The organism is Sorangium sp. So ce394, from assembly GCF_051474665.1.
In the GTDB taxonomy this organism is placed as follows: Bacteria; Myxococcota_A; Polyangia; order Polyangiales; family Polyangiaceae; genus Sorangium; species Sorangium cellulosum_D.
Genome location: NZ_CP150339.1, coordinates 5,923,161 through 6,153,846, shown reverse-complemented (window position 1 = coordinate 6,153,846; position 230,686 = coordinate 5,923,161). Strand labels below are relative to the sequence as shown.

Sequence of the window (230,686 nt, the reverse complement as noted above, 5' to 3'; positions counted from 1 at the left end):
CGGAGTGGCGCGGCGCGGCGGCGGGCGGGGCTGCGTCGGCGAACGGTCAGGCCGCCGGGCGCGCCGCGGACGCGCCGCGAGGATCGCGGCGCGTCCGGAGGGGCGCGGCCAGGCGGAGCGCCGTCACTTGCAGGAGTCGCCGGCGACCTTGCCGCCGCCGTCCACGGGCTGCTTGTCGACCGCCTTGCCGTCGATGGCCGCGATGAAGAACCCGGTGCGGCGGTTCTGGGCCTTGCCGTCGGGCGTGTTGTTGTCGGCGATCGGCTTGCTCTCGCCGAAGCCGACGGCGATGAAGCGCTTGCAGTCGTGGCCCTTCGCGACGAGCCAGCGAGCGACCGACATCGCGCGCTTCTCGGACAGCACCTGGTTCGCGGCGTCCTCGCCGTCGGAGTCGGTGTGCCCCTCGACGCGGAGGAGGGTGACGTCCTTCCGCTGCTTCAGGAAGTCGTCGACGATGTTGAGGACCTCGTCGCTCTCCGGCAGGAGCTTGTCGCTGTTCGTCTCGAAGACCACCGGGCCGGGCAGCTCGACTTGGTTGCCCTTCAGCTTGAAGGTGAGCTTGAAGCGCGGGCGGGGCTTCTTCTCCTCCTTCGGCTCCTGCTTCGGCTCCGGCGGGGGCGGGGGCGGCGGCGCGGCCGCCGGCTCCTTGCCGGTGTTGAACGAGGCGCTGGCCGTGCAACCCGCCGTCGCGGCGGCAGCGCCAACCATCATCACGGCGCACAGAACGGAAGCGACGTATCTACGCATGGACGTTGTTCTCCTCTGAGGGCACGAGCCAGAGCTCGCGTCGGCAACCCGCCGGGCTGACGCCCTGGGACGGCAGCTCGCCATGAATCTTCACTGCCATCGGGTATTTGCGTGGTGGACGCTCGCAGCGATGCCGCCTTCTAGCGAAAAGTTGGGACGAACGAAACCAGGAAGAGGGCGCCTCACGGACCCCCACGAGCGGGCGGACCGAGAGAGCACGCCGCCAAGGCCTCCCTCGCTGGAGCGCGTACCCTGGACGGGCGGGGTCGATTCCTGAGACGCTCGCGGGGCGCGCGACGGCTCAACGGAGAGCACGATCTTCGCGCAGAGCGCGGGCGGGCTGAGCAGGTCGCAGGCTGTGGGGAGCTCTGGCGAGGGGGCACCCGGGAGGTGCCCGCGGAGCTCTCGACGAGGGCTCCGCCGGGATCGCCGCTGCTGGATGGGAGTCGCGCGGCGCTCAGCCCTCGTCCGGGGGCGCTTCCCCGCACGGCACGCCGCTCGTCTCGGCAGGGGGCGCGATCTCGCCCAGCTGCACCTGTCGCGCCGTGAACCCGATGCCGATGGAGATGGCGTTGCACTCCTGGCCCGGGTCCTGGCTGCCGTCCTTCATGATGTCCGAGGCGCGACGGACCTGGTCGAGGGTCGTCTCCAGCCCCGCGCCCTCGCAGAAGGTCGGCTCGATGGCGCCGATGACGCTGCGCAGCTCCTCGACGAGGACGGCCGTCTCGAGCACGCCGGCGATGGTGCCGTTGACGACCGACTTGCGATCGGGCTCGATGTCCATCGCGATCCTCACGTTGCGGATCGTGAGGCCGATGGTGGTCCCCGAGATCGTCAGGTTCAGCTTGAAGGTGACCTGCGACTCCGGGCCAGAAACCCACGTGTTGTCGACGACGTAGCTGGCCGGGAACACGACCTTGGCGCTCTCGATGTCCTGAGCGTCCTCGAGCAGCTCCGGGACGACGGGCCACTTGTCGCTGCCGTTCCAGACGGGCGCCGTGCCCAGGGTGGCGCCGCCATAGAGCTTCGCGGTGAGCGGGTTGTAGGACGACTGCGCGCCGAGCCCGTCGACCTTCAGGATCACCGTGAAATCGCCGTTGGCGATGGCGTCGCTGACCTTGGTCGACGGCTCGGGCAGGAGAGTCGCAATGAGGCTGACGAGCTTGTTTCCGAAGGAGTTGTCGATGCCGCCGGCGCCGTCCGGATAGACGTCCGAAGGGGCGGCGCCGTCGACCGGCTTGCACAGGTCCTCCGAGATGGTGCTGGACACCTTGCCGTCGATGTTGAAGCCGAACTGCTTCCAGCTGCCGGGCACCTTGTCCCCGTTGCGATCCGTGTCGCCGAGGAAGAGGCGGTCGATCGCGAACGCGACCCCCGCGCCGTCACCGGCCTGCTCCGGCCCCGGCCCGGGCGGCTGGCCGAGGTCGACGTCTTGTTCAGCGGGCGGCGGCGCGGCCTCTTCGGAACCACAGCCGGCGACGGACAGGAGCGCCGTCGCCAAATAAACCGCGACGGCGATACGGGAATGGCGCATCATCGACCTCACTTTCTGGAAACCCCACCCCAAATCAGGCAAGTGCTCTCAAACGGGCGCACATGCTAGCGCCGGCTCGCGCGCCTCATCAAGGACGATCCCCGCTGCGCAATGCGCTATATGTGAGCTCGCAGGCACGTGACGGTCGGTCGTCCAAATGCCTTCAGATTTCGTTCTCCCTGATTGCCGGTCTTTCCCGATTCGCACGACGATGAGAAGCCACCTGGAAGCCCGCTGTGACCGCTGAGTTCATCCACCTCCACGTGCATTCGCAGTACTCGCTCCTCGACGGCGCGCTGCGCGTCAAGGACCTCGCCGCGCGCGCCAAGTCGCTCGGTATGCGCGCGGTCGCCCTGACGGACCATGGGAACATGTTCGGGGCGATTCAGCACTACAAGGCCTGCAAGGACCAGGGCATCGGCGCGATCATCGGCTGCGAGGTGAACGTGGCGCGCAGCTGGGGCGCGTCCGCGGGGCAGGTGTCGCGCTCGGGCGTGGACGAGACGCCCGTCGATCACCTGGTGCTGCTCGCGACGTCCGAGGAGGGCTACAAGAACCTCGTCCGCATCGTCTCGCTGGGGCACGTCGAGCCCGCGAGCGGGCTCGCGCCGAGCGTGCGGCTCGACATGGTGGCGCAGCACAGCGCGGGGCTCATCGGCCTGACCGGCTGCATGGGCGGCGTGGTCGCCCAGCGGATCCTGGAGCAGGGCGAGGACGAGGGGCGCGAGGCGCTCAGCCGGCTCCGGGACTGCTTCGAGCCGGGGAGCCTCTACGTCGAGCTCCAGGACCACGGGCTCGTCGAGCAGTCGGTGCTCAATGGCATCCTCGCGCGCGCGGCGGGCGATTTGGGGTTGCCGCTCGTCGCGACGAACGACGCGCACTTCGGCGCGCGCGAGGACGGCGAGGGGCAGCTCTACCTGTCGTGCATCGCGGCGAACCGCACGTTCGCCGAGGCCAGCGAGGCGCACCACGGCAGCTTCGAGATGTTCCTCAAGCCCGCCGACGAGATGGCGCACCTCTTCCGCGACCACCCGCAGGCGGTCCGCTCGACGCTCGAGATCGCCGAGCGGTGCGCGGGGCTCAAGCTCAAGCTCGGCAAGCCGATGCTCCCGCGGTTCCCGCTGCCGAGCGGGTTCGACGACCCGGGGAGCTACTTCCGGCACGTGGCGCACGAGGGGCTCACGAAGCGCCTCGCCCAGATCGCCCGGACGGGCCGGAAGGTGGACGAGGCGGTCTACCGGGCGCGCCTCGACGTCGAGCTGAACGTCATCGTCCAGATGGACTTCCCGGGCTACTTCCTCATCGTCTGGGACTTCATCAAGTACGCGAAGGACCACGGCATCCCGGTCGGGCCGGGCCGCGGCTCGGGCGCCGGCTCGCTCGTCGCCTACGCGATGGAGATCACCGATCTCGATCCGCTCCCGTACAACCTGCTGTTCGAGCGCTTCCTGAACCCGGAGCGCATCAGCATGCCCGACTTCGACGTCGACTTCTGCATGGACCGGCGCGACGAGGTCATCTCGTACGTCACCAAGAAGTACAGCATGGAGGCCGACAAACCCTCCGTCGGGCAGATCGCGACGTTCCATGAGCTCAAGGCGCGGAGCGTCATCAAGGACGTCGCCCGGGCGATGGCGTTCCCCGCCAACGAGGCGCAGAAGATAGCGAGCCTCATCCCGCAGAAGGGGCCGGGGATCACGTACACGATCCCCGAGGCGCTCGACATCGAGCCGAAGCTCAAGGCGCTCAAGGAGAGCGACCCCACGGTCGCGGAGCTCCTGAAGCAGGCGCAGAAGCTCGAGGGGCTGACGCGGCACGCCGGCATGCACGCCGCCGGCGTCGTGATCAGCGAGGGGCCGCTCTGGGATCACGTCCCGTGCTTCAAGAACGGCGAGCAGGTCGTCACGCAGTACTACAAGGACGACGTCGAGCTGGCCGGGCTCGTGAAGTTCGACTTCCTCGGGCTGAAGACGCTCACCGTCATCGACATCGCGGTGCGGCTCGTGAACGCGCGCCCGGACCGCGCGGGCAAGGAGGGCGCGCGGTTCGACGTGAACACGGTGCCGATCGACGACCCCGCCACCTACGCGCTCCTCCAGTCGGGCGAGACCACCGGGGTGTTCCAGCTCGAGTCGAGCGGCATGCAGCAGCTCTTCAAGGACCTGAAGCCCGACGCCTTCGAGGACATCGTCGCCGCCGTGGCGCTCTACCGGCCCGGGCCGCTCGGCACCGGCATGGTGAAGGACTTCGTCGACTGCAAGCACGGCCGCAAGCCGATCGAGAAGATGCACCCCCTCGTCGACGAGCTCCTCCAGCCGACGTACGGCGTCATCGTCTACCAGGAGCAGGTCATGCAGATCGCGCAGCGGCTCGCGGGCTACACGCTCGGCGGCGCCGACCTGCTCCGGCGCGCCATGGGCAAGAAGAAGCCCGAGGAGATGGCGAAGCAGAAGGCGACGTTCGTCGACGGTTCGCTCAAGAACGGGGTGAAGGCGGAGGACGCCGAGCGCATCTTCGGGCTCCTCGAGTACTTCGCGGGCTACGGCTTCAACAAGAGCCACTCGGCCGCGTACGCGCTGCTCACCTACCAGACGGCCTACCTCAAGGCGCACTACCCGGTCGAGTTCCTGTGCGCCCTGATGACGGCCGACCGCGACAAGATCGAGAAGGTCGTGCGGATCATCGCGGAGGGGCGCGCGTGGGGGGTCGAGATCCTCCCGCCCGAGATCAACGAGTCCAAGACGGACTTCACCGTCGTCTACAGCGCGACGCCGGTGACGAACGGCAAGCGCGTGACCGGCACCCGGCGCGGCGGCTCGCGGGCGAGGGATCCGTACGACCCGAAGATCCGCTTCGGCATGGGGGCGATCCGCGGCGTCGGCGAGTCGGCGCTCGAGGCGGTCCTCGAGGCGCGGGAGGCGGGGGGCGCGTTCGGGGATCTCTTCGACTTCGCCGAGCGCGTCGATCCGCGGCGGGTCAACAAGGGGGTGTTCGAGGCGCTCGTGCAGTGCGGGGCGTTCGACGCGAGCCTCCGGGCGCGGGGCATCTCGCGGTCGCGGGCGTTCGCGGCCATCGACAGGGCGCTCGATCGCTCGCGCTCCGCGAGCAAGGAGCGGAACAGCGCGCAGATCGGCCTGTTCGCGGCCGTCGCGTCCAAGAACGAAGTGCGGCTGGACGACTACCCGATGGTCGAGGATTGGGATCTGCGGGAGACGCTCTCGCGGGAGAAGCAGTCGCTCGGGTTCTACGTCTCGGGGCACCCGCTCGATCGGTACGGCGTGGATCTGAACCGCTTCGACGTGACCGCGGTGAGCGCGCTGGCCGGACTGGACGCCTGGGCCAGGGTGCGCGTCGGCGGGATGGTCGAGGGCTACCGCGAGCGCATCTTCAAGGGCGGCGGCGGCAAGATCGCGTTCTTCGTGCTCGAGGACACGTCCGGCCGGGTCGAGGTCAAGGTGCGCGAGAAGCAGATCGAGGCTTACGGCGAGCTCCTGAACCGGGGAGAGCCGGTCTTGATCTCGGGCAAGGTCAGCTTCCCCATGGTGGACGAGGGCGCCGAGGAGGCCGAGTCCGCGCCGCGCGAGCCGACCCTCCTGCTCGACGAGGTGCAGCCGCTCTCCGACGCGATCCTCGCGCAGACGCGGAGCGTGGCGATCACGCTGAAGTCGCGCAGCGCCAGGCGCGAGCACATCGATCGGCTCGGCGCGCTCCTGCGGGCGAGCCCGGGGGTGTGCCCGGTGCAGCTCGTGATCCAGCTCGACGACGGGGCGGAGGCGGTGCTGGCGCTGGGGCGCGATCTCCGCGTCGAGCCGAACGACGCGATGCTGGGGCGGCTCGAGAAGCTGTTCGGCGAGAAGGTGGCCGAGCTCAGGTAGGCGGCTCGACCGCGCCCGCGCTCTCGGCGGCCCGCGCCAGGGCGCCGAGCTTCGCCTCGGCGTCGGCGCGGTCGCCCTGGTGCTTGAGCAGGACGCCGAGCGTGTCGCGGGCGAGCTCCGGGGTGATCGCGCGCTTGCCGAGCAGGAGCAGCGCGCGCGCCCAGTCGATCGTCTCGCTGATGGCGGGGGATTTCCGCAGATCCATGGCCCTCAGGCCGGCGACGAACGCGACGATCTGCGCGGCGAGGCGGGGCTCGATCCCCGGGAGGGCGACCCTCAGGATGGCGATCTCGCGCGACGGCGGCGGGTAGTCCAGGAACGCGTGCAGGCAGCGGCGGCGCAGCGCTTCGGTCATCTCGCGCGTCGCGTTCGTGGTGAGCAGGACGAGCGGCGGGTGCGCGGCGCGGATCGTGCCGAGCTCGGGGATCGTGACCTGCATGTCGGCGAGCACCTCCAGCAGGAACGCCTCGAACTCCGGGTCCGCGCGATCGACCTCGTCGATGAGGAGGACGACAGGAGCGGCGCTGCGCAGCGCCGCGAGGAGCGGGCGCGCGATCAAGAAATGCTCGCTGAAGAACGACGCCTCGCTCCCCGCGATCGCGCGCGCGGCGGCGGCGAGGCTCGCGGCGCCGGCGATCTCCTTCGCGACCGCGTCGCGCAGGAGCTGCGTGTAGAGCATCTGCTTCGCGTAGTCCCACTCGTACAGCGCCTTCGCCTCGTCGAGGCCCTCGTAGCACTGGAGCCGGATGAGCCCGCGACCGAGCGCCTCGGCCGCGGCGCGGGCGAGCTCGGTCTTGCCGACGCCGGCCGGCCCTTCGAGCAGGAGCGGCCGCTCCATGCGGAGGGCGAGCCACAGCGCGAGCGAGGTCGCCGGATCGGCGATGTAGCGGGCCGCCGCGAGGCGCGCCTCGAGCTCGTCCGCGGTGGCGGGGGTGTTATCGCGGGCGCTCCGATCGCCGGGCGCGCCGCCGTCGTGATCCGGGGGGGGCGTCACGGCGGGACGGTAGCACGCCGCGCGCGGTCGCCCGGGCGGCGGCGCGCGCGAGGCCGGCCGTGGCCGCCGGCCGGCCGTGGCCGCCCTCTCCGCGCTGGGTTAGAGATCGCGGCGATGACCGAAGAGCACCGCTCGCTCGTGCGCATCGACGCGACTGGCACGGCGCACCCCGTCGACCTGGACGCCAGCAAGCGCCTGCGCGCGCGGCAGGGGGTGTTCCAGCTGCTGCCCGCGCCCGGCCACCTCGTCGTGATGCGCCACGTGGGGAACGAGGCGCCGGCCGACGCGCCGGCGGCCCCGCCGCTCCGGCTCGCCGGGCAGATCGTGGGGCCGGGCGCGCTCTGCGACGTCGTCTCGCTCATCGGACAGGCGGGGTGGTCCGGCGAGCTCGCCGTGATCGACGGCGCGGAGAGCCGGTCGCTGTTCTTCGAGCCGGGCCACGCCATCGCCGCGCGCTCGAGCGCCCCGGGCGAGCGCATCGGCGAGGTGCTCTACCGCTACGGCGCGCTCTCGCGGCCGCAGGTCGAGGCGACGCTCGCCGCCGCGGTGCCGGACGTGCGCTTCGGCGAGACCGCGGTGAAGCTCGGCTTCGTGCCGCGCGAGCGGCTCTACCAGCTGCTCAGCGCGCAGGCGGAGGAGATCGCCTACCGGATGCTCCTCGCGGGCGAGGGGATGTTCTACTTCCTCGCGGGCTTCGAGGAGGAGCAGATCCCGACGCGCCACGACCTCCCGGTCCACGCGCTGCTCCTCGAGGCGGTGCGCCGCATGGACGAGCTGCGCTACTTCCGCGAGCGGATCCCGTCGGATCAGCACGTGCCCGCGCGGGTGCCGGATCGCGGCCCGCCGCCGGAGGAGCTCCGCGCGGTGTACGACGCCGTCGACGGTCAGCGATCGGTGGCGGAGGTGGCGCGCGCGCTCGGGCAGGGGGAGTTCGAGACCACGCGGGCGCTCTTCCAGCTGGCGCAGTCCGGGCGGGTCGTGGTGCGCGCGCCGGGGCCGACGGGCGCCGCCGCCGGCATCGCGCTCTTCAACGAGGCGATCGCGTCGATCCTCTCCGCCGTCGACGGGGCCCAGCGGGGCGACGAGGTGCGCTGGCAGCTCGCCGCGTTCGTCGCGGGCGCCGGCATCTACGACGCCCTCTTCCGCGGGGCGGGGCCCGCGCCGGACGGGACGTTCGAGCCGGCGAGGCTGCTCGACAACGCCACGCTCATCGCCGGCGCCGAGCAGGCCGAGGCGATGCTCTCGCAGTGGCTGCGCGAGTACGTCTCGTTCGCCATGTTCGTCGCGGAGCCGTGCCTGCGCCTGTCGCCCGAGGGCATCCCGCTCTCGCGGCGCAGCGACAACCAGCCGCCGCTGTCGAAGCGCGTCGCCGCGCTCGTGGGCCCGCTCGCGCCCAGGTAGCCGTCGCCGAGCTAGCCGCGCGGCTCGGCGAGGATCTCCGCGGCCAGGAGATCGAGCCGCGGCGCCGCGCGATCGGGGCAGGGGAGGTCGGCCTCGCCCCGCAGCGGGCACAGCTCGCAGCGGCGTCGATCCAGGAGCAGGCCCGCCCGCATGCCCGCGGCGCGCGCGGCCGCCACGTCGCTCGGCGCGTCGCCGATCATCCAGCTCGCGGCGACGTCGAGATCGAGATCGCGCGCGAGCCCCGTGAGCATCCCCGGCTTCGGCTTCCTGCAGTCGCACGGGCCGATCAGCGCCGGATCGCCGCCGGGCCCGCCCTCGGGGTGGTGCGGGCACGCGGCGAGCGCCGCGATCTCGACGCCGGCCGCGCGCAGCCCGTCGACGAGCGCGCGGTTCGTGCGCTCGATCGCCCACCAGGGGACCTGGCCCTTCGCCGCCCCCGGCTGGTTGGTCGCGATCGCCAGCAAGAACCCCGCGTCCGCGAGCCGCCGCAGCCCCTCGAGCGCGCCCGGCAGGAGCCGGATCTGATCCGGGTGGAACGCCGTCACGACCACGCCGAGCTCGGGATCGCGCACCACGTCGATGAGGGTGCCGTCGCGGTCGAGGACGATCCCGCGCCTCGCCACGCGGCGCTCAGCTCTCGGCCACGAGCTGCAGGAGCCGCTCGCAGATCAGGTGATGGTAGACCTCGTGGAAGCCCTCGACGTGCGGCGTCGACGTGTAGCCGGCGCGCGTCCTCGGCACGATCACGCTGGCGTCGGCCATCTGGCGCAGCGCGCCGCCGTCGTAGCCGACGAGGGCGACCACCTTGGCCCCCGCCTTCCTCGCGAAGTCCGCGGCGGCCACCAGGTTCTGCGACCACGGGCCGGCCCGATCGGCGCCCGAGCCGCCGTGCACGCTCAGGCACACGAGCACGTCGCCGGCGACGATGCGGCCGTCGAGCTGCTCGAGGAAGATCCGGTTGAAGCCGACGTCGTTGGTCAGGGCGCTGAGGAGGGCCGCGTTGTCGCAGAGCGAGGTGCACTTGAAGCGGCGCTTGCCTTCGACCCACGTGAACTTGGCGATGTCGCAGGCGAGGTGGCTCGCGTTGGCCGCCGAGCCGCCGTTGCCGCACGTGTAGATGGTGCGATCGTTCCGGTACGCCTCGAAGAGGATCTCGATGACCCGCGCCATGTCGTCCGGGCTCGTCGCGAGGGCGATCTCGGCCGTCTCGCGAAGGTACTTTTCCACGAAGTCGTGCGTGCTCTGCGGCATGGTGGATCTATAGCCAGAATCCCCGCGAGATGCCCAGCGAGCGGCGCGCCGGCGCGAAGGCTCACGATCGGTGCAGGTTCGCGACGATGCGCGCGCCGTCGAGATCGAAGCGGAAGCGCAGCACGCGCAGGCCCTTCGCGGCGAGCGCCTCCAGCACCCGGCGCTTCTCCGCCGGGCGGACGTAGAACATGAAGAACCCGCCGCCGCCGGCCCCCATCAGCTTGCCGCCGAGCGCCCCGGCGCCCCGGGCGATCTCGTAGATCTCGTCGAGGACCTCGTCGGTCATCTTGGAGGCGAGCTTACGCTTCTGGGTCCAGTGGGCGTGCAGGAGCTCGCCGTAATCGTCGAGCCTGCCGGAGACGAGGATCCGGTGCACATCGCGGCCGATCTCCTTGATGCGGTGCATCCGCTCGACCACCGCGGGCTCGAGATCGTGCAGCCGCCGCCCCTGCTCGGAGAGCACGACCCTGGCCGGTCGCTCGATACCGCTCCACACGATGAGCAGGTTGCTCTCGAGCTCGTCCAGCACCTCGTCGCGGACCGGCACGGGCTCGACGTGCACCGAGCCGTCCGGCGAGAACGTGAACGCGGTGACGTTGCCGTAGGCGGCGATGTACTGATCCTGCTTGCCGATCGGCTCCCCGAGGCGCTCGATCTCGATGGCGCACGCCTCCCGCGCGAGCTGCTCGGACGACACGAAGTCGCGCTTGTAGGCGTGCAGGGCGTTGAGGAGCGCGACCGTGAACGAGCTCGACGAGCCGAGCCCCGAGTTCGCGGGGAGATCCGCGACGCTCGTGAGCTCGATCGAGTGCTCGATTCCCATCATCCGGAGCGCCTCCCGGAAAATGGGGTGCTCGATCCGGTCGACCGAGGGGACGATCTCGGTCTTCGAGTACGCGAGGCGGATGTCGCGGTGGAAGCGCTTGTTGGCCGTGACGTAGATGTACTTGTCGATGGCGGCCGACACGAGGTAGCCGCCGAAGCGGTCGGAGTAGGCGGGCAGATCGGTCCCGCCGCCGCCGAGGGAGAAGCGGACCGGGGCGCGGGAGACGATCATCCCCGCTCCTCCGCCGCGGCCGGGGCCCCGAGCGCGGCCTCGAGATCGCGAAGGCCCCGCTCGGAGCCGATCTCGTAGAAGCGCGCCGCGACCGGGAGCGCCCGCAGGCGGCCGCGCGCCGCGAGGTCCCGCTGCACCGCGTCGAAGCCGAGCGGCGTGTCCGCCGGCAGCGCCTCGACGACCTCGCGGCGGAGCGCGGTCGCGCCGTAATCGATGTGATCGAGGGCAGGGTCGGGCGGGGCGCCCGCGCGGCGCTTCTCGTAACGCGCCACGAGGTCGCCCGAGACGGCCGTGTTCGAGGCGTCGAGCCGACCCTCGTTCCGGTACACGGCCATCGTGCCGAGCGCGCCCGGGTGCGCGCCGAGGTCCCGGAGCGGGGCCAGATAATCGAAGGGGAGATAGGAGTCGCCGTAGGTCATGAGGAACACAGGGGCCAGGTGGGGCAGCGCGCGCCTCAGCGCGCCGGCCGTGCCCAGGAGCTCGGGGCCGTCGTCGGCATAACGGAGGGGCAGCCCCGCGAACCGCTCGCCCATCGCCGCACGTACGGCCTCGCCCAGGTGACCCACGCAGAGGACCACCTCGCCGAAGCCCGCGGCGGCGAGCCGATCGAGGAGCCACGCCCCGAACGGCCTGCCGGCCACCGGCAAGAGGAACTTCGGCGTGCGCTCCGTCCGCGGGCGCATCCGGGTGCCGAGCCCGCCGGCGAGGATCACGGCTTGGGGGGAAAGGGCGTCGGGGCGCACCAGCGGGACGTACCACAGACGACGGCCACCTTCGGCGCGCCTCGGGCGCTCCCGCCGGCGGCCCGAAGAAATCGTCGCCACAAACTGTACGACCGTTCAGCTACTGAACTAGGGTCGGCGCCATGACCGACAAGGACCTCGTTCCGCATCTTCTCCGGACGCTGCTCTCCCTCCAGAGCGAGGGCAAGACGGTGACCCTCGAAACATTGACCACGGCCCTCGCGGTGCGCCGGACGGACGTCCGCCGGGCGATCACCGCCCTCCACCGCGAGGGCTACCTCGATGCCCTGCGGATGCGGCTGACGTTCCGCGGGCTCGCGCTCGGCGCGGCCTTCGCGGCGGCGCCGCTCCGCCCCCTGCGCCGCCCGTCGCTCCGTGCGGTCAAGGCGGCTTGATCGACCGCCCCCGCGCCCCGCCGCGCCGGGGTCGCCGTGAGCAGCGAGTCGACCTCTGCCCACCGGCCTGGCCCGCGCCCGCGCCGGCGGAGGGTCGACATGGATTGTCGATGAGTTTCGGATCTTGCCGCATTTCATTTGGTAGAGCGGCAAATTCACACTGGACAGGCGCCCGAGCCACCGATCGAGCGCCGGGACGGGGGCGGCGGCCGGCGCGAGATCGTCCGGGTTTCTCCGGTCTCTGCGCGTCACTCCGCGCGGAAGACGTTGACATTCCGGGGGATTCGTGAGACGGCGGCTGCGTGATATCCGATGTCGAGATCGAGAATGAGATTCGTGCTTTGGTGGCCGCGTTCCTGGAGGGCATGAGAGCGCTGGCCCGTAAGGACGTTCTCCAGAACGCAGCGCGGTACCTGGAAGTCGACATCAAGGCCGCAGGGATATCCGGGCCCGTCGCGACTCCCATGAAGCCGGCCCCCAAGGCCGAGCGCGCTCCGGCGCCGCGCCGCCCGGCCGCGCCGGCCCGCAGCGCGCCGTCGCGCAAGGCCCCCGCCCCGAAGCGCGCTGCGCCGCGCAAGAAGGCGGCCACGCCGCGGGCTACCGCGGGCGCCGCGCGTCCAGCGGCCGCCCCGGCCAGGGCGCGCCGCGCGAGCGCCACCCCCGCCCAGGCGGCGCCCGCCGTCGGGGCGGGCGCGAAAGACGCCGAGCAGACCCGCCCGGCGAGCCCGGAGAACGCGCCGTCCGGGATCCCCGGGGACGAGATCGCCGAGGCGCTGCTCGCCCATGTGGAAATCGAGCCGGGTCAGGGCATCGACGATCTTGCGCTGGCGATGGGCACCCCTGCAGCCGAGCTCCAGGAGCCGATCAAGAAGCTTCTCGAGGAAAACAAGATCACCGAGGAGCTGAACCAGGGTCAGACGTCGTACTACCCGGCCTGAGCGACATCGGCACCCCGGTGATCCGGGCATGAGCGTTGCCTGAGCGGGCCGCCGGCGCAGGCCGGCGCCGCCGTGCCCTCACGCAACGCGCCGCCGGCGACGCGCCGAGCGAGCCCTGCGGCGACGGCCGGCCCGAGGCCGCGCTCTCGTGTGTTGGCTGACGTACCCGGCGAGGCCGTCGCCGCGCACTCGACGCGGACGCGGGGCCCCGGTAACCTGCCCTTCCAGGCTCTTCCCGGATGACTCCCGCGCACGAACAGATTCTCAACGTCCTGCTCGGCTATCTCTCGGCGATGAACGCAGAGGGAGTCCTGCTCCGGGCCATGCGGGAGGCGGAGATCCAGCCCGAGAGGTTCTCGCTCGACGACCTCCCGGACATCATTCCGAGCATCGAGCGCCGGGCTCGCCTTTATGTCGATCCGGCGCGGCTCGGTCGGCTCAAGTCGGAAATTTCGGCGATCGGCGGCGATCGGCCTTCGCGGCGCTCGAAGGTCATGGCCATCAACGTGGAGGCCGACATCAGCGAGGCGCGCCTGAGCGCGAAGGCCGTTTGCGACGCGGCCGGCGCAAAGAGCTTCACCTCGCACAAGGTCGCGACCATCGTCAGCGAGCTCGCCCGGAACATCGTCCATTATACTCCAGGCGGGACGATCGAGATCGCCGTGCAGCGCGACAGCCCGGTCCGCTTCCTCATCGTCGCGGTGGACGAGGGCGCCGGCATCCAGAACCTGCAGGAGATCCTCGCCGGTCGCTACAAGAGCAAGACCGGCATGGGCCGCGGCCTCATCGGGGTCAAGCGGCTGGCCGATCGCTTCCAGATCGACTCGGGGCCGAAGGGGACGCGGGTGGAGATCGAGGTCCACCTGTGAGGCTGGCCGTGGAGTACGCCGTTCTTCCCAAGGATGGAGAGCGCGTCAGCGGCGACGCCGCCTACGTGCGGGCCGGCGAGGATGGGGTCGTCTTCGCGGTCATCGACGCGCTGGGTCACGGCGAGCACGCGGCGGCCGCGGCGAACGTCGCGCTCAAGGCGCTCGCCGACGCGCCGAGCGGCGACGACGTCCGCGCCCTCATCGACCGCCTCCACGTCCGGCTCCGCGGGACCCGGGGCGCCGCCGGCATGGTCTGCCGCTTCCGGGAGGGGCGGCTCCAGGGCTGCGGCGTCGGGAACGTCGAGCTGATGTCCCACGGCACGCGCGTGCAGTGGCTCCAGAGCCCGGGCATCCTCGGCGCGTCGCTCGGCAAGGCGCGGATCTTCGACGCGCAGCTCGCGCCGGGCGACCGACTCGTCCTCTTCTCCGACGGGATCTCGCCCCGCTTCGACCTCTCGCTGTTTCGTGGGATGAAGGCCGCGGAGGCCTGCCGCGTCCTCATGAGCCGACACCGGCGCTCGCACGACGACTCAACGGTCTTGATCGCCGACATCGAACCTTAGGATGACCATGGAGCTCAAGCGCCTTCCGATCATCAACCTGTGGGACCGGATCCTGGTGCCCATCCAGGGGGACGTGACCGACGACCTCGCGGAGCAGCTGAACACCGAGGTGCTGCGGGCCATCCACGAGAGCGGCGCGAAGGGGCTGGTCATCGATCTCACGGCCGTATGGATCATGGATAGCCACCTGTGCGCCGTGCTGTCGAACCTGGCGTCGGCCGCGCGGCTCATGGGCACGCCCACGATCCTGTCCGGGCTGAGCCCCGAGATCGCGATGACGCTGCAGGCCATGGGGGTCGAGCTCGAGGCGGTGAAGACGGCGCTGACGCTCGAGCAGGCGCTCACCATGCTCGGGCTCGAGGTGCGCCGCGCCGAGGCGCGCGACGAGGACGACGAGGACGACGACGACGACCTCTTCGACGACGAGGACGACGAGGACGACGACGACGGATGGGAGGCGGACGATCGCGGCGACTCGCGGCGCGCGCCCCAGGCCGGGCGCTCGCCGCGTCCCGCCGCGAGCGCCGACCGGCGCCAAGTCAACGGCAAGAGCCGGCTCAGACGCCGCTGAGCCCGCGCGAGCGCGGCCGGCAACGACATCGCGCCGTCCACGCGCCATCCACGGCTCGACGCCTCGGACGCGCCCTCCTGACGGTCGGGTGACGGCGATGGTCCGGGTGGGCAACGCCGCGGGTCCCTGGTATGCCTCACGACCGCTCTCCGGGCGATCTCACCATGGACAAGCTGGATTGCCTCTCCGCTCCGCCGCCCAAGCAGCGGGGGATCTTCTGCAACCGGACGCTGAACCTCCGTTCGATCAAGGCGATCGGGTACGACATGGATTACACGCTGATCCACTACCGCGTGGAGGCGTGGGAGCGTCGGGCCTATGAGCACCTCCGGCACCTCCTGGAGAGCGAGGGCTGGCCGGTCGGAGACCTGACGTTCGAGCCGGACCTCGTGATCCGGGGGCTCATCCTGGACACCGAGCTCGGCAACCTGCTCAAGGTGAATCGGTTCGGGTACGTGAAGCGGGCGTACCACGGCACGAAGCCGATCGACTTCGAGACCCAGCGCGCGACGTACGCGCGGACCATCGTCGACCTCGCGGACGGGCGCTACGTCTTCCTGAACACGCTCTTCTCGCTCTCGGAAGGGTGCATGTACGCGAAGCTCGTCGATCTGCTCGATCAGCGCCGGCTGCCCGAGGTGCTCGGCTACAGCGACCTCTACCGCCGCGTGAAGGATCGCCTCGACGCGACGCACATGGAGGGGCAGCTCAAGGCCGAGATCATCGCGGATCCGGACCGGTTCGTGCTGCTCGATCCGGAGACCCCGCTCACGCTGCTCGACCAGAAGGAGGCGGGCAAGAAGCTCGTCCTGATCACGAACTCCGAGTGGGTCTACACGCGCGCGATGATGAGCTACGCCTTCGATCGCTTCCTGCCGGACGGCATGACGTGGCGCGACCTGTTCGACGTGGTCATCGTGTCCGCGCGGAAGCCGGAGTTCTTCTCGAGCCGCAGCCCGCTGTTCGAGGTGGTCACGGAGGATGGCCTCCTGCGCCCGGCCGGCCGGCTGCGCGAGGGCGGGCACTACCTCGGCGGCAACGCGGGGCTCGTCGAGCACCACCTCGGGCTGTCCGGCGACGAGATCCTCTATATCGGCGATCACATCTATGGGGACGTGCACGTGTCGAAGAGCGTCCTCCGGTGGCGCACCGCGCTCATCATCCGGGAGCTCGAGGAGGAGATCGTCGCGATCGAGGAGGCGCGGGGGGCCGAGGCGCGGCTCGATCTCTGGATGCGGGAGAAGGAGGGCGCGGAGCGCATCTACGCGAGGATGCGCCTCGAGCTCCAGCGGATGCGCGCCGGCTACGGGCCGGTCGTCGGGGCGACGGAGGCCGAGGTCCAGGCGAAGATGAACGAGCTCAAGGTCAGCCTCGCGGCGCTCGACGCGCGGATCGCCCCGCTCGCGAAGGCGTCGGCCGAGACGATGAACCCGCGCTGGGGGCTGCTCCTCCGCACGGGGAACGACAAGAGCCACCTGGCCCGGCAGATCGAGCGCTCGGCGGACATCTACACGTCGCGCGTCTCCAACTTTCTCCTGGCGACGCCCCACGTGCTGCTCCGCTCGCACCGCGGGAGCCTGCCGCACGACCCCATGGGCGCGCCGCCGGGCGCCGACCGGCAGAACGGCGAGCCCGCCCCGGTCGACGACGCGACGCCCGTGGGGATGTAGGCGGCCCCAGCGCGGCTCGGGCGCCCTGCGGCGCGCGGCCGGCCGAGCCCGGGCGGGCTCAGGCCGCGAGCCGCTGCGCGGCGCTGTCGAGGATGTCGAGGCACCCCGCCAGGCTGTCGCAGAAGAGCAGCTCGCGCCGCAGGGCCGACGCGCCGGGGAGGCCGCGGAGGTAGCCGGTCAGGTGGCGCCGCGTCACGCGCACGCCGTGCGGCTCGCCGCGCGCCTCGGTGTTCGCGATGAGGTGCGCGCGGCACAGGGCGAGGCGCTCCTCGGCCGTCGGCGGCGCGCGCCGCGCGCCGTGGTCGAGCAGCGCCCGGGCCTCGCGGAAGACCCAGGGGTGGTCGATCGCGGCGCGGCCGACCATCACGCCGGCGCACCCCGTCTCCTGCAAGGCGCGGGCGGCGTCGTCGGCGGTCTTGATGTCGCCGTTCACCACGACGGGGATGGACACCACCTCGCGCGCGCGGGCGGCCCAGCTCCAGTCGGCCGCGCCGCTGTGCCCCATCTGGGCCGTGCGGCAGTGGATCGTGAGCGCGGCGACGCCGGCGTCCTCGAGGCGGCGCGCCAGGTCGATGATCGGCATGTGGGACTCGGGCCCCCAGCCGATGCGCGTCTTCACGGTGACCGGGAGCGAGACCGTGCGCACCACGAGGCGGGCCATCGCCACCATCGCCTCCGGATCGCGCAGCCAGCCCGCGCCCGCGCCGCGGCCGGCGATCTTCGGCACCCAGCAGCCGCAGTTGATGTCGAGGAACGCCGGCCCCGCCTGCTCGGCGACCCGCGCGGCCTCGGCGAGGCGCTCCGGGTTGGCGCCGTAGATCTGGATCGCCGTCGGCTGATCGCCGGCGGACAGGGCGAGCTTGCGCCGCGCGGTCTTGCACCCGCGCAGGAGCCCCTCGACGTTGACGAACTCCGTCACGCACAGCTCGGCGCCGAGCTCGCGGCAGATGCGGCGGAAGACGGCGTCCGTCACGTCCTCCATGGGCGCGAGGACGACGGGGCGGCCTTGGAACAGCCGGCGAAAGCTTTCGGGCGAGAGCGGCACGGTGGCGAGCTTTCAAGCACGGATCCGGCCGGTTGACCAGGGCGACGCCGCGGCCTCGGGCCCGCGGCGCCGGGCGCCGGGTGCCGCGCGCCGGGTCCGCCGGGCCGGAGCCGCGGAGGCGCGGCCGGCATTCGCCACCTCGGATCTCGGGACGTGTATGCCGGCAGCGCACGAACACGGCAGATCCGGCGGCGAGCGGCCTTGTTGGTATGACATCCTGGGTGGGAGACTGCGCGCGGCGCAGACCGCCATCGTGGCCGGGGAAACCAGCCGCGCCGATGCCCGCAACGCTCGCTTGACGTGCGGCGCGGCTCTGGCGACCCTCGAGTGTGCCATGAAGCGCGCGCTGCTCAGAGACGCTCTCCGCGCTGAGCGCTCGGCGTCGTCGCGCATGCTCAGGGAGCGCGAGACCCGCGCCATCGGCGCGCGGCGCGGCACGCTGACCGCCCACGACACAGAGAGCGTCCGCCGCGCGGTCCGCCGCGCTTTCCGGGTCGCGCTCTGGATATGGCCCGCGTTCACGCTCGTCGACGTGTTCATGGCGACCGTGCTGTACCCCGCGGCGCCGATGTGGCGCTTCATCGTCATGCGCATGATCGAGCAGGCGATCGCCATCGCCGTGTACCGGCTCTCCGGTCGCCCGACGGTCTCGGGGCGGGTCGTGCTGCTCGGGTACGACGCGGCGTTCCTCGTCGCCGCGATCTTCATCTCGCTCATGGCGCTCGATTTCGGCGGCCTGACGAGCGCGTACATGCACGGCCTCTCCATCGTCGTGCTGCTGCGCACCGCGCTCGTGCCGGCGCCGTTCGGCAAGGCGCTGCTCGCCTCCGCGCCGATGTTCCTCGCGTTCCCGACCGTCATGGGCGTCGCCGCGGTCTTCTCCCCGGACATCCTCGCGGCGTGGCTCGACCCGACGACGCTGCTCACGGCCGCGAGCCATTACATCTTCGTCCCCTCGTCGGGGGTGATCGGGGCCCTGTCGAGCCACGTGGTCTGGGCCGCGCAGCAGCAGGTCTATCAGGCGCGCAAGCTGGGCAGGTATCGGCTCGAGGCGCCGATCGGCAAAGGGGGGATGAGCGAGGTCTGGCTCGCCTGGGACGAGACGCTCCAGCGCGGCGTCGCCCTCAAGCTCCTGCGGACCCGCGACGCGCCGGACCCGGCGGTGCTGAAGCGCTTCGAGCAGGAGGCGCACGCGGCCAGCAAGCTCAGCGACCCGCACACGATCCGGATCTTCGACTTCGGCGCGAGCGACGACGGCATCTACTACATCGCGATGGAGCACCTGCGCGGGGCCGATCTCGCCGCCATCGTGCGCCACTACGGACCCATGCCCGTGGCGCGCGCCGTGCGCTTCGCCCTGCAGGCCTGCCGCTCGCTCATCGAGGCGCACGAGGCCGGGATCATCCACCGGGACATCAAGCCGCAGAACCTCTTCGTCACCCGCGTGGGCGACGATCACGACTTCCTCAAGCTGCTCGACTTCGGCGTCGCGCGGATGGTCGAGGGCGGCCGGGACGCCGAGCTGACGAACAGCGGGATGCTCTGCGGGACGCCCGCGTACATGGCGCCCGAGGTGTGCCGCGGCGACCGCGCCGACGCGCGCAGCGACGTCTACGCGCTCGGCGGCACGCTCTATTTCCTGCTCACCGGGGAGCTGCCGTTCGAGGGCTCGTCGTCGGGGCAGCTGTTCGTCGCGCACATGACCAAGGCCCCGCTCGCGCCGTCGGTGCGCCGCGGCCCGGTCGTCCCGCGCGCGGTCGATCGCCTCGTCCTGCGCTGCCTCGCCAAGGACCCGCGCCACCGCTTCCAGAGCGCGCGCGCGCTGTACGACGCGCTCCTCCCGCTGCTGGACGAGTCCGCCTGGAGCGCGGCGGACGCGGAGCGCTTCTGGGTGACCGATCGAGCGGAGAAGCTCGGCCAGCTCGAGGCGCCGCCCGAGCGCCTCGCCCCGGCGCGGGGCGGCTCCACGCAAACCGCCTCAGCGCGATAACACCGAGACGCCTCGCGCGCTCCTCGACGCGAAGTCGGCCGTCCATGAGACCGGCGCCGCACGGGAAAAGTGCGTCGAAACCGTTCGGAAACACACGAGAAACTCCGATTTTTGATCACTGCCTGTATGACGCAGTGGCCGATGCAGAGCAGGAATTGATCGGAGAGTGGCCGCCTCGTGCGCCATGGTGGATGGCCGCCGCCCCGGTCTCGGTGAGGAGGACAGATGTCGACTTTGATTACCGAGTGGAATCCCGACGATGAGGCATTCTGGGAGAAGACAGGGAAGCGGATCGCTCGTCGGAACCTCATCTGGTCGATCATCGCCGAGAACATCGGCTTTTCCGTCTGGCTGCTCTGGAGCGTGACGGCCACCCGGCTCCCCAAGGTCGGCTTCAACTACACCACGGACCAGCTCTTCTTGCTCGTCGCGATCCCGGGCCTCGTCGGCGCGCTGATCCGGTTCCCGTACACGTTCGCCGTCCCGAGGTTCGGCGGGCGCAACTGGACCATCGTCAGCGCGCTTCTCCTGCTGATCCCCACGATCTCGCTCTCGGTGCTCGTGACCAGGCCGGACACGCCGTTCTGGCTCATGGCGGTCGCGGCGGCGACCGCGGGGCTCGGCGGGGGCAACTTCGCCTCCAGCATGGCGAACATCTCGTTCTTCTATCCGGACAAGAAGAAGGGGCTGGCGCTCGGGCTCAACGCCGCCGGCGGCAACATCGGCGTCAGCAACGTGCAGCTCCTCGTGCCGCTCCTCATCGGGCCCGGCGCGCTCGCGACGGCGATCGGCGGGTACCACACCGACGCTGGGATTTACCTGCAAAACGCGGGGCTGATGTGGATCCCGTTCATCCTCCTCTCGGCGGGCGGCGCTTACTTCTTCATGAACAACCTGGCGTCGGCGAAGTCGAACTGGAAAGACCAGGCGGCCGCCGCCAGGAACAAGCACACCTGGATCATCGCGTGGCTGTACGTCGGGACGTTCGGCTCGTTCATCGGCTACTCGGCGGCCCTGCCGCTGCTGCTCAAGATGCAGTTCCCCGCCGTGACGCTCGAGCTCACGTTCCTCGGCGCGCTCATCGGCTCGGTGGCCCGCCCGCTGGGCGGCTACCTCGCGGACAAGATCGGCGGGGCGCGCATCACGTTCAGCAACTTCGTGGTGATGGGCCTCGCGTCGCTCGGGATCATCCACTTCCTCGACGAGAAGAGCTACGCCGGGGTCGTCACGATGTTCATGATCATGTTCGTCTCGACCGGCATCGGCAACGGCTCGACCTTCCGGATGGTCCCCGTCCTCTTCCGGCGCGACTTCCTGCGCGCGGCGCAGGGCAGGGGCGAGGCGGCGCGCGAAGAGGCGCTGATCATGGCGCGCCGCCAGAGCGCCGCCGTCCTCGGGTTCACCTCGGCGGTCGGGGCGCTCGGCGGCTTCTTCATCCCGCGGAGCTTCGGCGCCTCGATCAAGGCGACGGGCGGGGCCACGACGGCGGTCATGTATTTCTTCGTCTTCTATCTCACCTGCATGGGGCTCACGTGGTGGTGCTACATGAGGACCCGCTTCCTCGTGAACCGCATCCCGAGCCTCGCCGAGGCCGACGCCTGATCTGCGCGGGCCGGCGCGCCGCCGAGCGCGCCGGTCCCGGGACGCCTCCTGACGCCGAGGCTCCCCCCGCGCGGCTGCGCGGGGGGGCCTCGGCGTTACGGGAACCCGAGCCGTTGACCATTCTGGAGCCGACCGTGGCGTCCCCGAAGGCGTGAAGCGCCATGGCGAGGACCGAGCCACGGCGCTGCCGCCGCTCATCGAGGGCCGCGCGTCGACGTCACCGAGCCGTGCGGTCGCCAGCGCTCGCTACCAACCGCAGAAGCCGCCGCCGCAGCCGCCGCCCCACCAGCCGCCGCCCCAGGGCCGGAAGCCGCCCCACCAGCCGCCCCAGGGCCGGAAGCCGCCCCACCAGCCGCCCCAGGGCCGGAAGCCGCCCCACCAGCCGCCGCCCCAGGGCCGGAAGCCGCCCCACCAGCCGCCGCCCCAGGGCCGGAAGCCGCCCCACCAGAAGCGCGACGCCGCGTCGGGGGTCGCGCCGACGTTCTCCTCACTGGAGGTCGTCGAGCCGGGGCCCGCCGAGCCGGGGTCTGCTGCGCTCGCGTCCTCCGGGCTCACGCCCGTCGCCGGCGCCGCGCTCGACTCCTGATCTGCGGAGTCCATCTCCTCGCCCTGAACCGCCTGCTTCGCCTCGTCGGTTTGGACCATCGTGTCGTCCGTCGTCGCCTCGGCCGCCACGGCCACGCCGGCCGCGGAGAGCGCCGTCGAGAGCGCGACGAGCGATGCGAACTTCGTCAAATGGCTCATGTTCCCATTCTCCTGTGCACATCGATTCATGTGGATGGCGCCAACGCCCGTCGCGACGACGAGCGTCGACACGCGGGGACCTGAGCTTCCCCGTCGCGAGATCATGTGTGGTGTCAGGGGAGTGATGTCGATTACCCCAGAAAGGACACCTGAGACACCATGGACGCTTTCGGCGCTCGCGCTCGGCGCTGCTGCGCGCGGGGGGGCTCGCCGCGCGTCCCTCGCCGGCCCTCCGGCAGATCCTCCGGGCGGCGCTACGCGCTTTCCCAGCTTGCGCGCGGCGCGCCGCGCGCCGCGCGCCGCGCAGACAGAGGGCGCGCGGGGAGGCTGGGGGCCGAACGCGGGCGAACCGCTGCGGCGCTGCGGCTGGCGAGCGCGCACACGGACGCAAGACCCAGCGCGCGCCCGCGCCCGCGCGCGCAAGACCCAACGCGCGCAGGCGGTCAACATGCGTCGGACTGCGGCGCTATGGACAAGCCGGCGAGAAATGCCTTATAGTCGTAAGACTGCCGTGGTCGTGCCCTGGGATACAAGCAGCTCGATCAACCGAGGTGACGCGGAGCCCCCGAGGCTCCTGCCCCCTGGGCGAGCGCTGTGCGGCTGGCGCGGCGCGGTAGAGGATGCGACATGAAGGCTCGCGAGATCGTGACGTCCGCCCAGATACTCCGGCTCGAGGACGACGGAATCATCCGCGCGACTGCGTTTCCTGTGCACATGAGCCTGGGCTTCGCACAGGAGGTCGTCAGGGCCACCATCGAGCTCGGAGGCGGCACGCCGCGCCCCGTTCTGGTCGATATCCGCGCGCAAAAGACGGTGGACAGGGCAGCGCGGGAGTACTTCGCAGGAGCGGAGGCCGCGAAGGGGCACTGCGCCCTCGCGCTGCTCGTGGGCTCGCCCGTGAGCAAGGCCATCGGGAACTTCTTCCTCGGGCTGTCCCAGGCCCCCGTGCCCCGGAAGCTGTTCACGACCGAGGACGAGGCCATCGGCTGGCTGCGGGGGTTCCTCCGTTGAACGACGGACCGCAGGCGGAGGGCCACCCCGACCGCGGCGAGATCGAGCGCGTGATCCAGGAGCTCGCCACGGGCAACTCGGCGGCCCGCGCGGCGGCGCTGCGCGGCGGCCCGCTCGATCCGGCGCTCGCGCAGCTCAACGCGCTGGCGGAGGAGCTCGCGGCGCTGCGCGCCTTCAAGGCGAAGGCGGCGGCGCGGCTCTCCGAGCTGACCGACGTCGCGCTCGCCGTCGCCTCCCTCGACTTCTCCAGGAAAGCCGAGATCAGCCGCGACGTCGACGAGCTCGACGGGCTCGCCGCCGGCATGAACATGATGATCGAGGAGCTTCAGTCCTCGACCGCGTTCGTCAACAACGTCCTCTCCGCGATGCCCGACGCGCTCCTCGTGCTGGAGGTGGACGGGTCGATCAAGAGCGCGAACCGCGCGGCCCTGGAGCTCCTCGGCTACTCGAGGGACGAGATCCTGGAGCTGCCGGCCGAGCGGGTGCTCGGGGAGGGCGCGGCGGCCTCGGTGATCGAGCGCCTGCGGCAGGCGAGCCGGATCGCGAACGAGGCGTCGGCGCTCGTGACCCGGGAGGGCGCGGAGGTCCCCGTCGCCCTCTCGGCCAGCACGCTGCGCGGGCCTCAGGACGAGCTCTTGGGGCTCGTCCTCGTCGCCCGCGACGTCACCGAGCGGAAGCGCGCCGAGGAGGAGCGGGAGCGGCTGGAGGCCGCCGTCCGGCGGCAGGCCCGGATGCTCATGGAGCTGTCGACGCCGCTCATCCCCATCAGCGACGGGACCGTCGTGCTGCCGCTCGTCGGCGCGCTGGACGAGGACCGGGCGACGCAGGTCACGGAGACGCTCCTCCGGGGCATCACGGCCCACCGCGCCCGCGTGGCGATCCTGGACGTCACCGGCGTCTCGGGGGTCGACCAGCAGGTCGCCAGCGCGCTGCTGCGCGCCGTGCGCGCGACCCGCCTGATCGGCGCGCAGGTCGTGCTGACCGGGATACGGGCGGAGGTGGCGAGGACGATGACGGCGCTCGACATCGAGCTCGGCGGCGTCGTCACGTGCGGCACGCTCAAGGACGGGATCGCCTACGCCGAGGACGCGGGCCAGGCCGCCGCGGGCCGCGAGCGGCGGTCGGCGCGCTGACCGCCGGCGGCTCGGCGACCGCCGGCGGCTCACGGGGGCTCACGCCATGATCTCGCCTTCGTAGAACGTGATGTGCGCGGCCCGGAGCGCCTGCTCGCCGTCCATGCCGCGGTGATGGCGCCGGAACACCTCGGACCTCGGGTACTGCTGAAACGCCTCCCGGCTCTCCCACCGCGAGACCGCCCGGAGGCCGCCGTCGCCCAGCCAGATCTCGAGGCCGAGGAAGCCGGAGAACTGGCGCATCTCCGGCGCTGCTCGCCGGAAGCTCTCCACCATGGCCTGGAGCGCCGGACCGGAGGCGGTGATGGTGTTGACGACGATGAACATGGTGCCGTTCTAGCGGCGCGCCGGGCGGCAGCAACGCGAGGCCAGGGCCGGGGTGCCCGGCCCCGCCCCGCGCGGGCGATCAGGCCGCGAGCTTCGCCCGCACCGCCTCGCCCATCGCCTGGGTCGACAGCTTGCCGCCGAGGTCCGCCGTCCTGGCGCCGGCGGCGATCGCCTGCGCCACGGCGCGCTCCAGCGCCGCCGCCTCCTTGTCGAGGCGCAGCGAGTGCCGGAGCAGCATGGCGGCGCTCAGGATCGTCCCGATCGGGTTGGCGAGCCCCTTGCCGGCGATGTCGGGCGCCGAGCCGTGGATCGGCTCGTAGACCCCGCGCGTGCCTTCGCCCAGCGACGCGCTCGGACAGAGCCCCAGCGAGCCGGCGAGCACGGCCGCCTCGTCGGTCAGGATGTCGCCGAACATGTTCTCGGTGACGATGACGTCGAACGCCGCCGCCGCCGTGATCAGCCGCATCGCGCACGAGTCGACGAGCTGGTGCTCGACGCGGATCTCCGGGTGGCGCGCGGCGACCTCGGTCGCCACCGTCCGCCAGAGCCGCGACGACTCGAGGACGTTCGCCTTGTCGACCGACGTGACGAGCCGCCGGCGCGGCGCGGCCAGGCGGAACGCGAGCTCGACGACGCGCTGGATCTCCTCGTCCGTGTACTCGAGCGTGTCGACCGCGCGCCTGCGCCCGTTCACCTCCTCGCGGAGGCGCGGCTTGCCGAAGTAGAGCCCGCCCGTGAGCTCCCGGACGACGAGGATGTCGACGTCCGCGAGCCGCTCCGGCTTGAGCGGGGAGGCCTGGACGAGCTCCGGGAACAGGCGGATCGGACGCAGGTTCGCGTACAGGCCGAGGCCCTGGCGCAGCGCGAGCAGCCCCTGCTCGGGCCGGACGTTCGCGCTCGGGTTGTCCCACTTCGGGCCGCCGACCGCGCCGAGGAGGACGGCGTCGGCCGCGCGGCACGCGTCGAGCGTCTCCGGCGTGAGGGCGGTGCCGGTCGCGTCGATGGCGCACCCGCCGATGAGGTGCTCGGAGTACGTGAAGCTGTGGCCGAACTGGGCGGCGACGGCATCGAGGGTGACGCGGGCTTCGGCGACCACCTCGACGCCGATGCCGTCACCGGGCAAAAGAACGATATTGGCCTTCATGCGACCTCGCTGGCAGGCAACGTGGATGTGTACTGCGCTGGCTCTCGCGCTGCGAGCGTGAGCCCATACTCGATCCCGTCCGCGAGCGCATGCCAGGAAGCGTCGATGATGTTCGTCGAGGCGCCGACGGTGCTCCACTGGCGGTGCGCGTCGCGGCTGTCGATGAGCACGCGCGTCGTCGCCGAGGTGCCGTCGCGCCCGTCGAGGATGCGGACCTTGTAGTCGACGAGCTGGATGTCGCGCACGGCCGGGAACACGGGCGCGAGCGCCTTGCGGAGCGCGCCGTCGAGCGCGTTGACGGGGCCGGACCCCTCGGCCGCCGTGATCACCACCTCGTCGCCGACCGCGATCTTGATCATCGCCTCGGCGAAGGTGCCGACGCCCTCGCGCTGGCCCGCGATGACCTTGAAATCGAGCAGCCGGAAGGGGGGCTTATAGCCCGGCGAGCTCCGGCGGAGCAACAGCGCCACCGACGCCTCGGCCGCCTCGAACGACGAGCCGCGCGCCTCGCGCTCCTTGATCTGCTCGAGCACCTCCACCTCGGCGCCGGCCTTCACCTCGAGCCCGAACTCCTCGGCCTTGCTGAGGAGGTTGCCGCGGCCCGACAGCTCGCTCACCACGGTGCGCATCGCGTTGCCGACGAGCGCGGGGTCGATGTGCTGGTAGGACGCCGGCTCGCGCCGCATCGCCGCGACGTGCACGCCGCCCTTGTGCGCGAAGGCGCTCCGCCCGACGTAGGCCATGTGATCGTCGGGGGCGAGGTTCGCCAGCTCGGCGACGTAGTGCGAGAGCTCGGTGAGCCCGCGGAGCGCCCCCTCGGGCAGCGCCCGGAGGCCGAGCTTCAGCTCGAGGTTCGGGATGATCGCGCAGAGGTTCGCGTTCCCGCAGCGCTCGCCGTAGCCGTTGATCGTGCCCTGGACGTGGCGGGCGCCCGCGCGCACGGCGGCGAGCGAGTTGGCGACCGCGAGCTCGCCGTCGTTGTGCGCGTGGACGCCGAGCGGGTGGCCGAGCAGCGCCTTCATCTCGGCGACGATCGCCTCGATCTGCCACGGCATCGAGCCGCCGTTCGTGTCGCAGAGCGTGAGCACCTCGGCCCCGCCGCGCGCCGCGGCGCGCAGCGTCTCGATCGCGTACGACCGGTCGAGCGCGAACCCGTCGAAGAAGTGCTCCGCGTCGTAGACCACGCGGCGGCCGTGCGCGCGCAGGTAGGCGACGGTCTCCTCGATCATCCGGAGGTTCTCGTCGAGCGTCGTGCGCAGCACCGCGGTCACGTGCTGGGTCGAGCTCTTGCCGAAGATCGTGCAGACGCTCGTGCCGGCGGCGAGCAGCGCGCGCAGGCCGGGGTCGTCCTCGGGGGCGAGCGAGGCGCGGCGCGTCGAGCCGAACGCGGCGATCTTCGCGTGCTTCCACTCGATGTCCTTCGCCCGCTCGAAGAACTGCGCGTCCTTCGGGTTCGAGCCGGGCCAGCCGCCCTCGATGAAGGTCAGGCCGAACGCGTCGAGGTGGCGCGCGATCTGCAGCTTGTCCTCGCACGCGAGCGAGATGCCCTCGCGCTGGGTGCCGTCCCGTAGCGTGGTGTCGTAAACCTCGACGCGGTCCGCGGGGCGGGCGCCCTGCTCCGCGCCGTTGAGAGGCGGATTCATAAGCTTCAACTTCCTTGTGCGGCGGGGGCAGGCCGCCGAGCTCGCCGGCCCCGCGCGGGGCCCTCGTGCGCTCGGCGCACCGGCCTACCTCGCGCTCTCGACGGCGGCGCCGTGGCCGCTCTGGTTGCTCTCGTTGCTCTCGGACGCCGTCGCGTCTTCCCGGGGCTCGACGCCGTAGGTCGCGAGGAGCCGGTTCAGGGCGGTGAGGTACGCCTTCGCGCTGGCGACCAGGATGTCCGTGTCGGCGCCGTGGCCGTGGAACACCCGGTGCGAGGCGTCGTGCTGCGGGTGCCGCTTGCTCGACGTCGCGTCCGCCCGGACCCGGACGCTCACCTCGCCGAGCGCGTCGATCCCCTCGGTCACCGCGTGCACGGAGAACTCGAGGAGGCTGCTCGGCACGCGGACGATCTCGTCGATCGCCCGGTAGGCCGCGTCCACCGGCCCGGTGCCGATCGCGGCGCGCACGTGCAGCGCCCCGTCCGGCCCGCGGAGGCGGACCGTGGCCGTCGGCATCCCGGTGGTCCCGCAGGCGACCTGGAGCGCGTCGAGCGTGTAGAGCTCGTCGCCCTGCGCCCGCGTGGTGGAGACGATCGCCTCGATGTCGGGATCGGTGACGTGCTTCTTCTTGTCGGCGAGCGCCTTGAAGCTGGCGAACGCCGCCGCGAGCTGGGCCTCGTCGAGGTGGTAGCCGAGCTCCTCGAGCCGGTTCCTGAGCGCGTGCCTGCCCGAGTGCTTGCCGAGGACGAGCCGGGTCTGCGTCACCCCGACCATCTCCGGCCGCATGATCTCGTACGTCTCCTGGTGCTTCAGCATCCCGTCCTGGTGGATGCCCGACTCGTGCGCGAAGGCGTTGGCGCCGACGATCGCCTTGTTCGGCTGGACGTTGAAGCCCGTCGCGGCGCTGACGAGGCGGCTCACCGTGGCGATCTGGGTCGTGTCGATGCCGGTGCGCAGCCCGAAGACGGCCCGGCGCGTCGCGAGCGCCATGACGACCTCCTCGAGCGCGGTGTTGCCGGCGCGCTCGCCGATGCCGTTGATGGTCACCTCGGCCTGGCGCGCGCCCGCGCGGATGCCCTCCAGGGCGTTCGCCGTCGCGAGCCCGAGGTCGTTGTGGCAGTGCACCGAGATGATGGCGCGGTCGATCCCCGGGACGTTCTTGCGGATGCCGGCGATCAGCGCGCCGAACTCGCTCGGCATGGTGTAGCCGACCGTGTCCGGGATGTTGAGCGTCGTGGCCCCGGCGGCGATCGCGGCCTCGAGCACCTGGTAGAGGAACTCGGGCTCGCTCCGGCCGGCGTCCTCGGGGCTGAACTCCACGTCGGCGCAGAGGTCGCGCGCGTACGCGACCATGGCCCGCACGCGGTCGAGCACCTCGGCCCGGGTCATCCGGAGCTTGTGCTTGAGGTGGATGTCGCTCGTGGCGAGGAAGGTGTGGATCCGCGGGTGCGCGGCCCGGGAGACGCCCTCCCACGCCTTGTCGATGTCGACCTTGGTGGCGCGGGCGAGCGCGCAGATGATCGGCGGGGTCGCGGCGGGGCGGCCGGGGACCGCGGCCGCGCCCACGCGCTCGGCGATCGTCTGGACGGCGAGCAGGTCGTCGGGGGAAGCGGCGGGGAAGCCCGTCTCGATGACGTCGACGCCGAGCTTCGCCAGCGCGAGCGCGATCTCGAGCTTCTCCGAGGACGTCATCGTCGCGCCCGGCGATTGCTCGCCGTCACGCAGCGTGGTGTCGAAGATGCGCACGTAATCGGACGGGGGCATCGCTTGATTCGCAATCATCTCAGGCATGGTGTTCTCCGCCGCCTCCCACGAGTGGAGACGCTCAGTCGCCGGGCTTGATGGTGACGGGGTCGATGAACGGCATCATCTTGCGCAGGTTGGCGCCCACGACCTCGAGCCGCTGCTCCCGCTCCTTGGCCCGCGTCGCCTCGAACTTCGGCCGGCCCTCCTCGTTCTCCGCGATCCACTTGCGCGCGAACTCGCCGCTCTGGATGTCGGCCAGGATGCGCTTCATCTCCTCGCGCGTGCGGTCGGTGATGACGCGCGGGCCGGACACGTAGTCGCCGTACTCGGCGGTGTCGCTGATCGAGTACCGCATGTAGTTGAGGCCGCCGCGGTACATGAGGTCGACGATGAGCTTGAGCTCGTGCAGACACTCGAAGTACGCGATCTCCGGCTGGTAGCCGGCGTTCACGAGCGTCTCGAACCCGGCCTTCACGAGCTCGCTCGCGCCGCCGCAGAGCACCGCCTGCTCGCCGAAGAGGTCGGTCTCGGTCTCCTCCGCGAACGTCGTGAGGAGCACGCCGGCGCGCGTCGCGCCGATGCCCTTCGCGTAGGCGAGCGCCTGCGCCTCCGCCTTGCCGCTCGCGTCCTGGTGGACGGCGAGCAGGGCCGGGACGCCGCCGCCGGCCTCGTACGTCTCGCGCACCCGGTGCCCGGGGCCCTTCGGCGCGATCATCGTGACGTCGACCGACGCGGGGGGCGTGATCGTGTTGAAGCGGATGTTGAACCCGTGCGCGAACATGAGCGTCTTGCCCGGGCCGAGGTGCGGCGCGATCTGCTCGTTGTAGATGCGGGCCTGCGACGTGTCGGGCGCGAGGATCATGATGACGTCGGCGGCCTTCGCGGCCTCGGACACCGTGGCCACCTGCAGCCCCGCGGCCTGCGCCTTGGGTCGGCTCTTGCTGCCCTCGGGCAGGGCGACGATCACCGTCGCGCCGCTGTCGCGCAGGTTCAGCGCGTGGGCGTGCCCCTGGGAGCCATAGCCGACGATCGCGATCTTCTTGCTCTGGATGAGCGACAGATCCGCGTCGTTATCATAAAAAATCTTCGCCATCTCACTCTCCTTCAACAGGGATCCGCACCTCGCGGCTCCCGTCCTTCACGTCATCCGTCATCAGGGCGCGCTGCTGTCGCTCGCGCGCGTAGGCAGCACGGTGTCGAGCCTGGCCTCGGCCTCCTCGGCGCCGCGGGTCATCACGATCATCCCGGTCCGCACCATCTCGATGATCCCGAACGGGCGGAGCACGTCGAGCAGGCCCTCGATCTTGTCGCCCGTGCCGGTGATCTCGATGGTGAGCGCCTCGGGGGCGACGTCGACGGTGCGCGCGCGGAACACCTCGCAGAGCTGGAGCACCTGCGCGCGGGTCGTCGCGTTCGCCTTCACCTTGATCAGCGCGAGGTCGCGCGCGACCGAGGCCGTGTGGGTGACGTCGCGGACCCAGAGGGTGTTGACCAGCTTGTACAGGTTCGCCTCCAGGCGGCGCGCCCCGTCCTCGTCCGCCTCGAGGACCAGGGTGAGGCGCGAGACCCCGGCGATGTGGGTGCGCCCGACGCTCAGCGACTCGATGTTGTACGCGCGGCGCCGGAACAGCGACGCGACGCGGTTGAGCACGCCGGGGCGGTCTTCGACGTAGGCGATGAACGTGCGCAGGATGGGTCGATCCATGGATGCCTCTTGAAAGTCCCTCTTGTCTCTGGGGCGCCCGGCAGCGGCCGCGACGCGCTCGGACGCGCCCCGCTCGTCCAGCGAGCGCGCGCTCGCGTCGGATCGAGCGCTCGGGGCGCGCGCCTCTACGGGTGCGTTCACGGATCCTCCCCGGTCTCCAGGATGGGGCTCGGGCGGCGGATCATGTCGTTCAGGTCGGCGCCCGCGGGGACCATCGGGTAGACGCTGTCCTCCTGCTCGACGCGGAAGTCGACGACCACGGTGCCCGGCGTCGCGCGGGCGCGCTCGACCGCGCCCGCGATCTCCTCGCGCTTCGTCACGCGGATGCCGGTCAGCCCGTGGGCCTCGGCGAGCTTCACGAAGTCCGGGCTGCGCATCGGGGTCGCCGAGTAGCGCCGGTTGTAGAAGAACTCCTGCCACTGGCGCACCATGCCGAGGTAGCCGTTGTTGATGATGGCCACGTGGACCTTGATGCCCTCCTGCGCGCAGGTCGACAGCTCGCACGCGGTCATCTGGAAGCCGCCGTCGCCCACGACCACCCAGACCTCGTCGTCCGGCTTCGCGAAGCGCGCGCCGATCGCCGCCGGCAGGGCGAAGCCCATCGTGCCGAGCCCGCCGGAGGTGATGAGCTTCCGCGGGTGATCGTGCTTGTAGTACTGCGCTTCCCACATCTGGTGCTGGCCGACGTCGGTTACCACAAGCGCCTTGCCGTCGGTGAGCCGCCAGAGGTCGTGCATCACGTGCGCGGCGTACAGTTTGTCGTGGTACGGCAATTGTTGAATGTCACGGACCGCCGAGTCCCCCTTCAGGGTGGTGATGCGCTCGATCCAGCCGCTCCGGTTGCGCTGCTTGCACCCGGGGATGAGCGACAGGAGCGTGTCCCGGACGTCCCCGACGAGGCCGACGTCGACCTTGACATTCTTGTTGATCTCGGAGCGGTCGATCTCGACGTGGATCTTCTTCGCCTTCACCGCGTAGGTCTTGAGGTTCCCGGTCACGCGGTCGTCGAAGCGCATCCCGAGCGCGATGAGGAGGTCGGCCTCCTGGATGGCGGTGTTCACCCACGCCTCGCCGTGCATGCCCATCATGCCGAGGCTGAGCGGGTGGGTCGCCGGGAAGCCGCCGAGGCCGAGCAGCGTGGACGCGACGGGGATGCCCGTCTTCTCCACGAAGGCGAGGAGCTCGCGCGTCGCCTCCGCCCGGACGATGCCCTGGCCGGCGAGGATGAGCGGCCGCTCGGCCTCGTCGATGAGCTCGATCGCCTTCTCGATGTCCGTCTGGACGGCGTGATACCCCGGGCGGTAGCCGGGCAGGCGGACCTCGCCCTTCGGCAGCTCGAAGTCCATCGACGCCTGCTGGGCGTCCTTGGTGATGTCGACGAGCACCGGGCCCGGGCGGCCCGAGCGCGCGATGTAGAACGCCTCGCGGATGGCGGGGGCGATGTCCTGGACCTCGGTCACGAGGTAGTTGTGCTTGGTGATGGGCAGGGTGACGCCGGTGATGTCCGTCTCCTGGAAGGCGTCGGTCCCGAGCAGCTTCGAGGACACCTGCCCGGTGATACAGACGATGGGCGACGAGTCGAGCATCGCCGTCGCGATCCCGGTGACGAGGTTCGTCGCGCCGGGGCCCGAGGTGGCGACCGCCACGCCGACCTTGCCCGAGGCGCGGGCGTACCCGTCCGCCATGTGCGCCGCGCCCTGCTCGTGCCGGACGAGGACGTGGCGGATCGGGTAGCCGAGGATCGTGTCGTAGGCGGGCATGATCGCGCCGCCGGGGTAGCCAAAGACCACGTCCACGCCTTCGCGGACGAGGACTTCCCAGATAATCTGTGCGCCGGTTCGTTTCATAGTCTCGACTCCGATCGAGTCATGCTGGTGGAAGGTGGCGCCTTGGGCGCCGTGGCCGCGGGTTCCGCCGTCTCTCAGGGGCTCGGCAATTTAGGCGATCGCGCGCTGGAGGTCCTCCCGCGGGCCGCCGCCGCTGCTCTCCTCGCGGCGGAGCGCGTCGAGCACCCGCCGCGCGTCGTCGAGCGACACGACGCGCGAGGAGCCCGCGGCGGGGGCCGCGCCGGGCCGCGCGGAGGGCGGGTCGGAGTGGAACTCGAACGAGGCCTCGGCGTCGCCGCCCGGGCGCGCGCCCTTCAGGTGCGTCGAGGAGCGCTGGGGCGCGCGGACGGCCCCGCGGCTCGCGCGCGCGCGGATCTCGTCGACGAGCGCCTCGAACTCCTCGCGCACCGCGCTCGACGCGACGGGCATCCCACAGCCCGCGGCGACGAGCTCTGCGAGCTCCGCGATGCGTTGGCCAACGGCCTCGCCCGAGGCGTCCTCGCGATTCTTCCTCGAATGTTCCTTGCTCACCTGATCCTCCTTGACGACGGCTGCTCTTCGTGAACCCACAGGCCAGAAAAACGAAAGCCCCCGGACCTTCTCGGTGCGGGGGCCTATCTCCATGCTGCTCAGCTCAGAGCGGCGGCCCGCACCCGTTCCCGACGCGAATCAGCCCGACGACGTCGACTAGGCTGACGAGCGCAGGAATGGCTAGGCCCGCTAGGAGCCCGACGGACACGCCGCCCTCGACGACGAGCGAGCGCGCCGCCGAGGTCGCCGACGAAGCGCGGTGCACCAGCTTCACAGCGGGGGTCCCATCGCCGGAGGCGTGGGCGCTGGCGGTGCACGTCGACTTCTGCATAGCGTGAGTGCCTCTAGCTTGCAGAGCTGCTGCGTCGCGTCAAGTTGTTTCTTTACAGATCGCTTGTTTCTGCGGTGTTTCGTGCAGTTTTTTTTGCTCGCGCACGCCCGCGGCGAGCGCGTGACGTTCCGCACGAACGCGCGCTGTCCGCGTCGCTCGCCGATGCGCCGCTCTAGATGCGCTGCTGTTGTTGAGACGGCGCGACGGCGCGACGGCGCGACGGCGCGACTGCGCGACGCGGACGCGCGCAGTGTGCAGGGATGCGTCGCTCGATCGCGGCGCGCGGCGGGCCCTGCGAGGCGCACCGAGCGCATCGCGCGCACTGAGCGCATCGCATGGAGCGCGCGGAGACGAGCGGATGCGGCGCCGCTGCCGGAGCCCCAGGGGAGGTGTGAGCAAACACCGGACCTCGTCTCGTGCGCGCCCGAAGCGCAGAGTGCTGCCTTGAACCGACTGCCGCCGGTTCGCGCGGCTCCACCATGGAACCGCCATGCAAGCGCATCGCGTGGCGCAGGCGCGCCCTGCCAGTCGAACGATCTCGCCCTGCGGTCGCCGGCACCGCCGCGCGGTCTGTCCCGCCGCGATCGGGCTCGTCGCGCTGTGCTGCGCGCGGGCTGGCGCCGCCGCGGATCGCGTCGAGCCCGCGCGACGCGCGGAGCTCGCGGCGCTCGCGAGCGCCCAGCCCGCGCGGCCGCTGCAGCCCGCGCCGTCGCGCCCCGCGCCGTCGCGCCCCGGGCCGGGGCGGCGCGGCGCCGCGCCGCCCCGGACGCAGGCGCCGGCGGCCGCCAACCTGAGCACGTTCATCGAGGTCCGGGACGATTTCGTCTCGCGCGGCAAGAGCGGGTTCTTCAACGCCGCGGTGATCCGGGGGGACTACGCCTTCGACAGGAGCTTCTCGCTGCGCGCGGACGTGCCGTTCGCGGTCGTGAGCGGGGTCGACGGCCAGCGCGACGCGGGGCTCGGCGACGTCCTGATCCGGCCGCTCGTCCGCGCGATCGGCACGCCGCGGTACGCGCTCGTCCTCGGCTCGGATCTCATCCTCGACTCGGCGACGCGCCCCGCGCTGGGCTCGGGCAAGAACCAGGTCGCGCCCCTCGTTCAAGGGTACGTCCGCGTGGCGCGGCCCGCGCGGCTGGGGCTCCAGCTGCAGCACGCGGTCTCGTTCGGCGGCGATCCGCGGCGCGACGACATCCAGACGTCGCTCGTGCGGCCCTTCGCGATCGTCGAGCTGCCGCGCGGCTTCTGGGTGAGCCCGGACCAGAGCTTCCAGTTCAACCACCGCGGCGCGCCCCGCGTCGTGTCGACGAGCGTGCTGGAGGTCGGCGCAGAGCTCAGCGATCGCGTGCAGGTGTACGTCGATCCCGGCATCCAGGTCGACAGCCGCGGGGGGGTCGACTGGCTCATGACCGGGGCCGTGCGGTGGGCCTTCCCGCATCGGTCGCGGGGGCGCGCGGTCGCGGCTGCGCCGGCGCAGGGCGCGGCCGCGGGGGCGACCGCCGCGGGCGAATAGGCGGGCGGCGGTGGTCCGCGCGCCGCCGCGCCGCCGTGCGGGCGCGCTCAGCGGCGCAGGCCGCGGCGGGGCGCTGCGGGGGGCGGCGCGGGGCGGGGGCGGCGCGCGCTCGGCGAGGGCGGCGGCGGGGCCCGGGGAGGGCGGCGCGCGGCGCGCGCGCGGCGAGGGCCACGCGCGGCTGGCGCCGGGGAGGGCGGGTGGGCCATGGTCGGGCCCTGGGGCGGCCTCTTGACCCGGGTCGCCGTCCCGCGCCTGATCCCTTATCGCACCCACGCCCATGCTTTCACGAGATCCATTGCTCCTGCTCTCCGCCACCCGGCTGGCTGCGCTGATCCGCGCCCGGGCCGTGACGTCGGCCGAGGTCGTGGAGGCCCATATCCGGCACATCGAGCGCGTGAACCCGACGCTCAACGCGATGGTGGCGGACCGGTTCGACGCCGCCCGCGCCGAGGCGCGCGCCGCCGACGCGCTCCTCGAGCGCGGCGACGCCGCCGCGGCGCCGCCGTTCCTCGGGGTCCCGTGCTCCATCAAGGAGAGCTTCGCCGTCGCGGGCATGCCGAACTCCGCGGGGCTCGTCGCCCGCGCCGGCGTGCGCGCGACGGAAGACGCGGTGACGGTCGCGCGCATGCGCGCCGCCGGCTTCATCCCGCTCGGCGTCACCAACGTCTCGGAGCTCTGCATGTGGATGGAGACGAACAACCGGCTCTACGGCCGGACGAACAACCCCTACGACCCGGCGCGCACCGCGGGCGGCAGCTCGGGCGGCGAGGCCGCGGTGGTCGGCGCGGGCGGCGCGCCGATCGGGCTCGGCTCGGACATCGGCGGGTCCATCCGGATGCCCGCGTTCTTCAACGGCGTCTTCGGCCACAAGCCGACCGGCGGGCTCGTGCCGACCTCGGGCCAGTTCCCGCTGCCCGGCGAGCGCGGGCTCCGCTACATGACCTCGGGGCCGATCGCGCGGCGCGCCGAGGACCTCATGCCGGTGCTCCGCGTCCTCGCGGGCCCCGACGCGCGCGATCCGACCTGCGCGCCGCTGCCCCTCGGCGACCCGGCCTCGGTCGACCTCGGCGGGCTGACGGTGCTCTCGGTCGAGCACGACGGCGTGCGCCGGGTGAGCGACGATCTCCTGGCCGCGCAGCGGCGGGCGGTGGAGGCGCTCGCCGCGCGCGGGGCCACGGTCCGCGAGGCGCGCATCGAGCTCCTCGCGCGGGCGCTCGACATCTGGACCGCGATGCTGGGCGTGGCCGGCGGCGTCACGTTCCGCGCGCTGCTCGGGGACGGCCGCCCGGTCAGCCTGCCGCGCGAGCTCGCCCGCTGGTCGCTCCGCCGCTCGGCGCACACGCTGCCCGCGCTCGGGCTCACGCTGCTCGAGGACGTCGGCCGGCTCGTCCCCTCGCGCATCGCGCGCGCCCTGGAGCTCGGCGAGGCGCTCCGCGCCGAGCTCGTGTCGCGCATCGGCGAGCGGGGCGTGATGCTCTACCCGTCGTACCCGCGGCCCGCGCCGCGGCACTACGCGCCGCTGTTGCCGCCCTTCCAGTGGACGTACACCGCGGTGCTCAACGTCATGGAGATGCCGGCGACGCAGGTCCCGCTCGGCCTCAACGCCGACGGGCTGCCGCTCGGCGTCCAGGTGGCGGCGATCCACGGCAACGATCACGTGACGATCGCCGTGGCGCAGCACCTGGAGCGCTCGTTCGGCGGCTGGGTCCCGCCTTCTCTCTCGTGGTGCCGACGGTGACGTTCCCGCCCGCGGTCGTGGTATCAAGGCTCCCCCCATGACCCTCGACCGCACGTACGATGTGATCGTCTACGGCGCGACCGGCTTCACCGGTCGCCTCGTCGCCGAGTATCTCGCCACCCGGGGCAAGGAGGCCTCCGCCCGGGACGACGCCTCGGAGCGACCCGCCCGCTTCGCGATCGCCGGCCGGAACGCGGGGCGCCTCGCCGAGGTGAAGGCGGCGCTGGAGGCGATCGATCCGGCCTGCGCCGACGTGGGCGTCATCGAGGCGACCTCGGAGGACGCGGCGTCGCTCGAGCGTATGGCGAGCCAGGCGCGCGTGGTCATCACGACCGTCGGCCCGTACTCGAGCCGCGGCGAGCCGCTCGTCGAGGCGTGCATCCGCGCGGGCACCGACTACGCGGACCTCACCGGCGAGCCCGAGTTCGTCGATCGCCTCCTCGCGCGCCACCACGAGGCCGCCCGCGCGGCGGGCGTGAAGATCGTCAACTGCTGCGGCTTCGACAGCATCCCGCACGACCTCGGCGCGCTCTTCACGGTGACGAAGCTCCCCGCGGGCGAGCCGATCGCGGTGGAGGGCGTCGTGCGCGCGCACGGCAGCTTCTCCGGCGGCACGTGGCAGTCGGTGCTCGAGGGCATGGCGCGCGGCGGCCGCAGGCGGCGCGAGGCGCGCTCCGAGGAGGCGCGCGGCGGGCGGAAGGCGCAGGGGCTCAAGGGGCGCATCCGCTACGAGAAGGGGCTGCGCGCCTGGGTCTGCCCGTTGCCGAGCATCGATCCCGAGATCGTGCTGCGGAGCGCGCGGGAGCTCGACGTCTACGGCCCCGATTTCCAGTACGGGCACTACGTGCAGGTCAAGTCCGGGCTGCAGCTCGTGATCGGGATCGCCGGCTTCGGCGCCGTGGCGGCGCTCGCCAAGGTGGGGCCGACGCGGGACCTGCTCCGCAAGGTGCGCAGCCCGGGGGAAGGGCCGAGCGCCGAGGCGCGGGCGCGCGGCTGGTTCCAGGTGACCTTCCACGGCAAGAGCGCGTCGCGCAAGGTGGTGACGCGCGTGAGCGGCGGCGATCCGGGCTATTCGGAGACGGCGAAGATGGTGGCCGAGGCGGCGCTCTGCATGGCGTTCGACCGCGCGCGGCTGCCGGCGCGCGCCGGGGTCCTCACGCCGGCGGTGGCGATGGGGGAGCGGCTCATCGAGCGGCTGCAGGCGGCGGGGATCCGGTTCGAGCTGCTCGAGGGGTGAGCGCCAGCGGCGGGGAGCGGCGGTCCGAGGGAGATCGGCGCCGCTCCCAACGTACCTGGCACTGCCCATCTCCGTCGCGCCGCCGCGGCCCGCCGCCGGCCACAGACATCGATCGAGGCCGCGAGCGCCCCGGCGCCCGCGCTCGGCGCCGAGGAGGGCTGTCGAAGGAACAGGCTCCATGACAGGCCAAGAATCCGCGGCGCTCGCGCTCCGCCTCGCCGGCGGATCGCACGTTATCGACGCCCTCTCGAGTCCCTCGACGCGCTCGACGCGCTTGAGTCGCTCGACGCGCTTGAGTCGCTCGACTCGACAGCGCGCGTGTCCCTGGTGGATTTCTCGATGTCAACGGCCCGTGACATTGTGAAACGCGGAGTCCCTGGGGTATCCTCGCGGGAAGTGACCGGCACCGAGGAGCACGGCCTTCGCGGGGAGGAGACGCTGACCCTGTCGCCGGGCCCGGGGGCAGGTCTGGCGAGCGCCTCGACGACGGAATCCCCGGTCCTCGGCGCGGCCCCTCTCGGGCCCACCGAGCCCGCGCCGCGCCCGGAGGAGAGCCCCGCGAGCAGGACGGGGCCGCTGCGGCGATCCTCGACGGCGCAGGAGCCTTCCGGCCCGCCCGTGTCGAGCCGGCAGGCCACAGGGCCGGCCATCCGCGCCGGGACCCTCATCGGCCATTACGAGCTGATTCGCGAGCTCGGCCGAGGGGGCATGGGCACCGTCTTCCTCGGCCGCGACGTCCGCCTTGGGCGCCTGGTGGGCATCAAGGTCGTCACCAGCCTGACCGGCGCCAGACTCCAGCGGTTCCTTGTCGAGGCCCGCGCCACCGCGCTCTGCAAGCACGAGAACATCGTGACGATCCACGATGTGAACGAGCACGACGGATATCCGTACATGGTGCTCGAGTACATCGACGGCCAGAGCCTCCGCGCGTGGATGGATCAGCGCCGGCCGGCCGGCGCGGACGAGACGGTCGCGACGGCGCCGGTGTCGGCGAGCGCCGCCGTGGAGATGATGGTGCCGGTGGTGCGCGCCCTGTCGTGCGCCCACAAGCTCGGCATCGTCCACCGCGATCTCAAGCCCGAGAACATCATGCTGGAGGCGTCCGGCGCCATCAAGGTGCTCGACTTCGGCATCGCCAAGCTGCTCGACACCGACGTCGCCGGCCCGGTCGATCGCGCGCCCATCTCGCTCCGCACCACCCTGACGCGCGAGGGCGCGATGATGGGGACGATACCGTACATGTCCCCGGAGCAGTGGCTCGGGGAGGGGATCGATCACGCCAGCGACATCTGGGCCGTGGGCATCATGCTCTACGAGCTCGTCACCGGCGCGCACCCGCTCGCGCCGGTGACGGTGCACAGCCTCATGCAGGTCGCCCTGCTCGACCAGCCCATGCCCGAGCTCGACGGCGCGCGCCCGGAGCTCGGCGCGCTCGGCGGGATCATCGATCGCTGCCTCCGCAAGCGGAAGGCCGAGCGCACCGCCTCGGCGCAGCAGCTCCTCGCCGAGCTCCTGCCGCTCCTGCCCGGGCGCCTCGAGATCGTCCTCGGGGCCGACGAGAGCCCCTTCGCGGGCCTGTCGGCGTTCCAGGAGGCCGACGCGGACCGCTTCTTCGGCCGCGCCGAGGACGTCGCCAGGATGGTGACGCGGCTGCGCAGCCAGCCGCTCCTCGCGATCGTCGGCGCGTCGGGCGTGGGCAAGTCGTCGCTCGTCCGGGCGGGGATCGTCCCGGCGCTCAAGCGATCGGGCGGAGGGTGGGAGTCGCTCATCCTCCGGCCGGGGCGCGAGCCGATGGCGGCGCTCGCCGAGCTGCTCAGCCACCCCTCCTTGCTGACGCGGGGCGGCTCGGAGCGGCCGGAGCCGCCGGGCGGCGACGCGTCGCGCGGGCGCATGCTCGTCGACCGGCTGCGCGCCGAGCCGGGCTACCTCGGGGCCGAGCTGCGCGCGTGGGCGGCGCGGAAGCAGCGCCGCGTCGTGCTCTTCGTCGACCAGTTCGAGGAGCTCTACACGCTCTCGTGCGACGCCGGCGAGCGCGCCGCGTTCCTCTCGTGTCTCGGGGGCGTCGCGGACGACGCGTCCTCGCCCCTGCGCGTCATCCTGTCGATGCGGTCGGACTTCATCGAGCGGGTGGCCGAGGACAGGCATTTCATGGCGGCGGTGACGCGCGGGCTCGTGGTCCTGCCGCCCATCGGCCGCGCCGGGCTGCGCGACGCGCTCACGCGGCCCGTCCAGGCGGCGCGGTACGAGATCGAGGACCCGGCGCTGGTCGAGGACATCCTCGACGTGCTGGAGACGACCCGCGGCGCGCTGCCGCTCTTGCAGTTCATGGCGGCGCGGTGGTGGGATCTGCGCGATCGCGAGCGCCGGCTGCTGACGCGGGCGAGCTACGAGGCGATCGGCGGCGTGGCCGGCACGCTCGCGAGCCACGCCGACACGGTGCTGGCCGGGATGAGCGTGCGCCAGGCGAAGCTCTGCCGGGCGGTGTTCGAGCGCCTGGTGACGCCCGAGCGCACGCGGGCCATCGCCAGCCTGCGGGAGATCCGCGAGCTGCCGGGGGAGCCGGACGAGATCGAGGGGGTGGTCCACGTCCTCTCGGACGCGCGGCTCCTGGCGGTCGAGACGGGGCGCGACGACGCCGGCAGCCGCGTGGAGATCGTGCACGAGTCGCTCATCGAGCGCTGGCCGACGCTGCAGCGCTGGCTCGACGAGAACCAGAAGGACGCGGCGTTCCTCGACAAGCTGCGCGTGGCGGCGAGGCAGTGGGAGTCGAGCGGCTGCGCCGACGACACCCTGTGGCGCGGCAAGATCGCCCAGGAGGCGCGCCGCTTCCGCGACAGGTACTATTATCAGGGCCAGTTGCCCGAGCGGGAGCAGCGGTATCTCGACGCCGTGCTCCGGCTGTCGAGCCAGGCGAAGCGCCGGCGGCGCACGCTGATCGCCGGCACCATGACGGGGCTCGCCCTGCTGGTCGCGATGGCCGCCCTGGGGATCATCAAGGTGGTCCGCCAGAACCAGGTCATCACCGCGCAGCTCGAGGAGATCCGCCAGACCGAGTACAACCTCGAGCAGGCGCTCGCGAACGAGCGGGCGGCCCGCGAGGCCGCCGAGCGGGCCCGGAGGAACACGGAGGACCAGCGGCGGCTGGCGGAGGTCCTGCAGAAGGAGGCCGAGGAGGCGCGGTACCGGGCCGAGTCCGCGGCCGAGCAAGCGCGGAAGGCGGCCCGGGACGCCCGGGCGGCGCGCGACATGGCGCGGGCGTCCGAGAGCGGGGCGCGCGACGCCGAGGCCAGGGCCAGCGCCGAGGAGCGGCGGGCCAAGGAGGCGGCCGAGCACGAGCGCCGCAGCCGCGAGGCGCTGGAGCAGCTGATCCAGCGCTCGGTGGGGAACATCCGGGAGGATCTCCGCTAGCGGCCCATGCAGGCAGCTCGGCGGGAGCCCTCCAGGCGAGCGCGGCGGTTCTGGCGGGCGGCGGCGTTTGATAGGATGGCCTCGTGCATCGCGAGACCTGGATTTTCGGTTACGGCTCGCTGATCTGGCGGCCGGCGTTTCGATTCGAGCGGATGGCGCCCGGGTACATCACCGGCTGGGCGCGCCGGTTCTGGCAGGGCTCCACCGATCACCGGGGTGTTCCCGGGGCGCCGGGCCGGGTGGTCACGCTCGTCCCGGCGCCTCTCGGGCGCTGCTGGGGGATGGCCTATCGGGTCGCCGCCGCCGACGTGGACGAGGTGCTCCGCGCGCTGGATCACCGCGAGAAGGGCGGATATGCGCGCTGCGACGTGCCGCTCACCCTGGCGGAGGAGGCGCACGCGGAGAGCGCGCCTCGGGCGGCCATCGTGTACGTGGCCACGCCCGACAACCCGGATTACCTCGGCGAGGCGCCGCTTTCCGAGATCGCCGCGCAGGTGCTCGCGTCCCACGGGCCGAGCGGCTCCAACGTCGAGTATGTCCTTCGGCTCGCCGACGCGCTCGCGGCGATGAATGCGACGGACGATCACGTGACCGAGCTCGCGCAGCTCGTCGGCCAGGGCGCCGTCGCCCGCGCGCCTCGCTCCGAGAGCCGCCCCGCGCCGGCCGCTGCGCCTTAAAGGCCTCTCGTCTTCCGTCTCCCGTCTTCCGTCTCTCGTCTTCCGTGCTCGTCTTTCGTGCGCGTGCGCGTGCGCGCTGACTCTGGGGAATCGCGCACGCGCACGCGCACGGAAGAGCGAAGACGGAAGAGCGAAGACGGAGACGAGGGACGGAGGACGATGTGTCAGTCCCAGCGAAAAACCGCTCTAGTTGACCTCTCCGCCCCCGTCCCCGCCCGAGTGGTCCGCGACCCCGTTGGTCCCGTCGGCCGCCGCCGGCGGCGTCGACCCGCCGCCGTCCTCGCCCTCGGTCGCGTCCGCCGCGAACGCCTCGACCGCGACCACCCGCTCGTCCTGCCCCACGTGCATGATCCGCACGCCCTGCGCGTTGCGCCCCGTCTCGCGGATCTCGCTCGCCTTGGTCCGGATCATCTGCCCGCGGTCGGTCACGATCAGCACCTGGTCGCTCGGGCTCACCATGGCCACGCCCACCACCGGCCCGTTCCGCTCGCTCGCGTCGATCAGGATCACGCCCTTGCCGCCGCGGCTCTGCAGCCGGAACTCCTCGAGCGGCGTCTGCTTGCCGTACCCGCGCTCGCACACCGCCAGCACCCGGTCGCGCCCGTCGCCGCTCACGCCGAGGCCCACCACCACGTCGCCCTCGTCGAGCTCGATGCCCTTCACGCCCATCGTCGCGCGGCCCGTCGGACGCACCTGATCCTCGGGGAAGCGGATGCTCATCCCGCTCCGCGTCGCGATCACGAGCTCGCGCTTGCCGTCGGTGAGCGCCGCCGTGAACAGCTGATCGCCCTCCTCGATCCGGACCCCGATGATCCCCTTGTCCCGGTAGTTCTCGTACTCGTTGAGCGCCGTCTTCTTGATCTGCCCGCGGCGGGTCAGCGTCACCACGAACGTCTCGCCGTCGAAGCTCGGCACCGGCGTGATCGCCGCGACCTTCTCCCCCGGCTCCATCCCGACGAAGTTCACGATCGCCCGGCCCTTCGCGTTCCGCGGCGCCTGCGGGATCTCGTAGACCTTCTTGACGAAGACCTTGCCCTTGTCGCTGAAGAAGAAGACGTACGAGTGCGTCGACGCCACGAAGAGCTGGCTCACCCAGTCCTCCTCGCGCGCCTCCATCCCCACCATCCCCTTGCCGCCGCGGCGCTGCGCCCGGTACGTCGAGGTCGGCGTCCGCTTCAGGTAGCCGGCGTGCGAGATGGTCACGACCATGTCCTCTTCCTGGATCAGGTCCTCCATCTGGATCTCGGCCTCGGCCGGCACGATCTCGGTGCGCCGCTTGTCGCCGAAGCGCGCCTTGATCTCCTCGAGCTCCATCACGATCACGTTCATGAGCAGCCCCATGTCCGCGAGGATCGCCCGGAGCCGCTCGATCGTCTGCGACAGCTCGCCGTACTCCTTCGCGAGCTTCTCCCGCTCGAGGCCGGTCAGGCGCGACAGCCGCATCTCGAGGATCGCCTTGGCCTGCCGCTCCGACAGGAAGTAGTCGCCGCGCGTGTCGGCCTCGGCGCACTCGGGCTCCGGCCGGCCGGCGCGCCGCAGGAACTCGCCGAGCCCGCGGAGCGGCAGCCTCTGCAGGTTCTCCCGCGCCTCGTCCGTGTCGCTCGAGGCCCGGATCGTCGCGACGATGCGATCGATGTCGCTCGTCGCCATCCCGAGCCCCTCGACGAGCTCGCGCTGCGACTCGGCCTGCCGCAGCTCGAAGCGGCAGCGCCGCGTCACCACCTCGCGCCGGTGCTCGATGAAGTGCGAGAGCGTGTCCTTCAGGCTCAGCACCGCCGGGCGCCCGTTCGCGATCGACAGGTTGATGACCCCGAACGTCGCCTGGAGATCCGTCAGCCGGTAGAGCTGGTTCAGGACCACCTGCGGGAAGATGTCCTTCTTCAGCTCGACGACGATCCGCATCCCCTCGCGGTCGCTCTCGTCGCGCACCTCGCTGATCCCCTCGATGCGCTTCTCCTTCATGCACTCGGCGATCTTCGCGACCAGCCGGGCCTTGTTCACCTGGTAGGGGATCTCGGTGAACACGAGCTGCTCGCGGTCGCCCTTCATCGTCTTCTCGACCTGGCTGCGCCCGCGCATCGTGATCGAGCCGCGGCCCGTCGTGTACGCCTGCACGATCCCGCTCTTGCCGTAGATGAGGCCGCCGGTCGGGAAATCCGGGCCCGGCACCAGGTGGAGCAGCTCCTCCAGCGTGACGTCGGGGTTGCGGATGATGGCGATCGTCGCGTCGATGATCTCGCCGAGGTTGTGCGGCGGGATGTTCGTCGCCATGCCGACGGCGATGCCGCCCGAGCCGTTGACGAGCAGCTGCGGGAACTTCGCCGGCAGCACGCTCGGCTCGAGCTCCGAGTCGTCGTAGTTCGGGACGAAGTCGACCGTATCCTTGTCGAGGTCGGCGAGCAGCTCGACCGCCATCCGGGACAGGCGCGACTCCGTGTACCGCATGGCCGCGGGCGAGTCGCCGTCGACCGAGCCGTAGTTGCCCTGCCCGTCGATGAGCGGGTAGCGCAGGCTGAAGGTCTGCCCCATGCGGACGAGCGCGTCGTAGACCGCGAGATCGCCGTGGGGGTGGTACTTGCCGAGGACGTCTCCGACGACGCGCGCGCACTTCTTGTGCGCGCCGGTGGGGCCGATCTTCTGCTCGTTCATCGAGTAGAGGATCCGGCGGTGCACCGGCTTCAGGCCGTCGCGCACGTCCGGGATCGCGCGGCCGATGATCACGCTCATCGCGTAGTCGAGGTAGCTCGTCCGGAGCTCGTCCTGGATGCTGACCGGTACCTTCTGCTGGATGTTCGACGTCTCTTCCATGGGATCTGCACCCGAGGCGCGGGGCGAGCGCGGCGCGCGCGGCCCCGTCGTAGAGGCCCATCCCAGCGCGGCTCGAGCGTCGAGCGGGGCGGCAGAGGCGTCTCAGGCCTCGATCGGCGAGCGACGAGGTCGAATCCGGCCTCCGCCGCTCGCCCTTGACCCGCGCTGTTCAGGGGATGCGACGGATGCGTTCAGGTACTCCAAGGGGCAGGCCGGCGCAAAGGGTTTGCCGGCCCCTGGACGTCGCTCCGGTCAGGGGGAGGCGCACGCCCCGGCGTGACGGCGCGCGCACGCGGCGCGCGTGGTCGCGCCGGGGCGGACCTCGCCGCTGCAATCGGCGCACAGCACCGGCGCCCCCTGCGCGTCGAGCACCTTGACGTCCGTCGTGTACGCGCCCGGCGGGAGGGCCGAGAGGAGCGCGCGCTCGCCGCAGGGCACCGGGCCGACGTAGGGGGGCGCGTCCGTCTCGGGCCGCTCGCCCTCGGGCAGCGGCTCGGTCGCCGTGTAGCTGGCCGCGCCGGCCCCGCAGGCGAGCTGTTCCGCCTCGAGGAGCGCGCCGAGGTCGAGCTCGAGCGCTCCCGCGTCGGACAGCGGGTCGCAGGTCGCCGTCGACGTGACGCCCGCGCTCGCCGCGGCGAAGCAGCTCGACCCGAACAGGAGATCGCCCGCGGCGTTCTTCGCCTCCAGGCGGAAGACGTGGGCCCCTGCCGGGGCGGCGCCGAGGTCGTAGACGATGGGCTCGGCCGGCGGGCAGCCGACGCCGAGCACCGGCGGGAGCGCGCCGCCCTGGGGGAGGACGTCGAACGACGCGATCTCTCGGTCGCCGGCCCCGCACTGCAGCGCGCCGAGCGCGCTCGCCGGGTCGAGCACGATGGCCGCGCGCTGCGTGTCGTCGGGGCGGGAGACCGCGGCGCACCCCTGGACGACGACGTTGACGCCCGTCTTCGCCACGAGCTTGCCGGCGTCGTCCGCGGCGTCGGGGCCGGGGCACGCCCACGTCCAGCGCGGCGCGACCTGGGCGCCGTCGACGAGCATGTGGGGGCTCCCGGAGGTCTCGTCGCCGACGGGGGTGAGCTCCTCGGCGTACTGCGCGTAGCCGTCGATCCTGGCCGTGTACTCGTGGCCCTCGACGACGTAGGTGAACGACACGCGCGACGAGCAGGGGACCGGCGGCGACGAGGGGAGGGTGAACGGACCGCCCTCCGCGCTCTCGTCCGTGAGCGTGGCGACGTAGCTGCGGATCGCCCCCGGCTCGTTCGAGCACCGCACGTCGCCCAGGAAGGCGAGCGGGTCGATGGCGAGCGAGGTCTGGATCCGCCCGTTGTCGTCGTCGTCGTCGCTGTCCCCGCTGGTGCAGGCCGCGAGCGCGAGCACGGCGAGCGCCAGGGCGCGCCGGCCGGACCAGGGCTGCGGCGAGAGCCCGCCTTCGCGATCCGCACCGGACGAGGTTCCACAACCAGCTCGAGCTCGGCCCATCGGCAGGGGGCACTAGTCCAAGCCGGGGAACGGCGCCACATGAAACGCGGCCCGCCCCGCGCGGGGAGGGCGCCGGCCGTTGCAAGGCTTGAGGCAAGCGTTGAGACGGGCGACTCGGGGGCCGAGCGGGCCGTTTCAAGCGTTGAGATGGGCGACTCGGAGGCCGAGCGGGGCATTTCAACGCTTGAATTGTGCGACTCGGGGGCCGAGCGGGCCGTTTCAACGCTTGAATTGTGCTACTCGAGGGCCGAGTAGGCCAACTCGAGCCTTGAGACGGGCGGCTTGCGGAGCGGATCGAGCGAGATGCGCGCTGTGGGCCCGAAGAAAGAACTAGGGAGCAGGAGCGCCGCCGGCGCCGCCGCCTTCACTGGCACCGCCGGCGCCACCGCTGCCGCCTTCACCGTCAGCGCCGGCGCCTTCACCGCCGGCGCCACCGCCGCCGCCCCCTTCGCCACCACCGCCGCCGCCGTTCCCCCCGCCTTCACCGGCACCACTGGCGCTTCCGCCGCCGCCACCGTCGCCCGCGCCGCCGCCCGCACCGGTCGGGTCGACCACGAACGCGCAGGCCTTGAGCGCATGGGCTCGCCTGGTGATCACGTCGCACGGGCTGAGCGCGCCGTCGGCGCCGTCCGCGGGCGGCGCCGCGGAGCACTCCGCCATGGAAGCGACGTTGTCGGCGGCGCACTTGCGCGTCGCGCCGATGGCGTCGACGCAGGCCTTGATCTGGCTTCCCGTCGGCTCCGGCGCGGGGTGGTCCTCGGTGCCGGCGTTCTCGATGCCGTGGAGGCACTGGTCCCAGACGAACTCGACGCAGGCGTCCACCCGCTCGTCGGCGTCGGCCGAGCCGACCCACGCCGGGCACGCGGCGGCGGCCTCGCACCGGGCCGTCTCGATCTGCCGGCAGGCGTCGATGCCCACGGCGGCGGTGCCGCAGCTCTGGGTTGCGAGGGTCACGGCCCCGAGGCCGAGCAACACGGCCGCGACCCACGTTGCGGAGCTCCGCCTCGCGGCGGAGAGGACGGCGAGCGCAGACGAACCCACCCGGCCGAGCTACCACGTGGCCGCCGGGGGCGTCGAGTTTTCCGCCGCCCGCCGCCCCGCAGCGAGCGCGACCGGCGTGCCCGCGACGGCGCCGTCGCCCGCACGCCGGCTCGCGTCCATGGCGCAATCATGGCGCAGCCGGGCCGACTCTGCCGCAGTGCCGGGCCCCGCGCCTCCGCGGGAGCGCCGCGTTTCCGCGACCAGCGCCGCGCCTCCGCGACGAGGGCCGCGCCTCGGCGACCAGGGCCGCGCCCCCGCCGCGATCCGCGCCCCCGCGACGTGCGCCGCATCGCGAAGAGGGCCGCGCCCCCGCGCCGCGCTCGTCGCGAACGGTGCCCGGCCCGGGCCCCGTCCGATCTATGCTCCTGTGCCCTCGATCTCCCGATGGATCCGCCGAGCCTCGCGCAGCTCCGACCTGACACGCTTTTCCACGGGCGATACCGCGTGGTCCGCTCGCTCAAGGCGGGCGGGATGGGGGCGGTGTACGAGGTCGTCGACGAGGTCACCGACCGCCGCCGCGCGCTCAAGGTGATGCTCCCGGGATCCATCCAGGACCCCGGCATGCGCGCCCGGTTCGCCCAGGAGGCCAAGATCACCGGCGGGATCGAGAGCGATCACATCGTCCCGGTCTCCGACGCCGGCATCGACGCCGACTCCGGGATGCCCTTCCTCGTCATGGACCTGCTCCAGGGCGAGGAGCTCGCGAGCCTGTCGGCGCGCCGCGGCCCGCTGCCGCCGGCGGAGGTGGTGCTCTACCTCTCCCAGGTCGCGCGCGCGCTCGACAAGATGCACGCGGCGGCCATCGTCCATCGCGATCTCAAGCCGGCGAACCTCTTCTTGACGCGGCGGGACGACGGCTCGCCGTGCGTCAAGGTCCTCGATTTCGGCCTGGCGAAGATCGCGGCGCAGAGCAGCATGGCGGACCGCACCGCGATCCTCGGGACGCCGCTCTACATGGCGCCCGAGCAGATCCGCGGCGACGGCGCCGTCGGACCGAAGGCCGACATCCACGCGCTGGCGCACGTGGCCTTCACGCTGCTCGTGGGCAGCCCCTACTGGCTGACCGAGGCCAACGTCCTGCCCTCGATCTTCGCGCTCCTCCAGCGGATGGCGGCGGGGCTGCCCGAGCCCGCGAGCGCCCGCGCCGCGCGGCGCCGCACCGTCCGGCTGCCGCCCGCCTTCGACGCCTGGTTCCAGCAGGCGACCGCGATCGATCCGAGGGACCGGTTCGACCGCGCCACCGCGGCCGTCACCCTGATGGCCGAGGCCCTCGGCGCGCCCCCGCCGTCGAGCCCGCCCCCTGGGCCGGTTCCGTCCACGGGCCCGCCGCCGTCGTCGCGCCGCAGCCTCGAGCTCGACGACCGGCGCGCCCGCGCCGTCGAGCCCGAGTCGCGCCGCGGCCTCGAGCTCGGCGACCGGCGCGCCCGCGCCGTCGAGCCCGATCCCGGGCCGAAGCCTCAGGACCCCGGGCCGAAGCCCCTGGACCCCGCGCCGAAGCTCGCGGGCGACGCGCGGCACCGCGACGAGGATCTCGACGAGGTCGTCCACGAGGAGCGGCTCCGGGCCTTCCTCAAGAAGGAGGTCCAGCGCGCCAGGGAGCAGCGGCCCCGGCGGCTGTCCCTGCTGCTGCTCGGCGTGGACGGCCTCCAGGAGATCGAGGAGAAGCACGGGCGGGCGGCGGTCGACCGCATCCTCAACGACCTCGCGCGCGTGGTGCGGATCTACGTGCCGGAGGGCGGGCTGCTCGGGCGGTACCGCCGCGATTTCCTCGCGATCGTCCGCCCCGGGATCGGCCGGACGCGGGCGTCCGCGTTCGCGAAGGTGCTCGGCGAGAAGGTGCGCCAGCACCGGTTCCGGCGCATCCCGTCGATGCCCTTCCGGATGACCCTCCGGATCGGCGTCGCCCACCTCGAGGAGGACGACACGACCGCGCACGATCTGCTCGTGCGCGCGACGTGGGACCTCCTCGAGCGGGGCGAGTGAGCGCCCGGCGGGATCCCCGCGGCTCATGCTCGGGATGAGCCCGACCACGCGAGACGAACCGCTCGTCAGTCGTCGCTCGCGGGCGAGAAGGGCATGACGGGCGCGGATTCCTCGATGTCTCGCCTCGGCGGGTTCTTGACGGAAAGCGTGCTGTCGATGAGGACGGCTCGGCGCGGGCGCGGCGCGCTGACCTGAGCTTTGCAGAGCTCCTCCACGACGCGGCCGCGCAGCGCGTCGTTCACTTCCTTGTTCTTGCCGGGCGGCACGCGCGCGCTGATACGCAGGACGATCGATCCCTCGTTGAGCTCCTCCACGCCGACGTCCACCTGCCCCGGAGCGCCCGTCTGCAGTTCGACCTCCTTCTCGGCGACCCTCGCGAGGAGCTCACGCACCCGCTGAACGTCCTCCTCGTAAGGCACGTGCACGTCGACCACCGCGTTCACGTAGGTTCGCGAATGGTTCGCGACCTTGCGCACCTCGCCGTTCGGGATCGAATGGAGCACGCCGATCTCGTCGCGGATCTTCGTGATACGAACGCCGATCTCCTCCACGCGCCCCTGGATGCCGCCGATTTCCACGAGATCCCCGACGAGGAGCAGGTTCTCGAAGAGGATGAAGAAGCCGGCCACGATGTCGCCCACGAACGTCTGCGCGCCGAAGCCGATGGCCACGCCGATGACGCCGGCGCCGGCGAGCAGCGGCGTGGGATCGACGGACGCCTCGCGCAGGCCCAGCACGAGAGCCGAGAAGTAAATCGCGTACCGCACGAAGCCCATGGCCACAGGGACCAGGGTTTTTCGCTGCTGGAGCGTCTGGGGGTTCTCCTCCGCCACCTTCCCGAGGAAGAGGTCGTTGATGAGGAGCACGCAGATCTCGACGAGGACCCGGCTCGCATAAACGATCGCGATGATCCGGAGCCCGACCCGCCCCGCCTGCGAGAGCCACGTGTCGGGTGTGAGCGCGTCCGCGACCCACGTCGCCGCCGTGATGTACACGCAATAATCGACGACGCGCTTCGTGATCCCGAGCAGGTGCGACAGGTTCCCGAGGTACCTGAGCGGGCTCTCGACGCGGGCGAGCCTCGTGGAGTTGTCGAAGATGACGTCGAGGAGGAGGTATCCGATCCCCGTCGCGAGGCGGCTCACGTAAAACGCGCCCAGCGTGTAGCTGGCGAGCAATACGGCGCGCTGGGGCCCCGGCGCGAGCGCGAGCTTCTCGGTGAGGACGACCGCGGCGGCGCCGAGGACGACCACGCGGAGCGCCTTGCGCAGGCGTATCGTGACCTCTGCGACCGGCTCGCGCCGCTTCTCCAGCCAGTCCGAGCGCGCGACCGCCTTTCCCAGCGCGTCGGCGAGCCCGCGGGCGAGGGCGTCGACGAAGAGCGCGCCGACGACGATGCCGAGCGCGGTGAGCAACCGCGTCTTGGCGAGCGCGGGCTCGTCTCCGATGAGCCCGACGAGCGCGCTCTTCACCACGTCGAGGGCGCGAATTCCGCGAACCGTGGCGAACGCCGCGCCGCCGATGAGCACGGCCCCGACGAGCGCGACCCAGACGAGCGCGCGGCGACGGACGCGACGCCGGAACGATTTGCGCTCGTCCGCCGTGACGCGCTCCAGCGTCGGCGAGCGCAAGACGAAAGCGTAGCCCCGATGGATCAGCCTGACCACGAGCTCCGAGAGGAGCAGGAGCACCACGATCGCGATGCACAGCGCGACCAGGTTGTGGAGGAGCAGGTCGAGATGCAGCGTCATCGAGGCTGACGAGCCTACCGCCCGATCTGCACGTTCTCAAGGACGCCGAGAGCGTCGGGCACCAGCACCGCGGCGGAGTAGTACGTGCTCACGAGGTACGAGCTGATGGCCTTCGGGTCGGTCTCCATCTTGCGGGCCGAGACACCGGGCTCGATCTCGTCGGGGAGGCCCGTGCGGTGGAGGCCGATGACGCCCTGATGCTCCTGCCCCGTGCGCATGACGAGAATGGAGCTCGTGTCGTCCCCGTTGATCGGGATCTTGTCGCAAGGCAGGATCGGGACGCCGCGCCACGCCGTGACTCTCGCGCCGGAGAGCACGACGCTGGTCGGGTAGACGCCGCGGCGACTGCACTCCCGGTGGAAGGCGGCGATCGTGCGCGGGTGCGCCAGGAAAAACTGCGACTTGCGGCGCCGGCAGAGGATCTCGTCCATGTCGTCGGGCGTCGGGCGGCCGCTCCGGGGATGGAGGCGCTGCTTCAGGTCGGCGTTGTGCAGGAGGCCGAAGTCGCGGTTGTTGATGAGCTCGTGCTCCTGCCGCTCGCGCAGGGCCTCGACGGTCAGGCGGAGCTGCTCCTGGAGCTGATCCATCGGATCGTTGAAGAGATCCGAGACGCGCGTGTGGAGCCGGAGGACCGTCTGCGCGACGCTGAGCTCGTATTCACGCGGCGCGGCCTCGTAATCGACGAACGTCCCCGGGAGCGCGCGCTCGCCCTTGTGACCGGCGGTGATCGCGATCGCCGCCTGTCCGAGCTTGTCCTGCGGCTTCTTCAGCCGCTCCTTGAGCGACTCGACGTGCGCGCGGAGCGCCGGGGATCGCGAGATCAGCTCCTCGAAGGCGCGCTGCGGCAGCTCGAGGACGATGCACGGCGTGACGGCCTTGACCGAATACGTCCAGACGTCGTTCGATTCGATGACGGACTGATCCCCGAAATGGTCCCCATCCGCGAGGACGTCGAGGATCGTGTCGGCGCCGTACTTGCCGACGCCGAGCTTCTGGGCCTTCCCGTGCGCGAGCAGGAAGATCGTCTCCGCGGGTTTTCCGCGCTCGGCGATCAGCGCGCCGGGCTTGTACTCCCGCTGGATGAACCGGCTCGCCAGGGCGTCGAGCACGGCGTCGTCCGAGAAGCCTTGCAAGAGCGGCAATTCGCAGAGCTCCTGCGGGATCACCTGCACATTCGCCCCGATGTTGCCGAAGCTCAACCGCCCGTCGCCGATGGCATAACTCAGGCGGCGGTTCACGCGATACGTGCCGCCCGGGACCTCGATCCAGGGCAAGACCCGCAAGAGCCACCGGGACGTGATCCCCTGCATCTGCGGATGCGACTTGGTCGTCGTCGCGAGCTTTCGCGCCCCCAGCGTCCCGAGGCTCGAACGCTCTACCTCGTTCCCGATCCCAGGTGTTTCGGCGTTTGCCATGATGTGCCTTTCCTTCTGCGCGCTTCGGAGAGCAGAGCGCTCCGCGTATCCCCCGCGTCTGTGCGGGGCACACGCGGAGCGCCTACCGCTCGCGTCTCATTCGTAGGCGCGTCCGATCTCGACGCTCTCCAGGACGCCGAGCGCGTCGGGGACCAGCACGGCCGCCGAGTAATAGAGGCTGACGAGGTACGACATGATGGCCTTCTCGTTGATCCCCATGAAGCGCACGTTGAGGCTCGGCTCGACCTCGTCCGGAATGCCGGCGTGGTGCAGGCCGATGACGCCCTGGTTCTTCTCGCCCGCGCGCACGAGCAGGATCGAGGTCGTCCGCGTCTCCGAGACCGGGATCTTGTTGCACGGGAAGATCGGCACGCCGCGCCACGCCGGGACGTGGTTGCCGTTCACCTCGACGCTCTGCGGATAGATGCCGAGGCGGCTGCACTCCTGGCCGAACGCCGCAATGGCGCGCGGGGGCGCGAGGAAGAACGACGGCTCCCTCCAGACCGTGGCGAGGAGCTCGTCCATGTCGTTCGGCGTCGGGGGGCCGCTGTGGGTGTGGATGCGCTGCTTCAGGTCGGCGTTGTGCAGGAGGCCGAACTCGCGGTTGTTGATGAGCTCGTGCTCCTGGGTCTCCTTCAGGGCCTCGATGGTCAGGCGGAGCTGCTGCTCCGTCTGGTTCATCGGCTCATTGAACAGATCCGCGACGCGCGTGTGGATCTGGAGCACGGTCTGCGCCACGCTGAGCTCGTACTCGCGGGGCGAGGTCTCGTAATCGACGAACGTGCCGGGGAGGACGGGCTCGCCGGAGTGGCCCGCCGCGATTTCGATCGCCGCCTCGCCCGTGTTGTCCTTCTTCTTCGTGGCGAGCGCCTTGAAGTTCTCGAGGTGCTGCTTCAGCGACGGGTGCTGGGCGACGAGCTCCTCGAAGACGTTCTGCTGGAGCGTCAGCACCGTGACCGCCGTGACGGCCTTGGCCGTGAACGTCCAGTAATCCTGCGTCTCCAGGAGCGCCTGGTAGCTGTAATGGTCGCCGTCCGCGAGGACCGCGAGCACCGTCTCATCGCCGTACTTGCCCGCGCCGATCTTGTTGATCTTGCCGTGCGCGATGAGGCAGATGTGATCGGCCTCCTTGCCGCGCTCGGAGATGACGTCGCCGGGCTTGTATTCACGCTGCACGAAGCGGTTCGCCAGCGCGGTGAGGACCTCGACGTCCTCGTAACCGCGGAGGAGCGGCAGCTCACAGAGCTCCTGCGGGATGACGTGGATCTTCGCGCCGGTGCTCGTGAACGTCACGCGCCCGTCGCCCACCGCATAGCTCAGGCGGCGGTTCACGCGGTATACGCCGTTGACGTGCACCCACGGCAGGAGCTTGAGCAACCACCGCGACGAGATGCCCTGCATCTGCGGCGCCGACTTGGTGGTCGTGGCGAGCTGCCTCGCGGCCGCCGTCGCGAGGCTGGTCTGCTGCTGATCGATCGAACCCAAATTCCCTGAGATAGACATGAGTCCCTCTTTCCCGGACGGTTAGGACCGCCCGTGCTTCACCGGCACGGACCGGGCCGTACCCATCGAAAGATCCGCCTTCGCAGCAGGAGCCGCGGCACCGGCTTTTCCGGCGCCGAAGAAGCTGCTGATACGCGCCGCAGAGGCGCCAAACCCACGCGCGCCCTCGATCGCCCGTTCGATCGGGTGGCGCTCGAGCTCCGCGTCCACGTACCGGCTCGTCGCGACGTGCCAGTTGAGGACGCCAGCCATGTACGATCGCTGCTTCTCGACGTATCCGAGCACGGCCTCGCGGGCCGCCTTGTCGAGGTCGAACTCGTCGAGGATGCGGGGCAGCTCGGTCGCGACGATGTGCTCGAACTCCAGCACACGCGCCGTGATCAGGTCATTGACGACCTCCTTGGCCCGCTGCGCGTCGCATTCGAGGAACCGCTCGACGACCAGCACGAGGTTGCTGAGCTCGCCCTCGAACTCGATCTCCTTGCGGTACGAATAGAGATCGTTGATCCACCCGCCCACGTCGGCCGTGGTGTTGTCGAGCCCTCGCATCGTCCGCGTTCGGAAGACCTCGGCCGGGACCACGTCGCCGAGCGTGAGCCTGGACAGGCCCATCGTGAGATCGGCGCCGAACGTCTTGCGGCGCATCTCGACGTAATCGACCGGATCCGGGATCCGGTTCTGGGTCTGGTTCAGGAGCTCCCAGAGCCAGCTCCCGGTCATGTTCTCGATGCTGCGGCGGAGCGTCTGCCGCGACCTCATCGACATGGGGGAAGCTGTGCGGATCCAGAGATCCAGCAGGCCGCTCTCCACCGGGTTCTCGGGCGCCGGGGCGCCCGCGCAGTCGAGGGGCATGAACATCGAGAGCCGCGCGTTGAACCGTTTCGCGCCCGCCATGTCCCGCGTCGCGCCGAACACCAGCGGGAAGTAATCGTCGCCGTACGTCCCCCACGTCAGCCAACCCGAGCTCAGATCGAGCTCGTGCGGGGACGCGTCCGGGTGAATTCCCGCGGCGCAGATGGGAAAATCGAAGCCGATGAACCTGCGCTCGTCCCAGATCCCGGAGCCGAAGACGCCCGGCACCACGTCGAGCATCGCGAGCTTGCGGGCCCACTCGAGGGTGTTCCGGCGCGCCGCGGGCAGGTGTGGGCTCAAGCGGAGCTTGAATGGCATGTAGATCTTCGGGAGCGGCATCCTGCCCACGGGCCGGAACGGGGCGTGGGTGAGGGTCTTGAGCCGCTGCAAACCCAGGCCGCCGGGGGTGAGCCTGATCCGGAACGCCGAGGTGCCGAGCCCCGTCGGCGCCCCGAGGAAATCGGGGGCGCTCGCGGATTTGTCCGCGTTTTCGTTCATGTAGCGGCTCGATCGCATGTGCCATTCGTGGCCGCCGGACTGCCAATCCTGCAGCCCCTTCACATACTTGGCGACGTCGAGGGCTTGGGCCGGCGTCAGCCCGTACTCCACGCAGAGCGCCGGCACCTCGACGAGCGCCGTGTTCTCGAACTGCTGGAGCCGCGACGTCAGGATCTCGTTCGTCAAATCGGCTGCTCTTTGCGTGGGGACGCCGAGGAAACGCTCGAGGACGAGCACGCAGTTGGCGTTTTCCCCTTCCTCCTCGACCTCCCGCTGGTACGAGAACAGGTCATTGCGCAGGTGGACGCCGTCCGAGAACGTGTCGCGCAGGACCTCGAGGGGGCGCGTCGCGGCGACGGCGGTCGGGACCTCGGCGCCCACGGCGATCTCGACGAGGCCCGCGGACCAGGGCGCGCCGCCGACCTTGCGGCGCATCTCGATGTATTCGACCGGGTTCGCGACGCGGTTCTCCTGGATATTGGCGAGCTCCCACATGCATTCGAGCAGCAGGTTCTTCGTCGCCTCGAGGAAGCGCTCGCGCCAGTGGACCGAGGTGAGCGGGACGGTCCGCGCCCAGAGGTCCGCGAGCGCGCGCTCGACCACGTTCGTCGGCTCCGGCGGCGTCCCCGTGGGCACGACGGGCATGAAGAGCGGCAGGCGATCGAGGTACGCCTTCGCGCCGCGCATGTCCTTGGTGCGCTTGTAGATTTCGAGGAAATGATCGTCGAAGAAGAACACCCAGACATACCAATCCGTGATCAGATTGAGCTCGGGCGCGGGCGCGTCGGGGTGGGTGTACGCGCAGAGCAGCGCGTAGTCGTGCGCGTCGAGGTCGCTCTCGGTCCAGATGGGTTTTCCTTGCGGGTTCTCCTCCAGGATACCCATCTCGTAGGACCAGCCCTTGGTGTGCGTGCGCGCACCTTCGAGGTGCGGATTGATGCGCGCCGGATACGGCATGTAGAAGTCGGGCAGCGTGAAAGGTTGCATGTTCGCTGACTTCTCTCGTGCGTCGTCGATATGGTCGACGCGGGGCGACCTGAATGTCTTCGGCGGTGTGTATCCCGGACGTCGCTCGGCCGCTCGCACGCAGGCGTGAGACGACGAGTTAGTAGGGCTTGTCCATACAGGCCGATCGGGATTTTTCGTACGGGCGCTTCTAGAATAGCTCAGCGGCTTCGACCAAATAAGTTGGTGACCAGCCCCAGACCGCAGTAGCTCCAAAACTGCTGCTTGGTGCGGAACTGCTCGGGCGCCAGGACCGCGGCGACCACGTGCGCCGCGCGGATCGGTCCCAGCCCTGCCACGTGACTCGGAGTCGAGCTCCGTCCGACGCTCGTCGATGCACGCACGGAGCTATCCGCGGTCGCCCCCTCGATTTCTTGGACGTTCCTCGCGGAGGGGGCGATCCTCCGGCGCATGGCCTCTGCCATGATCCTGGCGGCGGGGCTCGGGACCCGGCTCCGCCCGCTCACCGACGAGCTGCCGAAGCCGCTCCTGTGGCTCGGCGATCGCCCGCTCGTCGCGCACATCGCCGGGCAGCTCGCCGCGGGCGGCGTCCGGCGCGCCGCGCTGAACAAGTCCCACCTCGCGGAGCGCTTCACGCGCGACCTGCTCGCGGCGTTCCCGCTGCCGGTCGAGGTCCTGCACGAGCCGGAGCCGTTCGGCACCGCGGGGGGCCTCGCGAACGCGGCGGGCGCGCTCGGCGACGGCGACGTGGTGCTCTGGAACGGCGACATCCTCATCGATCTCGACGTGGCGGCGCTCCGCGCGGCGCACGGGGAGCGCGGCGCGGCCGCGACGCTCGCGGTGGCGCCGCGGCCGGCCGGCGAGGGGACGGTGGGCGTCGGCGGCCGGGGCGAGGTGGTCCGGCTGCGCGGCGAGCGCTTCGGCGAGGAGGTCGCGGGCGGCGATTTCGTGGGCGTGCAGGTGGTCGGCGAGGCGATCCGGCGGCGGCTGCCGCCGCGCGGCTGCATGGTCGGGGACGTGTACCTGCCGTGGCTGCGCGAGGGGCGGCCGCTCGCGACGTTCGCGGCGCCCGCCGTGTGGCACGACATCGGCACGCTCGCCGCCTACCTCGCGGCGAGCGCGCGCTGGCTCGCGCAGCGCGGCCTGCCGAGCTACGTCGGCCCGGGGGCGTCCGTGGCCGAGGGCGTGGACGTGACCGGCAGCGTCGTCGGCGCGGGGGCGCGGGTCGAGGGGGCCGGGGCGCTGCGCGGGTGCGTGGTGTGGCCCGGCGCGCGGGTCGCCGTCGGCGCGGACGTGGGCGCGCCGTGCGAGCGCGCGGTGGTGACGACGCAGGGACGCATCGTGCGCGCGGCCAGCTGATCGCCCGTCCGGGGCCGTGCCGCGAGGTGCGCCGCGGTGGGCGGCCGGCGCCACGGGCCGCCCCCACTGCAGCGACGTCGCGCGCCGGAGGAGCGCCTCGAGCGCCGGGACACTGGGCATGCGACCGCCGTCGCTCCATGTGTCCGGAAACCCGACCAGAAAGGCACGGTGCAACGATGCTTTCGATGTCTTCCATGCCCCTGCGGCGCCGGCTCCTGCGGCTGCCGTTGCTCCTGTCGGCGCTCGCCGGCGCCGCGTGCATCAACGATCCATCGCCATCGGACCTCCCGCCCCCGAGCCCGCCATCGGCGCCGCCCACGACGCCTCCTGGCGGGCAGAACAGCGGCAACGGCGGCCCCGCGTCAGGGGCTGGCGCGCAGGGCGACGGCGGGCGGAGCAACGATGGAACGGGGCCCGGCGACCAGGGCGCCGGCGGGCTGGGCGGTGCTGGCGGGCTGGGCGCCGGCGGGCTCGGGGCCGGCGGGGACCTCGGCACGGGCGGGGACCTCGGCACGGGCGGCGACCTCGGCACGGGCGGCGACCTCGGCACGGGCGGCGACCTGGGCGCCGGCGGGGGCCTGGGCACGGGCGGGGGCCTAGGCGCCGGCGGGGGCCTGGGCACCGGCGGGCTGGGCGCCGGCGGATAGCGCCGGCGCTCAGGCCGCGCCTGTCGAGGCGCGCGCGATCGACGCGCGGCGGCGGGCCGGGAGCGCCCCCGCGCCCGCCGCCCGGGTCACTTGCCGAGGTCGGCGAGCGCGGCCTTGGCGGCGTTGTGCCCCGCCGCGCCGATCACCGACCCGGCCGGGTGCGTGCCGGCGCTGCACGAGTAGAGCCCGGCGAGCCCGAACCGGTAGGGCACGCGATCGGCGAAGCCGAAGCCGTTGTCGATGTGGTGGATGTGCCCCCGCGTGATCCCGAAGTGCCGCTCGATGTCCGGCGGCGCCAGCGTGAACGTCTCCAGCACGAGATCGCTCATCCCCGGCGCGAACCGGTCGCAGATCGAGAGGAGGTGCTTCACGTAGCGCGGGGCGGCCTGGTCCCACGTCTCGCCGCTCGCGAGCGCGTAGGGCACCCACTGCACGAAGAGCGCGGCGTTGTGGTGCCCCTCCGCGTCGCGCAGGCTCGGGTCGATCGGCGTGTGGAAGTACCACTCGATCGCGGGGAACTCGGGCAGACGCCCGCTCATCGCGTCGCGGTGGGCCTGGCGCAGCACGTCCATCACGACGTCCTCGTCCGGCAGGAGGTGGATGGTCGGCCCGAACTGCCCGCGGTCCTCCGGGAGGCAGGTGAACCGGGGCAGGCCGGTCAGCGCCATGTTGACCTTGAGCGTGGAGCCGTCCTTCGCGAGCGCGTCGAGCCGCGTCGACAGCGCCGCCCCGATCGCCGCGCCGCCGGCCAGCGCGCGGGTGCGGAACGGATCGGCGTTCGAGACGACCGCCCGGGCGGCGATGCGCGTGCCGTCCTCGAGGAGCACCCCGGAGACGGCGCCCCCGGACGACTCGATCTGCGCGACGCGGGCGCCGGTGACGATCGTGGCGCCCTCGGCCCGCGCCTTCTCGGCGAAGAGGCGGGTGACCGTGCCCATGCCGCCCTCGACGATCATCCAGGTCCCGTCTCCGCCCGGGAGGCGGCACATGTTGTGGACGAGGAAGTTCATCCCGGTGCCGGGCGTGTCGAAGCCGCCCGCGAGCCCCGAGAAGGCGTCGGTCGCGGCGTACATCGCCTGGAGGAGATCGCTCTTCCAGGGGAACCGCGCGAGGTAGTCGGAGATCGTGCCCCGGCAGAGCGCCACGAACGTCTGCCGGAGGGCGGGCCGCACGTAGCGCTCCGCGGTCTCCTCGATGGAGAGCGGCTCCTCGAGCCAGGTCGGGGCGATGTCGTCCCGGAGCGCGGCGAGCTCGGCCTGGAGGGCGCTGTTCGCGTCCCAGTCCTCCTGGGAGAAGAACTCGAGGAACTGCCGCTTCATCGCGGCCTGGTCCGAGCCGAAGAGCAGGTAGCGCCGGTCGGTCGTCGGGAGGAAATAGTGCGGATCGCGCCGCCGGAGGGGGAGCGAGACGCCGAGCTCTCCGAGCAGCTCGGGCGGGGCGAGCCCGAGCAGGTAGGCGCCGCTCGAGACGCCCAGGGACGGCGCCTTCTTGAAGGGGCGCTCGGTCTTCACCGCGCCGCCCACGGCGTCCTTCTCCTCGAGCACCACGACGTCGAGCCCGCGGCGGGCGAGGAGGACGGCGGCGACGAGACCGTTGTGGCCGGCGCCGACGATGACGACGTCGGCGCGGGCCGGAGCTTCACTGCGTTTCACTGGGCACCTCCAAGCGCTGTGCGCGTCCGCTGCCGCGGCCGGCGCGCGGGCCGCGGCGCGCGAGGTGTTGCACGGATGACGCGGCGAGGAGAGCCCTTTTCGCGACCCGGAATCCTGAGGAGCGCGCCGCGCCGGCCCCGGGGCCGCCCGCGCGGGGCGCCTTTCCAGCCTGTTCCCGCCGCGGCGCGCGGCGGGCCGGCGCCCTCTGCGGAGCAGCGGGCGATCGGCCCGGGTCGGATCACCCGCCAGCGGCCGCGGTGGACCCCTGCCACGCCGCGGCGACCTCCTCGGCGATGGCGCGCACGGTGAGGGGGGCCGAGCCCTCGGCCTTGTTGTTCACCAGCACGTAGCTCTCGATGCGCAGCGCCGCGGCCTCGCAGAGGAGCCGCGCGACCTCCGCGCGCATGGCGGGATCGGGCTCGACGATCCGGTTGAACGGGTGGAACCGCCGCTGCTCTGCCTCGTAGCGGCGACCGGGCTTGAGCAAGAGCCGGACGATGGCGAACGGCGCGTTGGAGACGGGCACCACCTCCGCCTGGGCGCCGGGAGATGGCATGTTGCGCCAGTAGCTGTAGGTGTGGGCGACGCCGTGCGCGCCGAGGATCTCCCGGTACTCGCCGGTGAGATACGCCCGCTCCCGGAGCTCGACGGCGTAGGCGAGCTCGCGCGGCAGCGCGCCGAGGAAGGCGTCGAGCCGCTCGAAGAAGGCGCGCGGCGGGAGCCGGTGGGGCGGGCCGACCGGCGGCAGCTCGAGCAGCACCGGCCCCGCGTGCGGCCGGAAGACCGAGAGCAGCGGCGCGGCGACGCGCGACAGGAAGAGCGGGACCGACAGGAAGTCGGGGTTCGGCTCGGCGCGGCCGCGGTTCGCGCCGCGCCCCTCGTCGCCGTCCGGCGGCGCCTCGGAGCGCTGGAGCGTCTGGGACACGACGGCGTGCAGCGCCTTCGGCACGCAGCGGAAGCCGTCCGGCAGCTGCGCTCTATAACGAAGGAAGTCGCTGTCGGGGATGGGGGCGTAGAAGCTCCGGTCGATGCCGACCGTCGTGAGCAGCGGGTGGCGCGCGTACTCGGCGAGGCCGTCGCGCGCGAGCTCCTCCGTGCTCCGCCGCCCGGCGTAGACGAGGCCCTGCCAGCCCGGGAAGCTCCACGAGCTCGTGCCGAGGTGCAGCCCTGCCGGCAGCCGCGCCGCGAGGCGGGCGGCGTCGTCGTAGACCGCGGCCATCGCGTCGGGCTCCGGCGCCGCGGGCGCCTCGGCGGCGGCCGGCCGCGGCGCCTCACCGAACAGCGAGAGCTGCGAGGGGACAGCGCCACGGCGCCCGGGGGAGCGGCTCACCCGGGCGAGTCTACTGCTTCCGCCGCCCACCGGGAGCACCGCCGCGCCGGCCGGCGCGAGGTGCGCTCGCGCCCTGGGCCCACCGCAGCTTTCCGACGCGCGCCGCCTGCGTACGCGCGGCGGGAGGCGCGGTTTCTCCAGGAACTGCCGCAACTTCTTGCTCAAGTACGCAAGGTGCAATGTCGCGACGCGGCCGGCCAGCTGGCCGGCCAGCGTTTGGCCAGCGCGCCTGAGCCAAGGAACGTTCTGATTTTGGCTCTAACTCGTGAACGCCACGGCGCGGGGGAGGGAGCGACGTCGTTGGTACATCGCGTGCAATTGCTTCGAGGTGAAGACTAGGGCGGCGCTCCTCTGAGCGACGCCGCTTTTCTTACGCGCGCAGCAAGCCGCGGAGATCGCAGACCGCAAGCGATGGCGCCGCCGCCTCTCCCGAGACGGCAGCTCGCCGCCGCCCGCCGGCCGCGCGATCGCCCGGCCGACGCCGGGCGCGCGGGTGTGAGATCGCGCGTCATCGCGCGTCGATGCGGCGGCGGACCGGCTGGTCGCTGCATGGTTGTCATTGTCCTAATTCGAACCTGATCAAATACGATCGGAGGGATGAATGCGTAGTTATCGTGGACTGGTATCTCTCTTTCTTCTGGGGCTCGGGATGGCGGGCTGCGGCGGCGAGGACACCCCCTCTTCCATCGCGGCTCCCGCCAGCAACCCCCCCCAGGCGGCCAAGACGTACGGCCGCGAGGTGAAGGGCGGCCGTGTGCACCAGGGCAGGGACATCGCCCTTCCGGCCACGCGCTCGCTGAACGCGGCCGACGTGCTGCCGCTGGTGAAGGACGAGCTGAAGATCGCGCTCGGCCCGCTCACCGCGAGCGACTTCGAGACCGCGAGCCAGCATGTCGAGCGCACTCCGGCCCGCGCCACCCTCAGCCATGTGAGCTACCGTCAGGTCCGCGACGGCGTGCCGATCTTCGGCACGTACCTGAACCTGACCCTGCGCGCCGACCGGAACGGCGGGAGCAAGCTGGCGGCGTCGAGCCACCATCTCTACCAGGACGCCGCCGTCGACACAGTGGACAAGGTCGGCGAGGAGCGCGCGAACGCGCTCGCCCGGCAGGTCCTGCGCGCGCAGCCGGACGCGCGCGTGGCGAAGGCCGAGCGGGTGATCCGCCCGATCGCGGGCGCGCTCCAGATGGTCTGGGACATCAGCCTCGCCGGCCGCCACGAGCGCGTGCTCGTGATCGCCAACGGCCCCTCCGCCGGCCGGGTCCTCACGATCGACGACCGCGTGTTCGAGGTCGTGAGCGGCTCGGTGTCCGGCTTCACGGTGAGCGGCGGCGCCCCGGGCGCGTCCGGCGGCACCGTCGCGCAGACGAGCCTCCCGCACGCGCGCGTCACGGGCCCCGGGACCCTCGTCCACGCCGATGCCGCGGGCGCCTTCAGCCTCGACGTGCCGCTCGGCTCGCCCCTCCAGGCGACGCTGAACGGCCGCGCGGCGACGGTCGAGAACGTGTCGGGGCCGAACCTCGTGGCCGCCGCCGCGGCGGCCCCGGGGGTCGGCCTCGTGTTCTCGTCGGCCGGCGCGAGCGAGCAGGAGATCGCGCAGACCACCGCCTATCGCTACGTGGACGCGGCGCGCTCGTTCCTCGAGGCGAACGGCCTCGCGCCGGACGCCCTCGGCGAGCCGCTGCCGACGAACGTCAACCTGAACGACTTCTGCAACGCGTACTACGATCCTGGCGCGATCAGCATCAACTTCTTCCTGTCGGGCGGCGGCTGCAACAACTCCGCGATCGACAGCGTGATCGCCCACGAGTACGGCCACTTCGTCGACGATCGGTTCGGCGGGATCTACGACGGCGGTCTGTCGGAGGGGTGGGGCGACACGCTGGCTTGCCTGCTGCTCAAGGACCCGCTCGTCGGCGGGGGGATCACCGACGACGGCGGGCTGATCCGCACGTGCGACAACGATTACGTGTATCCGCCGGGCGGCTGGGACGAGGCGCACAACCTCGGGCAGTCGTGGGCCGGCTTCGTGTGGCACGCCCGCGCCAACCTGGTCGGCGAGCTCGGCGAGGCGGCCGGCGACGCGCTCGCCCGCGCCCTGGTGCTGCCCTCCTTCCCGTCGAACGCGCCCGACATCCCGACGGCCGTGCGCGAGGTGTTCCTGCGCGACGACGACGACGGCAACCTGGAGAACGGGACGCTCCACTGGGGCGCCCTCTGGGCTTCCGCCCAGCTGCACGGGCTGACCTTCGCGCTCACCACCGACGTCACGCCGCCGGGGCAGGTCACGGATCTGACCGCGATCGACGCCGGGGCCACGTCGGCGGTCGTGCAGTTCACCTCGCCTGGCGACGACGGGCTCGAGGGCACGCCGACGGCGTACGAGATCCGCTGGTCGCTGTACCCGCTGGACGACAGCAACTTCGCCTCCGCGAAGCTGACGTCGGCGCCGCCGGCGCAGCCGGCCGGCTGGCTGGTGCAGGCGCAGGTCGAGGGCCTGCCGCCCTCCGCGACCGTGTACGTCGCCATGCGCGCCGTCGACGAGGCGGGCAACGTCGGGCCCGTGTCGAACAACGTCCAGGTCACGACCGAGGGCGGCCTCGTTGTGTACTCGGAGGGCTTCGAGGGCGACTCGGGCGGCTGGAGCTCCGACGGCCTGTGGCACATCACCACGCGCCGCGCGTCCGAGGGCGAGCGGTCGTTCTGGTACGGCCTGGAGGAGACCGGCACCTACGACACGGGCACGTGGAACGCGGGCACGCTGACGCTGCCGGTCATCGATCTCACCGGCGTGTCGAGCCCGTTCCTCGTCGTCGACCAGTTCATCCAGGTCGAGGGCGGCCTGTACTACGACGCGGCGACCATCGTCGTGACCGATATCGACGATCCCGGCAACGTGGCGGTGTTCCCGAGGACGACCTCGTGGACGAACGGCACGTTCGAGCCGCGCTTCGAGTCGCTGGCGGGCTTCGCGGATCGGCGCATCACCATCGCGTTCAGCTTCGACACGATCGACGGCGCCATCAACGACCTCGAGGGCTGGTACATCGACAACGTGCGCATCATCGGCGAGGAGACGACCTCCTGCGCGCACAGGAAGTGCGAAGAGGGCGGTGCGCTCGACCCGGCCTGTGACCCGTGCGTCGCGTCGATCTGCCAGCTGGATCCGTACTGCTGCGACGTCGCGTGGGACAGCGCGTGCGTGAACGAGGTCGCGTCGATCTGCGGCGAGACCTGCGAGGTCGACACCTGCGGCGACGGCGTGTGCGGCGAGGGCGAGGACTGCGGCAGCTGCTCGCTGGACTGCGGGTCGTGCCCGACCTGCGAGCACGAGGTCTGCGACCCGGGCGCGCCGCTCGACCCGGCGTGCGACCCGTGCGCTCAGGCGGTGTGCGCGGCGGATCCGTACTGCTGCTCCAACGAGTGGGATCGGGTGTGCGTCGAGCAGGCCGCGAACACCTGCGGCGTCGTGTGCCAGGACGCCTGCGCGCACGACCTGTGCTCGCCCGGGGGCGCGCTCGATGCGCAGTGCGACCCGTGCGCTCAGGCGGTGTGCGCGGCGGATCCGTACTGCTGCAACAACTCGTGGGATCGCGCGTGCGTCGAGCAGGCCGCGAACACCTGCGGGCTGACCTGCACGCAGGCGTGCAGCCACGACCTGTGCTCGGCGGGCGAGGGGCTCGACCCGTCGTGCGATCCGTGCGCGAGCGCGGTGTGCGCGGCGGATCCGTACTGCTGCAACAACGCGTGGGACGCGCGCTGCGTGGACCAGGCGGCGTCGGCGTGCGGCCTCTCCTGCGGCTGCAGCCACGACGTGTGCGACACCGGCGTGGCGCTCGACGCCGGGTGCGACTGGTGCGTCTCGGAGGTCTGCGCGCAGGATCCGTACTGCTGCAACAACGCGTGGGACGACCGCTGCGTCGGCGCGGCGAACAACGTCTGCGGCCTGACCTGCTCGTTCGACGCCAGGGCGGCCGCGCTCCCGCGCGAGCCCGCCCGCCGGTGAGGTCGGCGCCGGGGCCGCGCCGCGGCCCCGGCCGGCCTGCCGGCGCGGCCGGCGCCTCCGATCCGGATCCATCCCCGTAGAACATCGTCGCAGCGAGGGGGCCGTGTGCCCCCTCGCTGCGTTCGTGCGCGGCGCTGCCCTGGTCGCATTTCCGGTGGGAAGCGCCCGCCCGCCGCGGGTACAAGCACCTGACGTGCTGCGCCGCTTCGCCCTCGTCCTGCGCGTCCTGGTCTCGACGGCCGGCAAGGACGCCTTCGCCCGCGCCATGCCGCTCTACATGGGGCTCGGCGTGGTCGGCGCGGTCGTGTTCGGCGGCAACGGGATGCACCCCGCGCAGCTCACCGGCCTCGCGGGCGAGTCGCTCCCGTTCCGGCTCGCGCTGTGGGCCGCGTGGCTGCTCGTCGGGACGCCCGCGGCGCGCGCGCTGCTCCGCGCCCCGGCGACCTTCTTCCTCCGCGCGCTGCCGGTCCCGCGCCTCCAGCTGCTCGCCGCGCACGCGCTGCTCCTCGCCGTCGCCGAGCTCCCCTGGGCGCTGCTCTGGGCGTTCGGCGCCGGCCCGCTCGCCGGCTGCGCCGCCTGCGCCGCCGCGCTCGCGGCGCACGGCATGCTCGTCGCGCGGCCGCGGGGCGGCCGCGAGCTCGCCGCGCTCTCGCTGCTCGCCATCGCGATCCTGCTCGGGGCGCGGGCGCCGCTCCTGCTCGCGTGCGCGGCGCCCGCGCTCGCCCTCGGGCTCCGCGCCGCCGTCGTCCGCGCGCCGGAGGTCCCGCCGGGCCGCGAGCTCCCGCTCATCCCGCAGGCCGCGCCCGCCCGCGGCGGCGCGCCCCTCGCGCTCTCGCTCGCCTACGTGGCGGCGCTCCTGCGCGGCCATCGCGCGGTGCTCCTGCGCGGCGGCGCGCTCACGCTGATCGGCGCGCTCGCCGCGGCGGCGTGGGCGCGGAGCAGCGAGCCGCTCGAGGACGCGTCGCTCGCCGGCGCGTCGCTCGTCGCGCTCGCGCCGTTCGCGCTCTGCGCGGGCGCCGGCTTCTCCGGCCCGGTGCTGCGCGAGGAGCGGCGGATCGCGTGGCTCCTCGACGCCTGCGGCGCGTCGGCCCCGCTCCGGGCGGTCGCCGCCGCCGCCGCGGTGGCCGCGCCGCTCGCCGCCCTCGGGCTCGCGCACGGGGCGGCGGTCGCCGCGCTCACCCGCGCGGCGCCCCTCGCGGCGCTGCGCCTGCTCGGCGGCGCGGGCCTCGCGGGGCTGCTCCTGTCCGGGGTCGCGCTCGGCTGCGTGCGCTGGTCCGTGCGGCAGGACGGCCGCGACAGCAGCCGGGTGCTCCTCTCGGTGCTCGCCGCCGTCGTCGCGGCGACCGTGGCCGCGTGGATGCTGGACGAGATCGCGCTCGCGGCCTGGGCCCCGGCGGCCGCGCTGCTCGCGGGGCCCGCCGGCGCGCGCTGGCCCGCGCCGCGCGGCGCGCGCGGCGCCAGGGCAGGGGAGAGGAGGGCGGGGTGATGCTCGAGGCGGCGGGGATCTACAAGCGGCTCGCGGGCAGGGACGTGCTCTCGGGCGTCGACCTCCGCTGCGGGCCCTCGGACGTGGCCGTGGTGATGGGCGGCAACGGCGCCGGCAAATCGACCTTGCTGCGGATCGTCGCCGGGCTGCTGGAGCCCGATCGCGGCGCCGTCGTCCTCGGCGGCGATCCGGTCCACGGCGGCGGCGTCGCGGCGCGGCGCCGGCTCGGCTACGCGCCCGACGCCACCGAGGCGCTGCCCGACCTGCAGGTCTGCGAGCTCGTCGCCCTCGTGACGGCGCTCAAGCAGGCGCCGCCGCTCGATCGCGCGTGGGTCGAGCGGATCGGCGCGGGCTCGTTCTTTCGTCAGCGCCTCTCCGGGCTGTCGTTCGGGCAGCGCAAGCGCGCGCTCCTGCTCGCCGCGCTCGTCGGCGACCCGTGGCTGCTCGTGCTCGACGAGCCGACGAACGGGCTCGATGAAGGCGGCGCGCGCGTGGTGCTGGACCTCATCGCGGAGCGCCGCGCCGAGGGGAAGGCGACCCTGCTCACGACGAACGATCCGGCGCTCGCGTCGGCGCTCGGCGATCGGCCGCGCTGGCTGAGCGAGGGGCGGCTCGGCGCGGCCGGGGTCGCGCCTTGAGGTGGACGCCGACGGCGTGATCCCGGCGCAGGGCGCTCGCGACCTCTACCGGGGCGGTCGCGGGCAGAGCTGCTTCTTCAGCTCGTCCATCCCCGCTGCGCCCTTCACCGCCATCGAAGCCAGCCGCTCGACCTTGGGCGCGAAGGAGCAGTCGACAGGCTCGTTCGGCGCCTGGTCCAGCAGCGATCCGACCTTGTCGGAGGGGCCCTCCGCGCTCTTCCTCGTGCAGAGGATCGGGCTGCCCTGGTGGTAGTAGTACCTGCGCTGCACGAGGAGCGTCTTCGGGGGCTCGCCGAAGGGAAAGGCGTCGTTGAGGGCGAAGATGAGCCGGCCGCGATCATAATAGAACTGGTAGGTGGACCCGGCGTCTCCCGCGGCGATGTCCTTCAGCACGGCCTTCGAGACAGCGCCGTTCTTCTGGTGCAGCCGAACCTCGGCGCTCCCCTCGCTGCTCGGGCAGTCCATGCGAAGATCGCTCGTCTGCAGGCCTTTGTCCGCCTGGATCTCCGCGTACTTCTTCCGGATTTCATCGATCCGAGGGTCGCCCGACGCCTCCGGGGCGGCGCCCTGGTGCTCGGCGTCCGCCGCGGCGTCGGGGGCCGCCGTGCTCGGCGTTGGCTGGGCGGTCGCCGGGGCGGCGGCCGGGGCGGCGGCCGCGGGCGGCGAAGCGCGGTGCTCGCCGCCCGTCGCTGCAGCTGCGCTCGACGAGGAGGAGGCAGGCGCCGTGGCGCCGCGCCCGCAGCCGGCGGCGAGCAGGACGCCCGCGAAGATCATCGCCAATCGACTCATGATGAGGCCCTATTCTCCATCGTGGGTTGAATCCACCTCGGCGCCCCCGGGGAGCGGGAGCAGCCGCAGCACCCGCGCCTCGCGCGTCTCGCGCCCCTCCAGATCGAGCGACGTCGGGACGAGGCAACGCGCGAGCTCCTCGACGCCTTCCGCGGGGCAGTAGGCGCGCCCCGGATCGCCGACGAGCACGTCCGCCGGCCCCGCGGCCTGTCGCCGCAGCCAGGGGAGCATCCGGTCGACCATCGCGCGCTCGTAGAAGATGTCGCCCGCCACGATGACGTCCCACGCGCCGCGGGCGGCGCTCGCCGTGAGATCCTCCGCGATCACGTCGACGGCGACGCCGTTCTGGGCCGCGTTCAGCGCGATCGCGGCCGCGGCGAACGGGTCGATGTCGGCGGCGCTCACGCGCGCGGCGCCGGCGAGGACCGCGGCGATGGCGACGATGCCGCCGCCGGCGGCGAGGTCGAGCACGCGCTTGCCCGCGACCGCGGCGGGGCGATCGAGCAGGTACCGCGCGAGCGCCTGCCCGCCGGCCCACGCGAACGCCCAGTACGGCGGCGGCACGCCCGCGCGCGCGAGCGCCGCCTCGGTCGCGTGCCAGAGCGGCGTGACCTCGGTCGCGAGGTGGAGCCTCACCTCGGGGACGAGCGGCGGGCTGGCCACGGCGGTCTCGCGCGCCACGAACGCCGCGGCGCTCCCGGCAGGGGAGAGGGCCACGGCAGGCCCGCGGGGCTCCGGCGCCGGCTCGAGATCCCGCGTCACAGCGCCTCGAAGATCCGGAGCGGCTCGGCCACGCGCGCGGCCCACGCCGCCTCGTCGTGCTCGGCCCCCGGGTGCCATGCGTAGAACACGCTCTCGCCCTCCACGTACGGCGACCGCGCCCCCGCGAGCGCGCCGCGCAGCTGGCGGTTCTCGCAGTAGTTGTCGGCCGCCGCCGGGTCGTCGTCCTCGATGCCGTCGCCGTCGTCGTCCACGCAGTCCCCGCCGCCGCCCGAGTCCAGGTAGAGCGCCGCCGCCGGCTCGGCGTGCGCCGCGTACCGCTCGATCATCGTCTCGTGGCGCACGCCCGCCCCGATGCTGCCCCAGCCCATGGTGCCGGACAGGCTCGCGGCGAACGCGTACTCGCCCCGGTGGCGATCGGCGGCGTGGAAGCTGATGAGCCCCCCGAGCGACGAGCCCATGATCCCGACCGGACCCGGCTCGCCGTAGCGCGCCCGGATCAGGGGCCGGACCGTGTCGCGCACGAAGTCGGCGTACGCGTCGCCCATCCCGCCGATCAGCGCGCCGCCGTCCTCGATGCGATCCGTGACGTGGGTGTACTCGGAGAGCCGCGCCGCGGTGCTGTCGATGCCGACCAGGAGCACCCCGGGCGGCGCGTGATCCTGCAGGTGCCAGCCGCCCGCCGGGCCCGCTGGGTCGAAGAGGTTCTGGCCGTCGTGAACGTAGAGGACGCGCTCCACGTCCCCCTCCGGCACCCACACGCGCACGGTGCGCGGCTCCATCGCCGCGTCGCCCACGCCGAAATGACGCTCGAGGTGCGCCGCGCTGGGCGCGACGAGGCTCATCTCGCCGAAGGCGTCGTAGGTGATCGCGCGCGACCAGGGATCGGCCGCCCACGCGGTGCGGTCCGTGAGCTTGTAGCGAGCGCCCGCGGGCACGTTCAGCACGATCCAGTGGAAGCCGGCGTCGCTCGTCATCTCGGCGCCGGTCCACCCGTCGTGATCGCCCGCGAGCAGGCGCAGGCTCGCGCTCGTCGAGACGAAGAGAACCCCGCCGTCCACCGGGACGGGCCAGCCGGTCCGCGCGGCGTGCGCGAGCAGCGCCGCGTCGCGGTCTTCCCGCAGCTCGTCGAGGATCGCCTCGACCGAGGTCCCGCTCTCGACCGAGGTCCCGCTCGCGCCGCCGCCGTGTCCACCGACGCCCGCGCTCGCGGCGCTGGACGCGCGCGGCGCGCCGCCGGCCTCCGCGGCGTCTCCGCAGCCGGCCAGCGCCGCGAGCCCCGCGACCGCCGCCGCCCGTCCCATCGCCGCGAGCCAGCCCGGCGCCGCCACGGCTACCGCTTCGCGACCCGCGCTTCCGCCGCGCGCAGCGTCGTCTCCAGCAGCGAGGCGATCGTCATCGGGCCGACGCCGCCCGGCACCGGCGTGATCCAGCCGGCGCGCTCCCTGGCGGCCTCGAAATCGACGTCGCCCACGAGCTTGCCCGCGTCGTCGCGGTTCGTGCCGGCGTCGATCACCGCGGCGCCCTCCTTGATCCAGTCGCCCCGGATGAGCTTCGCCTTGCCGACGTCGGCGACGACGATGTCGGCCTCGCGGCAGAGCGCCGGCAGGTCGCGCGTGTCGGCGTGGGCGACCGCGACCGTCGCGCCCTGCGCGAGCAGCAGCAGCGCCACCGGCCTGCCCACGAGGTCGCTCGGGCCGACCACCACGGCGCGGGCGCCGGCCAGCTTCACGCCCGCCTCGGCGAGCAGGCGCATGCAGCCGGCCGGCGTGGCCGGCGCGAGCCCGCCCGGTCGCCCCAGCGCGAGCAGGCCCGCGTTCACCGGGTGGAGGCCGTCGACGTCCTTCGCGGGATCGACGGCGTCGAGCGCGGCGTGCTCGCGGAGGTGCCGCGGCAGCGGCAGCTGGACGAGGATCCCGTCGACCGCGTCGTCCGCGTTGAGCTCCGCGATGCGCGCGAGCAGCTCCGCCTCGGTCGTGTCGACGGGGAGCGCGCGGAGCCGGCCTCGCATGCCGACCTCGTTCGACATCCGCTCCTTGCTCCGCGTGTAGCTCACGCTGGCCGGGTCCTCGCCGACGAGCACCACCTCGAGGCCGGGGGGCCGGCCGTGGGCGGCCGCGAAGCGCGCCACCCCCTCTCGCACCTCGTCGCGGACCTTCTGAGCGATCGCCTTGCCGTCCAGGATCTTCGCTGCCACGGCCGCGGAGCTTAGATCAGCCGCGGCCGCCCCGGGGGCGCGGCCCGCACGGCCCCCGCGCCGGCCTGCCTGGCGCGGCGCGCGGCGACCGATACGTCCGCGGCGCGATCTTCAGGTTGACCCGTCCGTCCAGCGTCTTTAGCCATGAACGGTGGACGCGCTGCACACCGACCTCTACCAGCTGACGATGGCCGCGGGGTACTTCCACCGCGGCATGGCCTCGCGCGTCGCGACGTGCGAGCTCTTCGTGCGGCGGCTGCCCAGGCACCGGCGCTTCCTCGTCGCGATGGGCCTGGAGCGCGCCGTGCGCTACCTCGAAGGGCTCCGCTTCACCGACGAGCAGATCGCCTATCTGCGCGGGCTCCCCGCCCTCGCGGACGCGATGACGCCGGCGTTCTGCAGCTACCTGCGCGACTTCCGCTTCCGCGGCGACGTCTGGGCCGTCCCCGAGGGGACCGTGTTCTTCCCGAACGAGCCGCTGCTGCGCGTCACCGCGCCGATCATCGAGGCGCAGCTCATCGAGACGTTCGCGCTGTCCGCCGTCAACTACGCCACCGCGATCGCGTCGAAGGCCGCGCGCATCGTGCTGGCCGCCGGCGACGCGGGGGTCATGGAGTTCGGCACCCGGAGGGCCCACCCGGAGGCGGCGGTCGACGCGGCGCGGGCCGCGTACGCGGTCGGCTGCGTCGGCACCTCGAACGTCGAGGCCGGAATGCGCTTCGGCATCCCGGTGCTCGGGACGGCCGCGCACATGTGGACCATGGCCCACCCGACCGAGGAGGCCGCGTTCGAGGGCTACGTCGCCGTCTTCCCGAACGCGGCGATCCTGCTCATCGACACGTACGACACGCTCGTCGGCGCCGCGCGCGCCGCCGCGGTCGCGCGCGACAAGCTGAAGGGGGTGCGCATCGACTCCGGCGACCTCGCCGCGCTCAGCGTGGCCGTGCGGAAGATCCTCGACGACGCCGGGTGCGCGTCGGCGAAGATCGTGGCCTCGGGCGATCTCAACGAGCACCGCATCGCCGAGCTCCGGCGCGCCGGGGCGCCCATCGACCTCTACGGCGTCGGGACGGACCTCGTGACGTCGATCGACGCGCCCTCGCTGGGCGGCGTCTACAAGCTCGTGGAGATCGGCGGCGCCGAGGCGGGCGCCGGCGGCGAGCGCACGCCCATCGCGAAGTTCTCGGAAGGGAAGGCGACGCTGCCCGGCGCGCACCAGGTGCACCGCTTCCGCGACCCGGCCGGCAAGCTCGCCCGCGACGTCATCGCGCTCGACGGCGAGCCCGCGGCTCCCGGGGCCGAGCCGCTGCTCGCGCCCGTGATGAGGCGCGGCGCCCGGGTCGCGCCGCCCGAGGGGCTCGACGCCGTCCGGGCGCGGGTGCGCGCCGAGATCGCCGGCCTGCCGGACGCGCTGCGGCGCATCGACGACGACCCCGCGCCGGGCGCGCCCTTCGCGGCCGAGGTGTCGCCGCGGCTCGGCGCGCTGGTCGAGGCGGTGCGCGCCCGCGTCGTCGCCGGCGCAGGATAGCGAGGGCCGGCGGGGCGCCGCGCGGCGAGGCCGCGGCGCGGCGCGCGCCTTTCGAGGGGAACGCGAGAGGAGAGAGGACATGGCGAGCAGCGATCCGACCCGGCAATCTCCGCACCCGAGGGTGTTCGTCGACGTCGACGTGCAGCGCGACTTCTGCGACGAGACCGGCGCGCTCTACGTGAAGGGCTCGCCGAACGCGCTGTTCCGGCGGCTCACCGCGCACGCCGTCGCGCGCGGGATCCCGATCGTCGGCTCGGTCGACTCGCACGCGTGGGACGCGTGGGAGTTCGGGTCGAACGACACCCCGGCGCCCGAGGGCGAAAAGCCGGGCTTCCCCGACCACTGCGTGAAGGGGACGCCGGGCTGGCTCAAGGTCGAGGGGACGCTGCCGCCGCGCTTCCGCTTCCTGCCGAACGTCGCGGAGGCGCCGATCGACGCCGCGGTGCGCGAGCTCGCGACGGGCAAGACCCACGCGGTCTACTTCGAGAAGGAGGTCTACAGCCTGTTCGCCAACCCCCTCGCCGAGGGCTTCCTGCGCGACCTCGCCGCGGCGCTCGGCGGCGCGCCGGAGCTCGTCGTCTACGGCGTCGCGACCGACTACTGCGTCCGCGCCGCCGCCCTCGGCCTCGTCCAGCGCGGCTACCGCACGACGGTCCTGACCGACGCCGTCGCCGGCATCACCGAGGCCGGCGTCGCCGCCGCGCTCGCCGAGATGCGGGCCGCCGGCGTCACCCTCGCGACCTCGTCGGCCGTGCTCGGCTGACGCCGTCGCGCGGCCGGCGAGGACCGCCGGGGCGCCCGCGGCGGTCGTCGACGACCCGCGCGCGGCGCCGTCAGCGGCCCTGCGGCGCGCCGCCGGTCGGGTCGGGATCGCTCGGGTCGCCCTGGGCCCGCAGCGACGCGCAGAGGTCGACGAGCGGCTGCGGCTTGTCGAAGTGCCACCCCTGCGCGTAGTGGATGCCCATCGACGTGAGCAGATCGGCGATCTCCTGGTTCTCCACCTGCTCGGCGACGGTCTTGATGCCGAGCGTGTCGCCGATGCGGTGCACCGACTCCACGATCGCGCGGTGGAGCGTGTTGTCCTGCAGGTCGCGCACGAACATGCCGTCGATCTTCACGTAGTCGACCGGCAGGCTCTCCAGGTAGCCGTACGACGCGTGCCCGCTGCCGAAGTCGTCGATCGCGAACCGGCACCCCATGGCGCCGAGCTCCTGCATGAACCAGAGCACCTCGCCGAGGTTGGCGAGCGCCGCCGTCTCGGTGATCTCGAAGCAGATCTTGCTCGGCGGCACCTGCGCCCGGTGCAGCTGCTCGACAAGGAAGTCGAGCAGGCCCTCGCGCAGGAGCGACACGCCCGACAGGTTGATCGAGCACGTGTCGAGGCGGCGCAGCGCGTGCTGCGGCAGCGCGCCGATCAGCCGGAACGCCTGCCGCGCGACGTAGCGATCGATGACGTGGATGAGGCCGCTCTGCTCCGCCGCCTGGATGATGCCGACCGGCGAGTAGAACCGGCCGTCCTCGCCGAGCTGCCGCACGAGCACCTCGAAGTGCGCGCCGCGCGGGGTGTGGGGCGCGCCCGGCTTCACGAGCGGGTGGATGCCCTGCGAGTAGAGCCGGAGCCGCCCCTCGGCGAGGTGGCGCTGCAGGCTCGCGACCCACTGCATCGAGCGCCGGCTCGTCGTCATCTGCTGGTCGTCGAGGTAGACCTGCAGCCGCCCGCGCCCGTTCTCCTTCGCGATCCGGCACGCGTGATCGGCGGCGCCGAGCACGTCGACCGCGCGCTCGAAGTGGGGCGTCAGCACGACGAGCCCGATGCTCGCGCCGATCGAGAACGTCTTCTCCGCCCACCCGAACCGGAACTCGAGCAGGCAGATCTGCAGATCGCGCGCGATGCGCTCCGCCTCGCGCTCGCTCTTGTCCGCGAGCAGGAGGACGAACTCGTCGCCGCCGATCCGCCCGGCCGCGTCCTTCGGCCCGACGATCTCGTGCACGCGCGTCGCGACCCACTGGAGCAGATCGTCCCCCGCCTCGTGGCCGCACGTCGCGTTGACGAGCCGGAAGCGATCGAGGTCGATGTAACAGAGCGCGTACGGCGTCCCGGTCTTCCGGCAGTCGTTCAGCGCCTCCTCGATGCGATCGATGATCGCGTACCGATCGAGGAGGCGCGTGAGCGCGTCGTAGCGGGGCTTGGCCGGGTGGATCGGCAGGGGCCCCGGCGCGCCGAGCTCGCGGAACAGGATGATCTGCCCCGGCGGCGGCGGCGGCTTCGAGTCGCGGTGGCCCTCGCGCGCGGGCCGCGCGGCGACCGTGCCGATCGTGTGGAGGATCGGGATCACCGAGCCGTCGCGGCGCTCGAGCAGCGCGGTGTACCGCGCCGGCGGCCGGCTCGCCGCGGCCGCCTCGGGCGCGGCGAGCGGCGCGCCCGGCGTGCGCAGCGCGCCCTCGTCGATGATCACCGGCGAGAGCGGCACCACGGGCTCGCGCCGCGGCGTGAGCCCTGGCGACGGCGGCGCGGGCTTCGCGGGCGCGCCCTCGTCGAACAGCTCGTTCATCTCGCCGACGTCGATGTCCGGATCTCCGCTCGTCGTGCCCGCCGCCGGGATCAGGCGGAGCACGCGATCGAGCAGCGCGCCGCGCGCCTCGACGATCGACCAGCCGGTCAGCCGCTCCGCCGCGCCGTTGCAGCGCACGATGCGCTGCTCGGCGTCGACCTCGATCAGGCCGACGTCGACCTCGGACAGCCACGCAGCAAGCTGTTTGTCCGGCGAGCCGCGGTGCGCGTCCGAGCGATCGAACGCGGCGTGCAGGCTCGACTCCGGCCGGTCATCGATCTTTGCCACCACCCCGTTATGGTAGTTGTATTCCCGGAGAAGCGGACTTCTTAAGCGCCGACGGCGCGGAAACTCGACGGCCACGGCCCCCCGCTGGGGTAGGCTCGGGTCATGGGTGGTCACGAGGAGAGCAGGCGCTCCCGGCCGGGGCTCGGCGCCGGCGACGCCATCGTTTCCCCGGCGTTGCGGCGATCCGTCGATCTCCAGCGGAAAAATTCCGGTCACCGGCCGGCGAAAGCCGGTGCTGACGCGATGCGTTGTGGCGGTGTGCCGGGGTGGGATGGCGGTGTCGGAGCGCGGATCGCTCCCGGCGGGGGGTGAAGCTCGATGGGGCTCGTCCTGTTCGGGCTCACCGGCGGCCTCGGGTCCGGCAAGAGCACGGTGGCGGCGCGGTTTCGCGCGCAGGGGCTCCCGGTGATCGACGCCGACGCGCTCGCCCGCGACGTGGTGGCGAAGGGGACCGAGGGGCTCGCCGAGGTGGTCCGCGCCTTCGGTCCGGAGGTGCTCGCGCCGGACGGCTCGCTCGATCGCGCGCGCGTCGCCGCGATCGTCTTCGACGATCCGGACAAGCGCCGGCGGCTGAACGCGATCGTGCACCCGCGCATCGGGGCGCTCCTCCTGGAGCGCGCCGCCGAGATCGAGGCGCGGGGCGAGCCGCTCGCGTGCTACGAGGCGGCGCTCCTCGTCGAGAACGGGCTCGCCGACGCGTTCCGCCCGCTCGTGGTCGTCGCGGTGCCGGAGGCGGTGCAGATCGCGCGCGCGATGGCGCGGGACGGCGCGACCGAGGAGCAGGTGCGCGCCCGGCTCGCCGCGCAGCTCCCGCTCGCCGACAAGGTCGCGGTCGCCGACCACGTCATCGACAACGCCGGCGATCGCGCCGCGACCGAGCGCCAGGCCGACGAGGTGCTCGCCGCGATCCGGGCGAAGCACGGCCGCGCCGGACCACTGACTTGATGCGCAGTGCCCGGCGTGGAAGTCTCGCGGCCGGCCGATGACGTCGTTCAAGTCGAAGCTCGCGCGGCTCGGGCCGCTCCCGGCGGAGCGGCGGGGCAGCGCGCCGCTCGCCCCCGCGCCGGCGCTCGCCCGCGATGCTGCCGCGGCGGACGACCGCGCGTCCGCCCCTCCGCCCGCGCCGTCGGCTCCGCCGCCGGTCCTCTGCGAGGCGGACGCCGTCGGCGCGGTCCCGGCCGCCGCCGGCGCGGTCCTGGCGGTGGCCGCGCCGGCCGAGGCGGCGCGGCCGCGGCCGGCGGCGCCGGGCGCGCCCGCGGGGGGCGGCGCTCGGCCGTCGCTCGACGAGCTGCGCGATCGCATCTCCCGCATCGTCGCCCGGGGCGCGCCGCCGACGCCGCGGGCCGATCCGGCGCGCGGCGAGCTCCCGTTCCATGTCGAGCAGACGCCCGGCGGGCCGCTCTACGTCAGCCGCACCCGCTCGCTCGCGGCGGCCCGCGTCGGCCGCGCGCCGCTCGTCGCCGCGCGCGACGCCGACCCGGCGATGCTCGCGCTGCTCGCGCTCGATCCCGCGCTCGCCGGCTGCGACGTGCGGAGGGCGCTGTTCCTCGACACCGAGACCACGGGCCTCGCCGGCGGCACGGGCACCGTCCCGTTCCTGATCGGCCTCGCCTGGTTCGACCCCGGGGCGGCGAGCGCGGGCCCGCTCGGCGAGCCCTCGTCCGACGGCTTCGTCATGGAGCAGCTCCTCCTGCGCCGCCTCGGCGAGGAGGAGCCGATCCTGCGCCGCCTCGCCGAGCGCCTCGAAGGCGCCTCGATGATCATCACGTACAACGGCAAGGCGTTCGACATGCCGCTCCTGCGCACGCGCTACGTGATGAACCGCCTGCCGCCGCCGCCGGAGCTGCCGCACCTCGACCTCGTCCACGTCGCCCGCCGCATCCACAAGGCACGGCTGAAGACGCGCACGCTGATCGCCCTGGAGCACGACGTGCTCGGCCGGGTGCGCGTCGGGGACGTGCCCGGCGGCGAGATCGTCGCGTGCTACGCCCACTTCCTGCGCACCGGCGACGAGGAGGCGCTGCTCGGCGTCGTCGAGCACAACGCGGCCGACGTGCTCGCGATGGTCGCGCTGGTCGGCCTCTACGGCGAGCCGCTCGGCAGCCTCGCCGCAGGCGATCTCGCAGGCGTGGCGGCCACGCTGCGGAGGGCGGGCGCGCTCGAGCGCGCGGCCGAGCTCGCGGACGCGGCCGTCGAGCGCGGCGGCGGCGCGGCGGCGCGCCGCGCGCGCGGCGACATCGCGAAGGCGCGCGGGGACAAGGCGCGGGCGCTCTCGGACTACGAGGCGCTCGCCGCCGAGATCGACGACCCCGCGGTGCGCCTCGAGCTGGCGAAGCTCTACGAGCACCACGTGCGCGCCTTCGCCCGCGCCCTCGACCTGGCCGACCAGGGCACCGCCGAGCCCGAGCCCGCGCAAGCGCGCCGCCGAGCCCGGCTGCGGCGGAAGCTCGATCGCGCGACCGGCGGCGCCGCCGCGCTGGCGCTGCCGTTCGAGCGCGCCGTGGCCGGCGGAGCGGACGGAGCGCGGCCGTGCGCCCAGCCCGCCGCCGCGCCCGAGCGCGAGGGGCGCGAGGGGAAAGAGTGAGCGGGCCCTCACCCGGGAACCGGCGGCGCGGGCTCCCGGGTGGGGGGCAGGTAGGTGGGACGGGGCCGATCGAGAAATCCATCGGTCCGGCTTCTCGCCGGCGCGCGCGTGGGCTAGGGTGGGGGCGATGATTACCGTCGGCTGCGCCGGTTTCCCCGTCCCAGCGACGCGCTATTTCCGCGAGTTCATGTTCGTGGAGGTGCAGGAGACCCACGTGTCCCTCCCGGGACCTGGAACGATCCGGCGCTGGCGGCGCGAAGCTCCGGTCGGCTTTCGTTTCGCCCTGCTCGGTCCGCGTGAGATCGGGCAGGAGGGCTTCCGGGACGGCAAGGTCATCGAGACGGCGCTGAAGAGCATCGAGGCCGTGGCGGACGAGCTCGAGGCGAAGAGCGCCGTCTTCGTCGGTCCGCCGGAGTTCACGCCGACGCGCGCGAACAAGGCGATCCTGCGCGACTTCCTGGTCAACGTGAAGAAGCGCTTCGAGCGCGTCGTCTTCGAGCCGCCCCCGGGGTGGGATCCGGACGAGAGCGACGAGCTCACCCAGGAGGTCGGCGCCCTGGCCGCGCGCGATCCGCTGACCGCGGGGCTCTCGCGGCTGAAGGTGGCCTACTACCGCCTGCACGGCCCGGCGGGGCACAAGTCGCGCTACGAGGACCCGGCGATCGAGCGGCTCGCGGAGATCGCGCGCGGCGCGAAGCACGACGACGCGACGTACGTGTTCACGAACGTCGACATGTTCGCCGACGCGAAGCGCTTCAAGAAGGCGATGAAGATCTGACGCGGGCGCGCCGCCCGCGGCGCGGCCCAGCGCGCCGCGCCGCGGCGGTGAGGCTCAGCGCGCCGCGCTGCGGAGGCGCCAGCGCTCCGGCAGCGTGAACAGCGCCATCGCGGCGCTCACGGCCGCGGCGACGTACCACGGGATGTCCTGCACGGTCCCGTAGACGGTCCGCGCGCGCATGAACCGCGCCTCGCCGAGCAGCGTCTGCTCCTTGAAGGTGTCGCTGTGCACGACGACCCGGCCGACCGGGTCGACGATCGCGGAGACGCCGCTGTTCGTGGCGCGCACGAGGTAGCGGCGGTGCTCGATGGAGCGCATCTTCGCGAGCGCGAGGTGGATCCACGGCTCCGTCGTGTCGCCGAACCAGGCGTCGTTCGTGAGGTTGACGAGCAGGTCGGGGTCGCCCGCGGCGACGAGCTTGTTCACGAAGTGCGGCAGGATGTCCTCGTAGCAGATCATCGCCGCGAGCCGGTGGCCGTCCCACTCGAGCGGGGCGAGCGACGTGCCCGGGCTGAAGCGGCCCGAGTTCGGCGACAGCGTGTAGAGGTACGGGACCGTCTCGCCGAGCGGGAGGTACTCCCCGAACGCGAGCAGGTACTGCTTGTCGTAGCGCCCGAGGATCTCGCCCCCCTCGCCGGCCATCAGCGCCGTGTTGAAGCTCACGCCGCGCTCGTTCCGATCGGCCGGGAGCCGGTGGATGACCGTGCCGACCACGGTGGGGACGCCGAGGCGGCTCGTGAGCGACCGCTGGACGTCGTTCTTGTACGACGACTCGCGGTAGGCCTGCGGCACGCCGGCCTCGCTCCACACGACGAGCCCCGCGCCCTGCTTCGCGAGCGCCCGGGTGCGGTCCACGTGGATCTTGAGCGCGTTCCGCCGGTCGAAGAGCGCGAGGTTCGGCTGGACGATCCCGATCTTGATCGGCTCGGCCGCGGCGGCGGCCGCGTCCACGGCGCGCATGCGGATCACGCCGTACACGGCCGCGAGGGCGGGGGCCGCGACGCCCACCGCGACGACCGCGCGGCGGAGCGGGCGGCCGGTTCGTGGGCCGGCGCCGGCGCCGCCGCCCGCGCGCGGCGCGCGATCGAGCCGGAAGGTCACCAGCTCGGCGATGGCGAGGTTGGCGGCGACGAGCACCAGCCCGACGAGGTAGGGGCCGCCGAGATCCGCGACCTGGCCCATGACCGGCGCGTTGTGGACCGAGGCGCCGTAGTACCAGGGGAAGAGCAGCGGATACACGAGCTCGCTCGTCACGAACGCGAGCGCGAACGCCACGGCGCCCGGCCATCCGCGCGCCTCGGCCCGCCCGTAGAGCCAGCCGCAGAGGGCGATCCGTCCGGCCTGGTAGGCGCAGAGGATGGCCATGAAGAGCGCGCAGAGGATCGTGGGGAATCCGCTGAACACCCGCAGCATCTCGAGCAGCCAGTAGAAGCCGGTCATCGTCATGACGAAGCCGGCGATCCAGCCGAGCAGCGCCGCGCGCCCCGGCGTCTGCCCGCGCAGCGCCACGATCAGCGGGACGAGGCCGAAGAACGAGATCGGCCAGAGGTCCATCCCCGGAAACCCGAGGAAGTAGAACAGGCCGCTGAGCGCCGCGAGCCCGTAGGAGAGGCGCGCGGGCAGCGGCCGCGCCGCGGCGCCGGCGCTCTCGCGCGGCGCGCCCGCGCCGGGAGGCGCTTCCGGCCGAGGGAGGTTTTCGGCCCCTCCGCCGCCGACGCCTGCGCCGGCGGCCTCGCTCTCTTGCTGGTGCGTGGTCGTCATCGGGAGCGCCGGGGGAACCGGGGGGAGGCGAAGCAGGGCGCCGCCGTGACGGCGCGGTCGAACTTGAAGGAGCCGAGCATGGCGGCCCCCGTATTGGATGGGCGCCGCCGCTCGTCAACCCGCTCGGCGCGCGGCTGGCAGCCCGCTTCGGCGCGCGGCTGGCACCCGCTGCGCGCGGGCCGCCGACGGGCTCAGCGAGCGCGAAGGAACAAGCTCGTTGCAAGCGAGCGCCCCAAGCGGACGAACCGGGCCCGGATCGCGCCGGCGCGCCTGGTCACGCGGTGGAAAGTAGCGCAGAACGTGCCTGAACCCCGCCGTTCGTGACTACTATCCGCACGCAGAGCCCATGTCGAAGATACTTCACATCGAGGACGATCCCGCGAACCGCCTGCTCGTCCGCAAGCTGCTCCAGAGCGCAGGCTACGAGGTCCTCGAGGCCGCCGACGGGCTCGAAGGGGTGCGCCTCGCCTGCGCGCACCGCCCGGACCTCGTCCTCGTCGATCTGAACATCCCCGGCCTCGACGGGTTCGAGGTCACGCTGCGCCTGCGCGGCGAGGCGTCGCTCGCCGGCGTCCCGATCGTGGCGATCACCGCCGAGGGCGACCGGGACACGAGCCTCGCGGTCGGCTGCGACGGCTTCCTCCAGAAGCCGATCGACGCGCGCTCCTTCTCGGCCGTCATCGCCCGCTACCTCAGCGGCGCGCGCGAGGAGCTCCCCGCGTCGCAGGGGCCGCTCCGGCTGCGCGAGCAGAGCCAGCGCATCGTCGCCCACCTCGAGCAGAAGGTGGCCGAGCTCTCGCGCGCCAACGCCCGGCTGCGCGAGCTCGACGCCGCGCGCACCGAGTTCTACCGGAACATCTCGCACGAGCTCGCGACTCCGATGACCCCGATCGTCGGGTACGTGAAGCTGCTCGCCGACGAGGAGCTCGGCCCGCTCAACAAGGCGCAGAAGAAGGCGCTGCTCGCGATGGAGGACTGCGTGCGCAGGCTCCGGTCGCTCATCGACAACCTGCTCGACGTGACCGGCATCGAGACGGGCCGGATGCGCTTCATGCACTCGGAGTACGACTTCCTCGACACCACGCGGCGCGCCCTCGCGCAGGTGGCCGACCGCTTCGCCGAGGGGAAGGTCCAGCTCGTCGAGGATCTCCCGCGCGGCCCGCTGCCCGCCTGGGGCGACGCGGGCCGGCTGCAGCGGGCGATGATCCAGCTGTTCGAGAACGCCGCGAAGTTCACGCCGGCCGGCGGCACCGCGGGCGTGCGGGTCAGCGTGCTCCAGTCGGGGCACTACGAGCTCTGCGTCGCGGACACGGGGCCCGGGGTCAAGGCCGACCGCCAGCCGCGCATCTTCGAGCCGTTCTACCAGGTCGACGGCTCGGCCACGCGCGCCTACGGCGGCGTCGGCGTCGGGCTCGCGATCGCGCGGCGCACCGCCCGCGGGCTCGGCGGCGACGTGCGCGTCGTCTCGCCGAGCAACGAGGTCATCGAGGGCGAGTCGCTCACCGGCGCCGCGTTCTACCTGACGGTCGCCCGGCGGGCGCCGCTCCAGGACGACGGCAGCTCGCCGGGCCGGCTCGGCCCGCCCTCGTCGCCGCCCATCGACTCGTAGGCCGGATGCGCCCTGCCTCCAGCGTCATCTACCTCGACTGGAACGCCACGACGCCGCCGCACCCCGAGGTCCTCGCGGCCATGCAGGCCGCCGCCGAGGTGGCCTGGGCCAACCCGGCGAGCGTGCACGGGCCGGGGCGGCGGGCGCGCGCGTTCATCGAGCAGGCGCGGGAGGCGGTCGCCCGGCTCACCGGCTTCGACGCGCGCGACGTGACCCTCACCTCGGGCGGGACCGAGGCCAACAACCTCGCGCTCCTGCACGCCTTCGGCGACGAGGCAGGCGCGGCAGGCGCGGCCGGTGTGGGCGCGGCCGGGGTGCCGGCGCCGGGGCGGCTCCACGGCGCGCTCGTGGTCTCGCGGATCGAGCACCCGTCGGTGACGCGCGCCGCGGAGGGGCTCGCCGGCCGCGGCGTGCACGTCGCCTGGGTCGATCCCGAGCCGTCCGGCCGGGTCGCGCCGGAGGCGATCGCCGCGGCCATCGACCGGGCGACGGCGGTCGCGCCGGTGCGGCTCGTCAGCCTCCAGGCGGTGAACCACGAGACGGGGGTCGTCCAGCCGGTCGCCGAGGCCGCGGCGATCGTCCACGCCCGCGGGGCGCGGCTCCACGTGGACGCCGTCCAGGCGGTGGGGCGCCTGCCGCCCGACGCGTGGGCCGGGGCGGATCTCGTGTCGGTCGCGGCCCACAAGATCCGCGGCCCGAAGGGGATCGGCGCCCTCGCGGCGCGGCCCGGCATCCGGCTCCGGCCCGTCCTGCTCGGCGGCGCGCAGGAGCGCGGGCTGCGGCCCGGGACGCAGGACCCCATGGCCGCGGCCGGCTTCGCCGTCGCCGCCGGTCGAGCGCTCGGCGCCCCCGCCCGCTACGCGGCGCTCGCCCCGCTCCGCGATCGCCTCGAGGCCGAGCTCACCCAGGTTGGGCGCGCCGCCGGCGCTTCGCCGGTCCGCAACGGGGAGGGCGCGCGCGCCCCCCACGTCACGAACCTCTCCTGGCCCGGCTGGCGCGGCGACGAGCTCTGCGCCGCGCTCGACCTCGAGGGCGTCGCCGTGTCCAGCGGCGCGGCCTGCAGCGCCGGGACCGCCGAGCCGTCCCCGGTCCTCACGGCGATGCTCGGACCCGAGCGCGCGGCCTCCGCCGTGCGCTTCTCGATCGGCGAGGACACGACCGAAGACGACCTGGTCGAGGCCGCGCGCCGCGTGGCCCGCGTGCTCTCCCGCCTCCGGTCGCTTCCAGCCGGAAGCTGAGCCGATCCAGCCGCTTACCGAGAGCCCGTCGATTCTTGAACCATCCCTCGAGCGATTCCGGATTACCGCGCAGAAAAGGGTGAGTCCACAGGGGTAAACCCTCGCAGCAACTCAACTTTTTGAGGGGGGTGTGGATTCTTTTTGTCGATCCATTGAATGGATTGAATCGGCCGTCGTGCTGCGAGCCTGTTCAGCGATGGACCCCATGCTCGAATCCGCTTCAGCTGTTCCGCGTATCTATGCAAATTTGTTGATTATTTTTCTGAATTCAGGAATGAACTGACGGCGTTTCCTGACGGCCTCGCAGCGCGCGTTGCGCTGAGCCCCGTCCCATTGCGCGGGATCGATCGCTCCGGGTCCCGGGGAACCCTCGGGAATGGTCCTACGGCGCCGGCCGTACGATCGCGCAGCGCACGCGCCGTGCGTCCGCCGGGCGGGGCGCGGGCGAGGCGACGTGCGCTCGCGCGGGCGAGGCGACGTGCGCTCGCGCCGGCGAGGCGACGTGCGCTCGCGCGGGCGAGGCGACGATCGCCTTCGGCCTCGGGCTACGCGCGGGGCGCGCGGCGTTGCCGGACGACCTCGTAGAGCGCGATCGCGCCGGCGACCGAGGCGTTCAGCGAGGAGATGGGGCCGGTCATGGGGAGCCGGGCCACGTGCTGGCAGACGCGGCGGACCGAGCGGCGCGTGCCCTTGTCCTCGGCGCCGATCACGATCGCGACCGGGCCGGTCAGGGGCAGCTCGCCGAGCTCGACCGGGCCCTGCGCGTCGAGCGCGATCGCGGCGACACCCCGGGCGGCGAGCGACTCCAGCGCGTCGGGCAAGGAGCGGACACGGCAGAGCCTCGCGTGCTCGATCGCGCCGGCGGACGCGCGGAACGTCGCCGGCGTGAGCGGCGCCGAGCTGTGCTCGGGCCACAGGATCGCCCGCGCGCCGAGGGCGACGGCGCTGCGGATCACCGCGCCGAAATTCTGGGGGTCCATCACGCCGTCGAGCGCCACCGTGATCGTACCGACGCCGGGCTGGCCCTCCTCGACGACCGGGATCGCGTCGACCCCGACGATCTGGAGCTCGGGCGCCGACGCGACGGCGCCCTGGTGGCGGCCGCCGGCGCTGCGGCGATCGAGCTCGCCGCGCGGCGCGCGCTCGGTCGGGATGCCCTGACCCTCCGCGAGGCGCGCGAGCGCGTCGAGCTTCGGGCCGCCGTCGCGCTGGACGAGGACCCAGCCGATCCGGGCGCCGTGCGCGCGGATCGCCTCCCGGACGGGCTGGAGACCGTAGACGAGTCGGCTCACGTCAGCGCGGCGGGTGGAGCGTGTGCGCGATCTCCTGGACGATGGAGCGCGCCGTGGCGAGCGGATCGGCCGCGTCGCGGATCGGCCGGCCGACCACCAGGAGATCGGCGCCGGCCGAGATCGCGGCCGACGGCGTGGCGATGCGCTTCTGATCGTCGGCGCGCGCGCCGTCCTGCCCGGGGCCGAGGCGGATGCCCGGCGTCACGATGAGCTCGCTCTGCCCGAGCGCCGCCCGCAGCGCCGGCACCTCCTGCGGCGAGGTGACGAACCCGTGGATGCCGGCGCCGCGCGCGAGCTGCGCCACGCGCACCACGTGATCCGACGTGCTCCCCTGGATCCCCTGCGCGGCCAGGTCACCCGCGTCGAGCGACGTGAGCACGGTGACGGCGAGGAGGATCAGATCCTGGGAGCGCGCCGCCTCCTGGGCCGCGCGCCGCAGCATCTCGGTGCCGCCGGCCGCGTGCACGGTCAGGTAGCGGACGCCGTGCGCGGCGGCGCTCGACACCGCGCGGGCCACCGTCTCGGGGATGTCGTGCAGCTTCAGATCGAGGAAGACATCGAGGCCGAGCGACCTGCCGATCTCGATCGCGGCCGGCCCCTCGCGGACGAACAGCTCCAGGCCGACCTTGAGCACGCCGACGGAGGGGGCGACGCGGGTCGCCGCCGCCCGGGCCTCGTCGAGGGTCGCAAAGTCGAGCGGGAAGACGAGCCTGCGGCGCGCCTCGTCGAGCGAGCTGCCGCCGAGGCTCGTCCTCTGCCTGAGGTAGCCGGTGTTCGTCATGCGGTGACCCCGTCCCCGATCAGAAGCAGCTGCAGAGCGGATCGCCAGGGGCGCAGTTGCAGGGTTTGCTGTTGCCGCCGCTCGCCGGCTGGCCGCCGGACGGGCGCACGCCGCCGCCTCCGCCGCCGCGGCGGAGCTGCTCCTGCTTCTGCTGCTCGGCCTCGAGCTGCTTCTGCAGGGCGAGGCGCGTCGCCTCGTCCTTCGCGCTCGCGAGCTGGTCGCGGAGCCCCGACATCTTGGACTCGGACTCCTTCATCTGCGCCTCGAGCCGCTTGTTCGCCTCCTCGAGCTCGCGGGCGCGCGCGGCCTCGGCGGCGATGCGCGCCTCGTTCTCCTGGGCCGACTTGACCGCAGCGATGGTGATGCCGCCGATCACCAGCACGCTGGCGACGGCGCCGCCGATGAGGAGCTTGCGCAGCTTCTTCTTCGACTCGTCCTGCTGCAGCGCCGCGAGGGAGCGCTCGTGGTGCTGCTGCGCCGCCATCGCCTCGAGCCGCGCCTTCTGCTCGGCCTCGACGCGCGCCTTCTCGATCTCGGCCTGCCGGATCGCCTCGAGCCGCGCCGCCTCCTCGCGGGCGCGCCGCTCCTCGTTGCGGCGGCGCTCCTCCTCGGTGCGGAGGCGCAGCTCCTCGGCCTCGCGCGCGGCGCGCTCCGCCTCGACCCGCGCCTTCTCGGCGGCGGCGGCGGCGGCGGCCTTCTGGGCCTCTTCGGTCTTGATGCGATCCTCCTCGAGGTTCATCAGCTCCTTGAGCGAGAACAGGACCGAGCTTTCCTTCTGTTCCGACATGACCTCGTGGCTCCTTCGATCGAGCGCGTGCGGTTGGGCTACCTAGGGGCGGTGCGGAGAACCTGCAGGTCGCCCCGGGTGAGGGCACCGAGCAAGACGATTCTGACCCGCAGCGCGGCTTTCACGCAAATCTTCGCGATCACCGCGACCCTCGCGATGTCGAGGAACCGCGGGGCCGCCGGCCAGATTATCGCCGTGGCGCACGGCAGGTACCAGCGGAAATCGCAGCGCTCCGTCCCTTCCACGCTTCCACGCCCTCGACGTCCGTTGTCCGCGCACCTGTGTACCCGCGCCGCCGCGCGCACCCGCGCCGCCGAGCGACCTGTACCGTCCAGAGAGGGGCCGCGGACACGCTCGGGCCGGGAACGCCCGACACAGCGCCTCCCGAGGTCGCGGCGCCGCGCGCCACGGTCCCGTTGGATTCTCGGCGGCTCTCCGGTAGGTTCGCGCGCCCATGGCAAAAGTCATCAAGGCGCACATCACCGGTACCGTGTGGAAGATCGAGGTCAAGCCGGGCGACAGGGTCGAAGAGGGGACCGTCGTCGTCATCCTCGAGTCCATGAAGATGGAGATGCCCGTCGAGGCCGAGGACGAGGGGACGGTCGAGGAGATCCTCGTCACCGAGGGGGCCGCGGTCACCGAAGGCGCCCCGCTGATCAAGCTGGCCTGATCGCCCGGGCCGGCCGGCGTCCGCGCTTTCGCGGACTTGCCCGCCGCCTCCGAGGGGGCGCGGCGGGCGCTCACTCGCGCCAGAAGAACTTCCAGGGGTTGTGCTTGAGGTCGCGGGCGAGCTCCTGGAGGTCGTCAAACAGCTGCTCGTCCATCACCAGCGCGCCCACCGTCCCCTTGCCGCGCTTGACGTGGGCGAGGACCTCCTGGGCGTCGGCGGTCGCCGACCTCGCCCTGCCCGCGATCTCGGCGATGTCGTCGAGCGTCTTCCGGATCTTCGCCTGCTCCGGCTCGCCGCCCACCGTGGTGGACAGCCGGCGCGCGTTGGCCAGCGTCTCGCGCGCGTCCGCCATGAGCGGCGGCAGATCGCGCGCGGCCGTGCTGCTCACCTGATCGGCGTTCGCGAGGATCCGGTCGATCTGCGGGTTGTTCACGTACTTTTGCCGGGCGTCCTTCACGAGATCGGTGCCGTCGAGGCTGATCTGCTCGACGTTCTCGGCGATGCGATCGAGCCGGTCCTGGTTCCGGTGCATGAAGTCGCCGGTGCCCTTCAGCGTCTTCCGGAGCCCGTCGAACGCCTCGCCGACCTCCTCCCGGTGCTCGCGCATCGCCGTGACGGTCGCGTGCAGCAGCTCGTAGCCCTCGGCGAGGAGCATGTCGAGGCGCGGCGGATCCAGCCCCCGGACGACCGCGTTCGCCGGGAGCACCGGCCGATCGGTCGAGCCCGGCTCGATCGCGAGGAACTGCTCGCCGAGCACGCCCTGCGTCGTGACGTAGAACGTGGCGTTGTCGTGGATGCTCTGCTGGTAACGTTCCTCGACGCGCAGCTGGATGCGCACGAGCGGCTCGCGGCGGCCGTCCTTGCCGACCTGGCCGCCGCGGAAGTGGATCTCGCTGAGCTTGCCGACCTCGACCCCGGCGATCTTCACCGGCGCCCCGGTCTGGAGGCCGCCCGGGTTGTCGAACTCGACGTAGATCGAGTACTTCGGCTGGAAGTTGACCCCGCCCATCACGAGGATGAACGTGGCGAGGAGCCCGATCGCCGTGAGTATGAGGATCCCGACTTTGACCTCGATCGATCGCGGGCTTGCCATGGGTGCTTCATCTTGTCCGATCTTGCGGCAGAAGGTGAGGGAAATAGGCCGGGATCCAGCCGTGCGTGCCTCCTCGCCTGTGACGCATTGTTTCCGGCGCGCGTCGTGACGCTTCGCGCTGCCTTTGCCCTGACGCAACCGCAATTACCCCGCAGGTCGCGATGATTTCGTTCCGGAATGTCAGAAAATCCTTTGGACCCAAAGAGGTCCTCAAGGACGTCTCGTTCGACGTCGAGGACGGCGAGGTGTTCTTCATCATCGGGCAGTCGGGGGTCGGGAAGAGCGTGCTGATCAAGCACCTCGTCGGCCTGCTCTACCCGGACGGCGGGGAGATCTGGCTGGACGGCGAGGAGGTGAGCCGCTTCGACGAGGCCCGGATGTACCCGGTCCGGATGAAGTGCGCGATGGTGTTCCAGCACTCGACGCTGTTCGACTCGATGACGTGCGCCGAGAACGTCGCGCTCCCGCTCCGCAAGCACAAGGGGCTCAAGCCGAAGGAGGCGCTCGCGGAGGCGCGGCGGCGGCTCGAGCAGGTGCACATGCGCGAGTTCGGCGACCGCTTCCCGCCGGAGCTCGGCGACGGGATGCGCAAGCGCGTCGCCATCGCCCGCGCGCTCACGCTCGACCCGCGCTACGTGCTCTTCGACGAGCCGACCACGAGCCTCGACCCGGTGAGCGCGCGGCGCGTCGACAAGCTGATCCGCGAGCTCAGCGACACGCTCGGCGTGACGAGCATCGTCGTGAGCCACGATCTCGTGAGCATCTTCACGATCGCCGACCGCATCGTCATGCTCTATCAAGGGCTCGTCCGCCTCCTCGGGGATCGAGCGGTGTTCCAGGGCTCCGAGGACCCGATCGTGCGGCAGTTCATCACCGGCAGCGCGGAGGGGCCGATCGAGTGAGGCGCGGCGCGGCCGCGCGGTCGGGCTAGCGGAAGATCAGGAACGCGGCCGCCGAGATCAGCATGTTGAGGACGATGACCGCGAGCGAGGAGTTCACGACCGCCCGCGTCGTCGCCCAGCCCACGCCCTCGCTGCCGCCGAAGGTCGAGAGGCCGGAGTGGCCGGAGACCACCGGGATCGCGGCGCCGTACGCCACGCACTTGGCGAGGCCGGTGGCGAGGTCGCCCGCGTCGACGAGGCTCACGTTGATGAACGTCTCGGGGCTCACGCCGAACATGCTGTACGCGGTGACCATCCCCGTGGTGAACGCGACCGCGGCGCTCCAGACGATGAGGCACGTCGTCATGAGCAGGCTCGCGATGAACCGCGGCTTGATGAGGTAGTCGATCGGATCGGCCGCGCACATGCGCAGGGCGTCGACCTGCTCGGTCACCACCATCGAGCCGATCTCGGCGGCGATGCCGGCGCCGACGCGCGTGGCGAGCATCAGCGCGCCGATCGAGGCGGCGAGATCGCGGACGAGCAGCTCGAGGTAGGTCGCGCCGAGCATGGTCAGATCCGGGATGACCCGCTTGGCCTGCTGGCCGGCCTGAAAGACCATGATCATCCCGATGAAGCCCATCACGACCGTCAGGAAGAACAGCGATTTGTTGCCGATCTCGTACATCTGCACGAGCACGGCGCCCGGCTCGCGGCGGCCCTTCGCGCAGTAGTAAAGCGTCCTTACGAATACCGAGTAGAGCTCGCGCGCGGACGCGAGGAGGGACAGCGCGGCGCCGCCGAGCGCGGCGACGCCGGACAGCTCGGGCGCGACGTCGCGGAGCTCGCTCGAGGGGGGGCCGGCGGGGGGGCCAGCGCTCGCGCGATCCGGGAAGCTCGGGTGGGAGTGGGGCATGCGCGGCGCCGTCGATCCGTCAGTCGAGCGTGAACGAGACGAAGTAGTCGAGGATGAAGATGCCGGCGGCCGAGGCGACGACGGTCGCGTTGACGGCGCGGCCGACGCCGGGGGCGCCGCCGGTCACGCCGAGGCCGTACTGGCAGCTCGAGAGCGCGAGGACGACGCCGAAGACGACGCTCTTGACGAGGCCGCTCATGACGTCGCCGATGCCGAGGAGCCCGCTCGTGAGGCCGTTGTAGAAGACGGCCGGGGCGACGCCGAGCAGGAGGTCGCCGGTGAACGCGGCGCCGAGCAGGGCGAGCGCGTCGGCGAAGATCACCGAGAGCAGCAGCGTCAGCACCATCGCGAGGAAGCGCGGGGCGATGAGGAAGCTCACCGGGTCGATCGCGAGCACGCGGAGGGCGTCGATCTGCTCGGTGACGACCATGGTGCCGAGCTCGGCGGTGTTGTTGGCGCCGACGCGGCCGTTGATCATGAGCGCCGTGAGCAGCGGGGCGATCTCGCGGAGCGTGCCGAAGCCCGCGCCCCAGCCGAGCAGGCCGTGCGCGCCGAAGCGCTCGACCAGCGGCGCCGCCTGGATGACCATGATCGCGCCGGTGAAGAGCGCCGTCACGACGACGATGGGCATCGACTTGACGCCCATCCTGTAGAGGTTGCGCATGAACTCGGCGCCGTCGACGCGGAGCGTGGCCACGCGCGCCGCGATCTGCCCCGCGAGCACGGCCATGCCGCCGACCGTGGCGGCGATCTGCAGGAACGACGCGCCGACCTGGTGCACGCCGGAGGGCTCCTGCGCGAGCGGCGCGCGCCGCCGCCGCGGGGGCGGCCCGCCGGGGGCGGGGAGCGCGCCCGGGACGCGCGCGGCGGTGCCTGGGCCAGCAGGAGACGTCATCGGAACGGGGAGCTTAGCCCAAGGCCCACGGGGAGCGCGGCCCGATCCGACGCGATCCGCGCGCGCAGCGGCCCGGACAGCTACCCAGCCGGGAGATCGTCCCCTACCTGAAAAATACCTGCCTCTCCCCGGAGCCGTCCTGTGCGATGGCAAACGCGGACTTCCACGCGCAATGCTGGCTCGTCTTCCGCTCGAGGAGCGCGCCCGCGGGGCGGGGCCGCGGCAGCGCGGTGGACGACCACCGGTCTCCCGCGGATCGACCTGTGAGCCTGTGACGACGAGAGGCGCGATTCCATGTCCCAATCCGAGCGCGCGCACACCTTGACCGGCGAGCTGCCGACTGGCCTCCTCGACGATGGCCGGACGTTCGCCGTCCTCTCCGCGGCGACGTTCGCGCTGAAGGCGATCTTCGTGAAGCTCGCCTACGCCGCGCACCCGATCGACGCGGTGTCGCTGCTCGCGCTGCGGATGGGCATCGCGCTGCCGTTCTTCCTGTGGCTCGCCCGGAGGGAGCGCGGCGAGGCCGCCGAGCGCATGACGCCCCGCCTCTGGGGCGGCGTGCTGCTCGTCGGCTTCCTCGGGTACTACCTGTCCAGCCTGTTCGACTTCATCGGGCTCACGTACATCAGCACCGGCCTCGAGCGCCTGATCCTGTTCGTGTATCCGACGCTCGTGCTCCTGATCGGCGCGGTGTGGCTGAAGCAGCCGGTGCGCGCCAAGGCCTGGGGAGCGCTCGCCGTGTGCTATCTCGGCCTCGCGGCGGCCGTCTGGCACGATCTCGAGCAAACCGGGGACGCGCGGGTCGTCGCCGTCGGCGGAGCGTGGGTGTTCGCGAGCGCGGTGACCTACGCGCTCTATTACATCGGCGTCGGCAGGCTCGCCTCCAGGGTGGGCTCGACGCGCCTCGCCGCGTATTGCGGGGCGACCTCGTGCGTGATGGTGCTCGCGCACTACGCGGCGACGGGGAGCCCCGCGCGGCTTTCGGAGCTCCCGGCCGCGGTGTGGTGGTACGCGGCGGCGATGGCGACGATCAGCACGGTGCTCCCCATCGTCCTGCTCGCGGCGGCGATCCGGCGGCTCGGCGCGGGCCGGGCCGCGACGTTCTCGACGCTCGGCCCGGTGCTCACGATCGCGTTCTCCTGGGTCATCCTGGGCGAGCCGTTCGCGTGGCAGCAGGTCGTCGGGCTCGCGCTGGTCGTCGGCGGCGTGACCTCGCTCGGCAAATCGCGCTGAGCCGGACCGCCGCCCCGCCGCGGGATCACACCGCGCGCGCGGGCTGGGGCTCCGGCGCGCTGGTGCCGAAGAGCTCGCTCCGGACGCGCTCGCGCTCGCGCTCCACCTGCTCGGCCGTCGCGCCGAGCCGCACGAGGAGGCGCTCGGTCATCGAGAACGCGACTCGGCCTCGCCGGTCACGACGACGTCCGCGCCCGCCTTCTTCAGCGCGGCCACCTCGCGCATGTAGAAGGCGCGGGCGAGGACGAACAGCCCCGGATTGATGCCCTTCGCCTGCTCGATCACCGCGTCCCCGGACGGGCCCGCCGACGTGAAGAGCAGGCTGTCCGCCGTCCCGACCCCGGCGCGCTCGAGGATCTCCCGCTGCGTCGCGTCGCCGTAGATCGCGCGGATGCCCTGGCTCTGCAGGTGCCTCACCGTGTCGACGTTCAGCTCGACGACCGTGGGCTCGATGCCGTTCTCCCGGAGCAGCCGGGTCAGCGTCCGCCCGACCGGGCCGTAGCCCACGACGACCGTGCGGTGGGCGCTCTCGTCCACCGGCGCGGGCTCCGCGCCGGCCTGCGCCGCGGCGCCGCGGCGCAGGAGGAGCGCCGACGTCGAGCGCGCCAGGCGATCCCGGAGGCTGAAGAGCAGGGGGTTCAAGGTGATCGACGCGATCGACGCGACGACGAGCGCCTGCGAGGCCTCGTCCGGCATGATGCCGAGCTGCCGGCCGAGCGTCGCGAGGATGAACGAGAACTCCCCGATCTGCGCGAGCGACAGGGCCACGGCGAAGGCGGTCTGGAGGGGGCGGCGGAGCAGCACCACGACGAAGAGCGCGGCGAGCGGCTTGCCGATCAGCACCACGGCGAGCGTCGCCGCGGCGACCGGCCAGCCGATGGCGAGCTGCGTGGGGTCGAGGAGCATGCCGACCGAGACGAAGAACAGCACGGCGAACGCGTCGCGCATCGGGAGCGCCTCCGAGGCGGCGCGCGAGCTGAAGTCGGACTGGCCGACGACGAGGCCGCCCAGGAAGGCGCCGAGCGCCATCGACGAGCCGAAGAGCTTCGCCGAGCCGACGGCGACGCCGAGCGCGACGACGAGCACCGTCAGCGTGAAGAGCTCCCGCGAGCCGGTCTTCGCCACGTAACCGAGCAGCGTGGGGATGACGCGCTGGCCGACGATGAAGACGAAGGCCACGAGCCCGGCGAGCTTGAGGACCGCGATGCCCACGGACACCGCGACCCCCGTCGCGCCCGCGCCGGCGTCCTCGCCGAGCAGGGCGGGGAGCAGCACGAGCACGAGCACGGTGAAGACGTCCTCGAGCACGAGCCAGCCGATGGCGAGGTGACCGGCCGGGGTGTGCAGGACGTGGCTGTCGCTGAGGACGCGCGTGAGCACGACGGTGCTCGCCACGGAGATGGCGATGCCGAAGACGATCGACGCGGCCCACGACCAGCCCGCGGCGCGGCCGACCAGGCCGCCGAGCGCCGTGGCGACGGCGATCTGGATGAGGGCGCCCGGCACGGCGACCTTGCGCACGGCGAGGAGCTCGCGGACGTGGAATTGCAGGCCGACCCCGAACATCAGCAGGATGACCCCGATCTCCGCGAGCTGATCCGCGAGCCCCTTGTCGGCGACGAACCCCGGCGTGAAGGGGCCGACGAGGATCCCGGCCAGCAGGTAGCCCACGATGGGCGACAGCCTCAGCCGCTGGGTGATGAAGCCGAACGCGAGGGCGGCGGTGAGCCCGCCCGTGAGCGTGAGGATCAGGTCGAGTTCGTGCGGCATGTCCGCGTCTAGTAGCGCTTCTCGCCGCCGGCCGCAGCCGTTACCGCGCGACGTGGCGGCGGAAGCTGCGCGACATCGTCATCGTCGCGATCGTCGCGCCCGCGTGCCGGCCCCTACTTGCCCACGACGCCGATGGCCTCGTACGCCTCGATGATGTGCGGCTCCTCCTTGGCCTTCGCGATCCACTCCTGCATCGCGGGGAGGGCCAGGATCGACGCCACGTAGCGCTGAGAGACCGCGTCGAGCTCAACCCCGTAGGTGTCGAACCGCGTCGCGACCGGCGCGTACATCGCGTCCGCGACGCTGAAGCGGCCAAACAGGAACTCGCCCCCTTGGCCGAAGCGAGATCGGCAGTCGTTCCAGATCGCTTGGACGCGCGCGATGTCCTGCGACGCGGCCTCGGTGATCGCCACCCCCTGGATCTTGCGCCGCACGTTCATCGGGAGCGCGGTGCGGAGCGCGGCGAAGCTGCTCGCCATCTCGGCGCTCACCGCCCGCGCGACGGCGCGCGCGCCGCGCGCCTCCGGCCAGAGCTTCGCGTCGGGGAAGCTCTCCGCCACGTACTCGGCGATCGCGAGCGACTCCCAGATCGTGAGCGCCCCGTGCTTCAGGGCCGGCACCTTGCCCGAGGGCGAGTGGCGCTGGATCTCCGGGGTGCGGACGCCCGGCGCCCGGAGCGGGATCACCACCTCGTCGAACTCGGCGCCGGCGTGCTTCAGGGCGAGCCAGGGCCGGAGCGACCACGAGGAATAGGACCTGTTTCCGATGTACAGAGTGAGCTCAGCCATGCGCGGAGTCTACCACCGCGGCGCGCCCGGGCGCGCCGCCGCCCTGGCCCTCACCCCGCCGGCTCACCCCCGAACACCTCGCTCGCCAGCGCCGCCACCGCCATGCGCACGGCCTCGTCGCTCGTGTGGCGCACCCGGAAGCCCAGCGCCGCCAGCTTGCCCGGATCCATCCGCGATCGCGGCACGTCGCCGGGCCACCCGCGCTCGCCGCCCTGATACCGGATCACCGCGTCCGGGTAGGGCGACGCCGCCACGCACAGCTCCGCGATGCGGGAGACGCTCGTCGCGTCCTCGGGCGCGAGGTTGAAGATGTTGAGCCGCTCCGCCGCGCGATCGAAGCCGAACAGGATCCCCTCCGCGCAGTCGCGGACATCGAGGTACGGCTTCGACTGGCGCCCGTCGCCGAGCACCTCGAGCTCGGTGCGGCGGTCGCGGAGCTTCTTCAGGAAATCGAGCGCCGCGCCGTGGGTCCCGCGCGGCCCGACCACGTTGCCGAAGCGGTAGATCCACGCGGTGAGGCCGAAGCACTCGACATAGGCGCTGATGAGCGCCTCGCCCGCGAGCTTGCTCGCGCCGTAGAGCGAGATCGGCAGGGCGCCGAGATCGCCCTCGGCGCACCGCCGCGCGGTGTCGCCGTAGACCGTCCCGGAGGACGAGAAGATCAGCCGGCTCACCCCCGTGCGCCGCATCGCCTCGAGCACGTTGTACGTCGCGATCGTCCCCTGCTCGAGATCGAGCCGCGTCCGCGCGAGCCCCCAGCGCGCCTCGGGGTTCGCGGCGAGGTGCACGACGAGGTCGTGGCCCGCCATCGCCTCGGTGAGGCGCTCGAGGTCGAGGGCGTCCGCCTCGACGAGCGTCGCGCGCCCGGAGGCGAGGTGCGAGGCCACGAACGCGCGGCGCCCGACCGAGAGGTTGTCGTACAGCGTCACGGGGCCGCGCTCGACGAGGCGATCGGTGAGGTGGCTCCCGATGAACCCGGCGCCGCCGACGACGAACGACCTGAGCCCGGTCATCGCCCGCCTCCTCCGGCCGGGCGCTCGACCCGGGCCGCGAACTGCAGTCGATCCTGCGTCACCATGCGGAACGGCATGTCGTGGATCCGGAGCGGCCACTCGAGGCCGGTGATGCGCCCGCCCGCGCCGCGCACGAGCTCGACGAGCTCGCCCGGCGTGAAGTAGGCGCCGCGCACCTCGACGCCCGGCGCGGCGTTGCCGACGAGGTCCATGAGGAGCAGCACCTTCTCCGAGACCGGGCCGAAGCGGAAGTGATCCTTGAGCGCGACGACGCGCGCGGCGACCCGGAGCGCCTCCGCGAGCAGCGCGGCGGGGCGCGCGCAGTGGTGCAGCACGTCGGAGAGGAGCACCGCCTCGAACGCCCCGTCGGGGAAGGGGAGGCGCTCGCCGTCGTACGCGACGACCGGGAGCGCCGCGCCGGGGCGCGCCTTCACGTCGACGCCGACGACGCGCTGCGCGCCCACCCGGCGCGCGACCTCGAGCGCGACCGTCCCGTCGCCCGCGCCCACGTCGAGCAGCGACGACGCGCGGCCCACCTGCGCGGCCAGCGCCCGCGCGACGCGGCCCACGCGCGGCACGTGGACCAGGCGATGGTGCATGGAGAACAAGGCGCGCGCGAGGACCGTCATTCCACATCCGAGCCCCGGCGCCGTCCGCGCCGGAGAGCCGCGCGACCCTAGAACACCGATCACGTCAAGATCCAGAGAAAATCGGCAGATGGGAAGAGGACCGCCAGGGCGCAAGGGACGCAAGGGGAAGCGGGGAACAGATTATCTCCCTGTCCCCTTGCGCCCCGGCGCGAAAGGAGGGCTGACCTGAAACAGCCGCTCTTCCAGGGTCTACGACGATGACGTGGCGAGGCTCGCTCTCAGAGCCGTTCTCGCCCCGCTCTCGCTTGACCGATTCGCGCCATCGAACATAGCTGATTCAATGAACGGCACGCGCGGAACAGGGCTCATGAAATACGGTGTGCGCTGGTTCGGTCTGGCTTGCCTCCACATCGCTCTTTCAGGGTGCAGCGGAGAGCTTGGAGTCGAGGGAGCGGGCCAGAACAACGCCCCTCCGGACGGCGCGGCGGCGGGCGAGGCGGCGTTCGCGCCGGAGGAGCCGACGGAGCTCTGGTTCGTGGAGCTCGAGCGCGCGCCGGCCGCGACGAGCGGCGGGCGCGCGCGCGCGAAGGGCCTCGCCGACGAGGAGCGGGCGCTCTTCCGGCGGGCGGCCGAGGAGCGCGGGCTCCGGTACGCGCTCCGGTTCTCGTTCGACGAGCTCTGGAACGGCCTCTCCGTTCGCGTCGCGCGCGGGGGCTCCGCCGCGCTCTCCGAGATGCCCGGGGTCAAGGCCGTCTACCCCGTCGTGCCCGTGGAGCTCGACGTCGCGCGCGCCGCGACCGCGGTCGATCCGGACCTCGCCGTCGCGAGCGACATGTCTGGCGCGGACCTCGTGCGCCGCGACCTCGGCGTGACCGGCGAGGGCATCCGCGTCGGCGTGATCGACAGCGGCGTCGACTACCATCACCCCGATCTCGGCGGCTGCTTCGGCCAGGGCTGCCGCGTGGCGTTCGGCCACGACTTCGTCGGCGACGACTTCGTCAGCGGCGACGCGAGCAAGCCGCCGGTGCCCGACGGCGACCCCGACGATTGCCTGGGCCACGGCACGCACGTCGCCGGCATCATCGGGGCGAACGGGATCGTGCAGGGCGTGGCGCCGGACGTGACCTTCGGCGCCTACCGCGTGTTCGGCTGCCGCGGCGGATCGCGCGCCGACATCATCCTCAAGGCGATGGAGCGGGCCGCCGAGGACGGCATGCGCGTCGTCAACATCAGCATCGGAACGCCGTTCCAGTGGCCCGACTACCCGACGGCGGCCGCGGCGACCGCGCTCGTCGCGCGGGGCGTCGTGGTCGTCGCGTCGATCGGCAACAGCGGCGAGAAGGGGCTCTGGGCCGCGGGCGCGCCCGGCGTGGGCGAGGCGGTCATCGGCGCCGCGTCGATCGACGGCACCCGCGTGACCCGCCTGTCGTTCACCGTGGCGCCGGGCAACGCGGCGATCGGCTACGCGCGCGCGGAGGGGAGCCCGCCCCCGCCGCTCTCGGGGAGCGCGCCGCTCGCGCGCACCGGGACGCCCGCGAGCGCGCGCGACGCGTGCGACGAGCTCCCCGCTGGCAGCCTCGCGGGCAAGATCGCGCTCGTCCGGCGCGGCGGCTGCCCCTTCCACGAGAAGGCCGCGCGCGCGCAGGCCGCGGGCGCGGCCGGCGTCGTGATCTACAACGACCGGGGTGGGGAGATGAACCCGTCGGTCGCGTCGGGCGGCCCGATCTCGATCCCGGTCGTGGGGATCGCGCAGGCCGACGGCGAGCTGCTGAGCGCGCGCCTCGACGCGGGGCCGCTGACCCACAGCTGGACCGATCGGGCCGTGGCCGCGCAGAGCAGCACGGCGGGCCTCATCTCCGGCTTCAGCTCGCACGGCCTGAGCGCGGCGCTCTCCTTCAAGCCCGACCTCGCCGCGCCCGGCGGCGCGATCTACTCGACGGTACCGGTCGAGCAGGGCTCGTACGACACGCTCAGCGGCACGTCGATGGCGGCGCCGCACGTGGCGGGCGCCGTCGCGCTCCTGCTCGACGCGCGGCCGGAGCTCTCGGCGCCGCGCGTGCGCGACGTCCTGCAGAACAGCGCCGTCCCCGCGCCGCGGGGCGGCGATCCGAGCGGGCAGGTGCTCGAGGGCGCGCACCGGCAGGGGGCGGGGGTGATCCGCGTCGACCGGGCGATCCGCGCGACCACCGTGATCAGCCCCGGCAAGCTCGCGCTCGGCGAGAGCGAAGCCGGCCCCGCCGCGCGCACGCTGACGCTCGAGAACGCGGCCGCGCACGACGTCACCTACGACCTGTCGCACGCGCCCGCCGCGTGCGCGACCGGCGGCGATCACTGGAGGCCGACGAGCGCGACGGCCGGCGCCGCGGCCGTCGATTTCGGCGCCCCGAGCGTCACCGTGCCCGCCCGCGGGCGCGCGACCGTCACCGTCACGATCAGGGCGAGCGACGCGCTCGCGGACGGAAGCCTGTTCGGCGGCTACCTCGTGTTCACCCCGCGGGGCGGCGCGGCCGACGGCCCGCTGCGGGTGCCGTACGCGGGCTTCAAGGGCGACTACCAGAGCGTCCCCGTCCTCAAGCCGTCGGGCAGCAGCGAGGCGCCGTGGCTCGGCAAGCTGAGCGGGACGCGCATGGTCCGCCAGCGGAGCGGCGCGACCTACACACTGGCGTCGGACGACGTGCCGTACGTGATGGTCCACTTCGACCACGGCGCGGAGCGCGTGACCCTCGACGTCGTCGAGGCCGCGACCGCGAAGCCGTGGGGGAGCGCGCTCTCGCTCTCGCACGTCGGCCAGAGCTCGTCGGCGACGGCGGCCACGCGGTACGGGTGGAAGGGCACGACGAAGCTCGACGGGCGGCCGACGGTCGTGCCGGACGGGGACTATCGGATCAAGCTCCGCGCGCTCAGGGCGCTCGGCGATCCGGGCAACGAGGCGCACTGGGACACGTGGACGTCGCCCGTCTTCACGATCGATCGGCCGTGAGCGGGGCGCTCACGACCCCCGAGGGCTCGCGCGCGGCGAGCGCCTCGGGGGTGACTGGCGGGCGGAGCTACAGGGCCTGTCGGTGCGCCGACGCGGCGCACTGGCGCTCGATGACCTTCGCGGCGTAGCGGAGCGTCCGGCGCGTGACCGCCATCATGAGCGGCGCGGTCAGCGCGTCCCAGAAGAACAGCTGCCGCCGCGTCCGCGTGTCGGTCGCGCGGATCCGCACCTCGTACGAGAGCATCGTCCGGCGATGGCCGTGGGGCGTCACGACGTAGCTGCCCGCCGCCTTGACGTACCCCGGGCAGTCGAACGCCTTGAACTCGGCGGCGGACCGCCTGACGTACAGGCTCTCCGCGTTCATCGGGCGCGCGATCGCGCCGACGACGATCTCGGAGCCTTCCTTCTCGGCGAGCCTGATCTGGCCGTAGTCCTCGACGTTCTGGAGCGACACGCGCGCGGGCGCCGGCAGCGGCGCGAGCCGGAGCCTGCGCCGGGCGCGACGCGCCTCGGCCACGCGGAGCGCGAGGAACGCGCGCACCAGCAGCGAGGGGCTCCTCGCGAAGTCCACCCGCTTCAGCGCCGCGTACGTCGCCTCCGGCGTCGCCATCACGACGATTTGCTCGTTCACGACGATGTCCGCCACCGGCAGGAAAGACTCGATGAGCGTCGGGCAGGCGGCGGAGCGCTGCTGTCCCTCGAACGAGCTCTCCGTCGTGGCCTGTCCCTCTCCCTGTCGGCTCTCACCCTGTTCTGTCGAGATGTTCTGCATGGCGAGCTACCCCCTGCGCGAGTTCATTGGGGCAGCCGCGACGGATCGCCAGCAGGCGTCTCCTGCTCCTGGTGAGGGGCGCTCGGAGCACGCGAGACGGCGGAAATACCGCGAGAGCGGCTGAGGCCACGGCGGGAATCACGGCAAATGCTCTGTGCTCTCGATGAAAGGAAGAAAAACAGCCAAGGCGCCGAGGGCGCCAAGAGAGCTCAGATTGCCTCTCTTGGCGTCCTTGGCCGCCTTGGCGGTTCATCTCTCATCGCCCGATTCTCGCCCGAGCGCCGCCCCGGGGCGGAGCCGGCGCTCAGCCCTTCGAGCGCCGGGAGGACTCCGCCATGCGGTGGGCGATGCGGAACGCCATCTCGAGCGACTGGCGGTAGTTCAGCCTCGGATCGCACAGGCTCGCGTACCGCCGGTCGAGATCGGACTCCGTGAGACCCGCGCCGATGCACTCGGTCACGTCGTCGCCCGTGAGCTCGAAGTGGACGCCGCCGAGGTGGGACCCGAGCGCCTCGTGCACCTCGAAGCTCGCCTCGATCTCGGTGAGGATGTCCTCGAAATTCCGTGTCTTGATCCCGCCGGCCGTCGTCTGCGTGTTGCCGTGCATCGGGTCGGACATCCAGAGGACCTTGCGCCCCGCCGAGCGCACCGCCTCGATGAGTGGCGGGAGCCCCTCGCGCACCCGGCCGGCGCCCATGCGCACGATGAGCACGATCTTGCCCGGCTCGTCCGCCGGGTTCAGCCGGTCGAGGAGGCGGATCACCTCGCCGGGGACCGTCTTCGGGCCGAGCTTGATGCCCACCGGGTTCGCCACCCCGCTGAAGAACTCGACGTGCGCGCCGTCGGGCTGCCGCGTGCGCTCGCCGATCCAGGGCAGGTGGGTCGTCAGGTCGTAGTAGCCGGGGCGGCGCGCGACCTTCCGCGTCTGCGCCGACTCGTAATGCAGGTTGAGCCCCTCGTGGCTCGTGAAGAACTCGACCCGCGACAGCTCCCCGACAGGCACCTCGGCGAGCGCCTCCATGAACCGGAGGGCCTCCCCGACCTGCTCGGTCATCCGCTGGTAACGCTCGCGCAGCTCGCCGGGCAGATCCGCCCGCTCGAGGAAGCTCAGATCCCAGTACTCCGGGTGATGCAGATCGGCGAAGCCGCCCTCCGACAGGGACCGGATGAAATTCAGGGTGAGCGCCGCGTGCTGGTATCCCGCCACCATCAGGCCCGGATCCGGGCGCCGGGCGGCGGCCTCGAAGGGCGCGCGGTTGATGAGATCCCCGAAGTAGCTCGGCAAGCTCACGCCGTCGCGCGTCTCGATCGGGCTGGATCGCGGCTTGGCGTACTGCCCCGCGAAGCGCCCGAGCCGCACGACCGGCCGGCGGGCGCCGTGCACCAGCACGAGCGACATCTGCAGCAGGATCTTCAGCTTGTTCGTGACGATGTTCGGGCTGCAGTCGTCGAGCGTCTCGGCGCAGTCGCCCCCTTGCAGCACGAACCTCCGGCCGACCTGCGCCTGGGCCAGATGGCCTTTGAGCCGCTCGACCTCCCACGAGGTCACGAGCGGCGGCAGCGCACGGAGCTTGTCGACGGCCGCGTCGACGGCCGCGGCATCGTCGTACGGCATGGGCGCCGCGTTGGGACGTTCACGCCATGAATCTGGCGACCAAGGTTGAGCAGGAACGGACATGAGTTGAGCCCTGATATGGCAAGGCTCCCACCCGCGCAACCCTCGGTCAACGCGATCGGCGCGCGCGGGCGATCATCGGCTCTCGGGCGCGTCGGCCGCCCCGGGCGACGGCCCGACGCGCGCCTCGATCGCCTGGATGGCCGCCTTGATCTCCTTCGCGATCGAGGCGCACGGCGCCGCGCAGCGGCTCATCCCCAGGAAGCCGCACCCCTTGCTCTTGCTGGAGACGAGCGGCGTGAGGACGTCGATCGCGCGCCGATCGCCGTCGGCCGTCGCGCGCCCCAGGAGCGCCTGCCGCGCCTTGCAGGAGGGGGCGGCGCGGAGCTCGTGCGCGACGCGCAGCGCGGGCGTCGCCCGCGCGAGGACCGCGGCCTCGGCGAGCCGCTTCGCGGCGCGCTCCTTCAGCGCAGCGCTGCCGATCGAGAGCTCGTAGAGGAGATCGGCCCCGTGGCTCCCCATGCCGGTCGCCATCAGGTCGAGCGCGGCCGACGCGGCCTCGGGAGGGCCGCCGGCGGCGCTCGAGACGACGCGCTTCACGTCGTCGTCCGCAGCCGCGCCCGGATCGAGCTCCAAGAGCCGCTTCGCCGCCGCGAGCGCGGCGGCGTGGTACGGGGGCGGGAGCGCGTGGCGCAGCATGAGCGCCCGGAAGATCGACGGATCCTTGGGGTAGCGCGCGGCGAGCGCCTCGAGCTGGAGCACGCCGCCCGCGGTCGCGGCGGCGAGCTCGTCGGCGGGGACCGCGTCGCTCGGCCGCGGGGCCGCCGGACGCCGGGGCGCGGAGCCCGCGGGCCCCGCGCGCTCGGCGCTCACCGCAGCCTCGATCTGGGCGAGCGAGCCGTCGTCGCGCAGCAGGGCGGCGCCGAGCACGACGGCCACGACGGCGGCCGCGCCGGCGACCAGCCATCGCGCCGCGGCGGGCGCCCGCGTGAGCAGGGCGGCGCGGCCGGCCGGGGCGCCGCCGCCCGCGGTGAGGACGGTGGTCGTCCCCGGGAGCGAGCCCGGTCGATCGGGGGGGCTGCCCTGGCTGGCGCTGGTCCCGGAGGCCTGCGGCGGCATGCCCCGCTCCCCTAACACAGGCGCTGGCTGCGGCCCATGGGCGGCGTCGCGCGGCCGGGCCGCGGGCTCATCGCCGCTCGGCTCGCCACTGGAACAGCGCGGCCGCGAGCGCGGCGCCGACGCTGATCAGGAAGAGCAGCGCGTCCCAGACCGGCCACGCGATGCCGACGGCGCGCTGCAGGAACACGCCCTCCAGCAGCCGGACGAGCAGCGACGCCACCCCGTAGGCCACGAGGGCGAGCACGACGGGCGTCGTGAGCCGCGGCGCGAGCGCGCTCAGCTTCGTGTCGTCCCGCCAGATGTGGCGGAAGACGTAGAAGCCGCCGAGCAGCCCCACGCCGAACAGGGCGCACAGGACCCCGAGCGTGAGCAGCGTGGCGCCCTGGCCCGACAGCGCGGCGCTGTCGCCCCGCGCCGCGCGCGCGAGGCCGGCGAGGCAGCTGACGAGCCCCGCGCCGAGCCACCCGAGGCCGAGGCTCGCCGAGAGGAAGACCATCTGCCGCGTCAGGTACGCCTCGGAGGTGGCCGACTTGGGCAGGCCGAAGGCGTGCGAGAGCGCGTAGGGCCTGCCGAGCGTCACGGACGGGCGCCCGAGCGACGCGCTGGGCGGCTGCGCGGGCAGGGGCGCCTCCTCGAACGGCGCGAGCGCGCTGGCGAGCTCACCCATCGAGGCGTAGCGGCCCTCCTTTTCCTTCGCCATGGCGCGCTGGACGATGAGCTCCAGGTCCGGCGGGATGTCCGGGTTCACCGTCCGCGGCGCCGGCGGCTCCTCGGTCATGACGGCGAGCAGCATCGCCGTCGGGTCGCTGCGCTCGAAGGGGCGCTGCCCGGTGAGCGCGTGGTAGAGGACCGCGCCGATGGCATAGATGTCGGCCCGCGCGTCGATCTCGTCCCCCTTGGCTTGCTCCGGGGCCATGTAGGCCGGCGTTCCGAGGATCATGCCGGTCCGCGTGAGCCCGGACGGTGCGGAGGTCTTCGAGATGCCGAAATCGAGGACCTTGACGGTGGGGCACGCCGGGTCGCCCGTGAGGAAGATGTTCTCCGGCTTGATGTCCCGGTGCACGACGCCCGCGGCGTGCGCGGCCGCGATGCCGTCGCAGACCTCGCGCGCGATCCGCACCGCGGTGCCGACCGGCAGACGGCCCCCGGACGCCGCGAGGAGCTCGCCGAGCCCCTGGCCGTCCAGGTACTCGGCGATGATGCACGGCCGGCCGTCGCTCAGCCGGTTCACGTCGAAGATCTCGACGATGTGCGGGTTCCGGACCGACGCCGCCGCCTCCGCCTCGCGCTGGAACCGCGCGAGGATGGTGGGTTGCTGGGCGAGCTCGGGGTGGAGCGTCTTCAGGGCGAAGCGCTTGCCCGGGATGCGGGTGTGGTGCGTCTCGTAGACGCGGCCCATGCCGCCTTCTCCGAGGAGGCGGACGATGCGGTACGCCCCGGCCACCGTGGTGCCGACCAGCGGATCCGCCTCGACCGGCGGCTCGCCCGGCTCGCCCGGCGCGGGCGGGGCGGGGGGACGGACCGTATCGGCGGTCGCGTAGTGCGCCGCCGCAGCGGGTCCCATGGGGACGTTGTGCGGCCGGACCGTCACCGGGGCGACGTCGTGCGCCGCCTCGCTTCCCCCCGGGGGGGGAGGCGGCCGGACCGTCTCCGCGGTCGTGGATGGGGACGCGGCTGCGGCGGCCTGGGCCTGCGCGGCGCGGACGGCGGCCAGGGCGGCTTGCCGCTCCGTGTCGCTCATGACGCGGGTCGGGCCCTCGCCCTCCTCAGGAGGCGACGGCGGCGCGCTGCCAGCAGCGCGGGACGCGGGTACGGCAGGGCTGCCCGAGCGACCGGGCGAAAAGCTCGAATCCGACACGCTCAGGGCCTCGCTCCCATGGATCCGGGTCGATCCTCGCCGGAGGCGGGGACCGACGATTCGTCGCCAACGCGCGGGCGAACACCGCGAGGCGACGCTACCACGGATCGCGCCGCGCGAGGGCGCCGACCTACCGAACCGCGATCGGTATGCGATGTCGAGGCGTTCGCGCGGCCGGTCCGGTTATCGCCGCACGGTGGTCGGATGGTCAGCCCGCGGGCTGCTCAACCGGGGCCGGCTTCTGCTTGGCGGCCTTGCGCTGCTCCGCGTCGAGGAGACCGATCCGCGCCTTCTGGCAGCGCTTCAGGCGCTTCTTCTTGAGCGGGGTGGCGAGCCATTCGTGACGCAGACGGACATTCCACTTCGGGGTATTGGCCATGATCTTAGGACTTTCTCTGCGAGGGGGGCGGAGACTACACAAACGTGCGGGAGCGTCAAGCTGACAGTGCGGTCGCCCGCTTCACATTTGTTGCGCTCGGATTGTTGCGCTCGCCGCGCGGCGGGCGAGGTGGCTTTGTTGCGCTCGCCGCGATGCGGCGAGGTGAGGACGGCGGGCGCGTCGGCAGCGCCCTCGCACATCGCGATCCGGTGCTGGAGACGGAGCCAGAGCGCGCCCGCGTCGGCCGCGGGGACGGTCGGGAACACGGCCGCGGCGCGGAGCAAGGACGCGGCCGCGGCGTGGAGGGGGCGCTCCGACGCGGTGAGGGCGCGCAGGGCGCTTCGGCGCTCGGACGACTGGCGCGCGACCGCGGCGCGGAAGTCCTCGCGGGCGAGGCGCAGGCGGGAGCGGACCGTGTTCTCCTTGAGCTCGAGCTCGCGGGCGATGTCCGCGACCGCCACGCCGAGCAGCTCGTACATCACGAGGATCACGCGTCGCTCGGGCGCGACCTTCCGGAGCAGCGCCGTCACGATCTCCGCGCGGTCGTCGCTCGCGAGCGATTGTTCCGGCGTCGGCGTCGGATCGCGCCCGTCGAACGGCCAGGACGCGCCGGCCCCGGACGGGATCTCGCGGCGCCGGTGAGCGCGCGCGTGGTAGTGGCTCATCTTCCGCCACGCGATGCCGAACAGCCACCGCTGCAGCGCCGCCTCGGGCGTGATGCGCAGGGGCGGCGGCCCGTCCGTGGGGAGGCCGTGGGGAGGCGCGCCGTGGTAACGCCACGGTTCGTAGCCGGGCAGGGCTCGGTGGGCCGCGAGGAAGATCTCTTGGAGCATGTCGTCGACGTCGTTCGTCTCGACGCCGAGCCAGCGGAGCGCGCGGTGCAGGAACGGCAGGCCCACGGCGTAGACCGTCTCGAACGACGGGCGCGCCGGCGGGGAAGGCGGCGAGAGCGACGTCATCCTGCCCCCCGCACCTGCGGGAAATCCGCGCCGGCGTAGGTGGGGTACGGGCGCGGCGCGGGCCGGCCGGCGGGCAGATCGGACGCCGGGGGCGGGCGCTGCCAGCGCTCGAGCGGCTCGAGCTCGACGAGCATGTCGAGGGAGGTCCGCAGCGAGAGGCGGAAGTCCTCGTCCTCGGCCGCTCGAGCGCCGTGGAAGGCGACATAGAAGAGCACGGTGCCGAGCTGCGTCGCCCGCGGATCTCCCCGGCGCTGCAGGAAGCGATCGGCGAGATCGCACAGGGCGTGGAACAGGCGACCTCCGGGGCGATGACTCCCGGGACCGCACACCTCGAGGGTGGCGCGCCGGCGGGCGCGCCGGGCCATGTTCTGCGTGGAAGGCGCGCGCGACAGCGCCTTCGGACGGGTCCGATTCGGCATGTTCCTGTCCACCGTAAGCTTGAGGTTGAGGGCGAATGCGCGCTGCGCGCATCCATCTCCCAGGATTACGGAGAGCGCCTGGAGATGATTTCGTCCTGCGCCGTCGCGCGCCTGCGCGGCGGTGACGAGGCGACGGCGGCGCGATGGAGCGAGCGGCGTCTGCCCGGCGAGGCGTCAGTCCGGCACGGGCGTGAGCTGCACCTGAAGATGGATCGGCGCGTCGCCGCTCTTCGCCTCGACGAGCCGATCCCAGGCGAAGTAGCCGGCCTTCTCCACGGTGATGCGGTGCGCGCCGGGCGGCAGCGCGACGCCGCGGGCGGCGACGTACGCGAGCGCGCCGATGTACTGGTCGTCGATCGTGACCGACGCGTCGGGCACGTTGCCCTTCATCCGCAGCGAGACCGTGGCCGGGGTCCGCGCGACGCACGACGAGAGCCCGAGCAGGAGGAGCGCCAGCGCGGCGCGGGGCCGCCTCGCGTTGCCGCCGGCCATCGTCACTCCCACTCGATGGTCGAGGGGGGCTTCGACGACACGTCGAGCACCACGCGGTTCACGCCGCGCACCTCGTTGATGATGCGCGAGCTCACCCGCGCGATGAGGTCGTAGGGCAGCCGCGCCCAGTCGGCGGTCATGCCGTCGGTCGAGTGCACCGCGCGGAGCGCGATCGCCTCGTCGTAGGTGCGCTCGTCGCCCATCACGCCCACCGAGCGGACCGGGAGGAGCACGCAGAAGCTCTGCCAGAGCGACTCGTAGAGCCCGGCGGCGCGGATCTCCTGGTCGAAGATCGTGTCGGCCGCCCTGAGCACGCGGAGCTTCTCCGGCGTCACCTCGCCGAGGCACCGCACCGCGAGCCCCGGGCCGGGGAACGGCTGGCGGTAGAGGATCTCCCGCGGCATGCCGAGCGCCTCGCCGGCGGCGCGCACCTCGTCCTTGAAGAGCTCCCGCAGCGGCTCGATGAGGCCGAGGTTCATCCGCTCGGGCAGGCCGCCGACGTTGTGGTGGCTCTTGATGACGGCGCTCGGCCCCTTGAACGAGACGCTCTCGATCACGTCGGGGTAGAGCGTGCCCTGGACGAGCCACTTCGCGCCCTCGACGCGCTTCGCCTCCTCCTCGAACACCTCGATGAAGAGGCGGCCGATCACCTTGCGCTTCTGCTCGGGATCCACGACGCCGCGCAGCCCCTCGAGGAAGCGCGCCGACGCGTCGACGGCGTCGAGGTTCATGTGGAAGTGGTCGCGGAACGTCCGCTCGACGGTCTCGGCCTCGCCCTCGCGCAGGAGGCCGTTGTCGACGAAGATGCACGTCAGCCGGTCGCCGAGGGCGCGCTGGCAGAGGACCGCGGCGACCGAGGAGTCGACGCCGCCCGAGAGGCCGAGGATGACGCGGTCGTGCGGGCCGGCCTTCTCGCGGACCGCGGCGATCGCCTCCTCCACGAACGACGCGGGCGTCCACGTCGGGGAGAGGCCGGCGACGTCGAAGAGGAACGCCTGGAGGATCTCCTTGCCGCGCGGGGTGTGGACGACCTCGGGGTGGAACTGGAGGCCGTAGAGCTTGTCGCGCTCGCGGGCGACGGCGCAGAGCGGGCTGCCGGGCGTGGTGCCGAGCGCGACGAACCCCTCCGGCATCGCCGTGAGGCGATCGCCGTGGCTCATCCAGACGTCGATGGAGTCGCCCTCGACGAAGCGGGAGAAGATGCCGGTCGGGCGATCGATCCGCACCGTGGCGGGGCCGTACTCGCCCCCCGTGTGCGCGCGCTCGACCTTGCCGCCGAGGTGGTGCGCCATGAGCTGGAGGCCGTAGCAGATGCCCAGCGTCGGGACGCCGAGCTCCAGCACCTCGCGGGAGCAGTGCGGCGCGTTGTCGCCGTACACGCTGGCGGGGCCGCCGGAGAGGATGAGCGCGCGCGGGGCGAGCCGGCGCAGCTCGGCGATCGGCACGTCGAAGCGGTGGATCTCGCAGTAGACGCCCGACTCGCGCACGCGCCTGGCGATGAGCTGCGTGTACTGAGAGCCGAAATCGAGGATGACGACGAAGTCCCGACGGGGTGAGAGCATGGCTGCCGCTAGCATGGCGGGGCTGGATCCGCCAGCGTCGGACGGGCCGGGGCGCAGGCGAGGCGCGCGCCGCGCAGGCGTCATGGCTGCGCTGGCGTCATGGCCGCGCTGGCGTCACGGCCGCGCAGGCGTCATGGCTGCGTGGGCGGCGGCGGCGGCGCGCCCGTCGGCGGAGCGCCCGTCGGCGGCGCGCCCGGCGACGGGGCGAGCAGCGGCGCGCCTGGCGTCGCCGCCGGCTCGTCCGGCGAGGCCGGCGCCGCGGGCGCGTCGCCCACGCCGCCGTCGTACGCGCGCGGGCGCTCGTACTCGGGCGGCGGGCCGGCCGGGAGCGGCTTCGGGGAGGACGAGGAGCACGCCGCGGCGAGGAGCGCGGCGAGGGCCGCAGCGACCGCGGCGACCTGAGAGGCGTTGTGAGGGCGTGTCATAGCTCGACTCCGCTGCCGCTCCCCCCGGCGTTCACGGGAGGAACGGGATGCGGCGGCAACTCGGGAGGACCCAACGGATCGGGCGGTATCTGGAGCGTCTCCGGATCGCCGAACGGCGAGGAGGGGACGGAGGGCGCCGGCGGCGCCTCGAGCGGCGCCCCGCGCGCGTTCGGCGCCGCGCGCGGGATGCCCGTGCTCGGCGGGGCGGGCGCGTCCTCGGCGGCGTCCGCGCCGCCGCACGCCGCGGGCGCGACCGCCGCGAGGAGCGCCCCCGCGAGGAGCGCCGCCCGCCGCGCAGGGCGGGCCGGGCGGGAGCGGGGTGCGAACGACGCCTGGCTCGAGCTTCGGAGATCGCCGGACACGGCCGGTACGCTAGCACGGAGGCGCAGGAGAACGGTTGGCCCGCGCAGGGAGGCGAGCTAGGTTCCCGCTGTGGAACAGAGCAACGTCGATCTCGAGGGCACGCTGCGCGCCCTCTGCCTGCGCGCCCGGGCGGCTGCCCGGGCCCTCGCCCCCCTGGACCGGGCCCAGAAGGACCGCGCGCTGCGCGCGATCGCCGAGCGGCTGCGCGCCGAGGCCGGCGAGGGCAAGCGCTCCGCCGTGCTGGCCGCGAACGCCGAGGACGTGGCCGCGGCGCGCGCCGCCGGCGTCTCCGAGGCGCTCGTCGACCGGCTCGTACTCGACGAGGCGCGGCTCGCGTCGATCGCCGGCGCGGTGCTCGAGGTCGCCGCCGCGGGCGATCCGGTCGGGCAGGTCATCGGGATGGAGCGGCGGCCGAACGGGCTCCTCGTCGGGCAGGTGCGCGTCCCGCTCGGCGTGATCGCGATGATCTACGAGTCGCGCCCCAACGTGACGGTCGACGCCGCGGTGCTCTGCCTGAAGAGCGGCAACGCCGCGATCCTCCGCGGCGGCAAGGAGGCGGCGCGATCGAACGCGGCGCTCGGCGCGCTGCTCTCGGACGCGGTGCGCTCGGTCGGGCTCCCGGCGGACGCGGTGCAGATCGTCCCCTCGCTCGACCGCGAGGCCACGCGCCTCCTGCTCGGCATGACCGGCCTCATCGATCTGGCCATCCCGCGCGGCGGCGAGGGGCTCATCCGGTTCGTGGCCGAGAACGCGCGCGTCCCCGTGATCCAGCACTACAAGGGCGTGAACCACCTCTACGCCGACGCGGGCTGTGACATCGACATGGCCCTTCGCCTCGTCGACAACGGCAAGCTCCAGCGCCCCGGCGTCTGCAACGCGCTCGAGTGCCTGCTCGTGCACGAGAGCGTCGCCGCCCCGCTGCTCGCGCGCGTCGCCGCCCTCGCGGAGCGCGGGCTCGAGCTGCGCGGCGACGAGGCCACCTGCGCGCTCGTGCCGTCGGCGCGCAGGGCCTCGGAGGACGACTACGGGCGGGAGTTCCTCGCGCCCATCCTCGCGGTGCGGGTGGTGAGGTCGCTCGACGAGGCGCTCGAGCACATCGGCCGCTACGGGTCGCTGCACACCGAGGTCATCTGCACGCCGCGCTACGATCACGCGCAGCGGTTCGTGCGCGAGGTCGACGCGAGCTGCGTGCTCGTGAACGCGTCGCCCCGGTTCAACGACGGCGGCGAGCTCGGCCTGGGCGCCGAGATCGGCATCTCCACGACGAAGCTCCACGCCTACGGCCCGATGGGGCTCGCGAGCCTGACGGCGCTCAAGTGGATCGCATACGGCGAGGGCCAGACCCGCTGACGCGGGCGAGACGAGGGGCGCCCGGCGACCTCTGGGGCGCAAGAGAAAGCGAGAGAACGTTGGCGACGAAGAAGGACGCAGGCGAAGGGAGCAGCAAGCCGCGGGCGAAGTCGGGATCGAAGGCGAGCGACAGCGCGGAGCCCCGCATTCCGGCGCGGAAGAAGGCGAGCACGGCCAAGGCGGGCGCGGCCGGGCGGGCGTCGTCCGCGGCGAAGACGAAGCGGCCGGCGTCGCCTCGGATCCGCGCCTCGCACGCGGGCGTGGGCGAGGCCGGCGCGAAGAAGACGGCGCGCCGCGCGCTCGGCGGGGGCGACGAGGTCGAGCAGCTGGACCGCCCGGAGCGGCCGATCCCGGCGGATCGGCCGGCGACGCGGGCGCGGCGTCCCGCGCGGGACGAGGGCGACGCGCCGCGGCCTGCGCGGGGCGGCGGCGAGGGCTCGGCCAAGGCGATGCTGCCGCTCGCGGGGCGTTCGCCGGCGCGGAGCAAGGCGCCGCTCGCCGGCCCGAAGCGCGCCGCCGCGCGGCGGAGCGCGCCGCCGCCGGCGCCCGAGCCGTCGGCGCCGGCGCGCGAGCTCGCGCTGACGCTGGCCGCGGCGGGGCTCGACAAGAAGGCGATCGGCGTCGAGATCCTCGAGGTCGTGGGGCGCGTCGACTACGCGGACTACCTCGTGATCATGACCGGCCGCTCCGACCGTCATGTCCACGCGATCGCGACGGGCCTGGAGGAGGCGGTGCGCAAGCAGAAGCTCGCGCCGCTCTCGATGGAGGGCCTCGCCGCGGCGACGTGGGTGTTGATCGATTTCGGCGACGTGGTGGTGCACGTGTTCCAGGAGGAGACGCGCCGCCTGTACGACATCGAGGGGCTCTGGATCGACGCGGGCCGCGTCCCGGTCCCGTCGGAGACCCCGCCGCCCGGGGCGCAGCCCGCCCCGCGGTTCGACCCGAGCTGAGCGCGCCCGTGCGCCTCATCGTCGCCGCCGTCGGGCGCGTGAAGGACAAGCCGCTGCGCGCGGCGATCGACGAGTACCTCGGCCGCGTCCGCCGCTACGTCGCGTGCGACGAGATCGAGATCCCGGACGGCCCGCCGGCGAAGGTCGGGCCGCTGCTCGCGCGCGCGTCGGCGGGGGCCAGCGTCATCGCCATGGAGGTGAACGGCAAGCCGCTCGGCAGCGAGGCGTTCGCGGCCGGGGTGGAGCGGTGGGGCTCGCGCGGCAAGGGGGTGGTCGCGTTCCTGATCGGCGGGGCGGACGGGCTGCCGGCCGACGTGTCCGCCGCGGCCGACGATCGGTGGAGCCTGTCGTCGCTCACGTTCCCGCACCGCCTCGCGCGCCTCGTGCTGATCGAGCAGCTCTACCGCTCGATGACGCTGCTGCGCGGCGAACCATACGCCCACTGACGCCCACCGACGCCCGCTGACGCGCGCGTCACGGCCCCTGCGGGCGCGTGCGCCGCCGGGCACCTTCCGCGCGCGAGCGCCTGCGCGTGCGCTGCACGCCGGTCGCTCGACCTCCGGCCGGTGTCCCTCCGGGCGGCGGTTCGGGCTCGTCGCGTTCCGCCTCGCGCGCGTCTTCGCGCCTCTTCCTTGCTCTGGAGCTTGCGGATCTCCTCGGCCCAGGTCATTGATTGAACGTTCAATCAAATGTCGCCCCGACGCCGGCACCCCCGACCAGAAGACGTCCGTACGCACCTGATGGACGCCGCGCTCCGGGTCTTCGCCCGTCACGGCTACGAGGGCGCCAGCGTGCGCGACATCGCCACCGAGGCGCAGGTCGCCTCGGGGCTGCTGTACCACTACTTCCCTTCCAAGCAGGCGGTGCTTCAGGCCCTGTTCGAGCGGAGCGCGGGGCTCGTCATGGAGGCCTTCGCCCGCGCCGCGGCTGTCCCCGAGCCGCGCGCCCGGCTCGGCGCGCTGGTCGGCGTGAGCGCGCGTCTGGTGCGCGAGCACGAGCAATTCTGGCGGGTGTCGTACGGGGTTCGCTTCCAGCACGCCGTCGTCGCCGGCCTGGCCGAGGGCATCGCCGCCCAGTCAGCCCTTTACCTTCGCCTCTTCACCGCGCTGCTCGCCGAGATCGGACGGCCGGAGCCGGAGCTCGAGGCGCGCCTCCTCTTCGCCGCGCTCGACGGGGTGTTCCAGCACTACGTGCTCGACCCTGCGAGCTACCCGCTCGACGCCGTCATCGAGCGCCTTGTCCACCAGCATGGCGGTGTGCCCGCCAAGGAGCCGTTATGAGCCGCATGCAGCTCGTTGAGCTCGAAGACCTCCCCTGGTTTCCCAGCGTCCTTCGCGACGGGGGCACCGCCTTTCTCAATTTCGCCGAGCGCGCCTCGGGCCATGTGCGGATGCTCGTCGGCCCGCTCGAGCGCGTGCTCGACGCGACCGGCGAGACCCGGCTCGTCGACCTGTGCTCGGGCGGCGGAGGGCCGGCCGCCGCCATCGCCGACGAGCTCGCGAAGCGCGGTCGCGAGGTCACGGTCACGCTCACGGATCTCTACCCCAACCTCCCTGCGTTCGAGCACGCCGCCCGCGGGAGCGGAGGCGCCGTGGTGGGCCGCGCCGCGCCGGTGGACGCGACCGCCGTCCCCGCAGAGCTCACGGGCTTCCGCACCGTCTTCAACGCGTTCCACCACTTTCCCCCCGAGCAGGCGCGGCAGATCCTCGCCGATGCGGTCGCGCAGCGGCAGCCCATCGGCGTCTTCGAGGTCGTGAGCCGCGAGCTCCCCATGCTCCTCGGGCTCCTCTTCACGCCGCTCACGGTCACCGTCTCCATGCCCTTCTGGCGCCCGTTTCGCTGGGCGTGGCTCCTGTGGACGTGGCTCGTCCCGGCGATGCAGGCCTTCGTCCTCTGGGACGGCCTGGTCTCCTGGCTGCGCATCTACAGCGTGGAGGAGCTGCGGGCGCTTGTCGCGCAGATCGACGCGCCCGACTGGGTCTGGGATATCGGCACGATCAAGCTCGGGGACGCGCCGCTCCACGGGACCTACCTCGTGGGCTACCCCAAGCCGCGCGCCTGATCCGCGGCGCGCCGCGCGCGCCGGTCACTCCTTGGGCCAGTCGGGCGCCGCGAGGTCCATCGGGCCGTTGAACCACCACGCGTACGCGGCCTCGTCGGCCTTCTTGCACTCGCCGAACGTCTTCGCGAAGTACTCGCCCCAGTGCGGCGTCCGGCCGTCGACGTCGGTGAAGCCGTACTCCCTGGCGAGATCCCAGGAGCTGAAGACGCGGCCGGACTTCGCCGCGACGTTCGGGTCGGCGGCGAGCGCCGCGATCGCGCGGCCCACGTAAAACGGGGTCTCGGACTCGATGAAGTGCGGGTCCTTGGCGGTCGCGTCCCGCCAGTTCTCCTCGGTCACGCCGAAGCCGTCGAGCATCGCCTCCGAGCGCAGGAAGCCGGGGGTGATCGCGAGCGCCGTCATGGCGGGGTGGCGGCGCAGCTCCCAGGCCATGGCGAAGGCGAGGCGGATGACCGACATCTTCGCGAGGTCGTAGAAGAGGTTGCCCCGGTAGCCGAAGGTGTCGCCGTCGGTGACCTCGACGATGAGGCCGCGGTCGCGCTCGAGCATGAGCGGCACCGCGTGGCGGCTCGTGATGATGTGCGACGTGACGGCCCGCTCGAGCAGGAGCTTCCCCTTGGCCAGGGAGAGCTTCCAGAACGGCTGGCCGAACTCGGTGAGCTCGTCGCCGCCCCAGACGTCGTTGACCAGGACGTCGAGCCGCCCTTGCTCGCGCCGGATCCGGGCGCAGAGCGCCTCGACCTGCTCCTCGACGGTGTGATCGACCTGCACGGCGACGCCGCGCCCCCCGGCCGCGCTCACGCGCTCGGCGGTCTCCTCGATGGTCTCGGGGCGCTGCCCCGTGGCGGGCCGGCCGCGGACGCTGCGGCCGGTGCAGTAGACCGTCGCGCCGGCCTCGCCGAGCGAGCACGCGATGGCGCGCCCCGCGCCGCGCGTGGCGCCGGCGACGAGGGCGACCTGTCCTTCAAGCGGTCTCATTCGCTGTCTCCTCCTTGCGCGCCGGAGCTCGCGGCGGCGCTGGGTGGATGCGCGCGGCGCCGCGGCTCCGGTCATCCGGGGACGCTACGGGACGATTCCTGACACCTCCTGTCATGAATTGCGCGTAGGCTGATCGCCGGCTCGGACGGGAATCGGACGGCAATCGGACGGGCGTGGAGCCGCCCGGGAGCCACGGAGGGTCAGTCATGCGCGCGGATCGGCTGCTCAGCTTGCTCTTGCTCCTCCAGCAGGCGAAGAGCCGGCAGCTGACGGCCGAGGACCTCGCGCGCCGCCTGCAGGTCTCGGCGCGGACGATCTACCGGGACCTCGACGCGCTGTCGTCCGCGGGCGTGCCCGTCTACGCGAACCGCGGCCCGAACGGCGGGATCGCGCTGCTGGAGGGGTGGCAGACGAGCCTGACGGGGCTGACGCAGGCCGAGGTGCAGGCGCTCTCCGCGGTGGCGGCGCCGGGCGCCCTCGCGGACATCGGCCTGTCGGCGGCGCTGCAGAGCGGGCTCATCAAGCTGTCGGCGGCGCTGCCGGTGGTGCAGCGGTCGATGGCGGAGCACGCGCGGCAGCGGCTCCACGTCGACGCGTCGGGGTGGTTCCAGGGGAGGGAGGTGGTGCCGCACCTCGAGGTCCTGCGGGAGGGGGTCTGGCAGGATCGCAAGGTGTGGCTCGCGTACCGGGACTTCGACGGGGCGGCGAGCGAGCGGGTGGTGGATCCATACGGGCTCGTGATCAAGGCGGAGCGCTGGTACCTCGTGGCCGGGACGACGGAGCGGGGGCCGAGCGTGTTCCGGGGGGCGCGGGTCGAGGGGGCGCGGCTCCTCGACGAGGGGTTCGCGCGGCCGGAGGGGTTCGACCTGCCTTCGTGCTGGAAGGCGTGGTGCGAGCGGTTCGCGGAGCGCCGGGCGAGCTACGTGGCGACCTTGCGCGTGACCGAGGAGGGGGAGGCGGCGCTCCGGCGGATCCGGCCGAGCGGCGAGCACGAGCGGTGGGGGCAGGGGAAGCGCGGGCGCGACGGGACGAGGACGGTGACGGTCGACTTCGAGCGGGAGTCGATCGCGGTCTCGCAGATCGTGGGGCTGGGCCGGGACGTCGAGGCGGTGGAGCCGGCGGCGCTGCGGGCGCGGATCGAGGGGATCGCGGCGGACCTCCGCGCGGTGTACGGGCCGCGCCGGGCGGCGCGGACGCGCGCGGGTGGCGGCGCGGCGGCGCCGCCGCGGAGGCGGGGAGGCAGGAAGGCGGCGAGGTAGATGCGCGCGGAGGCGGTTCGCGCGCGGGCAGGCGACGAGGGGCGAGGGCGCGTCAGCTCACGGGATGCCGGCGGAGAGGGTCACGGGACGCGGCGTCGGTGCGAGCGCATGACGAGGACGGCGTCTCGCGAAGCGCTCGCGGTCCTGCCCTGGGTTAGTCGACGTCGGGGCACGAATAGCCGATCTCCCAGCCCTGGACTTGAACGCCGCCCGCGCCGTCGCTCGTCGGGTTGAGCTTTACCTGCAGCTCCAGGTAGTCCGCCTGCGCTTCCGGCAGCCCTCCGAGCGCGCCGGCGAGATCGACCGCGCACGGCGGCGTCGAGGTCTCGTCGCACACCTGGGTGTCGGCGGGCGTCGCGTGAGCGGTCGCGGCGAGCGTCACGGGCGCGGCGTCGAGGCCGGCGGGATCGTCGGCCGCGCGCACGAAGAGCTCGACGCTCGAGTCCTCCGGCGTGACGGTCCTGTACGTGAGGTATTCCCACCGGGCCTTGGTCCCTGGCGGGCAGACGCCGTGGTAGCGCTCCCAGCCCGTGGTGATGGGCGTGAGGGCCTCGGCCGCGCACGGGACGACCGCGCGGATCTTCCCCGGGCTAACGTCGAGATCGGCGCACGTCTGTGGGCAGAGCTTGACGCTCGTGTTCGTCGCGTCGGCGAAGTACCAGCCCTGGCCGCAGCTGGCGAGGTCGGCCCGCGGCGTGAGCACGGTCTCGGTGCCGGCGCTGTTCACGTGGACGACCGACACCGACGCGGGATCCGCGACGCCGGCGAGCGGGACCGCCACGTCGCAGGGGAGCGCCTCGCCGCGGATCGAGACGAGCGCGTCGCGGAGGGTCGTCGCCAGCCCCGCGCCAGCGGTGAGGTTGAACGCCCGCCCGCCGCCGCGCGTCGCGATGAGGTTGATGATCTCCGCGTTCGAGTTGCCGAAGCCCACCGCGTGCACGCGGACGCCGTGGTTCTCGTAGGCATTGCGCGCCAGGTTTGCGATGTGGCTCGGGACGGTGTCGCAGTTCGACGGGACGCCGTCGGTCACGAGCACGACCGCGACCTCCTCCTCGGGGTGGGCGTTCTTGTAGTTGATCGCCCAGGTCGTGGCGCCGTTCAGCGCCGGGTACATGGGCGTATCGCCGCTGGCGCCGGGGCCGGGGTTGAGCGCGTTGACGAGCGCGAGCTCCTGCTGATCGAGCGGCGCGGGGGCCGCAGTCAGCCTCCGGGCCGCCGAGCCATCGAAGGGAACGATCGGCAGGGAGCACCCGCTGACAGCGCCGGCCGGGCAGTTGCCGGCGGAGTCGTTGCACGGGCCGGGGTTGTCGTGCGGCCAGAACCGGAGCGCGACGCCGAGCCCCGCCGACGCCGGATCCTCGAAGAACGCCTTGAAGGCGGCGCGCGCCGGGTTCCATCGGGAGTCGCTCACGCTGTCTCCTGACGAGTTCACCACCATGGAAGCCGACCGGTCGAGCGCCACGAACAGGGTGGCCGGCCTGATCATCGAGGCGCTGGCCGTGGCGATGCAGCCCGGCGACTCGCACGTGGCCGATTGCTGATAGATGCTCCCGTTGTTGCCGCACTGGCACTCGGCGATCTGCCCCGGGCCCGGCGGGTTGACGATGAGCTCCATGCCGTCGGCGACGCCCGTGCAGCCGGCCACGCTGACGCACTCGCCCGGGGCGATCGGCTGCGCGGTCGTGCAGGCGAGGGTCCCGCCGGTCGGGCTGCAGGAGTTCAGGACGCGGCTCGGGGCCGAGGAGGGGAGCTGGCCCGCGCCCGCGGGATAGCGATGAATCGCGATGCCCGCGGGCGCCGGCATGGTGCCGCGGTTGCAGACCGGGATCGTCCCGCCGCAGGGCACGCCGACCGTGAGATCCACGCCGCTGCACGCGGGGTTCGTCTGGTTCGGCAGGTAGGACTTGCAGAGGCCCTGTTGCACGCCTGGATCGGTGCCGCACGCGGCGCTGCACTCCTGCTCGGCCAGGGCGACGCACGTCGCGTTCCACGAGTTGGTCGGCGTGGTGCACGTCTTGGGGGCGCACTGGGTCGCGACGAGGTTCCTGCACAAGGGGCCCCATTGCGGCACGCACGCGCCGCCGGTGTACGTGGTCGGCGGGGGGCAAATCATGCTGCTGGGCCGACTGCACCTGCCGCCGGAGAGCAAGGTGCTGCCCATTCCCATGAGCCCCGCGCACTCCGCCGAGCTCGTGGGGTGGATCTCGCAGCAGAGCGGGTTTGTCGCGCAGATGTTGGCGATGCACGGGTCGCCGCAGGTCGTGGTCATGTGGGTCGCGGTGCCGGTCTGGCAGGCGTCATGTCCACAGTCGGCCGGTATCGTCGGCTGGATGCAGCAGCTCGGCCGAGCGTCGCAGACCTTCGCGACGCAGCCGCTGCAGGTCGTCAGCAGGGCGCCGCCGGTGTCGCACGGGTCGTGGGCGCACGCGCCCTGCGCGGGGTGCTCGCAGTACTGGTCGAACTGGCAATCCTCGCTGGTCGTGCACGGCTCGTGCGTGCCCTGCCGCGCGACGGACTCGGGCAGCTCGTTGATGTCCCCGACCGACCACGCGTACGTCGGTCCGCTCCCTTCGAGCTCGACGGGGCTCCCGCCCGGCGGCCCCTCGAACGACTGGCCGCCGCAGGCGGGGCACGCGCCGCCGCAGTCGACGCCCTTCTCGCTGCCGTTCTGGATCCCGTCGTCGCACGTGACGTAGCAGAGCTCGAGCTTCGGCCGCTCCTCGACGACCGACTTCTCGCTGCTGCGGAAATCGGTCCGCTGGACCGGGTCTTCCTCGAGGAGGACGCCGTGATTCGCCGCCTCGCCGCTCGCCCACGCCCGCGCGAGCTCGGTGACGTCGGACGAGCGGAAGCCGGAGCCGCCGCCGGAGGTGAACGACGCGGCGACCGCCGGATCGAACGCCTCGCCGAAGCTCGCCCAGGTCACGGCCGCCTCCTCCCAGGCGCTCGTGGCGCGGTGGACGCGGACCGTGCTGTCGACCGTCTTGAACGTCTGCGAGAGCGACAGGCTCGCCGACACGACCTCGGCGCCCTGGGGCAGGCCGGAGAGATCGAACCGGAGCAGGCTGCGCCGGAGCCCGCCGCCCGCGGTCGTCCCCGTGCTGAGCGTCACGCCCGCGCCATCGTTCCAGCTGGGCGAGCTTTGCCAGAGCACGGCGTCGGCCACGCCCGCCGGCCCAGCGCCGCGCTGGATCGTGGTGCACACCTGTCCCTCGGTCGACAGACCGAGCGCGGCGCGGCCGACGCCCTCGTCGCCGGCGCCGCCGGGATCGGCGCCGCAGCCGGCCGCGAGGGCGCTCGTCACACCGGCGCATAACGTCGTGAATACCTTCCTTTTATTTCTCATAGGCAGAGATTCCCCCTGACACGCTTCGTGGTGAGCCCCGCCGAGCCCCGCCGGATGCGAGGCCGGAGTCTTGGCGCCTCGCCGTCACGACCGCTGGTACGACGCGAGCGCGCGGCGTGAATCGATGAAAAGGCCCAAGACAGATAGCCGCTCATCGTCGCGCGGTGCATTCAGTCGTGTCAAGGCCGCGAAGGAGAAGATCCTGTGTCCCGGACGCGGGGGCGGAGCCGCGCGCCGCCCTTGTCGTCGAGGCGGCCGTCGGTTGAGCTGCCGCCCCCTGGCCGGCCAGACCGCGTGTCGTCGCCGGGCGAATCAGGCACATCGACGAGCGGCCGCCCGCCGGGGAGGCACGGGCAGCTCCAGCCTGTGGGGGCTGCTGCCGCCTTGTGCGCGGCGGGCATGGGGGCCTGAACGCCGCCGGCCCACGCTCGAACGTGGTTCGGAATCGTGCGTCGAGATCATGCGTCGAGAATCATGCGTCGAGAATCATGCGTCGAGATCGTGCGTCGAGATCGTGCGTCGAGACCGAGATCTCCAGCAAGACTGTACGGATTCGGGCGGTCGCGATGGCCTTGACTTCTCGGATATCGTTTGGTCTTCCTATTTGCTTCCCCGAACGATGCACCGCAAAGGCCGACTGGACAGCTGACACCCTCGAGCGATCGTGCTGAAGCCCATCGACGTATTCATTTCCTACGCGCGCAGGGATGAATCCGCTCTTCGGGAGCTCGTGGCGCACCTCGCGCTGCTGCAGCGTCAAGGGGTCCTCCGGGCGTGGCACGACCGGGAGATCGACGCCGGGGCGCACTGGGAGGCGGAGGTGCGCGAGCACCTCGAGGCGGCGCAGCTGATCTTGCTGCTCGTCAGCGCGGATTTCATCGCCTCTCCGTCCTGCTGGGACGTCGAGATGGAGCGCGCGATGGCGCGCCACGCCGCCGGCTCGGCGCGGGTGATCCCGATCCTGCTCCGGGCGTGCGACTGGAAGGGCGCGCCGTTCGGGCACCTCTCGGCGTTGCCCGACAGCGAGCGCCCCATCCAGGGCCGGGCCGATCGCGACGAGGCCTGGACCGACGTGGTGCTCGGCGTCCGCGCCGCCCTCGACAAGAAGAACCCGCGCCAGCACGGCCACAGGCCGAACTACCCGGACCTCGAGACCCGGCGGCTCGCGCAGGAGCTCGAGCGGGCGCGCGGGCGGCTCAGGGCGCTCCAGCTCGCCGGCGTCGACGCGGCCGAGGCGCAGCGCGAGGTCCTGGAGCTCCGGCGGCAGCTGCGCGAGGGGGGGCAGCTCCGCGCCGGAGACCGGCTGGGCCCAGGCGGAAGATACCTGCTCCTCGATCGGGTCGGGCGCGGCGGCTTCGCGAACGTGTGGCGCGCTCGCGACGACGAGCAGGGTCAGGTGGTCGCCATCAAGGTGCTGCATTCGAGCCTCGCGGAGGACCCGATCCGGCGCGAGCGCTTCTTCCGGGGGGCGCAGCGCATGGCGGGGCTCGATCACCCCGGCATCGTGCGGGTCGTCGAGCCGCACGGCGAGGACGGCGGCTTTCACTTCTTCGTCATGGAGTTCGTCAGCGGCGGCGACCTGCACCAGGCGGTCATCGAGCAGCGCCTCCCGGCCGCGCAGGTGATTCCCCTCGTCCTGCGCGTAGGCGACGCCCTCCGCGCCGCGCACGCCAAAGGCCTCGTGCACCGCGACGTGAAGCCGGCGAACATCCTGCTCCAGCCCACGGGCGAGCCGCGGCTCACGGATTTCGACCTCGTCGCGGCCGCGGACACGACCGGCGGGACGCGGACGGGCGCGCTCGGCACCTACGTGTACAGCGCGCCCGAGTCGCTGGATCGCCCTCAGGACGCCGACGCGCGGGCCGACGTGTACGGCCTCGGGATGACCGCGCTCTTCTGCCTCCACGGCGCGCAGCTGCCGGCCGAGGCGGTGCACGACCGCCCCGCGTTCCTGCGGGAGCTCTCGTGCGACAGCACGGTCAAGGCCGTCCTCGAGCAGGCGATCGCCTGGCGGCGCGACAAGCGATACGGCAGCATCGACGACCTCTGCGCGGCGCTGAGCATCGCGAGCCGGCCGCGCGGCTCGGCGCATCCGCGGCGCGGCGCGTCCGAGGCCCCGCCGGCGATGGGGCCGGCGATCTCCGCCACGGCGACGCCGCCGGCCGGGATGCCCGCCGTGGGGTTCGCGGCGGCCACCTCGCCCGCGGGGAGCTCGGCGGCGAGCGCGGCTGCCGCGGTGGACGCGCCCGCGCCTGGCAGGAACGCGCCGAAGATCGAGACGGCCGTGATCGTGAGCGGGCGCTTCTGGATGGGCGCCAGCGACGAGGACGCCTCCGCGGCGGCCCACGAGCGCCCGCAGCGGCAGGTGCTGGTGTCGGCGTTCAGGATGGGCGTGTACCCGGTGACGCAGCGGCTGTACCGCGAGGTGATGGGCACGAACCCCGGTCATCCCGTGGCGGACGATCGCCCCGTGAACAACGTCAGCTGGTGGGACGCCGTCGAGTTCTGCAATCGTCTCTCGGCGCTCCGGGGGTTCGCGCCCGCCTACCAGCTCGACGGAAAGGGCGTGATCTGGAATCGCGAGGCGAACGGCTACCGGCTCCCCACCGAGGCAGAGTGGGAGTACGCGGCGCGCGGCACCGATGGACGGGTGTATCCGTGGGGGAACGAGCCGCCGTCCGACCAGGTCGCCTGGAGCGACGCGCGCATCAAGAGCCCGGTGCTGGCCAAGCGGGCCGGCCCCAGCCCCGTGGGGTACTATCCGAGGGGGGCGTCGCCGTTCGGGATCCTCGATATGGCCGGCAACGTCTGGGAGTGGTGCTGGGATTGGTACGGCGATTATCCGGCCAACGACGGCCCGGTGAGCAATCCTGTCGGGCCGTCCATCGGCCATGGTCGGGTGCTCCGCGGCGGCTCGTGGCGGGTGATCGCGAAGCACCGGCTGCGGGCCACGGCGCGCCACTTCCTGTTCGCGGGCACCCGGGACGTCGACGTCGGCTTCCGCTGCGTCCGCGGCGGGCTGCAGGCCCACACCGCAAAGCCGCCGCTCGGTCAGCCGGCGCGGTGACGGCGGCGGGCGCGGCCGGCGCCCGTCTTGACACGCGGCCGTCCTCCGGCGCTACCGTGCGATCCTCGTCATGGTGAGGAGACACGCGCCGATCACGCCGGCAGCGCCGTTTGCGCGGGGACCGGCCGCCGGGGGGGCACGATCCCGGTGAGCCCCGACGCGCAAGCCGACGCTCTCGCGCGATGCCTCTGGCCGGAGCTGTCGCCGAGGTACGCGAGCGCCCTCCGCGAGGCGATCGGCTTCGTGCTCGAGCGGTTCGAGCCCCTGGCCATCGTGGCGGCCGGATCGATCGTCCGCGGCCACGGGGATCGGTCGAGCGATCTCGATCTCTTCGTGATCCACGGCGCTCCGTACAAGCAGCGGTTGCAGCGCTGGTTCGGGGAGGGCGTCCCCGTGGAGATCTTCGTGAATCCGCCGGCGGCCGTCCGCGAGTACTGGGCCGCCGAGCACCAGCACGCGCGGCCGTCCGCCGCCCACATGATCGCAACCGGCTTTCCGGTCCTCGGGTCTCCGCTCCTCGACGAGCTCAGGGCGGAGGCCGCCGCGTGGCTGGCGAAGCGCTCTGAGCTCACGCCGGATCAGGACGCGTGGGAGCGGTACAGCGCCGCGACGCTCCTCGAAGACGCCGTCGACGTCGCCGAGCGCGACCCGGTCATGGCAACCGCCCTGCTCGCCGAGGCCGTGCTGGCGATCGTCCGATACCACCTCCGTGCGCGCAACGGCGTCCTGCCCCGCACCAAGGAGCTCTTCGCCGAGCTCGATCGGAGCGACCCGGACGTCGCCCGCCGCGCGCGCCGGTTCTTCGAGGCCGCCGCCCTGGAAGATCGGATGAGCGCCGCCCACGCGATCGCCGACGCGTGCATCGGCGCGCGGGGGTTCTTCCCGTGGGAGTCCGAGCGGATCCCGGTGGCGGCGCCCGGCGGCGACGCCGGCCCGGGCCCCGGCTGAAGCGGGTGCGCTGCGCAGGCGCCGAGCTCCGGCGCGCCGGCGGAGCTCAGCCCGGAGAGGTCCATCCACCGGCAGGGCTCGGGCCGCTCGCGACCTCCGCCGAGGCATCTCCCATCAGAGGAATCCCGCGTCGTCGCGCGAATCTCTTCAGATCCACGGTCCTTGGCGCCATCGTCCTGGAGGTCCGCGTTCTCTGCCGCCGAGCCGCCTGCGCGAGCGTCCTTGGGATCCATCCTTCGGTCCAGGCGTGAAGAAGAGAGCGCGAGCCGGTGGGCTCCTTTGGCGGATCTCCGCGGAGAAACAACACTCCATCGAAGCCACCGTGCCCGGCAAAGGCCATGAGCCGACGAACCAGGTGCTCGATGGCTCTCGTCGCGCTCGGCGAAATAGAGCGGCTATGTCCGGCACAGACGCTCATCGTCTGGCATCTTCGCACGAGAACGTCCAAATGGATGGCGCCAACGTCTCTGCTTCATGCCATGATAGGGGAGACATATAGTTGAGGGGGGTCCAGTGATCACGCGTAAAGCTGTCGTGAGTGCGTCGACGTCCGTCGTCCTGGCCTGTGCGCTGTGCGCGTTCTCCGCCGCTTCCCCGATCGCGATGGCCGATGAGCACGGCCCCGCGCTGGCGAGGGGACAGGAGGACTCGAAGCCCAGCCAGACCCATGACATCGAGCGGCTCATCGCCGTCGAACAGCTTCCGGCGCCCGTCTATGCAGCGCTGATGAGCCTCGGGAGCAAACTCAGGATCCTGCAGATAGAGGAGAACATCGACGGGGGCGTCGCGACCTACGAGATCGACGTGCTGATCGGCGAGACCTATTACGAGGTGGAGCTCGACGCCGAGGGCACCATGACCGCCAGCGAGATCGAGGCCTGGATCGTGCCCCTGGCCAGCATCCCCGAGGGCGCGCGCGCGGCGATCGAGGAAGAGGCCGCCAAAGCGACGATCCTGGAGGTGCGCATGGAGATCGAGGAGGACATCGGGGAAGCCGTCTACGAGGCCGACATCCGGCGAGGCAGGCGGACCTACGCGCTCAGGATCGACGGGCGCGGCACGCTGATCGAGCGCGACATCACGATGGATATGCTCCCGCCGGGGGCTTACTGGGCGCTCGTCCTCGCGGCCCGCGGCGGCTGGATCGTGGAGCTCGACGAGGAGCTGCACGACGGCAAGCTCTCCTACGAGGCGAACATCGTGATCGGGGGCGTGGAGTTCGAGATCTCGGTGGACGCCTACGGCAACGTCGTCGAGGTGAATTACCCGTAGGCTCGCGCGCCAGGGACCCCGCCAGGCCCTCGCCGGCCGCCCGAGCGCCGCGCCCCCGCGCGACGCGGCGGAGCTCGCTCGGGCCCCGGTGCGTGGCTCAGGGATCGAAGGCGGCGATGAAGATGTCCGTCGCGCCGGCGGAGACGAGCGGGCCGCCGCCGAGATCGGCCGTGCCGGTCAGCTGGCCTGTCACCGCGATCCACCCGTCGCGGTGGATCGTCAGGTGGCGCGCGAAGGCGCCGGCGAAATCCTGACTCCAGAGCTCCGACGCATCTGGATCGAGCTTCGTGAGGCGAAAGCCCTGGCCTGCCGCCCCGTCGGAGATCTCGACGATGTTGCCGCCCGGATCCAGGGCGAGGCGATGGCCGCGGGGGGCGACCCTGCTCCACAGAGGCTCGCCCGCGGGCGTCAGCTTGGCCACGAACGCCGACCCGGGGGGCAACGGTCCTCCTCCGAGGTCGATCGCCTCCGCGACATGGCCGGAGAAGAGGATGTTGTCCGACGCGTCGATCGCGACGCTGCTGGCGGAGCCGCCGCCCAGCACCGTGGTGTCCTCGCCCTCGAAGATCTTGCTCCAGAGCAGGGCGCCGGCTGCGTCGTGCTTCTTCACCACGATGGCCTGGTCGCAGGGGCATCCGGAGCCGTAGCCGTCATGCCGCCAGGCGACCACGACGAGGTGGCCGGCGCTGTCGAACGCGACGCTCCCCTCGATCCGGTCGCCCAGGTCGTTCTGCGCCTCCCCGCGTTCCTGCGGCGCGTCATCGCGATCCGGCGCGGACCCTAGGTCGCGACGGCGCAGGTCGTCACGCGTGCTCGAGCACCACGCCCTCGATGACGTTGGCGACGTCCTCGCAGCGATCGCTGGCGTTCTCGAGCTGATCGTAGATGTCACGCCATTTCAGCACGAGCAGCGGGTCGTTGCCCTGCTTGAAGAGCGCCGCCAGGGCCATGCGGTAGTGCGCGTCGGCGTCGTTCTCGTGGCGGTTGATCTCGACGCACAGCTCGAGCAGCCGGGCGCCGTCCTTCACGTCCCGGAGCGAGCTCGTGGCCGTGCTCATCGCGATGCACGCGGCCACGAGCGACTCCGCGAGGCGGCGCGCCTCCGGCGTCGCACTCTGGATCTCGAAGAGGACGATTCGCTCGCTGGCGGCCTCGATGAAGTCGAGCACGTCGTCGAGCCGGGTGATCAGCGCGTGGATCTCCTCGCGATCGAGCGGAGTGATCCAGGTCTTGTGCAGCGCGGCGAGGCAGCGATGCGTGATCCGATCCCCCTCGTGCTCGATCTCCTTGATTTTCCTCGCGATGGCCGGCGCGTCCTCGATCCGGTCGAGCATCTCCAGGAGGAGCTTGCTGGCGGCGACGCTCTTCTGCGCGTGCTCGGCGAGGGCGTCGAAGAAGAGGGCGTCCTTCGTCAATCCCATGCCGTGTGATACCCCGGTGTCGCCGGGCGCGTCAATGCGCGCCAACGAACCGAACACCTCGTTAATCAATGAAAACAACGGCGGTCGCCGCCGCGTCTCGCGAGGCCCGCCGCCGGGGACCACGATCAAGCACGCTGAAGACGGATCGCTCCTCTTCCGCTCTGGAAAGCATTATCGAGTGTCACGAGCGCAAGCTCACGATGCCGGAGCGGCGCGTCCCGGCGGCCCGCCTGGGCGTGCCGCGGCGCACGAGCGCGAGGCCCGGCGGGACGAGGCGGCCGCGCTCCCCTCAGCGGCCCCACGAGAGCTCCTGGAAGGACGGGGCGCCGCTGCCGGCGTCGAAGCCGACCGCCGGGCGGGGCCGTGAGGCCGAGGTAGAGCGCGCGCCCTGGTGGAAGGCGACGCCCTCGACGTCGAGCTCGCGCGTGGCGCGGTGGAGCCCGAGCGCCGCGGCGCCGGCGCCCGCGGCGGCAGGCGACCGCTTCGCCCGCGGCGAGGCCGTGCTCGGCCGGCTCGACCGGGGGGCCCCCGGGCGCGTCATGGAGGCGTATGCGAGCGTCGCGCCGGACTTCGGCCGGTACGTGATCGAATATCCGTTCGGCGATATCTATGCTCGCCCTGGCCTCGACCTGCGGACTCGGCTGCTGACCGCCGTCGCCGCGCTGGCTGCGGTGGGCGACTCGGAGGTGCCGCTCGGCAACCACATCCGCCACGCGCTCGACGTCGGGTGCACGCGCGACGAGATCGTGGAGACGGTCATGCAGGTCTCGGTCTACGCGGGGTTCCCGCGCGCGGTGAAGGGGCTCGCCGTGCTCGAGAAGGTGCTCGCGGAGCGGGGCCGCGACGGCGGCTCCCGGTGAGGCCGCCGCCGCGCGCCCGCGCCCTCGAGCGTCAGCCCCTTCCGCTGAAATGGCTTGAAGCGCGCTCAGGTCGTCGTTCCGCGTCGGTCTCGACGCATCCTCGCTCGATCCCTTCCGGCCCTTTCGGCGCGCCGCCGCCGTCGAACACGCCCGCGGCTCACTCCGGAAAGAACGTCTCGACCGTGAGCGCCGGCGTCCCCTCCGCGTGGACCCCGCCGAGCAGCGCGAGCGTCCCGTTCGGCGCGGGCACCACGGTCGCGCCGCGCCGCGGCTCCCGGAGCGGCAGCTCCTCGACCTGGGCCGCCGCGAGGTCGACCACGAAGCTCCTGGTCAGGCCGCCCTCGCCGGCCTCGGCGCCCACGGCGAGGAGGCGCCCGCCGGGCAGCGCGAACGCCACGACGCCCGCGATCGCCGCCGGCAGCGCGGCCCCCGCGACCTCCGCGGCGGCGCACGCGCCGGCGCACCCCGGCGCGAGCCGCCGCGTCGGCGCCGCGGCGCCGCCCTGCACGCCGCCGACCAGCACGATCTCGCCAGGCCCGGTCACGACGGCGCCCGCGCCCTCCACGGCGTCCGGCGGGAACGGCCGCGGATCGAACGCGGTCGCGCCGTCGGCGAGCACCTCCAGCCCCGCAGCGTCCGCGCCCGCGGCGCTGCCGCCCGCGACCACGAGCCCCACGCCGTCGACCCACACCGCCGCGGCGCCGGCCCGCGCGTGGCGGAGCCTCGCCACCGAGAGCGCCCTGTTCGCGCCGACGACGAGCACCGCGTCCGAGGGCTCGCCCGGCGCCTCCGCCGGCGCCGCAGCGCGCGCGGCGCCCACCACGAACGAGCGCCCGTCCGCCGCCTCCACGGTCCGGCCGCCCGCCACCTCCGCGAACGAGGCGAGCCCCGCGGGCAGCGGCGCCTCGGCGCTCTGCGCCGACAGCACGTCGGTCCAGGTCGCGCCCTCGCCATCCAGGGTGAGCAGCAGGCTCCCCCGGACGACGAGCGACCGCGCCGCCCTCGGGAGCGCGCCGCTGGAGGCGCTCCCGCCCCACTCCGCGAGGTCGTACGCGTCGAGCCGCGCCGGGTCGACGTCCGCCGCCGCCGCGGCGCCGTCCGCCGCGTCGCCGCCGGTGAGCATCACGTAGCGCTCCGCGAGGGCCGCGCCGGGCGCGCCGACGCGCGACGCCTCGAGCTCGCCCGGGGGCCGCGCCCACCCGCCGGTCCGCTGGGCGAAGAGCGGCAGCACCTCGCCGCTGAGGCCGGCGAGGTAGATCCCCGACGCCGAGCGCCCGCGCACCACGGTCGCCCCGCCCGCGTCGAAGCCGCGCACCTCGAACGTGTACGCCCGCTCCGCGGGGATCTCGCCGAAATCGAGCTCCCCGCCCGGCGCCGCCGCCGCGGACACGGCGACGTCCCCCTCGGCCGACGTCGCGGTCACCTCGATCCGGGCGACGGGCGGGTCCTCCTGGAAGGCGGCCGCCTCGTGCCCGGGGACGACCTCGATCGTGAGCGGGCGCGGCTCGGAAGCGCAGCCCGGGAGCAGCAGGCCGAGCGCAGGCAGGACGCGGCCCATCGGCGGGATCTTCATGGGGGCGGATCCTTAGCGCCGCGGCCGCGCGAAAGCATCGCGGAGGCGCCGCGCGGCGGCGGGCGGCGCGGGTCGACGGCGCTCGGGCATGCCCGCCCCCGCGCGGTCGCGCGGCGAGGCCGCTAGAGGTCGATCTGCACGCCGAGCTCCACCACCCGCTCCGGCGGGAGCCTGAAGTAGCCGGGCACCGCGCCGGCGTTGCGCGCCATCACCGAGAAGATCGTCTCCGCGACCTTGCCCATGCGCCCCTCGTCGGTGGCGAGGAGCGTCTCGCGGCCGAGGTAATACGTCACGTCCGCGAAATCGACGGGCAGCCCGTGCTGCGCCGCCGCCCGCCGCAGGAGGGCCGGCACGTCGGTCGACTGCATGAAGCCGGAGTGGACGATGAGCTGGTGAACCCCCTTGCCGAGGCTCGTCAGCTCGAGCCGCTGCCCGTCGGCGACCCGCGGCACGTGCTCCGTGACCACGGTCAGCAGCACCACGGTCTCGTGGAGCACCTTGTTGTGCTTGAGGTGGTGCGCGAGCACGTACGGCGTCTTGCCGGCGCGCGAGCTCAGGAACACGGCCGTGCCCGGGACGCGCGCGCCGCAGGACGCGTCGAGCCCGCGCACGAACGCCTCGATCGACGGGACCGCCCGCGTGAAGCGCTCGGCGAGGATCGCGCGCCCTCGCTTCCAGATCACCATCATCGCGAACAGGACCGCCGCGATGACGACCGGCACGTACCCGCCCTCGAAGAACTTGAGCAGGTTCGCCCCGAGGAACGGCAGATCGAACGCCAGGAAGAGCAGGAGGAGCGGCACCGCCTTGGCGAGCGGAGCGCCCCACGTTTGCCGCATCACCACGAAGTAGACGATGGAGGTGATCCCCATCGTGCCGGTCACCGCGAGGCCGTAGGCGGCGGCGAGCCGGCTCGAGTGCCGGAAGATCAGCACGAGCGCGAGGCACCCGGCGGCGAGGGCCCAGTTCGTCGCGGGGATGTAGATCTGCCCCTCGGCTGTGCTCGAGGTGTGGAGCACCTGGGTCCGCGGCAGGTACCCGAGCTGGATCGCCTGGTGGGTGAGCGAGTAGGCGCCGGAGATCAGCGCCTGCGACGCGATCACGGTGGCCATGGCCGAGAGCGCGACCAGCGCGTAGGTGAGGGGGCCCTTGGGCACCATCGCGAAGAACGGGCTCCCGGCGGCCTCGGGCGACTGCAGGAGGAGCGCGCCCTGGCCGAAGTAGTTGAGCGCGAGCGCCGGCAGCGCGAGCCCGTACCAGGCGAGCTGGATCGGGCGGCGCCCGAAGTGCCCCATGTCCGCGTAGAGCGCCTCGCCGCCCGTGATGACGAGGACGACCGACCCGAGGATCGCGACCCCGTGGAGGCCGTGGTCGGCGAAGAAGCGCGCCGCGTGCGCGGGGCTCAGCGCGGCGAGCACCGCCGGGTTTTTGGCGATGAACGCGAGCCCGAGCGCGGCGAGCGCGAGGAACCAGACGGCCATGATCGGGCCGAAGATCTTGCCGACGCGCGCTGTCCCCCAGCGCTGAACGCTGAAGAGCCCCACGAGGATCGCGCAGGTGAGCGGCACGACGAGCGGCTCGAGCGCGGCGGTCGCCACCGCGAGCCCCTCCATGGCGCTCAGCACCGAGATGGCGGGCGTGATGACGCCGTCGCCGTAGAGGAGCGCGGCGCCGAGCACCACGAGCCCGGCGACCCACCCGACGCCCTGCGCTCCGCGGGCGCGCAGCCGCTCCGGCACCAGCGCGAGCAGGGCCAGGATGCCGCCCTCGCCGTCGTTGTCGGCGCGCGTGATGAAGGTGACGTACTTGACCGCGACCACCATCACGAGCGACCAGAAGATGAGCGAGAGTAGCCCGAGGACGTTCTCCGGCGTGGGCGGGACGCCGTGCGCGCCGCTCACGCACTCCTTGAGCGCGTAGAGCGGGCTCGTGCCGATGTCGCCGAAGACGACCCCGAGCGCGCCGAGCGCGAGCGCGGCGGCGCCGCCGCGGCGACCGTGCGCCTGCGCCGCTCCGCCGTCCTGCGGAGGCGCGCCGCCCTGCGCCGGCCTGTGGGGGTCGTGCGTCGCTTCCGGCATCGGTCACCCCGCCATCGCAGGCCACCTCGCGCCTGGCAACACGAAGATGCGCGCGGGCGCCGGCCCGTCGCGCGCGCCCCGGCGCTGGCCGAGAACTTTCCCCGTGGCCGCCGCGCGTGCGAGGCTGCCCGGCCCGAGCCGAGGCGCGGGCTCGCCGCCGAGCGCTCCGTCCAGCGCGCGTCGAGGACCGCACAGCCAGCGAACGGGCCTGGTCGGTGAATGTAGGATAAAGTAATACACGAAAGTTGTCGCGCTCCGGCCGGGCAGGGTAGACGGGTCGAGGAGGAAGCATGAGGCGCAGCAAAGGCGAGAGCATGGACACCGGGGCGGTGCGGAACCTCGAGGAGATCCAGGAAGAGGATCCCGGGGCTCGCCCGTCGCGTGCGGGCGCGCTGGTGCTGGCCTCGCTCGGCGGGGCGTGCATCGTCTTCGCGGCGGTGGCGCTCCTGCGGGCGCCGGCGCGCGAGAAGCCGGTCAGCGCCGATCCGCTCGGCGATCTGGTCGCGCGCGCGCACCCGGCCGGCGTGAAGCCGGCGCCGCGCCCCGCCACCATCGGGGAGCACGTGACCTTCCCTGCGATCCTCTCCGACGCGGAGCACCCGACCACCGCCCTCGAGGCGGTGCGCGACCCGCGGGCGGCCAAGGCGGCCGCGTCGGCGCAGCCGCCGGCCGAAGGCGCGGGTCCGCCGCTCGCCGCGGACCGGCTCCCCGTGGTCCCGCTGCCGGCGCAGCACGTCCTCGGTCCCGCGGGGGGCGAGGTCGCTCCGAACGACACGCTCACCGCGATGGCCCGCCACGTCTCCCGCGAGGAGGGGCCCGAGACCGAGCGCGGCGGGCCGGGCGGCTACCAGCTGCAGGTGAGCTCGTTCAAGGAGCCCGCCGACGCGGAGGGCTTCGCGGCGGCCCTGCGCCGGCGCGGCCACAAGGCGTATGTCGAGCCGGCGTACGTGAAGGGCCGCGGCCTGTGGCACCGCGTGCGGATCGGCCCCTTCAAGTACAAGCGCTCGGCGGTGATCTACCGGCAGGAGTTCGAGGCGAAGGAGCGCCTCGTGACGTTCATCGTCGATCCGCCGAAGACCACGGTGAAGGTGGCCGAGACGCCCGGCGACGACGCGTAGCCTGGGAGATCGGGCGAGGCGTTCGTGCACGCGCGGCGCGGCGCCGGCTCGCCCGGCGTCAGCTCAGCCTCGTGGCCGGCGCGGCGCCTCCGCGAGCGCCGCGGCCGGCGTGAGCGCGCACGACAGGACCCCCTTGGCCCCGGCGAGCTGCCCTGCGAGCCCGGACAGCTCGGCGCCGCGGCCCTTCAGCACCATGACCTGGAGCACCCGGCCCTCGTCGAGGCGGACCAGCAGGCTGGAGACCACCGACCCCGCGTGCTGCTCCTCCAGCTCGGAGATGCGCAGCACGAGCTCCCGCACCTCGGGCGCGTAGACGACGGTCAGCGTCGCAGCCACCTCGGCGCCCTCGTCCCACGCGGCGCGCGTCAGGTCGGCGCGGACCAGGTCGCGCAGCGCCTCCGAGCGGTTCTCGTATCCCTGCGCGGTGATGCGCCGATCGAACTCGGCCAGCAGCGCTCGATCCATCGCCACGCCGAAGCGGACCAGGTCGCTCATCGTGGGCGCAGGCTAGCGGGGCATGGGTCCGGGCGGGAAGGGGGCTCGCCGCCCGGAGCGCGCTTCCCCGGGGAGGGGCGAGCGCCCGCCGCTGCCACGCGAGCGCTCGCCCGCTCTGCTCGCGCGCCGCTCAGCTCTTGCGCCGCTCGAGGTGCCGCCGCGCGGCGTCCTTCACCGGCGAGGTCACGTTCTTGCTCTTCGCGATGCCCCGGAGGTCCGACTCGCGCAGGTGCTGGACCAGCCGCGTCGCGACGAGCACCGGCGTCCTCGGGTTCTCCACGAGGTTCCGCTTCACCGTGTAGCTCTTCAACCACTCCGGCGTGGTCGCGATGATCCGCAGCACCTCGTCCGAGATGTTCCGGTTGCGGCTGATGAGGACGACCTCCTCCTCCTGCATCTGCGGGCTGCGCACGGCGGCGCTCGCCACGAGGCGGTTCGAGTCGCGCACGAGCAGCATGCGCTCCTCGCGCGAGCCGAGCATCGCCCGCCGGATCCGCTGCGACATGGTCATGTCGGCGAGCCGCTTGTAGAGCGGGACGTACTGCGCCTTGAGCTCCTCTTTCCCCTCCTCGTCCTCGACGTGGGTGTCCACCGGCTCGTCGGCCGCGAGCGCCTCCGAGAGCGCCTGCGTCTCGACGAACATCACGTCGTCCGGCGTGGGCTCCGGCGACGGCTCGGCGATGAGCTCGTCCTTGATCGCGATGCTGACCTCGCGCCAGGCGGGGATGCCCGTGAGCTCGACCCCGTTGCGGGAGGCGAGGTCGACGAGGCGGTCGGCCGTCGACATCCGCGTGTTCTTGTTGAGGTAGAGCCGCTCGATGACGCGCGGGCTCTTGAGCAGCCGCTCCTCGTTCACGGCGATGAGCTCGGTCACCGCCTCGCTCCCGGTGCGCGCGAGCTCCTCGAGCGTGTCCGCGGCGATGCCCGGCATCGCGCAGAGCCGCTCGACGACCGGGAGGCGGTCCGCGTAGAGGCGGGCCAGCCGGTCGATGACGGCCGGCTGCAGCTCCCCGCCGAGCGCGCCCTGGAGGAGCGGATCGGGGAGCGCCGACAGCGTCTTCTCCGCCGTCTCGCGGGCGGGCTCCTCCTCGCGCGACGCGAGCAGCACGAGCAGCGTCACCACCTCGCCCGGCTTGAGCCCGGGGGCGATGCCGCGCGCGGCCATCTCGCGGAGCTTCTGCGGCGCCCCCGGCTGCGCCATCTTCTGCGCGGGCGGCGAGAAGGCGGAGGCGTCGATCGGCGGGATCATCGCGCGCTCCTCCCCGCCGCCGCCGCCGCCGCGCGCCCGCGGCGGCGGGGCGAGCGCGTCGCCTGCCGGGCGGCGGAGCTCGGGATCTCGGGCGACGCCGGCGCGCGCGGCGCGGGTGTCGTCGGTTGCGCCGGTGACGCGAGCGAAGCGACGGGCATGCGGTCCTCCCCGGCGGGCATTGCTGCCCTGCGATCTGCGGATTATCCTGAGGCCGCTGTGTGCCTGAAAGGCGCGGCGATCGTCAACGGAGAACGAACAGCGCAGGTCGAGCGCGCCGCCTGTCGAAACGAGCCCGAGGTCCAGGGGGGCAGGGTACCCGGCACGCCCGTCACATCCAGCACACCGAAGAGGAGCGCGACATGGGGATTTTCGATTTCGTGAAGAGCGGCGTCCGCGAGATGATGATCGCGCGCCCGGACGCGGCGAAGCATCTCATCGTCTACAAGCACCCGGACCAGAACGTCCCCTTCTGGTCGCAGCTGACCGTCGACAGCGATGAGTGTGCCCTCTTCTTCAAGGACGGGCGGTACGTCGGTTACCTGCCGACGGGGCGCCACACCCTCCAGACCCAGAACATCCCGTTCCTGAACAACCTCGTCAACAAGTTCACGGGCGGGGACGTCTTCATCGCCGAGATCTTCTTCGTCAAGACGCAGCCGGTCCGCGGCGTGCCCTTCGGCGGGCCGCTGGAGTCGATGGAGGACCCGATCCTCTACGAGTTCGTGACGCCGCGCATCTTCGGAGAGTTCTCGCTGGTCGTGGTCGACCCGGTGCGGTTCGTCGTCGGCTACCACGGCCAGTGCGGCGGCAGCGGCGACAACGACGTCGTCCTGAGCTGGATCAAGGGCAAGTTCTTCATGAGCGTGAAGACCGTGATCGGCCAGGTCTGCGCGCAGCAGCAGAAGAGCCTGCTCAACCTCGGCGGCATGAGCATGGAGCTCGGCGCCCGCATCGTGCAGTCGGCGCCGAACCTCGAGGAGATCGGCTGCAAGATCCTCGAGATCGGCAACTTCAACATCAACTTTTCGGCCGAGGACCAGAAGCTCCTCCGCGAGGCGAACAAGGCCCGCGGCGAGGCGCGCCGTGGCATCGGCGTCGCGCAGGACACCGCCCGCGCGAAGCAGTTCGAGCTCGATCAGCGGTTCCAGCAGGACGCGCGGTACGTGCAGCAGCTGGCGGGCAACTGGCAGAATTACGCCGCCGGCCAGGCCATGATCGGGGCCGGCCAGGGCATGGCGCAGGGCGGCGACGGCGGCGGCGTCGCGGGGCTGGGCGCCCAGGTGGCGATCGGCGCCGGCCTGGCGCAGGCGATGAACCCCGCGCACGCGGCGCAGGGGCAGCCCCAGTTCGTGCCGCCGCACATGCAGCAGCAGGGCTACCCGGGCGCGCCGCAGCAGGGCTACCCGGGCGCGCCGCAGCAGGGCTACCCGGGCGCGCCGCAGGCCGCCCCGGCTGCAGGGCCGTCGATCGAGCAGCGCCTGGAGCGCCTCGCGGATCTCAAGAACAAGGGGCTCATCACGGACGAGGAGTTCCAGGCCCGCAAGGCCAAGATTCTCGAAGAGATCTGAGTCCTTCCGGGCGCTCTGGCCGCCGCGCCATCGAGCCCGTAGGGGGCGCTCACCGCGTTCGCCACCTGATGCCATCTGATCCGAAACACCGCTCGCGCTTTCGGCTAGACTCGCCGGGGTGCCCGTCACGCTCCGCATGGCCGGGGATGATCCGCCCGAGATGACCGACGGCGAGTCCGAAGCTGCCGAGCTGTTCCATCGGGAGGATATCCCGCAGCCGCACGGAGGCTCCCTGGCCTCGCAGCCGCCGGCGCGCAGCGACGCGCCTTCCGCCCACGGCTCGGTGCCCCCGGTCTACGGTTCGGTGCCTCCGGTCCACGGTTCGGTGCCTCCGGTCCACGGCTCGGTGCCTCCGGTCCACGGCTCGGTGCCCCCGGCCTACGGCTCGGTGCCCCCGGCCTACGGCTCGGCGCCCCCGGCCTACGGCTCGGCGCCGCCGCTCTCGCCGCGCGGCTCGGCGCCCCCGGCGCGTGGCTCGGCGCCGCCGCTCTCGCCGCGCGGCGAGGCGCACCTGGCGTTGCCGCCGCTGCCTCCGCTGCCCGCGCGCGGCGACGGGTTCCCGGCGCGCCGGGGGAAGGTGAAGCAGGTCCCGCGCGCGCGGCGCTGCCCGACCTGCAAGCTGACCTTCTCCGGCGACTCCCGCTTCTGCCCGTTCGACGGCGACCCGCTCGCCGACGCGCCCGACTGGAACCCGTCGGCCGATCCGCTGCTCGGGCGCACGATCGACGGCCGCTACGAGGTGCAGGCGGTCGTCGGCGAGGGCGGCATGGGGACGGTGTACGAGGTGCGCCACAAGTCGCTCGGCCGCCTCTTCGCCCTCAAGGTGCTCCGGCGCGACATCGCGCAGGACGCCGAGCTCGTCGCCCGCTTCATCCAGGAGGCCAAGGCGGCGGCGGCGATCGGCCACCCCAACATCGTCGCGGTGAGCGACTTCGGCGCCATCGAGGTCGAGCCGGGGCAGCCGGAGCTGCCCTTCTTCGTCATGGAGTTCCTCACCGGGACCTCCCTCGCGGCGCTCCTGCGCACCGAGCGGACGCTGCCGGCCCCGCGGGTCGGGGAGATCATGCTCCAGTGCGCCGCGGCGCTCGGGGCCGCGCACGCGGCGGGCGTCATCCACCGCGATCTCAAGCCCGACAACGTGTACCTCGTCCGCAACGGCGACCAGGAGTTCGTCAAGCTGCTCGATTTCGGCGTCGCGAAGGTCGCCGGCGGCAAGCGGCTCACCCGCATCGGCATGGTGTTCGGGACGCCGCACTACATGAGCCCGGAGCAGGCGGAGGGGAAGCGCATCGACGCGCGCGCCGACATCTACGCGCTCGGCGTCCTCATGTACGAGTGCTTCGCGGGGCGCGTCCCCTTCGAGGCGGACACGTACATGGGCGTGCTGACCAAGCACATGTACATGTCGCCCGAGCCGCTCGAGCAGGTGATGCCCGACGCCTCCGCGCTCGGCGCGTTCGGCCCGATCGTCATGCGCTGCCTCGCGAAGAACCCCGAGGAGCGCTTCTCCTCGATGGCCGATCTCGCCACCGCCATCGAGCTCGCCATCGAGGCGCCGAGCCGCGCCGCCGCGGCCCTGCTCCAGGACGAGACCCCGCGCCGCGAGGCGCTGAAGCTGCGCGAGCACGACGAGATGCTCGGCGCGGTCCAGGTGCCCAGCGAGCCGTCCGAGCCGCTCTCAATGGGCGCGCGCGTCGCGATCGCGCTCGCGGCGATCCTCGTGCCCATCGCGATCGCCCTCGGGTTCCGCGCGCTCCGCGCCTCGGCGCGCGAGGCCCCGCCCGAGGCCGCCGCCCCCGGCGCCCTCCACGCGGCGACGCCGGCCGTCCTCGCGCCCGACGAGCCGCCGCCGCCCCCGGCCCCGGCCCCGAGCGCGTCGGCCGCGCCGCTCGCACAGGATCCGGAGCCGCCCCGCCCGCACGGCACGGCCTCCGCCGTTCCAGCGAAGCCGGCCGCGCCCACGGCCCGCCCCGCCGCGCCGCCCGTGGCCCCCTCGAGGCCGACGGCGACCGGCGATATCATCGATCCCTGGGAGCGCTGATCGCGCGCGCGGCCCACGACGAAACCTGGCCTTCGCCGGCGTACTGTGCTCACGATGGGCGCCGGCGATCACCGGACCCACGGCGGCGGGACGAGCGATCGACCGCAGCGGCGACGCTCGGGGCAGAGCGCTTGACAGCGTCCGCTCGGGCTCGCCATCCTTCGCGAGGCGGAAACCTCTAGTGGCCAAGCAACAGCTCCTCCTGGTCGACGCGGATCCACGCAGCGTTCGGGTCCTCGAGGTCAGCCTGAAGAAGGCCGGTTACAGCGTGACCACCGCGACGGACGGAGGGGACGCCCTCGCGAAGCTCGAGGTCTCCACGCCGGACCTCGTCCTCAGCGACACCCGCCTGCCCCACGTGGACGGCTACGCGCTCGTCCGCAAGATGAAGGAGCACGCCGACTGGGCGTCGATCCCGGTCGTCTTCCTCACGAGCCAGCGGTCGATCGAGGACAAGATCCGCGGGCTCGAGCTCGGGGTCGAGGACTACCTGACCAAGCCGATCTTCGTGCGGGAGCTCATCGCGCGGGTGACGCTGCTGCTCGCGCGGCGGACGCGCGAGGGGATCACGACGCGGCATTTCGCGACCACCGGGCGGACGAGGTTCTCCGGGTCGATCCTCGACATGAACGTCGTCGATCTCCTGCAGACGTTCGAGGTGAGCCGGAAGAGCGGGATCGTCCACCTGTCGCACGCGGACAACGAGGCGCAGGTCTATTTCCGCGAGGGCAAGGTCGTCGACGCGACGCTCGGCCGGCTCTGCGGCGAGGAGGCCGTCTACCGCGCGCTCCTGTGGAACGAGGGGACGTTCGAGGTCGAGTTCTGCAAGGTCGACAACCCCGACGTGATCGAGACATCGACGCAGGGGCTCCTCATGGAGGGCATGCGCCGGGTCGACGAGTGGGGCCGGCTCCTCGAGGCGCTGCCGTCGCTGTCGACCGTCTTCGAGGTCGACAGCGAGGAGCTCCTGGAGCGGCTGAACGAGATCCCCGACGAGCTGAACGGCATCCTGCGCCTGTTCGACGGCAAGCGGACGCTGATGCAGGTGGTCGACGCGTCGCCGTTCGAGGATCTCTCGACGCTCTCCACCATCTCGAAGCTCTACTTCGAGGGGCTCTTGGTCCCAGCCGCGGCGCTCCCGCCCGACGACGTGGTGCCGAGCGAGCCCGAGGCGGCGTTCCACGACGAGTTCTCGCCGCTCTCGTCGCCGTCGGGGCTGCGGCGCTCCAATTACCCGGACGGCGGCGGCAACGCCGGCGCCGACGATCTCGAGGACGCCGCGGTGGTCCCCGCGCCGCTCTCGAACCGCCACTCGCCGGCGATGCTCCCGCGCTCGCGGCCCGGGCACGAGCTGCCCGCGCCGGCCGCGGACCCCGACGCGGAGTCCGCCGGGCGTCCGGTGACGGCCCGCAGCGCGGTCCACGGGGCCGTGGCGGTCGGCCGGACGGCCGGCGCGAACGCCGCCGCGGGCGCGGCGGGGCGAGCGCCGTCGGAGCCGCCGAAGAGCGCCGCGGTGCGCGCGGGCGCGGCGGGGCGGGCGCCGTCGGAGCCGCCGAAGAGCGCCGCGGCGACGGGCGCGGTGCGCGCGGGCGCGGCGGGGCGGGCGCCGTCGGAGCCACCGCGGACGGGGCGGGTGCCGTCGGAGCCGCCGCGGACGGGGCGGGTGCCGTCGGAGCCACCGCGGACGGGGCGGGTGCCGTCGGAGCCACCGCGGACGGGGCGAGCGCCGTCGGAGCCGCCGCGGCCGGCGGGGCGGGTGCCGTCGGAGCCGCCGCGGAGCGCTGCGGCGGCCGTCGAGGCCCGGGCTGCGCGCGCGCACGCAGAGATCGACATCGACAAGGACACCACGCTCGCCAGCAGCGACGAGGCCCCGCTCACGCGACCGCTGGTGACGCCGCGCAGCTTCGCGCAGAAGCACCGCGCGGCGAGGAGCGACCGTCCCGCGGCCGCGAGCGCCCCCGCCGAGCAGCGCGCCCGCTCCGAGGCGCCCGAGCCCGCGCCACCGCTGGAGCTCGCGCCGCCGCTTGAGCCTGCGCCGACGGCGGCGCCGGCTGCCGCGCCGCCGCCCGTCGGCGACGAGCGCGCCGCCGCGGTGCCCGCGTCGACGGTCCCCACGCTGCGGCCCCGCCCGCCGAGCGACGCGCCGCCGGCCGCCGCCGTCCCGCGCGAGGCGCAGCAGGCGCAGGCGCCGCTGCGCGGCGAGGCAGGGGGCGGGGAGGCGCGCCCGCTCGAGGCGGCCGCGGCGCCGCCGGCCGGCGCCGCCGCGGCCCCCGGGGCGAGCCTCTCGGCGGCGCCGGACGACGCGCCCTCGAGCGACCCCGAGCCCATCACCGAGAGCGAGCGCTTCTTCCTTCGCGGCGGGGTGGACGCGCCGGCGCGGCTTGAGGCGCAGGGGCACCCCTCCGCCGACGACACCGATACGACCGCCGGCGCCGTCGAGGCCACGCTCTTTCGCCCCCGCCAGGAGGAGCGCCGGGCGCGCGCCGCGCGGATCGCGATCGGTCTGGTCACGGCGCTCGCGATCGGCGGCGCCGGCGTCTGGCTGATCGGCCAGGCGCGTCCCCCCGTGCCCCCGGCGCCGATCGACGCGCCCCAGCAGGCGGAGGAGCAGAGCTCCGGCGCCGCGATCGAAGCAGCTCCGGCCTCGCCGGAAGGAGAGCCGACCGCCGCCGCCGGGCTCTCCACGGCGCCCCCGTCCGACACCCCGGTCGACCCGCCGTCCGATCGCGCGGCGGCCGCCACCACGGCCCCGACGAGCCCCGCTGCGGCGGCCGGGCCAGCCGCGGCGAGCCCGGCCACCACCACCGCCCAGCACGGCTCGCCCGCGCCTTCGACCCCGGCATCGCCGCCCGGCGCTCCGACGCACGCGGGCCAGGCCGCCGCGCCGGCGCGGGCGCCCGCGCCGCCGCCGAGCGCCCCCGCGACCGCGCCCGCTACGCCGGCGCCCGCTGCGCCGGACGAGGAGGGCGGGTCCCTGTCGGCCCGCGTGATGCGCGCCCTGGAGTCGGGGCAGACCGGCAAGGCCGTGCAGCTCGCCCAGCAGCTCACCGCCGCCTCGCCGGGGAGCGCCGCGGCGTGGCACCTGCGCGGCGCCGCCGAGCAGGCCGCGGGGCGCGGCGGTCGGGCCTCGTTCCGCAAGTGCGCCGAGCTCGCCTCGCCCGACTCCTCGCTCGGCGCCGAGTGCCGAGCGCTCGCCGGCGTGCCCTGATCTGCCCGCGCGCGGCGCTCAGCGCGATCGCGACCTGAGCCGAGGATCGAGCGCCAGCGCCGCGAGGTCGAGCGCCACGGTGGCGAGCACGATCGCGGCCGCGGCGAAGAGCACCGTCCCGACGAGGAGCGGGCCGTCGCGGTTCTGCAGCGCCTCGACGGCCATGCTCCCGACGCCCGGCCAGCGGAAGAGCCGCTCCGTGACGATCGCGCCGCCCGCCAGCGCGCCGAGGTCGAGCGCCGCCAGCGTGGCGAGCGGCAGCAGCGCGTTGCGCAGCGCGTGGACGACGAACGCGCGCAACCGGGAGGCGCCCTTCGCCCGCGCGGTCCGGATGAAGTCCTGGCGGAGCAGCGCCCGGAGCTCCTCGCGCACGACGCGCGCGTAGAGCGCGCTGCCGAAGAGGCCGAGGGTCAGCGCCGGCAGGACGAGCGAGCGCAGGTGATCGGCCGCGGTGACGCCGTACCCGTCGTAGGGCAGCAGGCGGAGCTTGTAGGCGAGCACGTACTGCAGCGCGGGGCCGATCACGATGGTCGGCGCGCTGGCGACGAGCAGGGTGACGCCGAGCGCCGCGTGGTCCCAGGCCGTCCCGCGGCGGGCCGCCGCGACGAGCCCGAGCGCGAACCCGAGCAGGAGCTGCACCGAGAGGGCGGCCAGCGCGAGCTCCAGCGAGCGCGGCACCTTCGCCTCCAGCAGATCCACGACCGGCTTTCGGTAGTGGAAGCTGTAGCCGAGATCGAGGTGGAGGCCGAAGGGCCCGGCCGCGCAGCTCCGGTGCTCCGGGTCGCCGCGCGCGCCCGCGTGCGCGCGCGGCGCCCCGGGATCCGGGCCGAGGTGGACGAGCCGGCGCACGAACCGCGCGAACTGCACCGGGGCCGGCCGATCCAGCGCGTACACCGTCCGGACGCGATCGACGTCGGCGGCGGACGCTTGCGGCCCGACGAGCATCCGCGCCGGATCCCCCGGCAGGAGGTGCGCGATCGCGAACGAGACGGCGGTGACCCCGGCGATCACGATCGCCGCCCACCCGAGGCGCCGGAGCAGGTGCGCGATCGCGGCGCCCGCCGCGGCGGCGCGGCCCGCGCGAGCGGCGCTCGTCGCGGCGGTGCGGCGTGAGGGCGCGGCGCTCATCGCGGGGGCACGGCGCGCGCGGGCAGCGCGCGGAGCGGCGAGGCGCGCGGCGGCGCGCCCGCGCGCGCCCCGCCGCCGGCCGCGGCCCGCGCGGCCGGGTCGAGCCAGACGCCGTCGAAGCGCGACGGGACCACGGCGGAGCCCTCGTAGCCGCGCATGTAGGGCTGCCAGAGCTCGAGCATGCCCACCGTGTACGTGGGCACCCAGGGCGCGCGATCGCGGATGATGCGCTCGGCGCGCGCGTAGAGCTCGAAGCGCCGCGCGCGGTCCTGCTCCGCGTGGGCGGCGTCGAGCGTGCGATCGAGCTCCTCGTCGCTGAAGAAGGCGAAGTTCTGCGAGCCCTCGTCGCGGATGGCGCCCGTCGAGAGCGTCGGCTCGAAGAAGCTCGCGGGATCGGGGAAATCGGCCTGCCATCCGGCCCAGCCCATCTGGACGGCGCGGCGCCGCGACGCCTCGGCGAGGTAGGTTGCCCAGCTGACGAGCCGCAGGCGGACGCGGAGGCCGACCTTCGCGAGCTGCTGCTGGAGGATCTCGCCGACCGCCTGCTCGAAGGTGTCCGGGATCGCGATGTACTCGACGACCCCCGGGTAGCCGCCTCTCCCGGTCGCCGGGTCGAACGCGTACCCGGCCGCGGCCATCTGCGCGAGCGCGCGCTGAAGATCGTGCCGCCGCATCGGCTCGTCGCGCGGGGGGCCGGGGATCGACGGCGGCAGCACCCGGTCGAGGACGAAGATGTCGGGGCGCACCTTCTCGAGCACGGAGGGGTCGACGGCGAACGAGACCGCGCGCCGCACGGCGAGCTGGTCGAACGGCGCGAGCTCGGTGTTGAGGAAGACGGCGTTGGTCCTGCTCCGGGTCACCCAGCGCGTATACCCCTTCCACGCGGGGTCGGCGCGGTAGGTCGCCGCGTCGACCCCCGTCAGATCGCGCAGGTAGTCGAGCTCGCCCTCCTCGAACTTGTAGCGCTGGGTCGTCGCGCGCACCCCGGTCTGCCACTCGATCGCGTCGAGGTACGGCCGGCCTGGCCGGAAGTACCCCTCGTGCCGCTCGAGCCGGACGCCGGCGTCCTGGTCCCACCGGGCGACGCGGAACGGGCCGGCGCCGCACGGCGGGGGCGGGCTCGCCGCGTCGACCACGGCGCCGGACGAGGGGCACACCGGCGCCATGAAGCCGAGCGTCATCCGCGAGAGGAAGGTCGCGTCCGGCGCGCTCAGATCGATCGCGACGGCGTGGTCGCCGAGCACCCGCACGCCGGCGAGGTGCGGCGCCGCGCCCGCGTGGTACGCGGCGAACCCCTCGATCATCTCGTACTGGCTGGCCCCCGGGCTCGGCGTCCGCGGGTGCAGCGTCCGCTCGATCGAGCGCTTCACGTCCGCGGCGCGGAGCTCCGCGCCGTCGTGGAAGCGCACCCCCTCGCGGAGCGTGAACACGTACGTCCGCCCGCCCCGCTCGACCGCGACCTCGCGCGCGAGCTCGGGCGTGACGCGGCCGCCCTGGTCCCACGTGACGAGGCGGGCGAAGACGAGCTCCGCGACCATGCCCGAGACCTCGTCGTAGGCGATCGCGGGATCGAGCGTGCGGATGTGGCCCGTGGTCGCGAGGCGCAGGGTCCCGCCGCGCACGGGCGCGCCGGGCGGCGCCTCGCCGCCGCCGAGCGGCGGCCGCACGCGGCTCGGCGAGGCGCCCGACAGGAGGAGGAGCGCCGCGCAGGCGAGGAGCAGATCGACCGGCAGGCGCCGCCCGCGCGGGAGCCCGTCGCCGGCGGGATCGAGCGCGTCGCGGAGCCCCTCGCTCGCGCGGTGGAAGCCGAGCACGGTGAGCACGATGAGGAAGCCGGGCGCCGCGACGAGCATCGGCTTCACGCCGAGGTAGGGCTCCGCCTCGTGCAGCATCCGGCCCCAGGTCGCGGTCGGCGGCTGCACGCCGACGCCCAGGTAGCTGAGCGTGCCCTCGGCGAGGATCATCTGGCCGGCGAGGATCGTCGCGAGCGCGAGCAGCGTCCCGCCGACGTTCGGCAGGACGTGCCGCCGGACGACGTGCAGCGTCCCGGCGCCGAGCGCGCGCGCCGAGGCCACGAACTCGCGCTGGGCGAGCTCCAGCGTCTTGGCCCGGACGACGCGCGCGACCCAGGTCCACCCGGTGAGGCCGAGCACGAGCAGGATCGTCCCCACGTCCGCGCGCCCCACGGCGACGCCGATCGCGGTCACGAGCAGGAGGTACGGCAGCGCGAGGATCACGTCGATGAGCCGCATGAGCGCGCCGTCGAGCGCGGCGGCCCGCGTGCCGCTGGCCATGCCGGCCGCGACGCCGACGACGGCGCCGAGCGCGGTGGCGAGCGCCGTGGCCGCGAGCGCGATGCCGAGCGAGAGCCGCCCGCCGTGCGCGAGGCGCGCGAGGAGGTCGCGGAAGAGCGGGTCCGTCCCGAGCCAGTGGGCGGCCGACGGCCCCGGCGGCGCGCCGAAGGCGTCCCGGGACAGGCTGAAGTCGCTCGCGTTCGGGTCGTGGCCGACGACGGCCGGCCCCAGGGCGGCGAACAGCGCGAGCAGCGCCACGATCGCGAGGCCGAGCAGCGCCGACCGGTCCGCGAGCAGGCGCGCCGCCGCGTCGTCGCCGAGGAGGGCCCGCGCCGCGCGCCGGCCTGCCCGCGCCGCCCAGCGCGCGGGCGCGAGCCGGGCAGGGCGATCCATCACCGCTTCCCTTCGAGGAACTGCGTCACGAGCGCGACGAACTCCTCCGGCCGCTCCTCGTGGGGCGAGTGCCCGGCGTCCATGATCTCGAGCATCGCGCCGGAGATCTCGCGGGCGAGCCGCTGCGCGCCCGCGGCCGGGAAGATGCGGTCGTCGCGCCCCCACACGACGAGCGTCGGCGCCGTGATCCGCGTGAGGCGCGCGACGACGGGGCGCGCGTCGAGCACCGCGCGCAGGACCGCGTGGGCGCTCTCGCGCGCCGAGGGGGCGTTGAAGAGGTCGTAGTGCCGGTCGATGCGCGACAGCGGCACCGCCGCGTCCGCCCGGAACACGTCGTCGCGGAAGAACGACCGGAACATCCTGCGGCCGTGGAGCTGCTTGAAGACGATGCCGCCCACGACCGGCAGGAGCGGGAGCTTCATCCGGAAGCTCATCGGGAACGGGTAACAGAGCGCGTCCTCCAGGACGAGGCGCTGCACGAGCTCCGGGTGCTCGGCCGCGAGCGTGATCGCGACGGCGGCGCCCATGGCGTGGCCGACGAGGTGCGCCCGGCCCACGCCGAAGGCGGCGATGAGGTCGGCCACCGCCTCGGCGAACGTCTCGATCCCGTAGGCGTACCGCGCCGGGCTCGGCTTCTCGCTCTCCCCGAACCCCGGCAGGTCCGGGGCGATGACGTGGAAGCGCTGGGCCAGCGCGTCGATCACGTCGTCGAACTCCAGGTGGCTGACGAGGAAGTTGTGGATCAGGAGGAGCGCCGGGCCGTTGCCGGCCCCGGCGACCAGGACCCGCATCCTGACACCCCGGGCGGTGACGTCCCTGATGACGCGCTCGACGGGTCGGGGGGCGGCGGGCGAGGCCGCGCCCCGACCCTCGCTGGCAAGGGCCTTGGCCATGATGGCGACCAGACTATCAGCCCTTTTGTCTGAAAGGACCGATGTGTGTCAGGGTAAGGACCATGTCGCTCCCCGAGCCCCGCTGCCCGACGGGCGCCCCCCCGCTCCCACCCATTGCGCCCAGCGTCCCGTTTTTCCCTCCTCGACCCAGGGATGCCGCCGTGCGGAGCGGATCGAGCCCCGGCGCCGACGGACGAAAAATGTCCGAGGCGTGTCAAGAACCCCGGGAAAGCACCGCGTCTCGCGACAGCCACACAATAATCGTAGTCGCGTCAATTGACTGTATTCCATTCAGTGGAATAGAGTCGCCCGCGTCGGTTGGGTAGGGCCTCCGGCAATCGATGGGAGGACCGGTGCAGAGGATCCCCGAGGACGTGCTTGAGCGCATCGAGCGGGAGCACGCCCAGGGGATTACCTCGAGCGATATTCTCGAGTTGTTCGCAGCGCATGGCATCAAGTTCAGCGAGGCGACGCTCCGGAAGTACGTGCAGCTCGGCCTGCTCCCGCGAAGCGTGCGGGTGGGGCGCAAGGGCAAGCATCAGGGCTCGCAGGGGATGTATCCGGCCACGGTAGTCCGCCAGGTTCAGCGCATCAAAGAGATGATGGCCCAGGACTACACCATCGAAGAGATCCAGCGTGAATTCCTGTTCGTGAGAGGTGATATCGAGGAGCTCGAGCGCACGATGACCAAGGTCTTCAATGCGCTCAGGGAAGCCGCCAAGGAGAGGCGGAGCGAGACGAGCGGCAGGGCGATAGCCCAGGACCTCGCGAGCGCGGAGACGCTCGCGCGGGAGCTCGTCGCGAAGCTGTCGTTGATAGAAGAGCGCCTGATGGCGCAGGCGCGGCTCACGAAGCAGGCGGCATCCTCTTGAGGTGCCGAGTCGCAGGGTCTTCGATTCCGTGAAGTGAAGGGGCCGCATCGCGGCCCCGCCTGGGTTTGACGCGATCGACGGGACGGGCACCGGCTCGTTTCGTCGCGACTTTTTAGGGACGGCATCCGGCGTTACGTCGGGCAAGGAGCGGGATCTCTTTGCGTTCGAGCTGGGACTCGGGCGTGTGGGGAAACGCGCGCGCTTGAGAGCGGAGACGCTACCAAACGGAGGCAGCGCATGGCGACGGTGTCTGAGAGCGAGCTCGAGATCTTCGGCCTAGACGGGGCGGATGCGGCGGGGAGTGACTGCGAATCGGCGGGCTCCAGCGAGCCGGTCGTGGAGGGCGCGCTCGCGCTCCAAGCAGACCCCGCGGCGTCGGGGAACGCCATCACGCGCGAGCAGCGCAGGTCCCGGAGGAAGCGCGAGATCCGGGCGCGGACGATCAGCGTCAAGCGCATGACCAAGCGCGAGCTCGAGATCGGCCGGATGCTCTATCCGGAGACGGATTATTACAAGCCGCGGACCCGCGCCGAGTGCGTCGACGGCCCGAGGCCGTGCCCGTACGTCTCGTGCCAGCACCACCTCTATCTCGACGTGTCGGCCAGGACGGGCGCCATCAAGCTGAACTTCCCCGACCTCGAGGTCTGGGACATGAACGAGACGTGCGCGCTCGACGTCGCCGATCGCGGCGGCACCACGCTCGAGGACGTGGGGGCGATCATGAACCTGACGCGCGAGCGGATCCGCCAGGTCGAGGTCAAGGCGCTCGCGAAGCTCGAGGCGCTGAAGGACATGATGGCGCTGCGCGACTACGTCGACGAGGGCCCGGTCGGCAAGCGCCGGCTCCCGGTGCTGACCCAGCCCGAGGACGACGAGGACGAGGACGAGGTCGCGCTCGACGAGGACGAGGGCGACGCGGACGCGGACGCGGAGGACGAGGGCCTCGAGGCGACGCCCGCCGGGCGGACCTCGGAGATCGAGGACGCGGGCGACTTCGACAGCGGGGAGTGATCAGTCGGGCCGGGCCTCGACGGTCACGATCGCGTCCGCGCCGAGCGCGCTCGCCAGGAAGGCGCGCCACGCCGCCAGCGTGGCCTTCGCCGGCGGCGTGCGGGGGGCGCGGCCGCTCCACAGGTGGATGAGCCGGCGCCGGGGCTCCGCGAGCGCGTCGCGCTCGCGCCGGGCGACGAGCGCCTCGGCGCGGTCGAGGTCGGCGTCGGTCGCCCGCTGCGCGAGGCCGGCGAGGAGCTCCTTCACGCGGGCCGTGGCCTCGTCGAGCTCCGCGCTCGGCGCCCGGATCTCGACCGCGAGCGCCGCCGCGCGCGCCCCGCCGAGGACACGGGCGCTCGCGCGGGCCGCGAGCTGCCGCCGCGCGGGCGCGGCGTCCGCCGCGGGAGGAGCCGCCGCGCCGAGGGCGGCCGCGAGCAGGCCGCCTTCGCCGTTGAGGGCGGCGACCGTGAGCTCCGCGAGATCGCGCGTCGCGCTCGCGGCCTCGCGCGCGGCCGGGAGCCGCGCGCCGACGACGGCCTGCGAGAGCGGCGTCCCGGCCGGGAGGCGGGCGTCGTGGTGACCGAGCCGGGGCACCACCGCGCCGTCCGGTGAGGCGCACCCGCGCGGCGCGAGCCGCGGCGCGAGCCAGCGCTCGGCGGCCTCCGCCGCGGCGGCCGCCTGCGAGGCGTCGGCGTTCGCGAGGACGGCGAGCCGGAGGGGGCCGGTCGCGAGCGCCTGCCATCGGAGCTGCACGGTCTCCAGCGCGCCGCTCGCCACCCGGTCCCAGACGCCGAACGGCTCGATCCAGGACGGGTGGTCGGGCGCGACCGCCGAGGCGAAGGCCTCGAGCGCCGCGGCCCGCCCGCCGGAGAGGCGCTCCAGGTGCTCGAGCGCCGCGGCGCGCGCCAGCGTGAGCGCCTCGGGGCCCAGCGTCGTCGCCGCGACCGTGCGCGCGGCGGCGCTCGCGACGCGGCGCCCGAGCTCGGCCGGCGTCTCGCGATCGTCGCGGAACGGCGCGTGCGCGATGACGCCGACGGCGTCCGCCGTGATCCACGGCTCGATCGTCACGTCGAGCTCGCGCCGCCGGGTCTGCACGGCGGCGAGCGCGGCGAGCGCCGTCGCGCCCGCGTCGTACACCCCCTCCTCCGCGACGCCGCACGGGCTCGCGAGCAGGACCCACACCTCGCCCTGCCCGCGCTCGATCAGCGTGCGCCGCTCCAGCGCGGGCTGGGCCCCCGCCGCGAGCGCGCGGCCGAGCTCCGCCTCGAAGAGCCGGCTGCCGGCCTCTCCCGGCGCGGCGGGCCGCGGCGGATCGGCGCTCGGGGGGAGGCCGAGGGCCGTCGCCCAGCGATCGGGCGGCGCGTTCGGGGCGCCGCCCGAGAGCGCCCACCAGGCGGCGCGCGCGCCGGCGTCGCGCGGGTCCTGCGCGGTGAGGATCTGCCGCGTGGCGGTGGCGGGGCTCGCGGGGGCCGCGAGGCCGCGGCGGATCTCCTGCCGCGCCACCGCGGCGGCGAGCGCCGCCGAGGCCTCGACGGGCGGGGCCGCGGGCAGGTCGGACGCCTCGATGGTCACGCTGACGCAGCCGCCGCGCGGGCGGGCGACCCCGAGCACCTCGACGGTGCGGAACGGCGACGGGAGCGCCGAGAGCCGCGCGCGGAGCGGCGACCCCGGCGCGCCGAGCCGCTCGGCCGCGGCGACCGCCGCCTGCGGGCTCGCGACGCGCGCGGCCACGGTGACGCGGGCGGCGCGCCGCTCGAGCTGGTTCGTCGCGTACACGCCGACCGTGTCCGCCGCCGGCCACGGGTCCGCGGGCGGGCCGCCCGCGGGCCAGCCGCCTTGGCCCTCCGCGGCGCGGGCCGCCTCCGCGCAGAACGCGGCGGGGCCGACCGCGGCGATCGAGGTGCGCCCGGCGTGCAGCGCCGCGGTGCGCCACCCCTCGAGCTCCCGCACGCCCGCTGGCGTCGCCAGGTCGACCACCGGCTCGGCGCCCGCGAGGCCCAGCCGGCCCGTGCACGCCGCGATCGGCGAGAGCTCGGGCGCGTCGAGCGGGCTCGCCCTGAGCGCCTGCAACCGCTCGATGGCCCGGGCCACCTCGGGGCTGCCGGCCGCGATGGGCTGCGCGAACGCCGCCGAAAGCGCGCGCAGGAACGGCGCGATGCGCGCCGCGTCCCGCACGAGCAGGCGCACGCGGAAGGCGCCGCGGTCGATGCGCGCGTCCACGTCGAAGCCGGCGGCGACGAGCCGCGCCTCGACCACGCTGGCGAGCGCCGTCGTGGCGACCGAGCCGAGATCGGTGGCGACCGAGGCGACGAGCGCGGGCGCGGGGTCGCCGTCGCGGGAGACGAGCGTGAGCCGCGGGCGGGCCTCGAGGTTGCGCACCTCGATGCGCCCGACGCTGCCCTCGGGCGTCGAGACGAGCGCGTGCCCCGGCGCCGTCGGGCCGCCGGGGGCGGCGCCGCTGCAGGCCGCGATCAGGACGAGCGGCAGCGGGAGCGCGGGCGTCAGCGAGCGCATGCGTCGTCGGCCGGCAGGGGGGCGCCTTCCGGCTGGAAGTCGGCCGGGCATCGCGGGGCGATCTTGAAGCCGTAGAAATAGGTGAGCACGCCGGTGACCGAGTCGAACGCCGCGCCGTCCACGAGGGGCGGCCCCTCGGCCGCGAGATCGTAGAGCTCGTTCGAGAGGCTCGGGATGTCGTCGGCGGGCACGCCGGCGCCGACGTTGATCCGCGCCGTGTACCGGCCGCCGCTCCTCGCGGGGTCGCCGACCGTCGTCACCCCCTCGACCCGCACGAGCATGCCGAGGTAGCTGCGCGCGGTCGCGTAGCTCGTCAGCTCGCGGAGCGGCACGCGGATCGGCTTCGCGGGGCGGTCCTCGAAGCGGAAGCTCATGGTCCCGCCGATCTCGGGCAGGGTGCGGCAGCCGCGGAACCGGCCGGACGAGGGGCCGCGGAACTCGGTGAGCACGCCGAGCAGATCGACCACGTCGCCGGGGAAGAGCCGCAGGTCCGGGGGGCTGAACGCCGGCTGGAAGACCGTCACGCCGGAGTACGGGACCGGCTCGTCGGCGCTGTCTTGCACGTAGTGGTTCCCGTGCGCCCCCTCGCCGGTCTCGTCGAACCGGTCGATCGCGACGAGCGTCGCGCCGGTGACGTGGACGCGGCGATCGACGGGCACGCCCTCGCAGTCCTCGCTGTCCTGGGCCTTTGGATCGGCGTTGAACCACGCGGCGTCGCCGACGAGATCCGCGATGCGGGCGCCGCTGCCGCGCTCGTCGGCGAGGGGGATCGAGGGGGCGTCTCCGTTGCCGCCGCCGCACGCGGCGAGCAGCGGGGCGGCGGCGACGGCGAGGAGGGTGGTCGTGATGCGGAACGGGGCGGCCATCCTCTCCGGCTCATACCACAGGGCCGACGGACGCCGAGCCCCCTTCGGGGGGCGGGGGCGGCTCAGGCCGCGAGGCTCGCGCCGGACAGCATCGCCTCTAGGCGGCTCTGGATCTTGTGCCGCTTCGAGTAGACCGTCTTCACGCTGATGCGCATCCGCTCCGCGATCTGCTCCGGGGGCAGGCCCTCGCCGAAGTAGAGCGCGACGAACTCGCGGTCCTTGTCGGAGAAATCGTGGAGCACCTGCCCCACGATCGCGGCGCGCTCGCGGCGCTCGGCGTGGTCCTGCGGGGAGGGGCGCTCGCAGGGGAGCTCGACGGCCGCGTCGTCGAGCGGGGCGCAGCGCGGCGCGCGGCGGGCGCCGCGCAGGTGGTCGTAGGCGCAGTGGACGGCCAGCGTGCCGATCCAGGAGCCGAGCCGCGTGCCGCGCTCGGCGTCGAAGCTCCTCAGCTTGCGCATGTCGTTCGAGATCAGCTGCATCAGCAGCGTCGCGTGGATGTCGCGGATGTCGTCCTGCGCCACCACGGCGGAGAAGCGGGCGATCACGCCGCTGATACAGCGGTGGACCAGCCGATCGTACCGGGCGTGGAAGGCGCGCCAGGCGCGCTCGTTCCCCGCGATCATCTCCTGCACCAGCACCCCTTCGGCGACGTCGCCGAGGTCTTCCGAGCATCCCTTACCGCAGAGAGGCAAGCCGTTGGACATGCCGGGGGCCAGTGCACCCGACATGCCAGCGTCTCCAGGGCCGGATCGACGGGCGGCGCGGCGGCGATGTGCCTCCGTGGGCCTGCGGCCGTACCTCGGGAGCTGTTAACGAGGGTTCACTGCGCGCGACCGCCATCGAGGTGGAAAGATCCATCCTCGCGCCTCGGCCCGGGCCGCGCCGGCGGCGCCGGGCGCATCGGGTCTGCGCGCGGCCCTGTTTCGGGTTATGGACCGAGGGTGCTTTCCGGCCGTGCTCTAGCCCTTGCGGTCCTCGCGTGGTCGCTCCTCAAGGTCGTGGTGCGCCGTCTGTTCGACGGGCCGAGCGGGCTTGCCCTCTTCCGCGAGAACTACGACGCCGACGGCCTGCCGCCGCTCTCGCCCGCCGAGCGCGCGGCGCTGCCCGGCTTCTCCCGCTGCATCGCGTGCGGGCGCTGCGATCTCGGCGAGGCCGAGCGCATCGCCGCCTCGAGGGGGGCTTACCCCGGGCTCATGACCGTGGTGCTCGCGTCCTCGCGGAGCATGCCGGACTTCGACGCCGCGGCGCTCGCGCTCTCGCACGTGCCCGAGGCGGTGCTCGCCGAGAAGGAGCAGACCTGCCCGACCGGCGTGCCGTTCCGCGAGCTGGCCAGGTTCGTGCGGGCCAAGGCCAGCGCCGCGCGCGCGCTGGCCCTGGACGGGGAGGGGAGCGCGCCCGCCGACCTGGCCCTCGCCGCCGCGGCGGCGTCGCCCGCGGCCGCCCTCGACCCCTCGTCGGCCGACCGCGCCGCGCCCGAGGCGACGTGATGACGCCGGCGGCGCGGCGCGGCGCGGCGCGGGCGCTCGCGTTCCTCTTCCTCCTCGGCACCCCGGCCTGCGCCGCGCACCAGCCGCCCCCAGCCCGGACGAGCGGCGCGCTGCCCCTGTCCGCCGAGGTCTCCCGCCCGCCGGGCCCCCGAGCGGCGGTCGCGCCGGGCCAGGCCGAGGACGACGACGCGGGCGAGGACGACGGCCGCATCTCCACGCCCATCGCGCCCGCGAGCGCCCGGGGCGCGGCGAAGGGCGTGCCGATCCAGCGCGGGCGCGCCACCTACTACGCCGACAAGTTCAAGGGCCGCGCCACCGCGAGCGGCGAGCCCTACAACCCCCGCGCGCTCACGGCGGCGCACCGGACGCTCCCCTTCGGCGCGCTCGTCGATGTCGTCCGCCGGGACGGCCGGCGCGTGCGCGTGCGGATCAACGACCGCGGCCCGTTCAAGCGCGGCCGGATCATCGACCTGTCGCGCCGGGCCGCCGAGCGGATCGGGCTCATCCACGACGGCGTGACCGACGTGACGCTCGAGCTCATCTGGAAGCCGGCCCGGAAGCCCGCCCGGCGGGGGCGCTGATCGCGCCGCGGCGCCGGGCGGCCGGGGGCCGCCGCTCTGCGGCGGCTACTGGACGAGGCTGAGCCGCGGGGCCGCGGCGAAGGCGGCCAGGTGGCCGCTCTCCTCGGCGACGTAGACGTCGCACCGCTCGTCGACCCGGAGGAGATCCGGGATGAGGTCGGTCGGCACCTTGCCGAGCAGCGCGCCGTCGCGCGGCCGCACCACGTGCACCTCGCTCTGCGGCACGAACAGCGCCCCCGAGCGGAGCACCGGCTCGAGGCGCCGCGGCCGGTCCCCCTCGACGCCGCCCGCGAGCACGTGCCGGTACCGGACCGCGCCGTCGTGCGCGCCGACCCCGACGATCTCGCCCGCCTCGCTGTTCACCACGACCACGTCGTCGACCATGAGGCACGAGGCCGTCGCCGCGCACGCGGTGAGGTCGAAGCGCGTCGCCCCGGTGCGGCGATCGAGCCCGACGAGCCCGGTGCCGCGCCGCCCGTGGGTCACGACGCACACGGTCTCGGGCCCGAGCAGCGGCGCGCCGACCGGCGCCACGTGCTTCGGCAGGTCGACGGTCCACCGCGCCTCGCCCGACCACGGGTCGAGGTGGTGCAGCCGCGCCCCGCCGCGGCCGACGAACGCCCCGTCGCCCGCCAGGGCGAAGAGCGCGTCGTGATCGACCGCCACCGGCGACGCGAACGGCAGCCGGTCGCAGAAGCGCCAGACGACCTCGCCGCTCAGCACGTCGAGCGCCGCGAGCGCCGGCTCGCCGCTGCCGACCACGACGAGCTTGCCCGCGCGGCGCAGCCGGAAGTTCTCGCCGCGCCGCGCGGCGTAGCGCCAGCGCACCTCGCCCGAGTAGAGGTCCACCGCCGCCAGGTGGCGCGTCCCCTCGCTCACGATGAGCATCCGGGGCAGCCCGGGGGCGCTCACCACCGCGCCCGAGGCGTTCGCGCCGACGCGCGGCGAGAGCCGCGTCGACCAGGCCACCTCGCCGGTCGAGAGCTCGTGCAGCTGCAGCGTGCCGTCGGGCAGGAGCCGCCCGAGGCCGACCGGCGTCATCACCGAGACCGCGCGCGGCGCCTGCTTGCGCCACAGGCACTCGCCGGTGCGCCGATCGATGCAGGTGAGCTCGCGCGTCGAGCCCACGACGAGCACGTCGCCGCAGAGGAAGGTGGCGCGGAGGTCGACCGAGGGGATCGCCGCGACCCACCGGGCGGTGAAGCGCAGCCGCGTCCGCCCGAACGTGTCCTCGGCCGCGGCCTGCGGGCGCGCCGCCGCGGCGAAGGCGCGGTACGTCTCCGGGGCCACGTTGATCTTCGCGTCGTTGCGGGTGAGCTCGCGGAGCCGCTCGGCGAGCTCGCGCACGCGCGCCCGGAACTCGAACAGGCGCAGGTTCGAGGTCTGCGCGCGATCGCGGCGCACGAGGCTGCGCGCCAGCGCGCGCCCGAACGCGACGACGCCTTGGGCGAGCGCGGCCACGTCGACGGCCGGGAAGGTCCAGGTCTGCGCCCGCTCCTCGGCGGCCGCGAACGGCGAGCCGCGGCCCGGGCCGAGCGCGCGCGGATCGGCGGGCGGGACGCGGCCCACGCGGGGCACGCCGAGCGTGAGCGAGAGCGCCCCCTCGCTGTGCAGCCGCACGCCGAGGATCGCGCCGCCGACGGTCAGCCGCCGGTGGTAGGGCTGCCGCCGCGCCCACGCGTCGAGCGACTCGAGCGACAGCGACGCGAGCTGCTCCGCGAACGGGAAGATGAAGACGTCGGGCAGCTCCCGCGCCTCCTCGCCCACGAGCACGCGGATCTTGCCCCGGAAGAGGAGCGAGAAGAGGTCGGCCCGGAGCACGGCCGGCTGGGGGAGCGCGGCGCCCTGGGACGTGCGCAGGAGCGCCTCGGCCGCGATGGCGATCGGGATCTCGCCGGTCGGCTCGACGCCCACGATGGCGGGCTCGCCGCCCGGATCGTCGGGCGAGAACGGCAGGGCGGCGGCGAGGCACCGCCGCGCGGCCGGGAGTCGGTGCTCGCCGAGGCCGCCGCCCGTGTCGTTGTCGGAGAAGGCGGCGTCGCGGCGGGCGCTGGGGCTCCGGTGCGCGGCGAACCGGTCGATGGCCGCGAGCACGCGTGCGCAGAGCGCTTCGCCGTCGAAGCGCCGCTCGTGCAGGGCGACCTCGGGCACGTCGCCGCCGTGGAAGACGGTGACGAGCAGATCGCGGCCCACGCGCTCGAGGCCGAGCTCCCAGGGATCGGGCTCGAGGCACAGCCGCACGACGGCGCGCGCGCGGCGTCCGGAGGCGAGCTCCGCCGCGGCCTCGGCGAGATCGCAGAGCAGCGGCAGCGCCTCGGCCTCGGCGCGCAGCGGCAGCGCCGCCTCATCGAGCGGAGGAGGCGCGTTGCGCGCGCCCTCCAGGACGAAGTCGAGCACATCGCGCAGCGACGTGCGCTCGGGCTCCGGTGAGCATCGGGTGTTGTCGGCGACAAGAGACAGTCCGGGCATCCGCCGACGGATGCTAGGCAGCGTGGGGCCGGGTCCTAAGTTTTGTGCGCGGATAGCCGCGGAGTGGACAAGCCCGTGCCACCTGACTAGACAGCGCCGGGCGCCCGCCGCGGCAGCCCCCGCGGGGCGTGCCCTCTGGCGCGAGGACGGCGCGAGGACGGCGGCGCGCGCGACGCGCGCGACGTGCGCAATGTAGAATGGTTGGCAATCCAACCGGACGTGCAACACTCCGCACCCCGAGCGCCATGCCTTCCGAAAGACCGCCCCACTTCTCGATGCTCCGGTCGTTCGCGCTGGCCGATTTCGTCACGCTGGCGAACGCGGCGAGCGGCACCCTGAGCATCTTGCTCTGCCTGAACTACGTGGCCGAGCGCGAGCGCGTCTACATCTGGGTGGTCTTTGGGCTCTTGCCGTTCGCGCTCGCGTGCGACGTCCTCGACGGCACGATCGCGCGGTGGCGTCGCCGGCACTCGCCGCTCGGGGCTGATCTCGATTCGCTGGCCGACGTGGTCTCGTTCGGCGTCGCGCCCGCGGTGCTCGGCTACGCGCTCGGCCTGCGCGGCCCGTGGGACGCCGCCGCGCTCGTCTACTTCGTCGCCTGCGGGATCAGCCGCCTGGCGCGGTACAACGTGACCGCGGCCGAGCTGTCGGACGAGCGCGGGAAGGTGCGGTATTACGAGGGCACGCCCATTCCCACGAGCCTGCTCATCGTGCTGCTCTTCGGGGTGCTCTTCGCGCAGGAGCGCGTGCACGAGCAGATCTGGCTCGGGTCGATCGCGCTCGGCCCCTGGGCGTTCCACCCGCTCAGCCTGGTCTACGTGGTGAGCGGCAGCGCGATGGTGAGCGGCACGCTGCGGATCCCGAAGCCGTAGCGGGGAGGGGGCGGCGGCGCGGGGGAGCGAAGCGACGCTTTCCACCGGAGCTCCAGAGGATTGCGGCCGGAGAGGGCAAGCGGCCCGAGGGCGGCATCCGTGATGGATGCGCCGTTGCTCCCGCCCTTGCCGGCGCTTGCCGCTGGCGCTCGCTCCGCGCCGCGTTGCCGCCCCGCGGCGCACCGGGCAGGCTTCGTCCATGGGCCAGCCCGCCGAGAAGCCCCGCCGCGCGACGTACGCCGACCTCGAAGCCGTCCCGCCGAACAAGGTGGCGGAGCTCGTCCGCGGTACCTTGCACGTGTTTCCTCGGCCGGCACCACGACATGCACGGGCGTCGTCCAGGCTCGGGGGGAAGCTGTCCGGCCCCTTCGATCTGGGCGAGGGCGGACCCGGCGGCTGGCACATCCTGGACGAGCCCGAGCTCCACTTCTCCGATCCGAATGCGCCCGGCGAGATCGATGCGCTCGTGCCCGACCTCGCGGGCTGGCGCGTCGAGCGCATGCCCGAGCTGCCCCAAACGGCCTACTTCGAGCTCGCCCCGGACTGGATCTGCGAGGTCCTGAGCCCGTCGACCGAGGAGGTTGACCGCGACGAGAAGATGCCGATTTACGCGCGCGAGGGCGTCCGGCACGCGTGGCTGGTCGACCCGATCGCGCGCACGCTCGAGGTCTACGTGCTGGGCGAGGATCGTCGCTGGGGGCCTGCGATGGTCCACCGCGACGCCGCGCGGGTCCGCGTCGAGCCGTTCGACGCCATCGAGCTCGACCTCTCGGTGCTCTGGGCGTAGCGGGCCGCCGCGCTGGCGTGCCTTGTCATCGAGCTCGATCTCTCCCTCCTGTGGGCAAAATAGGAGCATCGGGTCAGGGCCCCGGCCGAGGACGCTGCCCGGCCGCGCGCTCGCCGCCGCGCCGCGCGCCGTCGCTCTCGATCGCGGGCGCCCCGCGGCGATAGACTGGCGCGATGCGGCCCTGCAGGAGCTGTGGTGCCTCGCTGGAGGCAAGCCGTCATGGGATCACGTGTCCGCGCTGCGGCGCCGAGAACCCCGGCGTGGCGGGCGCGCCGGCCGCACTGCCGGGCACCCCCGCGCCCGCGCCGGCCGCACTGCCGGGCAGCCCCGCGCCCGCGCCGGCCCCGGGGCCGCCCCGGGCGGTGAAGGCGCTCCTCGCCGTGGCGATGGCGGCGGTGGGGGCCGGCTTCGCGGTGATGTTCTTCGCGCGCGTCGAGCCGCCGAAGGAGGCCGCCCCCCGCGCGCGCCAGCTCACGACGCAGCTCGACGCGCTCTGCTTCGTGGACGCGAACGGCGACGACGCGCCCGACCCGGTGCTGTGGCAGGACGGCAAGACGCGCGGGCGGGTGGTCGCCGTCGATGGGCGCAGCGGGCAGGGGATCTGGTCGTCGTCGGACCTCGACCGGCCGGACGCGCTCGCCTGCCCCGACCAGAGCACGGTGCTCGCCGGCGGGGAGAGCGCCACGCTGCACGCGCTCGACGCCCGCACGGGCAAGCCGCGCTGGGCAGCGAGCCTGCCCGGGCCCCCCGACGAGGTCGCGGCCGGCGAGGGCTGCGCGACCGTCGTGATGAAGGACGGCACGTCGACCGGGATCAAGCTCGGCGGGGGCGAGGTGGCCGACTGCCCGACCGCGCCGCCGCCGTCGGCGATCACGGGGCAATTCTGGGAGCGCAAGAAGAACCCCCAGGTGGTCCACGTCGGCGACGTGGAGGTCGCGCTCACGGCGCCGACCGAGGGGCCGCCGCGGCTCTCGGCCGAGGGGCGGCGCGGCGGCGCGTCGCTCTGGAAGAAAGAGCTCCCGGTGCGCGCGCCGCTCTCCGGCGGGCGGCCGGACCTCTTCCTCGTCGCGAGCGGCGGCGCCGCCATCGTCGTCGGCGTCGATGTCGTCGGGGGCGCGGAGCTGCGGATCATCGCCCTCGATCCCGCGACCGGGGCCAGCCGGTACGAGCGCGCGGCGGGCTACCTCGGCGATCGGATCGCGGCGGTGAAGGCCGCGGGCCCCTACGTGTACGTCGTGAGCGGCGCCGCGGTGAGCGGCGCCGCGCTGCGCGCGATCGATCCGGCGACCGGCGGCACCGTGTGGCGCGCGACCGCCCCGCTGTCCCCGTGACCGGTCCGCGCGACCGCGCCGCCGTCCCCGCGACCGGGCCAGGCGGCCGCGCCGCCGTCCCCGCGACCGGGCCAGGCGGCCGCGCTCAGCAGAGGCAGCCGACGAAGGTGCCGGAGAACAGCGGCCGCTCCATGACCGCGGCGCCGCACGTCGGGCACGTGTCGCCGAGCTTGAGCTCGCGGGGCGGGGGCGCCGGCTTCGCCGGCTGCGCGCCCGCGGCGACGCCGGCCGCGGCGAGCGGCTGGAACTCCACGATCGACACGCGCGAGAACCCCTGCCTCGGCGTGGCGCTGCGCTGCGGGGAGGCCAGGAGATCCTGCTTGCTGCGGACCGGCAGGATGGGCCTCGACATGTTGATGTAGGCGAGCTCGGTCGTGTAGAGCGCCGGGTCGAGCATGCGCGGGTCCTCCGGCTGGACGATGCCGTGCTGGAACGCCTCGATCAGCATGTCGACGTCGGTCCGCGCGTTGCGGTTGCGCGCGGCGTCGACGAGGAAGAGCCCGTTGCCGTAGTAGGCGGCGTTGAGCCAGAAGCCGGTGCCCGCGGTGTGATAACCGCCGGTCGCCCACTTGTACCCGCGCAGGGAGCGGACGTGGGCCGTCAGCGCGTTCGCCAGCGCGTACGACGTCATGCCGAGCGGCAGGAGGCTCACGAGCGCCGCCGGGTGGAAGTTCAGGCAATCGCTGCAGCAGACAGGCACCGTCGGCATGAGCGCCTGCGCCGGATCGATGCAGACCTGGACTTCCGATTCGCTGCGATAGCAGCCGGTGAAACAGGAATGCCGCTCGACGGCGGCCAGGAGCGCGGCGGGAAGTGCCATGCGAGAAACTATACCGTCCACGAGGGCGCATGGCTGCCACGAGGCGCAGCGTCACCGCCGCTGTCCGCCGCGCGAGATGCGCGGCGCGCCCGGGCGTTCTCGACGTTCGCGCGTGCACGCGGCCGTACGTCCGCGCTCTCGCGTGCACGCTCGCCCGCGCGTTTGCGCGGCTGCGGACAGGCGAGCGCGATTGCGTCCTTCGTGCGCCTGTCCCAGGATCGCCGGCCGTGAAGAAGGCCGCGCAGCCCGAGCATCGGCGCCTCCGGGGATGCGTCCTCGATGAAGCGCGCGCGGCAGAGCTCGTAACGCCGGTCCAGGACGGGCGTGCGGTCCTCGTGCTTCGAGTGCGGCGCGGACGCACGGGCCGCGTGACCGGGCGGAGGCGCTCGCTGCTCGTCGCGCTCGCCGGCGCCCTCGCGGCGCTGCTCCCGGCGCTCGCGCTCTCGGGGTTCACGGTCGACGACGCGCTGATCACGGCGCGCTACGCGCACCACCTCGCGCGCGGGCTGGGCTACCGCTTCAACGCGGCCGGGCCGGTGACCGACGGCGTGACCCCGCTCGGGTGGGCGTTCGCGCTCGCGCCGTTCGCGGCCGGAGGCCCGCTCGCCGCGCTCGCGGCCGCGAAGGCGATCGGCGTCGCCGCGTGGACGCTCGCCGCCGGAGCGCTGGCGCTCGCGGTCGACCGGGCCTCCGGCAGGCCGGCGCGCTTCGCGGCGCTCGCGCTCGTGCCGGCGTCGGCGCCGCTCGCGGCCTGGTCCGCGGCGGGCATGGAGACCGGCGTCGTCGCGGCGCTCGGCGCCCTCGCGGTCGCGCTGCCGGCGCTCGGCTGGGCGCTCGCCGGCGCGGCCTGCGCCGGGGCGGCGGCGGCGCTCCGGCCGGAGCTCCTGCCGTTCGCGCTCGTCGTCGCGCTCGCGGCCCTGGCGGCCCCGCGCGCCGGCGGCGCAGGCGCCGCGCCGCCTGTGCCCGCGGGGGCCCGCGCGCTCGCCGCGCTCGCCCTCGCGGGCCTGCCCTTCGTCGCGGTGGCCGCGGCGCGGCTCGCGATCTTCGGGCGCGCGGCGCCGCTCGCCGCGCTCGCCAAGGCGCCGGACGCGGCGCTCGGGGCCCGGTACGCGCTCGCGTGCTTCCTCCTGACCGGGCCGGTGGCGCTGATCGCGCCGGTCGCGTGGCGCGCGCTCCCGGCGTGGCCGCGCGGGCTGCTCGCGGCGGTCGCCGTGCACTTCCTCGCGGTCGCGACGGCGGGCGGCGACTGGATGCCGCTGTCGCGGCTCGTCGTGCCGGCGCTGCCCGCGGTCGTGCTCGCGGCGGCCCACGTCGCCTCGGCCGCGGGCGCGCGCGCCACGGCGCTCCGGATCGCGCTCGCGCTCGCCGGGCAGCTCTTCGTGATGATCCGCGTCGGGCCGACCGCCGCGCGCGTCGGCGGCGATCGGCTGCGCGTGATCGAGGAGCTCCGCGGCGCGCTCGCCGGGGCCGAGGTCGTCGCGGCGCTCGACATCGGCTGGCTCGGCGCCGCGACGGGCGCGACGCTCGTGGATCTCGCGGGCGTCACGGATCCGGCGATCGCGGCGCTGCCCGGCGGGCACACCACGAAGCGGATCCCCGGCGCGCTGCTCGACGCGCGCGGGGTGGACGCGCTCGTGCTGCTGCTCGCCGAGGGGCAGGCGCTCGCCTCGCCGTGGACCGCCTCGCGCTTCGCGCGCGGGGTGGAGCAGCACCTCGCGCGCCTGCCCGGCGCCGGCGAGGAGTTCGCGCCCGCGGCGGTGAGCGGCGTGCCGCACCTCCGGTACGTGGTGCTGCGGCGCCGCGCCGGGGGCGAGGCCGCGGGCGTCGCGCCGCGCTGACCCGGTCGCCGGCGGCGCGCGTGCGGCGCTCTCGCGCTCGCGCCGCGGAGGTGCGCCAGCGTGCACGCGGCACCGACGCGGACGCCGCCCTTGCGCGACGACGTAGGCCGCGATGGTGTGCCGGCACGCGCGCCGCGCCACGTCGCGCGGCGTCGCGGCAGGTGGCAGTGGACGCCGGACGCGCGCAGCTGGCACGCTGTAGAGAAGCGCGCCGTGCGCCCGAGAGGAGCGCGTCAGCTCGATGCGGTCAGGTGAGGTCGTCGACGACCGGTTCGAGGTCGAGGAGCACGCCGCCTCGGGCGCGACGGCGCGCGTGTACCGCGCGCGCGACCTCCGGTCCGGCGCGAAGGTCGCGCTCAAGCTCCTGCAGACGGCCGCGACCCCGGCGCTCGGCGCCCTCGCGCGCGAGGCGCTCGCCCTCGCGACGCTCCCGATCCCCGGCGTCGCCCGCTACGTCGCGCACGGCGCGACCGCGGGAGGCCGGCTCTACCTCGCGATGGAGTGGATCGAGGGCGAGACCCTCTCGGAGCGGCTCGATCGCGCGCCGCTCACGATCGCCGAGGGCCTGACGCTCGCCGCCCGCGTGGCCGAGACGCTCGCCGCCGTCCACCGCCTCGGCTTCGTGCACTGCGACGTGAAGCCGGGCAACCTCCTCCTCGAGGGCGGCGACCTCGAGCGCGCCCGGCTCATCGACTTCGGCGCCGCGCGCTTCTCCGGGGACGAGGAGGAGTTCCCGACGCTCGGCGAGATCCGCGGCACGCCGCAGTACATGGCCCCGGAGCAGGCCCGCGGCGAGCCGCAGATCGACGCGCGCGCCGACGTCTTCGCGCTCGGCAGCGTGCTCTTCGAGTGCCTGACCGGGCGCGCCGCCTTCGCCGGCGGCGACCCGCTCTCGGTGCTCATGAAGGTCCTCCTCGAGGAGCCGCCGCGGCTCAGGGAGCTCCGCGGCGACGTCCCGTCCGGCCTCGATCGGCTCGTCGCGCGGATGCTGTCGAAGGCCCGCGAGGCCCGCCCGCGCGACGGCGGCGCGGTCGCGGCGGCGCTCGCCGCGGAGGCGCTCGACAGGCGCCCGGGCGGCGGCCTGCCGCCGTGGTCGCAGCCCTCGTCGTCCCACCCGCCGCCCCGCGCGCGCGAGATCACGGCCAGCGAGCGGCGGGTCATGTGCCTCATCCTCGCGCGTGAGGACGAGGACGAGGCCGACGCCGAGGCGACCCTCTCGGAGACCGCGGACGAGGGCCGATCGCGCGCCATCCGGGAGATCGTCGAGCGCCACCGCGGCCGGATCGAGCTCCTGGAGGCGCGGTGGCTGCTCGTCACGCTCTCGGGGCTCTCCGCGCCCGCCGATCTCGCGGCCCAGGCGGCGAGCTGCGCGCTCTCGCTCCGGGAGCTGCTCGGCGGCGCGCGGCTCTCGCTCGTCACCGGCCGGGCCGAGGTCGCGGCGCGGCTGCCGGTCGGCGCGGTGATCGACCGCCTTGTGCAGCTCGTCCAGGGCTCGCGCGATCCGCACCGCCCGGCGGCCATCCGCATCGACGACATGACCGCGGGCCTGCTCGGCGCGCGGTTCGGCGCGACCCGGGACGCGTCGGGGTGCTGGCTGTACGGCGCCCGCGAGGAGGCGCTCGACGCGCCGCCCGCGCTCCTCGGGCGGCCGACGCCGTACGTCGGCCGCGAGCGCGAGCTCGGCCTGGTCGAGGCCGAGGTCGACGCCTGCCTCCGCCGCAGGGCGCCGGGCGCGGTGCTCGTGACGGGCGCGGCCGGGGCGGGCAAGTCGCGGCTCGGCTACGAGCTCGTCCGCGCGCTCCGGGCGCGCGGCGAGCCCCTCGAGGTGTGGATCGGCCAGGCCGACCCGATGAGCGCGGGCTCCGCCTTCGGCCTGCTCCAGCGCGCGCTCCGCAGCGGGCTCGGCCTCCGCGACGGCGAGCCGATCGCCGCGCGGCGGCGCAAGCTCCGCGCGCGCGCCGCGCGTCGCGGCGGCGCCGCCGCGGGCGCGCGCATCTCGCCCTTGCTCGGCGAGCTCGCGGGCGCCCCGCCGCCGGACGGCGGCGACGCGCGGCTCGATCCGGCGCGGCGCCCGCCGATCTCGAGCGACGAGCTCCGCCTCGCCTGGGAGGCCTTCCTCGACGCCGAGTGCGCCGCGCGGCCGGTGCTCCTCGTGCTCGACGACCTGCACTGGGGCGATCCGCCGACCGTGGCGCTGGTCGACGCGGCGCTGCGCCGCTTGCGGGGCCGGCCGTTCGCGGTGCTCGCGCTGGCGCGGCCCGGCGTGCGCGAGATCTTCCCGGGGCTCTGGGGGCCGCACCTGCGCAGGGAGGTCTGCCTCCCGCCGCTCGCGCCGGCGGGCGGCGAGCGGCTCGTGCGGGAGGCGCTCGGCGCCCGGGCGAGCGCGGACCTCGTGCGGGCGATCGTCGAGCGCGCCGACGGCAACGCGTTTTGCTTGGAGGAGCAGATCCGCGCCGCTGCCCGCGGGAGGATCTCGGCGCCGCCGGAGACGGTGCTCGCGATGGTGCAGTCGGATCTCGACGCGCTCGATCCGGAGGCGCGCCGGGCGCTCCGTGCCGCGAGCGTCTTCGGCGAGGCGTTCTCCGAGGCGGGGGTCGCCGCGCTCGTGGGCGGCGCGGACGTCGCGCGCGCGCTCGACGAGCTCGCGCGGCGCGGGGCGGTCGTGCGGCTCGGCGCGGGCGGCGCGGGCGGCGCGGGCGGCGCGGGCGGCGCGGGCGGCGCGGGCGGCGGCGCCGTGTACCGCTTCCGCCACGCGCTCCTCCGGGAGGCTGCCTATGCCATGCTGACCGAGGGCGACCGGCGGCTCGGCCACGCGCTCGCGGGCGGCTTCCTCGCGGAGCGCGGCGAGGCCGATCCCATGGCGCTGGCCGAGCACTTCGAGCGCGGCGGCGATCCTGCGCGCGCGGCCGCGGCGTACCTCGAGGCGGCGCGGCAGGCGCTCTCGGTCGGCGACCCTGGCGCGGCGCTCGCGCGGGCGGCGCGCGGCATCGCCTGCGACCCGGCGCCGGCCCTCGCGGACGAGCTCCGCCGCGTCGAGGGCGAGGCGCGCTTCCGCGAGCGCGCGGCCGGCGCCCGCGCAGCGGACGACGCCTGCGCGCTCGAGCTCGCGCCGGAGCGGCTGAGCGAGGCGGCCGAGTAGGAGAGCTCACGCGCCTCTCTCGGCGCAGCACCGCGCGCTGCTGACGAGGTGCGCCGCGCGCTTCGCGGAGCGCCGCTGTCGCGCCGAGCGGGGCCGCTCGACTGCGGCTGTCGGGTGGCAAACGGACTCCTGTCGATGCAATGCCCTCGGCCTTGCGTCGCTCGAGGTAGGGTCAGGTGCCTGCGCGGAGCCCGATCTCGAGATGCGACAGCTCTCCCTCTTCGAAGGCCGCGCGCTCCCGGCGGAGCCTGGCCTGCTCGACGGCGCCGCCGGCCCGCCGCCTGGTGACGGCGCGCCCGCGGGGCAGCTCGACCTGTTCGCGCAGCGCACGCTGCGGCTCTCGCGCGCGGCCGGGGCGATCGCCGCCGGGGAGCTCGGCGAGGCGCGGCGGATGCTCGCGGAGCTCGCGGCGCTCCACCCGGCCGACGCCGACATCCGCCGCCAGTCCGAGCGGATCGCCGCGCTCGAGCGGAAGCTCGCGCGGGCCCTGGGCTCCGCCGCGCCGGCGGCCGCGCTGCTCGAGATCGCGCGCGGCCTCGAGCGCGAGAGCGGCGCCTCTGCGTCGCTGCGCCGCGTGCTCCTCGGCCGCGTGGCGGCGGCGCTCCGCGCGGCGGAGGGCGACGACGGCCGGCTCGAGGGGCAGCCTCCCGGGTATTACTGGCTCGCGGCGGGTGACGTGCCCGAGGCGCACGCCTCGCTGCTGCGCGCGGTGGAGGCGCGGCGGAGCGCGCGCGCGCTGTTCCTGCTCGGCGACGCCGCGACGTCGCTCGGCGAGCCCGCGGCGCGGCGGTTCTACCTGGAGGCGCTCCTCGGCGATCCGTTCGACGCGGCGCTCGCGTCGGCGCGCGACGAGGCGGTGCGCGGCCTGCCCGACGTCGCGCGCTACGAGCTCGAGATCGAGGACGAGCCGGCGGCGTGGTCGGCGCCCGTCGGGATCGTGACCGGCGTGCTGCCGCCGCCCGTGGGGATCGCGATCGCGCTCGACGAGGCGGGCGCCGGGGGCGCTGCCGCGTCCGGAGGGGCGCCGGATCGGCCGTGGTCGCCCGGGCAGGGCGAGGCGCTCTCGATGGCGCGGCGCTTCGTCGCGGCGCTCGCCGCGGCGTCGTCGCGGGAGGCGCGGCGGTCCGGCGAGGCGGTGATCGAGGCGCGGCGCGCGATGAAGCGGCTCGCGCCGGCGCTGTTCGCGGCGTACATGGCGCGGGGCGGGGGGGCGCTGCAGGGCGGGTAGGGCCCGCCGCGTCGCCGCCCGCCGGGCGGAGAGGGGCGCCCCGCCGGGTCGCGGTCGTTTACGCTCGAAGGCGGCCATGAGGAGTCGTCCTGCCATCACGCTCCGCGTGCCCAGGGTCGTGCACGCGGGCGACACGTTCGACGTCGGGATCTCGCTCGACTGCGCCGCGGAGACGCCGATCAACTTCGTGCGCGTGACGCTGGAGCTCACGCTCGCCGTGCAGAGCAACACCGACGAGGACCGGAATTTCTCCGGGTCTCGCGATCTGCTCGTCCTCAGCGTGGATGTGGCCGGGAAGGGGCGGCTCGGCGCGGGGAATCATCGCTACCGGGTCTCGTTCACGCTGCCGGGCGACGTACCGCCGTCGCACGCCGGCGTCATCGCGTCCTTCTGCTGCAAGGTCGGCGCGCTCGTCTCCATCCCGTGGTGGATCGACGCCGCGGAGCGCAAGGAGATCCTCGTCCGGCCCTCGATCGCGGAGGCGCCGAGGGACGAGCCGTTGACCAGCGCGAGCGGGCCGGAGAGCGGCGCCTTCCTCGAGGTGTCGTTGCCGGGCCGGACGTTCGCCCCGGGTGAGATCCTGGCCGGGGCCGTCGCCTTCCGCGGTTACGCCGGGAGTCGTCCGATCGCGCTCGACGTCGCGCTGGTCAGCGTCGAGCGCCATCGGACGAGGGACCGGTCGAACGAGCGCCGCCGGCTCTCGTTCTTTCAGGAGCTCACGAAGATCGCCGAGGGGCAGGAGGTGCCCTTCCACATCGCGCTGCCGCGCGATCTCGCGCCGTCTTTCAGCTTCGGCGAGGTCTCCCTGGAGTACGTGCTGGAGATGGCGTTCAAGCACATGGAGGGCCGGCTGCTGCACCGCGTGCCGGTGATCGTCGACATGTTCGAGCCGCGCCCCGGGATCGAGGCGAAGCGGCCGCGCATCGGCGCGGATCGCTGGCGCGCGCTCTGGTCGCGGGCGGGGCAGCGGATCGAGCTGTCGCTCGCGGAGCGGGAGCTGGCGCTCTGCGGGGTGCGCGCGGGGTGTGCGGTGGCGGTGGTCCCGGCCGAGAGGGAGTCGTGGGGCGGCCTGGCCGCGATGGTGCGGTTCGCGGAGCCCTGGGGGCTGCATCTCGACGTGCGGCCGCGTGCCCTGCTGGAGCTCGGCGGGGTGGCGACCGGGGACAGCGGCTTCGATCGGCGTTTCCGGGTGCGGGGGCGGGAGGAGGCGCAGGTGCTGGCGGCGCTCACGCCCGCGCTGCGTCGCGCGCTGAGCGCGTTCGGCCGGGCCGAGGTCGACGACGCTGAGGCGTGGGTGTGGAGCGCCGCCGCGGCGTTGGACGAGCCGGAGCTCGCGGCGTTCCTGGCGCCGGTCGACGCGCTCGCGCGGGCGGTCGCGGAGGCCGGCGCGGCGCTTCCGCCGCCGGCGGCGATGGCCGCGTGGCTGCCGGCGTGGCGCCGCTTCGCGGAGGAGAGCGACGGGGCGCTCCGGGTCGGTTCGATGCGGCTTTCGGGGACGTTCGAGGGGGCGGGGTTCGAGGTGGAGACGCTGTTCAAGGGGGCTGCGCCGACGGGGACGCGGCTCGCGCTGCGGCTGGATCCGCCGATCGCGGGCGCGGGCAGGCCCCGGAGGGCGGCGGAGCAGCGGATCGCGGGGGCGATCCTGGAGCAGGCGGCGCGCCTCGGGGGCGTTGCGGGCGCGGAGGAGGGGGTCGCGGTGGCGCCTGGGGAGATCGCGGTGGTGATGGCGGGGCCGCTCGCGGATCCGGCGGCGGCGCGGGAGGTGCTGCGGCCGATGCTGGCGCTGGCGCGCGAGATGCGGGGGGAGCGGCGGGGAGGGCCGTACCGGTGAGGGGCGGCGAGGGGTGGGGCGGGCGAGGGGATGGGAGGTGGGGGAGGGCTGGTCGGCGGGGCGGGTGGGCAGGTCGCGACATGGCCGGGGGCGTGTCGGCGGGGCAGGCCGGCATGTCGCAACATGGGCGAGGGCCGGTCGGCGGGGCGGGCGGGCATGTCGCGACATGGCCAGGGGCTGGTGGGCGGGGCAGGCCGGCATGTCGCAACATGGCCAGGGGCTGGGCGGCGGGGCAGGCCGGCATGTCGCGACATGGCCAGCGGCTGGCCGCCGGGGCGGGAGACATGTCGGAGAAGTGCTCGTGGCAGCTGCGCTCGACGCCGACATCGATGAGGTCCGTCGACGCCCGCCGAGAACGGTCGGACGGTCGAGCTACGCGCGAACCGCTTCGAACGGCAACCCGGTGCGGGAGGAGCCCCGGTAGCCACCGGGCCGAGCCTGCTGCGTCTCCGGCAGCTCCACGTGCTAGAAATATCGCCGACTCTGATGGTTCCGGAGGAGCACCCTGGATGAATACGGTTCGCAAGCTGTACGAGAGCGACGAGCAGGGCACGGTGCACGTCGAGCTTCCGATCGGCGCCCCTCACCGCCGGGTCGAGATCGTGCTCGTCTGGCAGGAGATCGACGAAGCCCGAACCCCGCCGGAGGCGGTGGACAAGAAGCGGGCCGAGATCGAGGCGCTGGCCGGCGCCCTGTCGGATGATCCGATGGCGCGTCCCGTGCAACCGCTCCCCGAGACCCGGCTGCCCATCGAATGAAGTACCTCCTCGACAGCAACACATGCATTCGATTCCTCAACCAGCGGTCACCGGCGCTCATCGACCGCCTGACCGAGACGCCAGACGAGGAAATCTGCGTGTGTAGCATCGTCAAAGCGGAGATGTTCTATGGGTCGGAGCGGAGCGCGCGGCGCGAACGGAATCTCACCGTCCAGCGAACCTTCTTTGCTCGCTACAGATCGCTCTCGTTCGACGACGTGGCCGCGGAGAGGTACGCCGTCATTCGAGCCGAGCTTGAGGGACGCGGGCAGTCCATCGGAGCGAACGACCTGCTCATCGCGGCGATCGCGCTGGCCCACGATCTCACGTTGGTGACCCACAACATCTCCGAGTTCTCCCGCGTTACGGGGCTCCGTCTGGAGGACTGGGAGGCGACTTGAGGCGGCGCTGACGAGGGGGGCTGGTCGGCGGGGCAGGCGAGCATGTCGCCATCCGGTCGAGGGGGTGCAGCCAGGGACGTGGCCGGGGAGAGCTACCCGGAGCGCCCTCGGAGCCTTTCGATGGCGCGACGGATGCCGAGGGCCACGTCGGTCCAGGCGTCGTCGCGGTCCTGCCAGAGGGTGACCGGCCTTCCGTCCTTCGGGAGCGCCTGGAACCTGGCAAATGGCGCGCTGTGCCAATCGGTCTTCCGTAGGACGACCGGGATGACGCGGGCCTGGCCGGCGTCGTGGCGCGCGAGGGCGCGCTTCATCTCCTTGTCGAAGCAGTAGTCGGAGGCGAGGAAGTCGGCACTGACGAGGAGGAGGATCACCTCGGCCTCGTCGAGGTTCCTGTCGATCTGGCCAGCCCAGTCGTCGCCGGCGCCGATGCGTCGGTCGTGCCAGCTCTGGAGGAGACCCTCGCGTTTGAGGAGGGCGAGATGGGTCTCCAGCTCGTCGCGGAGGGCCTCGTCCCTGTGGGAGTAGCTGAAGAAGAGACGGACGGGCGTCTTCGCAGGAAGGCGCTTCTCTTGAGGTTCGGAGGTCGGGAAATGGAGATGCCAGAGGTTGCCGTTCGCGTCGCCTGCGCAGAGAATCTGTTGCGATACAGCCACGCTGATGAATGCGCTGCCTCCGCGCACCGTATTCAGGCATTCCCTTGTCGACGCATCCCAGACCTTGAGCGTCCTATCGTGTGAGGCGGAGACGATGCGCTGGCCATCGGGGCTGAACGCGCAGGCACTTACCGAAACGGAGTGGCCTTCGAGGGTGGAGAGGAGCTGGCCGGTCGAGAGGTCCCAGACCTTGAGCGTCGTGTCGGAGGCGGAGACGATGCGCTGGCCATCGGGGCTGAGAGCGCAGGCATTGACCCAATCGGAGTGGCCTTGGAGGATGGAGAGGACCTTGGCGGTCGCGAGGTCCCGGACCTTGAGCGTCCTATCGTGTGAGGCGAAGACGATGCGCTGGCCATCGGGGCTGAGAGCGCAGGCAGTGACCGGATAGGCGTGACCTTGGAGGGTAGAGAAGAGCTTGCCGGTCGCGAGGTCCCAGACCTTGAGCGTGTTATCGATGGAGGCGGAGACGATACGCTGGCCATCGGGGCTGAGCGCGTAGGCAGTGATCAAACCGGAGTGGCCTTCGAGGGTGGAGAGGAGCTTGCCGGTCGAGAGGTCCCAGACCTTGAGCGTCGTGTCGTTGGAGGCGGAGACGATGCGCTGGCCATCGGGGCTGAGCGCGCGGGCCGTGACCCAACCGGAGTGGCCTTCGAGGGTGGAGAGGACCTTGGCGGTCGCGAGGTCCCAGACCTTGAGCGTGCTATCGATGGAGGCGGAGACGATACGCTGGCCATCGGGGCTGATCGCGCAGGCAGTGACCTCACGGGAGTGGCCTTCGAGGGTGGAGAGGAGCTTGCCGGTCGCAAGGTCCCAGACCTTGAGTGTGCTATCTCTGGAGGCGGAGACGATGCGCTGGCCATCGGGGCTGATCGCGCAGGCAGTGACCTCACGGGAGTGGCTTTCGAGGGTGGAGAGGAGCTTGCCGGTCGCGAGGTCCCAGACCTTGAGCGTGCTATCTGTGGAGGCGGAGACGATGCGTTGGCCATCGGGGCTGAGCACGCAGGCCGTGACGCCATCGGAGTGGCCTTCGAGGGTGGAGACGTGCTTACCGGTCGCGAGGTCCCAGACCTTGAGCGTGCTATCTGTGGAGGCGGAGACGATGTGCTGGCCATCGGGGCTGAGCGCGCAGGCAGTGACCTCACGGGAGTGGCTTTCGAGGGTGGAGAGGAGCTTGCCGGTCGTGAGGTCCCAGACCTTGAGCGTGCTATTGTATGAGGAGGAGACGATGCGCTGACCGTCGGGGCTGATCACGCAGGCAGTGACCCAACCGGAGCGGCCTTCGATGGTGGAGAGGAGCTTGCCGGTCGTGAGGTCCCAGACCTTGAGCGTCCTATCGTATGAGGAGGAGGCGATGCGCTGGCCATCGGGGCTGATCGAGCAGGCCGTGACGCCATCGGAGTGGCCTTCGAGGGTGGAGAGGAGCTTGCCGGTCGCGAGGTCCCAGACCTTGAGCGTGCTATCGATGGAGGCGGAGACGATGTGCTGGCCATCGGGGCTGATCGCGCAGGCCGTGACGCCATCGGAGTGGCCGTGCAGCGTGCGCTCCTCTCCGGTCCACATCCGTACCGGATGCTGCAGCCGGATTTTCGGCAGGCCGCGGGGGAAGTGCAGCGTCCGCGCGATGCGCTCCGCCTCCCATCCGGCCGAGCGCAGCCGATTGTAGACCAGCTCCGGCAACGCCTCCTCCTCCTCGCGAAGCCAGTGCGATTCGACCCGCACCGCCCGGTGCAGCAAGTCTACTTCGCCGTCCCCGAGCTCCTTCGCGCCGAGCCGCAGCGCATCCTCGAGCGCCGCCGGCCCGTCCTCGCGACAAAGCGCCGCCAGCAGCCCCAAATCCCGGCACAGCGCCCGCGCCGCATCCCGCGCGCCCGCCGCGAGCGCGTGCGCGATCGCGTGGCGTGCAGCGTACCGCCTCCGGAAATCGCTCTCCCCCTCCGGCACCGGCCACCGCGCTGTCGTCTCCAGCAGCCGCTGGTGCAGCTCGGCCATGCGCTTCGGCCCGAGCTTCTCCGCGACGAACTCGCGAAACGCCTCGTGATACGGCCGGTACGCCCGTACGCCCCGCCACGACGCCGGCTCCTCCAGGAGCAGCGCCCGCGCTGCGCGAAGGAAGTCCTCTCCGTCCTCCACGTCGCTCCACCCCCACGCCTCCTCGATCTCCTCGAGCGGGAGCGCCTCCCGCGCCGCACAGATCAACCCCAAGCCGTTCGCGACGAGCCCGAACTGCTCCCGCGGCAGGCTCCGGAGCTGCTGCCAGATCTGCTCCAGGAACCCCTTCAGCCCTCTCGGCAGGCGCTCCACCCGCCGCTGCTCCGGCGGCTGCTCGTCAAGCCATTCCCGCAGCTTCACCGCATAGAGCAGGTTCCCCTGCGCCCGCGCGATCGCCTCCTCGACGAGCCCCGGGTCGAGCCTTGGCGCGAACCGCGGCGCCTGATCGCGCCAGAATGCGCGGCAGGCCTGCTCGTTCGAGCTTGCCCACGCGGGCTCGTCGAGATCGATGCGCCGCACGTTCCCGCGGCTCTCCAGCCACGCGAGGTGCGGGTACTGCGGTCGCGAGGCGCAGAGCGCGTGCACGCGCGGCGGCAGCGCGTAGGGCAAGAAGCCCGGCAGCGGGTTCTGGCCGGCGCCATCGCTCCGCGCCTCGTCGAGGCCGTCGAGGACGAGCACCAGGCGCTCTCCGCGGGGCACGAGCTCGCGCTTCGACACCCTGGCGAGGAGCTCGATCATGCGGCTCTCCGGCCGCGCCGCGGGGTCCTTCTGCGCCGGGTAGAGCGCCTCGATCTGCGCCGCCAGGGAGCGCGCGACCGCCTCGGGGCGATCCCAGTCCATCACGTCGCGCCGGAGGAAATGATGCGGCGCCCCGCGGCCGCGCTGCTCTTCCACGTCGAGCCATCGCGAGAGGATCGCGCTCTTGCCCATGCCGGGCCCGCCCGTGACGAGCACCCAGCGGCCCGACGCCCCCGCGCCGTCGAGGTGGCGATCGATGGCCGCGAGCACGTCCTCTCGACCGAAGAAGTGCTCGTGGCGGCTGCGCTCGATGCCGAAGTCGATGAGGTCTGCCGCCACGGCACCAGTCTAACAGACGACGTTCTCAGGCCGCCGCAGGGCCTGCTGAAGACGGGGAGGCGGCGCAGCGCGCGGCGCCCCCTCCCCATCGCTTACCCGGTCATCCGTCCGTCATCTCGGCCGGCGCGCCTCCCAGCGCCTCCGCCGGCGCGCTCTCCGGCGCATCCTCGGCCGCCCCGTTGCTGCCGAGCGCGACCGCCGCGCGGAGCGCGGGCAAGAGCTCATCGGCCTTGCGCTTACCGAGCGCGACGGCCGCGAGCACCTGGAGGTGGTCGTAGCGCTCGGCCACGAGCGCCGCGAGCTGGTCGCGCAGGATCGACTCTCCGGTGCGCTTCGGCACCGCGGCGGCGGCGTTGCCTGGGCGCACCTGCTGCACCAGCGCGCCGCCCAGCGTGGCGAGCAGGTCGAGCTTGTCCGCAGGGAACGGGTGCTTTCCGGCGAGCGCGCCGGAGAACTCCGCGAAGAGCCCCGGGAGGGCGACGAAGTCGCGCGCCTTGTCGAGCTTGCCCGAGCCCGCGCGCACGGCCGCGACACGCTCGCGCGGCAAGAGGCCGAGCAGCGGGTGCGACGCCATCTCGAGGTAAGTCAGCATCAGCTCGCGCCACGGCGCGCCTTCGGCCAGCATCCTGTCGATGTCCCCCGCGCTGAGCGTCGCGACCGGCACGCGCACCGCGCTGAAGTCGAGCGCCATGACCAGGGCCGGCAGCTCGAAGACCTCCTTGAGCCTGGGCTCGCGCAGCGCGCTCACGGCGGCCGGCAGGTGCGGCTCGAGCGCGTCGAGCGCGGCCCTGACGTTCGCGCGCATGAGCAGCGGCTGGCCGGTGAAGACGGGCAGATCCGCCGCCGGCACGCGCTCGGCGAGCGGCCGGAAGTGCGCGAAGGCGCGCTCGGGGGCCTCGTCGGTGAACGCGTCCGCGCGGGCCTCCGCGATGAGCGCCGCCGGATCCACGCCCGCGCGATCCCTCTTGCGCGCGCTCCGAGCCTCCTTGTTGCTGGCCTTCGCGTCCTTCTTGCCGGCCTTCGCGTCCTTCGCGCCATCCCGCTTGCCGGCTTTCGCGTCCTTCGCGCCATCCCGCTTGCCGGCCTTCGCGTCCTTCGCGCCATCCCGCTTGCCGGCCTTCGCGTCCTTCGCGCCAGACTTCCTGTCCTTGTTTCCGCCCATGGGTCTCCCTCCGTGTGAGCGTGGTTTGTCCAGCCGGCGACCCTGCCACGGCGCCGGTGACCTGTTCAATCCGAACGCACTGTCCGCGCGCCGCGAGCACCGGCGAAATCGTGCCCGCGACGCGGCCCCGTGGCAGGAGGCGCGACCTGCGTCCTCCGGCCGCGGCGACCCGCGCAGCGCTGTTGCGCTCTCAGCGCTGTGTCCCGTTCGGCGGTGGAGGCGCAATCTGGCTTACAAACCTGTCTCCTGGGCGACGGGCAACCCGTGGTTGGGCTCGGAGCGCCGCGTCCCGTCCGGCGGGCAGGCCGTTCCGGCAGCGCGGCCACGCGCTCCTATGTCCGCTTCGGCCCACGGCCGCCGATCGCCACGGCGAGCGTCGCGGCGAGGAACACGATCTGGATCAGCGTCCGCGGCACGAGCGGCGTCACCGGGCTGCCGCCGAGGGTGAGCCCCGCGCGCGCGGCGTGCACGTTGGCCGGGAACATCGCCACGAGCAGGATCGTCAGCCCCGCGGCCGCCCACGGCGCGAGCCTCGGCACGAGGAGCGCCGCCGCGCCGGCGATCTCGAGGACCCCCGTGACGGTGACGAGGAGCTCGGGGTAGGGCAGGGCCGGCGGCACCATGGCCACGAGCTCGGCGCGCCGGCTCCCCCAGTGGGCCGACGCGGTGAGCAGGAACATCGCCGCGAGCGCGTACCGCAAGCACGTCACCCAGCTCGCGAGGTGTCTGACGCCGAGTCGACCCAGGATGAGCAGCAACGCGAACGAGATCGAGAGGACGAGCAGAGGTGCCATGCCCTCACGATGGGCATCCGCGCCTCACCGGTCTTGAACCAACTGGCTACGTCGTCTCAGGTCCGAGGGGCTCACCCCGAACATGCGGCGGAAGGTCCGGGTCATGTGCGCCGCGTCCGCGAAGCCCGCGGCGCTGGCAGCTTCCGCCAGCGTCGCGCCGCCGGCCATCGCCGCGCCGGCGCGCTCGACCTTGAGCCACAGGAGGTAGGGCCGCAGCGGCACGCCGACGCTCTCCGTGAAGGCGTGCATGAACCGCCCAGGCGAGAGCCGCGCGACGCGGGCCAGCGCTTCGAGCGAGGTGTCCGCGCCCCCGGCGTCCGCCCGCAGGTGGCGCAGCACCCGCCGGACCCCGGGGTGCCTCGGCCTCGGCGAGGCCGGCGGAGCCGCGATCCCCAGCGCCTCGAGCACGCCGGGCAGCGCCGCCGCGACGTCGGCCTGGGCGGGCGCGGCGACGCGCGACCGCAGCCGATCCGCAGCCTCGCGGCCCACGACCTCGATCGTCGACGCCCCGAGCGCCTGGGCGAGCGCGTCGCCGACGTCGCTCTCCGGCTCGATGAACACGAGGAGCACGCGCGCGCCCGACGCGTCGATCTCGTGCGCCACGTCCGGGGCCGTGACGACGGCGCCTCCCGGCCGGAACGGGCTCTTGTCGGCCGTCCTGACCTGGAGCTCCCCGTCGAGCGCCAGCACGAGGTGACAGCAGTGGTGGGCGTGGAGCGTGCTCCGCTCGCCGGGGCCCCATGTCGCCAGCACGGAGGGCCAGGGCCGAGCGACGCCCGCGGGGGCGGCGAGGCCGGTCGCTTTCGGCGGGAGGAGCATCGGCCTCGAGATTAACCCGGGCGGGCGGCGATCCCTGCGCGACCACGGCGCGCTGGACGGCGAGCGCTCGCAGCCCAGCGGTCGATCGGCGGTGGTGCGTCAATCGCCTTCGAGCTCGAGGTCCTCCCACCAGATGGAGAGCTCGATCTCCACCTCTTCGAACGGCTCGGCGCGCACCCGCTCCGTCGGACCGTGGACGCCGAGCTCGAGCCACCTGCCGTCGACGAGACGGCTGACCGCGAGCGATCTCGCCTCGGGATCCACGTACCAGAGGTGGCCCACGCCGATCTCGGCGTAGAAGCGTCGCTTGACGATGAGATCATAAGCCCGCGTCCGGGGAGACAGGACCTCGCAGACCCAGTCCGGCACGACGCGGATGGACTCCTTCACGGGCAAGCGAGGCAGCCGCTCGCGCCGCCACCCGGCGACGTCCGGCGAGATCTCCGGGGCCCGGGGGAGCTCGACGCCGGGCTCGACGAGCATCCACCAGCCGCCGGGACCGTTGCGCCGCTTCTGGAAGGGGCCGTGGAGGTCGGCGGCGATGCTGGTCTCGAGGCTTCCATGCGGCGCGCGCGGGCGAGGGAAGGCGTAGAGGTCGCCGTCGATGATCTCACCGCGCATCGTGTCGGGCAGCGCTTCGAGGTCCGCCCTCGTCGCGGGGCGATCCAGCTTCCGGGCAAGGCTCATCAGGGGGCTCCCAGGTCCCCGGAGCTTACCTCACCCGGGGCGCGCCGCGCGAACACGACCGCGGCTGCGGCCGGTCAACAGGCGACGCCCCTCGTCGCCGAGGAAGCCCGGCGGCGTACGTGGCTCGATCGGGATTGGCCGCGAGCGCCGGGAGCGGCCGATCTCTCGACCACCCCGCGCTCACTCCGCGCGAAGCGAAGGACGCGCGGGGAGCAGCGGCTCGTCGTCCGGGATGCGCAGGCCGGGGATGAGCGCGTCGAGCTCGCCAGGCTCGAAGCGGCAGAGGTTCGCGGCGTGCCAGAAGCCACCCGCGACGTCGCCGCCCAGCTTGTAGCGGCCGTCGGGTCGGAAGGCGACCCAGCCCTCGCCGAGCTTGAGGAGCACGGCGAGGCACGCGCCGGTATGCACGTCCCAGAGACGAACGGTGCTGTCGGTGGAGCTGGAGATGAGCGTGGCGCCGTCAGGGGTGAAGGCCACGCTCAGCATCGCGCCAGCATGCCCTCGCAGGACACGCTCGAGCTCGCCGTTCACCTCCCAGATGTGGATGGTGCTGTCGTTCGACCCCGAGGCGATGAGAGCGCCCCCCGGGCCAAAGCACACGCTGTTCACCGGACCCGAGTGGGCGTTCAGCCTGTATAGCGACGCGCCGGCAGCGATGTCCCAGATGCGAACACTGCCGTCTTGCGAGCCCGATGCGAGCAGCGCCCCGTCGGGGCTGAACGCCACGCTCGCGACGGTATGCTCGTGGCCTTGGAGCACGCGCGCTGCACCCCCTCTCTCCAGGTGCCACAGCCAGATGGTTCGGTCTTGTGAAGCGGAGGCCAGCGTCGTGCCATCGGGGCTGAAAGCTACGCCCGTCACGCCGCGGTCGTGACCCTGAAGCACCCGCAACGCAGCGCCGGTCGCCGTATGCCAGAGCCGTACGGTCCCGTCGAACGAGCTGGACGCCAGTCGCTGACCATCAGGGCTGAACGCGACGCCCACCACGTAGCTGGAGTGACCATCCAGCCTCCGCACCAGGCGACCTGTCGCGACCTTCCAGAGCTCGACGGACAGATCCTGCGCACCTACCGCCAGGATCGATCCGTCAGGGCTCAGCGCGAGCTTCGAGAATCCGGTCACGTCATTCCGAAGCGTGGGCAGCATCTCTCCCGTGAAGAGCCGCCAGAATTGAATGCCAAACTCGTCGGACTTGAAGGCGACCGTCGCGCCATCGCCGCTGAGGGCGAACTGTGAAATGGGGCTCGTCGGCTGCCCCAGCGCGCGTTGCATGCTGCCGGTCGGCACGTGCCATAGCCGTACGGTCTCGTCGAGAGAGCCCGAGGCGAGCGTCGCGCCGTCGGGCGCGAACGCTATGCTCATCACGGCGAACAGGTGGCCCTGCAGCACGTGCAGGGTATCCCGCGTGGAGAGGCGCCATAGCCGTATCGTCTTGTCAAAAGAGCCCGAGGCGAGCGTCGCGCCGTCGGGCGCGAACGCCACGCTCATCACGGCGTAGGAGTGGCCCTGCAGCATCTGCAAGGCTTCTCCGGTCGACGTCTGCCAGAGGCCGACGCTGCGGTCCATGGATCCGGAAGCGAGGATCGCGCCGTCGGGGCTGAACGCCACGCTCAGCACACTGCCCTGGTGCCCGCTGAATACGCGAATCGTATGCCCTGTCGACACGTCCCATAGCCGGACCGTGGTATCATACGAGCCGGAGGCGATCGTCCTGCCTGCGGCGCCGAACGTCAAAGCTGTCACCGTCTGCGAGTGACCCTGGAGCAGGCGAACCTCTCTGCAGGTGGACACCTGCCACAGCCGGATGGATCCGTCGCGCGATCCGGAGGCCAGCAGCTCGCCGGCAGGGCAGAACGCCACGCTCGTCACGTGATCGGAGTGCCCCTTGAACGCGCAGATCGCGCTGGCCGTCGACACGTCCCACAGCCGGACGGTGCAATCCTCCGAGCCAGAAGCGAGCGTGTATCCGTCAGAGCTGAAAGCGAGGCTGGTGACCGTCCCGGAGTGGCTATCCAGCACGCGCAGCGCGCTGCCGGTCTGCACATCCCACAGCGTGATCCTTCCAGCGTGTCCGGTGGCGAGCAGCGCGCCGTCCGAGCTGAAGGCTATCGAGGTGCATTTCCCACCGTAGTGCCAGGTCGGCTCGAACATCGCCGTCTCCGGCATCGCAGCGCCGAACGTGTCGCACCCGTCGAACCGCGCCCCCCGCGCGTCCACCAGCTTCGCCCCGCGCAGCTTGACCGCGGCGAGCCTCGCCCCCGTCAGGTCCGCGCTCACGAGGCGCGCCCGCGCCGCCGTCGCCCCCGTCAGATCCGCCCCGCAGAGCGCCGCCCTCGAGAGGTCCGCCCCGTCGAGCAGCGCCCCCGCCAGCTGCGCCCCGCGGAGGTCGGCCCCCACGAGCTTCGCCTCCCGCAGATCCGTGCCCCGCAGGTCGCACCCGCGGAGGTCCTTGCCCGAGAGATCCTGCCCCCGCAGGTCCGCCCCGGCGAGGTTCATCCGCTCGCGCACCCCGAGCCCCATCCGCCCGTCGATCCGCAGCGCGTTCGCCGCGGCCACCGCCCCCCACGCTCCGCCGAGCGCCGCCCGCACCCACGCCGCCGCCGCCTCGCGCCCGGTGAGCGCCCCGAAGAAATCGGCCATAAGGTCGCTCACCTCGCGCTGCGCGAGCGCCGGCGCCTCCCCGGCGCGCTGCACCTCCTCGGCCGCCTCCCGCGCCACGAGCCACTCGAGCACCGACTGGTGAATGAAACGGAAGTTCTCCTGGTCGTCCCACACGAGCAGCGTGCCCGACCCGATCTCGTGCGTCGCCACCGCCACGTCGAGCTCGTGCCGCCCGAGCGCCTGCAGCGCCGCGATGAGCTCCGCCGGCAGCTCGCGGATGTTCACGCTCTGCTCCGTGCGCTGCCACAGCCGCGTCGCGAGCTCGGTCACCGCCCGCCACCGCTGCGCCACCGACAGCCCGGGCTGCGCGCCCTTCGGGTGCGCGCGCTCGTACTCCCAGACGAGCCACCGGTCGAGCAGGAGCCGGTACAGCCCCGCCGACGTGATCTCCCCGTCGCCGGCCTTCGCCTGCCGGAGCTGAGCCTCCTCGATCTCCGCGATGAACCCCAGCATCCGCGGGTTCGCCGACAGGCCGAGCAGATCCTTCACGTCCGCGAGCAGCCGCACGCGCCCGTCGGCCGCGTCCTCGCTGCCGAGCCGGTTCACGAGGAACCGGCGGATCTGCGCCCCGGTGAACGGCAGGAGGCGCGCGAGCCGGTACCCGGGCAAGAGCGCGGCCCGCTCCGCGAGCGCCGACCGCACCTGCTGCTCCGAGATGAAATGCTGGCTCCGGCTCGTGACCACCACCTTCGCCGCCTTGCCCTGCGCCGCCTGGATCAGCGTGTCGAAATGCTCGACCGCGCGGTCGTACGTCACGCGGAACGCGAGCTCGTCGAAGCCGTCGAACAGCAGCGCGATCCGCCCCTCGGCGAGCATGTGCCGGAACGCGGGCAGGTCGATCTTGCCGAGCCCCGCGAGCGCGAGGTGCTGCGCGATGAGCGCGTTCAGGTCGCGCGCCTTCTCGAGCGCCCGCATCTCGATGAGCACCGGCGTCAGCGGGCCGCCCGCCTTGCCCATGCGCCGCGCGAGCTCGTGCAGGAGGAACGTCTTGCCCGTGCCGAAATCGCCGAGCACCAAGACGAACCGGCTGTGCTCCGCGTCGAGCAGCTCGACGAACGCGTCGAGCGCGCGCTCGCGCAGCACCTCCTCCTGGCCCACCGTGAGCGCGATGCGCTGGTCGACGTAGAGCGCCGGCGGATAGGTGGGGTCGCGCTCGAGCTTCGCGTTCTGCCACGCGAGGTAGCCGCGGAAGTCGATGAGCCCCTGGTACTCGAGGAACCGCACGAGGCGCACGCGGCGCGCGCTCGCGTAACGGACGAGCTCCTCCGGCGCGGGCTCGCCGCCGTAGACGAGCGTGGACACGAGGCCGGGATCCTCGCGCCGGTACGAGGCGTCGATGCTCTCCAGGAACGCGGAGACCGCCTCGGTCGAGATGCCGCTCTCGAGCGCCGCGAGCGGCGCGATGCGGACGATGCCGCCCTCGTTGACCGAGACGCGCAGGTAGACGCCGAAGGGGAGGGGCGCGTCGAACCACTCGATCTTCACGCCCTCGGGCTCGCGGAGCCTGCACACGCGCTCGACCCGCGAGAGGAAGTCGTCGCTGCGCCCCTCGCCCGGCAAGAGGATGTCGTCGTGGTGCTCGGCGAGGCCGCCCCCCGCGCGCGCCGAGAAGCGGCGCAGCCGGCGGCCTCGCCCGGTGTCCTCGGCGCGCTCGGCGCGCGCGGGCTCCAGGGTGCGCCGCAGGAACGCGAAGAGGAACTCCGCCGACGCGCGGCACGCGAACGCGCGGAAGCCGTCGTCCTTGTCGGGATCGCCGTGATCCGAGACCGCCTTCGCGATGATCGACCGCCGCCCGAGGCGCTCGGCGACGTAGCCGATCGCCGCGGCCTCCATCTCGACGCCGAGCACCTTCCGGCCGATCGACTTCAGCCGATCGAACAGCCCGGCGTCCTCCTGCACCGCCTTGCCCGTGGCGATCGGGCCGATGTGCACGCGGAACGGCCGGGCCTCGGGCGGGCCGTCCGGGTAGACGAGGCGCTCCCGGCGGACCTGCGCCATACCCGCCTCGGTGAGCTCGAGGCCGTCGTCGCCGATGCGGAGCACGCCCGCCGCCTCCAGCTCGCCGACGCGCTCGGTCCAGCCCGGGCACCGCTCGGCGCGCTCCGGCCGCGCGACGGGCGACGGCCCCCCCTCGACCTGGCTCGCGTAGAGCGCGTGCCGGAGCCACCACGCCTGCGACGCCCTCGACGGCGGGCGCGCGGCCGCGAGCGGCGTCTGGCGCTCGAACTCGCGCGCGAAGAGCGCGGCGTCCATGTTCCACGTCCGCTCGAGGTTGTACGTCTCGATGTCGTGGAAGAACGCGCCGTCGCCGCCTCCGGCAGGCGCGGCGATGCGCTTGCCCTCGTCGTAGCTGTAGACCCGATCCGCGACGATGACATCGCCGAGCGACACCTCGCCGCGCCGCCCGGCGCAGATGCCGCACATCGCGAGGCACCCCGGATCGAGCTCGTCGATGAGCCCCTGCGCCCTCGCCGCCGCGGCGCTCTCGCCCATCCGTCCGGACCACGCGGCGGCGACGCGGAGCGGCGCTCCACGGTCGTTCGGGAGCTCGCGCACGTAGTACGGAAAGCCGGCCGGATCCCGCGCCTCCCGCCAGCCGTCCCGGCCGGCCTCGCCGACCGAGAGCACCGCCTCGAGCTCGTCCTGCAGCGCGGTCACGACCAGCGCGTCGACGCGCGCTGGGTCGACGCGCCGTGTGGGGATGTCCTGCGACACTTAGTCAGTCTAACAAACAAGCGCGCGCCATCGCGCAAGCTGTCGGCGTCCGAGGCGTCAGCCGGGGCCCGCGCGGGCGGCGCGGCATGCAGCGCGCGCATGCGCCCCGCGTGCCCTGCTGCTCCTTCGACAGCTCCGGCCCGCGCTCAGACGCTGCCGTCGCCTGCGCGCACGAGCGTGACGAGCGCCTTCACGATCTCGAGGATCGCCTCCACGCGCTGTCGGATGCAGTCGCGCACGGCGCGGTCCGAGTGCCACGAGATCCTGTTGAAGATCGCGTCCCGGGCGTTGACGTCCTTCTGGAGCGCCCGCGTCACGAGCGATCGCGCGAGGTCCTTGTCGCAATGCTCGGCGGCCTCGATGACCGTCTCCGTGTTCTCCTTCAGCAGGAACACGTGAAGCCTCTCCGGAGCGTCGCACTTGTCCTTGATCGCGCGTACCACGGCGGCGTCGTCCGCGCTCTCGGTGATGCTCTCGTGCTTGAGCTGGTGACGTATGGCGTCATCATCGACGAGCGCAAAGACCTGCTGACCCTTCGAGCTCAACCGGCGGATGTCTCTACGGCAGCTCCGGAGCAGGTTCTGTACGCCCTTCATCGGCCGGCCGTCGAGCTTTCTTCGGAGCGCGAATCGGTCTTCTCCGGCATCGTCGGCGACGCATGCGACAAGGAGGTTGTGGAGGCCGAACTCCTTCTCCGGACCTCGCTGATCTTCGTACAAGATCACGGCGAGCGGGGTCACTCGCCCTCCCGCCGCGTCAGGATGGAGGCGGCGTGACCGGCCCCCCGCACGTCGCCGAGCCCACGGTACTCCGTGAGCCAGTCCCGAAGGGCGTCCGGGTCGGGACGGACGAGCGTCGTCGCGCGGCGCTCGTCGAGCTCGCAGAGGACGACCGAGCGGGCAGGGTCGGACAGGCCGTCGAGCAGCCGATCGGAGTGCGTCGCGAGCAGCACGGGCCGCTCCTTCGCCATGGCCTCGAAGAACCCGAGCACGCGCTGGAGCAGCTCGGGGTGCAGGTGGGTCTCGGGCTCGTCGAAGGCGATGAGGCTCTTCTTGGTGTTGAGCCGGTAGAGGGCCACGAACGCGAGGTACGCGAGCGTGCCGTCAGAGATCGCGAACGAGGGGATCTGTTCGTCGAGGCCGGCATACTTGAGCCGCAGGGCGATCGAGCCGCCGCCCGGATCGGCGCGCACGTTGACGGACTCGACGTCGCGTCCCAGGCCCAGACGGACGTAGTCCATCGTCTCCCGCCAGTGCGCCTCGGAGAAATCGTTCTTGAGAGCGCTCCACGCGTTCGGGAGGTTGGCTCCGAAGCGCGAGAGCGCCTCCGCCGGCTCTACGGTAGCGGCGCCGCGCAGGGGTGACGGCTGACCACGCGAGCGCTGCACCCAGCGCGCGGTGGTGTCGAAGGGCAGGTGGACGTCGATGCCGCGGAGCGCGGCCAGCGCCTCACGCATGAGCCAATGAGGTGGGAACTCCCCGAACGAAGAGAGCGCTAGCCGCTTCGGATCGATGGTCCTTTCTACGGGTGGAACGTCTTTCTCATCTATCAAAAACCTGAACGAGCTACTCCTGTAGAGCCCCCCCTCGCGCGAGATGATGCCGACACGTTGTTCTATGACCGCGTCGCCGTCATCGAGCTCACCGCGGACCCACTCGAGGAGCTCGCGCAGGATGACTCCGCTCCTGTCGAGCGCGAAGGAGTACTCGAACCTTTCATGGAAGCCACCTTCCAGCGCGATGACCAGGCCGAGCTCCAGGTGCTCGGCGCCGGCGCGGAGCAAGCTCCCGACGCCGCCGTGAATCCTGATCACGTCCTCGGCGAAGCTCTCGCTGGCCGCGCGCTGCAGCAGCTCGCACGCCTCGATCAGGCTGCTCTTGCCGCTGCCGTTATCGCCGATGAGGACCGTGAGCCCGTCAAGCCGGAGCCGCACATCGGCGAGGGCGCGCAGCCCCTTCACGTGAATCTCAGTGATCCGGTTACCTGGCATGACGGTCGCTACCGAGCTCCACGGTACGATCCGCGGCACCTTCGTAGTACCCCAAGCGTGTGGGGTCGGCGTACCTTTTGTCGCGGCTCGCCCGCCCGTCGTCGCCGTGCATCGGACGCGGAGCACCCGGCCGGGGCCAACGCGCAGCGCCGCCGTCACCCGAGCAGCTCCGCTGCGGGGTTGTCCAGAGCGCACCTCGCTCCCTCCGGCTCACCGGGCACCCCTCCTCCGGCTCGATCCCCCGCCGAGCGACGGCCGCCCCCCGCCTTCGTTTTTTCTTGGACGACCGCCCTCCCGCAAGGCTTTCATCCCGCCCATGGCGAGGCTCGTCGAGGCGTTGAATCGATTCTTCGGGCGGGTCGAGATCCTCGCGCTTGGCCTCGAGAACGAGCGCAGCGCCGCCGAGGCCGCGCTCGCGAAGGGGATGCCGCTCGAGGCCCGCGAGCACGCCCGCACCATCCTCTCCGTCCTGCCCGACTCGGCCGTCGGGCTCGCGCTCTGGGCCGACGCCGCCGAGGACGCGTGGCTCGATCAGGAGGTGGTCACCGCGCTCGCCGACCTCGCGAAGCGCGTGCCCTGGCGCGCCGACGTGTGGCTCCGCCTCGGGCGCGCGGGGCAGCGCGTCGGCTGGGACGGCGCGCGCGACGCGCTCGAGCGCGCCACCGCGGCGCCCGAGGAGCGCGACGCGGCGCGGCTCGCGCTGCTCGACCTCTGCGATCTCGACCTCGCCGCCGGCGACCCGGCCCGGGCGCAGCGCTGGCTCGACCGCATCCCGGCGCCGCTCTCGACCGCGCCCGACCGCGACGTCGCCCTCCGCCGCGCCGAGTGCGCGCTCGCCCACGGCGACCTCGACGGCGCGCGCGCCGCCGCGGCGATCCTGGGCGAGCCCACCGCCATCGAGGGGCGCGCCGCCCTCGTGCTCGCCCGGCTCGCGCTCGCCGAGGCGGGCGCCTCCGCCGCGGCGCTGCCGCCCGCCGACGTGGCGCGGGCGCTCGACCTCGGGCTGCGGGCGCTCGTGCTCGACGTCCCCGGCGCGGCGGAGCTCTGCGCGTCGCTCGTCGCCGCCTCCCGCGACGTGCTCGTCGTCGATCGCGTGCGCCGCGTGGTCCGCGCCGCGGGCGCGCTCGACGAGCCGACCTGGGCCGCCGCGTTCGCCTTCGCCGAGGGGCGGCGGGACGACGCGCGGCAGGCGCTCGCGCGCGGGCTCTCCGCCGGCGATCGCGCGGCCGCGGCGGCGCTGCTCCGCATGGCCGTCGAGACCCGCGACCTCGGCGCGCTCGACGCGCTCGCGGCGCGGGCGGCGGGCGTGGACCTGCGCGGCGGCGCGGCGCCGCCGCTCCCGCCCGACCTCGTCCGGCTGCGCGACGCCGCCAGGAGGGCGTCCGAGGGGCAGGGGAGCGAGGCGCTCGACGCGCTCGACGCGGTGGCCGGCGAGGGCGCGGCGTGGGCCGACGACATGCGCCGCGCGATCGCGCGCGCCTGGATCCCCGCCGCGCCGCGGATGGCCGCGTGGGGGGACGTGCTGCGCGAGCTCGCGCGGACGGCCAAGCTGCTCGACCGGCTCGACCTGCTCGCGGCGACCGAGGCCCTCGCGGTGGAGCGGGAGCGCCCGCTGCGCGCCGCCGTGGTCGGCGAGTTCAACGCCGGCAAGAGCACGTTCCTGAACGCGCTGCTCGGCGAGGACGTGGCGCCGACCGGCGTCCTGCCGACGACCGCGACGCTCCACTGGGTCGCCTGGGCGCCCGATCCGTTCGCGCGCATCGTCGTGCGCGGCGGCCAGGACCGCGTCGTGCCGCACGCGGCGCTCAAGGAGACGCTGCGCGCGCTCGCCGCGGACGGGGCGAAGGTCGCGCGGGTCTTCATCTACGCGCCGATCGAGCGGCTCAAGCGCGTCGAGATCCTCGACACGCCCGGCTTCAACGCGCCGGACCCGGACCACATCGCGGAGGCGCGGCGCGCGTTCGACGAGGCCCACGTCGCCATCTGGCTGCTCGACGCGCCCCAGGCGATGAAGGAGTCGGAGCGGCGGGTGCTCTCCGAGATCAGCGCGCTCGGCGTGCCCGTGCAGATCCTCGCGAACAAGGCCGACCGGCTCAAGCCCGACGCGCTGGAGACGGTGCTCGCGCACGTGCGCGACAGCCTCGCGGCGAGCGCCATCACCTCGCTCACGCCGCCGATCGCGTTCTCGGCGCGGCTCTCGCTGAAGGGGCGGCTCGGCGACGAGGCGGCGCTCGCGGCGTCGGGGTGGGCCGAGGTCGAGGCGCTCTTCGCCGAGCAGATCGTCGACGCGAGCGACGCGCTGCGCGAGCGCGCGCTCCGGCGCAAGGCGGGCCGCATCGCGGCCGAGCTCGCGCAAGCGGCCGCGGCGCGCGCCGCGGAGGACCGCGAGGCCGGGCGGCGGGCGCGCGCCGAGGCCGACCGGCTCCGCGCGAGCGCGGCGTACCTGCGCCGCGACCGGCGCACGATCGCCGCGGCGATCGACAAGGCGCTCGAGCCCGCGCGGCGGGAGCTCGCGGCCGATCTGCGGCCGATCGCGGCGCTGCCCGAGGAGCGCAAGCGCGCGGACGCCGGCGTCCGCGCCTACGTGCAGGAGCGGCTCGTCACGCGGCTGAGCTGGCCGCTCTCGGCGGAGATCGCGCGGGCGGCCCGCGCGGGCGTGGAGCCGGGGGCGCGCGCCGCGGGCGGCGTCGAGGAGGCGAGCGCCGCCGCGCCGTCGCCGCGGGCGGCGGCCCACGTGCGCGCGGTCCTGATGGGCATGGTGGCGGTGCACGACGCCCCCGACGAGCTCGCGGCGCGCTCGATCGAGGGCGTGGTCGAGGCCGCGATCGACGCCTTCGCCATGGCGCTGTCGGCCGAGGCGGAGGCGCCCGTGCCGCCGGCGGCCTCGGCGGCGATCGAGCTGCGCGCGGAGGCGCTCCGGGCGGCGTTCGAGGCGCCCGAGGCGCCGCCGGCCGGCGCCTGAGCGCGGCCGGGCTCGCGGGCCCGACCGGCGCCTGAGCGCGGCCGGGCTCGCGGTCGCGCTGCGTCAGCGGCGCGGAGGCGCTGCGTCAGCGGGTCAGGAAGAACGCGAGGACCCCGAGCGCCAGCCCGATCACGAGCGCCAGCGGCACCACCAGCCGGACCAGCCACAGATCGGTCTGGCGCTGGGGCGGCCGGCGATCCCGACGGACCGGAGACGGCGTGATCTCGATGATCTGCTCGGCCGCGGGCCGCGACCGAGGCCGCGGCGGCGCCGCGGCGCCGGTCGGCCCGGCGCCGCGCGGCGCCTCTTGCCCGGGGGACGGCGCGCGGGCGCCCGCGCCGGAGAAGAGCGGCGCGAAGTCCTTGCGATCGTGGATCACGAGGTCGCTCGACGGCGGATCGCTCGACGGGCTGCTGAGCCGCGCCTGCGGGAGCGTGCGCGAGAGATCCTCGGACGTCGGCCCGGCGAGCGGGTCGTGCCGCAGGGCGCCGGCGGCCGGCAGCGCCGCGGCGCGGGACGAGATCGCGCTCGACGCCGGCCCCTCCGTGAGCGCGCCCTCGCGGAACATCGCCTTCGCCAGCATCTCGCCCCGCTGCGCCGGCGGCGGCGGGTCGGCGTCGCGCAGCGGCGGCGCGGCCGTCATCGTGCTCCGGATCGACACCGGCACCGCCGACTCCATGGTCGGCGCGTCCTCGAGCGCGCTCGCCGTGGCGGCCGGGAGCAGCGCGTCGGACAGGTGGGGCAGGAGCCGCTCGAGCTCCTCGCGCAGCTCGCGCGCGCTCTGCTGGCGCTGGCCGGGCATCTTCGCGAGCGCCGTGAGGATGATCGCCTCCAGCGCGGGGTGGATCTGCGGCAGGAACAGGCTCGGCGGGGGCGGCCGCTTGCGGATGTGATCCATGGCCACCTCCCACACGACCGACGTGGGCGGGAAGGGGAGGCGGCCCGTGACGAGCAGGAACAGCAGGATCCCGCACGCGTACACGTCGCTGCGCCCGTCGATGGCGTCGCCCCGGCACTGCTCCGGGGACATGTACGCCGGCGTGCCGACGACCACGCCGACCGTGGTGACCGAGCCCCAGACGCTGATCGGCGCGCTGTTCGGCCCGTCGTCGCCGGCCCTCGTGCCGCCCTCGACCATCTTCGCGATGCCGAAGTCGAGCACCTTCACGCGCTCGACCGACGGATCCGCCGGATCCCGCAGGATCATCACGTTCTCGGGCTTGAGGTCGCGGTGCACGATGCCCCGCGCGTGCGCGGCGTCGAGCGCGTCGGCGATGCCGATCAGGATCCGCGCGGCGCGGGCCTCCGAGAGGCGGCGCTCGGCGAGCAGGAGCTCGAAGAGATCCTGCCCCGAGACGAGCTCCATCACGATGTACGGCAGGTGCCCTTCCACCCCGGAGTCGAGGATCTGCACCGTGTTCGGGTGGTGGAGGCGCGACGCCGCCTTCGCCTCGCGGTAGAAGCGGGTCACGAAGGTCTCGTCGCCGAGGAGCTGCGGGTGCATGATCTTGATGGCGACGTCGCGCGGCTCCCCGTCCTGCACGCCGCGGTAGACCGCCGCCATCGCGCCCTCGCCGATGAACCCGGTGACGAGGAAGCGCCCCGCGATGGTTCGGCCGATGAGTTCCGGGCCCGCGCTCATGAGCGAGACTTCACCATAGGGTCCTCTGCGTCCTTCTAGAAGGGCTACCCCGGCGTTTGCGCGTCACGGCTTCGCGGGCGCGGGCGCGTGCCGGGGCTCGCCCTTCGTCCCGAGGATCGCCTCGAGGATCGGCCGCGACCCCTGCACCGCGGTGCGCTGCGAGTAGAGGTGGAGCCCGCGCAGGCCGCCGAGCTCCTCGCCGCCGCCGGCGCGGCCCGGGCCGCCGTGGATCGTCTGCGGGAGGACGGTGCCGGGGCCGGGCGCCTGGTCGGCGATCCGCTCGCTGCCGAGCAGGACGCGGCCGTGGTACGGCGCGACGCCGAGCAGCACCTCCGCCGCGAAGCCGCGGTCGTCGCTGTAGACCGAGCAGACGAGGCTGCCGCGGCCCCGGCGCAGCAGGGCGACGGCGTGCGCCGCGCCGCCGTCGTACGGGAAGAGCGTCGCCACCGGGCCGAAGACCTCGTGCTCGTGCGCGGCGGGCGCGCCGTCCGGGCCGCCCGCGACGAGCAGCGTCGGCGGCACGAAGTACCCCTTTCCCTCGGGCACGCCGATCCTCTCGAACGGCCCGTCGCCGCCGATCGCCACCTCCGCCCCCGCCGCGAGCCGCTCGATGCCGGCGCGCACACCGCGGAGCTGATCGGCCGTGGTGAGCGGACCCACGGTGACGCCGTCCTGCGCGGGATCGCCGACGCGCGCGTCGCGGAGGCGGTCGACGAGGTCGCCGCGCACCGTGGCGATGACGGAGGCGGGGACGAAGATGCGCCGGATCGCCGTGCACTTCTGGCCGGCCTTCTGGGTCATGTCGCGCACGACGTCGCGGAGGAACATCGCGTAGGTCTCGGAGCCGGGGTCGACGTCGGGGCCGAGGACCGCGCCGTTCAGGCTGTCGGCCTCCACGTTCACGCGGACGCTCTCCCGCGCGAGACCCGGCAGGAGCCGGAGCGCCGCGCCGGTGGCGCTCGAGCCGGTGAACGCGAGGACGTCCTCGCCGCCGAGGTGCGCGAGGAGGTCGCCCGGCGGGCCCGCGACGAAGGAGAGGGCGCCGCGCGGCAGCGGGGCGCGCTCGGTGAAGATCTTCATCAGCCGGAACGCGACGAGGGCCGTGCTCGTCGCGGGCTTCGTGATGACCGGCATGCCCGCGAGGAGCGCGCAGGCGGCCTTCTCCGCGAGCCCCCAGGCGGGGAAGTTGAAGGCGTTGATGTGCACCGCGACGCCGGGGCGCGGCACGAGGATGTGCTGGCCGAAGAACCGCGGCGAGCGCCCGAGCTGCGCGCCCTCGCCGTCCGCGAGCAGCCGCGCGTCGCCGAGCTGGGCGCCGAGGTCGGCGTAGTAGGCGAGCGTCCCGATCGCGCCGTCGACGTCGAACTTGGCGTCGCTGCGGGTGTTGCCGCCGTTCTGGACGGCGACGTCGATGAGCGCGTCGCGGTGCGCGTGCGCGGCGCGCGACATGGCGCGGAGCAGCTCGCCGCGCTCGGCGAACGTGAGCGCGCGCAGGGAGGGCCCGCCCACCGTCCGGGCGAACGCCACCGCGGCGGCGAGGTCGAGCCCGTCCGTGCTGGTCTCGGCGAGCGGCTCCTCGGTCGCGGGGTTGACGAGCGGGTGCGGCGCTCCCTGACCGGCGATCCACTGACCTTCGACGTAGCTCTCGAGCCGCTCCATGGGGCGCGTAGCCTACTCGCGCGGTCGCTCGGCACAACCCCCACGCGGGGCGGCGCGCGTCACCTCGATGCGCCTCATTCCTCTCCGCGCGCGGTCATTGCCGCGAACGGTCACTTGCACGAGGCGGACGCGAGCAGCGCCGAGATCTTCGCCTTCACCACCTCGAACTCCCGCACCGCGAGGTCGATCTCGGCCTGGCGCTGCCTGCGGCTGGACTCGACGAGATCGAAGCTCGTCACGGTGCCGGCCTCGTACGCGACCTGCGTGAGGCGCGCGGTCTCGCGCGCGAGGTCGCGCGACTGCTCGGCGACCGCGCGCGCCTGCTCGGCGACCTCGACGCTCCGGACCGCCTGCGTCGACTCGAGCTCGGCCGAGCGCTCCACCGCGCCGAGGCGGGCCCGCTGCTGCTCCACGGCCGCCCGGTTGATCCGGAGATCGCCGTAGCGCGCCCCGCCGTCCCAGATGGGCACGGTGAGCACCGCGCGGATCGACCACGACCAGCCGGACCGCGTGGCGTCGCCGGCGTCCCCGACGCCGCCGACGCCGCCGACGGGGGCGGTGCCGCCGAAGTACGTCTCGGCCCCCAGCGTGCTCGACACCTCGGCATACGGAGCGAACGCGAGCTTCGCGTCGGTGAGGCCGCGCTCGGCGAGCTCCAGCTCGGCGCGCGCGGCGCGGACGTCGGCGCGCTGATCCGTCCGCGTCTGGCTGCACTGGGACCCGAGCTCCGTCGCGATCCCGTTGAGCGAGAACTCCTGCGGCACGCCGACCTCGCCCTTCAGGCCGAGCGCGGCCCCGAGCGCCTCGCGCGCCCTGCGCAGCGACTCGTCGCCGGACACGAGCGTCGCGCGGGCGAGCGCGACGTCCTGCTCCGCGCGGACGACGTCGAGCTTGGTGCCGGTGCCGAGGCGCTCCCGCCGCCGCGTGAGCTCGAGCAGCTCGAGCGCGCTGCGCAGCCCGACGCGGTTGACCTCGCTGAGCCGCTCGGTCGTGACGATCGAGACGACGGCGTCCGCGACCGCGACGAGCGTGAAGCGGCGCCGGTCCTCGAGGCTCAGCTTGGCGACCTCGACCGCGAGGTCGGCGGTGCCGATGCCGTACCAGGCGCGCGGCGCGAGGATGGGCTGCCGGAGCGTGAGCGACGCCGCCGCCCGCGTCGGCGCGTCCGCGCCCCCGGGCGCCAGGAGGCGGCTCAGCTCGCCGCTCGCGTCGAGGTTCGGCAGCGCCTGGGCGAGCGCCCGCCGCGCGCTCCCCTCGGCGCGGGCGACCTCCTGCACGGCGACGACGAGATCGACCGACCGCTGCTCGATGATCGCGCGCGCCTCGTTCCAGCTCGCGAGCGTGCGCGCCGCCGGCGGGACGGGCGCGAGCGCGGGGTCGTTCACCTCGATGCGCTGCGGCGTCACCGTGGGTGTCCCCGCCGTCGCCGGGGCGGCGGCCGGGGGGGGCGCGGCGGCGCCCGCGGGGGCCTGCTGGCCGGGCCGCCCCTGAGGCAGCTGGCCCGGTCGCGCCGGCGGGGGCGCCGGCTGCGCGAGGGCGACTCCTTGATGCAGGGCGAGGGAAGCGAGGGCGAGGACAGCGACCATGCGGAGCCGGCGACGGGGCATGCGCGACTCGATGCGCCGTCCGGCGCGCGACGACAAGCCCGAAGCGGACAGGCACGCGGTCTCGGCCTGCGCGCGTGTGCGAAACCGTGGGCGGGCGGCCGCGCGGCGGCCCAAGTCATGGCGGCAGCGCGCGGATGCGCCACTATTCTGGATCACCGATGCCAAGCCGGTTGCCCCCGAACGACATCTGCCTCGGCTGCGGAAAGCGACGGCGATGCGGCGCCGCCGACCCCTGCGCCCGCTGCGGCGAGCCCCCTCATCGCGCCGTGTGGCGACGCGCCGAGCGGCGCGGCGCGTCGCCGAGGATCGAGCTGTTCCTGAGCGCGATCACGAGCGGCCTCTTGCTCGCGTACTCGGCGCTCTACGCGCTGCTCCTGACCGGCCTCGCCGAGTCCGCGGACAGCTCCCTCGCCTCCGCGGCGCTCTTCGCCGCGATCCTGTGGCTCGGCGTGAGGCTCGCGCGGTGGATCGTGCGCTCGCTCTTCGAGCTCTGGGGCACCACGTGGTCGTACTGCTCCGCCGACGGCGCCCGCTGGGGCACCGTGAGCACGCTCTTCGGGTGGTACGGCGCCGGCGAGGGCGTGAGCCTGACGGGCTTCCGCCCCACGAGCGCGGGCTCGACGCTCTTCTGCTCCTCGGACGCGATCGACGCGGGGCTCCCGGTCGTGGCCGCGAACCTCTCGCGCCTCGTCGGAGCGCAGGGCCACGAGGCGTTCTCGCCGTTCGAGGTGCTGATGCTCAGCGCCTTCACGGGCCTCGTCGCGCGCGGCGAGGCGGTCATCAGCCGGGCCACGGCGGTGCGCTGGCGCAAGGACTGGCTCGGCGCCGCGCGGCGCGGCGCGCCCCACGCGATCTTCACGATCGAGCGCGCCGGCGACCGCGAGGAGGGCAGCGCGATCGAGCGCGAGATCCTCTCGGCCATGCAGGCCAAGGCGGACGGCCTCGCGTCGGCCGCGGAGCCCCCGCCGCCCGGGGGCTACCGCGACGCCGCGTGGCGGCCGCCCCCCGTGCGGCTCTGCATCGACGAGGTGCTGCGCCCGCGCGCGCTCGCGCTGGCGGCGCGGGCGCTCCGCAAGGAGCCGCGCGGCGGCGCGCCGGTCGCGGTCGCCGCGGCGCTCGACGAGTTCGGCAGGCGCGACCCCGCCCGGATGAGCCACCTGCGCGTGCTCCTCGCCGAGCACCGCCGCCGCGCGCTGTCGGCGTGAGCCGCGGCGCTCAGTGCCACACGCCGATGCCGGCGCTCACGCTCTCGTAGCGGGGCGCGATGTCCATCGACGCCTGCAGCGTGTAGGCGGCCTCGGAGATCAGCCCCCAGAAGGTCGTCGTCAGCACGCGGATGTCCGCGCCGAAGGTGAAGTGCTGCCGCCCCACGCTCCCGCTCCCGAGGTGGCCGGAGCGGTTCGGCTCGTAGTAGCTCCCGAACCGCGTGTGCACGCGGCCCGGGATCGGCTCCGTCTCGATCCCGAACCGCGGCGAGAAGCTCACGTGCGCGCCCGACGCGCCCACCGCCGAGTCGTCGTCGGCCCGCTCCGGCAGGTTCTGCGCCAGGAAATGCTCGAGGCTCACCCCGTTCGACACCGCGCCCGTGACGAGGAGCTCCGCGGTGATGAGCAGGTGCTCGCGCGGCCAGTTCCAGTAGCGGGCGCGCCGCTCCTTCTCCAGCAGGTCCGGCCCGGCGGCGAGCTCGCGCTCGTCGGCCTCGCGCTCGCGCGCGCCCTCCAGCGCGAAGATCCGCGCCCGCCGGGCGCGCTCCTCCGGGTCCGCGATCCCGGCGAGCGCGCGCTCCCGCCGCGCCTCCCGCTCGGCCCGCCTGCGCGCGATCGCCGCGCGGAGCTCCCGCTCCTGATCGCGCGGGTTGATCCACGCCGGGTTGAGCGGGCGCGGCCCCACCTGCACGGCGAGCCCGAGCTCGAGCTCCCAGGGGAGGACGACCTCGTTCGGCAGGATCAGCCCGCCGGCGCGGCGGACGTTCCCGTCCGTGACCACCCCCTCGCCGAGCAGCCGGCCCCCGTTCACCGGGAAGCGGAACGTCGCGCCGACCCGGTAGGAGGCCCAGTCGGGGCGGACGAGCACCCCGAGCTCCGGGGAGATGCCCGCGATCGTGAGGTTGGTCTGCTCCGCGCCGAGGCCGAGCGTCACGGCGCGGGCGCCGGCGCCCAGCACGACCGCGTCGCCGAGCAGGCGGGCTCCGCCGAGGAAGTGGTACTTGCCGGTCACGACCGTGGTCTCGGCGCCGCGGTCGTCCACGAGCGAGTACCGCTGCAGCTCGGCGTTGACCCCGAGGCCGAGATCGCCCGCCTGGAGCTGGCCGCCGAGGGTCAGGTACACGAAGTTCGAGTAGTCGAGGTCGAGGTCGCCGCTGTTGTCGAAGTCGTTGTTGTCGAAGTCGTTGTCCCCGAAGAGCTCGATGGGCAGCGAGATCGACGCGGCGACGTCCCACTCGAGCCATTTCACGCTGAAGGGCTCCCGGACCGCGGGCGCGGCGGCGTTGGCCACCATGCCGGCGATCCCCTCGGCGTAGGCGGCGTACGCGCCGGCGATCCCGGTCACGCGCAGCGGCGCCAGGATCGGCCCCTGGAAGAGGTCGATGGTGTACGCGTTGTCCTTGAGCGGCTGGGCCGGCGCGGCCCGCGGCGGGCCGAGGACGAGGGCCAGCGCGGCGAGCGCCGCGGCGGGGCGGCGGGCGGCGCGGCGCGGCGCGGTCGTCTCGGTCACCTCGCGCTGCCCCTCCGGTCCAACAGCATCTCGTCGCGCCCGCGGCGAGGTGATAGCACTGGCGCGCACGGAAGGGACCGCGGAAGCGGAGCCCGACCAGCGGTGGCCGGGCCCGGCGACAAGGCTCCCCGGCCAGCGAACCACAACGAATTGAGACGAGGAGCGGCCGCCGGCCATCGCCGCGCCGGCGCCCGCGCACCCCATCCCGCCCAAGGAATCGCTGCTCTCATGCCCGCCCAAGCTCCCGCGCCCATCGCCCCCGCCCCGGCCGTGCCAGGGACCGAGGCGCGATCGCCCGGCGGGCGGCGGCGCCCCGGCGGGCCTCGCGCCCGCGGCCGGCGCATCGCCCTGGTCGCCTACTACAGCTTCGCCGCGCTCATCATCGTCTCGTGCACCCTCCAGGTGATCCGGCAGGTCTTCTTCCTGCCGGCCGCGCCGTCGCCCTACGGGAGCTGCGAGGAGGGCCTCCTGGCGCTCGTCCGGGCCGTCGAGCGGGCCAGGGAGGCCGCCCCGGGGACCGACGGGGAGGACGCCGCCCTCGCCCGGTTCCGGAGCACGCTCGCTCCGGCGTGGGGCTACCGGGACGGAGTCGCCGCCTCGTGCCGGGGCTCCGCCGAGAACGAGCGCGCTCTCGACGCCATCGAGCGGCTCCGCTATGCGGAGGAGCACGCAGCGCGGCGCGAGGCAGGCGATCTGGCTCCGCTACGGCGCCGGGTCCGGGCGATCGTCGATGGCCAGCTTGGGCCCGTGTCCCCGAGATAATACCCCGACGCGGCGATCACGCAGGACGATATGACCGACATGACCGTTCCTTCTCCCCCTGCCGCAGTGGCGGGTGAAGCGCAGACCGGCGAAAAGCCCCAGCCGCCGCCCACCTTTGATGTGCTGCCCCTGTCGTCCGAGCTGCGCGAGACGCTCGCGGAGATTGGCTACGTCCACCCGACGCCGGTGCAGCTCGCCGTCTGGGAGCCGGTCACGCGCGGGCGCGACGCGGTCGTGCAGGCGCGCACCGGCACCGGCAAGACGGCGGCCTTCGGGCTCCCGATCGTCGACCACGCCGTGAAGCGCTCGCTCGCGCAGGCGCAGGTGCTCGCGCTCTGCCCGACGCGAGAGCTCGCGCTCCAGGTCTCCGCCGAGGTCGAGCGCCTCGGCAAACGCAAGGGCGTCAAGGTGGTCGCCGTGTACGGCGGCGCGCCGATGCAGCGGCAGATCGACGCGCTCGCCGCCGGCGCGCAGGTCATCGTCGGCACGCCGGGCCGCGTGCTCGACCACCTGCGCCGCGGGACGATCGTCGCCAAGCACATCCGGCTGCTGGTGCTCGACGAGTGCGACGAGATGCTCTCGATGGGCTTCGAGCGCGAGCTCACCGCGATCCTCGCCGAGCTGCCGCCGGAGCGGCAGACGCTGCTGTTCTCGGCGACGCTCCCGCCCGACATCGAGCGCATCGCGCGCAGCAAGCTGCGCTCGCCCGAGTTCATCACCCTCTCCGGCGACGCGGTCGGCGCGCTCCAGATCCAGCACTACGTCTACCTCATCACGGGCGACAAGCTGACGTCGCTGATCCGGATCATCGAGGTCGAGAACCCGGAGAACGCGGTCGTCTTCTGCAACACCAAGGACGAGACGGAGACGGTCGCCGCGGCGCTGAAGCGCCAGGGCTACGACGCCGACTGGCTGAACGGCGATCTGCCGCAGTCCGATCGCGAGAAGGTGATGAGCGCGACGCGCGAGGGGCGCCTGCGCTTCCTCGTCGCCACCGACGTGGCGGCCCGCGGCATCGACATCTCGCACCTCACGCACGTCATCAACTACGACTTCCCGCAGGACGCCGAGGCGTACGTGCACCGCACCGGCCGCACCGGCCGCGCGGGGCGCACCGGCACGGCGATCGCGCTGATCACGCCGCAGGACGTCGGGCCGCTCTACATCCTCCGGCTGACGTACAAGATCCGGCCGCTCGAGAAGCAGCTGCCCACGGAGGGCGAGCTCAAGACGCGCGCCGAGGCCGACCTCGTCGCGATGCTCGCCGAGGCGTTCCTGCCGAAGGGCACGCACCCGGACGACCTCTCGCTCGCGCGCCGGCTGCTCACGCACGACCAGGCCGAGGCGATCGTGGCGGGCCTCCTGCGCGATCACCTCGGCGCGCGGCCGACGGCGCAGGAGGAGGCGAGCGCCGCGCGGCGCGCCCAGCAGCCGCGCGCGGCGGCGCGCGAGGGCGCCGAGCCCTCGACCCGGCCCGAGCCCGCGGCGCGCGGGGCGAGCGCGCGGGGCGAGCGCGCGTCGCAGGGCGCGATCCCGCGCGCGGCCGACTCGGTCGATCCGCGCTCGCCGGAGACGGAGCGCAGCAGCGAGCGCGAGGTCGCGCGCGAGGGCGATCGGGACCGCGGGCGGGACCGGGATCGCCGGTCGCTGCGCCTGCGGCGGGACGAGGGGCGGCGCGGGCCCCGCGGCGCGGACGCGCCGGCCGGGGACGACGCGCGGCTCGAGCCGCGCCGGCCGGAGGTGGCGCGGGCGCGCGAGGAGGGGCCCGTCTCGGTCGAGCCGCTCACGCGGCCGGAGCCGCTGATGCGGATCGAGCCGCCGCGCGGCGAGGGCGCGCCCGGCCGCGGCCCGGCGGAGCGCCTGCGCGATCGGCCTGGCACAGCGACGCTGCTGTCGGCGCGCCGCGGCCCCGCCGCGGCCGGCGTCGCCGCCGCGCCCGGCCGCGGCGGCGCGCAGGGCCAGCCGTTCTCCCGCCACGCCGACTTCACCATGTGGCAGCCGCCGGAGGAGGAGGGCGACGACGAACCGATCCTCGGCGAGCCGCCGTCCCCGCCGCCCGGCTCGCCCGCGTCACGCGGCGGCGAGCGCGCGAGCGGCGCTTCGCCCGCGCTCCTCGGCGAGCCCGCGGTCGAGATCGAGAGCGGCGAGCCCGGCGAGTCGCCGCGCGCCGAGCCCTCGCGCGACGAGGCGGACAGCGAGTTCGTCGAGGTCTTCATCAACCTCGGCCGCCGCGACGGCGCGCGCGCGGCCGATTTCCAGCGCGCGCTCATCGAGCGGGCCGGGATGGCCAAGGGCGACATCCGGCGCATCCGCGTGCGCGAGCGCAACGCGTTCGTCAGCGTCCCGAAGGCCGAGCTCGCGCGGGTCGTGGCGGCGCTGAACGGCGCGACGATCGCGGGCAAGGAGGCGCGCGCGGAGCAGGCTCGGGAGCGCACGTCAAGCGCTGAAGAGGTGACGGAAGACGCCTGAACGCGGGGCGCGCCGGTCCGTCGCGGCGAGGCGGCGGACCGGGCTCCGCGCTGGCGTTTCGCGCTGCCGCCGCGCGTGCCAGACACCGCCCGCCGGCGTACGTCGGTGGGCGCTCGCGTGCGACGCCGTCCAGGCGGCGCCTCCCCGCGCGCAACGCGCTAGCCAAGCTCGCCCACTGGTCGTATCACGGAAGGGATGGCGCGAAGTGGAGCGGAGGATATCGACCGGCTTCGACGGGACATCGATCGAGCGCTCGCTGACAAGCTCGACGCGGACAGGGTTCTCCCGCTGCTCGCGCGTCTGGCCCGCGCGACGGCGCCCGGCAGCGAGCCGTGGCTCTATGCGCACCGCCACCTCGCGGAGATGGGCGTCGAGCACGACCCGTGGCGCGCCGCGCTCTTCGCGCGCCGCGTGCTGCAGTTCCACGCGGAGGACGACGGCGCGTGGGCGGTGCTCGGCCTCGCGCAGTCGCTGCTCGGCAACTACCGCTACGCCGCGCGCGCCTATGAGCGCGCCCTGGCCATCGCGCCCGACAACCCGTGGTACGCCCACAACCTGGGCCACCTCTACGACGTCGCCCTGAACCGTCCCCACGACGCCTTGCCGCTCCTGGCGCAAGCCACCGAGGCGCAGACGGGCGAGGCCGACATCGCTGCGAGCTACGCCCACGCGCTCGCCCGGTGCGGCAAGCTGGTGCTCGCGAAGAAGATCTTGAAGCGCGCCATCCGCCACGGGGCGACGGCCGACCAGATGGCGCTGTGGCGCTGGCTGGACGCCGGCGCGCCGACCGCGGGCGAGAGCGGGCCTGCCCCGCAGCGCTCGGCCGACTCGAAGCGCAAGACCAAGCGGCGGCGCGCCCGCGAGCGCCAGAGCCTCGGCGACTGAGCCGGCCCGCCCGCTCCCGCGCGCACCGCCGCAGAGCGCCCCACGCGAGGAGCCCACGTGCGCTCGGGCCTCTCATCCGCACCTCCGAGGAGGGGAGCCGCCGGTCGTCGGCGGCCGGGCTCGACCGCGCTGCGGCGCGGCAGGCGGCGTCCGTCGTGACGCAGAGCACAGCGAGGTTGTATGGGCACGGGCTACCTCGTCTGGGCGACTGCGGATGCCGTCGCCACAAGCGACACGCACCGCCGACGCGAAGCTTGACGGTGGGTTGCCCGGTTGGCGATAAGCTGTGTTTCTCGACTGGTGCTGGACACGGTCCCCGTTCGGGAGAGGGCACCCTGCGAGGAGAAGACATGAGCGTCACGAGCGTGCAAAGGACGGACAGGACGACGGAGCGCCAGGCGCCCTCCGCTGCCGCCTCGTCCGGCCTGCGCGTCTCCTGCTCCCGGCGCGCAGACGTCGGGCGAGCCTGCGACGCGGCTCGCCGCGCCGCGCATCGGAGGGACGCGCTGCACGGCGAGCGCGGGCTCACGACGGAGAATTCGCGATGAGCGAAGAAGCTCTGCGGCAAGAGATTGCGAGGCTCACGGAGCGCGTCGCGACGCTCGAGCAGCAGATCGAGGAGCGCGAGCGCGCGGCGAAGGAGCAGGCCGCGGAGCTCGACCAGGCGAGGCGCGAGGCGCGCGAGCGCGGCGAGCAGCTGGCCCGCTCGGAGGACGAGCTGCGGCGGCAAGCGGGCATCTTCAAGCTGGTGCTCGACAGCATGGCCGACGGCGTCGCCGTCGTGGACCACGAGGGCGAGCTCCTGATGCGCAACCCGGCCGCGGAGCACATGCTCGGCCGCGCGTCCCTCGACGTCGCCGCGAACGGCGAGCCGGGGCCCGGCGAGGCCACGCTGTTCTTCCCCGACCAGGCGACGCCCTGGCCCGCGTCGGAGCACCCGCTCGTGCGCGCCCTGCGCGGCGAGACGGTCGATCAGGTCGAGCTCTTCGTGAGGAAGCCCGCGGAGCAGGACGCGCGGCACGCGCGCCTGCCGCAGGCCGCGCCGGGCAACGCCATGGCGACCCTCGCCCCCGCTTCGGGGCCGCAGGCGGGCGACAGCGAGCCGCGCTCGGTCCGCTTGCCGCCGATGTTCGCCGACGCGCGGCTCGATCCCGGCCAGGCGGCGGGGCTGTTCCTGACGGTCAGCGCGAGCCCCATGCGGGGCAAGGACGGCTCGATCTCCGGCGCCGTCGCCGTCTTCCGCGACGCGACCGAGAAGAAGCGCCTCATCGAGGATCTCGAGGCGAAGAACCGCGACCTGGTCGAGAGCGAGAGCGCCAAGAGCGAGCTCGTCGAGCGGCTCCGCTACGCCATCGACGAGATCTCGACGCCGATCCTCGAGCTCTGGGACGACGTCCTCGCGCTGCCGATCATCGGCGTCGTCGACTCGCGGAGGAGCGCGCAGATCATGGAGCGGCTGCTCGACGAGATCGTCCGTCGCCAGTCGCGCTACGTCATCATCGACGTGACGGGCGTCGAGGTGATCGACACGCGGACGGCCGACCATTTCATGAAGCTGATGAAGGCGGTCGAGCTGCTCGGCGCGCGGTGCCGCATCACCGGGGTCAGGCCCGCGGTCGCGCAGACGATGGTGGAGCTCGGCATCAACCTCGGCTCCGTGCGCGCCGCGCGCAACCTCAAGCACGCGCTGCGCGAGAGCCTGGCGCTCGCCGGCCAGAAGCCGACGCTCTCGTCCCTCATGGGCGGCCGCCGCGGCGCGGCCAAGGGCGACGAGAAGCCGGCGGGACAGCCTTTCACCCCTGGCGGCCACGGGGCCGCGTTCGATCCGTCGGGCAGCGGTCCCATGACCACGTCACAGCTGCAGCTCAGCGCGAGGAAGGAGACGTCCACTTGATGCAAGCGGGTAGGGTCCCCATCGTGGGCCTCTTCGGGAATTTAATCGTCTCGGTGCAGGGCGGGCTAACCGACGGGCAGGTCGAGCAGCTGCGCGACGACGTGACGGGGTCGATCGAATCGCGCTCGCCCCGCGGCCTCATCGTCGACCTCTCCGGTGTCGAGATTCTCGACAGCTATCTCACCCGCGCCATCCGTGACATCGCGCTCACGGCCCGGCTGATGGGCGTCCGGACGGCGGTGTGCGGCCTGCGCCCCGCGGTCGCGATCGCCCTGGTCGAGATGGATCTGGAGATCCCTGGCGTCGTGACGGCGCTCAACCTGGAGCGCGCCGTCGAGATGCTCGCGCCGTCCGCGGAGGACGACCTGATGCCGCCCGAGCTCACGAACGAGGTGACGCATGAAGATCCCTCCTCGTGACGGACCGCCCTCCAGCGGCGGCGCCACGGGGCCGCCGTCGAGCCGGTCCGGTGGACCGGTGTCGACGCGCATGCCGAGCTCGCCGCAATCGGCGCGCGGCCCTGTGCCGTCGTCTCCGCAGATCGTCGGCCGCTCGATCACGGATCAGATCGAGACGGTGCTGGCGCAGTTCCTCTCGCCCGCGGTGAGGAAGAGCGTCATCGACTGCGGCATTCGGCAGGCGAAGGTCGACCCGCTCTACGCGCGCGAGGGCGATCTCAGGCGCCTGCTCGTCGAGGTCAAGCGCGGGGTGAAGCTGTTCGTGCGCGATCAGGCGCAGCTCGATCGGTGCATCACCGAGCTCGGCGAGCTCGATCACGCCGCCCCCGCGCCGCGCGAGATCACCATCGACGTGCGCAACGAGGAGGACGTGCTGCGCGCGCGGTCTGCTGGCCGCGAGCTCTGCATCGAGCACCTCGTCAGCGACGTCCTGCAGACGAAGATCGTCACGGCGATCTCCGAGCTCGGGCGCAACATCGTGAGGTACGCGGGCAACGGGCAGATCATCGTCCGCTCGCTCACCTCGCCGATGCGCGCGATCGAGATCATCGCGCAGGATCACGGGCCCGGGATCTCGAACCTGCAGGAGATCCTGAGCGGCAAGTACCGCTCGCGCCACGGCATGGGCGCGGGGCTCCGCGGCACGAAGGCGCTCATGGATGCGTTCGATGTCAAGACGGCGCCCGGCGCGGGGACGACCGTGACGGTCAGGAAGTACCTCGGATGACAATTGCGATCGGGACCGCGTGCTGCGTCGCGGCCGGCGAGGAGGTCGCCGGCGACGAGGTGGTGGTGGTCCGGCAGTCCTCCTGGGCGCTGATCGGCCTCGCGGACGGGCTCGGCCACGGTCCCCACGCAGCGCAGGCGGCCTCCGCCTTCTGTCGCTACGTGGAGGACCACGCGTCGATGCCGCTCGAGGATCTGCTGACCGGGGCAGGGGAGCAGCTCGCGTCGACGCGCGGGGCGGCCGCCGCGCTCCTGCGCATCGACGAGGGCACCGGCGAGCTCGAGTTCTCGGGCGTCGGCAACATCGCGATGAAGGCGATCACGCGCACGGCGATGCCGATCTTCTGCTCCGCCGGGATCCTCGGGCGCCGCGTGCGGCGGCTCCGCAGCTTTCGATTCCCCGTGGCGCCGGGCGATGTCGTCCTCCTGCACTCGGACGGCATCTCCAGCGGCTTCGATCTCGGCGCGTTCCGCGACCTCGATCCGGAGGAGATGGCGCGCCGCATCGTCGAGGTCCACAAGAAGTCGTTCGACGACGCGACGTGCGTGGTCGCGGTGCTCCGCGACAGGGTCCCTTCGTGACGCAGCGCAGCCCGCCCGTCTTCACCATCCCCGTCACGCGCGAGGAAGATCGCTTCGCCTGCGCGGCCGAGGGCGCGCAGATCGCGCGCTGGGCTGGGCTCTCGGAGCGCGCGCAGCACGAGCTCGCGATCGCCATCGCCGAGCTCGTGTCGAACGCCGTGCGCCACGGCGGCGGCGGCAGCATCAGCATCCGCGCGATCCGCGAGGACGCCCTCGCGGGCAGCGGCCGCTGGGGCGTCGAGGTGATCGTGCGCGACTCCGGCCCCGGCATCGACCCGAAGCTCGCGATCCTGGAGGAGGTGGGGCCGAAGAGCGATCGCAGCCCGTCCTCGTCGAGCTCCGCGCGGCTCGCGCCGAGGATGCCCGGCCAGGGCCTCGGCGTCGGGCTCGGCGCCGTGCACCGGCTGATGAGCTCCGTGGTCATCCGCTCCTCGCCCGGCATCAGCACCGAGGTGATCGCCGTCAAGTGGAAGTAGGCGCCGCGCGCGCCCGCGCCGCGCGAGCCTCCGCGCCGAGCGGCAGCGGCTCGGCGCGCCCGCGGGCGCCGATCGCGGCGATCACGCGCGCGGGCGTCGGCTGACGACCGCGGCGACCGCGCGCGTCAGTTGAGCTCTTTCTCGGTCCGCTCGCTCTGCTCGGCTTCGAGGAACGTCGCGGTGATCTCGCGCTCGAGCGCGAGGTTGATCTCGCGGTCGAGCGCCTCGATGCTGCCCGCGAGCCGCGCGACGTTGAGGGCGTAGACGAAGACCCGCGCGCACGGGTGGACCTCGGCGCTGCCGCGCAGGCCCCGCTCGCGCTCGTCGGCGTTGAGGCCGTCGAGGAGCACCAGCGCGCGCGGATCGACCCCCTCGGCCACGAGCTCCATCCCGGGCACGTCGGAGATGTAGAGCTCCGCGCCGTCGACGTACCGACGGAGCACGGGGTTGAGCGCGGCGATCGTCTTCTGCGCGAGCGTCATGAAGCCGTCGCGGCTCGGCGCCCAGGGGGGCATGCCGAGCTCGACGTCGAGCTCGCGCGAGCGCAGGAACGCCTGCGTCGCCCCGCGGACGTCGCCCCGCTCGTCGCGGATGAGCCCGAGGTAGTAGTGGGCCTCGGCGTGCCGCGGGTCCTTGAGCGCCGCCTCCTCGATGAGCGCGGCGGCCTTGTCGGCCTGGCCGATCTCGTAGAAGGCGCGGCCCACGAGGAACGTGTGGTTCGGGTTGTCGTACGGGCCGTCGGGGATCCTGGCGGCGACCTGCGCGGCCTCGTCGAGATCGCCCTTGCCGAGCAGCGCGTCGAACTTGAGGAGGAGCGCGTCGATGATCTCCTCGTCGACCTCGGCCAGGTCGAGCGCCTGGTCGCACATCTCGATCGCCTGGTCGAAATCGCCGAGCGGGTGGATGTACACCTCGGCGGCGTTGAGCATCGCCTCCAGGTAGGTGTCGTCGAGGGCGATCGCCTGGCGATACGCCTCGATGGCCTCCTCGCCCTCGCCCTCCAGGGCGGCGACGAAGCCGAGCAGGTTGTGAGCCTCCGGCGAGTTCGGATCGAGCTCGAGCGCCCGCCGGGCCGACGCCTCTGCTCCGCGCGTATCCCCGCGCTGGACAAGATCCCACCCGCGATCGAGGTGCGCCGAGAACTGGTCCATGGCGGCTCCACAAGTGTGCGAAGGGGGCTCCAGAGTCAAGAGGGAGCCCTGTCAAAGCGAGCGTTCAAGCTGTTCCGAACACGACCTGCCCGGATTTCCAGCGCCGAGCTCGGCGGCCGGCGAGGCGCCCGCGGGAGCGGCCGGCGGCGTCCCGCCTCCGGGGTCGAGCTCGATCGCGACGCGCTCACTCGTGGATGGAGATGATCGTCCCGCGGTTCTCGGGCGTGGCCCACACCCCGTGCCAGCCGCGGGGCAGCCTGGGCTCGCTCCAGAAGAACACCTTCTTCGCGTCGAGCGGCGAGAGGTTCACGCAGCCGTGGCTCATCTCCCGGCCGAAGTTGGAGTGCCAGAAGGCGCCGTGGAGCGCGTACGACCCGTCGTAGTACGCGACGAACGGCACGTCCTCGATGCTGTACGGCAGATCGCCCGCGACCGTCCCGTCGCCGTCCATCGTGGTCGCGATGTGCTTCTCGCGGATGCGGAACACCCCTGTCAGCGTCGGGTGGTCCTTCTTCTTGTCCTTCGAGCGCCTGCCGGGGGAGACGAGCGCCGCGAAGACGGGCCTGTCGCCCTCGACGGCGACCAGCGTCTTGCGCGACAGGTTCACGTCGATCCACTTCTCGCCCGGCGCGAGGTCCTGCGGCGGGGCGCCGAGCTCGGTGTACGTCCCGTCGGCGCCCTTCATCCACCAGCCCTCGGTGGTCTTCCGGTAGACGACCGACTTGTGCTTGTGGCTCTCGCCCGTGAGGCCGAACGCGGCGAAGCGCTCGAGCGAGCCGGCCACGGAGACGGACTTCATCTCGGCGTCGAACTGGTACTTGCTCGCCGTCTTCGCGAGGATGAAGCCGACCGACTTCGCGCCCTCGGGGAAGTCGATGCCCTGCGAGGACGGCGGCTTGATGATGTACATGCGGTCGCTCGGCGCGACGAGCCCCGCGGTCGTCTTGTACCAGCTGCGGCCGTTCCACCCGAAGGTCTTGTCGACCGCGACGAAGAAGCCCTTCACCATCCGCTTCGCGACCGTCGCGTCGGAGTCCTTGTCGAGATCGGCGAGCGTGACGTTGCGCGGCCTGCCGTTCTCGTCGACGTTCTCCCACCAGGGCTTCTCGGGCTCCTCCTCGACCGGCGCCGGGGCCATGATGCCGAGCGACGCGGCCGCGGCGACGGCCGCCGCCTTGTCCTCCGCCGCGGACGCCTGCGTGGCGACGGCGGCCACCGGGGTCGCGCCCGGCTCGGGGGGGCTCGCCGAGGGGCGCGCGGCGGCGGCCGCGGCCGCGGCGGCGACCTCCTTCTCGGTCTCCTCGTAGAGCTCCTCGGCGCGCTGCCGCTCCTCTTCCTTCTTCTTGCGCTTCGACGACTCGAGGTACGGCTCGTAGCGCGCCATCTCGTCCTTCGAGGGGACGGAGCGGTAGAGCGGCGTGCCGTGCGTCGTGTTGAACGCGTACTTGTACGGGAGGACGTCGTCGAGGTTCGGCGCCGTGATGCCGAGGCGCACCTGCGGGTTCGACAGGTCGGTCGTGGCCGACCTCCCGCAGACGTAGCCGCCGTCGAGGAGGCGGTACCAGCCCTTGGCGCAGCTGCCGCCCTTGATCGGCTTCGGATCGACCGGCACCTTGCTGCCGAGCCGGATGTAGCCGAGCCGCTGCTTCGAGAACTCCATCGTCGGGTAGACCGCCGCCTGCGGCACGATCGAGCCGAGCAGCGGACCCGTGTAGGGCTTGTCGGGCGCGGGCGGCTCCGGGGCCGCCGAGGGCGCGGCGCTCGGCGCCTCCTTGGGGGCGTCGGCCGACGCGATCGCGCGCGCCGACGAGGTGGGCGACGGGCGGGGGAGCGACGACGTCCGCTCGGGCGGCGACTTGCCCTCGGTGGAGGGGCCGGGGGGCGCCTCGCCCTGGCAGCCGCTCGCCCACGCGGCGGTGCCGGCGAAGGCCGCCGCGGCGATGAACCCGAGCGCGCTGGAGACGAGCGAGGAGCGCGCGGCGCCGCCCGCGGAGCGGCCTGCGTCCGGCGCGGGTTGCGGCTTCCGCGCGCCGCCGGTGCGGACGTTGCCGCTGCCGTGCGATCGTGCGGGGTCGTTCTGCCCGCGGGGGCGGGGCGCCTGAGAGCGGTTCATCGCATCCACAGCGTTGGGCGAGGACCGGCCATCCCGGTCCTCGCGGTCGTTTGATCGACCCGTAGGGTCGGGTCGGCTCGGCGGTCTTAGTACCTGGTCACTCACGTGTCGATCCACTTCTCTGCGGAGCGCGCGTCCCTCGGGTTTCGCCGCGGCGGGCGCCGGGGCAGGCGGCATCGCATGAGCGTCGCCGGAGCGAACGACATGCCACGCAGCCCCGACGTGGGGCGCACGCGCGGCCCGCGCGCCGTCCGCGGTGCGAGTGCCGTTCGGACGGCGGCTGCTAGGGTACCGCCGTGGCGGAACGGACCCCGGGGCGTGGCTCGAACAACACGACTTCGGCCCGGCGTGCGGGCCTGGGCGCCGGGGTCATCCCGCTCGTCCGCGCCGCCTCGCGGCGCGCGCTGGCGACCGCGGCGGCCGTCGCGCTGCTCCTGCACCTGCCCCTCCTGCCGACCCCGCTGTTCTCGTGGCTCGAGGCGATGTTCGCGCTGCGGGGCGAGCTGACCGACTACGACGCCGGCGAGACCATCGTCCCGATCGACCTCGATCTGCTCGCGGACGATCCCAGCGCGGTCGCGGCGGCGCCCGCCGCGACCGGCGGCGCGGCGACGCCCGGCGGCGAGGGCGCCGCCGCGCCCGCGACGCCGCCGCCCGCGACGCCTCCTCCCGCGGCGTCGGCCAGCGCCGCGCCCGAGGCGCCGGACGCCGGCGCGCCGCCGCCGCGCCGCCGGCCGCCGGGCGACGCGGGCCCGGACGCGGCCGGGGACGGGGGCGCGGGCGACGACAGCGATCACCCGAACCTCCGCACCCCGCTGAGCGCCGCGGGCGCGCCGGGCAAGCTCGCGTCGAAGGACCCGAACGTGCAGGTGCTCATCGCCGGCGACCGGCTGCGCAGCCACGAGCTCGGCGAGTGGTTCGGCCGGATCCTGACGACCATCCCCCAGTGGCAGTCCTTCTTCCAGGACACCGCCGTCGACCCGATCCGGGACATCGACCACCTCCTCATCGCCGGGCCGCAGCTGCGCGACTCCAGCAAGGTCGTCGCCGTCATGGACTACCGGGCGCCCGAGGAGGCCATGCGCGCGGCGGTCGACGTCGTCGTCCAGCGCTCCAACGGCTCGTGGATCGAGGACGCCCCCGTCCCCGCCGCCCGGGCCACCGCCGACCGCAGCGAGCGCATCTTCGCGCTGGTCCCGGACCGGCGGCTGCTCGTGGTCCTTCCCGCTGAAGAAGAAGCTCAACTGTCCAAGTTGAAGTCTATGAAAGGCTTCAACAAATCGTCCGCGGCGGGCATCGTCATCTCCCTGCTCACGCCGGCGAACGCCTTCCGCGGGGTCCAGGCGCTCCCGAAGAGCATCGCGTGGATGCGGCTCACGGTCACGCCGACCAAGGACGGGGGCGCCGACCTGACCCTCACGGCGGGCGACGAATCCGCTGAAGATGCGCTGGCTCACGCGCAGGAGCTCACGAGGACCTTGAACGCGATCCGGACCATCAACCTGGGGATCACGCGCATCGACGTGGTGGACGAGGTCACCTTCAACACCGACGGGAAGGTCATCTGGTCGAAGCTCCACGTCACGAACCGGCAGCTCAAGCTGATCATGGGCTTCGTGGAGCAGGCGCTGCGGGAGCAGGCCGCCGCGCGGAGGAGGAAGTAGCGCGCGGCGCGGAAGCGGCGACGCGCCGGGCGGGAGCAGCGCCGCGGGCGGGGAAGGGGCGGCGCGCGGGGCAAAGGACGGCCGCGCGCGCCTCGGGGGGCGCGGAGACCCTCCGGGGCCGCTCGGAACACTAGCCAAAGGGGCGGCGTTCAGTTAATCCGACCAGCCCGCGCCGATGACGCCCGATCACTCTCCGCACGCCGTGCTCGATGAGCTTGCCGGACACCCCCATGGCGACGACCTCGCGCGGGTCGTCCACACGGCGGCCTTCGCCGCCGCGGACGAGCGGCGGACCACCCTGGAGGGCGGCCTCGCGGAGCTCGTGGACCGCGCGGGCCTGTCGGCCGCCGACGCGGAGACCCGGTTCGGCAACGTGATCCGGGCGCTCGAGCGCGGCACCAGCGAGGGCGCGGGGAGCGCGACCCGGGTGCTCCTCGCCACGCTGCTCGCCCGCGGGGTCGCCCTCTCGCCGCCCGAGGGGCCGGACGCGGAGGGGCGCGTGGCCGAGGCGCTCGTCTGGCTGGCGACGTACACCTCGGTCGACGCGCTGACGGCTCTGGACGCCGCGCTGGGCGAGCGCGCCGCGGGGCTCTGGCGGGCGGTCGCCGCGCTGGTGCGGCGCGCCGACCAGGGCGCGCTGCCGCAGCTCGGCCGGGCGGGCGCGATCATCGCCGCGGCCGCGCTGCGGGGGAGCGCCTCGACGGACGCGCGCGCCGAGGCCGCGGCGCTGGTGGACGAGGTGCGCGACCCGATCGTGCGGTCGCTGCTGCGCGACGCGGCGTCACCCGGCCGGCGGCCGAGCCGCGCGCCGGGCGCGTCGGCCGCGGGCGGCGACGCCGCGCAGGGCGGCGCGGGGGCGAGCGGGGACGAGGGCTGGGCGGAGGGCGACGGCCGGGCGCCGGGGCGGCTCGCGGGCGAGCTGTCGCCGCCGCCGCGCGGGCCGGTGGCGCTCGTGCTGCTGGCGGCGACCGGGATCCTGCTGGCGATGCACGCCGCCCGGCTCGCGGGGCGGTTCCTCCTGCGGTACCGCCGGCCGGCCGCGGTGGAGATCGGCGCGAGGGGCGTGACCGTCCGGAGCCGGACCGAGCTGTTCGGCCGGACGCTGCGCGAGCAGGAGACGTACATCCCGGTCGAGTCGCTCCTGCGGGCGACGCGCGAGGTGCGCTACCCGCGGCTCGGGCTCTATGCGGGGCTCGTCGCGCTGGGGCTGGGGACGTACCTCGGCGTGTCGCTGCTCGTCGACGGCGCGCGGGCGGGCTCCCCCGAGTTGCTCGGCATGGGCGCGCTCGTGTTCGCGTTCGGCGCGGCGCTCGACTTCGGGCTGTCCCACGTGGAGACGGCGGCCCGCGGCCGCTGCCGCGTGGTCCTCGTCCCGCGGAAGGGCCCGGGGGTCGCGCTCGCGGGGATCGAGCGCGCGGCCGCGGACGCCGCGCTGAGCAGGCTGCCGCGCGCCTGAAACTTGGCCGGATCGCGCCGCCTCCGCTAGGCCGATCGGGCGAGGTGATGGCGATGCGCTCGAAGACCGAGGCGATGGCGGGGCTCAGGCGGATGCTGCACGACATGCTGATCGCGCGGGAGGGCGGGGAGAGCGCTCCCCGCCTGGCGCGCGCGAAGGGTTACGTGGACGGCGCGATGCGCGAGCTGCTCGAGAGCGGCCAGGCGACCCGGCAGGAGCTCCTGGAGCTGGTGGCCGCCGAGCGCGCGCGCGTGAGCGGCCCCGCGATCACGGAGATCCGCGCGGCGTCGCTGTGAGCGTGTGACGGCGTCGCGCTGCGGCTCGCTGTGAGCGCGTGACGGCGCCGCGCTGTGGCGCCGCCGTGAGCGCACGGCGGCGCTGCGGCGCGGCTCACTGGGCGCGGCTCACTGCGCTGCGGCTCACTGCGCCGCGGCTCACTGCGGCGCGCAGCTCGTGTTCGTGGCGAAGTCCCAGCAGGCGCCGCTCACCCCGGGCGCGCCGGCGTTGCTGTCGCCGCCGCCGAACCCGGAGCGACCGCCGCCTCCGGCCGGGCCTCCGTCGAACGGCACCTCGGCGGGCGCGGGGCTTGGCGTGACCTTGTAGGCGATGCCCACCGCGTGGCCACCTCGACCGCCGCCGCCGGGGCCGCCGTCGCCGCCGGCCCCGCCCTTGCCACCCGGGCAGCCCTCGATCGAGCCGGACGCCGTGACGCGGTTGCCGCCGTCGGCCCCCGTGCCGCCCGCGCCACCGGGGCTTCCGTCCCCGCCCGCGCCGCCGTTGCCCGCCTTGCCGACGGCGACGGTCACGTCGGTCAGCGCCAGCTGCGTCCCGAGGCTGAGGATCGCGATGCTCGATCCGCCGGCCTTGCCGCCGGCTCCTCCTCTGCCGCCGCAGCCGCCGGCCCCGCCGCCGCCGCCGCTGGCGCCCGCACCCTCGGTGAAACTCCCTCCGCCGAGCGAGCAGAACTGTCCTGCCTTCGCGCCGCCGCCGCCGCCGCCGCCTTGACCGCGCGCCCCGTTGACGCCCTTGCCGCCGTCGCCTCCGACGATGCTGGCCAGCTGCAGCGTGGTGTCGCTGCCGCCCGTGCCAGCCCCGCCGGTGGCGCCCCTCGCGCCGGGTTCGCCGCTCCTGCAGTCGATCGACGCGCCTGGCTGCCCGTGCCCGACGCCGCCGACGCCGTCCTCGGTCGAGGGATCCACCTGCGGCGTGCCGGTCTGGCCGTTTTGCCCGCGCCCCTCGTCTTCCTCGGGCTTTCCACCCAGGCCGCCGACGCCGCCGCTCGTCTCGCCGTCGTCGCACGTCGTCTTGCCCGGCAAGCCGCCGTAGACCGCGACGACGCACGCGTGCGACACGTCCGCCGGCGCGCTCGCGCCGTTCTGCGCGGCCGCCGACGTCTCGCCCGACGCGCCGTCCCTCGCGTCGCCCGCGATCACGTCGACGCGCACGAGCTCGGCCTCGATATCCGCGACCGCTACGCCGATCGACGACCCGCCCGGCTTCGTCGCGTCGGCCGCGCGGATCGTGAAGCTCTGGACCTTCACCCCGCCCGCGTCCTCCGCGAGCGTGAGCGCCACCTCGTCGGCGGAGCCCTCGATCGCGCTCCGCGCCTGCTCGCTCCAGGCCCAGTCCGCGGTGCAGTCGAAGCCGCCGATCACCTCGACCGGCGCCTTGACCGTGACGCTCTCCTCGAACACGCCGCTCGAGCACGCCAGCACCCGCTTGCCGTTCGCGTTCGCGATGGCCTCGGCGAGCGACGCGTACGGCCGCGCCTTGGTCCCGTTGCCGTCAGACGCCGCGTCCGCGCGCGCGAACACGGCGCACCGCTCCGTCACCGTGCTCGCGTCCTGGGTCGGATCCGGGTCGCACGTCGGGTCGGGCGCGTTGCCGCCGGTCCCGGTCGCTGCGGGGGGGCAGTACCGGGCGTCGTCCTCGCAATCCTCGGAGTAGGACAGCGGCCAGCATCCGACGAGCTGCAACGCCACGACCGCCGACGCGGCGGGGAGCGTCCACAGGAAGGGGATGCCGAGCCTCCGCCGGCGCGCGGCGCGCCGCGACGGCGCGCCGATCTCGGCCTGCGCTCCGCCGGAGGGGGGAGGGGATGCGTTGCTCACCGCCTTGCTGCTCGTCCGTTCCGTCGCTCTCATCGTCCAAGCCTTTCCTGTGGCGCTTCGCCGTGCCTGCACATCCTTGCAGAGGACGCACCGCGCCCTGGTCGCGCCGACCGGAGCATAGCCAGTCGGCGGATCGCCGGATCAAGGGCGATCCGCCGGCCGCGTGCTCCCGCCGGAGATGCGCGCGGCGCCCCGCGCCCGCGCGGGCCGGGGCCCGGCGCCCTGGCGGGGGCTCAGGGGGCGACGAGCGCCACGTCGCCCTTCGTGGTCTGGCCGCCGACGCGCCACCAGTTCGCGATGAGCAGCTCCCCGTCCACCTCGATGATCCGGGAGAAGGCGCCCGCGAACCCCTCCTGCTCGATCTCCTGCACGAGCCAGCTGTGGCCGTCGCCGCTCTTCGTCCCGATCGCGAGCCGCAGGGTCCCGCTCGTCGCGTCCTGGTAGCTGATGCGCACCTCGCCGGCCGCCGTCACGAACACGCTCGCGTCGTCGCCGACGAGGTGCTGCCCGTCCGCGAAGGGGACGCCCTCGATCCCGAGCCCGTCGTCCGCCACCTCGGGCGCCTCGACCTCCTCGCCGCCCTTCACCCGTGCGTACCGCAGCCCCTCCGAGCGGCCGTCCGCGTAGGCGAGGTGCCAGTCGCCGGCGCGATCGATGAACAGCGACGCGCCCATGCCGACGTCGCCCGTGTCGGTCCCGTCCGGCGCCGCGCCGTCCACGATCCGCGTCTCCCACGCCCCCGCCGATCGCGACGCGATCACCAGGTCGCCGCGGATGCGATCGTAGAACGCCAGGCCGAACCCGCCCGCGTCGTCCGGGGCCATCGCGATGTAGTCGCCGATCGCCTCGGGGTACGTCTCGGTCCGGTTCCCGTCGGAGATCTCGGCGCACGCCGGCGAGCCGTCGCCGTCGATGCACGCTTCTCCCGAGGCGCACGCCGGCGCGCAGTCGCCGCTCGCGAGCGGCTTCACGCAGCGCCCCGTGGACCGGACGCACTTCGTCCCCGCGCCGCAGAGGAACTCGCGGCACGGCGTCGCCTCGTCGGTCGCCACGTCCTCGAACCGCCACGCGCCCTCCCCGGGCGTGGCGCTCTCCCCGGTCGCGAGCCGGACGCTCGACGTGACCGCGCCGTCCTCGCCGGGCTCCATCGCGAGGTAGGCGATGACGGGCAGCCCCTTCACGAAGAGGAGCTTCGCGTAGCGGCCGATGTCGCTGTTCGGCGCCTGCTGCACGGAGCTCACGGCCCACGTGTCGCCCTGCTTCTGCGCGAACTTCAGCCCGCGGTGGGTCCGGTCGTAGTAGGCGACCGCCGGCTCGCCGTCCGGGCCGATCGCGATCGAGGTCCAGAGGCCGACGTCGTCGCCCGGTTCGGTCTGGCCCCCGCGGAACCCGCTCGCGTCGAACCGGGTCGGGTCGACCGGAGGCTCGGCGGGCACGCCGTCGATCGCCTCCCACGCGACGGCCTCGCCGTCCCAGGTGCCGACCACGAGGTCGCCCCACTGGAAGGCGTTGCGCCAGTCGGCCTCCGCGTAACCGGCGACCCAGACGGTGCGCTTGTCGCCGGCGACCGCGACCGAGGTGTAGGCCCCGATGAGGCCGTGCTCCAGCGTCATGCAGTCGGGCGCGACGCATCTCTGGTCCTCCACGACCGGCTCGTCGCTGCACGAGCAGCCCGCGTGCGAGCCGAGGAGCGCGGTGACGGCGACCGCGGCCAGCGCGCCGCGCGCGCGGCGCCGGGCCGCGCGCGTCGGCGCCTCGCCGCGGGCGGGCGCCTCGCCGCGGGCGGGCGCCTCGCCGCGGGCGGGCGCCTCGCCGCGGCCGCCGGCGCGCCGGGCGCCGCCGCGCCGCGCGAGCCGCACGATCGCTGCGGCGGCCGCGAGGCCGAGCCAGAGGCCGCCCGACGGACCGCCGCTCGGGCCGCCGGCCACGACGCAGCCGCAGCCGGCCGACGGGTCGACCGGGAAGCGGCCGCGGAGGATCGGCTGCCGCGCCGTGCCGAGGTTCCCCTCCTCGTCCACGGCCTCGACCTCGATGTCGGCGGCGCCGCCGACGTCCACCGACCGCATCTCCGCCGCCGTCGACCACGCCGACCACGGCCCGCCGTCGAGCCGCACGCGCACCTTCGCGCGCTCGGCGTCCGACACCCCGTCGCGCACCTCGAGCGGCGCCCACCCGTCGACCGCCGCGCCGACCGAGATGACCGGCGGATCGACGTCGACCACCATCTCCACGGTCGCCGGCGTGGGATCGAGCGACAGTGGGTCGCCCGCGACGCGCGATCGCACCGAGATCAGGTGGCGCCCCGGGAGCCGCAGCCAGTCGTCGCGCAGGTCGACGATGCGCTCGCGCGTGAACGGGCGCCACGCGCCGCTGTCGACGCGGTACGAGTACTCGACGACCCGGGTGCCGTCGTCGAGCGGCGAGCTCATGACGAGCCGCGCCGTGGGCCCGTTGTCGCGGGTCATCGTCGGCAGGCGGAGCCCCTCGGCCCGCACCTCCTTGCGGCTCAGCTCGGCCTGGGTCTCGCTCTGCATCGAGCGCTGCTGCGCCGCCGTGGCGAACGACGCGAAGATGCCGAGGTAGTTGTCCTGGCCCTTCGTGAGCTTCCGCAGGCCGGGGGAGCCCGCCCCCTCGGCCGACTCCGGGAGGATCAGCGAGAGCCCGAGCGGCGCGAGCGACCCGTCGAGATCGATCGCCGGCAGGCCGCTGCCGATCAGCTGCCCGACCTGGCTGCCGAGGAGGCTGCCCAGCGCCTCCGCGATCGACCCGGGGTTCTCCCGGAGGAGCGCGCTGTTCGTCACCTCGCCGTTCGTGACCCCGATCGTCGCGATCACCGGCGTGAGCCCCTCGGGGGTGACCGCGAGGTTCATGGGCACGTCGAGATCGAACGTCGCGGTCATGAACCGGATGAAGCGGTCGAGGGACCAGATGTAGAAATCGAAGCTCGCCCGCTCGAGCTGGATGCGGATCAGCGGATCATCGACGGCGTCCGTGCCGTCGCCGAAGGTGACCCGCGGCGGCGCCTGCGGGCGGATGACGAGCGCGACCTGCTGCGACTCGCGCTGGAGCGCGAGGTCCTTGGCCGACGCCGCGAGCAGCCCCAGCGTGCCGGAGTTGAGGAGAGGCACCGTCTCCGTGGAGATCCCGAGGCAGAGCAGTCCGCTGTTGTAGAGGCCGTTCATGGCGTAATTCGCGAACCGCTCGGAGATCGCGAGACCGACGTGCGGGCCGGGGAGGTCGCCGGGCCAGCCGGAGATGGTGTTGGCGACGAGCTCATCCGGAATCGGAATGCCCGCGGGCAGCTCGATGTCCGACAGCGGCACACACTTCGAGGTCGGCAGCGGCTCGGCGCCGCCGTAGAGGCCGAGGGTGACCCCGTTGCCGATGGGGTTGAGGTCGCCCCACGCGAGATCCGAGCCGTCGTCGCGCTCGCCCATGCCGCCGCCGGCGAGCAGGAGGTCGAACCCGCCCTGGGTGCCGGGGGAGATGCTCGCGAGCAGCTGGCCGAGGTCGAGGTGGCCCTCGACGCCGAGCAGGATCGAGGCGCACTCGTCGGTCGCGTGCGTGCCGTAACGGCAGACCCCGCCGATATCGTTCGTGCCGTCGGGGCAGGCCGGATCCAGCGTCGGATCGGCCTTCTGACAGAGCTGCTGGTCGAGCTGGCCCTTCAGCGCGTCGGACATGGATCCCATGAAGCTCGTGAGGATCGGCTTCACGAAATCGAGGGCATCGCCCACCCACGTGCCCCCGCAGTCGAGGTGCAGGCTCGATTCGAGCTGATCCTCGTCGATCCAGAGCCGGTTCACCTTGACGCGCGAGTAGCCCTGCCGCGAGTGCTGCGGGTTCACGTCGATCTCGATCGAGAGGTCGACCTCGACATCGATGTTCGTGAAGGTCTGCTCGTCGGGCGGGCACGCGTCGTTGCCGTTGAGGGTGACGTACTGGGTGCTCTCGCCCAGGATGCCGCCGTCGAGGAAGAGGGGCAGCCGCTGCATCCGCACCGGCAGAGGCCCCCGGATGACCAGGTTGTGCGGCGTCTTCGGCTGGATCTGCAGCGCCGCGCGCCCCACGTCGATCTCGGCCACGCACGCCGGGGGGGTCGCCGCCGGATCGGCCCCGCCGGGACAGAGGACGTAGTCGATAGTGAGGGGGCTAAAGCCTACCGAGCCCGAGGACTTCGGGATGGAGAAGGTGATCACGCCGCTGTCCCCGCCGCCGAGCAGCGCGCGCCCGAGCACGCCCAGGTTCTGCTCGAGGAACTCGATGCCCGACTGCGTGAGCCGCGCCGAGCCGGCGTTCTCGATGCGGTCCGCGGGCTTGAAGCCGGCGGGGAGGGGGGTCATTCCACAGCCGGAGCACCCGCCGCCCGAAGCGGCACACCCGGCGATGACAAGGAGCACAAGGATGGAGGAGAGATGCTTGATGACGCGGGGCATAAGGAACCCTCCGAGGAGCGCGGCCCGCAGCGCCGAGCCCGCTGGGCGCGGGCGTCAGGACGCCACGACAAAGCGTACGCTCCCCGGAGAGCCGCCCGCAAGCGCTACTGCTGGCAGAGACCGTTGATCTTGACGGCGCTCGCCGCGAACTCGCCGCCGAGCGCATAGGCGTCTGCGCAGTCGTCCGTCGCAGGCGAGTTCGTCGCGCTGCACCAGTCGCCCTTCAGCACGATCTGGCCGCTCTCGTCGCGCTTGCAGGTATTGGGGTCCCCACCGGCTCCGTATTTTACGATATCGCCCGAGAGCACGACACAGAGGCTCTGCTTGACGTCGGGCACGATCACCCGGTCGACCTCCTCCAGCGTGATGAAGGCGGCGAGCTTGCCGCCGTTGATGAACGCCGGGGGGTCGCCGTCCTGGCCGGGGAGGCAGGCGTTCATCCAGTCGAGGCCCTCGACGTTGTACCGGCCGATGCAGTTGTTGTCCGCGGACAGCGTGGCGTCGGTGAGCCGCACCTGGTGCATGGGTAGGATGATCGGATCCGGGCTCGTCTCCAGGAAGATCGGGACGTTGAGGGTCTCGGCCTCGCCGCTCCACGCGCCGTCGTCGCCCACGGGGGCGTCGATCTCGGTCGGCGCGATCTCGAACTCGCCCACGGACATGTTCGCGAAGCAGTACCCCTCGAGCGGGTCGTCCGCGATCTTCGCGCCGCCGGTGCGCAGCTTGCCGTTCGCCTTGTCGAACTCGAGCAGCCAGGAGAAGGTGCCCGTGCCGTTCAGATTACACTGGGGCAGATTGATCGTCAGGCCCTGGGCGACGAGCCGGGCGACATAGCCGATCGCGAGCACGTCGGGCTTCGTGATCGTGAGCTGCGCCATGCGTAGCCCGAACGTGGTCGCGTCCCGATTGTCATGGACGGCGACGCAGTCCGAGGCGACCGCCGTGCAGACCGGGTGTTTCTGCGAGCAGTCTCTTACGGTCGCGCCGCCGGTCGCCCCCGAATTCGAGCTCGTCCCCCCGCCGTCGTCGCCACCGCAGCCCGCCGCAGCGGCCGCGCCCGTCAGCGCGGACACACCTAGTACGCAAACTACCTTCTGAAATCGCATCTCTCGCCTCCTCTCGACTCAAAGATGCCGAGTATAGGCGCCGGGAATGCGATGACCACGCGGGAGACGGGACGCCGCACCGCGTTGTCACCGCCTCATCGCTGCTGCGCGACGAAGCGGAGACGCCGGGCGGCGCGCTCGGGGACGCCTAGCGACGCTCGTAGCGATCGCCGAGGCGGTCGCCCACGGGGAGCGCGCGCAGGAGGCGAATCATGGTCCACACCGTGCCAGCCAGCTTGCGCAGCTTCGAGGTGCCGACGCGCTCGTTGTAGTCGATCGGCATCTCCACCACGCGATAGCCGCACTTGGCCGGGAAGAGCAGCGTGTCGATGGGCAGCGCGTCCCCCTCACCGTCGAAATCGAACGCCCGAATCACCGAGCAGCGGTAAGCGCGCATGCCGCTGTGGACGTCCGAGGTGGGGATGCCGTGCATCGCGTGCGCCATGGCGGCGAAGGCGCGGTTGGCGAGGTAGTTCGGGACCGGCATGGCCGCGGGCCTCGAGCGCGTGCGGGCGCAGTTCACCACGTCGGCGCCCTCCTCCTCGACGAGCCGCCGGAGCACCGGGATGTTCTCGGCGGGGTAGGTGAAGTCGCAATCGAGGTAGATGAGCAGCTCGCTCCGGGCCGCGGCGCTGTACATGAGGAGCTCCATCGCCGGGCCGTGGCCGCGGGGCGGCACCTGGCGGAGCACGCGCGCCCCGAGGCTGGCCGCGATCTCGGGGGTCCGGTCCCGCGTGGAGCTGTCGACGCAGAGGATCTCCGCGTCGGGCGCGGCCTTCCTGATCTCGCCGATCATGGCGCCGACGCTCTCCTCCTCGTCCATCGTGAGCATGCCGACGGTGAGCCGCATCCGGCGGGGGCGCGGCGGCTTCCGGGCGACGATCACGTGCTGGAACGCGAGGAGGCCGGGCGCGCGGCTCGCCACGACGTCCTCCAGCGGGCGGACGAGCGCGTGGTAGGCCTTGTAGGGGAGCGAGCGGGCGAGATCGGTGGGGTCGTCGCCCGCGCCGAGGCCGCTCAGGATGAGCTCCTTGGCGGCGCGGACGAGCATCGGGTTCTGCTCGACGCGGAGCACCTCGAGCCCGGCCCGCTCGACGAGCCGGAGCGCCGACGCGCGGGTGAAGAAGCGGAGGTGCGAGTCGTCGAGGATGCCGCTCGGCGCGTAGTCGAACCGCCCCGCGAGGAGGCCGAGGCGCACCGGCCACGCCGCGACGTTCGGGAGCGAGACGATGACGTGGCCGTCCTCCTCGAGGTGCGGCAGGAAGCGGCAGAGCACGGCGAGCGGATCCGCGGTGTGCTCGAGGACGTCGGCGAACAGGATCAGGTCGAAGCGCCGGTCGCCGAGCGCCTCGCGCACGGCGGCGTCGCTCGTGATGTCGGCGGCGAGGACCTCGTCGAGCGCCTCGCCGGCGCGCGCGACCGACGCGGGCGCGATCTCGATCCCGGTCACGCGCGCGCCCGTGCGCTTGACCGCGGCGCCGTTGAGCCCGATCCCGCAGCCGACGTCGAGCACCGTCCGGGGCCGGCCGGCGACGGCCACGAGGGCCCGGTTCACCTCCTCGACCGCGTACTTGCGGCCGGCGGGGGCCTCCGCCGGGGCGCGGAGCGGCGCGCGCGGGCCGGCGGTGTCCTCGTCTCTCGGGTCTCCGGGGGGGCGCGGCCCTCGAGCTTCCACGTCTCCTCGCGCGCGGCCGGGCTCGGCGTTCACGCGCGGCTACTTAGCACGCTTCTCCCAGGCGGCGTTGAATTCGCGGATCGTCTCCTCGGTCTTCGGGTTGTGGAGCATCTTCCGCAGGATGGCCGGCGGCACGGTCACGATGTGCGCGCCGGCGTCGAGCGCCTCGTTCACGTCCATGAGGTGGCGGATCGAGCCCACGATGATCTCGGCGCGCAGCCGCTCGCGATCGAGCCGCGCGCGCGTGCGCTCGATGACCGGGGCCGCCGGGTAGCCCATGTCGCGGATGCGCCCGCTGAAGATCGAGACGTACGCGCCGCCGGCGAGGGCCGCGAGGTACGCCTGGTTGAAGCTCATCACGCACGTGACGTTGGTGCGCACGCCGCGCTTCGCCAGGGCGTGCGTCACCTTGAGGCCGACGTCGCTGAACGGCACCTTGACGCAGATGCGCTCGGGCGCCCACGCGTGGTAGCCGCGGGCCTCCTCGAGCATCGCCGCCTCGGTCTCGCTCGTCAGCTCGACCGACACCGGGCCGGCCGACGCCGAGAGCACCTCGCGGATGCGCCGCTCGAGGTCGACGCAGCCCGCGTCGCGCGAGAGGATGAGGGGGTTCGTGGTCACGCCCGCGAGCACGCCCCAGGAGAACATCTCCTTGATCTCGTCCGGGTTCGAGCTGTCGAGGAAGAACATGCCGCGCTCCTGCGGGCTCGCCCGAGCCCCGGCGGGGTCTAGGCCAGTTCGGCGGGACGGAGAAGGAGAAACCGTCCGCGCTGCGCTGCGCGGCAGAGCGGCCCGGTCCGCCCGCCACGCGCGCACGTTGCCGGCGTGAACGGCGTTGCAGTCGAGGGGAGTCCGCGCTTCATTTCGGGGAGTCGGGGATCTCCCTCCGGCTGAACGTTTCGGCACGGACAGCGCGTCGATGAGCAGCGGACGATCGTCGTCGAGAGACCCGGTGGAGCACAGCCCGCTGCTGCACAGCTCGCTGCTCGCGTCCTGCTCGCCGGCCGGGCTCTACGTGGCCTCGCTCGACGGCCGCCTCCTCGACTGCAACGAGGCGCTCGCCCGGCTGCTCGGCTACGGCTCGCGGCAGGAGGCGCTCGCGGCGGCGGATCTCGTCCTCGGCGGGTGCGTGGCGGGCGGCGGGGGCGGGAAGCCGCCGCCGGCGAGCGCGATCGAGACGTGCCTCACGCGCCGCGACGGCTCGACGGTCCGCGTGATGCGGACCGAGTCGCTCGCGGAGGGGCGCGGGGAGCGGCTCGTGACCGGGGCGATCGTCGATCTGTCGTCCTCGCGCTCCACCGAGGAGCGCCGGCGCGAGCTCTCGGAAGAGCTGCGCCAGGCGCAGAAGATGGAGGCGGTCGGGCGGCTCGCCGGCGGGATCGCGCACGATTACAACAACCTGCTCGCGATCATCCTGAACTACACGAGCCTCGTCATGGAGGAGCTCGACGAGCAGAGCCCGGTGCAGAAGGATCTCGCCGAGATCAAGGGCGCCGCGCAGCGGGCGGCGTCGCTCACGCGGCAGCTGCTCACGGTGAGCCGGCGCGGGCTCGCGCAGCCGGTCGTGCTGGATCTGCGGGACGTGGTGCGCGGCATGGAGGGCGCGCTCCGCGCCGCCGTCGGGGGCGGCGTCGAGCTCGCGATGGCGCTCGGCCCCTCGGGGTGCCGGGTGCTCGCGGACGCGGGGCAGCTCGAGCAGGTGGTCATGAACCTCGCGCTGAACGCGCGCGACGCGATGCAGGACGGCGGCCGGCTGTCGATCGAGGCGCGCGCGGTCCGCGTCGGCGCCGCGGGGGGCCTGCACGACGCGCACCCGGCGATCCCGCCCGGCAGGTACGCGCGCCTCGTCGTGAGCGACACCGGCAGCGGGATGAGCGACGACGTGCGGACGCGCGCCTTCGAGCCGTTCTTCACGACGAAGCCGAGGGGGAAGGGGGCCGGCCTCGGGCTCGCCACCGTGTACGGGATCGTCAAGCAGTGGCGCGGCTTCATCGAGCTCGCGTCCCAGCCCGGGGAGGGCACGCGCGTCGAGATCTACCTGCCGCTCTCGGCGCGGCCGTCGGCCTCGCGGCGCGGGCGCGCGCCCCACGCCGCGCCGCGCCGGGGCGACGGCGGGACGGTGCTCGTCACCGACGACGAGGACGCGGTGGTCGCGCTCGCGAGCCGGATCCTCGCGCAGCACGGCTACACCACGCTGACGGCGCGCGGCCCGCGCGAGGCGCTGCGCGTCTGCGAGGCGCAGCGCGGGCGGGTCGACCTCTTGCTCACCGACGTGCTGATGCCCGAGATGTCCGGCGGCGAGCTCGCCGAGCGCCTCGTGAAGCAGCGGCCGGACATGCGGGTGCTCTTCATGTCCGGCTACACGGGCGACGCGCTCGCCGCCCGGCCGGACGCCGCGGTGCTGGGCAAGCCGTTCACGGCCGAGTCGCTCCTCCGCGCCGTCCGCAGGGCGCTCGGCGGGGCCGCGTAGCGGGGCAGCAGGGCCGCGTCGCGAGGCGAGGCCGCGGGCGCCGGCGCTACGGCGCCTCGCCCCGCTTGATGCCGTACGCGCGGATCTTCTTGTGGAGGTTCGTGCGCTCGACGCCGAGCAGCACGGCCGCGCGCGAGATGTTCCAGTCGAGGCTGGCCAGCACCTCGACGATGTAGCGGCGCTCGGCCCGATCGCGGAACTCGCGCAGCGTGAGGCGAGGGCGCTCCGGCTCGCTCCGGGCCGCGCCCGCGGGCGGCTCGGCCGCGCCGGGGGCGGGCGGCGCGCAGGGCCCCTCCCCGGCGGCGGCCTGCGCGTCGTCCTCGAACGGGTTCTCGTGCGGATCCTCCGGCAGATCGGCGATGGTGACGACGTCGCCCGAGAGGATCGCGGCGCGCTCGATGACGTTCTTGAGCTCGCGCACGTTGCCCGGCCAGCTCCGGCGCTCGAGCGCGGCGTAGACCACCGGATCGATCGCCTTCTGCTTCAGGCCGTTCTCGTTGCAGAACGCCGCCATGAACGCGTCGGCGAGGGCGCGCAGGTCCTCCATGCGGTCGCGCAGCGCCGGGCTCTTGATCGGGAACACCGCGAGGCGGAAGAAGAGGTCCTCGCGGAAGCGCAGCGCGGCGACCTCGCGCGAGAGGTCCTTGTTCGTCGCGGCGAGCACCCGGACGTCGACGTGCCGGCTGTGCTCGCCGCCGACGCGGCAGATCTCGCCCGACTGCAGCGCGCGCAGCACCTTGGCCTGGGCGGCGAGGTCCATGTCGCCGATCTCGTCGAGGAACAGCGTGCCGCCGTGGGCCTGCTCGAAGAAGCCCCGCTTCGGCCCGCTCGCCCCGGTGAACGCGCCGCGCTCGTGGCCGAAGAGCTCGCTCTCGATGAGCTCGCGCGGGATCGCGGCGCAGTTGACCCGGACGAAGGGGCCCCGCGCCCGCGGCGAGAGCCGGTGGATGGCGCGGCTGATGAGCTCCTTGCCGGTGCCGCTCTCGCCGGTGATGAGCACGCTCGCCTTCGTGGGCGCGACGCGATCGATCTCCTTGAACAGCCGCTGCATCGCGGCGCTCTGGCCGATCATCTCGTAGCGCGACTGCACCTGGGCCTTCAGGTCCTCGACCTCCCGCGCGAGCCGCGAGTTCTGCAGCGCGTTCTTGACCCCCACGAGGACGCGCTCGCGGTTGAGCGGCTTCTCGAAGAAGTCGCAGGCGCCGAGCTTGACGGCCTTCACCGCGTCGTTGACCGTCGCGTGCCCGCTGATCACGATGACCGGCAGCTCGCGGGTGGCGTCGTCCTGGCGCACGCGCTGGAGGAGGTCGAGGCCGTTCATGCCGGGCAGGAGCAGGTCGACCAGGGCGAGGTCGACGGGCATGTCGCCGTGCGCGAGCAGCTCCAGCGCCGCCTCGGCGCTCGGGGCCTCGGCGACCTGGTAGCCCTCGCCCTGCAGGACGAGCGCGAGGGTGCGCCGGATGTTGCGCTCGTCGTCCACGATGAGGACCGTGGGCGAGGCGGCGCCGCCCGGGTGCAGCGTCGGGGTGGGGGCCGCTGGCGCGGGCGCCGGAGGGGAAGCGGGCATGGGCCGACCATACCCCAGCTCCCCCGGGTGCCACGACGCGGGAGCAAGGGCGCGCGCGCCCGGCCCACGGCGGAAGCCCTGGCGCGCCGGCGCCGGATTGGGTACGAGGCGTGCACGATGAGACCCACCGCCGCTGTCCTCGCCCTCGCCGGGTGCCTCGCTGCCCTGGGCGGGCTCGTGGGCTGCGACTTCGAGCTCAACGACGGCCGCACCGCAACCCTCACGTACACCGAGGACGCGCAGGCCGCGTACAACGAGGCCATGGCCGCCTTCGAGGCCAAGGACTGGGAGGACGCGCGCGCCCTCTTCTCCGAGGTGAAGCGGCGCTTCGCGTACAGCCGCTACGCCCGGCTCGCCGACCTCAGGATCGCCGACCTCGAGTTCGAGCAGGGCAAGTACCCCGAGGCGATCTCGGCGTACCGCGCGTTCATCCAGGAGCACCGGACGGATCGGAACGTCGAGTACGCGAAGTACCGGATGGCGAAGTCGCTCTTCCTGGACATCGACGACACGGTGTTCCTGCCGCCGGCCGAGGAGCGCGATCAGGCGACCACGATCGAGGCCCACCGGGAGATCCGCACCTTCCTCCGGCAGTTCCCGCGCAGCCGTTACCGCGATGACGCGGCCTACATGCTCGAGGTCGTGACGGGGCGGCTCGTGCGCCACGAGCTCTACGTGGCGCGCTACTACCTCAAGGAGGACGTGTTCGACGCGGCCATCGCGCGGATCGACTACGCGCTGCGGACCTTCCCGGGCTCGGGGCTCGACGCGGAGGCGCTCGTGCTCAAGGGCGAGACGCTCCTCAAGATGAAGAAGCCGGACGAGGCGCGCGCCGTGTTCGAGTCGGTCATCCGGGACTTCGGCGGCCCGTTCGCGGTGACCGCGCGGCGGTTCCTCGACGAGATGGGCCCCGGCGGGCAGCGCCGCGCGCCCGCCAAGGCGGCGTCGGGCCCGGCCCGCTCGGGGCCGCAGCTGTGACGCAGGCGGTCGGGCGGCCGTCCTCGGGCGCTCGCTACGTGCTGGAGCAGGCCGACGCCGGCGGCGCGCCGGGCGAGTTCGTCTACCGCGGCGTCGTGCGGCTCCCGGACGCGGACGTCCCGGTCGAGGTGCGGCTCGCCGAGGCGACCGGCGCGGCCACGGCGACGGTCGACGCCGCGGCCGTCCCGCACGGCGGCCCGCGCCCGGAGGAGCTCTCCCGGACCGCGGCGGCCCTCGTCCGGAGCGCGACGAAGTCAGCGGACGCCCACGCGCGGCGGCCTCCGCGGAAGATCGTGCGCTGGCGGGGGTAGTCCGGCGGGGGCAGGGCAGGGCGCGCTGCGGTCCGGGCGGCCGGCGCTATCCGCGATCGGCGCGTCTCGCGCCGTCGTCGACCGGCCGGGAGCCATGCTAAAAGCGTCCCCACCATGTCCGAGAAAGTACCCATGACCCCCGAGGGGCAAGCGCGGCTCCGCGAAGAGATGCGACGGCTGAAAGAGATCGACCTGCCGCAGGTCGTCAAGGACATCGGGACGGCCCGGGAGCACGGCGATCTCTCCGAGAACGCCGAGTATCACGCCGCCAAGGAGCGGCAGGGCATGATCGTCGCCCGCATCAGCTACCTCGAGCAGACGCTCTCGCGCGCCGAGGTCATCGATCCGTCCAAGCTGAGCGGCAGCAAGGTCCAGTTCGGCGCCAAGGTCAAGCTCGCCAACGTGGACACGGATGAGGAGCAGAGCTTCCAGATCGTCGGGCCCGAAGAGGCCGATCTCAAGGTCGGGCGCATCTCCATCGCCTCGCCGCTCGCGCGCGCGCTGCTCGGCCACGAGGTCGGCGAGGAGGTCCGCGTGATGATGCCGGCCGGTCCACGCACCTACGAGATCCTCGAAGTCTCCTACGCATGACCGATCGCAACGGCGCCGCTCCGATGCGCCCGCGGGGCCATGGGGGCGCCGGCCGGCCTCCCGGGGGGTCCGTGCCCCCCGGTCGATTCGCCCACGGGAGCCGGCCTGACACGGCCGCCGCCGCGGACGGGCTCGCAGGCGCTGCGCCGGGAGCGCCCGGGCACCGGGCGCCGTCGGCGCCGCGGCTGCAGTCCGGGCCGGCGCGCGCGTCCACGCCGGCGCCGGCGCCTGGCCGCGCCACGTTCCCGAGCGGGAGCTCCGACGCCCCGCCGCGCAAGCTCGAGACCGAGATCGGGTGGCGCATGGCGGACGCCTACCTCGCGCTCGCGGCGCTCGCGCTCGCCGAGCTCCTGGTCGTCGGCGCCCTGCGGTGGCGCGAGCTGCTCGGGCCCTACGAGCTCGGCCGCGCCGTGCGCGACCTCCTGCCGCTCACGCTCGCGGCCGCGGCGCCGTGCGCCGCCGTCCTCGGCGCGGTGCTCGAGATCGCCATGCGCGCCGAGCGCCGGGGGTTCCGCGTCGCGGCGGCGCTGCTCGCCGGGGCGTTCGGCGGCGCGGTGGCCTTCGGGGTCTCGGCCGGGCGCATGTTCGAGGGCGGCCGGCGCGCGCCGTTCATCGCGGCGCTCGCGCTCCTCGGCGCCGGCGCGACCTTCGCGGCGGCGCCGCGCGTGGCGCGCGCCCTCAAGCGGGCGCGCGCCGCGGGGGCCGGCCGGTGGCTCGTCCTCGCGTCGGTCTGCGCGGTCGCCCTGCTCGAGGTCGCGAACGTGCGCGTCCTGCCGCGCCTCTACGCCGCCTTCCACCTCGGGCTCGCGGCGCTCACGCTCGTGGCGGCGACCTTCGCGACGCCGGCGCTGCCCACGCGGCCGTCCGGCCGGGGCGACGGGCGCGAGCGGCGCTCGCCGAGGCTCGTGCGCGCGGCGCTCGCCCTCGTCCTCTTCGCGTTCGGCGCCGCGCTCGCGCCGGGCGCGGCGGACCGGCTCGCGCTCGCGGACAACATCCGGCTCATCTACGCCTCGCACGGCCCGCTGCTCGGCCACGTCGTCGAGCTCGCCGCCGTGCTGTCGCCGCCCGAGCCGCTCGACGCCGCGCCGCTCGACGAGCGCGCGAGCGGCAACGCGATCGATCTGCGGGGGCGCGACGTCGTGCTGATCAGCATCGACGCCCTGCGCGCCGACCACGTGGGGGCGTACGGCTACGAGAGGAAGATCACGCCGAACCTCGATCGCCTCGCGGCCGAGGGCGTGCGCTTCGAGGCGGCGTACACGCCGACGCCGCACACGTCGTACGCGGTCTCGTCGCTCATGACGGGCAAGTACATCCGCCCGCTCGTGCTGCAGGGTCTCGGGGACGACTCCGAGACGTTCGCGCAGCACCTCCGCCGCTACGGCTACAAGACGGCGGGCTTCTACCCGCCGGCGGTGTTCTTCATCGACGGCGAGCGCTTCGGCGCGCTGCGCGATCGGGCGCTCGACTTCGAGTACCAGAAGATCGAGTTCGCGAGCGCCGCGCTCCGGCTGGAGCAGGTGCGGAGCTACCTCTCCGGCCTCGGATCGGAGCAGCGCGCGTTCATGTGGGTGCACCTCTTCGAGCCGCACGAGCCGTACGAGGCGCACCCGGAGCACCCGCTCGGCGATCGCGACATCGATCGCTACGACGCCGAGATCGCCGTGGCGGACGCGGGCGTCGGCGCGATCGTCGACGAGATCCGCAAGGAGCGGCCGGAGGCGGTGGTGATCGTCACCGCCGATCACGGCGAGGAGTTCGGCGAGCACGGCGGGCGCTACCACGGCACGACGGTGTACGAGGAGCAGGCGCGCGTGCCGCTCATCGTGAGCGCGCCCGGCCTGCTCTCGCCGCGCGTGGTGCGGGCGCCGGTGCAGCTCGTCGATCTGCTGCCCACGGTGCTCGCGGGGCTCGGCATCCCGCGGCCCGCGCGCGTGCGCGGCGCCGATCTCGGGCCGCTGCTCGCCGCCGGCGACGCGGCGGCCGAGCAGGGCAAGGCGGCGCCGCCGGGCGGGCCTCCCTCGCTCCCGGGCTTCGCGTTCGCCGAGACGGACACGCAGACGCTGCTCGCCAAGGGCACGCTGCGGCTCGTCTGCGCGCGCAAGATCGGCGCGTGCGCGCTCTACGACGTGGCGACCGATCCGCGCCAGCAGCAGGACATCTCCGCGCTGCGCCCCGCGGAGCTCGGCGCGATGCGGTCGGAGCTGCGCGCCGTCGAGGCGTCGCACGGGCGCTACGAGGTCCGCGGCCTGAGGAAGGAGGGCAAGGGCTGGCCCGACGCGCTCCGCCGCGGCATCGCGGGCGACGCCGACGCGGTGGTCGAGGTCGCGGCGCTGCTCGACGACGCCGACGTCGCGATCCGCCGCAAGGCGGGCGAGGTGCTCTTCGATCTGCGCCGCTCCGAGGCAGCGCCGTCGCTGCGGCTCGCGCTCGTGCGCGACGAGGACGACGAGGTGCGGCGGTGGGCGGCGCTCGCGCTCACGCGGCTCGGCGAGGGCGCGCCGCTGACGCGCGATCTCGTGGTCGATCCCGATCGCAAGTGGCGGCGCCTCGCGGCGCTCGCGCTCGCGGAGTCGGGCGATCGCCGCGGCGACGACGTGCTCGTCGCGTGGCTGCGGCAGGTGGTCCGCGGCCCGGAGCAGGACGGCGGCGAAGGCGCGGGCGAGGCGACGTCGTTCGAGCGGGCGCGCGAGATCGTCGACGCGCTCGCGAAGATCCGGGTGAAGGCCGCGCTGCCGCCGCTCATCGCCGCGCTCGGCGACGTGCGGCTGCGCCCGTACGCCGCCGCCGCGCTCGCGGCGATCGGCGAGGACGCCGCGCGGCCGGCGCTCGCCGAGCGGCTCGGCCAGGAGCCGTACCAGACGGCGCGCGTCGCGATCGCGGAGGCCCTCGTGAAGCTCGGCGCCGGCCCGGAGCTGCGGGCGCCGCTCCTGCGCATGCTCGGCACGCCGGATCCGCTGCCCGGCGGGCTCGGGCTGGCGCTCCGGGCCGACATCCTCGACCTGCTCGGCGGGCCGCGCGAGCGCGATCTCGGCCGCCTGCGCCGCTTCGCGAAGAGCGGGGTGGGGCTCGGCGTCGTGATCCCGAAGGCGGGCAACGGCAAGGGCGTGCGCGTCCTCTGCCGCGCGCGGACCGACGACGGCCGCCCCGGCGAGGTGCGCTTCGGCAGCCTCAGGCGCGGCGCGCGGCCGCCGAAGCGGGACGGCGCGTCGATCGTCCCGGCGAGCGCGCCGGAGCTCGACGCGGAGCGCGCGGTCACGCTCGCCATCCCGCCGGGGAGCGAGCCGACCGAGGCGTTCGCGACGCTGCCGCCCGCGACGGGCGCGCAGCCGGGCGCTTACGCCGATTTCGTGGTGTACGCGACCCAGAACGTCGAGGTGCAGGCGTGCGCCGTCGTGCCTCTGAGCGACGAGATTCCGCCCCCGCCGCCTGCGCCCTGGTCGCCCGGCGCAGCTGGCGGCGCCGGCGACGAGGCGGCGGCGCCGCCGCGCTCGGCGGACGAAGCGCCTGCGGCTCACCGGCCAGATTGACGCCGCAGGCGGCAAGACTAGAGTCCGCCGCGTGTCGGACAAGGACCGAGAGCAGGCCGAAGAGAAATCCGCGGGGAGTGACAAGGACGAAGCCACGCGGAGCGATGGCGACGAGGGCGGGGCTGCGGAGGCGGCCCCGGCGCGGCCGCCGCGCGGCGCTCCGGCGAGGGAGGCCGGCGCCGACGAGAGCGACGACGAGGCGGCGCAGCGCGTCGCCGAGGCGCTCGGCGTGGGCGAGCCGGAGGAGGCGCCCCCGGCGGAGGCTGCGAGCGACGAGGCGGCCCCGGCGGCGCCGAACCGCGCCGCCCGCCGCCGCGACGAGGCCACCGCGCGCCGCCGCAAGAAGAAGGCTGCCGGCGAGGAGCTGCCCAAGGACAAGAACGCCCGCGCGAAAGAGCTGCTCGCGCGCCGCCGGGAGCAGGCCGCGGGGCGCCGCCCTGTCCAGCTGCTGCCGGGCGAGATGGTCGAGGACGCGCTCAGCCGGATGACGACCGGCGCCGGCCGGTGGATCAAGAAGAACTTCCACGTCGTCCAGTGGGGCGTGCTGGCGGCGCTGGTCGCGACCGGCGGCGTGCTGTTCTACCTGTCGCGCACCGAAAAGAAGGACGCGGTCTCGACGTCGGCGCTCATGTCGGCCGTCGCCGCGGATCGGGGCAGGGTGCTCGCCGAGGACACGCGCAGCGAGGAGGAGAAGGAGTTCGACGTCACGAGGACCTTCAAGTCCGCGGGCGAGCGGTCGGACACCGCGCTCGCCGCGTACAACAAGGTCATCGACGACCACGGCGGCAGCGGCGCCGCGCTCCTGGCGAAGCTCGGGCAGGCCGGGGTGTTGCTCGACAAGAAGGACTACGACCGCGCGCTCGAAGCGTACAGCGCCGTGGTCTCGTCGCCGCTCGCGGGGGCGGATCCCGACGTGAAGGGCCGCGCCATCGAGGGCATCGGGTTCGCGCGGGAGGGCAAGGGCGACCTCGACGGCGCGCTCGCGTCGTTCAAGGAGCTCGAGGCGATCGACATGAAGGGCTACAAGGAGCTCGCGCTGTACCACCAGGCGCGGATCCACCTGGCCAAGGGCGACAGCGAGAAGGCGAAGGAGCTGCTCAAGAGCGCGCACGAGAAGCTCCAGGCTCCCTCGACCGAGGGCCGCTCCTTCCAGTTCCTCGAGGCCGTCGTCGAGGAGATGCTGCGCAAGATCGACCCGGCCGCCGTGCCGCCCCGCGCCGCGTTCGGCGGCCCGAAGGGCCAGACGATGACGCCGGAGGAGATCGAGCAGCTGCTCCGCCGCGCGCGCGAGAACGCGGAGAAGAAGGCGGGCGATGCGCCGCACTAGCCGCGCCGCGGGCGCTGTGCTCCTCGGGCTGGGCCTCGCGTCGCTCGGCGGCTGCGGCAACCTGGGCGTCGCCGCGGCGCCCGACGCGCCGCTCTGGCTGCACCATCCGGGGGGCGCGCTGGGCATCACGAAGCGCCGCGAGCTCACGGCCGAGGCGCGCAAGGTCGGCGAGGCTTACGAGCGCGGCCGCCCCGAGATCGACGCGGCGCACCGGCGCGTCTTCGTCGGGTCGAGCGATCACGGCCTGTACGCGGTGCGGGCCGACACGAGCGACGTCCTCTGGCGGTTCGAGACGCTCGGCCCTGTGCAGAGCGAGCCGCTCTACGACGCCGCGTCGGACGCGGTCTACTTCGGCTCGAACGACGGCGCGCTCTACAAGGTGCGCGCCTCGGATGGCCAGCTGGTCTACCGCTTCATGACCAACGCCAAGGTCGCGCGGCGGCCGGTGCTGCGCGACGGCGTGCTCTACGTGACGAACTCGAACGACACGCTGATCGCGCTCGACGCGGAGACGGGCGCGATGCGCTGGTATCAGCATCGGACGCCGGCGTTCGGGATGGAGATCTCCGGGCACGCCGGCCCGGCGCTCGGGCGGGACAAGGTCTACACCGCGTTCTCCGATGGGGTCGTGATGGCCTACGACCTCAAGAACGGGTCCGAGCAGTGGGCGCTCGTCGATCTGGCGGCCGAGGCCGAGCAGAGCGCGGGCGGTCAGACGCCGAAGTACCTCGATACGGACACCACGCCGGTCTTCGGCCAGATCGCCTCGGGTGACGTGGTCTTCGTGGCGGGCTACGCGGGCGGGGTGTTCGCGCTCGACGCCGAGAACGGGACCCGGGCCTGGGTGAACGAGGCGGCGGTCGGCGTCACCGAGCTCGTGCTGTGGCATCAGCCCGCGCACGCGCCGCGGAGCGGAGGCGGTCCGATCGTGCCCGAGCGGAAGGTGCTGCTCGCGTCGTCCGGCTTGACGGGCCTGTGGGCCTTGGACCCGGAGGATGGCCGTACGATCTGGCGGCGGGATTTGCCGGACGGGGGCATCTCGGCGCCGGTGCCGTTCGCGGGGGCGCTGCTGGTGACGACCACGCGCTACGGGATCTTCCTGTTCTCACCGCTGGACGGCGCGGTGATCGACGGCATCGAGACGGGGGGCGGCATCGCGATGACGCCGGCCGCGTACGGCCGGCGCGCGTTCGTGCTGACGAACGGCGGCGCGCTGCTCAGCCTCGACGTCGAGACGCCACCGCTTCCCAAAGGCTGAGCGGTCGTTCAGGCTCGAGCGCGGCGCTCTGGGGTCGAAGGGCCGGCAGGGCGCTCGGGTGCTGTAGGGCTGACCAGTGACGCGGCGCGTTGTGGCGCACGGGTGTCCTGGTGCGCTGGAGCGCCGACCCGGGTTGAGGTCGGCGGCGAGGCTGACCCGGGTTGAGGTCGAGGCGGCGAGGCCGACCTGGGTTGAGGTTGGCGGCGAAGCCGAAATCCACGCCAGGTGCCCGAAATCACCCGCAAAATCGAGCTCCAGCCCCCTGCCCTCAGGACCGTGGCCGGATCGCATAAGAAACATTATGTCAACTCGCGACGTCGGGCGTCTTGGCCGGCCGTCGACCGACCCCCGGCGGAGCGCAACCCGCCCGAACGAGCCCCCACCGGCGCACGCCGCCCCGCTCTGTACCGGCGAACCCGGCGGCCGCGACCCTCCCCACCGCGCCCCCGCCCGCCGGGCGCACCCCGCCTGCGACGGCCCTCCACCGGCCGCCGCCCGCAGCCTCAGCCGTCCGCGGCCGCCTCGTCCTCGTCCGGCGCTTCCGCGGCCTTCGGCGGGATCGCCGCCCAGAGCACGACCTCGCCGCTTCGGGTCAGCGGCCTTCCAGCGGTCTCCTGCTCGCTCCGCCACGCGCGGACCTTCGCGGGCGCGTCATCGCCGAGCTTCGCGAACCCCGCCTTCTTGGTGAACGCCTGGGCCCAGCTCGCCCGCTCCCTGACCCTAAGCACGATCTGTTCCATGCCGAGCTCCCGCGCCCGCTCGTGGAGCTCCGCCAGCAACCGCGTCGCGATGCCTCGCCGCTGGTGGTCCGGATGCACCGAGATCTCCGCCAGGTACGCGACCCCGGGCGCCTCGTCGCGCCACGCCAGGTAGCCGGCCACCTCGCCGTCCGCTTCCGCAACGCGCACGTCGTGCTGCCGCGTCAGCGCGATGATGTCGGCAACCGTCCGCGCCGGCACCTCCGCCGCGTCGAAGCCGATCTCGTGGTACATCGCCGTGCAGGCCTGCTCCGTCGCGGCGAGCGCGGGCAGCTGGGCCTCCTGCAGTCCTGTCACGCGGATGCGCTTCGGTGCCGTCCGTTCGTCATGCATCCCCGGAGGCTACCGCCATCGCCCGGGATGCCCCACTTCTTGCCGATCGCCCGCGCCGCCCGCGCGCCGCGGCACCTCAGCCGCGCAGCTGGAGCAGCCGCGCTATCGTCTCGCCGTCCCCGGGGCTCAGCGGGACGAGGATCCCGAGCGCCGCCCCCCGCGGCGGAGCGTTCCGCCCGTCCATCGGGACGAGACGGAGCTCCCCCGTGCTGGAGATGCCGATCACCGCGATCCGCAGCGCCGGCAGCGGCTCGATCTGCGACGCGGGCAGCCGCGGCGGCGGCGCCTGCCACTCGCCCTCGTAGGGCGGATCGCTCCACGCCGAGTCCACCGCCGCCCCCTCGGACGGCCGCGCCTGCATCGCCCCCGGAGGCCCCCCGGCCAGCGTCGGTTCCCCCTGCTGATCCCCAGAGGCAGCGCCCGCGTCCTCGTCGTCCGGCTCGGCCTCGGTCCAGTCGGCGCGATCCTCGGGCGCCTCGGGCGCATCCGCCGGAGCCGCGGCGGACGGCTCGCCGTCGCCCGCCTGCTCCAGGCCGAGCATCGGCGTCTCCTCGTCCAGGTCCTCGATCCGGTGCTCCATGAGCACCCGCTGCTCCTGCGCGGTCAGCGGCCGGCGCGTGGTGCCCTCGTCGTCCGACCAGAGCTGCGGGCGCCGCTCGGTCGCCTCCTGCGACGAGCTCGCGCCGAGCAGCGGGCTCGCCTGCCGCCGCGCCGCCGAGGCCACCGCGATGGCCGTCGGCACCGTCTCGCGCTGATCGGGCGGGGCCTCCCCGTCCGCCGCGAGCTGCTCCCCGGTCGTGCTCTGGGGCTCGGCGCGGGACGCGCCCTCCCCCGGCTCCTGGTCCGCCGACGCGCCCGCGACGGGGAGCTTGACCGCCGGGAACTCCTCGGTCACGGCCGTGGTCGACGATACCCGCGCGTGGGTCGGCCCCGTGAAGCTGGCGATCGGCCGCGCCTTGATCGCGGCAGGACGGCCGGCCGCCCCGGGCGCCTGCGGTCCGGCAGCGGGACGCCCCGGGAGCCCCGCCCCGGCGCCCGCCGCGCGCGCGGCGGGCGACAGCTGCGTCGGGGT

General features: G+C 73.5%; 173 protein-coding genes and 1 pseudogene (1 of these 174 running past the window's edge). 83 read left to right on the top strand and 91 right to left on the bottom strand.

Annotated features, from left to right (window positions below; genetic code table 11):
- Positions 1-123: 123 nt before the first annotated feature.
- On the bottom strand, positions 124-711 hold the full coding sequence (locus WMF33_RS22485) for an OmpA family protein (RefSeq protein ID WP_437339056.1): 588 nt from the start codon (positions 709-711) through the stop codon (positions 124-126).
- A 493-nt stretch (positions 712-1,204) separates the two neighbouring features.
- Entirely contained in the window at positions 1,205-2,281 is a 1,077-nt protein-coding gene (locus WMF33_RS22480) for a hypothetical protein (protein WP_437339055.1), read from the bottom strand.
- Between the two features lie 236 nt (positions 2,282-2,517).
- Here WMF33_RS22480 and dnaE point away from each other — a divergent pair, with 236 nt between their 5' ends.
- Positions 2,518-6,156 (top strand): DNA polymerase III subunit alpha, encoded by a 3,639-nt coding sequence (dnaE, locus tag WMF33_RS22475; RefSeq protein WP_437339054.1) that lies wholly within the window; start codon positions 2,518-2,520, stop codon positions 6,154-6,156.
- On the opposite strand, the gene WMF33_RS22470 is transcribed toward dnaE, so the two are convergent.
- The gene (locus WMF33_RS22470) at positions 6,149-7,150 is read right to left on the bottom strand and encodes an AAA family ATPase (protein WP_437339053.1); all 1,002 of its coding nucleotides are present in this window, start codon (positions 7,148-7,150) and stop codon (positions 6,149-6,151) included. The two genes, dnaE and WMF33_RS22470, sit on opposite strands and share 8 nt — an antisense overlap.
- A 114-nt stretch (positions 7,151-7,264) precedes the next feature.
- Between WMF33_RS22470 and WMF33_RS22465 the strand changes: the two genes are divergently transcribed.
- Entirely contained in the window at positions 7,265-8,551 is a 1,287-nt protein-coding gene (locus WMF33_RS22465) for a DUF4388 domain-containing protein (RefSeq protein WP_437339052.1), read from the top strand.
- A gap of 11 nt (positions 8,552-8,562) precedes the next feature.
- Here WMF33_RS22465 and WMF33_RS22460 read toward each other — a convergent pair whose 3' ends face one another.
- The 4 genes from WMF33_RS22460 to WMF33_RS22445 all read right to left on the bottom strand — a co-directional run bounded on the left by WMF33_RS22460 (position 8,563) and on the right by WMF33_RS22445 (position 11,602).
- On the bottom strand, positions 8,563-9,174 hold the full coding sequence (locus tag WMF33_RS22460; protein WP_020736442.1) for a D-glycero-alpha-D-manno-heptose-1,7-bisphosphate 7-phosphatase: 612 nt from the start codon (positions 9,172-9,174) through the stop codon (positions 8,563-8,565).
- Positions 9,175-9,181: 7 nt separating this feature from the next.
- Positions 9,182-9,802, bottom strand: a complete 621-nt coding sequence (locus WMF33_RS22455) for a D-sedoheptulose-7-phosphate isomerase (protein ID WP_061621903.1) — start codon at positions 9,800-9,802, stop codon at positions 9,182-9,184.
- A gap of 61 nt (positions 9,803-9,863) precedes the next feature.
- Positions 9,864-10,859 carry a GHMP family kinase ATP-binding protein gene (locus WMF33_RS22450; RefSeq protein ID WP_061621902.1) on the bottom strand — a complete coding sequence of 332 codons (996 nt, stop codon included), beginning with the start codon at positions 10,857-10,859 and terminating at the stop codon, positions 9,864-9,866.
- Complete coding sequence (locus tag WMF33_RS22445; RefSeq protein WP_437339051.1) at positions 10,856-11,602, bottom strand: nucleotidyltransferase family protein; 747 nt, start codon at positions 11,600-11,602, stop codon at positions 10,856-10,858. The genes WMF33_RS22450 and WMF33_RS22445 overlap by 4 nt, the downstream gene beginning before the upstream one ends.
- 122 nt (positions 11,603-11,724) lie before the next feature.
- Between WMF33_RS22445 and WMF33_RS22440 the strand changes: the two genes are divergently transcribed.
- The 6 genes from WMF33_RS22440 to WMF33_RS22415 all read left to right on the top strand — a co-directional run bounded on the left by WMF33_RS22440 (position 11,725) and on the right by WMF33_RS22415 (position 16,608).
- The gene (locus WMF33_RS22440; RefSeq protein WP_437339050.1) at positions 11,725-11,997 is read left to right on the top strand and encodes a hypothetical protein; all 273 of its coding nucleotides are present in this window, start codon (positions 11,725-11,727) and stop codon (positions 11,995-11,997) included.
- A gap of 302 nt (positions 11,998-12,299) precedes the next feature.
- Complete coding sequence (locus tag WMF33_RS22435; protein WP_437339049.1) at positions 12,300-12,935, top strand: hypothetical protein; 636 nt, start codon at positions 12,300-12,302, stop codon at positions 12,933-12,935.
- A 293-nt stretch (positions 12,936-13,228) separates the two neighbouring features.
- Positions 13,229-13,804 carry an ATP-binding protein gene (locus WMF33_RS22430; protein ID WP_437339048.1) on the top strand — a complete coding sequence of 192 codons (576 nt, stop codon included), beginning with the start codon at positions 13,229-13,231 and terminating at the stop codon, positions 13,802-13,804.
- Positions 13,801-14,367 (top strand): SpoIIE family protein phosphatase, encoded by a 567-nt coding sequence (locus WMF33_RS22425; protein ID WP_437339047.1) that lies wholly within the window; start codon positions 13,801-13,803, stop codon positions 14,365-14,367. The genes WMF33_RS22430 and WMF33_RS22425 overlap by 4 nt, the downstream gene beginning before the upstream one ends.
- A 7-nt stretch (positions 14,368-14,374) precedes the next feature.
- Positions 14,375-14,938, top strand: a complete 564-nt coding sequence (locus tag WMF33_RS22420; RefSeq protein WP_437339046.1) for an STAS domain-containing protein — start codon at positions 14,375-14,377, stop codon at positions 14,936-14,938.
- A gap of 164 nt (positions 14,939-15,102) precedes the next feature.
- Positions 15,103-16,608, top strand: a complete 1,506-nt coding sequence (locus WMF33_RS22415) for an HAD-IG family 5'-nucleotidase (protein ID WP_437339045.1) — start codon at positions 15,103-15,105, stop codon at positions 16,606-16,608.
- 58 nt (positions 16,609-16,666) lie between these two features.
- On the opposite strand, the gene dusB is transcribed toward WMF33_RS22415, so the two are convergent.
- Entirely contained in the window at positions 16,667-17,653 is a 987-nt protein-coding gene (dusB, locus tag WMF33_RS22410; RefSeq protein WP_437339044.1) for a tRNA dihydrouridine synthase DusB, read from the bottom strand.
- A 391-nt stretch (positions 17,654-18,044) separates the two neighbouring features.
- Here dusB and WMF33_RS22405 point away from each other — a divergent pair, with 391 nt between their 5' ends.
- The gene (locus WMF33_RS22405) at positions 18,045-19,643 is read left to right on the top strand and encodes a serine/threonine-protein kinase (RefSeq protein ID WP_437339043.1); all 1,599 of its coding nucleotides are present in this window, start codon (positions 18,045-18,047) and stop codon (positions 19,641-19,643) included.
- Positions 19,644-19,868: 225 nt separating this feature from the next.
- The gene (locus tag WMF33_RS22400) at positions 19,869-21,245 is read left to right on the top strand and encodes an MFS transporter (RefSeq protein ID WP_437339042.1); all 1,377 of its coding nucleotides are present in this window, start codon (positions 19,869-19,871) and stop codon (positions 21,243-21,245) included.
- 246 nt (positions 21,246-21,491) lie between these two features.
- On the opposite strand, the gene WMF33_RS22395 is transcribed toward WMF33_RS22400, so the two are convergent.
- Complete coding sequence (locus WMF33_RS22395; protein ID WP_437339041.1) at positions 21,492-21,989, bottom strand: hypothetical protein; 498 nt, start codon at positions 21,987-21,989, stop codon at positions 21,492-21,494.
- A gap of 627 nt (positions 21,990-22,616) precedes the next feature.
- On the opposite strand from WMF33_RS22395, the gene WMF33_RS22390 reads away from it, so the two are divergent.
- Positions 22,617-23,000, top strand: a complete 384-nt coding sequence (locus WMF33_RS22390; protein WP_061623259.1) for a DUF7793 family protein — start codon at positions 22,617-22,619, stop codon at positions 22,998-23,000.
- On the top strand, positions 22,997-24,133 hold the full coding sequence (locus WMF33_RS22385) for a PAS domain S-box protein (protein ID WP_437339040.1): 1,137 nt from the start codon (positions 22,997-22,999) through the stop codon (positions 24,131-24,133). The genes WMF33_RS22390 and WMF33_RS22385 overlap by 4 nt, the downstream gene beginning before the upstream one ends.
- A 39-nt stretch (positions 24,134-24,172) precedes the next feature.
- Here WMF33_RS22385 and WMF33_RS22380 read toward each other — a convergent pair whose 3' ends face one another.
- From WMF33_RS22380 to WMF33_RS22345, 8 genes are all read right to left on the bottom strand, one after another.
- Positions 24,173-24,460, bottom strand: coding sequence for an antibiotic biosynthesis monooxygenase family protein (locus WMF33_RS22380; protein WP_437339039.1), 288 nt, complete (start codon positions 24,458-24,460; stop codon positions 24,173-24,175).
- 79 nt (positions 24,461-24,539) lie between these two features.
- Complete coding sequence (leuB, locus tag WMF33_RS22375; protein WP_061623363.1) at positions 24,540-25,604, bottom strand: 3-isopropylmalate dehydrogenase; 1,065 nt, start codon at positions 25,602-25,604, stop codon at positions 24,540-24,542.
- A complete protein-coding gene (gene cimA, locus WMF33_RS22370; RefSeq protein ID WP_437339038.1) occupies positions 25,601-27,247 on the bottom strand; it encodes a citramalate synthase in 1,647 nt (548 codons plus the stop codon). Before cimA ends, leuB begins: the two co-directional genes overlap by 4 nt.
- An 84-nt stretch (positions 27,248-27,331) precedes the next feature.
- The gene (locus WMF33_RS22365) at positions 27,332-29,035 is read right to left on the bottom strand and encodes a 2-isopropylmalate synthase (protein ID WP_437339037.1); all 1,704 of its coding nucleotides are present in this window, start codon (positions 29,033-29,035) and stop codon (positions 27,332-27,334) included.
- Positions 29,036-29,069: 34 nt separating this feature from the next.
- On the bottom strand, positions 29,070-30,083 hold the full coding sequence (gene ilvC / locus WMF33_RS22360; protein ID WP_061623365.1) for a ketol-acid reductoisomerase: 1,014 nt from the start codon (positions 30,081-30,083) through the stop codon (positions 29,070-29,072).
- 60 nt (positions 30,084-30,143) lie between these two features.
- On the bottom strand, positions 30,144-30,695 hold the full coding sequence (gene ilvN, locus WMF33_RS22355; protein ID WP_061623366.1) for an acetolactate synthase small subunit: 552 nt from the start codon (positions 30,693-30,695) through the stop codon (positions 30,144-30,146).
- A gap of 137 nt (positions 30,696-30,832) precedes the next feature.
- A complete protein-coding gene (gene ilvB / locus WMF33_RS22350; RefSeq protein ID WP_061623367.1) occupies positions 30,833-32,542 on the bottom strand; it encodes a biosynthetic-type acetolactate synthase large subunit in 1,710 nt (569 codons plus the stop codon).
- A gap of 90 nt (positions 32,543-32,632) precedes the next feature.
- The gene (locus WMF33_RS22345; protein WP_437339036.1) at positions 32,633-33,052 is read right to left on the bottom strand and encodes a hypothetical protein; all 420 of its coding nucleotides are present in this window, start codon (positions 33,050-33,052) and stop codon (positions 32,633-32,635) included.
- 176 nt (positions 33,053-33,228) lie between these two features.
- On the opposite strand from WMF33_RS22345, the gene WMF33_RS22340 reads away from it, so the two are divergent.
- From WMF33_RS22340 to WMF33_RS22315, 6 genes are all read left to right on the top strand, one after another.
- A complete protein-coding gene (locus tag WMF33_RS22340; protein WP_437339035.1) occupies positions 33,229-33,390 on the top strand; it encodes a hypothetical protein in 162 nt (53 codons plus the stop codon).
- Positions 33,391-33,873: 483 nt separating this feature from the next.
- A complete protein-coding gene (locus WMF33_RS22335; RefSeq protein ID WP_437339034.1) occupies positions 33,874-34,893 on the top strand; it encodes a hypothetical protein in 1,020 nt (339 codons plus the stop codon).
- Positions 34,894-35,170: 277 nt separating this feature from the next.
- A complete protein-coding gene (locus tag WMF33_RS22330; RefSeq protein WP_437339033.1) occupies positions 35,171-36,631 on the top strand; it encodes an amidase in 1,461 nt (486 codons plus the stop codon).
- 37 nt (positions 36,632-36,668) lie between these two features.
- The gene (locus WMF33_RS22325) at positions 36,669-37,868 is read left to right on the top strand and encodes a saccharopine dehydrogenase family protein (protein ID WP_437339032.1); all 1,200 of its coding nucleotides are present in this window, start codon (positions 36,669-36,671) and stop codon (positions 37,866-37,868) included.
- A gap of 396 nt (positions 37,869-38,264) precedes the next feature.
- On the top strand, positions 38,265-41,276 hold the full coding sequence (locus WMF33_RS22320; protein WP_437339031.1) for an nSTAND1 domain-containing NTPase: 3,012 nt from the start codon (positions 38,265-38,267) through the stop codon (positions 41,274-41,276).
- An 83-nt stretch (positions 41,277-41,359) separates the two neighbouring features.
- Entirely contained in the window at positions 41,360-41,953 is a 594-nt protein-coding gene (locus WMF33_RS22315; RefSeq protein ID WP_437339030.1) for a gamma-glutamylcyclotransferase, read from the top strand.
- Positions 41,954-42,139: 186 nt separating this feature from the next.
- On the opposite strand, the gene gyrA is transcribed toward WMF33_RS22315, so the two are convergent.
- The 3 genes from gyrA to WMF33_RS22300 form a co-directional block, all read right to left on the bottom strand.
- Complete coding sequence (gene gyrA, locus WMF33_RS22310; RefSeq protein WP_437339029.1) at positions 42,140-44,761, bottom strand: DNA gyrase subunit A; 2,622 nt, start codon at positions 44,759-44,761, stop codon at positions 42,140-42,142.
- Between the two features lie 252 nt (positions 44,762-45,013).
- Complete coding sequence (locus WMF33_RS22305) at positions 45,014-46,237, bottom strand: hypothetical protein (protein WP_437339028.1); 1,224 nt, start codon at positions 46,235-46,237, stop codon at positions 45,014-45,016.
- Between the two features lie 330 nt (positions 46,238-46,567).
- Positions 46,568-47,278, bottom strand: coding sequence for a hypothetical protein (locus tag WMF33_RS22300; protein WP_437339027.1), 711 nt, complete (start codon positions 47,276-47,278; stop codon positions 46,568-46,570).
- 384 nt (positions 47,279-47,662) lie between these two features.
- Here WMF33_RS22300 and WMF33_RS22295 point away from each other — a divergent pair, with 384 nt between their 5' ends.
- Positions 47,663-49,261 (top strand): protein kinase domain-containing protein, encoded by a 1,599-nt coding sequence (locus tag WMF33_RS22295; RefSeq protein ID WP_437339026.1) that lies wholly within the window; start codon positions 47,663-47,665, stop codon positions 49,259-49,261.
- A gap of 65 nt (positions 49,262-49,326) precedes the next feature.
- Here the strand turns inward: WMF33_RS22295 and WMF33_RS22290 are convergent, their stop codons facing one another.
- The 5 genes from WMF33_RS22290 to WMF33_RS22270 form a co-directional block, all read right to left on the bottom strand.
- The gene (locus tag WMF33_RS22290; RefSeq protein WP_437339025.1) at positions 49,327-51,012 is read right to left on the bottom strand and encodes a mechanosensitive ion channel family protein; all 1,686 of its coding nucleotides are present in this window, start codon (positions 51,010-51,012) and stop codon (positions 49,327-49,329) included.
- 14 nt (positions 51,013-51,026) lie between these two features.
- A complete protein-coding gene (locus WMF33_RS22285; protein WP_437339024.1) occupies positions 51,027-52,427 on the bottom strand; it encodes a family 2B encapsulin nanocompartment shell protein in 1,401 nt (466 codons plus the stop codon).
- Between the two features lie 96 nt (positions 52,428-52,523).
- On the bottom strand, positions 52,524-53,930 hold the full coding sequence (locus WMF33_RS22280) for a family 2B encapsulin nanocompartment shell protein (RefSeq protein ID WP_437339023.1): 1,407 nt from the start codon (positions 53,928-53,930) through the stop codon (positions 52,524-52,526).
- 21 nt (positions 53,931-53,951) lie between these two features.
- Positions 53,952-56,267 carry a family 2 encapsulin nanocompartment cargo protein terpene cyclase gene (locus WMF33_RS22275; protein WP_437339022.1) on the bottom strand — a complete coding sequence of 772 codons (2,316 nt, stop codon included), beginning with the start codon at positions 56,265-56,267 and terminating at the stop codon, positions 53,952-53,954.
- Positions 56,268-56,446: 179 nt separating this feature from the next.
- Entirely contained in the window at positions 56,447-56,698 is a 252-nt protein-coding gene (locus WMF33_RS22270; RefSeq protein WP_437339021.1) for a transposase, read from the bottom strand.
- On the opposite strand from WMF33_RS22270, the gene WMF33_RS22265 reads away from it, so the two are divergent.
- Together WMF33_RS22265 and WMF33_RS22260 are read left to right on the top strand one after the other, a co-directional pair.
- The gene (locus tag WMF33_RS22265) at positions 56,697-57,605 is read left to right on the top strand and encodes a sugar phosphate nucleotidyltransferase (RefSeq protein ID WP_437339020.1); all 909 of its coding nucleotides are present in this window, start codon (positions 56,697-56,699) and stop codon (positions 57,603-57,605) included. The genes WMF33_RS22270 and WMF33_RS22265 overlap by 2 nt on opposite strands.
- A gap of 185 nt (positions 57,606-57,790) precedes the next feature.
- On the top strand, positions 57,791-58,252 hold the full coding sequence (locus WMF33_RS22260; protein WP_437339019.1) for a hypothetical protein: 462 nt from the start codon (positions 57,791-57,793) through the stop codon (positions 58,250-58,252).
- A gap of 86 nt (positions 58,253-58,338) precedes the next feature.
- Here WMF33_RS22260 and WMF33_RS22255 read toward each other — a convergent pair whose 3' ends face one another.
- Together WMF33_RS22255 and WMF33_RS22250 are read right to left on the bottom strand one after the other, a co-directional pair.
- Complete coding sequence (locus tag WMF33_RS22255; RefSeq protein WP_437339018.1) at positions 58,339-59,904, bottom strand: phytoene desaturase family protein; 1,566 nt, start codon at positions 59,902-59,904, stop codon at positions 58,339-58,341.
- A gap of 238 nt (positions 59,905-60,142) precedes the next feature.
- A complete protein-coding gene (locus WMF33_RS22250) occupies positions 60,143-61,234 on the bottom strand; it encodes a DUF72 domain-containing protein (protein WP_437339017.1) in 1,092 nt (363 codons plus the stop codon).
- A 601-nt stretch (positions 61,235-61,835) separates the two neighbouring features.
- On the opposite strand from WMF33_RS22250, the gene WMF33_RS22245 reads away from it, so the two are divergent.
- The 3 genes from WMF33_RS22245 (at position 61,836) to WMF33_RS22235 (ending at position 67,364) form a co-directional block, all read left to right on the top strand.
- Positions 61,836-65,240: a hypothetical protein gene (locus WMF33_RS22245; RefSeq protein ID WP_437339016.1), complete on the top strand. Its 3,405-nt coding sequence runs from the start codon at positions 61,836-61,838 to the stop codon at positions 65,238-65,240.
- A gap of 193 nt (positions 65,241-65,433) precedes the next feature.
- Entirely contained in the window at positions 65,434-66,726 is a 1,293-nt protein-coding gene (locus tag WMF33_RS22240) for a hypothetical protein (protein ID WP_437339015.1), read from the top strand.
- Positions 66,726-67,364: an ATP-binding cassette domain-containing protein gene (locus WMF33_RS22235; RefSeq protein WP_437339507.1), complete on the top strand. Its 639-nt coding sequence runs from the start codon at positions 66,726-66,728 to the stop codon at positions 67,362-67,364. The genes WMF33_RS22240 and WMF33_RS22235 overlap by 1 nt, the downstream gene beginning before the upstream one ends.
- A gap of 45 nt (positions 67,365-67,409) precedes the next feature.
- Here WMF33_RS22235 and WMF33_RS22230 read toward each other — a convergent pair whose 3' ends face one another.
- From WMF33_RS22230 to WMF33_RS22215, 4 genes are read right to left on the bottom strand one after another with little or no spacing between them, the layout of a single operon-like run.
- Positions 67,410-68,153, bottom strand: coding sequence for a hypothetical protein (locus WMF33_RS22230; RefSeq protein ID WP_437339014.1), 744 nt, complete (start codon positions 68,151-68,153; stop codon positions 67,410-67,412).
- Between the two features lie 9 nt (positions 68,154-68,162).
- Positions 68,163-68,870 carry a class I SAM-dependent methyltransferase gene (locus tag WMF33_RS22225; RefSeq protein WP_437339013.1) on the bottom strand — a complete coding sequence of 236 codons (708 nt, stop codon included), beginning with the start codon at positions 68,868-68,870 and terminating at the stop codon, positions 68,163-68,165.
- Positions 68,871-68,911: 41 nt separating this feature from the next.
- Positions 68,912-70,204: an alpha/beta hydrolase gene (locus WMF33_RS22220; RefSeq protein WP_437339012.1), complete on the bottom strand. Its 1,293-nt coding sequence runs from the start codon at positions 70,202-70,204 to the stop codon at positions 68,912-68,914.
- 2 nt (positions 70,205-70,206) lie between these two features.
- Complete coding sequence (locus WMF33_RS22215; RefSeq protein WP_437339011.1) at positions 70,207-71,070, bottom strand: bifunctional 5,10-methylenetetrahydrofolate dehydrogenase/5,10-methenyltetrahydrofolate cyclohydrolase; 864 nt, start codon at positions 71,068-71,070, stop codon at positions 70,207-70,209.
- A 151-nt stretch (positions 71,071-71,221) separates the two neighbouring features.
- Between WMF33_RS22215 and WMF33_RS22210 the strand changes: the two genes are divergently transcribed.
- The gene (locus tag WMF33_RS22210; protein WP_437339010.1) at positions 71,222-72,598 is read left to right on the top strand and encodes a nicotinate phosphoribosyltransferase; all 1,377 of its coding nucleotides are present in this window, start codon (positions 71,222-71,224) and stop codon (positions 72,596-72,598) included.
- 79 nt (positions 72,599-72,677) lie between these two features.
- The gene (locus WMF33_RS22205; RefSeq protein ID WP_437339009.1) at positions 72,678-73,361 is read left to right on the top strand and encodes a cysteine hydrolase family protein; all 684 of its coding nucleotides are present in this window, start codon (positions 72,678-72,680) and stop codon (positions 73,359-73,361) included.
- A 70-nt stretch (positions 73,362-73,431) separates the two neighbouring features.
- On the opposite strand, the gene WMF33_RS22200 is transcribed toward WMF33_RS22205, so the two are convergent.
- Positions 73,432-75,438 (bottom strand): EAL domain-containing protein, encoded by a 2,007-nt coding sequence (locus tag WMF33_RS22200; protein ID WP_437339008.1) that lies wholly within the window; start codon positions 75,436-75,438, stop codon positions 73,432-73,434.
- 318 nt (positions 75,439-75,756) lie between these two features.
- On the opposite strand from WMF33_RS22200, the gene coaE reads away from it, so the two are divergent.
- From coaE to WMF33_RS22185, 3 genes are all read left to right on the top strand, one after another.
- A complete protein-coding gene (gene coaE, locus WMF33_RS22195) occupies positions 75,757-76,383 on the top strand; it encodes a dephospho-CoA kinase (RefSeq protein WP_437339007.1) in 627 nt (208 codons plus the stop codon).
- 37 nt (positions 76,384-76,420) lie between these two features.
- Entirely contained in the window at positions 76,421-78,022 is a 1,602-nt protein-coding gene (locus WMF33_RS22190) for a ribonuclease H-like domain-containing protein (RefSeq protein WP_437339006.1), read from the top strand.
- A 127-nt stretch (positions 78,023-78,149) separates the two neighbouring features.
- Positions 78,150-78,800 carry a DUF72 domain-containing protein gene (locus tag WMF33_RS22185; protein ID WP_020736395.1) on the top strand — a complete coding sequence of 217 codons (651 nt, stop codon included), beginning with the start codon at positions 78,150-78,152 and terminating at the stop codon, positions 78,798-78,800.
- A 54-nt stretch (positions 78,801-78,854) separates the two neighbouring features.
- Here WMF33_RS22185 and lnt read toward each other — a convergent pair whose 3' ends face one another.
- Positions 78,855-80,561 carry an apolipoprotein N-acyltransferase gene (gene lnt / locus WMF33_RS22180; protein ID WP_437339005.1) on the bottom strand — a complete coding sequence of 569 codons (1,707 nt, stop codon included), beginning with the start codon at positions 80,559-80,561 and terminating at the stop codon, positions 78,855-78,857.
- Between the two features lie 346 nt (positions 80,562-80,907).
- On the opposite strand from lnt, the gene WMF33_RS22175 reads away from it, so the two are divergent.
- Both WMF33_RS22175 and WMF33_RS22170 read left to right on the top strand, forming a co-directional pair.
- Entirely contained in the window at positions 80,908-82,170 is a 1,263-nt protein-coding gene (locus WMF33_RS22175) for a hybrid sensor histidine kinase/response regulator (RefSeq protein ID WP_061629350.1), read from the top strand.
- Positions 82,171-82,175: 5 nt separating this feature from the next.
- Entirely contained in the window at positions 82,176-83,408 is a 1,233-nt protein-coding gene (locus WMF33_RS22170) for a cysteine desulfurase family protein (RefSeq protein WP_437339004.1), read from the top strand.
- A gap of 545 nt (positions 83,409-83,953) precedes the next feature.
- Here WMF33_RS22170 and WMF33_RS22165 read toward each other — a convergent pair.
- Genes WMF33_RS22165 through WMF33_RS22155 form a run of 3 tightly spaced genes read right to left on the bottom strand, consistent with a single transcriptional unit; the run spans position 83,954 to position 86,268 of the window.
- Entirely contained in the window at positions 83,954-84,700 is a 747-nt protein-coding gene (locus tag WMF33_RS22165) for a TrmH family RNA methyltransferase (protein WP_437339003.1), read from the bottom strand.
- A 1-nt stretch (position 84,701) separates the two neighbouring features.
- Positions 84,702-85,481, bottom strand: coding sequence for an orotidine-5'-phosphate decarboxylase (gene pyrF / locus WMF33_RS22160; protein ID WP_437339002.1), 780 nt, complete (start codon positions 85,479-85,481; stop codon positions 84,702-84,704).
- A 19-nt stretch (positions 85,482-85,500) separates the two neighbouring features.
- Complete coding sequence (locus tag WMF33_RS22155) at positions 85,501-86,268, bottom strand: hypothetical protein (protein WP_437339001.1); 768 nt, start codon at positions 86,266-86,268, stop codon at positions 85,501-85,503.
- Between the two features lie 454 nt (positions 86,269-86,722).
- Here WMF33_RS22155 and WMF33_RS22150 point away from each other — a divergent pair, with 454 nt between their 5' ends.
- A complete protein-coding gene (locus tag WMF33_RS22150) occupies positions 86,723-86,938 on the top strand; it encodes a biotin/lipoyl-binding carrier protein (protein WP_437339000.1) in 216 nt (71 codons plus the stop codon).
- 70 nt (positions 86,939-87,008) lie between these two features.
- On the opposite strand, the gene WMF33_RS22145 is transcribed toward WMF33_RS22150, so the two are convergent.
- On the bottom strand, positions 87,009-88,031 hold the full coding sequence (locus WMF33_RS22145; RefSeq protein ID WP_061629344.1) for an MlaD family protein: 1,023 nt from the start codon (positions 88,029-88,031) through the stop codon (positions 87,009-87,011).
- Between the two features lie 161 nt (positions 88,032-88,192).
- On the opposite strand from WMF33_RS22145, the gene WMF33_RS22140 reads away from it, so the two are divergent.
- Complete coding sequence (locus WMF33_RS22140; protein ID WP_437321306.1) at positions 88,193-88,933, top strand: ABC transporter ATP-binding protein; 741 nt, start codon at positions 88,193-88,195, stop codon at positions 88,931-88,933.
- 25 nt (positions 88,934-88,958) lie between these two features.
- Here WMF33_RS22140 and WMF33_RS22135 read toward each other — a convergent pair whose 3' ends face one another.
- Both WMF33_RS22135 and WMF33_RS22130 read right to left on the bottom strand, forming a co-directional pair.
- Positions 88,959-89,828 (bottom strand): MlaE family ABC transporter permease, encoded by an 870-nt coding sequence (locus tag WMF33_RS22135; protein WP_437338999.1) that lies wholly within the window; start codon positions 89,826-89,828, stop codon positions 88,959-88,961.
- 19 nt (positions 89,829-89,847) lie between these two features.
- A complete protein-coding gene (locus WMF33_RS22130) occupies positions 89,848-90,723 on the bottom strand; it encodes an ABC transporter permease (RefSeq protein ID WP_063823965.1) in 876 nt (291 codons plus the stop codon).
- Between the two features lie 294 nt (positions 90,724-91,017).
- Between WMF33_RS22130 and WMF33_RS22125 the strand changes: the two genes are divergently transcribed.
- Entirely contained in the window at positions 91,018-91,956 is a 939-nt protein-coding gene (locus tag WMF33_RS22125) for a DMT family transporter (protein ID WP_437338998.1), read from the top strand.
- Positions 91,957-91,981: 25 nt separating this feature from the next.
- Here WMF33_RS22125 and WMF33_RS22120 read toward each other — a convergent pair.
- From WMF33_RS22120 to WMF33_RS22105, 4 genes and pseudogenes are all read right to left on the bottom strand, one after another.
- A pseudogene (locus WMF33_RS22120) lies at positions 91,982-93,726 on the bottom strand (cation:proton antiporter).
- A 113-nt stretch (positions 93,727-93,839) separates the two neighbouring features.
- Entirely contained in the window at positions 93,840-94,514 is a 675-nt protein-coding gene (locus WMF33_RS22115) for a glutathione S-transferase N-terminal domain-containing protein (RefSeq protein ID WP_437338997.1), read from the bottom strand.
- Positions 94,515-94,564: 50 nt separating this feature from the next.
- A complete protein-coding gene (locus WMF33_RS22110; RefSeq protein ID WP_437338996.1) occupies positions 94,565-95,527 on the bottom strand; it encodes an NAD-dependent epimerase/dehydratase family protein in 963 nt (320 codons plus the stop codon).
- Complete coding sequence (locus WMF33_RS22105; RefSeq protein WP_437338995.1) at positions 95,524-96,156, bottom strand: class I SAM-dependent methyltransferase; 633 nt, start codon at positions 96,154-96,156, stop codon at positions 95,524-95,526. The genes WMF33_RS22110 and WMF33_RS22105 overlap by 4 nt, the downstream gene beginning before the upstream one ends.
- Positions 96,157-96,484: 328 nt before the next feature.
- Between WMF33_RS22105 and WMF33_RS22100 the strand changes: the two genes are divergently transcribed.
- The gene (locus tag WMF33_RS22100) at positions 96,485-99,097 is read left to right on the top strand and encodes a S8 family serine peptidase (RefSeq protein WP_437338994.1); all 2,613 of its coding nucleotides are present in this window, start codon (positions 96,485-96,487) and stop codon (positions 99,095-99,097) included.
- A 67-nt stretch (positions 99,098-99,164) separates the two neighbouring features.
- Here the strand turns inward: WMF33_RS22100 and WMF33_RS22095 are convergent, their stop codons facing one another.
- From WMF33_RS22095 to WMF33_RS22050, 10 genes are all read right to left on the bottom strand, one after another.
- Positions 99,165-99,869 (bottom strand): hypothetical protein, encoded by a 705-nt coding sequence (locus tag WMF33_RS22095; RefSeq protein WP_061629335.1) that lies wholly within the window; start codon positions 99,867-99,869, stop codon positions 99,165-99,167.
- 304 nt (positions 99,870-100,173) lie between these two features.
- Positions 100,174-101,547: a 3-deoxy-7-phosphoheptulonate synthase class II gene (locus tag WMF33_RS22090; RefSeq protein ID WP_061629334.1), complete on the bottom strand. Its 1,374-nt coding sequence runs from the start codon at positions 101,545-101,547 to the stop codon at positions 100,174-100,176.
- A gap of 72 nt (positions 101,548-101,619) precedes the next feature.
- Positions 101,620-102,603, bottom strand: a complete 984-nt coding sequence (locus tag WMF33_RS22085) for a hypothetical protein (RefSeq protein WP_437338993.1) — start codon at positions 102,601-102,603, stop codon at positions 101,620-101,622.
- Between the two features lie 67 nt (positions 102,604-102,670).
- Positions 102,671-104,344 (bottom strand): serine/threonine-protein kinase, encoded by a 1,674-nt coding sequence (locus tag WMF33_RS22080; protein ID WP_437338992.1) that lies wholly within the window; start codon positions 104,342-104,344, stop codon positions 102,671-102,673.
- A gap of 420 nt (positions 104,345-104,764) precedes the next feature.
- Complete coding sequence (locus tag WMF33_RS22075) at positions 104,765-105,799, bottom strand: RNA polymerase sigma factor (protein WP_437338991.1); 1,035 nt, start codon at positions 105,797-105,799, stop codon at positions 104,765-104,767.
- Positions 105,796-106,218 carry a hypothetical protein gene (locus tag WMF33_RS22070; RefSeq protein WP_437338990.1) on the bottom strand — a complete coding sequence of 141 codons (423 nt, stop codon included), beginning with the start codon at positions 106,216-106,218 and terminating at the stop codon, positions 105,796-105,798. Before WMF33_RS22070 ends, WMF33_RS22075 begins: the two co-directional genes overlap by 4 nt.
- A 174-nt stretch (positions 106,219-106,392) precedes the next feature.
- Entirely contained in the window at positions 106,393-106,710 is a 318-nt protein-coding gene (locus WMF33_RS22065; RefSeq protein ID WP_437338989.1) for a PEGA domain-containing protein, read from the bottom strand.
- Between the two features lie 2 nt (positions 106,711-106,712).
- Positions 106,713-108,287: a glutamine-hydrolyzing GMP synthase gene (gene guaA, locus WMF33_RS22060; protein WP_437338988.1), complete on the bottom strand. Its 1,575-nt coding sequence runs from the start codon at positions 108,285-108,287 to the stop codon at positions 106,713-106,715.
- A gap of 116 nt (positions 108,288-108,403) precedes the next feature.
- Complete coding sequence (locus WMF33_RS22055) at positions 108,404-108,697, bottom strand: hypothetical protein (protein WP_437338987.1); 294 nt, start codon at positions 108,695-108,697, stop codon at positions 108,404-108,406.
- Positions 108,694-109,059 (bottom strand): hypothetical protein, encoded by a 366-nt coding sequence (locus WMF33_RS22050; protein WP_437338986.1) that lies wholly within the window; start codon positions 109,057-109,059, stop codon positions 108,694-108,696. The genes WMF33_RS22055 and WMF33_RS22050 overlap by 4 nt, the downstream gene beginning before the upstream one ends.
- A gap of 70 nt (positions 109,060-109,129) precedes the next feature.
- Between WMF33_RS22050 and WMF33_RS22045 the strand changes: the two genes are divergently transcribed.
- The 5 genes from WMF33_RS22045 (at position 109,130) to WMF33_RS22025 (ending at position 113,422) form a co-directional block, all read left to right on the top strand.
- Positions 109,130-110,410: a glutamate-5-semialdehyde dehydrogenase gene (locus tag WMF33_RS22045; protein WP_437338985.1), complete on the top strand. Its 1,281-nt coding sequence runs from the start codon at positions 109,130-109,132 to the stop codon at positions 110,408-110,410.
- Positions 110,411-110,469: 59 nt separating this feature from the next.
- Positions 110,470-111,360, top strand: a complete 891-nt coding sequence (gene rsfS, locus WMF33_RS22040; protein WP_437338984.1) for a ribosome silencing factor — start codon at positions 110,470-110,472, stop codon at positions 111,358-111,360.
- Between the two features lie 8 nt (positions 111,361-111,368).
- Entirely contained in the window at positions 111,369-111,806 is a 438-nt protein-coding gene (locus WMF33_RS22035; RefSeq protein WP_020736363.1) for a 23S rRNA (pseudouridine(1915)-N(3))-methyltransferase RlmH, read from the top strand.
- Positions 111,807-112,100: 294 nt separating this feature from the next.
- A complete protein-coding gene (locus WMF33_RS22030) occupies positions 112,101-112,640 on the top strand; it encodes a TetR/AcrR family transcriptional regulator (protein WP_437338983.1) in 540 nt (179 codons plus the stop codon).
- 5 nt (positions 112,641-112,645) lie between these two features.
- Positions 112,646-113,422: a class I SAM-dependent methyltransferase gene (locus WMF33_RS22025; protein ID WP_437338982.1), complete on the top strand. Its 777-nt coding sequence runs from the start codon at positions 112,646-112,648 to the stop codon at positions 113,420-113,422.
- A 24-nt stretch (positions 113,423-113,446) separates the two neighbouring features.
- On the opposite strand, the gene WMF33_RS22020 is transcribed toward WMF33_RS22025, so the two are convergent.
- Positions 113,447-114,400 (bottom strand): SDR family oxidoreductase, encoded by a 954-nt coding sequence (locus tag WMF33_RS22020; protein WP_437338981.1) that lies wholly within the window; start codon positions 114,398-114,400, stop codon positions 113,447-113,449.
- A 206-nt stretch (positions 114,401-114,606) separates the two neighbouring features.
- Between WMF33_RS22020 and WMF33_RS22015 the strand changes: the two genes are divergently transcribed.
- The gene (locus WMF33_RS22015) at positions 114,607-115,659 is read left to right on the top strand and encodes a helix-turn-helix transcriptional regulator (protein WP_437338980.1); all 1,053 of its coding nucleotides are present in this window, start codon (positions 114,607-114,609) and stop codon (positions 115,657-115,659) included.
- Positions 115,660-115,813: 154 nt separating this feature from the next.
- On the opposite strand, the gene WMF33_RS22010 is transcribed toward WMF33_RS22015, so the two are convergent.
- Positions 115,814-118,963 (bottom strand): DNRLRE domain-containing protein, encoded by a 3,150-nt coding sequence (locus tag WMF33_RS22010; protein ID WP_437338979.1) that lies wholly within the window; start codon positions 118,961-118,963, stop codon positions 115,814-115,816.
- 706 nt (positions 118,964-119,669) lie between these two features.
- Here WMF33_RS22010 and WMF33_RS22005 point away from each other — a divergent pair.
- The 3 genes from WMF33_RS22005 to WMF33_RS21995 all read left to right on the top strand — a co-directional run bounded on the left by WMF33_RS22005 (position 119,670) and on the right by WMF33_RS21995 (position 124,292).
- Positions 119,670-122,072 (top strand): SUMF1/EgtB/PvdO family nonheme iron enzyme, encoded by a 2,403-nt coding sequence (locus WMF33_RS22005; protein WP_437338978.1) that lies wholly within the window; start codon positions 119,670-119,672, stop codon positions 122,070-122,072.
- A 147-nt stretch (positions 122,073-122,219) separates the two neighbouring features.
- The gene (locus WMF33_RS22000; protein ID WP_437338977.1) at positions 122,220-123,020 is read left to right on the top strand and encodes a nucleotidyltransferase domain-containing protein; all 801 of its coding nucleotides are present in this window, start codon (positions 122,220-122,222) and stop codon (positions 123,018-123,020) included.
- Between the two features lie 603 nt (positions 123,021-123,623).
- A complete protein-coding gene (locus tag WMF33_RS21995) occupies positions 123,624-124,292 on the top strand; it encodes a hypothetical protein (protein WP_437338976.1) in 669 nt (222 codons plus the stop codon).
- A 97-nt stretch (positions 124,293-124,389) separates the two neighbouring features.
- Here the strand turns inward: WMF33_RS21995 and WMF33_RS21990 are convergent, their stop codons facing one another.
- Positions 124,390-124,905, bottom strand: coding sequence for a hypothetical protein (locus WMF33_RS21990; protein WP_437338975.1), 516 nt, complete (start codon positions 124,903-124,905; stop codon positions 124,390-124,392).
- 190 nt (positions 124,906-125,095) lie between these two features.
- Complete coding sequence (locus WMF33_RS21985) at positions 125,096-125,713, bottom strand: DUF47 domain-containing protein (RefSeq protein ID WP_437338974.1); 618 nt, start codon at positions 125,711-125,713, stop codon at positions 125,096-125,098.
- A gap of 200 nt (positions 125,714-125,913) precedes the next feature.
- Here WMF33_RS21985 and WMF33_RS21980 point away from each other — a divergent pair, with 200 nt between their 5' ends.
- Positions 125,914-126,573 (top strand): carboxymuconolactone decarboxylase family protein, encoded by a 660-nt coding sequence (locus WMF33_RS21980; RefSeq protein ID WP_437338973.1) that lies wholly within the window; start codon positions 125,914-125,916, stop codon positions 126,571-126,573.
- 157 nt (positions 126,574-126,730) lie between these two features.
- Here WMF33_RS21980 and WMF33_RS21975 read toward each other — a convergent pair whose 3' ends face one another.
- Both WMF33_RS21975 and WMF33_RS21970 read right to left on the bottom strand, forming a co-directional pair.
- The gene (locus tag WMF33_RS21975) at positions 126,731-128,146 is read right to left on the bottom strand and encodes a hypothetical protein (protein ID WP_437338972.1); all 1,416 of its coding nucleotides are present in this window, start codon (positions 128,144-128,146) and stop codon (positions 126,731-126,733) included.
- A 122-nt stretch (positions 128,147-128,268) separates the two neighbouring features.
- The gene (locus WMF33_RS21970) at positions 128,269-130,224 is read right to left on the bottom strand and encodes a potassium transporter Kup (protein WP_437338971.1); all 1,956 of its coding nucleotides are present in this window, start codon (positions 130,222-130,224) and stop codon (positions 128,269-128,271) included.
- A gap of 290 nt (positions 130,225-130,514) precedes the next feature.
- On the opposite strand from WMF33_RS21970, the gene WMF33_RS21965 reads away from it, so the two are divergent.
- Positions 130,515-131,342 (top strand): SPOR domain-containing protein, encoded by an 828-nt coding sequence (locus WMF33_RS21965; RefSeq protein WP_437338970.1) that lies wholly within the window; start codon positions 130,515-130,517, stop codon positions 131,340-131,342.
- Between the two features lie 63 nt (positions 131,343-131,405).
- Here the strand turns inward: WMF33_RS21965 and nikR are convergent, their stop codons facing one another.
- Both nikR and WMF33_RS21955 read right to left on the bottom strand, forming a co-directional pair.
- A complete protein-coding gene (gene nikR, locus WMF33_RS21960; RefSeq protein ID WP_437338969.1) occupies positions 131,406-131,837 on the bottom strand; it encodes a nickel-responsive transcriptional regulator NikR in 432 nt (143 codons plus the stop codon).
- Positions 131,838-131,967: 130 nt separating this feature from the next.
- Entirely contained in the window at positions 131,968-133,086 is a 1,119-nt protein-coding gene (locus tag WMF33_RS21955) for a hypothetical protein (RefSeq protein WP_437338968.1), read from the bottom strand.
- 359 nt (positions 133,087-133,445) lie between these two features.
- Between WMF33_RS21955 and WMF33_RS21950 the strand changes: the two genes are divergently transcribed.
- The 3 genes from WMF33_RS21950 (at position 133,446) to WMF33_RS21940 (ending at position 139,903) form a co-directional block, all read left to right on the top strand.
- Positions 133,446-134,654, top strand: coding sequence for an SPFH domain-containing protein (locus tag WMF33_RS21950; protein ID WP_437338967.1), 1,209 nt, complete (start codon positions 133,446-133,448; stop codon positions 134,652-134,654).
- A gap of 118 nt (positions 134,655-134,772) precedes the next feature.
- On the top strand, positions 134,773-136,695 hold the full coding sequence (locus tag WMF33_RS21945) for a protein kinase domain-containing protein (RefSeq protein ID WP_437338966.1): 1,923 nt from the start codon (positions 134,773-134,775) through the stop codon (positions 136,693-136,695).
- Between the two features lie 181 nt (positions 136,696-136,876).
- Positions 136,877-139,903 carry a response regulator gene (locus tag WMF33_RS21940; RefSeq protein WP_437338965.1) on the top strand — a complete coding sequence of 1,009 codons (3,027 nt, stop codon included), beginning with the start codon at positions 136,877-136,879 and terminating at the stop codon, positions 139,901-139,903.
- Positions 139,904-139,921: 18 nt separating this feature from the next.
- Here WMF33_RS21940 and WMF33_RS21935 read toward each other — a convergent pair whose 3' ends face one another.
- Genes WMF33_RS21935 through WMF33_RS21925 form a run of 3 tightly spaced genes read right to left on the bottom strand, consistent with a single transcriptional unit; the run spans position 139,922 to position 144,611 of the window.
- Positions 139,922-141,031, bottom strand: a complete 1,110-nt coding sequence (locus tag WMF33_RS21935) for an ABC transporter permease (protein ID WP_437338964.1) — start codon at positions 141,029-141,031, stop codon at positions 139,922-139,924.
- On the bottom strand, positions 141,028-143,718 hold the full coding sequence (locus tag WMF33_RS21930) for an ABC transporter substrate-binding protein (RefSeq protein WP_437338963.1): 2,691 nt from the start codon (positions 143,716-143,718) through the stop codon (positions 141,028-141,030). The genes WMF33_RS21935 and WMF33_RS21930 overlap by 4 nt, the downstream gene beginning before the upstream one ends.
- Positions 143,718-144,611, bottom strand: coding sequence for an alpha/beta fold hydrolase (locus WMF33_RS21925; protein ID WP_437338962.1), 894 nt, complete (start codon positions 144,609-144,611; stop codon positions 143,718-143,720). Before WMF33_RS21925 ends, WMF33_RS21930 begins: the two co-directional genes overlap by 1 nt.
- Before the next feature lie 353 nt (positions 144,612-144,964).
- Between WMF33_RS21925 and WMF33_RS21920 the strand changes: the two genes are divergently transcribed.
- Both WMF33_RS21920 and WMF33_RS21915 read left to right on the top strand, forming a co-directional pair.
- Positions 144,965-145,483, top strand: coding sequence for a MerR family transcriptional regulator (locus WMF33_RS21920; protein WP_061622830.1), 519 nt, complete (start codon positions 144,965-144,967; stop codon positions 145,481-145,483).
- Between the two features lie 237 nt (positions 145,484-145,720).
- Positions 145,721-146,494 carry a sigma factor-like helix-turn-helix DNA-binding protein gene (locus tag WMF33_RS21915; RefSeq protein WP_061622831.1) on the top strand — a complete coding sequence of 258 codons (774 nt, stop codon included), beginning with the start codon at positions 145,721-145,723 and terminating at the stop codon, positions 146,492-146,494.
- Here WMF33_RS21915 and WMF33_RS21910 read toward each other — a convergent pair whose 3' ends face one another.
- The 3 genes from WMF33_RS21910 to WMF33_RS21900 form a co-directional block, all read right to left on the bottom strand.
- Positions 146,495-148,987: a hypothetical protein gene (locus WMF33_RS21910; RefSeq protein ID WP_437338961.1), complete on the bottom strand. Its 2,493-nt coding sequence runs from the start codon at positions 148,985-148,987 to the stop codon at positions 146,495-146,497.
- Positions 148,975-149,853 carry a hypothetical protein gene (locus WMF33_RS21905; protein WP_437338960.1) on the bottom strand — a complete coding sequence of 293 codons (879 nt, stop codon included), beginning with the start codon at positions 149,851-149,853 and terminating at the stop codon, positions 148,975-148,977. Before WMF33_RS21905 ends, WMF33_RS21910 begins: the two co-directional genes overlap by 13 nt.
- 62 nt (positions 149,854-149,915) lie before the next feature.
- The gene (locus WMF33_RS21900; protein WP_437338959.1) at positions 149,916-150,581 is read right to left on the bottom strand and encodes an RNA polymerase sigma factor; all 666 of its coding nucleotides are present in this window, start codon (positions 150,579-150,581) and stop codon (positions 149,916-149,918) included.
- Positions 150,582-150,794: 213 nt separating this feature from the next.
- Between WMF33_RS21900 and WMF33_RS21895 the strand changes: the two genes are divergently transcribed.
- Both WMF33_RS21895 and WMF33_RS21890 read left to right on the top strand, forming a co-directional pair.
- Positions 150,795-151,340, top strand: a complete 546-nt coding sequence (locus WMF33_RS21895; protein WP_437338958.1) for a hypothetical protein — start codon at positions 150,795-150,797, stop codon at positions 151,338-151,340.
- On the top strand, positions 151,340-151,921 hold the full coding sequence (locus tag WMF33_RS21890) for a septal ring lytic transglycosylase RlpA family protein (RefSeq protein WP_437338957.1): 582 nt from the start codon (positions 151,340-151,342) through the stop codon (positions 151,919-151,921). Before WMF33_RS21895 ends, WMF33_RS21890 begins: the two co-directional genes overlap by 1 nt.
- 45 nt (positions 151,922-151,966) lie before the next feature.
- Here WMF33_RS21890 and WMF33_RS21885 read toward each other — a convergent pair whose 3' ends face one another.
- Positions 151,967-154,390: a PQQ-binding-like beta-propeller repeat protein gene (locus tag WMF33_RS21885; RefSeq protein ID WP_437338956.1), complete on the bottom strand. Its 2,424-nt coding sequence runs from the start codon at positions 154,388-154,390 to the stop codon at positions 151,967-151,969.
- A 245-nt stretch (positions 154,391-154,635) separates the two neighbouring features.
- Here WMF33_RS21885 and WMF33_RS21880 point away from each other — a divergent pair, with 245 nt between their 5' ends.
- From WMF33_RS21880 to WMF33_RS21870, 3 genes are all read left to right on the top strand, one after another.
- Positions 154,636-155,262, top strand: a complete 627-nt coding sequence (locus WMF33_RS21880) for a CDP-alcohol phosphatidyltransferase family protein (protein ID WP_129576052.1) — start codon at positions 154,636-154,638, stop codon at positions 155,260-155,262.
- Positions 155,263-155,461: 199 nt separating this feature from the next.
- On the top strand, positions 155,462-156,049 hold the full coding sequence (locus tag WMF33_RS21875; RefSeq protein WP_437338955.1) for a Uma2 family endonuclease: 588 nt from the start codon (positions 155,462-155,464) through the stop codon (positions 156,047-156,049).
- A 260-nt stretch (positions 156,050-156,309) separates the two neighbouring features.
- Positions 156,310-157,380 carry an outer membrane protein assembly factor BamB family protein gene (locus WMF33_RS21870; RefSeq protein ID WP_437338954.1) on the top strand — a complete coding sequence of 357 codons (1,071 nt, stop codon included), beginning with the start codon at positions 156,310-156,312 and terminating at the stop codon, positions 157,378-157,380.
- 85 nt (positions 157,381-157,465) lie between these two features.
- Here WMF33_RS21870 and WMF33_RS21865 read toward each other — a convergent pair whose 3' ends face one another.
- Positions 157,466-158,200 carry a hypothetical protein gene (locus tag WMF33_RS21865; RefSeq protein ID WP_437338953.1) on the bottom strand — a complete coding sequence of 245 codons (735 nt, stop codon included), beginning with the start codon at positions 158,198-158,200 and terminating at the stop codon, positions 157,466-157,468.
- A gap of 344 nt (positions 158,201-158,544) precedes the next feature.
- Here WMF33_RS21865 and WMF33_RS21860 point away from each other — a divergent pair, with 344 nt between their 5' ends.
- The 6 genes from WMF33_RS21860 (at position 158,545) to vapC (ending at position 167,395) form a co-directional block, all read left to right on the top strand.
- Positions 158,545-160,038, top strand: coding sequence for a hypothetical protein (locus WMF33_RS21860; protein WP_437338952.1), 1,494 nt, complete (start codon positions 158,545-158,547; stop codon positions 160,036-160,038).
- A 241-nt stretch (positions 160,039-160,279) separates the two neighbouring features.
- The gene (locus WMF33_RS21855; RefSeq protein WP_437338951.1) at positions 160,280-163,177 is read left to right on the top strand and encodes a serine/threonine-protein kinase; all 2,898 of its coding nucleotides are present in this window, start codon (positions 160,280-160,282) and stop codon (positions 163,175-163,177) included.
- A 202-nt stretch (positions 163,178-163,379) separates the two neighbouring features.
- On the top strand, positions 163,380-164,405 hold the full coding sequence (locus tag WMF33_RS21850; protein WP_437338950.1) for a hypothetical protein: 1,026 nt from the start codon (positions 163,380-163,382) through the stop codon (positions 164,403-164,405).
- 76 nt (positions 164,406-164,481) lie between these two features.
- Positions 164,482-166,236 carry a hypothetical protein gene (locus tag WMF33_RS21845; protein ID WP_437338949.1) on the top strand — a complete coding sequence of 585 codons (1,755 nt, stop codon included), beginning with the start codon at positions 164,482-164,484 and terminating at the stop codon, positions 166,234-166,236.
- A 509-nt stretch (positions 166,237-166,745) separates the two neighbouring features.
- Entirely contained in the window at positions 166,746-166,994 is a 249-nt protein-coding gene (locus WMF33_RS21840) for a hypothetical protein (protein WP_437338948.1), read from the top strand.
- Positions 166,991-167,395, top strand: coding sequence for a type II toxin-antitoxin system tRNA(fMet)-specific endonuclease VapC (gene vapC / locus WMF33_RS21835; RefSeq protein ID WP_437338947.1), 405 nt, complete (start codon positions 166,991-166,993; stop codon positions 167,393-167,395). The genes WMF33_RS21840 and vapC overlap by 4 nt, the downstream gene beginning before the upstream one ends.
- Positions 167,396-167,487: 92 nt before the next feature.
- Here vapC and WMF33_RS21830 read toward each other — a convergent pair whose 3' ends face one another.
- From WMF33_RS21830 to WMF33_RS21800, 7 genes are all read right to left on the bottom strand, one after another.
- The gene (locus WMF33_RS21830; protein WP_437338946.1) at positions 167,488-171,114 is read right to left on the bottom strand and encodes a TIR domain-containing protein; all 3,627 of its coding nucleotides are present in this window, start codon (positions 171,112-171,114) and stop codon (positions 167,488-167,490) included.
- 100 nt (positions 171,115-171,214) lie between these two features.
- On the bottom strand, positions 171,215-172,276 hold the full coding sequence (locus tag WMF33_RS21825) for a hypothetical protein (RefSeq protein ID WP_437338945.1): 1,062 nt from the start codon (positions 172,274-172,276) through the stop codon (positions 171,215-171,217).
- A 332-nt stretch (positions 172,277-172,608) separates the two neighbouring features.
- Complete coding sequence (locus WMF33_RS21820; RefSeq protein ID WP_437338944.1) at positions 172,609-173,070, bottom strand: DoxX family protein; 462 nt, start codon at positions 173,068-173,070, stop codon at positions 172,609-172,611.
- 24 nt (positions 173,071-173,094) lie between these two features.
- The gene (locus WMF33_RS21815) at positions 173,095-173,889 is read right to left on the bottom strand and encodes a helix-turn-helix domain-containing protein (protein ID WP_437338943.1); all 795 of its coding nucleotides are present in this window, start codon (positions 173,887-173,889) and stop codon (positions 173,095-173,097) included.
- Between the two features lie 99 nt (positions 173,890-173,988).
- Positions 173,989-174,576: a Uma2 family endonuclease gene (locus WMF33_RS21810; protein WP_437338942.1), complete on the bottom strand. Its 588-nt coding sequence runs from the start codon at positions 174,574-174,576 to the stop codon at positions 173,989-173,991.
- 180 nt (positions 174,577-174,756) lie between these two features.
- A complete protein-coding gene (locus WMF33_RS21805) occupies positions 174,757-179,952 on the bottom strand; it encodes a pentapeptide repeat-containing protein (protein ID WP_437338941.1) in 5,196 nt (1,731 codons plus the stop codon).
- A gap of 146 nt (positions 179,953-180,098) precedes the next feature.
- A complete protein-coding gene (locus WMF33_RS21800) occupies positions 180,099-180,347 on the bottom strand; it encodes a hypothetical protein (RefSeq protein ID WP_437338940.1) in 249 nt (82 codons plus the stop codon).
- Here WMF33_RS21800 and WMF33_RS21795 point away from each other — a divergent pair, their 5' ends adjacent.
- On the top strand, positions 180,348-180,728 hold the full coding sequence (locus WMF33_RS21795) for a hypothetical protein (protein ID WP_437338939.1): 381 nt from the start codon (positions 180,348-180,350) through the stop codon (positions 180,726-180,728).
- Here the strand turns inward: WMF33_RS21795 and WMF33_RS21790 are convergent.
- Complete coding sequence (locus WMF33_RS21790; RefSeq protein ID WP_437338938.1) at positions 180,689-181,942, bottom strand: AAA family ATPase; 1,254 nt, start codon at positions 181,940-181,942, stop codon at positions 180,689-180,691. The two genes, WMF33_RS21795 and WMF33_RS21790, sit on opposite strands and share 40 nt — an antisense overlap.
- Before the next feature lie 316 nt (positions 181,943-182,258).
- Between WMF33_RS21790 and WMF33_RS21785 the strand changes: the two genes are divergently transcribed.
- On the top strand, positions 182,259-184,904 hold the full coding sequence (locus WMF33_RS21785; RefSeq protein WP_437338937.1) for a dynamin family protein: 2,646 nt from the start codon (positions 182,259-182,261) through the stop codon (positions 184,902-184,904).
- Between the two features lie 85 nt (positions 184,905-184,989).
- Here the strand turns inward: WMF33_RS21785 and WMF33_RS21780 are convergent, their stop codons facing one another.
- The 3 genes from WMF33_RS21780 to WMF33_RS21770 form a co-directional block, all read right to left on the bottom strand.
- Positions 184,990-186,546: a protein kinase domain-containing protein gene (locus WMF33_RS21780; RefSeq protein ID WP_437338936.1), complete on the bottom strand. Its 1,557-nt coding sequence runs from the start codon at positions 186,544-186,546 to the stop codon at positions 184,990-184,992.
- A gap of 63 nt (positions 186,547-186,609) precedes the next feature.
- A complete protein-coding gene (locus WMF33_RS21775; protein ID WP_437338935.1) occupies positions 186,610-188,205 on the bottom strand; it encodes a 3,4-dehydroadipyl-CoA semialdehyde dehydrogenase in 1,596 nt (531 codons plus the stop codon).
- Between the two features lie 110 nt (positions 188,206-188,315).
- Positions 188,316-189,812: a TolC family protein gene (locus tag WMF33_RS21770; protein WP_437338934.1), complete on the bottom strand. Its 1,497-nt coding sequence runs from the start codon at positions 189,810-189,812 to the stop codon at positions 188,316-188,318.
- A gap of 266 nt (positions 189,813-190,078) precedes the next feature.
- On the opposite strand from WMF33_RS21770, the gene WMF33_RS21765 reads away from it, so the two are divergent.
- Positions 190,079-191,017: a hypothetical protein gene (locus tag WMF33_RS21765; RefSeq protein ID WP_437338933.1), complete on the top strand. Its 939-nt coding sequence runs from the start codon at positions 190,079-190,081 to the stop codon at positions 191,015-191,017.
- A gap of 10 nt (positions 191,018-191,027) precedes the next feature.
- Here WMF33_RS21765 and WMF33_RS21760 read toward each other — a convergent pair whose 3' ends face one another.
- Complete coding sequence (locus WMF33_RS21760) at positions 191,028-192,527, bottom strand: hypothetical protein (RefSeq protein WP_437338932.1); 1,500 nt, start codon at positions 192,525-192,527, stop codon at positions 191,028-191,030.
- A gap of 228 nt (positions 192,528-192,755) precedes the next feature.
- On the opposite strand from WMF33_RS21760, the gene WMF33_RS21755 reads away from it, so the two are divergent.
- The 8 genes from WMF33_RS21755 to WMF33_RS21720 all read left to right on the top strand — a co-directional run bounded on the left by WMF33_RS21755 (position 192,756) and on the right by WMF33_RS21720 (position 200,779).
- Entirely contained in the window at positions 192,756-193,289 is a 534-nt protein-coding gene (locus WMF33_RS21755; RefSeq protein WP_061621702.1) for a hypothetical protein, read from the top strand.
- Between the two features lie 39 nt (positions 193,290-193,328).
- A complete protein-coding gene (locus WMF33_RS21750) occupies positions 193,329-195,758 on the top strand; it encodes a DEAD/DEAH box helicase (RefSeq protein WP_437338931.1) in 2,430 nt (809 codons plus the stop codon).
- A 195-nt stretch (positions 195,759-195,953) separates the two neighbouring features.
- The gene (locus tag WMF33_RS21745) at positions 195,954-196,643 is read left to right on the top strand and encodes a tetratricopeptide repeat protein (RefSeq protein ID WP_061628160.1); all 690 of its coding nucleotides are present in this window, start codon (positions 195,954-195,956) and stop codon (positions 196,641-196,643) included.
- 544 nt (positions 196,644-197,187) lie between these two features.
- Entirely contained in the window at positions 197,188-198,537 is a 1,350-nt protein-coding gene (locus WMF33_RS21740) for an STAS domain-containing protein (RefSeq protein ID WP_437338930.1), read from the top strand.
- A gap of 23 nt (positions 198,538-198,560) precedes the next feature.
- On the top strand, positions 198,561-198,956 hold the full coding sequence (locus WMF33_RS21735) for an STAS domain-containing protein (RefSeq protein WP_020736301.1): 396 nt from the start codon (positions 198,561-198,563) through the stop codon (positions 198,954-198,956).
- Positions 198,937-199,722: an anti-sigma regulatory factor gene (locus WMF33_RS21730; protein WP_437321228.1), complete on the top strand. Its 786-nt coding sequence runs from the start codon at positions 198,937-198,939 to the stop codon at positions 199,720-199,722. Before WMF33_RS21735 ends, WMF33_RS21730 begins: the two co-directional genes overlap by 20 nt.
- A complete protein-coding gene (locus WMF33_RS21725) occupies positions 199,719-200,303 on the top strand; it encodes a SpoIIE family protein phosphatase (RefSeq protein WP_437338929.1) in 585 nt (194 codons plus the stop codon). Before WMF33_RS21730 ends, WMF33_RS21725 begins: the two co-directional genes overlap by 4 nt.
- Complete coding sequence (locus WMF33_RS21720) at positions 200,300-200,779, top strand: ATP-binding protein (RefSeq protein WP_061628164.1); 480 nt, start codon at positions 200,300-200,302, stop codon at positions 200,777-200,779. The genes WMF33_RS21725 and WMF33_RS21720 overlap by 4 nt, the downstream gene beginning before the upstream one ends.
- A gap of 125 nt (positions 200,780-200,904) precedes the next feature.
- On the opposite strand, the gene WMF33_RS21715 is transcribed toward WMF33_RS21720, so the two are convergent.
- Entirely contained in the window at positions 200,905-201,930 is a 1,026-nt protein-coding gene (locus WMF33_RS21715; protein ID WP_437338928.1) for a tetratricopeptide repeat protein, read from the bottom strand.
- Positions 201,931-202,114: 184 nt separating this feature from the next.
- Positions 202,115-204,043 carry a L,D-transpeptidase gene (locus WMF33_RS21710; protein ID WP_437338927.1) on the bottom strand — a complete coding sequence of 643 codons (1,929 nt, stop codon included), beginning with the start codon at positions 204,041-204,043 and terminating at the stop codon, positions 202,115-202,117.
- Between the two features lie 296 nt (positions 204,044-204,339).
- Here WMF33_RS21710 and WMF33_RS21705 point away from each other — a divergent pair, with 296 nt between their 5' ends.
- The 3 genes from WMF33_RS21705 to WMF33_RS21695 all read left to right on the top strand — a co-directional run bounded on the left by WMF33_RS21705 (position 204,340) and on the right by WMF33_RS21695 (position 207,459).
- Positions 204,340-205,707: a hypothetical protein gene (locus tag WMF33_RS21705; protein WP_437338926.1), complete on the top strand. Its 1,368-nt coding sequence runs from the start codon at positions 204,340-204,342 to the stop codon at positions 205,705-205,707.
- Between the two features lie 202 nt (positions 205,708-205,909).
- Positions 205,910-207,163: a hypothetical protein gene (locus WMF33_RS21700; protein WP_437338925.1), complete on the top strand. Its 1,254-nt coding sequence runs from the start codon at positions 205,910-205,912 to the stop codon at positions 207,161-207,163.
- Positions 207,164-207,216: 53 nt separating this feature from the next.
- A complete protein-coding gene (locus WMF33_RS21695; RefSeq protein WP_236644703.1) occupies positions 207,217-207,459 on the top strand; it encodes a hypothetical protein in 243 nt (80 codons plus the stop codon).
- Between the two features lie 138 nt (positions 207,460-207,597).
- Here WMF33_RS21695 and WMF33_RS21690 read toward each other — a convergent pair whose 3' ends face one another.
- The 5 genes from WMF33_RS21690 to WMF33_RS21670 form a co-directional block, all read right to left on the bottom strand.
- Positions 207,598-209,307 carry a hypothetical protein gene (locus WMF33_RS21690; RefSeq protein WP_437338924.1) on the bottom strand — a complete coding sequence of 570 codons (1,710 nt, stop codon included), beginning with the start codon at positions 209,305-209,307 and terminating at the stop codon, positions 207,598-207,600.
- Positions 209,308-209,507: 200 nt separating this feature from the next.
- Complete coding sequence (locus WMF33_RS21685; protein WP_437338923.1) at positions 209,508-213,617, bottom strand: hypothetical protein; 4,110 nt, start codon at positions 213,615-213,617, stop codon at positions 209,508-209,510.
- 197 nt (positions 213,618-213,814) lie between these two features.
- On the bottom strand, positions 213,815-214,783 hold the full coding sequence (locus tag WMF33_RS21680) for a hypothetical protein (protein WP_437338922.1): 969 nt from the start codon (positions 214,781-214,783) through the stop codon (positions 213,815-213,817).
- Between the two features lie 181 nt (positions 214,784-214,964).
- Positions 214,965-216,491: a methyltransferase domain-containing protein gene (locus WMF33_RS21675; protein ID WP_437338921.1), complete on the bottom strand. Its 1,527-nt coding sequence runs from the start codon at positions 216,489-216,491 to the stop codon at positions 214,965-214,967.
- A gap of 39 nt (positions 216,492-216,530) precedes the next feature.
- A complete protein-coding gene (locus WMF33_RS21670) occupies positions 216,531-217,181 on the bottom strand; it encodes a transaldolase family protein (protein ID WP_061627907.1) in 651 nt (216 codons plus the stop codon).
- Between the two features lie 229 nt (positions 217,182-217,410).
- Between WMF33_RS21670 and WMF33_RS21665 the strand changes: the two genes are divergently transcribed.
- Positions 217,411-218,961, top strand: a complete 1,551-nt coding sequence (locus tag WMF33_RS21665; protein ID WP_437338920.1) for an ATP-binding protein — start codon at positions 217,411-217,413, stop codon at positions 218,959-218,961.
- A gap of 46 nt (positions 218,962-219,007) precedes the next feature.
- Here WMF33_RS21665 and WMF33_RS21660 read toward each other — a convergent pair whose 3' ends face one another.
- Entirely contained in the window at positions 219,008-220,528 is a 1,521-nt protein-coding gene (locus WMF33_RS21660) for a sigma-54-dependent transcriptional regulator (RefSeq protein WP_437338919.1), read from the bottom strand.
- A gap of 117 nt (positions 220,529-220,645) precedes the next feature.
- Between WMF33_RS21660 and WMF33_RS21655 the strand changes: the two genes are divergently transcribed.
- The 6 genes from WMF33_RS21655 to WMF33_RS21630 all read left to right on the top strand — a co-directional run bounded on the left by WMF33_RS21655 (position 220,646) and on the right by WMF33_RS21630 (position 228,523).
- On the top strand, positions 220,646-221,506 hold the full coding sequence (locus tag WMF33_RS21655) for an outer membrane protein assembly factor BamD (RefSeq protein ID WP_061627909.1): 861 nt from the start codon (positions 220,646-220,648) through the stop codon (positions 221,504-221,506).
- A complete protein-coding gene (locus WMF33_RS21650) occupies positions 221,503-221,817 on the top strand; it encodes a hypothetical protein (protein ID WP_020736284.1) in 315 nt (104 codons plus the stop codon). The genes WMF33_RS21655 and WMF33_RS21650 overlap by 4 nt, the downstream gene beginning before the upstream one ends.
- Before the next feature lie 114 nt (positions 221,818-221,931).
- The gene (gene greA, locus WMF33_RS21645; RefSeq protein WP_020736283.1) at positions 221,932-222,408 is read left to right on the top strand and encodes a transcription elongation factor GreA; all 477 of its coding nucleotides are present in this window, start codon (positions 221,932-221,934) and stop codon (positions 222,406-222,408) included.
- 71 nt (positions 222,409-222,479) lie between these two features.
- A complete protein-coding gene (locus WMF33_RS21640; RefSeq protein ID WP_437338918.1) occupies positions 222,480-225,938 on the top strand; it encodes a sulfatase-like hydrolase/transferase in 3,459 nt (1,152 codons plus the stop codon).
- Positions 225,939-225,969: 31 nt separating this feature from the next.
- Entirely contained in the window at positions 225,970-227,265 is a 1,296-nt protein-coding gene (locus WMF33_RS21635; RefSeq protein WP_437338917.1) for a tetratricopeptide repeat protein, read from the top strand.
- Entirely contained in the window at positions 227,252-228,523 is a 1,272-nt protein-coding gene (locus WMF33_RS21630) for an outer membrane protein assembly factor BamB family protein (protein ID WP_437338916.1), read from the top strand. Before WMF33_RS21635 ends, WMF33_RS21630 begins: the two co-directional genes overlap by 14 nt.
- A gap of 503 nt (positions 228,524-229,026) precedes the next feature.
- Here WMF33_RS21630 and WMF33_RS21625 read toward each other — a convergent pair.
- Together WMF33_RS21625 and WMF33_RS21620 are read right to left on the bottom strand one after the other, a co-directional pair.
- A complete protein-coding gene (locus tag WMF33_RS21625) occupies positions 229,027-229,578 on the bottom strand; it encodes a GNAT family N-acetyltransferase (RefSeq protein ID WP_437338915.1) in 552 nt (183 codons plus the stop codon).
- A gap of 112 nt (positions 229,579-229,690) precedes the next feature.
- Positions 229,691-230,686: the 3' portion of a hypothetical protein gene (locus WMF33_RS21620; RefSeq protein WP_437338914.1), read on the bottom strand. Its footprint extends 657 nt past the window's final position; 996 of the gene's 1,653 nt are visible here — the last part of the coding sequence; the start codon falls outside the window, past its right edge; it ends in the stop codon at positions 229,691-229,693.

Coding starts and splice junctions, on each gene's coding strand:
- WMF33_RS22395 (WP_437339041.1), bottom strand. CDS start 21,989: ATGAGCCATTTGACGAAGTTCGCATCGCTCGTCGCGCTCTCGACGGCG.
- WMF33_RS22400 (WP_437339042.1), top strand. CDS start 19,869: ATGTCGACTTTGATTACCGAGTGGAATCCCGACGATGAGGCATTCTGG.
- WMF33_RS22130 (WP_063823965.1), bottom strand. CDS start 90,723: ATGACGTCTCCTGCTGGCCCAGGCACCGCCGCGCGCGTCCCGGGCGCG.
- WMF33_RS22480 (WP_437339055.1), bottom strand. CDS start 2,281: ATGCGCCATTCCCGTATCGCCGTCGCGGTTTATTTGGCGACGGCGCTC.
- WMF33_RS21840 (WP_437338948.1), top strand. CDS start 166,746: ATGAATACGGTTCGCAAGCTGTACGAGAGCGACGAGCAGGGCACGGTG.
- nikR (WP_437338969.1), bottom strand. CDS start 131,837: ATGAGCGACCTGGTCCGCTTCGGCGTGGCGATGGATCGAGCGCTGCTG.
- WMF33_RS22140 (WP_437321306.1), top strand. CDS start 88,193: ATGATTTCGTTCCGGAATGTCAGAAAATCCTTTGGACCCAAAGAGGTC.
- WMF33_RS21630 (WP_437338916.1), top strand. CDS start 227,252: ATGCGCCGCACTAGCCGCGCCGCGGGCGCTGTGCTCCTCGGGCTGGGC.
- ilvB (WP_061623367.1), bottom strand. CDS start 32,542: ATGAAACGAACCGGCGCACAGATTATCTGGGAAGTCCTCGTCCGCGAA.
- WMF33_RS22125 (WP_437338998.1), top strand. CDS start 91,018: ATGTCCCAATCCGAGCGCGCGCACACCTTGACCGGCGAGCTGCCGACT.
- WMF33_RS21905 (WP_437338960.1), bottom strand. CDS start 149,853: ATGGCCGCCCCGTTCCGCATCACGACCACCCTCCTCGCCGTCGCCGCC.
- WMF33_RS22030 (WP_437338983.1), top strand. CDS start 112,101: ATGGACGCCGCGCTCCGGGTCTTCGCCCGTCACGGCTACGAGGGCGCC.
- WMF33_RS22275 (WP_437339022.1), bottom strand. CDS start 56,267: ATGCAACCTTTCACGCTGCCCGACTTCTACATGCCGTATCCGGCGCGC.
- WMF33_RS21865 (WP_437338953.1), bottom strand. CDS start 158,200: ATGGCACTTCCCGCCGCGCTCCTGGCCGCCGTCGAGCGGCATTCCTGT.
- pyrF (WP_437339002.1), bottom strand. CDS start 85,481: ATGACGAACACCGGCTACCTCAGGCAGAGGACGAGCCTCGGCGGCAGC.
- WMF33_RS21685 (WP_437338923.1), bottom strand. CDS start 213,617: ATGACCCCCCTCCCCGCCGGCTTCAAGCCCGCGGACCGCATCGAGAAC.
- WMF33_RS22440 (WP_437339050.1), top strand. CDS start 11,725: ATGACCGACAAGGACCTCGTTCCGCATCTTCTCCGGACGCTGCTCTCC.
- WMF33_RS22025 (WP_437338982.1), top strand. CDS start 112,646: ATGCAGCTCGTTGAGCTCGAAGACCTCCCCTGGTTTCCCAGCGTCCTT.
- WMF33_RS21850 (WP_437338950.1), top strand. CDS start 163,380: ATGCGACAGCTCTCCCTCTTCGAAGGCCGCGCGCTCCCGGCGGAGCCT.
- WMF33_RS22340 (WP_437339035.1), top strand. CDS start 33,229: ATGGCTAGGCCCGCTAGGAGCCCGACGGACACGCCGCCCTCGACGACG.
- greA (WP_020736283.1), top strand. CDS start 221,932: ATGTCCGAGAAAGTACCCATGACCCCCGAGGGGCAAGCGCGGCTCCGC.
- WMF33_RS21695 (WP_236644703.1), top strand. CDS start 207,217: ATGCGCTCGAAGACCGAGGCGATGGCGGGGCTCAGGCGGATGCTGCAC.
- WMF33_RS22095 (WP_061629335.1), bottom strand. CDS start 99,869: ATGCAGAACATCTCGACAGAACAGGGTGAGAGCCGACAGGGAGAGGGA.
- WMF33_RS21825 (WP_437338945.1), bottom strand. CDS start 172,276: ATGGGCGGAAACAAGGACAGGAAGTCTGGCGCGAAGGACGCGAAGGCC.
- WMF33_RS22185 (WP_020736395.1), top strand. CDS start 78,150: ATGATTACCGTCGGCTGCGCCGGTTTCCCCGTCCCAGCGACGCGCTAT.
- WMF33_RS22170 (WP_437339004.1), top strand. CDS start 82,176: ATGCGCCCTGCCTCCAGCGTCATCTACCTCGACTGGAACGCCACGACG.
- WMF33_RS22420 (WP_437339046.1), top strand. CDS start 14,375: ATGGAGCTCAAGCGCCTTCCGATCATCAACCTGTGGGACCGGATCCTG.
- WMF33_RS22110 (WP_437338996.1), bottom strand. CDS start 95,527: ATGACCGGGCTCAGGTCGTTCGTCGTCGGCGGCGCCGGGTTCATCGGG.
- WMF33_RS21950 (WP_437338967.1), top strand. CDS start 133,446: ATGGGGATTTTCGATTTCGTGAAGAGCGGCGTCCGCGAGATGATGATC.
- WMF33_RS21715 (WP_437338928.1), bottom strand. CDS start 201,930: ATGGACCAGTTCTCGGCGCACCTCGATCGCGGGTGGGATCTTGTCCAG.
- WMF33_RS21745 (WP_061628160.1), top strand. CDS start 195,954: ATGGCGCGAAGTGGAGCGGAGGATATCGACCGGCTTCGACGGGACATC.
- WMF33_RS22015 (WP_437338980.1), top strand. CDS start 114,607: ATGCGCGCGGATCGGCTGCTCAGCTTGCTCTTGCTCCTCCAGCAGGCG.
- gyrA (WP_437339029.1), bottom strand. CDS start 44,761: ATGGAAGAGACGTCGAACATCCAGCAGAAGGTACCGGTCAGCATCCAG.
- WMF33_RS21925 (WP_437338962.1), bottom strand. CDS start 144,611: ATGGCCAAGGCCCTTGCCAGCGAGGGTCGGGGCGCGGCCTCGCCCGCC.
- WMF33_RS22100 (WP_437338994.1), top strand. CDS start 96,485: ATGAAATACGGTGTGCGCTGGTTCGGTCTGGCTTGCCTCCACATCGCT.
- WMF33_RS22235 (WP_437339507.1), top strand. CDS start 66,726: ATGCTCGAGGCGGCGGGGATCTACAAGCGGCTCGCGGGCAGGGACGTG.
- WMF33_RS22485 (WP_437339056.1), bottom strand. CDS start 711: ATGATGGTTGGCGCTGCCGCCGCGACGGCGGGTTGCACGGCCAGCGCC.
- WMF33_RS21710 (WP_437338927.1), bottom strand. CDS start 204,043: ATGAACCGCTCTCAGGCGCCCCGCCCCCGCGGGCAGAACGACCCCGCA.
- WMF33_RS21810 (WP_437338942.1), bottom strand. CDS start 174,576: ATGAGCCTTGCCCGGAAGCTGGATCGCCCCGCGACGAGGGCGGACCTC.
- WMF33_RS22415 (WP_437339045.1), top strand. CDS start 15,103: ATGGACAAGCTGGATTGCCTCTCCGCTCCGCCGCCCAAGCAGCGGGGG.
- WMF33_RS22135 (WP_437338999.1), bottom strand. CDS start 89,828: ATGCCCCACTCCCACCCGAGCTTCCCGGATCGCGCGAGCGCTGGCCCC.
- WMF33_RS22090 (WP_061629334.1), bottom strand. CDS start 101,547: ATGTCCGTTCCTGCTCAACCTTGGTCGCCAGATTCATGGCGTGAACGT.
- WMF33_RS22325 (WP_437339032.1), top strand. CDS start 36,669: ATGACCCTCGACCGCACGTACGATGTGATCGTCTACGGCGCGACCGGC.
- WMF33_RS22205 (WP_437339009.1), top strand. CDS start 72,678: ATGGCGAGCAGCGATCCGACCCGGCAATCTCCGCACCCGAGGGTGTTC.
- WMF33_RS22390 (WP_061623259.1), top strand. CDS start 22,617: ATGAAGGCTCGCGAGATCGTGACGTCCGCCCAGATACTCCGGCTCGAG.
- WMF33_RS21995 (WP_437338976.1), top strand. CDS start 123,624: ATGGCCGATGAGCACGGCCCCGCGCTGGCGAGGGGACAGGAGGACTCG.
- WMF33_RS21980 (WP_437338973.1), top strand. CDS start 125,914: ATGCCGGAGCGGCGCGTCCCGGCGGCCCGCCTGGGCGTGCCGCGGCGC.
- WMF33_RS22450 (WP_061621902.1), bottom strand. CDS start 10,859: ATGATCGTCTCCCGCGCCCCGGTCCGCTTCTCCCTCGGCGGCGGCGGG.
- WMF33_RS21955 (WP_437338968.1), bottom strand. CDS start 133,086: ATGATCCCGCCGATCGACGCCTCCGCCTTCTCGCCGCCCGCGCAGAAG.
- WMF33_RS22080 (WP_437338992.1), bottom strand. CDS start 104,344: ATGAGCGACACGGAGCGGCAAGCCGCCCTGGCCGCCGTCCGCGCCGCG.
- coaE (WP_437339007.1), top strand. CDS start 75,757: ATGGGGCTCGTCCTGTTCGGGCTCACCGGCGGCCTCGGGTCCGGCAAG.
- WMF33_RS22455 (WP_061621903.1), bottom strand. CDS start 9,802: ATGCCGCAGAGCACGCACGACTTCGTGGAAAAGTACCTTCGCGAGACG.
- WMF33_RS22175 (WP_061629350.1), top strand. CDS start 80,908: ATGTCGAAGATACTTCACATCGAGGACGATCCCGCGAACCGCCTGCTC.
- WMF33_RS22265 (WP_437339020.1), top strand. CDS start 56,697: ATGGCCTCTGCCATGATCCTGGCGGCGGGGCTCGGGACCCGGCTCCGC.
- WMF33_RS21890 (WP_437338957.1), top strand. CDS start 151,340: ATGACGCCGGCGGCGCGGCGCGGCGCGGCGCGGGCGCTCGCGTTCCTC.
- WMF33_RS21790 (WP_437338938.1), bottom strand. CDS start 181,942: ATGCCAGGTAACCGGATCACTGAGATTCACGTGAAGGGGCTGCGCGCC.
- WMF33_RS22190 (WP_437339006.1), top strand. CDS start 76,421: ATGACGTCGTTCAAGTCGAAGCTCGCGCGGCTCGGGCCGCTCCCGGCG.
- WMF33_RS22285 (WP_437339024.1), bottom strand. CDS start 52,427: ATGGCAAACGCCGAAACACCTGGGATCGGGAACGAGGTAGAGCGTTCG.
- WMF33_RS22405 (WP_437339043.1), top strand. CDS start 18,045: ATGCTCAGGGAGCGCGAGACCCGCGCCATCGGCGCGCGGCGCGGCACG.
- WMF33_RS21815 (WP_437338943.1), bottom strand. CDS start 173,889: ATGCTCCTCCCGCCGAAAGCGACCGGCCTCGCCGCCCCCGCGGGCGTC.
- WMF33_RS22055 (WP_437338987.1), bottom strand. CDS start 108,697: ATGACACGCCCTCACAACGCCTCTCAGGTCGCCGCGGTCGCTGCGGCC.
- WMF33_RS21775 (WP_437338935.1), bottom strand. CDS start 188,205: ATGGAGCGGCTCGAGAGCTACGTCGAAGGTCAGTGGATCGCCGGTCAG.
- WMF33_RS22335 (WP_437339034.1), top strand. CDS start 33,874: ATGCAAGCGCATCGCGTGGCGCAGGCGCGCCCTGCCAGTCGAACGATC.
- WMF33_RS21665 (WP_437338920.1), top strand. CDS start 217,411: ATGAGCAGCGGACGATCGTCGTCGAGAGACCCGGTGGAGCACAGCCCG.
- WMF33_RS22115 (WP_437338997.1), bottom strand. CDS start 94,514: ATGGCTGAGCTCACTCTGTACATCGGAAACAGGTCCTATTCCTCGTGG.
- WMF33_RS21970 (WP_437338971.1), bottom strand. CDS start 130,224: ATGCCGGAAGCGACGCACGACCCCCACAGGCCGGCGCAGGGCGGCGCG.
- WMF33_RS22430 (WP_437339048.1), top strand. CDS start 13,229: ATGAACGCAGAGGGAGTCCTGCTCCGGGCCATGCGGGAGGCGGAGATC.
- WMF33_RS21820 (WP_437338944.1), bottom strand. CDS start 173,070: ATGGCACCTCTGCTCGTCCTCTCGATCTCGTTCGCGTTGCTGCTCATC.
- WMF33_RS22085 (WP_437338993.1), bottom strand. CDS start 102,603: ATGCCGCCGCAGGCCTCCGGGACCAGCGCCAGCCAGGGCAGCCCCCCC.
- WMF33_RS22145 (WP_061629344.1), bottom strand. CDS start 88,031: ATGGCAAGCCCGCGATCGATCGAGGTCAAAGTCGGGATCCTCATACTC.
- ilvN (WP_061623366.1), bottom strand. CDS start 30,695: ATGGATCGACCCATCCTGCGCACGTTCATCGCCTACGTCGAAGACCGC.
- WMF33_RS21740 (WP_437338930.1), top strand. CDS start 197,188: ATGAGCGAAGAAGCTCTGCGGCAAGAGATTGCGAGGCTCACGGAGCGC.
- WMF33_RS21910 (WP_437338961.1), bottom strand. CDS start 148,987: ATGCGCTCGCTGACGCCCGCGCTCCCGCTGCCGCTCGTCCTGATCGCG.
- WMF33_RS21935 (WP_437338964.1), bottom strand. CDS start 141,031: ATGAGCGCCGCGCCCTCACGCCGCACCGCCGCGACGAGCGCCGCTCGC.
- WMF33_RS21785 (WP_437338937.1), top strand. CDS start 182,259: ATGGCGAGGCTCGTCGAGGCGTTGAATCGATTCTTCGGGCGGGTCGAG.
- WMF33_RS21660 (WP_437338919.1), bottom strand. CDS start 220,528: ATGCCCGCTTCCCCTCCGGCGCCCGCGCCAGCGGCCCCCACCCCGACG.
- guaA (WP_437338988.1), bottom strand. CDS start 108,287: ATGCTAGCGGCAGCCATGCTCTCACCCCGTCGGGACTTCGTCGTCATC.
- WMF33_RS22365 (WP_437339037.1), bottom strand. CDS start 29,035: ATGCCTGAGATGATTGCGAATCAAGCGATGCCCCCGTCCGATTACGTG.
- WMF33_RS21915 (WP_061622831.1), top strand. CDS start 145,721: ATGGCGACGGTGTCTGAGAGCGAGCTCGAGATCTTCGGCCTAGACGGG.
- WMF33_RS22305 (WP_437339028.1), bottom strand. CDS start 46,237: ATGGGCCGAGCTCGAGCTGGTTGTGGAACCTCGTCCGGTGCGGATCGC.
- WMF33_RS22290 (WP_437339025.1), bottom strand. CDS start 51,012: ATGACGCTGCATCTCGACCTGCTCCTCCACAACCTGGTCGCGCTGTGC.
- WMF33_RS21845 (WP_437338949.1), top strand. CDS start 164,482: ATGAGGAGTCGTCCTGCCATCACGCTCCGCGTGCCCAGGGTCGTGCAC.
- lnt (WP_437339005.1), bottom strand. CDS start 80,561: ATGACGACCACGCACCAGCAAGAGAGCGAGGCCGCCGGCGCAGGCGTC.
- WMF33_RS22155 (WP_437339001.1), bottom strand. CDS start 86,268: ATGTCGGAACAGAAGGAAAGCTCGGTCCTGTTCTCGCTCAAGGAGCTG.
- WMF33_RS21770 (WP_437338934.1), bottom strand. CDS start 189,812: ATGCCCCGTCGCCGGCTCCGCATGGTCGCTGTCCTCGCCCTCGCTTCC.
- WMF33_RS22150 (WP_437339000.1), top strand. CDS start 86,723: ATGGCAAAAGTCATCAAGGCGCACATCACCGGTACCGTGTGGAAGATC.
- WMF33_RS21730 (WP_437321228.1), top strand. CDS start 198,937: ATGAAGATCCCTCCTCGTGACGGACCGCCCTCCAGCGGCGGCGCCACG.
- cimA (WP_437339038.1), bottom strand. CDS start 27,247: ATGAATCCGCCTCTCAACGGCGCGGAGCAGGGCGCCCGCCCCGCGGAC.
- WMF33_RS21750 (WP_437338931.1), top strand. CDS start 193,329: ATGACCGTTCCTTCTCCCCCTGCCGCAGTGGCGGGTGAAGCGCAGACC.
- WMF33_RS21985 (WP_437338974.1), bottom strand. CDS start 125,713: ATGGGATTGACGAAGGACGCCCTCTTCTTCGACGCCCTCGCCGAGCAC.
- WMF33_RS22380 (WP_437339039.1), bottom strand. CDS start 24,460: ATGTTCATCGTCGTCAACACCATCACCGCCTCCGGTCCGGCGCTCCAG.
- WMF33_RS21755 (WP_061621702.1), top strand. CDS start 192,756: ATGCCCGCCCAAGCTCCCGCGCCCATCGCCCCCGCCCCGGCCGTGCCA.
- WMF33_RS22270 (WP_437339021.1), bottom strand. CDS start 56,698: ATGCGCCGGAGGATCGCCCCCTCCGCGAGGAACGTCCAAGAAATCGAG.
- WMF33_RS21855 (WP_437338951.1), top strand. CDS start 160,280: ATGCGGTCAGGTGAGGTCGTCGACGACCGGTTCGAGGTCGAGGAGCAC.
- WMF33_RS22330 (WP_437339033.1), top strand. CDS start 35,171: ATGCTTTCACGAGATCCATTGCTCCTGCTCTCCGCCACCCGGCTGGCT.
- WMF33_RS22020 (WP_437338981.1), bottom strand. CDS start 114,400: ATGAGACCGCTTGAAGGACAGGTCGCCCTCGTCGCCGGCGCCACGCGC.
- WMF33_RS21655 (WP_061627909.1), top strand. CDS start 220,646: ATGAGACCCACCGCCGCTGTCCTCGCCCTCGCCGGGTGCCTCGCTGCC.
- leuB (WP_061623363.1), bottom strand. CDS start 25,604: ATGAAGGCCAATATCGTTCTTTTGCCCGGTGACGGCATCGGCGTCGAG.
- WMF33_RS22065 (WP_437338989.1), bottom strand. CDS start 106,710: ATGGCCGGCGGCAACGCGAGGCGGCCCCGCGCCGCGCTGGCGCTCCTC.
- WMF33_RS21780 (WP_437338936.1), bottom strand. CDS start 186,546: ATGAGCGCGGGCCCGGAACTCATCGGCCGAACCATCGCGGGGCGCTTC.
- WMF33_RS22070 (WP_437338990.1), bottom strand. CDS start 106,218: ATGCCGAATCGGACCCGTCCGAAGGCGCTGTCGCGCGCGCCTTCCACG.
- WMF33_RS21875 (WP_437338955.1), top strand. CDS start 155,462: ATGGGCCAGCCCGCCGAGAAGCCCCGCCGCGCGACGTACGCCGACCTC.
- WMF33_RS21880 (WP_129576052.1), top strand. CDS start 154,636: ATGCCTTCCGAAAGACCGCCCCACTTCTCGATGCTCCGGTCGTTCGCG.
- WMF33_RS21690 (WP_437338924.1), bottom strand. CDS start 209,307: ATGAGAGCGACGGAACGGACGAGCAGCAAGGCGGTGAGCAACGCATCC.
- WMF33_RS22295 (WP_437339026.1), top strand. CDS start 47,663: ATGGATCCGCCGAGCCTCGCGCAGCTCCGACCTGACACGCTTTTCCAC.
- WMF33_RS22260 (WP_437339019.1), top strand. CDS start 57,791: ATGTCTTCCATGCCCCTGCGGCGCCGGCTCCTGCGGCTGCCGTTGCTC.
- WMF33_RS22465 (WP_437339052.1), top strand. CDS start 7,265: ATGACCGAAGAGCACCGCTCGCTCGTGCGCATCGACGCGACTGGCACG.
- WMF33_RS21725 (WP_437338929.1), top strand. CDS start 199,719: ATGACAATTGCGATCGGGACCGCGTGCTGCGTCGCGGCCGGCGAGGAG.
- WMF33_RS21965 (WP_437338970.1), top strand. CDS start 130,515: ATGAGGCGCAGCAAAGGCGAGAGCATGGACACCGGGGCGGTGCGGAAC.
- WMF33_RS21885 (WP_437338956.1), bottom strand. CDS start 154,390: ATGCCCGGACTGTCTCTTGTCGCCGACAACACCCGATGCTCACCGGAG.
- WMF33_RS21900 (WP_437338959.1), bottom strand. CDS start 150,581: ATGTCGGGTGCACTGGCCCCCGGCATGTCCAACGGCTTGCCTCTCTGC.
- vapC (WP_437338947.1), top strand. CDS start 166,991: ATGAAGTACCTCCTCGACAGCAACACATGCATTCGATTCCTCAACCAG.
- WMF33_RS22245 (WP_437339016.1), top strand. CDS start 61,836: ATGCGTAGTTATCGTGGACTGGTATCTCTCTTTCTTCTGGGGCTCGGG.
- WMF33_RS22280 (WP_437339023.1), bottom strand. CDS start 53,930: ATGTCTATCTCAGGGAATTTGGGTTCGATCGATCAGCAGCAGACCAGC.
- WMF33_RS22230 (WP_437339014.1), bottom strand. CDS start 68,153: ATGAGTCGATTGGCGATGATCTTCGCGGGCGTCCTGCTCGCCGCCGGC.
- WMF33_RS22075 (WP_437338991.1), bottom strand. CDS start 105,799: ATGACGTCGCTCTCGCCGCCTTCCCCGCCGGCGCGCCCGTCGTTCGAG.
- WMF33_RS21930 (WP_437338963.1), bottom strand. CDS start 143,718: ATGGATCGCCCTGCCCGGCTCGCGCCCGCGCGCTGGGCGGCGCGGGCA.
- ilvC (WP_061623365.1), bottom strand. CDS start 30,083: ATGGCGAAGATTTTTTATGATAACGACGCGGATCTGTCGCTCATCCAG.
- WMF33_RS21670 (WP_061627907.1), bottom strand. CDS start 217,181: ATGTTCTTCCTCGACAGCTCGAACCCGGACGAGATCAAGGAGATGTTC.
- WMF33_RS21975 (WP_437338972.1), bottom strand. CDS start 128,146: ATGAAGATCCCGCCGATGGGCCGCGTCCTGCCTGCGCTCGGCCTGCTG.
- WMF33_RS22105 (WP_437338995.1), bottom strand. CDS start 96,156: ATGACGGTCCTCGCGCGCGCCTTGTTCTCCATGCACCATCGCCTGGTC.